The following is a 225,309-nucleotide window of genomic DNA, read 5'->3' as shown; positions in this document are numbered from 1 at the left end:
AAAACCGTCAGCCCCTGACCGCAAAGGACGGTGAACCCAGGGCGTGGGTAATTACGCCGCCTTTTTGTGGAAGCCAAGAGTAATTAGGCAAGGAAAATCCATGCGCGAAACTATGTCGTATCCTCAATATCTCATTTAGCCGGATTTGGACCGCCTGCCATATCATATTCCTTGCAGGCCACGCCCAACTAGAAACAGGATCGAACCCAGTGCACTCGACTACTAAAGTACGGGTGTTGTCGAAATTGGGAGTATTAAATTTGTCAAGACGCTTCGTTATGGTGAGTTGTATATTCGCCCTATATCTCAGCAGAGATGGATTCGAAATTCCTCCAATTCGCGAGTTAAATTCGGTCACTACACTGTTTATATAACTATCCCAAGCTGCCACGTCCATTGAAATACTGGCGTGATAAAAAACCTGCCGCTCTGGCATCGTCAGGTATTGCGTTACCGCATTAGAATCGAGCTTATTCGCGCTTTTAACTGTTGCCAAAAATTTCGATAGCGCGTCTGATGCCATCTTATTAGAGCCGTTCGACGAACTTTTCCAGCGCGTCTTTATAGCTGTCGAGAGGACCTTTGTTGAGCTGAACCCTCTCACCTTTTACATTCTTAGGGCCTGGGCGCAAACGGTGCAGAGGCGTGCCGGTGAGCGTCGATACGATCGCGGCACTGTGATAGTCGCGCACTTCGACAAATTGACCTGATGGGCGCAATTTCTTATCAAAAAACGGCTTCTGATTTAAACCGTATATTTTGTCTACCGTATCTTGCACCCTTTTGTTTGCCGCTAGATACGCTTTACTCGGCTTCCCCTCGTAGAATGAAACCCTATTATTCACTATTGTGTGTATCCGAGGCAAGCTTACACCGAAATCAATTGCTTTTTCTGCAAAGGAAATTTTTGCATAAGCAGATATCTTACCTTCACCAACGCCATAAAGCAGAGCAAAGACATTTTCGATCGCTCTGCGACTGCTATCATCAGCCGTAAATGGAACAATTACTCTATCGGACGCAATCAGCGCCATCTGCGTATATATTGAAAAGCTCGGATTGCAATCTATCACAAAAAAGCTGTCGTCATACTTGGATATTGACCGCAGTGAATCTACTAAATCCTTCACCCACGACATAACCCTCCGCCAAGAATCAAGCGGGACACTCAACTGGGAGGCCTGTCTCATCGCCTCAGAAAGAACTTCAAGAATATAATCACCAGCTATAAGCCTGATATTTTCTGGTATCTCTTTATTAAAATGGTTCGGAACGCACATAAATTCTTCAATGGAACTTAATGGGGAGAATGGCGAGCTTAACCGCCTCTCAATGTAACCGCCAATTGTCTGTCGCAAGCCGTCGTCAGGAATTAACTTCCGATAGTTATCTGACGTTTCGCTAGATCCAAGCATGATCTCGGATACATTGGCTTGTGGACAAAGATCTACGACGTAAACATTCACATGCTTGTTACGGTAGGCATACTCACAAGCTGCCACAAAAGAGAGATAGGATTTTCCCACTCCTCCCTTATTGTTCCAAAATGCATATGCTGTCATTCAGAAATTCCGATCTACAGCGGTATGATGGAAACACATCATTATCGTTTCACTCGCGAGAAGCCCAAGGATGAGCATACAGAAGGTCGAACTCCGGCTATTTGAGCCCAGGGTAGTTCAGGAAAATTTGTGACATGCGTCAACGTAGAAGCGCCGTGTTCTAGATCTGCCGTCGTCGGTGCATCCCTTTCGCTTTCCTGTCGTGATCGCCGTGGCTTAGCTCTGTGTACGGTACCGTTCCCTGTCTGACCTGCTCACGCGAAATGTTCAAGCGCTCCACAGTCAATTACATCGCCTTTCGCTCTTCCGCACTGGCAATTTATTCAACGTTGGCTGCCGACTGATTGGGAGGCGCTCTGAGCCGTCGTCTTCGTCTCTACTCGACAGAAGACGGCCCCTAAAATGAGGATGGGGTGGCGAAGCGCGGTGGCTGCGGCGTAATCCTGTCGAGCATCGCGCCGGGCACCCCCCTCTGTCCCGCCGGACATCTCCCCCCCAAGGGGGGAGATCGACCCTGCGCAGGCCGGTGTCTGAAGATCTGCGCCGTGACGCACTGCGTGACCGTTTGCGAAGAGAAAGCGGCCGGTCCGCCGCCGATCTCCCCCCTTGTGGGGGAGATGCCGGCAGGCAGAGGGGGGTATGCCGCACAAGGTGCGATGGCAGACTGCGTCCCTCACTGGAGCAGCCGTCCGTGACGCACGCCACCATTCCGCCTGGCCACCGCAAGAACGCCCGCGCCATGCGCAAGGCGCTGACCGAGGCGGAGCTGAAGTTCGGGAATGCCGTCCGAGCCCATCGGCTCATTGGGCCTCGGCTTTCGCCGCCAGCTGCCGATCGCCGGTTACATCGTCGACTTCGCCTGTCCAGTTCATCGACTCATCGTCGAGATCGACGGCTCCCAGCACGGGACGGATCGCTCGCTCCTGCGCGACGCCGTCCGGACGGCGCGGCTTGAAGCCGACGGGTGGGTTGTCCTGCGGTTCTGGAACGACGACCTGCTCAGGGACATCGACGGGGTCTGCTCGCATATCCTCACGGTGGTAGCGGAGCGGGCGCAATCGTCTGGCGTCTGAGCGAGGCACCCCCCTCTGGGTTGCCCCCGCGGCGGCGGCCGTGGCGGCCCAGAAGAAAATGGAAACGCTGGCGCCAGGCATACCCCCCTCTGCCTGCCGGCATCTCCCCCACAAGGGGGGAGATCGTCCCACCGTCCACCGCCCCACCTTATCCCCGCCCCTCCCGCCTCCCCCATAATCGCGCCATCGCCGCCCACGGCGGGCACGGACGATCGCCGGGATCGGTCGGGGGTGGCGAGCGGTGTCCGCGACGGGGCGTCTTCCGGAGACGCGCCGACCCGGACGGCCCGAACAGTCGCCGGACCGTCCCCCACTATGAGGGGGCCGCGGATCGATCCGCTTGAGCCCGAAAGGGCGAAGAGCCGGCCGGAACCGGAGCCCCGACGGGCCGAACGGCGCCAAGCCGCGCGGCCGCCGGGGCCGACGAAGGTCTCCCGTCGAGTGCTGCGGGGCGTCTCCCGCAGCGCTGAAAGGCGGGCAAGGACCGGTTCACCGGGCTGACAAGACACCGCGCGGATCGCCGAGGGCGTGCCGCATTCTTAAAGTTCCCGAGGGCGCGCCCTCGGCGATCCGCCGCCCCGCCCGGGTGGCCACATAGGATGCAGACCGCCGGCCCGGCACCGGGCGCGGCGCCGCTTTCGCGCGCCCTCCATCCAGAAAAACGCCGCCGCAGCCGCAACAGCCCAACGGAGGAGACCGCCATGTCCGACACGCCCATCGACCCGCCGCTGACGCCGGAGGAGATCACGGAGTGCCATCGCCTCGCCGACCGCCATCTCGCGCTGGTGCGGGCGGCGCTTTCCGGCTGGCCGAAGCCGCCGCGGCAGGCGGGTGCGCGGCCGGGCGCCCGGCAAAGCGGGGCGTCGAAATGGAGCGTCACGCGGCCGGACCGGCTGATGCCGACGATCGCCTGGCGGCTCGCCTGTATCTGCCGGCGCGGAGGCTGCCGGCGGGCCGGCGCCTGCCGCTATGGCGAGCGGCCGGGCGATGCGCCCTTCGCCTATCACGCGGGCGGCGGCTCCTTCCCCGAGGCGCCCTGTTTCGCGGCGCTGCCGAAGCCGGTCCGCCTTGCCCTGCCCTTCGCCGTGATGCGGCGAATGCTTCCGGGCGCCTTTCGGGATCCGCAGACCCTGCGCCACGAGGGCGAAGCGATCCGCGCCGCGGCGGCCGCGCTGCGGGGCGGCGAGGACGCCCGATGCGATCAGTCGACGTCGCGGCGCATGGTCGCCATGCCGCGACTGCGGCCGAGTTCCTCGAAGCCGGCGGACTGGTAGGTCTTCAGCGCCGGCGCGTTGTCGAGCTCGACCTTCAGCGTCACCGACAGCGCGCCGAGGTCGCGCGCCGCCTGTTCGGCGAGCTGCGTCACCGCCTCGCCGGCGCCGCCGCGGGCTTCCTCCGCGACGAAGACATAGACGAGATGGCGCACTTCCGGGCCGATGCCGACGCGCAGGGCGAAGAATCCGACCTCCTTGCCGCTCTGGTCGAGCACGTAGAAGGAGGCGTCGTCCGGCTCGGCCAGCCACTTTTCCCGCCATTCCAGCGGGTCGAACGGGTGCTTGGCGGACGGGTTGACGCGGGCGAGGTCACCTTCCTCGGCAAGCAGCCGCGCGAGCGGGGCGAGATCGAACGGGGCGTTGGGGCGAAGGGTCAGCGCGGACATCGGGGCGACGTCTCCCTTTGTCGGGTCGAGGCCTTGCGGGCCGAGGAAGCGGACGGCGTTCAAGCTGCGAGGCGGCGGTGCGGTCCTCCCTCGCATGATGAAGGGGGCCGGTTCAACCGCCCGCCGGGCAGAGCGGGCCGCCGTCAGGACGTGGCGAGCGGCCGTGTCGCCTGATCGAGCCAGGCCTTGTCGGCATCGTCGAGGAGCGGCGTCAGCGCCTCCCGCACATGCCGGTGATAGGCGTCGAGCCAGGCGATCTCGTCCGCCGACATCAGCTCCACTGCCACCAGCCGCCGGTCGATCGGGGCGAGCGTCAGGGTCGTGAAGCCGAGCATGGCGATGTCGCCGCCGGGGATCGCCTCGGCCTCGGTGACGAGGATCAGGTTCTCGATCCTTATCCCGAAGGCGCCCTCGCGATAATAGCCGGGCTCGTTGGAGAGGATCATGCCCGGCTCGAGCGGCGCCATGCCGCGCTTGGAGATCGACTGCGGCCCCTCATGGACGGCGAGATAGGAGCCGACGCCATGGCCGGTGCCATGGGCATAGTCGCAGCCCGCCTTCCACAGCGCGATGCGCGCGAGCGGGTCTAGATCGACGCCGCGCGTGCCCTTGGGAAAGCGCGCCGTGGAGATCGCGATCATGCCCTTCAGGACCAGCGTGAACTTCTCCCGCATCTCCGCGCTCGGCGCGCCGATCGGCATCGTCCGGGTGATGTCGGTGGTGCCGTCGCGGTACTGCGCCCCGGAATCCAGCAGGAACAGTTCCCCTTCGCCCAGCGCCCGGTCGCTCTCGCGATTGACCCGGTAATGCACGATCGCCCCGTTCGGGCCCGAGCCGGCGATGGTGTCGAAGGAGATGTCGCGCAGCTTCTGGCCGTCCTGCTCGCCGTATTCGGCGCGGAACGCCTCGAGCTTTTCCGCCGCCGCGATCTCGGTGAGGCTGCCGGGCGCCTGCCGGTCGAGCCAGGCGAGGAAGGCGGTCACCGCCACCCCGTCGCGCAGATGCGCCGCGCGCGAGCCGGCGATCTCGCCGGGGTTCTTGATCGCCCGCGGCAGCTTGGCGGGATCGGCCATCTCGACCACGCGGCCCCCGGCCCCCGTGACGATGTCCGACAGGCGCGCGGCGGCCAGCTGCATATCGAGGCCGACGGCACGGTCCTTCGCCTCGCGCGTCAGCCTGGGCTCCAGATCTTCCGGCTCCGCCAGTTCGGCCAGCGCCTCCAGATGCGCCCTCACCTCGGCGTCCAGCTTGTCCGGATCGACGAACAGCGTCGGCCGCCCGTCCTTGCGCAGGATGGCGAAGGACAACATCAGCGGCGTATGCGGCACGTCACTGCCGCGGATGTTGAACGCCCAGGCGATCGAGGCGGGATCGGTGAGGACGGCGATATCGGCCTTGGCCTCGGCGATCTTGCCTGCGAGCAGGCCCAGCTTCTCGGTGGCGGGCCTGCCGGCATGGCGCTCCTCGTGGAGGACCGCGCGGCCCTTCGGCGGCGCCGGCCGGTCGTTCCAGATCCGATCGATCGGATTACCGCGCATCGCCACAAGTTCACCGCCCTCGGCGGCGAGCGCTTCGGAGAGGCGGCGGACCTCGCCCACCGTGTGCAGCCAGGGATCGTAGCCGATGCGCTTGCCGGCTGCCGCCTGCTTGAGGAACTCGGTCAAAGAGGTTTCGACCGATGACACCGTCTCGAAGACGTCCAGATCCACCTGCGAGCGCACCTGCAGCGTATAGCGCCCGTCGGTGAGGATCGCGGCGCGCTCCGCCAAGACGACGGCGACGCCGGCCGAGCCGGAAAAGCCGGTCAGCCATTCGAGCCGGGCCGCAGATGCCGGGATATACTCGCCCTGATGCTCGTCGGCGCGCGGGACGATGCAGCCGTCGAGGCCGGCGGCGGCGAGGTCTGCGCGCAGCCGTGCGACGCGTCCGGCACTCTGGGAATGGTCGGTCGTCTCGTCGAAATTCTGGAACATCGGCACTTTCTTCCAAGGAGCGGCTTCGGCGGGGGATCCGAGCGGCGGACATGCGGCGGCGCGCAGCGGTGCCACCCGCCGCCAGCATAGGCGGGTGCGGGCTTGCGGAAAAGGATTCCGGAAGCTGAAGATCGCCTTCATGCTGCATTGCAATAGGCGGGAGGGTCCTATGCGTCTGGAGCTCTACCTGAGGTCCCGCGCAATCAGCATATTGCAGGTCACGGGAGGCACGTTAGAGCTTCAGGAGAGACACGATGGCCACCACGACCTTTACCGACCTTTCGCTTCGCAGCAGCCGCCAGAGCAAGGGCGTCATGCGCACCATGTTCGACCGCCTGATCGAGGCCCGCGAGCGCGAGGCCCGCCGCTACATCGCGACGCATTATCGGCACAACAGCCTGACCGCGGACGAACTTGCGAACCGCGAGTCGCTGTTTGAAGGCACCTCGCCGGCCCGCCGTTAATCGGGATGGCGAGAAGGGACGCCGAGGCGTCCGTTCCAGTATATTGCCAGATGTAAAGAGCCCGGTCGCGACGATGCCGCCGGGCTCTTTTCATATTCGCTCTGCATCGCCCGCGCCTCATCGCGACAGGTGGAGCGTAACCCATTCCTCCCGCGTCAGCGTGCGCCGGTGGACCATGCCCTGCGCCCGGAAGGCGGCCAGCACGGCCGCGCGCTGATGGGTGAGAATGCCGGAGAGGATGACATCGCCGCCCGGCTCCAGATGGCGGCGGAAGTCGCGCGCGAGGGAAATCAGCGGCCCGGCGAGGATGTTCGCGACGATGAGGTCGAAGGGCGCCCGCTCGCGGATCGCGCGTGAGCGGAACCCGTCCGACACACTCGTCGAGACCATCTGCGACATGCCGTTGGACCGGACATTGGCGCTGGCGACCCGGACCGCGATGGGATCGATGTCTGTCGCGAGCACCGGGATCCGGGCGAGCTTGGCGAGACCGATCGCGAGGACCGCGCTGCCCGTTCCGAGATCGAGCGCGTTCTGCGGCTGGCGGCGCAGCCACAGGCGCTCGATCATGGTGAGACAGCCGGCCGTCGTCCCGTGATGGCCGGTTCCGAAGGCCTGGCCGGCCTCGATCTCGATCGACAGGTCGTTCGGCGCCACGCGGTGCCGGTCATGGGCACCATGCACCAGGAATCGCCCGGCGCGCACCGGTTTCAGCGCGGCGAGAACGTCCGCCATCCAGTCCTTGTCCGGCAGATCTTCGCGGCCAACGCGCTCCGGCGCGATTCCCGCGGCGACGGCGAGTTCCGGCGTCCGATCGCCTCCCTCCTCCACATCGAGATAGGCCGACACCTCGAAGATCGCGCGCGCCTCGTCGAGCTCGATGATGGCGAGCGGCGCGCCTTCGTCCTCATAGGCGCGTTCGAGCGAAGCATAGGCCCTCTCCGCCTCGGCCCGCTCACCGCGAAAGAAATAGCGGGTCTGCGGCATCAGGCGATGGGCTCCGATCGGCTGGCGGCCTCTTCCGCCCGCCCCGACACCTCTTCCGACGTCTTGCGCGCCTTCTCGGCCCGCGCCTCGCGCTCCGTCATGGTACCTTTCACGATCTTCTCCTGTTCGCGCTCCTGCCGCGGCGGGCCGAAGGCAATGACCGTATCGCCCGTGTCCGGCTGGCCGGACCCTTCGGCCGACGCGAAGACCACCGCGCCCGAGGACCGAATCCACATCAGCATCTGGGTGCCCTCGGGCCGCGACTCGATGAAGCGCTTGTAGCCGAACTCCTCGGTGAGGCGAGTCGCCTGGAAGGACCAGCCGTCCACGATCAGGTCGCGCAGCTCGGAGAAGTTTTTACCCGGCTTGAACAGCGGGATCCCGCCGATGGTGAAGTTCATCGCATGGCGATCGGAGGACGGCCCGGCGCCGATGTCGCCGATCTGGAACACTTCGGTGCGGCCGATCTCCGCCCCGAAATCCGTGCAGATCAGCGCGTTGTAGGCGTCGTTGTCGGTCGCGGCGACGAGATGGTCGAAGCGCGAGAGGTTCAGCCCGTGATGGGCGGCTTCCGAGAGGATTTCGCCGAACCAGACGTCGACCTCGGCAAGCCGGGCCTCCGAGACCCGCGACCAGTTGGAATCGGCGATCAGGACGGGAACCTCCTGCGCCTTCAGCCGGCGGGCGAGCGCGATGGAAAAGCGCGACGCGCCGACGATGAGGACGCCGGGCCGGTCGGCGGATCTCAAACCCAGGAGGCGCGCGAGCGGGCCCAGCGAAAAGCCGTGGAAGACGATCGTCGCGGCAACGAGGGCGAAGGTGTAGGCGATCATGCGATCGCCGTCGGCGACCCCCATGCGCACGAGGGTCGCGCCGAAGAGGCCGGCGACGGCGACGGCGACGATGCCGCGCGGCGCGATCCAGGCGACGAGGAGCCGCTCGCGCCAGTCGATCCCGGCGCCAATCGTCGCGACAAAGACCGCGAGCGGCCGCACGACGAGGAGCGAGGCGGCGATGAAGACCAGCACCCGCCATTCAAGGCTGGCGATCACCTCCATCTGCAGCGATGCCGTCAGCACGATGAACAGGCCGGAGACCAGAAGGATCGTGATCGTCTCCTTGAACCGCTTCAGCTCGCTGAGGCTGGCGATCTTGGCGTTCGCCATGGTGATGCCCATGACGGTGACGGTCAGGAGACCCGCCTCCTCCAAAACGAGGTTGGTGAAGGAGTTCATTCCGACGACGCTGGCAAAGAGGATCGGCGCCTTCAGATATTCGGGCACGTAGCCGCGCGTGAAGGCGCGGCCGATGAGGCGTCCGACGAGGATGCCGCCACCGATCGCGATGGCGAGCGCCAGGATCGCCGTGAAGATCAGGTTGCCCGCCTCGTGCGCACCGCGCAGCACGAGCACGGTTTCGAAGGAGATAACTGCGAAGAGCGCGCCGACCGGGTCGTTGAGGATCGCCTCCCATCTCAGGATCGAGGCGGGCCGTGACTTCAAACGCGCGTGGCGAAGGAGCGGCATGATCACCGTCGGACCGGTGACCACGAGAAGTGCGCCGAGGATGATCGCCGTCGGCCAAGAGAGATTGCCGATGAAATGGGCGGTGAAAGCGGTCATGATCCAGACGAGCGGGCTCGCCACGAGCACGATCCGGCGCACCGCCGTCGACGTCTCCCGAATCTCGCGGAAGTTCAGCGTCAACCCGCCCTCGAACAGGATGATCGCGACGGCGGTCGAAACCAGCGGCGTGTAGAGTTCGCCGAAGTCGACGCGCGGGTTCATCAGCCCGGTGAGGGGCCCGAAGATCAGCCCCACCAGGAAGAGGATGACGATAGCCGGAATCCTGAGGCGCCAGGCCACCCATTGCGAGGCAATGCCGGCGACGCCGATCAGGGCTAGCTGAAGCGCGAGATCATGCATGAAGCGCAAGACTTTCTTCGAGACGAGCCGCCCAAGCTAGCGCAACGCCGACAGCGGGAAACAGGTTCGGGCGCTGGTAGCCGGAATTTTGCAGACGGACAGATCGACCTTCCGCGCCCTTAAGGCCCAGAGAGCTCCCTCGATTGCGCAGCCCGGCGAAAGGATGCGCCGGGCTGGTGGATGGCAGAGTGTCGAGGGATCAGCGGGCGGGCGGCAAAACCGGCCCCTAGTGCGGCGCGGAGAACGCTGCGCGGCCCGCTTATGGCTATACCCCGACGAGCTTCTCCAGCTTCTGCTGCTCGATCTTCGGGTCCTCGCCATAGGCGATGGTGCCGGCGAGCTTGCCGTCGCGGTCGATCAGGAAGGTCGTGGCGGTGTGGTCCATCGTATAGCCGTCGCCCTCGCCGACCTTCTTGAAGTAGACGCCCCAGCCCTTGGCCATCGCCTCCACCTTGGCGGGATCGCCGCTGATCGCGGTGACGTCCTTCGAGACCGCCTCGACATAGTCCTTCAGGACCGCGGGCGTGTCGCGCTCGGGATCGACCGTGACGAAGACCACCTGAAGATCGCCGCCCGCCTCTTCCAGCTGCTTCTGGTAGCCGGCGAGTTCGTAGAGCGTCGTCGGACAGACGTCCGGACAATGGGTGTAGCCGAAGAAGACCGCCGAAGGCTTGCCGCGCAGGGCCGCCTCAGTGATCTCCTGGCCGTTCTGGTCGACAAGGGCGAAGGGTTTGCCATAAGCCTCCCCGGCCGTCGGGCCGCCGCCGGAAAAGACAACGACGAGGGCGGCGAGAGCGCCGGCGATGAGGGCCGCAACGGCCCAGAGGCCGACGCGGAGAGCTTGCGTTCCAGTCATGCTGCTTCCGGGACGTATTGCGCGGATTTGCGCCCCGTCCTCCTCTAGAGATTTGCCTGGGCGCCCACTACCACGAGCACCGACCGAGACGCGACAGGACATTGCGTCCCGTCCTTGCCCGGGCGCGCCACGCCGGAATGCGTCAGCCCGTCAGAGGCAGGACAGCCAGCCATTGGCGGCAAGGTCGAGGAAAATCGCCTCGCCATGCGCCACCCAGCCGAGAACCGCCGCGGCGGCGATCGCCGCGAGCCCGGCGATCCCTGCCGCGAGCGCCAGCCGGTTGGTCCTGTTTGCGGTATCGCTCATGGCTTCAATATAGGCTGGCGCGCGATCGCCGGAAAGATGCGGACGAAGGGAGATGGAAGGTGGACGAAGGGCGCGACGAGGAGGCGAACGAACGCGAACGCCAGGCGGCCCTCCGGTTCCGCCCGTCCGAGCCGCGCATCCACACAACGGCGGAACTCAAGGGCACGAAGCTCGGCCGCCATGTCGAGATCGGCGCGCGGGTGATCCTGCGCGACGTGGCGGTCGGCGACTTCAGCTATTTCGAGCGCAATGGCGAGGCCGCCCATGCGAGGATCGGCAAGTTCTGCTCGGTCGCGGCCGGCGTGCGCGTCAATGCGCTGGAGCATCCGATGGAACGGGTGACGACGCACAAGATCAGCTATCGGCCGAACGAATATTTCCGCTTCCTGCCCGTCGACCATGATTTCCGCGCCCGCCGTCGGGACAAGCCGGTGACGATCGGCAACGACGTATGGATCGGCCACGGCGCGGTGATCCTGCCCGGCATCACCATCGGCGACGGCGCGGTGATCGGGGCGAATGCGGTGGTGACGAAGGACGTCCCGCCCTACACGATCGCCGCCGGCGTTCCGGCCGCCCGCATCCGCGAGCGGTTTCCCGCCGATATCGCCGGCCGGCTGCGGGCGCTGGCCTGGTGGGACTGGCCGCTCGAAACCCTGTTCGAGGCGGTGCCGGACATGCAGGCGCTTTCCGCCCGGGCCTTTCTCGACAGATGGGAGCCGCGTCAGACCGAGCGGTCGGCCAGCGTGAAATAGGCGAGCGCGGCGGCGGGAAGCGCGATGCCGATGCCGCAGACGGCCTGCCAGCCGAAGGCTTCCAGAACCGGACTCGTCAGCGCCGAGCCGAGCGCCCCTCCGAGGAAGAAGGTGGTCATGTAGACCGCGTTCAGCCGGTTCCGGATCGCCGGCTGCAACTGGTAGATCTCGCGCTGTCCGAAGACGAGATTCGCCTGGACGCCGAGGTCGATCAGGATGCCGGCGGCAACGAGCGCGGCGAGGGAATTCTCGCCGAAGAGCGCCGCGACGAAGGCCAGGACGACGATCGCCAGCGCCGTGATCGTGCCGGCGCGGCTGTGGCCACGGTCGGCCAGGCGCCCGGCGACAGGCGCGGCGAAGACGCCGAGGACGCCGGCCAGCGCGAAGAGCGCGACGCCGCTCGGACTGAAATCATAGGGGTCGCGCAGAAGGATGATCGGCGCCCCGGTCCAGAACAGCGAGAAGGCGGCGAACATGGCGGCATGATAGAGCCCGCGCCGGCGCAGGACCGGCTCGCGCAGGAAGAGCTTGCCGAGCGAGGCGATCAGCCCGCCATAGCGTTCCGCCGTCTGCGGCTGGCGTGTTGGAAAGACGAACAGGCCGGCGAGCGCCATTGCGGTGATCGCGCCGGCGGACAGGCCGAAGACCCCGCGCCAACCGACATAGTCGGCCAGGAAGCTCGCCAGCGGCCGCGCGAAGAGGATGCCCGCGAGAAGCCCGCTCATGACATTGCCGACCACCCTGCCACGCTCCTCGTCGGGCGCGAGATTGGCGGCGAGCGGCACCAGCATCTGGGCCGCGCAGGAGGTCAATCCCACGACCAGGATCATGACGAAGAGGGTCGCAAGGCCCGGCGCGAGCGCGAGTCCCACGAGAGACGCGACATTGGCCGCCATCGTCAGAAGGATCAGCCGGCGGTTCTCGATCACGTCGCCGAGCGGCACCAGGAGAACGAGACCGCAGGCATAGCCGAGCTGCGAGAAGGTGACGACCGAGCTTTCGGCCGCGCGCGACAGACCGATGTCGTCGCCGATCAGCGCAACCAGAGGCTGCGCATAGTAGAGATTGGCCGCCAGCGCCCCGCAGGCGGCGGCGAAGAGGACGGTCATGGCCGTCGATAGGCCATGGGCGGAAACGGCGCCGGCGGGCGCGGTGGTATCGCTCATGAGGGCAGTTCCGGAATGGCGGCCGCGCGGATCGGCCTGGCGGCGCTCGTGTCTTCGCAGTTGCGAGATAGCACGAAAACGCGCTTTGATAAGGTCGGCTGACGCAGCGTTTCGCGGATGCTGCCCAATGACGCTTGCATGGCTCGGCTCCGCGCCTATGGTTCCGGCGGGAACACCGAAACGGGATGCTGCATGCGTTTTACCGGTACCAAGACCTATGTCGCGGGCAAGGACCTGATGGTCGCCGTCAACGCCGCGATCACGCTTCAGCGTCCGCTGCTCGTCAAGGGCGAACCCGGCACCGGCAAGACCGAGCTGGCCTTCCAGATCGCCGAGGCTCTGGGGCTGCGGCTGATCCAGTGGACGATCAAATCGACCACGAAGGCGGCGCAAGGCCTTTACGAATACGACGCGGTCTCGCGCCTCAGGGACAGCCAGCTCGGCGATGAGAAGGTGAACGACGTCGCCAACTACATCCGGCCCGGCAAATTGTGGGACGCGTTCTCCTCAAACGAGCGCGTGGTGCTGTTGATCGACGAGATCGACAAGGCCGACATCGAGTTTCCGAACGATCTCCTGCAGGAGCTCGACAAGATGAGCTTCGACGTCACCGAGACCGGCGAGACCGTGACGGCGAGGCACCGGCCGATCGTCGTGATCACGTCGAACAACGAGAAGGAGCTACCGGACGCCTTCCTGCGCCGCTGCTTCTTCCACTACATCCGGTTTCCGGACCCCGATACCCTTCAAAGGATCGTCGAGGTCCACCATCCCGGAATCAAGCAGGACCTCGTGCGCGCCGCGCTGACGCAATTCTACGAGCTGCGCGAGCAGCCGGGCATCCGGAAGAAGCCGTCGACCTCCGAGGCGCTCGACTGGATCCGCCTGCTCGTCGCCGAAGACGTCGAGCCTGCGGATTTGCGCGAAAGCCCGACCAAGGTGCTGCCCAGGCTCCACGGCGCGCTTCTGAAGAACGAGCAGGACGTTCACCTGTTCGAGCGGCTGGCCTTTCTGGTAAGGCGGCAGGGATGAGCGCCGCAGTCACCATCCGCCGGGTCGTCGCCGCGGACGAGCCCGAGTGGCGCCGCCTGTGGAACGGCTACCTCACCTTCTACGGCACCGCGCTCGACGAAGCCGTCTACCGCTCGACCTTCGCACGGCTTTTGGGTGATGCGCCCTACGATCCGAACTGCCTGCTGGCGATCGTCGAGGGCAAGACCGTCGGCCTCGTCCACTACCTCTTCCACCGGCATTGCTGGCGGGAGGAGAACGTCTGCTACCTGCAGGACCTCTATGCCGATCCGGCCGTGCGCGGCACCGGCATCGGCCGCAGGCTGATCGAGGCGGTCTACGCTGCGTCCGACGCAGCCGGCTGTCCCACCGTCTACTGGGTGACGCAGGAGTTCAACTATCAGGGGCGCATGCTCTACGACCGCATCGGAACGAAGACGCCCTTCATCAAGTATCAGCGGTGAGCGCCGTGGACGGCACCCGCCCGACGTCGCAGGAGAGTGGAGGCAGGCACGGCATGGAGAGTTTAACGGGTGGCTGCCTTTGCGGCGACGTCCGGATCGAGGCGTCGGGACGCCCCTACCGGGTCGGGCTGTGCCACTGCCTCGACTGCCGCAAGCATCACGGGGCGCTGTTTTACGCCGCCGCGATCTTTCCCGAGGACTCGGTGACCATCACCGGGGAGACCCGCGACTATGCCGGGCGGCACTTCTGTCCGCGCTGCGGCTCCTCCGTCTTCGCGCGCAGCGCCGGCGAGATCGAGGTGCATCTGGGCGCGCTCGACGCGCCGGACCAGTTCGTGCCGACCTATGAGAACTGGACCATCCGCCGCGAATCCTTCCTTCCACCGTTCCCCCTTGCGCGGCACTACGACCGCAATCGCGAGAGCGAGGGCCGCCACGAGGATTGACCTGCCGGCGGCTGCGGATCCGGCGGCTCAAGCCCCGACAAGGTCTGGCGCGCCGCCTTCGCATGGGCCATTCAGGCCGTTCCCGAGCTTCGAGAGATCGCCATGACCACCCTCCCCCTCTACCAAGTCGACGCGTTCGCGAACCGGCTGTTCTCCGGCAATCCGGCCGCCGTCGTGTCGCTCGACGCCTTCCCGTCCGACGAGACGATGCTGGCGATCGCCGCCGAGAACAATCTGTCCGAGACGGCCTATGTCGTGCCGGCCGGTGAGGCGCGGTGGGAACTGCGCTGGTTCACCCCGGCGATCGAGGTGCCGCTCTGCGGCCATGCGACGCTCGCCACCGCCTTCGTCCTTTCGGACGTTCTCGGCGAGACGGCCGAGACACTCACCTTCGTCACGCGCCGGTCCGGCGAATTGACCGTCACCCGTGGGGCGGACGGCTGGTTCGACATGCGCTTCCCGGTGCGCCCGCGCGGCAGCGCGGTCTCCCCCGACACCGTGGCGAGGGCGCTGGGCAAACAGCCGGTCGAGATCGTGGAGTTCGCGGTCCCGGGAGACACTTCCTGGCTGGCGGTGTTCGAGAGCCGGGCCGAGGTCGAGGCACTTCGTCCGGACTTCCGCGCGCTCGCCGCCCTGCCGCCGCTCAACGTCGTCGCCACCGCGCCGGGCGACGCGGCTTCGAGCCTCGACTTCGTCTCGCGCATGTTCGCGCCGAAGGCCGGGATCGAAGAGGACCCGGTGACCGGCTCGGCCCACTGCTCGCTGGTGCCCTATTGGGCGGAACGGGTCGGCAAGAAGACCTTCGTCGCCAAGCAGGTGTCGAAGCGCGGCGGGGATCTTCGGTGCCGGCTCGACGGGGAAACGGTCGTCGTCTCCGGCGAGGCCGTTCTCTACATGAAGGGCGAGATCACGATTCCGGGTTGATCCGGGGCATCAGCCGGACGCGGCCGACCCGTTCTGCCCTCGTCCCGCCAAAAAGGCACGGACCGGAACCAGCGATCGTTCCGGGTCCTCCTCGAACGGGACATGGCCGAGATCCGGCAGGACGACCGTCGTCGAGTTCGGCAGGTTCTTCGCATAGTCCATGGCGTTCGAGACCGGGATCATCCTGTCCTCCCGGCCCCACAGGAGAAGCGTCGGCGCAGCGATCGTCCGCAGGATCGGCGCCGGGTCCTGCAGCAGGACCTGCCCCATGCGGGCGATCGTCGCCGCGCGTGCCCCGGGAGCGAGGAGGAGATCGTAATAGCGGTCCAGGGTCGCGTCCGTGAGTTTTTCCGGATCGGCATAGGCCGGGACGAGATTCATGCGCACCAGCGGCTTCGGCAGGACGTAGCGCATCAGCTGCACCATCGCCGGCACCTCAGGCGTCTTGCCGTATTCCATGCCGTGGCTCTCGAACCCGTCCGGCGCGATCAGCACCAGCCTGTCGACGCGCCCGGGAAACTTGGCCGCGAACAGCCAGGCGAAGCGGCCGCCCATGGAATTGCCGACGAGGGTCGCCCTGTCGATGTGGAGGACATCCATCAGGGCGGCCAGGATTTCGAGCGTGCGCGCATCGGAATAATCGCCATCCGGATCCGGCCCGGAGAGACCAGTGCCCGGAACGTCGAACCTGACCACCCGGTATTCGCTCTTCAGGGCCTCGGCCCAGGACTCGAAAGTGTGAAGCGACGATCCGAAGCCATGCAGCATGACGATCGCCGGGGCGCCCCTCGGCCCGTCGTCGCGCACATGCAGGCGGATGCCGGAGACCGCGATCAGATCGCTCGGCGCGCGCAGGTACTTCGCATGGAGCACGTCCTCCCGCCGGTCGGGCGTCCACAGCCAATAGGCCCCGACCCCAAGGACGGCAGCCAGACCCAGCACCAGCGGGAACGAGACGCGCATAGACAACTCCGCAACTACGACTCGTCACCAAAGCCCGCAGGGACGCAGATGACAAGCCGAAGCCGCCCCGGACAAGGTGGTATCCCGCTTCTATCTGGCTGAATCGAGCCGTTCGGGAACGGGCGGCGATAGGGCGGAATTCTGCGACGTCATCGCGCCTGTCGTCGCCCCCTCGGCACCGAGGAGCGTCGCCTTTCGGAGCGCCGCCAATCCGACCGTGATCCACAAATCATGCACCGACCACTGGTGGCGGCGCTTGTGCCGGCGGATCTCCAAGAACGCCTCGCTTCCGAGAAATTCCGGCAGGGAGAGGCTCCCCTTCGCCTGATTGCAGCCGCGGCAGGCCGGAATGGTGACGAGACCGCCGCCCTTGTGCGCTTTCGGGATGACGTGGTCGCGTGTCGCCAAGGTGGCGGGCTGCGGCTTGCCTTGCGGGCAGCGCTTACGCATGGGAATGCCGCAATAGGCACACCATCTGCGGCGATCGTCCTGCCACCACGATCCGACGATCGCAGCAGTCCTGGCATGCAGATCGCGGAGCAACGCCGGGTCCATGCCGAACCATCCCAAACGGAATTTAACAATTACTTCAAGTTGCAGATCAACTTGTCGGGTCGAAGCCAAGCTGCCCGGCCATCGTCACAGGGTCGCCAGCACGCCGCCGTCGACATAGAGGATCTGGCCATTGACGAAGTTCGAGGCCGCCGAGGCGAGGAAGATCGCCGCGCCCTGAAGCTCCTCGACCTTGCCCCAGCGCCCGGCGGGCGTGCGCGTCTTCAGCCATTTGTCAAATGCGGGATTGTCGATCAGCGCCTGGTTCAGCGGCGTCTCGAAATAGCCGGGGCCGATGGCGTTCACCTGCAGCCCGTGCCGCGCCCAATCGGTGCACATGCCGCGCGTGAGGTTCTTCACCGCGCCCTTGGTCGCCGTATAGGGCGCGATCGAGTAGCGCGCGGCCTCGCTCTGCAGGCTCGCAATGTTGATGATCTTGCCGCGGCCGCGCGGGATCATGTGCCGGGCGACCGCCTGGCCCACCAGGAAGACCGACTCGACATTGGCCTTCAGGATCTCGCGGAAGGTCTCGACCTCGAACTCCTCAAGCGGCGCGCGCCGCTGGATGCCGGCATTGTTGACGAGGATGTCGATCGGCCCGACCTCCGCCTCGATCTTCTCCACGGCTTCGGTGACCGCCTGGGGATCGGTGACGTCGAAGGCCGAGCCGGAAACGTCGAGGCCGCTCGCTCGCAGGCGCTCGACGGCAGCCTCGAGCTTCGCCCGGTCGCGCCCGTTGAGCACCACGCGCGCGCCGGTGCGGCCCAGCCCCTCGGCCAGCGCGTAGCCGATGCCCTGGCTGGAGCCGGTGACGAGCGCCAGACGGCCCGAAAGATCGAAGAGCTGGAGGGACATGGGTTTCCTTTCATGGGCGCTGAAAGCCGGAAAATCCGATCGAAATGGCCTGCGCCTTGCGGCGGTCCACGCCGTGCGGCGCGATCACGGCGGAATCTGCATCGCTGTCGCCCGGTCGCGTCGGGCGAAGACGGGCAGCGACCACGCGCTATTCTGCGGCCTCGACGGTTTCCGATGCTGCGATCGCCGCCATCACGACCTCCGGCTCGCGCGCAAGGACGTTGAGGAGGACGCGGGCGGGACCGGTCGGATAGCGCCTGCCCTGCTCCCAATTGCGCAGCGTGGCGACCGGCACGCCGATCTTCGCCGCGAGCCCTTCCTGGGTGAGGTTCAGCTTTGCGCGGATTTCCGGAATGTCGGGCACTTCGACGACGAAGCGATGGACTTTCACCTCCGAGGCGTCGCCCTGAAACCATTTCAGCGCCTGCTCGAGGGATCGGAGCATCCGCTCGTTGGCTTCTTCCTGCGTCTCGATTGGAACTGGACTTTTCATCTGCCTAGTATCCGAACAGCCGTCTGACATCATTGATGATCCGCACCACCCGCAAGATCGTCGAGAGCGCCTCCGACTTGGATGTCTCGACCGGAACAACGCGAAGAAGAACGATCCGACTGAATTCCTCCGACGCTGCATAGGTGATGCGCATCCGGCGAAACGTCCAATCCCAAAGGCTCGCTGACTCCGGCCGCGGTGTTCCGACAATGGGATTCGACCGCAGGACGCTCAAGGCGGAGTCGAGGGGCTCGCCTTCGAGGCCATAGAGCGCACAGTCCAGTTGAAACTGTTCCGTCTCGGCGAGCTCCACTTCCAGCCTCGGCGGCACCGTTCCATCCTCTGATATACGCCACTGGCGCAGCGCGCGCAATTTGGCGCAGAGGCAGGATGGGCGAAGATGGCCTGCCTCGCAACCGGAATGCGACCCTTGGCAGAGGAACCGATGACTTCCTGCGCCAACCGCCCTACCCTCGCTTCCATGTTCCTGACCTTCTTCCTCAAGCTCAGAGAGGCCGGCGTCCCGGTCACGCTCAACGAGCATCTGGCGCTCTTGTCGGCGCTTCGCGCCGATCTAGTCACCTATGACGTCGAAGGCTTCTATTATCTGGCGCGCGCGACGCTGGTGAAGGACGAGCGCTTCGTCGACCGGTTCGACCGGGTGTTCGCGGACGTCTTCAACGGCGTCGAGGCCGTCTCGGGGGAGGCCGGAGCCGACGCCCGCGACCTGCCGGAGGAGTGGCTGCGCAAGCTCGTCGAGAAGCATCTCACCGAGGAAGAGAAGGCGCTGGTGAAGAGCCTCGGCGGGTTCGACAAGCTGATGGAGACGCTGAAGGAACGGCTCGCCGAGCAGGAGGGCCGGCACCAGGGTGGCTCGAAGTGGATCGGCACCGGCGGCACCTCGCCCTTCGGCGCCCATGGCTACAATCCCGAGGGCGTGCGCATCGGACAGGACGAGAGCCGGCACCGCCGGGCGGTGAAGGTGTGGGACAAGCGGGAATTCCGCGACTTCGACGACCAGGTCACGCTCGGCACGCGCAACATCCGCGTGGCGCTGAAACGGCTGCGGCGCTGGGTGCGCCAGGGGGCTGAGGACGAACTCGACCTTGGCGGAACGATCCGCTCGACGGCCGAGCACGGCTATCTCGACGTGAAGACCCGGCCGGAGCGGCGCAATGCGGTCAAGGTCCTGCTGTTCCTCGATGTCGGCGGGTCGATGGACGATCATGTCCGCGAGGTGGAGGAACTCTTTTCCGCCGCACGCTCCGAATTCAAGCATCTCGACTTCTTCTACTTCCACAACTGCCCCTATGAGCGGCTGTGGAAGGACAATCGCCGCCGCCACGCCGAGACGATCCCTACGATGGACGTCCTCCGCACCTATGGTCCCGACTACAAGGCGGTCTTCGTCGGCGACGCCTCGATGAGCCCTTACGAGATGATGATGCCGGGCGGCTCGGTCGAGCACTGGAACGCCGAGGCCGGCGCGGTCTGGCTTGAGCGCTTCGTCCGGCAATGGCCGCGGACGGTCTGGCTCAACCCGGTGCCGGAACGGCACTGGCAGTTCGCCCAATCCATCGCCATGATCCGCGACGCCGTGGCCGGCCGGATGTTTCCCCTGACGCTCGAAGGAATCGAGGCGGCGACGCGCGCCCTGACCCGCTGAACCCGCTCGCGCTTCCGCCCCGCGCAGATGCGGGTGCCGGGGCCGCGCGAATCTGTCGGCTAGCTGTCGGACTGATGTCACCGACACGGATCGCCAGATTGTGTAACGATTCTAAACTTGAACTCGCGGTGCAGGTGAGGATTCTTGGCAGCGACTGAAATCATCAGGTCCGTCGAGGCGCGGTCGCCTGCTCGGATCGGGCGGGCGACCTCGCGGATGCGGGGCTAAGGTCCACAGACACCAAGAGGACGCTCAATGGCTCTTTCCGCTCCCCGCACTGTGGGCTGGTCCAAGCTGAACATCACCCTGCACTGGCTGATCGTGCTCTTCATCATCGTCCAGCTCATCGATCACGAATGGATGGTGGACATGTGGCGCGCGTCCCGCCGGGGCACGGCGATCGACGCCACCACCGCCACCTGGGGCTGGACCCATATTGTCGTCGGCACGCTCGTCCTCATCGCCGCCGCCATCCGCCTCTGGGACCGCTATAGGCATGGCCGGCCCCCGCATCCCGAAGCCGAGCCGAACTGGGCGGTGTGGGTCGCCAAGATTACGCACTTCCTGATCTACGCGATCCTGATCGTCATGCCGATCGCCGGCCTGATCGCCTGGTTCGCGGGCAGTCATGACGTGGGCGAGATCCACACCTTCTTCTGGACGCCGCTCTTGATCCTCATCGGCCTGCATGTGCTCGGCGCGCTGGCGCATCAGTTCTGGTTCAAGACCGACGTGCTGAAGCGGATCGTCAAGCCGGCCTGAGGAGCCGGCTGCCCGAAGAATGACCGGCCGGCCGCTCAGAGGCCGGCCGCACGCGCGAGGGCGACGGCGAGTGTGCCGATCGCGACGGTCGCGATCAGCGGCAGCCGGAGTGCCAGGAACGCGCAGGCGACGATCGCCACGCGCTCCGGCCAGCCGCCCGTGACGAGGACCGGCCCGACGATCGCTGTCAGGACGGCCGCGGGAACGGCATCGAGCGCCGCCGCGGCGCGCGGCGGTAGGCGACCGATGCGTGAGATCAGCAGATAGCCGCCGATCCGCGTCAGATAGGTGAGAAGGCCGGCGAGGACGACGACGAGCCAGACGTCAGCCACGCCCGGCGCCCTCAACGGATTCGGTCGCCGGAGATGTCAGTGCCGCGACCGCGATGCCCGCGAGCCCGCCGACGCTGACATGCCAGGGCGGCCCCACCGTGAGATAGACCAGCATCGAGACGAAGAGGCTGGTCAGCGCCACCGGATAGAACTGGCCGCGCCGCCTGAACGTCATAACCAGCGCAAGGAAATAGACCGGCAGCACGAAGTCGAGGCCGAAGGCCTTGGGGTCCTCGATCAGCGAGCCAAAGGCGGCGCCAATCAGCGAGGCGAGCTGCCAGCCGACATAGAGGATCAGGCCATAGGTGAAGTAGTAGCGCTTGGTCAGCGGCTGGTCGCTCGCGCGCACTTCCGCCGCGCCGAAGGTCGGGTCGACGAGGACCGAGAAGGCCGCCGCCTTCTGGAGCGGCGAGAAGCGGCCGAGATGCCGGCCGATCGATGCCGAATAGAGGACATGGCGGAAGTTGAGCGCGAAGACCGTCAGGAGCACCGACCAGAGCGGCGCACCGAGACCGAGCAGTTGCAGCGCGGCGAGCTGCGAAGCGCCGGCATAGACGAGGACGGAAAAGCCGAGCGCCTGAAGAACGGTCAGGCCGGAGCCGACCGCGATCGCACCATAGACGATGCCGAATGGCATGACGGCGAGAAGCACGGGAAAGACCTGCCGCAGGGCGGCGCCGCTTTCCGATCGGGCGGGCTCGGACAAGGCATGACTCATGAAAGGTCGAAAGAAGCGCAGGATGTAGCGCCGCACGCTCCTGCCGTCGAGACCAGCCGGGGACGGCAGGCAGCCGGCCCTATTGGGCGGCGTAGAGAACCTCGCGCGGAAATTCGGCCAGCGTGATGGTCCAGCGGTCGAACGTGTCGGACAAGGCGGCTTCGGTGAGACCGACGGTCGAGTGATTGAGTTCCACCACCGGCAGGCCGTCATCCGTCAGATAGGCCTTGTTGTAGGGACTGACACTGTTCCAGGTGTTGATCGTGTCGAGATCGATGTCGCGCTGGTCCCAGATCGCGTAGAAATCCAGCGTCTTGCAGTCCCTGTGGTCGGTGCAGTCGATGAAGAAGAGCTGGTAGCTGGTCCCGTTGATGGTCCCGACGATCACCGGATCGCCGTTCTCGACCGTCGTCAGACTGGCATCGCCATAGCCCTTGGCCATCTTCAGGATCGCGTCGAAATCATTCGCGCCGATGAGATCGGTCGCGGCGGCCGGCCTCGCCGCCTGCTCGGGCTGCGATGGCAGGCCGGTGTCGGGATCCTTGGACCCGGCCGCGCCAGCGTCGATCACCGGTGCATACGCGAACGCCGCGGCAAGAAACAGGGGGGCAAGGCCGAAGCGCGCGCCGCGCGACAGGCGGAAGTGCATGGTGAATTCCCGTTTGAACAGACCGCATTGTCGCGCGGCGATGCTCTCGGGACAATGCGTCGGCCGGCCTTCCGGTCGCGATTGTCAGCGCCGCGTGGCGCCATTGCATCGCAGGGCGGCAATGACAGTCGGCAAAGCCGTCAGCCCGCCTCCACCCCGCCGCGCCCGATGCGCGCGAACCAGGCGTCCTCGTCGATGACCTCGACGCCGAACTCCTTGGCCTTGTCGAGCTTGGAGCCGGCGCCAGGCCCGGCGACGACGAGGTCGGTCTTCTTCGACACTGATCCGGCGACCTTGGCACCCAGCGCCTCGGCCATGGCCTTCGCCTCGTCGCGCGTCATCTTTTCGAGCGAGCCGGTGAAGACGATGGTCTTGCCGGCGACCGGCGAGCTGGCGGCGGGTCGCTGCCGCAGTGCGTTTGTGGTCGAGACGCCAGCCTGCAGCAGCGCTTCGACCGCGCCGCGATTGTGGGCCTCGGAGAAGAACTGGAAGAGCGACCCGGTCGCCACCGGTCCGATGTCGCCATTCGTCGCGAGCCTCTCGAAGGCGGGACCCGGCTGCTCCCTGCGAGCGGCCGCAATCGCTGCGCGCAGGCCCGACGCGTCGGCGAACCGCTCCTTGAGCGAGACGCGCTGATTGGCCTTCAGCCCCGCCTCCGGGTCGCGAAACGGATCGTAGCCGGGGTCGGAGAGCTTCGCCTCGTCGAGCGACAGGAGTGCCTCGAAGGTCTTGTCGCCGACATGCGGCGTCTGCCTCAGGGCCTCGAAAGCCTCGCCCGGCTGCTCCTTCGCCGCCGCGTCCACCCCGGCGACGAAGGCTTCGACGTCGGGAAACAGGCGCGCCAGCGCCTTGGCCGAGGTCTCGCCGATCTGGGGAATTCCGAGCGCGAAGATGAAGCGGTCGAGCGGGACGGAGCGGCGTTCTTCGATCGCCTCCAGAAGGTTCTCGATCGCCTTCGACGTCTCGGCCTTCTTGGCCGGCCTTTCCGGCTCGGCCTTGCCCTCCGCCTGGCGCCGCGCCTCGGCGACTTGGCGGCGGCGCGCCTCGATCGCCTCGCGCAGCGGCTCGAAGGTCAGGCGGAAAATGTCGGCCGGCTCGCGCACCAGACCCGCATCGAACAGGGTCTCGATATAGGTCTGCCCGAAGCCTTCGATATCGAAGGCGCCGCGCGAGACGAAATGCTTCAGCCCCTCGCGCCCTTGCGCCGGGCAGGTGAGCCCGGCCGTGCAGCGCCGCTTGGAGTCGGGGCGTCCGGTGCGCGGGTTCATCTCGCGCACCGCCTTCGACCCGCAGACCGGGCAATGGTCCGGAAAGACGAAGGGTTCGGCCCCCTTCGGCCGCTTCTCCATGACGACGTCCAGCACCTGCGGAATGACGTCGCCGGCACGCTGGACGATCACCGTGTCGCCGATCCTGATGTCGCGGCCCCCGCGGATCTCGTCGCCGTCGGAATCCCGGCCGGCGATATAGTCCTCGTTGTGGAGCGTGGCGTTGGAGACGACGACGCCACCGACGGTCACCGGCTTCAACTTGGCGACCGGCGTCATCGCGCCGGTCCGCCCGACCTGGATGTCGATGTCCTGCAGCACCGTCGTCGCCTGCTCGGCCGGAAACTTGTGGGCGATCGCCCAGCGCGGCGAGCGCGAGACGAAGCCGAGTTCCTTCTGGAACCTCAAATCGTCGACCTTGTAGACGACGCCGTCGATGTCGTAGCCGAGATCGGCCCGACGCTCCTCGATCGCGTGATAGTGCGCGATGAGGCCCTCGATGGTCTCGAACCGCCCCATCAGCGGATTGACCGCGAAACCCATCCGGCCCAGCGCCTCGACGACCTCGGTCTGGGTCGTGCCCGGCACCTCGGAGACCTCGCCCCACGCATAGGCGAAGAACTTCAGCGGCCGCGACCGGGTAACGGCCGGGTCCTTCTGGCGCAGCGAACCGGCCGCCGCGTTGCGCGGATTGGCGAACTGGCGGATCTTTGCCGAGGCCAATGGGCTGCCGCCCGAGGTTTCCATCGCCTCGGCTTCCGGGTCCGTCTGCCCGTCCGCCTCCGCATCGGCCTCCTGATCCGCCTCCGGCTCGACACCGGCCGCCAGCCGCTCGTTGAGCGCGGCGAAGTCGGCATGGCTCATATAGATCTCGCCGCGGACCTCGAAGACCGCCGGGCGGATGCCGGCGAGCCGGTGCGGAATGTCGTCGATGGTCAGAGCATTCGCCGTCACGTCCTCGCCGACGCTGCCGTCGCCTCTGGTCGCGGCGGTCACGAGGCGCCCGTTCTCGTAGCGCAGCGACAGCGACAGGCCGTCGATCTTCGGCTCCGCGGTGATCGCCAGCGGGGCGTCCTCGGCGAGATCGAGAAAGCGGCGCACTCGCCTGGCGAAGTCCCGGACGTCGTCGTCGGCAAAGGCGTTGTCGAGCGAGAGCATCGGCAGCGCATGGCGCACCTTGGCAAATTTCGCCGAAGGAGCCGCGCCGACGCGCACCGACGGCGAATCCTCGCGCACCAGGCTCGGGAAGCGCCGTTCGATCGCGCTGTTGCGCCGCCGCAGCGCGTCGTAGTCCGCGTCCGAGATGGTCGGAGCGTCTTGCTCGTGATAGCGCCGGTCGTGAGCCGCGATCTCGGCGGCGAGACGGGCGAGCTCGTCCGCCGCCTCCGCTTCGCTCAGGTCTTCGACCGGCTTTTCGGCCATCGCTGAATCCGTCTTCATCGCTTCTTGTCATCCAGGTGCCCGACGGCCGGACGTTTCCTACGGCCAACGCTGGCCATGACCTTGCCCTGTGGCCACATCTGGCGCACTTTCCCTGATGAATGACCCTGCGGGAAAGTCCAGATATGGCCGACCTTCTTCAAGTCACGCTCCCGGACGACCTCATGCAGGAAATCGCCGTCGCGGTCGAATCCGGCAAGGTTTCGACGCCGGACGAGCTGGTGACGCAGGCGCTGACGGCCTATTTCGAAGCCGACCGCGCACAGCGCCTCGACCGCGTACGCGCCAGAATCCGCTCTGCACTCGATGACCCTCGTCCTCATGTGCCGGCCGACGAGGCCTTCGCGAGGATCCGAAGCGAACTCGCAAAGCGCCGCGCCGGATCTTGAGGCGACTTCCGGTCCGGCTGACTGAAACGGCCATCGCATCGTTGATGGACATCGCGGACTACATTGCCGAGGCGTCGGGATCGGTCGACGTCGCACTGGCCTTTACCGATCGAATCGAGCGCCGCTGTCGAAAGATCGCAGATGCCCCGAATGGCGGAACGCCCCGGGCCGACTTGGGAGAGGACGTACGCCTCGTTCCATTCGAAAGGTCGACCGTCATCCTTTACCGGGTGGCCGACGAATATGTCGACATCATCGACATCGTCTATGGCGGACGCGACTATGCAGCAATCCTTGGGCGCAAGGCGTCATGACTCGAGCCATTCGGGCTGCGGAAGGTCAAGGGCGAGCAGGCGTTCGGAGACCCGCCGTCGGATCGGCGGGATGCGTGTTGCGAGCGGAAACCCCAGCGGCATCAGATATTTGACGAGCGCTGGCGGATGGGCGACGAGGTCGGTCATCCGGCGGGTCGCCTTGAGAACGGCGTCGACCACCGGCAGTCTCCGGGTCTCGTATTCGCTCTCGCGGCCCTTCGAGAGGAGGAAGGCGATCGTGCCGGCATCCCAGATGCCGAGATTCATGCCGCGCCCGCCGACCGGTGAATGGACATGGGCGGCATCGCCGGCGAGATAGACCCGCCCCTTCGCCATCCGCTCGGCGCGGCGAAAGGCGACGTGAAACTTCGAGGTCCAGACGATCCCGGAGACGTTCTGGAGCCCGTCCAGAAGCGTCCGGGGGTCGTCCACCAGCCCGATCAGCCGCGCCTCATGCGCGCCGAACGGCAGAAGCGCCGTGCCGCCGCCGCCGGAGCGCAGGCTGATCTTGGCGTGGTGCGCGTCGATCGGAACCGAAAAGCGCACGTCGGCGAGCGAGAACGTGCCGGGATAGCCTTCGCCCTTCCAGGGAATGCCCACCGCCTCGCGGACGCGGGAATGTGCGCCGTCGCAACCCAGCACCGCGTCGGCGGCGAGACATTCGCCCGTAGACAGCGTCGCGGTCGGCCGATGGGTCTCGCCGATCTCGGTGACAGACACGTTCCATTCGACCGCCACGCCATGCTCTTCGAGCCAGCCGATCAGGATTCGTTCGGTGCGGGCCTGCGGCAGGGACAGGATGAAGGGCGTCGGCGTTCTCGCACCCTTGATCCGGAAGGAGAACAGAGGCTTGCCGTCGCGCGAGAAATCGGCGCCCAGGATGCGCCCGCCCTCCGCCAGCATGCGGTCGGCGACGCCCGAGGGCTTCAGGATCGCAAGCGTCGTCGGCAGGACGGCGAGCGCGCGCGACTGGTTGTCCGGCGTCGGTCCGGCCTCCGCATCGACGATGCGGACCTTTAGCCCGCGACGGGTCAGTTCGACCGCCGCGGCAAGCCCGACCGGCCCGGCCCCTGCGATCAGAATGGTCTTCCCCTCGGCCACCATGTCCCTCATCCCACTCCCCTTCCGGGCTGAGGTCGTCCGCCAGGGCGGGGACGATTTCAGCGCGCGTCGGCCTCGATCAGGCGGGCGGCCGCCGCCCGCGCCTCGTCGGTGACGCATTCGCCGGCGAGCATGCGGGCGATCTCCTCGCGCCGGCCCGCCGCGCCGATCGCGGCAACACGCGTCGCCACCCGATCCTCGCCATTCGCGGCGCCGGCCTTCGAAATCAGAAGATGCGTCGTCGCCCGCGCCGCGACCTGCGGCGCATGGGTGACGGCGAGCACCTGAACGGTGCCGGCAAGGCGCGCGAGGCGCCGCCCGATCGCGTCCGCCACCGCGCCGCCGACGCCGGTGTCGATCTCGTCGAAGACGAGCGTTGGCGCCGAGCCGCGATCCGCGAGCGCCACCTTCAGGGCGAGGAGGAAGCGCGAGAGTTCGCCGCCGGAAGCGACCTTCATCATCGGCCCTGCCCGCGTGCCGGGATTGGTGCGCACGTGGAATTCGATCTGGTCGATGCCGGAGGACGAGGCCTGGTCGGGATCGCTCTCCATCTCGACGATGAATTCGGCCCGCTCGAGCTTGAGGTCCGGCAGCTCGGCCATCACCGCCGCTTCGAGCAGGCGGGCGGTCGTCCGGCGCTCCTGCGAGAGTTCGGCGGCGAGGCGATCGAAGCGCTCCCGCTTCTCACCGAGCTCACGCTCGAGCGCCTGCAGGCGCTCCTCGCCGGCGTCGAGATCGGCGAGATCGCCGATCATCTTCGCGGTCAGCTCCGGCAGGTCGTCGACGGGCACGTTGAACTTGCGTCCCGCCGCACGCAGCGCGAACAGCCGCTCCTCGGTCTCTTCCAGCGCCCGCGGATCGAATTCGAGCGAGCGGAGCGCGCTGGCAAGACTCATCTGCGCGTCGGACAGGGCGTCGAGGGCGGTGTCGAGGCGCTCGATCGCCTCGTCGAGAAGGCCCGGCAATTCGTCGCGCTTGCGGTCGAGGCGCTTCAGGAGCCCGGCGAGCGGCGGGATCGGCGAGGCCGTGCCCGACAGTTCCTCATGCGCGTCGTTGACGTCGGTCGCGATCTTCTCCGACCGCATCATCACCTGGCGGCGCTCGGCGAGTTCTTCTTCCTCGCCGGCGATCGGGGCGAGATCGGAGAGTTCCTCCACCGCGCTTCTGAGATAGTCCGCCTCACGGGCGGCCGCCTCGACACGCGCCCGGTGCTTGGCGAGCGCGTCACGGGCCGATCGCCACGCCGAGAAGGCGGCAGCGACGGCGTCCGCCTCCGGCTGCAGCGCGCCGTACTGGTCGAGCAGCATGCGATGGGCGGCCGGATCTACCAGCGCCCGGTCGTCGTGCTGGCCATGGATCTCGACGAGGGCGAGGCCGATTTGGCGCATCAGGCCGACCGAGGACGGCCGGTCGTTGATGAAGACGCGGGTACGCCCGTCCGCGGTCTGGATTCGGCGCAGGACGACGTCGCCGTCGTCGTCGAAGCCGTTGTCGGCAAGGAGCGTCCTGACGCCGTGGTCGGCCGAAAGGTCGAAGACGGCGCTCACCTCCCCCTGCTTGGCACCATGGCGCACCAGACCGCCATCGCCGCGGCCGCCGAGGGCGAGCGACAGGGCATCGAGCAGGATCGACTTGCCGGCGCCGGTCTCGCCGGTCAGCACCGAAAGTCCTTCGGCGAGCGACAGATCGAGGCGCTCGATGAGGACGATGTCACGGATCGATAGATGGACCAGCATGGCCGGATCGTCGGTAACGAGGCGTCGCCGGAATGGCAACACTGGCGACCATATAGACGCTTCCCCCGGCGGATGCATCGCCAAAAGAGAACAAAACCGGAAAATCCGACGTCGAGGGGCCGATCTGCCGCCCGCCCGTCCGGGACAGGCCGATCAAAGGCCTGCCCGGTCCGTTGGCGTCGCTCAAGCGCCGGAAGAGGCGCCGAGGATCTTGCGGCCGGCTGCGGTAAACCAGGACGTCGCCCCGCCCTCGCGCGGCTCAAGCCCCTTCGACTTCAGGAGCGCGTAGGAGTCTCGATACCAGGGCGAATCCGGGAAGTTCTGGCCGAGGACGGAGGCCGCGGCCTGCGCCTCGCCGGTGAGGCCCATCGCGTAATAGGACTCGGTCAGGCGTGCCAACGCCTCCTCGACCTGGCGCGATTCCGGATAGACGTCGACCACGTTCTTGAAGCGGTTGATCGCGGCCACATAGTCGCGCCGTTCGAGATAATAGCGACCGACCTGCATCTCCTTGCCGGCGAGCTGGTCGCGGGCGATGCGGAGCTTGGTCTGGGCATCCTCCACATAGGGAGAATCCGGATAGCGCTCGATCACCTCGCGCATCGCGGCGGCGGCGCGGGCGGCGCCGACCTGATCGCGGGTCACGTCCGGGATCTGCCGGTAGTAGGACAGGCCGATGATGTACTGCGCGTAGGCGGCCTCGTCGGTGCCCGGATAGAGCGAGAGATAGCGCTTGGCGGCATTGACCGCCTCGTCATAGTCGCCGCCGCGATAGCTGGTGAAGGCGTTCATCACCAGCGCCTTGCGCGCCCATTCCGAATAGGGGTGCTGGCGGTCGATCGCCTCGAACTTCTTGGAGGCTTCGCCGAGCCGCCCGCCTTCGAGATTGGCGAGGCCCTGATTGTAGAGGACGTCCGGCGGATCGGTCTGGGCGGCGAGCGCCAGGACGTCCACATCGGTACTGCTCGACTGGCATCCGCCCAGCCCCGCGGCACCGAGTGTGAGACAGGCCCCCAAGACGAGGCGCGCCGCCAGCGGACGACGCATGGCCTTTGACATGTGCGCGATACTCATACGACTGGATCCCCTTGCCCCAATCCCCCAGGGCCAAACGTCATACGCCGACCGGTTGGTGCGAACAACGCTGAAGCCCGATCAACCCGCCTTTTTTGTGACCCGGCGGTCGGGCGAGGCGGTCAGAGCGTCTGGGGACCGTAGGCCGGGGCCGCGACCGCGACCAGCGGGGCGTGCCGCACGGGGTCGACCCGGCGCGACGGCATCTCGACGATCTCATAGGCCCGACGGTCGGCGAGAAGCGCCTGGAGGGCAAGAGCGTTCATCTTGTGGCCGCCGCGATAAGAGCGGTAGCAGCCGAGCACGCGCACGCCGGCGAGCGCCTGGTCGCCGACGGCGTCGAGCGTCTTGTGACGGACGAACTCGTCCGCAAAGCGCAGGCCATCAGGATTGATGACCCGGCCGTCGTCGGCGATCACGACGGAATTCTCCAGCGAGGAGCCGAGCGCATAGCCGGCGGCCCACAGACGCTCGACATCAGCCATGAAGCCGAAGGTGCGCGCCTTGGCGAGGTCCCGGGCGAATCGCTCGGCCGTCAGGTCCGCATGATAGACCTGCCGACCGATCGCCGCATTGGCGAAGTCGATCTCGATCTCGAACCGCGTGCCGTTATGCGGGCGGTACTCGGCCCGGGCGCCGTTCATCTCGACCGACACCGGCTTCAGGACGCGCAGATAGCGGCGCTTGGCCGGCTGGCTCACCACCCCGGCCTCTTCGATGGAGGCGATGTAGAGCGCCGCGCAGCCGTCCATGATGGGCGTCTCGTTCGCGTCGATCTGGATCACGACGTTGTCGACGCCCATCGCGTAGAGGGCGGACATCAGATGCTCGATCGTCGCGACATGGGCGCCGCGCGGGTCGCCGACCACCGTCGACAGATCCATCAGCGCGGCATTGGCCGAAACCGCCGGGATCTCATGCAGCACGCCGGAGGCGTCGCTGAGATGGAAGACGATGCCGGTATTGATCTCCGCGGGAAGCAGACTGAGTCGGACAGGCAGTCCGCGATGGACGCCGACGCCGTCGAAGTCGATCCGAGAACCGATCGTCTGCTGGAACATCACCACGTGTCGACAACCTTTCCCATCGCCTGATTGGAGACGCATCACGTCCGAGCGACGGTTGAACCCCTCAGAGGCGAAGGAGTGTTCGGCTTATTTCGATCGGCCACCCCACAGGCCGAAAGCGCCGAATATCCTTCGATTTCACATCCAACTTCCTAGAACGGAGACCCGTGTCGTCAAAATCACGGATTCTTACCCGTTATTAAAACGCCGCTTGATCGTTGTCGAAAATGGTAAACGAATTCAGCATCTTAACAAAAATGGCCCGACAGGAGTGCTGTCGGGCCATGTGACGTCAGCGCCACGGTTGCGCTGTCAGTTTGCCTGGCGACGCAGGAAGGCGGGAATTTCCAGCTGGTCGTCCTCGCTGGCGGGCCTTGCCGCAGTCGCCGGACGGGCGGCCGAGTCAGCCGCCGAACGGCGCGGCGCGTAGGGGCTCGCCTCGGTCGGGCGGCGCGTCTCGGCCTGCTGATGCTCCTCTTCCTCGCGGCGCGAGAGGCCGGTCGTCAGACGGCGCAGAAGTCCCATTGGACCCCGCTCGTCGCCCTGCTCGGCGGAGGCGGCGCGCGTCTCGATCTCGGCGCGGACCATGGGAGGGAAGTCCTCCACGCGCGGCATGCGCGGCGTGGCGGCGGCCTCCTGCGGAGCCGGACGGCGGACCGGAGCGGCCGGAGCCTGGGTCACCTGCGAGATCTCCGCCTCGAGCGCGGCGCTGAAGTCGTCCTCGAGCTCGGCGGCGACGCTTTCCTGCACTTCGGCGAAGCTCGGAGCCTGCGGCTGCACCGGTGCGGGTGCGGGCTGCGGCGCGGCGGCGATCGGTGCCTGGCGCGGAGCCGCTGCGGGCTGCGGCGCTGCCGCCGCAGGACGCATCGGCATCTCGGCTTCGACCTTGTCGATGCCCGTCGCGACGACCGAGACCCGGATGACGCCTTCGAGGTTCTCGTCGAAGGTCGCACCGAGGATGATGTTGGCGTCCTGGTCGACCTCTTCACGGATGCGGGTGGCCGCCTCGTCGACTTCGAACAGGGTCAGGTCGCGACCGCCCGTGATCGAGATCAGGAGGCCCCTGGCGCCCTTCATCGAGGTCTCGTCGAGCAGCGGGTTGGCGATCGCCGCCTCAGCGGCAGCCATGGCCCGGCCCTCGCCGGAGGCTTCGCCGGTACCCATCATCGCCTTGCCCATCTCGCGCATCACCGAACGGACGTCGGCGAAGTCGAGGTTGATCAGGCCTTCCTTGACCATCAGGTCGGTGATGCAGGCGACGCCCGAATAGAGCACCTGGTCGGCCATGCCGAAGGCGTCCGCGAAGGTCGTCTTGTCGTTGGCGATCCGGAACAGGTTCTGGTTCGGAATGACGATCAGCGTGTCGACGTTCTTCTGCAGCTCCTCGATGCCCTGCTCGGCGATGCGCAGCCGGCGCTGGCCCTCGAAGTGGAACGGCTTGGTGACGACGCCGACGGTGAGGATACCCTTTTCGCGGGCTGCCCTGGCGACGACGGGAGCCGCACCGGTGCCGGTGCCGCCGCCCATGCCGGCCGTGACGAAGCACATGTGCGAGCCGAGCAGGTGATCGCAGATCTCGTCGATCGATTCCTCGGCGGCCGCACGGCCGACCTCGGGCTGCGAACCGGCGCCGAGGCCCTCGGTCACCGCGACGCCCATCTGGATGATGCGTTCGGCACGCGAGGAGCGCAGCGCCTGGGCATCGGTATTGGCGATCACGAACTCGACCCCCTCAAGGCCGGCATTGATCATGTTGTTGACCGCATTGCAGCCACCACCGCCCACGCCGAAGACGGTGATGCGGGGCTTCAATTCGGTGATGTCCGGCTTCTTGAGTGTGATGCTCATACCTTTGTTCCTCTTTCAGAATGCATCAGGCCGTCTCGCCGCGCGGCCGATCAGTCTTTTCCTTGGCGCGCGGCGCGCACCGTTTCAGTTCTGCGGCCGCCCTTCGAAGCGGCCGCACATGGGTTTTCACAGGCTCTTGCGAAGCCAGGAGCCGAAGCCGCCGCCCATCGTCGCGGTCATGGCGCGGGCCGCGATCGAGCGGTCCGCGACAAATTCCCGGTGTGCGACCTGCGGGTAGATCAGGAGGCCGACGGAGGTCGCAAAACCGGGCCCCTTGTTGGAAGGATTGAGCCCGGCGACGCCGAGCGGGCGACCGAGGCGCACATTGCGCTGCAGGATCGTGCGGGCGGTATCGGGCAGACCGGCGAGCTGACTCGCACCGCCGGTTAGCACGACGCGCTTGCCGATGACGTGGCCGAGACCGGAGGCGGCCAGGCGGTCGCGCACCAGCTCCAGCGTTTCCTCAACGCGCGGCCGGATGATCTTGGCGACCAGCGAGCGGGCGACGACGATGGGCTGATCGCCGCCGTCCTCACCGAGCGGCGCCACCTGCAGCGGCTCGCTGTCGTCCATGAGTTCGTTCAGCGTGCAGCCATGCATGACCTTCAGCCGCTCGGCGTCGACCGGACGGATCGACAGGCCGCGGGCGAGATCCATGGTGATGTGGCTGCCGCCCATGGCGACGGAATCGGCATAGACGAACCGGCCGTTCTGGAAGATCGCGATCGTGGTCGAGCCCGATCCCAGGTCGATGCAGGCCGAGCCCATCGCCGCCTCGTCCTCGACCATGGTCGACAGGGCGCTGGCATAGGGCGTGGCGACGAAGGCCTCGACGACCAGATTCGCGCGGTTGATCGCCGCTTCGAGATTGCGCAGAGGCGTCAGCTCGGCGGTCAGGACGTGCATGTCGGTCCGCAGCGCCTCGCCGGTCATGCCTTCGGCATTCTCCAGCCCGGCCTCGCCGTCGAGGGCGAGGTCGTAGACGAGCGAGTGAAGCGCGATGCGCGCCGGGTCCAGGCTGATCCGGGCCGCATCGGCATTGGCGCGCCCGACATCGGCGGCCGTCACCGTGCCGTCGACCGGGACGGTAGCCGAGCCCCGCTGGCTCTTCAGCCGCCCGGCGGTGACCGAGACGATCAGCGATTCTACGGCGAGCCCCGCCATGCGCTCCGCCGCGTCGACGCATTGGCGGATCGCCTGCTCGGCGGCATCGAGGTCGACGACGACGCCGGCCTTGATGCCGCGCGAGCGGTGATGGCCGACGCCGATCACCTCGATCGTATGGGTGCGGTCGGGCAGCATCTCGCCGGCGAGGCGCGGCCTGAGCCGCGCGATCAGGCAGGAGATCTTCTCGGATCCGACGTCGAGCACGGAAATCACCCGCGAGCGACGCCGCGGCAGCGCGCTGATGCGCGGCAATTCGGACCGGTCGCGGAAAAACAGACTCATACCGGCTTGTCCTTCCGGTTACGCTTGATGATCTTCTCGCGCTCTTCGAGGCGAGCGTTGCGGCGCACCAGCGCGTCGGGCGTCAGCTTGATCACCATGCGATCATCGAGACGCATGTCGACGGCGGCGATGTCGCGCGAGAGCAGGCCGTTCTCCCGATCCATCCGATCCACCTCCGCCAATGCCTCTATCGGTTTCTCCTCGGGCAGCCGGATCAGGACGCCGTTTTCCAATTGCAGGTCCCAGCGACGATCACCCACCCTGATATATGCCTTCACCCTTGCGCGAAGCTCGGGCAGCACTTCCATGTCGTCGATCAGCTCGGCCGCGTTGCCTGCCGCCCCCGTTCCGACGACGACCGGCAGATTGCCGAAGCGGCCAGGCGTGAACGGCACGATGGTCTTGCCCTCGCGGTTGACGACTTGGAACGCGTCGCCGATCTGCCAGACGGCATAGGGATGATGTTCCGACAGCGTGATCTTGACGCGGTCCGGCAGGATCTTGGCGACGGAGGCGCGGTCCACCCAGGGCATCGACTCGATGGTCTGGCGGGCCTGGGCGGGATCGAGCGACAGGAGCGTGTGAGCCCCGGTCTGCCAGAGGGCCTGCAGGACGTCGATCTCGGAGGTCTCGCTGTTGCCCTGCACGTCGATCTGCTCGATCGAGAAGCCGAGCGGCTGGCCGATCCCGTCGAGAACCTCGTCGATGTGGCCGCCGACGACGACGCCATAGACCACCGCCGCACCGACCACGGTGAAGGCGAAGGTTCCGAAGCGCGGAAGCGGTCGGTCGGAAAAATGCACGAACAGGCCCGACGCTCGCCGCGCCAGGCGGACCGTCGTCAGAGCGAGGCGGCTCGGCGCCCGGTTCGGCGACGACTGGGGTCCGGACTGCGTCAACGATTGCATGACGCGTCCTCCACCATCCAGCTCACCAGTTCGACGAAGGAATGGCCGGCCTGCGCCGCGATGTCCGGCACGAGCGAGGTCGGCGTCATGCCCGGCTGGGTGTTGATCTCCAGCCAGACGATCTCGCCGCCCTCGCCGAAGCGGTCGTCATAGCGGAAGTCGGAGCGCGAGATGCCGCGGCATCCCATTGCCCGGTGGGCGGCAAGCGACCATTCCTGCATCTTGCGCGATGCCTGCTTCGGGATCGCGGCCGGCACGACATGGCGCGAGCCACCGGGCGCGTATTTGGAATCGTAGTCGTAGAAGGCGTGGCCTTCCGGAATGATCTCGCAGACTTCGAGCGCGACATCGCCCATCACCGCGCAGGTGAGTTCGCGGCCGTGCACGAAGCGCTCGATCATGACGATGTCGCCATAGGGCCAGTCGTTCGCATAGAGCTGCTGCGGCGGCTTCGACTGGTCCTCGCGCACGATCAGGACGCCGAAGCTCGAGCCTTCCGCGACCGGCTTCACGACATAGGGCGGCGGCATCACATGGCTGACCGCCGCATCGAGGCGGTGCATCACCTTGGCCTCGGCGACAGGAATTCCGGCGGCCTTGGCGACGATCTTCGCACGCTCCTTATGCATCGACAGAGCCGAAGCCAGGACGCCGGAATGGCTGTAGGGGATCTGCAGATATTCGAGGATGCCCTGGATCGTGCCGTCCTCGCCATAGGGCCCGTGCAGGGCGTTGAAGACGACGTCCGGCGCGAGATCCTTGAGAACGGTCGCGACATCGCGTGCGACGTCGACGCGGGTCACCCGGTAGCCGCCCGCTTCGAGAGCATCGGCGCAAGATGCCCCGGAAGCGAGGCTCACCGGCCGCTCCGAGGAAAATCCGCCCATCAATACCGCTACATGCTTGGCCATCTCTGCCCGATCCCGTCCGCAAGAGAGGGTTTCGACCATTCATCGCAGGCCGATGGTTAAGCGGAAGTTAACCGACTGTGGCCAAAGCAAGAAATTCGAAAGGGTCGCTGCAACGAAACCGTGAGAGCGTAAACGCCGGAAGCCGCCGTGTCGTTTTCGCCACGGCGGCTTCGGCAGCTCGAAATGGGATTGGCAGAGGGAGCCGGAGCGTGTCCGGCCTAAAGCGTCAGGCGAAGGGCTCGACGGTGCGGCCCTCGGCGAAGACGCCGAGGCGCTTGATCTCCCAGTCGAGGGTAATGCCGGAGGTCTCGAAGACGCGGGCACGGACGGTCTCGCCGAGGCTTTCGAGATCGAAGCCGGTGGCGGTGCCGGTGTTGATCATGAAGTTGCAGTGCAGTTCGGACATCTGCGCACCGCCGACCCGAAGGCCGCGGCAGCCGGCCTTGTCGATTTCTTTCCAGGCCGAACTTCCCTCGGGGTTCTTGAAGGTGGAGCCGCCGGTCTTCTCGCGGATGGGCTGCACTGTCTCGCGATGATGCTGGACCGCATCCATCGCCGCCTGGATCTCACCCTTGTCGGCTGCAAAGCCCTCGAACACGGCGGAGGTGAAGATCATATCCCGCCCAGCGCCGGAATGGCGATAGCTGTAGCCCATGTCCGCATTGGTCAGGACATGAAGGTTGCCCTCGCGGTCGACGGCGCGCACTTCCACGACGCGCTCGCGCGTCTCGACGCCGTTCGCGCCGGCATTCATCCGCAGCGCCCCACCGAGGCCGCCGGGAATGCCGTGGTAGAAGTGAAAACCGCCGATGCCCGCGTCGAGCGCCGCGGAGGCGAGACGCTTGTCCGGGATCGCAGCCCCGGCCTTCAGTGTCGTCTCGCCGATCGGCTCGACGAAGCCGAAGCCCTTGGCCGAGAGCCGGACGACGACACCGGGAATGCCGCCGTCGCGCACCAGGAGGTTGGAGCCGATCCCGACGGGCAGGACCGGGATCTCCTCGGGCAGCGCGCGCAGGAAGGCGGCGAGATCGTCTTCGTCGGCCGGCTGGAACAGGAGTTCGGCCGGGCCTCCGACCCGGAACCAGGTGACCTTGTCCATGCCGGCGTTCGGGGTCAGCCGCCCGCGGATATCGCCGAAGCGGTCGCCCAGCCGTTTCAGGAGCGCCTCGCCGTCCATCGCGCTCACCCCTTCCCGGCCGCAAGAGCCTCGAGTTGCTTGGGCAGCGCGTAGGCCCATTGCGTGATCGACCCGGCGCCGAGACAGACGACCATGTCGCCCTCCTGCGCGATCTGGTGGACGAGCGGGGCGAGTTCCTCCGGTCCGTCGATCATCCTGGCGTCGCGATGACCGCCGAGCTTCAGCCGCTCGACGAGCATCTCGGAATTGACGAACTCGATCGGGTCCTCGCCCGCCGCATAGACCGGCGCGATGACGACGGTGTCGGCATCGTTGAAGCAGGCGGCGAAATCCGGAAACAGCGCCTGCAGCCGGCTGTAGCGGTGCGGCTGGACGACGGCGACGACCCGGCCCGGCGCCGAGGCGCGCGCAGCCGCGAGCACCGCGCGGATCTCGACGGGATGGTGGCCATAATCGTCGTAGATCGCGACGCCGTCGACGATGCCGGTCAGGGTGAAGCGCCGCTTGACGCCACCGAAGGCGGCGAGGCCCTTGCGGATCTCGTCGGCCGGAATGCCGAGGCGATGCGCGACGGCGATCGCGGCGGTCGCGTTGGAGACGTTGTGGCGCCCGGGCATCGGCAGTTCGAGGTTATCGATCGCCTCCGTCGCCCCGCTCACGCGGTCGCGGATCGTCACGTTGAACTTCGTCCTGCCGGGCTCGAAGACGACGTCGGCAAAGCGCACATCGGCCTGGATGGTCTCGCCATAGGTGATGACGCGCCTGTCCTCGATCTTGGAGACGACGGTCTGGACCACCGGATGGTCGAGGCACATCACCGCGAAGCCGTAGAAGGGTACGTTCTCGACGAAGGTGAGGAAGGCCTCCTGGACCTTTTCGAACGTGCCGTAATGGTCGAGATGCTCGGGATCGATATTGGTGACGATCGCGACGTCCGCCGGCAGCTTCAGGAAGGTACCGTCGCTCTCATCGGCCTCGACGACCATCCAGTCGCCCTTGCCCATGCGCGCGTTGGTGCCGTAGGCATTGATGATGCCGCCATTGACGACCGTCGGGTCGAAGCCGCCGGCATCGAGCAGGGCGGCGACCATCGAGGTCGTCGTCGTCTTGCCGTGGGTGCCACCGACGGCGATCGCCTGGCGGAAGCGCATGAGTTCGGCCAGCATCTCGGCGCGGCGCACGATCGGCAGGAGGCGTTCGCGGGCCGCTGCGAGCTCGGGATTGGAGCGCCGGATCGCGGTCGAGACCACGACGACTTCGGCAGCCCCGAGATTCTCAGCCGCATGGCCGATCGCGATCGTCACGCCCTTTTCGCGCAGCCGCTGCACATTGGCGTTTTCCGACTGGTCGGAGCCCTGGACGGTGTAGCCGAGATTGACCAGCACCTCGGCGATGCCGCTCATCCCGATGCCGCCGATCCCGATGAAATGGACCGGTCCGATATTCGGCGGCATCTTCATGGCCGCACCTCCCCGTAACTTTGCAAGATCAGGCGGTTTTCTCGGCCCGGGGCATAGACGCAACCAGATCGGCAAGCAAGGCGGCGGCATTGGCGATGCCGGTCGAGCGCGCCGCTGCGGCCATCGCCTCGGCTTTGGCCGGATCGGCGGCGATGTCCGCGACGAGCGCCGCCAGACGCTCTGGCGAGAGCTCCGCCTGCCGCGCCACGATGCAGCCGCCCGCAGCCTCCAGCCGTGCCGCATTCGCCGCCTGGTCGTGGTCGAGCGCGTAGGGATAGGGCACAAGGATCGCCGGACGCCCGATCACCGCGATCTCCGAGACCGTCGAGGCGCCCGAGCGACTGACGACCAGATGCGCCGCGCCGATGCGCTCGGCCATGTCGTTGAAGAAGGGGGCGACATGGGCTTCGATCCCGCGCTCGGCATAGAACGCGCGCACCCGCGCCTCGTCATCGGGACGGGCCTGCTGCGTGACGACCAGCCGCCGGCGCAGATCCTCGGGCAAGTGGTCGATCGCCTTCGGAACGGCTTCGGAGAAGAACTGCGCGCCCTGGCTGCCGCCGAAGACGACGAGCCGGAACGGGCCGTCCGGCAGCGGCACCTCGTAAGGCGACTTCGCCGCCTCCAGCACGGGCGGGCGCACGGGATTGCCGGTGACGGTGATCTTTGCGGCATAGGCCGGATCGGCGCCGTCCTGCGGGATGCCGGCGGCGATGCGGTCGACCCGGCCCGCCAGAAACTTGTTGGCGCGTCCCATCACCGCGTTCTGCTCGTGGATCAGCGTCGCACGCCCGGCCCGGATCGCCGCCATCAGCGGCGGCACGGTCGGATAGCCGCCGAAGCCGACGACGACCGCAGGCCGCAGCGTACGCACCAGCGCGCCGGCCTCACGGAATCCGCGCCACAGGGTCCACAGCGACGACGCGACGGCGATGGGATTCTTCGAGCCGAAGGTCGCCGATCGGACGCGATGGACCGACGGCACCGGAAAGCGCTCGGCAAAGCGCCCGGCCCGCTCGTCGGTGACGAGCTCGACGGAGAAGCCGCGCGCGAGGAGTTCGTGCGCCAGCGCTTCGGCGGGAAAGAGGTGGCCGCCGGTACCGCCGGCGGCGAGAAGGATCGTGGTCATGCGGTGGGGTTAGAGCGTTGGAGGCGCAGGGACAAGCGCCGTTCGGCGGATCCTAGCGATGCTGTACGCGCACCCGGGCACGCGCACGGTCATCGATCTTCCGATTTTCCCGCTCGACCCAGAGGGAAATGGCGTAGGCGGAAGCCGGGATCAGTAGAACTGCCAGCGCATAGGCGACGATCATCATCGTTCCAGACCCCTCGTGCATTCGTCTCGCCCTCATATGTAGGACCGGACTTCCGCCAAGGCAAAACAAACCGACGAGAACGGCAATCAAGACGTTCCAGCCGGTCGAGCCGGCCAGGAGAATGGAGGTAGGAAGCGAGAGGCCCCGACCAGAAACAGTCCGACGGCTATACCATTCAAATAGGCCGCACCCAGCTTGATCTGTTCTCGTTCGACTTCTGTCTTGGGGGCGCGGGGAGCACCTTGCGGGCCGTCTGGTCGTTCATCGTCTCCGCCGCCCATTCTACACCCCGTGCAGCACCGCCGTGCGCTGGACGAGGTGATCGGTATAGGAGCGGTTTTCCGGCCTTCGCCGCGTGAGGGCCAGGACGAAGCCGGCGGCCATCGCCACGGCGATCATCGAGGAGCCGCCATAGGAAATGAAGGGCAGCGTCATGCCCTTGGCCGGCATCAGCTGCAGGTTCACCGCCATGTTGATGATCGACTGCAGGCCGAACAGGAAGACGAGGCCGCAGATCGACAGCCGCGTGGAGACGTCGCGCTGCTTCATCGCCACCGACAGGCCGCGCAGGACGATAAAGGCGAAGATCGCGGCGAGGATCATGCAGGCGATGATGCCGAACTCCTCGGCGAGGACCGAGAAGGCGAAATCGGTGTGGCTGTCGGGCAGGAGGCGCTTGACGGTGCCCTCGCCGGGTCCCTGGCCGAGCCAGCCGCCATGCATGATCGCCTCGCGCGCCGTATCGGTCTGGTAGGTGTCGCCCTCGCCGGTCCAAAACCGGTTGATGCGGCTCGCCACGTGCGGGAACACGAAATAGGCGCCCGAGACGCCGGCGAGGCCGAAGCCGCCGAGAACGACGATCCAGAGCCAGGGCATGCCGGCCATGAAGAAGAGGCCGCCCCAGACGCCCGCGGTCAGGATGGTCTGGCCGAGATCGGGCTGGGCGACGAGCAGCGCGGCGACGACGAGAAGCAGGATCAGCGCGAACAGATTGCCCGGAATCTCCGGCCGCTGCGCCTTCTCCGCGAAGAGCCAGGCGCAGACGACGACGAAGCAGGGCTTCATGAACTCCGACGGCTGGATGTTCAAAGGCCCAAAATCGATCCAGCGCCTAGCGCCCTTGATCTCGGTTCCCACGAAAAGCGCCAGCGCCATCAGCACCAGCGAGATGCCGAGGCCGAGAAGCGAGGCCCGCCGCACCTGCTTCGGCGTGAGCAGCGAACAGCCGAACATGACGAGCGCCGAAGGCACCAGGAAGGCGGCATGGCGCTTGACGAAGTGAAACGGTTCGAGCCCGATGCGCTCGGCAACCGGCGGGCTGGCGGCAAAGGACAGGACGACGCCGCCGACGAGCAGCGTCAGGAAGGCCGCCAGGAGCCAGCGGTCGATCCCCCACCACCAGTCGCTGATCACGTTGCGTTTGGCCCGGCTCGTCATCTTCACCCCTTGCGGATCGGTTCAACGCCCGGCAGCGCGCAGACCGTTTCGCGGAACGCCTCGCCGCGCACCTCGAAGTTGCGGAACTGGTCGAAACTGGCACAGGCCGGAGACAGAAGGACGACCGCGTCCTCGTCGGCCGCCGCGGCGTCCGCAGCCGCATTGGCGACGGCAACCGCGAGTGTGCCAGAGATTTCGTAAGGAATCCGTTTACCAAGCGTGGCGGCGAAGGCCGGAGCCGCCTCGCCGATCAGATAGGCCTTGGCGATCCGCGGGAAGAAGGGCGCGAGCGGCGCGATCCCGCCTTCTTTGGGCAGTCCGCCGGCGATCCAATAGATCCGGCCGAAGGCGGCGAGCGCCGGCGCCGCGGCGTCCGCATTGGTGGCCTTGGAGTCGTTGACGAAGAGCACCCGGCCGCGCATCGCGACCTCCTCCATCCTGTGGACGAGGCCCGGAAAGCTTCTGAGCCCTTCCCTGATCTCCTCGTCCGACAGGCCGAAGAGCGTCAGGGCGGCGATGGCCGCGGCGGCGTTCTGCGCATTGTGGCGCCCGCGCAAGGATCCGATGCCGGCGACGTCGAACCTCGCCTCCGGCGCGCCCGGCATCGAGCGGACAAGCGCCCCGCCAGCGAGCCCGACACCGCCGGCCACGGGACCAGCCGTCGAGATCCGCGTGACCTCCGCGCCGTCCGATTCCAGTTCGGCGGCGATCTGCCGGCACGGGTCGTCGTCGATACCAATCACCGCACGCCGGGAGCCGGCAACGAGGCGCGCCTTGATCGCCGCGTAATTGCCCATCGAGCCGTGGCGGTCGAGATGGTCGGGCGTCAGGTTGAGCAGGATCCCGACCGAGGGATCGATCGTCGGCGCAAGATCGATCTGATAGGATGAGCATTCGACGACGTAATGCCGTTCGGGCGCGATCGGATCGAGCGTCATGACGGCGACGCCGATATTGCCGCCGAGCTGGGAGTCGCGGCCCGCCGACTTCACGCAGTGCGCGATCAGCGCCGTCGTCGTCGACTTGCCGTTGGTTCCTGTGATCGCGCAGAACGGCGCCTCGGGCGCGACCAGCCTGCGCTCACGGCAGAACAACTCGATGTCGCCGATCACCGGGATCTCGGCGAGCCGCGCGAGTTCCACCGTCCAGTGCGGCTTGGGATGGGTGAGCGGCACGCCGGGCGACAGGACGAGGGCGAGGAAGCGGGACCAGTCTGCCTTGCGAAGGTCGCCGGTCGGAATGCCCTCCGCCTCGGCCGCCGCGACGCTGTTGGGATTGTCGTCGAAGGCAAGCACGTCGGCGCCGCCGGCGACGAGCGCGCGCGCCGTGGCGAGCCCCGAGCCGCCGAGCCCGAAGAGCGCCACGGATTTGCCGAAGAAGGAGCGGGCCGGAATCATCTTAAGGCGGCACCCTATCTCAGTTTCAGTGTCGACAGTCCGACGAAGGCGAGCATGAAGGCGATGATCCAGAAGCGGACCACGACCTGGCTCTCCGTCCAGCCGAGCTTTTCGAAATGATGGTGGATCGGCGCCATCAGGAACACCCGCTTGCCCGTCAGCTTGAACGAGGCGACCTGGATGATCACCGACAGCGCCTCGATCACGAAGAGACCGCCGATGATGGCCAGCACCAGTTCGTGCTTGGTGGCGACGGCGACCGTTCCGGTGAGGCCGCCGAGCGCCAGAGAGCCGGTGTCGCCCATGAAGATCGCGGCGGGCGGCGCGTTGAACCAGAGAAAGCCGAGGCCCGCGCCGATCACCGCGCCGCAAAGCGGCGACAACTCGCCCGTGCCGAGGACGTAGTGGATCTGCAGGTAGTTGGCGAAGTTCACATTGCCGGCGACATAGGCGATAAGGCCGAGGGCCGCCGCAGCAATCATGATCGGCACGATCGCTAGACCATCCAGCCCGTCGGTGAGGTTGACGGCATTGCCGGCACCGACGACGACGACGGCTGCGAAGCCGACATAGAACCAGCCGAGGTCGAGCAGGAGTTCCTTGATGAAGGGAAAGGCGAGCGAGGTGGCGAAGCTGCCCGTCCCCGCGCGCACGATGATTACGGCGGCAAGGCCCGCGATCATGAATTCGAGCGCCAGACGGGCCTTGCCGGAATAGCCCTTGTGGCTCTGCTTCGTCACCTTCAGATAGTCGTCGTAGAAGCCGATGCCGCCGAAGCCGACGGTGACGAGCAGCACGGTCCAGACATAGACATTGGAAAGGTCGGCCCAAAGAAGCGTCGAGACGAGAACGCCCGACAGGATCATCAGCCCCCCCATGGTCGGCGTGCCGGCCTTCTTGAAATGCGTCTGCGGCCCGTCGGCACGGATCGGCTGGCCCTTGCCCTGGCGGATCCTGAGCGCCGCGATGATCGCCGGCCCGAACAGGAAGACGACGATGAAGCCGGTGATCATCGACGCGCCGGTGCGGAAGGTGATGTAGCGGAAAACGTTGAACAGCGGAAAGACGTCGGCGAAGTTCCCGAGATAGGCGATCATCAAGCGGCTCCCGGAGCGTCGGCGTTCGAAGGGGTCGACAGGGCGGCGTCGGCCGCGTGCGGTGGATATTTCGACAGCACCCGTTCGATCAGCGGCGCAAAGCCGATGCTCTTGGAAGCCTTCATCATCACGACGTCGCCAGCGCGCATCGTCTTCAAGAGCGCTGCGAGGAGCTCGTCATTGGTCTCGTGCCATTCACAGGCGACGCCCCCGGCGAGGACGTCGTCGAGCGCCTTCATCTCCTCGCCGGCGAGGAAGACCATGTCGATGCCGGCCGAGCCGAGCGGTTCGGCAAGCGCGGCATGCAATTCGGGCGCATGGCGGCCGAGCTCCAGCATGTCGCCGAGAACCGCGATGCGGCGCCCGCCCTCGCCGGTCTCGGCGCCGGCGAGAACCTCGATCGCCGCGCGCATCGAGGCCGGGTTGGCATTGTAGCTGTCGTCGATCAGTTCGACCGTTCCGCCGCCCGGCATCGCCAGCCGGTAGCGCGCGCCGCGGCCCTTGACCGCTCGCCAGGAGGAGAGCGCCGCGGCGACGGCATGGACGTCGGCGCCGATCCGGTGCGCGGCGCCGAGCACGGCGAGGCAGTTCTGCGCCATGTGCCGGCCGGGGGAGGCAAGCGTGAAGCGGACGGGCTCGCCCGCGATCTCCGCCTCCACCTCGGCTCCGCCCGATTGCGGGGCGAAGTTCAGGAGCCGGAAGTCGGCACCCGTCGCCTCGCCGAAGGTCGCGATCTCGGTGACGCCGGCCTTGCGGGCGAAGGTGGCGAGCGGCCCGCATTGCGGATCGTCGGCATTGAGGAGCGCCGTGCCGCCCGGAACCAGACCCTCGAAGATCTCGGCCTTGGCCTCGGCGATCTCGTCGAGATCGCGGAAATGCCCGAGATGGGCGGGCGCGATCAGCGTGACGATGGCGACATGCGGCCGCACGAGCTTCACCAGCGGGCGGATCTCGCCCGGATGGTTCATCCCGATCTCGAACACCGCATAGCGGGCGTCAGCCGGCAGGCGCGCGAGGCTGAGCGGGACGCCCCAATGATTGTTGAACGAGGCCGCGCTCGCATGGACGGTGCCGACGGCCGACAGGCCGTGGCGGAGCGCCTCCTTGGTGGTGGTCTTGCCGACGCTCCCGGTGACGGCGACGATCTGCGCCTTGGAGCGGGCGCGCGAAGCCTCGGCGAGGCGCGACAGCGCCTGCAGGACGTCGTCGACGACGAGGATCGGCGACTGCACCCGGCCGAGCGCGGGAAGCTTCTGCTCCGCCACGACGTGCAGCGCCGCGCCGGCCTTGGTCGCGGCGGTCAGGAAGTCGTGCCCGTCGAAGCGTTCGCCGCGGATGGCGAAGAAGGCGTCGCCCGGCTCCAGCGTGCGGGTATCGATGGAGATGCCGGTTATGCCCGATGGCGGAACGCCGATCGGCCGGGCGTTCATCGCCTGCAGAAGGACGGAGGTTTCCCAGAGCATATCGGTCATCAGGCGGTTCCCGCGATGGCTGCGCGAACTTCTTCATGGTCGCTGAAGTGATGGGTCGTCGTGCCGACGGTCTGACCGATCTCGTGGCCCTTGCCGGCGACGACGACGCTGTCGCCGGCCTTCGCCTCGCCGACGGCGGCGCGGATCGCCGCACGGCGGTCGCCGATCTCCTGCGCACCCGGCGCCGCGGCCATGATCTCGGCGCGGATCGCCGCGGGATCCTCGGTGCGGGGATTGTCGTCGGTGACGAAGACGACGTCGGCGAGCCGGGTGGCGATCTCCCCCATCATCGGCCGCTTGGCCCTGTCGCGGTCGCCGCCGCAACCGATGACGACGATCACCCGACCCGTCGTGAAGGGACGGACCGACGACAGGACGTTCTCCAGCGCCTCCGGCTTGTGAGCGTAGTCGACGAAGACCGGGGCACCGGACGAGGTCGTGCCGGCAAGCTCCAACCGGCCCGACGCACCCTTCAGCGTCTCCAGCGCTTCCAGCGCCTCGGCGGGCTTCGTCCCGGTGGCGATGGCAAGGCCCGCCGCGACCAGCGCGTTCGACATCTGGAAGCCGCCGGCGAGCGGCAGGACGACGCGGTGGATGCGCCCGTCCGCCTCGATCTCGCCGATCTGGCGGCTGCGCTCGTGCTCGAGCCGCTTCAAGGTCAGGAGCTGGCCGCCCCGGCCGACGGTCAGGACGCGCGCTCCAACCGCGGTCGCGACCTCGATCGCACGGCCCGACCAGGCATCGTCGGCATTGATGACGGCCGGCGCGCCCTTCGGCAGAAGCGTCGTGAACAACCGCATCTTGGCGGCGAAGTAGGAGTCGAGGTCCGGGTGGTAGTCGAGATGGTCGTGCCCAAGATTGCTGAAGCCAGCGGCCGACAGGACGACGCCGTCGAGCCGGCGCTGGTCGATGCCGTGGCTCGATGCCTCCATCGCCGCATGGGTGACGCCTGCAGCTGCGAGCTCTGCCATCAGCCGGGCGAGCGCGACCGGATCGGGGGTGGTCAGCGAGCCGTAGTCGTCGCGGCCGGGCGCGACGACGCCGGTGGTGCCGATGGAGGCGGCGGCATGGCCGGTCTTCTCCCAGATCTGGCGGGTGAAGGTCGCGATCGAGGTCTTGCCAGCGGTACCGGTGACGGCGACCACGTGATCCGGCTGGCGGCCGAAAAAGCGAGCAGCCATCAGCGCCAGCGCGCGCCGCGGATCGGCCGCCTGCACGACCGGCAGCGCTGTACTGATCGAAGCGCCCTCGCCGCAGAGGACCGCGGCGGCCCCCGCCGCCTCGGCAGCGGCAACGAATTTCGCGCCATCGGCCTTTACCCCTGGCAGGGCAGCGAACAGGAAGCCTGGCTCGACGACGCGCGAATCTGCCGACAGGCCAAGGATCTCGGGATCGCGATCGCTAGGACGTGCGCCGAGGCCGTCTGCGAGGGTCGAAAGCTTCATTCACCATGTTCCGCGCTATGTTATTCGCCGGTTTCCATCATTCCGGCCGACGGGTCTTCTATAGTCTAGAGCCCGACACGGGAATACGGGGGCGATGTCTTCGCGCCACGCCGACGGGCCAAACGTGCGACACCGCCGCCGGCTCTGCACAAAGACGGGCGGCCGGGCACGGTGACCTCCGCCAGGCCAGACCCGCCCTTTGCAGGCCCCGGCATCGCCGCGGCGCCTGCAGTGCCGCGGCGAACGATGGTCGCCTAATAAGATACCAGCAGCTGCTTGCCGTCTTCACCGAAGTCCGGCTTCACTCCAAGGAGAGCCGCAGTGCGGCGGATGATGTTGCCGACCGTCGGAGCCGCGTTCATGCCAGCCGTCGCGTAATGCTGGCCCTTTTCCGGATGCGGCTCGTCGATCACCACGAGCACGACATAGCGGGGATGGTCGGTCGGGAAGGCGGCCAGGAAGGCGTTGAACTTCTTGGTATCGGAATAACGGCCGTTGACGACCTTGTTGGCGGTGCCGGTCTTGCCGCCGACCTTGTAGCCCGGCACGTCCGCCCGGTTGCCCGAGCCACGCTGGTCGGCGACGTTGAGCCGGAAGAGATAGCGCATCTCGTCCGAGGTCTGCTTCGACACGACCTGCTGTGCGACCTTGTCAGCCTCTTCCTCGGTGCGCGGCAGGAAGGTCGGCTCGATCAGCCGGCCGCCGTTCATCAGCGCCGCCGCGGCGACCGCCGTCTGCAGCGGCGTCGTCGAGACGCCGTGGCCGAAGGCGATGGTCATCGAGTTGATCAGCTTCCACTCCTTCGGCTGCGTCGGGGTCGCGACCTCCGGGAGCTCCGTCTGCATCCGCGACAACAGGCCGAGTTTGGTCAGGAAGGCCTGATGGCCGGGAATGCCGACCGCCATCGCCTCATGCGCCGAGCCGACATTGGAGGAGTAGATGAAGACCTCCGGAACCGACAGCATGCGGCGCTTGGCGTGGAAGTCGTGAATGGTGAAGCCGCCGATATGCAGGGGCTTCGTCGCGTCGAACGAGTCGGAGAGCTTCACCTTGCCGGAATCGAGCGCCATCGCGGTGGTGAAGGTCTTGAAGGTCGAGCCCATCTCGAACAGGCCCGCCGACATGCGGTTGAGGCGATCCTTGTCGAGCGCCTGCGCCGGATCGTTGGGGTCGTAGTCCGGGACCGAACTCATCGCGAGCACTTCGCCGGTATTGACGTCGAGGATCACGCCGCCCGCCGCCTTGGCGTCGTAGCGCGTCATCGCCGCCTCGATCTCGTCGCGCACGATGTGCTGGACGCGCAGGTCGAGCGAGAGCTTCACCGGTTTAAGGTCGGCGCTGACGGCAAGTCCGGCCTTCTGCAGGGCGAGATAGCCGTCGTTGTCGTCGATATATTTCTCCATCCCGGCCGTGCCCTGATTGTCGACGTTCACATGGCCGACGATGAAGGACGCAGTGTTGCCACCGGGATAGAAGCGGCGCTTCTCGGTGCGGAAGCCGATACCGGGGATGCCGAGGTCGAGGATCTGTTGCTGCTGGCCCGGCGTCAGCTCGCGGCGCAGCCAGGTGAAGCCGGCTTTCGAGGACAGCCGCTTGTAGAGCCACTTGGGGTCCATCTCCGGCAAGACGCTGAGCAGCAGTTCGCTCGCTTCGTCCGGATCGATGATCCTGCGGGGCTCGGCAAAGAGCGAGGCGGTCTTGATGTCGGTTGCCAGCACCTGCCCGTTGCGGTCGACGATGTCGGGCCGCGCGGCCATGATCTGGTCGTGGACTCCGTAATAGGAGGCGGTCTCCTCCGGCGCCATGCCCCATTCCACCAGCCGCCCGCCGATCACCCCGTAGACGCCGAAGAACAGGCCGAGCGCGATCAGGAAGCGGCCGCGGTTCTTGGGCGGCTCGCAGAGCCGGCGCCGGCGGCCGAAGCGATCATAGGGCGAAACCGCGGAGCCCTGCGCCTCTGGGGGCGTTTGAGCGACGGCGCGGCGGAGGATGGAGGATACGCGCATCACCGAACCATCGTGTGGGAGTTGTCGGCGTAGCCGCCGAGCTTGCGGGAAGGGTCGTGGTCGATCCCGACCGGTCGCGCCGGCAATTCGTCGGGCTCGACGATCTGGTTCGGCTGCAGTGGCTTCAGCTGGAGATCGTCCGCGAACGCGCTGACGAGGTCTTCGAGGCGCCCCGGCTGGTCGAGCAGCGTCCAGTCGGCCTGCAGGAGCTGGATCGTCTCCTTCTGCAGGGCGATCTTCTTCTCGAGCCGGTTGACCTCGGTCTCGATCGCCTGGGCGTCGTGCTTGATCTTGTAGGTCCAGGCCGCAGCCGAAATCATGACGGCGATGAGGACGATATCGAGTGTTCGCACCATCTGTCAGTCTCCGCTCTCGGGAAGATCGGCGAGCGCCGGCAGGCCGGCAAAACCGAGATCGCCGCCGCGCGGCGCGGCCTCGGTGCGGATGCCGGACCGCAGCTTGGCGGACCTCGCCCGCGGATTGCGCGCGGCTTCCTCCGGCGTCGCGGCGACGGCCTTGTTGCGGGCGGAAAATGTCACAGGAACCGGCGTCACATCGGGCATGTGCCGCGAGGCGGCAGGAGGAGCGGACCGCTCGCGCAGGAAGCGCTTGACGATCCTGTCCTCCAGCGAATGGAAGGTGACGACGACCAGCCGACCGCCGGGCTTCAGCACCCGCTCGGCCGCGACGAGCGCGCGCGCCAGCTCTGCGAGCTCGTCGTTGACGAAGATGCGCAGCGCCTGGAAGCTCCGCGTCGCCGGGTCGATCTTATCCTTGGGCGAGCGCCCCACCACCTTGCCGATCGTCTCGGCAAGGTCGAGCGTGCGGGTGAAGGCCCGCTCCTCGCGGCGCGCCACGATCGCCCGGGCGATGCGACCCGCCTGGCGCTCCTCGCCGTAAAAGCCGAGGATCCGCGCGAGGTCGCCGGGCTTCATCCGGTTGACGACATCGGCAGCCGTCGGCCCCGAGGCGCCCATGCGCATGTCGAGCGGCCCATCCTTCTGGAAGGAGAAGCCGCGCTCGGCCTCGTCGATCTGCATAGAGGAGACGCCGATGTCGAGGACGACGCCGTCGACCGAACCGCCGAGCTGCTCGGCGACGATCGTCTCGAGATCGCCGAAACGGCCTTCGACGACGGTCAGGCGGCCGCCGGAAGCGGCGACGCGGTCGGCCGCGCCGGCGATCGCCCGCGGATCCCGATCGATACCCAGGACCGTCGCGCCCTCACTGAGCACCGCAGCCGAATAGCCGCCCGCACCGAAGGTCCCGTCGACGAAGATTGCCCCCGGCGCTGGCTCCAGCGCAGCGACGACCTCCGAAAGTAACACCGGAATATGGCGAGCCGGTCCGCCAACGGTGGGTTCCTCGTCCCCGCCGTGGCCCGCCATCATTCCGGTGATCCGGGTGGAGTGCCCGTCGGACGCGCGCGGCTGCGAGCAGCCAGAAGCCGCGAGCGCGCCTCGTTCCGATAGGCCTCGAAATAGTCCGGCTCCCAGAGCTGGAAGAAATCCTTCGCACCGACAAAGGCGACCCGGTCCCTGATACCGGTATGCGAGCGGATGAAGTCGGTCACCTGGATGCGCCCCTCGCTGTCGAACTTCAGATAGGCCCCGTCTCCGAACGCGAAGATCGACAAGTCCTGAAACGCCTCGGCGAACGGATCCTCGGCATCCATCTCCTTCTCGAACCGCTCCATCAGCTCCGGCCCGCCGACATCCATGACCGGATGAGTCAGGCTGCGCATGGCGAACAGCTCGCGAATACCGCGCGCCGCGATCACCTGCCGAAAGGCGGCGGGCACGGAGACCCGGCCCTTGGAGTCGATGTTGTGGACGAAGTTGGAGAGGAACCGATCCATCAGTCGTCGAGCGTCTCGGCGCGACCGGCTCGCATTCCATCAAAGCCCCCAACTGTCCGTCCTCGATCGCACAAAAGGCCCCCCTCGCGCAGATCCGAAAGGGACCTGCGCCGGACATCTCCGATCGCCGGAGACGCTGCCCAACTTGTTTGAAATGAGGCCCGGAACGACCCCCGTCAGATGGCATTTGGGATAACATGGGCGACCATGGGCGTCAATGGGAACGGCTCCACCAAGGGTCGGCGAAGACCAGTGCGTATGTTTACCGACCCCGGCTTAACGCCCTATTAATATTAAACTATTCCTTTTCGGATATGTTATATACTGGTTCGGTAATGCTTCACCGCAGGGGCTGGGATAGGGCCCTGAAGCGGCTGAAAGTTCCGAGCGAAAAAAGCTCCCGCGCCAGGGTCGTTTCCTGTCGAAAAAATTTCATGGAATGGAGAGTGGTCGCGGCCAACGGACGGCGGGCGGCGCGCGGCGTGCGGCGTGCGGATCGAGCCGCTCAAAGCGTCACGTCGGAGGACGTTAATGTGCCAGCCGGCCTGTAAGCCGGGTTCTGTCGACGGCAGTGCCGCCTGGCGACCATTCCTCTGGGACGTCCCTCGCGGGACGCCTCGAGCAACCCACCCGGACGACTGGCCCGGAGAAAGGCCGGCGGTGGGACACCGTCCCATGCGCCGCGTCGTCCCTATTCGGTCTTGCTCCCGGTGGGGTTTACCATGCCGCCGCTGTTGCCAGAGACGCGGTGGGCTCTTACCCCACCCTTTCACCCTTACCCCGCCGGCACTGCGGCTCAAACCTCGCGACGCTCATCGCGACGAGCCGCACTGCAGGCGGGGCGGTTTCCTTTCTGTGGCACTTTCCCTGGGGTCGCCCCCGCCGGACGTTATCCGGCACCGTTTCTCCGTGGAGCCCGGACTTTCCTCTCCCGCCGTCTTTCGACATGTGACGAGAGCGGCCGCCCGGCCGGCTGGCGGCCCGTCAGTGTCGGGAGCGCAGGCCGAAGTCAAGCCAGATCATTTCGGACGTGCCCGCGCAGGTGCGATTTCCCTGACTTTGGCCGTGCGAAGCGCGCGAAGGTCGTGCCAGATTCACTCCGGCGCCCCACCGTCGCGGTCCAGACCCCAGGCGAGCCGGCAGGACGCGGCATCGCCCACCATCATCGATGCGGGACCTCTGAGCAGGTGGGGATCAGCGGTCCCGGCGTGAAGACGGCGGCGCCGGATCGCCGCGGCCCAGTGGATGTCTCGTCACACCGCGGCGCCTGCAGCCGCTTCCTCGCGCCGGAAGGGCGAGCGCGGCAGCGTCCGCAAGAGCCGGTGCAGAGTCTCGATTGTCGACGCGTCGGCGATCCCATCGACGCATGCCGGCCGGAAGTGGCGCTGGAAGGCGATGGTGGCGAGGCGCGTCGCCTCGTCGAAACCGCCGTCCTGCGGCACCTCGTAGCCATAGGCCGCGAGCAGGGCCTGATAGGCCTCGACCGGCTGGCCGGCGTCGCCGAGACCGAAATACCGCCCGCCCCGGCGCGGCGACGGCGTGACGTAATGGCCGATGCCGGCCCGATGAAGCGCATCCCAGGGAAACTTCTCGCCGGGATCGCTCTTCCTCGCCGGCGCGATGTCGGAATGGGCGAGCACGAATTCCGCCGGGATCGACCGGCGCTTTACGATGTCGCCGGCCAGCGCGATCACCGCGGCGATCTGCTCGTCAGGAAAGTCCGGATAGCCGTTGCCGTGACCGAGATTGACGATCTCGATGCCGATCGAACGGGAATTGACGTCGCCGCGGCCGCGCCAACTTCCCTGCCCGGCGTGCCAGGCGCGCCTGTCCTCCGGGACGAGTTGGACGATGCGCCCGTCTTCATGGACGAGATAATGGCAGGAGACCTCGCTCGCCGGATCGCAGAGCCAGCTGAGAGCGCCCGCGCCCGTCCCCATGCCCGTGTAATGGAGGAGCAGGATGTTGGGGATGCCCTCGCCGCGGCGCGCATTGTGGTTCGGCGACGGCCGCAGGTCCGAAACGAAGGGGCTGTCCGGCTTCACGCAGCAGTCTTTCCGGCGATGCGGTCATAGGCCTGGTTGATCGCCTTCATCCGTTCGTTGGCGATGAACATGAACTCGTCGGGCACGCCGCGGGCGGCAAGCCGATCGGGATGGTTCTCCTTGACCAGCGACAGATAGCGCGCCCGCGCCTCCTCGGGCTTGGTGTCGTGATCGAGCCCCAGCACGGCATAGGGATCGTCCGGGCCGAGAATGTGCCGATCGCGAAGCCGCACGAAGTCGGTCTTGGTCAGGCCGAAGATCCGCGCCACCTCGGCGAGGAAGGCAAGTTCGCGCTCATGCACCAGCCCGTCCGCCTTGGCGATGTGGAACAGCCCGTCGAGAACGTCGCCGAGCAGCCGGCAATCGCCGTCCTCGTCGCGGCACAGCCCCCGCAGCCGCATCGCGTAGACATCGAAGCCGGCGATGTCCTGCTTGGCGAGATCGTAGAGGCGGAAGACGTTGCGCATCTCCTCGGGCGGGATCTCGAGAATCTCCTGGAAGGCAGTCACCTCCGCCGGGCTGACGATGCCGTCGGCCTTCGCCATCTTCGCCGACAGCGCGATCACCGCCACGCCGAAGGCGACCCGCCGCCGCGTGTCGCGATCGCCGGCGAAGAGCGAGCGAATGGCTTCGATCACGGCGTCGAAGGTCGCCCGGCCGCTGGCCGGTAGCGTCTGCAACAGGGTATTGAGGCTGGAGAGTATCCGCATCTCTCAAGGTCCATGGTGTTCGGCAGATTCCGGATTATCGGTCAACCGCCAGCGCGAGGCAAATGACGCAGCGTTCACCTGCGCCTGTGCGGGGAGACGCGGAGGCGTTCCGCCGCAGGCACCGCCGCGCCTTCCAGACCCTCGCCCGGTGCAGGTCTCCAGCCCGAAAGCACCTGCCGCAACATGATCTTCCGGCGGCCGGCGGCAACGCCCTCCGGACCCGCTTAAGCCCCTGTAAACCCTGTTGTGATCGAATGCGCAGCGTTGCAGTTCGGCAACATCGACCAAGATCCCATCTGACCATGCGTCAGCTGCCATGATTCAGCCGGCATTGCGCGGCGACCTCCTCGGCTCCGAGCCTTTCCCGTGGTTTGTCTGCAACGCCGAAACGCAAGTGAACCGCCCGTGACGAACTCGCTTTTCACCAAAGACGCAGACCCGGCTCGCCGCAGCGCTGCCAGGACCATCTCGCGGCATCTGCCGGCCGCAACCTCGCGCCGCGCCTTTCTCGGCGGGCTTGCCGCGACGGCGGCCCTCGCCGGCTGCCGCTCGACGCCGACCAACCTCGCCGACCTCGGCCTTTCGGACATGGCCGTCGACAGCGCCCATGGCTATCCGATCCATGGCGTCGACGTGTCCAAGTATCAGGGTGACATCGACTGGAGCGCGGCCCGTCACGCCGGCGTCGCCTTTGCCTGGCTGAAGGCGACCGAAGGCGGCGACCGCGTCGACGACATGTTCGATGCCAACTGGAAGCAGGCCGGCTCCGCCGGCGTGCCGCGCGGCGCCTATCATTTCTGGTACCATTGCCGGCCCGGCCGCGAGCAGGCGGCCTGGTTCATCGACAATGTTCCGAGGGAGCAGGTGTCGCTTCCTCCCGCGATCGACGTCGAATGGACGCCGTTCTCGCCGACCTGCACCCGCCGCCCGCCGCGCGACGAACTCGTCCGCGAGGTTGGCGAGATGTCCGACCTCCTGGAGCGCCATTACGGCAAGCGGCCGATCCTCTACATCCCGATCGACGTGCACCGCGACCGTCTGGTCGGCGCCTTTCCGAAACACGATTTCTGGCTGCGGGCGGTCAAGGACCATCCGGCCAATGTCTACGAGAACCGCAGCTTCCGCTTCTGGCAGTACACCGAGGATGGAAAGGTCGCCGGCATCTCCGGCAGCGTCGACCGCAATGCCTTCGCCGGAAGCCGGGGGGACTGGACCCGGTGGCTGAAGGCCCATATCGATCGCTGACCTTCTTCAAAGCGCGACCTTGAGACGGTACGCGCGCCCAAACCTCGTGACTTCGAACCGGAGACCGCTTTTCATGACCGCAGCCCCTCGTCTCGCCTTGGCCGCCGCGCTGCTTCTGGGCGGCACCGCCCTCGCCAAGGCTCAACAGTGCGGCGGCGATTTCGGCCAGTTCCTCGACGGGGTCCGCCAGGAGGCGCTTGCCAAGGGCATGTCCAAGGCCGCAATCGACGCCTCGATCGCCGACATGCGGATCGACGAGAAGGTCCTGGAGCGGGATCGGGCGCAGGGTGTCTTCGCTCAGGATTGGCGGCAGTTCGCCAGCCGCATGGTCAACGGCTACCGGCTGAAGCAGGGCAAGGCCAATCTCGAGAAATACGCCGCCGTCTTCGACAAGGTGAAAGCCGAAACCGGCGTACCGGGACCGGTCATCGCAAGCTTCTGGGGCCTTGAGACCGACTACGGCGCCGTTCTCGGCAGCTTCGACACCCTGGCCGCGCTGGCGACGCTGGCGCATGACTGCCGCCGGCCGGAGCTCTTCCGCCCGCATCTCCTGGCGGCCATCGAGATCGTCGAACGGGGCTATCTGAAGCCAGCGGAAATGGAGGGCGCCTGGGCGGGCGAGATCGGCCAAACCCAGCTCCTGCCCGAGGAATACGTCGCCTTCGGAACCGATGGCGACGGCAACGGCACCATCGACCTTCGCAAGGACACGCCCGACGTCCTCTTCACCACCGGCAAATACATCCAGTCGCTCGGCTGGCGCCGGGGCGAGCCCTGGCTCCAGGAGGTGAACGTGCCGGAGAACTTCCCGTGGGAGCGCGCGGCGCTGGTCAACAAGGAACCGCGGGCGAACTACGCCGCGCTCGGCGTGACCAAGGCCGACGGCTCGCCGATCGAGAGCGACCAACTGCCGGCGGCGCTTCTGCTGCCCATGGGCCGCGGTGGCCCGGCCTTCCTCTCCTATCCGAACTTCGAGATCTACCTCGCCTGGAACAAGTCGCTGGTCTATTCGCTGACCGCCGCCTACTTCGCCACTCGTCTCGACGGCGCACCACCGGTGGACATGGGCAATCCGGCGCCGGGCCTCTCGGTCGACCAGACCAAGCAGCTGCAGCAGCGCCTGACCGAACTCGGCCATGACGTCGGCGGGGTGGACGGGATCATCGGCGAGAACACCCGCCAGGCAGTGCGAGCCGAGCAGAAGCGGCTCGGACTTCCGGCCGACGGCTGGCCGACCACGGACCTCTTGTCCTCGCTCTGAGCCGCCCTCGCTGCCAAAACGCTTTCTTCGTCCTTCATCACCCGTCGGGCGCCGGTCCGCGGGTGGTGATGCGAGGTTCGGCGAACGGTCGGAGCACCCGCGCCCGAGGCGATAGCCCGTGCCGGCGGAACCGAGCAGCCCCGGCGCATTACCGCACCGGAGGTTGCAGATCGGTGCGAAAGGCGGGCGGTGCGAAACAACTTTCGGGATATCAGGTCGTAACCGGTCGCGGCGTTGCCGGACCATCATCAACGACGGTGAGGATAAGCGCTCTGTGCGTTCCTTGCCCCAGGGAAAGAACAAGTGGCGCATCCGCCGTAATGGCATGCGTTATCGAGCCCGCCGCAACCGGGGCCGGCCCCGCGACGCAAGGGCAGAAAGCCCGCCACGAGGCGAAAAGCACTGCCTGCTTACGACTTCGAAAGAGCAGGCGATGTTACAATCTCCGACGTTTTCCACAGGATGGACGCCGCGAGGTAAGTTGCGGTCCGGAAAGGCGATCGGCAGTTCTTCGTTTACTGTTGCCGCGTGCGGGCCGGCGAATCAACGACCATTGCGCGCTGCACACCTTGAATTATGCAGTCGCCAAGTTACACATGTCAGCACTGGAAGATGGGACGACCGATCCTCCCCGTGCTGTTCATTTTGACACGTGCGGAGCCGGCGTCGTCAAGATAGGTTGCTGCCTGCATGTCGAGTACAAAAGCCGCCTCGGATATCGATCGTCAGATCGCCGCCCGGATTCGCATCGCGCGTCTGGAGAGCGGTATGTCCCAGGAGAAACTCGCCGACGCCCTCGGCATCACGTTCCAACAGGTTCAGAAGTACGAAAAGGGCATGAACCGAGTGTCCGCCGGGCGCCTGCGTGAGATCTCCGACACGCTCGGGCGGGACATCACCTGGTTCTTCGAGGAGATGCCCTCCTTCGAATCCTACCCGACCCTGTCGAAGGCGGACCTGCGCGTGCTGCGCAATCTCAAGGCATTGCCGGCCGAGACGCGCCGGGCGATCGACGCTCTGCTCATCACGCTCAATCCGAGCCCGGTCGAGACCGCCAAGTAAGCCTTTGCCCCGAAGCCGGTCGCGATCGACTGCGGCCGGTCGCGCAATGTTGCGGGGTCAGTCGAAGGCCTCGGCAACATCGACGATCCGAAAGCCGATCGATTCCTGACCGCGAAACCGGTCGAGCGACACGGTACCGGCCACGTGCAAGACGTCGTCACGTCCCCGCAACAGCCTCTGCCCCATCTCTCCATCCGCAGCCTTGAAGGCGATGGCACGGACCGTCCGGCCCTCGGCACCTTTCAAGGTGGCGCGGACATGGCCCTTGCCGACGACCCCCGCGTCCGCGACGCGCTGGCGCGGGAGCGCCAGTAGCGGGGTCTCATGCCCGGCGCCGAAGGGACCGGCCTTGGACAGCGTCTCATAAAGGGACAGGGTAAGGCCGCTGCCGCTGACCGCCCCGTCGAGCCGGAGTGATTCGGCCGAACGCAGCGCATCGATCCCTGCGCGGGATTCGGTTTCCAGAAACTGCCGGAATGCCCCCAAATGGGTGCGACGGATCGTCACACCTGCTGCCATGGCATGGCCGCCGCCCTTCTCGAGGATTCCCTCCGACACGGCTTGGCGAACAAGGCGGCCGAGATCGATCCCCGGGATCGACCGGCCCGATCCTGTGCCACGATCGCTCCCGTCGAACGCGATCGCGAAGGCCGGCCGCCGGTGGCGCTCCTTCAGCCGTGCGGCGATCAGGCCCACGATGCCGGGATGCCAGTCGTCCGAGCCCGTCACCAGGACGGCCGGCCCCGGCCCTGCCCCGATTTCCGCGACGACCTCGGCCTCGGCCGTGGCCAGCATCACCTGCTCCATGGCCTGCCGCTCCTCGTTCAGGCCGTGCAACCTTTCGGCGAGCTCCTGCGCCGCTTCCGCATCGTCGAGACAGAGGAGATGGCTGCCGAGCCAGGCGTCGCCGATCCGGCCGCCGGCGTTGATCCTCGGGCCGATCAGGAAGCCGAGATGGTGGCTTTCGACCGGGCCCGCGAGTCGGGCGACGCGGGCGAGAGCGGCGAGCCCGTGATTGCGCTGCTCGCGCATGATCTTCAGCCCCTGCACGACAAAGGCACGGTTCAGCGCCTTCAGCGGGACGACGTCGCAGACGGTCGCCAGTGCGACAAGGTCGATGAGGCCGAGGATGTCGGGCATTGCCGCAGAGGCGCGGCCGCGCGCGCGCAGGACCCGCGAGGTGGCGACCAGCGTCATGAAGACGACGCCGGCGGCACAGAGATGGCCGAGGCCGGAGAGATCGTCCTGCCGGTTCGGATTGACCACGGCCGAGGCTTCCGGCAGCGCCGGCCCGGTCTGGTGATGGTCGAGGACGACGACGTCGGCGCCCGCGCTCCGCGCTTCGGCGATCGCCTCGAAACTGCCGGTTCCGCAGTCGACCGTCACGATGAGCGTCGCGCCCTCTTCGACGAGCGCGCGCATGGCCGGCGGGTTCGGGCCGTAGCCTTCGGTGATCCGGTCGGGGATCCGGATGGTGGCCTTGATGCCGAAATGGCTGAGATAGCGCCACAGAAGCGCCGACGAGGCGGCCCCGTCGACGTCGTAGTCGCCGAAGATCGCGACCTGTTCGCGCCGATCGATCGCGTCGGCGATCCGCGCGGCGGCCGCGTCCATGTCGGTGAGGCTGGAGGGATCGGGCATCAGGTCGCGCAGCCGCGGCTCCAGGAAGGAGCCGGCATCCGCCTCGCCGATGCCGCGCGCGGCGAGTACCCGCGCGACGATGTCCGGCAGGCCGAGCTTCTGCGCCATGGCGAGCGCGGCCGCCTCCATTCGCTGATCGAGAGCGCTCGTCCAGCGCCGGCCGGAGATCGAGCGGTCCACTCCGAGAAAGCTGCGTATAGAAGACGTCATAGTGTCGAGCCTTGTGCCGTCTTAGGGACCACCCTGCAAGATTAGCCTGCATCCCGCACTCATGTTTCTGCTTGCTGACGTCTCAAGCTATCTTCAACGACCGCCCAGTGATTTAATAAGGGTGTGGCCATCCATCTGAGCGAGTATTGCAAGTCGAAGCCGTGCCACCCACTGAACCACGCCATCAGGAATCACGCATGAGCAACTATCTGCTAACTGACAATGACTACGCAGACTTGCCAGAAAATAAGAGAAAGAAATTTGCTGCCATAGAGCGCAAATGTCGCGCAAGTCTGGGCGAATTGATTTCACAGTCGCAGAATGGCAGCTACGATGATGAGGCAAGGGCAGAATATATCGCGATTGTCGAAGGAGCAGCCCGTTATGCCAGCCTTGATCTTAGTTTGAGCACTGATCGGGATTTTATCGATGAATATAACGCATTTCGTCTAAAAGCAATTTCTCTTTCTTCTCAGATAATGCTCGAGTCGGAAGATGACGTCTCTCTTGAAAATTCGGTCCGACTAGCCAGCCGCACCAGAAATTTTATTGAACGAGAGATATCTTCGCTTCGCACTTCGATTGTGGAGTCTGATCTTCCTGATAAGAAGAAGGAAAAGCTTCTCAAAATGCTGGAGAGCTTACGAACCGAGCTCCACATGAATAGGTTCAATATCGTAAAATCTTTGGCGATAATAGGGAGCATCGGTCTCGTTGCTGTCAATGCAACAGCTTTTACGGCTCAGTATAGACAAGCTTACGAGAATATTTTGAAATTGATAAATGCTGACAAAGAGTTGGAGGATGCAGAGCGCGAGCGTCTCGGTGCCCCGCCTCAGCCATTAGCGATCGAAGGACCTAAAGCCTCACCCACCCGTAGTCACAATTTCGAATTGGATGATGAAATACCGTTTTAAATCGGTCCGTGGTGATGCGCCCGCACCTCGCGGATGGTCCGCGAGTATGACCGCATGACCAGAGTGTGCGTGGTGATCCGGTCCTTGTAGAAGCGGACGCCGTCCAGGAGATTGCCGTCGGTGACACCGGTCGCGGCGAACATCACGTTGCCGGATGCCATCTCCTCGGCCGAATAGATCCGGCCGGGATCGTCGACGCCCATGCGCTCAGCCCGGGCGCGCTTCTCATGTGTGTTGAGCTGCAGGCGCGCCTGCATCTGGCCGCCGGTGCAGCGCAGCGCTGCCGCGGCGAGGACGCCCTCGGGCGCGCCGCCGATGCCCATATAGATGTCGATGCCGGTCTCCTCCGGATCGGTCGTATGGATGACGCCGGCAACGTCGCCGTCCCCGATCAGACGGATCGCCGCGCCGGCCGCCCGCACCTGCTCGATCAGCTGGGCGTGGCGCGGCCGGTCGAGGATGCAGGCAGTGATCGCCGCCACCGGCACGCCTTTCGCCTCGGCGAGCGCCTGGAGATTTTCCTCGGCCGAGCGGTTGAGATCGACGATCCCCGGCGGATAGCCCGGCCCCACCGCGATCTTCTCCATGTAGACGTCCGGCGCATTGAGGAGGCTGCCGCGTTCCGCCATTGCGACCACCGCCAGCGAGTTGGGCAGGTTCTTGGCGCAGACCGTGGTGCCTTCCAAAGGATCGAGCGCGATGTCGACCTGCGGACCGTGGCCCCTGCCGACGCGCTCGCCGATATAGAGCATCGGCGCCTCGTCGCGCTCGCCCTCGCCGATGACGATGACGCCGTCGATCGTCAGGCCGTTGAGCGCCGACCGCATGGCGTCGACCGCCGCCTGGTCGGCAGCCTTCTCGTCGCCGCGTCCGCGCAGCCTTGCGGCCGCGATCGCCGCCTGCTCCGTGACCCGCGCCAGTTCGAGAGTCAGCACCCGATCCAGCGATCCGCTTTCCGCCGCGTTCTCGCTCATGTCCGTTCCCTCACTCGCCCGGCCGCGCCGAAGGGCGAGCCGCGATCCTGCGCCTCATATGCCGTCTGTCCGTGAACCCGCCATGTCGGCGGCTTCACGGCGCCTCCGCCCGGTACTCCCGCGCAGCGGCTTTCACTCCCACGCAATTCGTGCAGCGCCCCGCGCAACGCCCTCCGCGCCGCCGAGCGAGCGAAGGCAAACGCCGCACGAGGCCGCGACCGGCTGCCTCAATCCAGCGCCTCGATGCGGATCATCCGCGGTTCGTCCTTCAGATGGCCGTCCTTGGAGACGAGTTCGAGCGCCTTGCGCACGGCCGCCTCGGTCGTCTCGTGTGTGACGAGGATGACCGGCGCCGTGCCGGCATCGTCGCCATTGCCGCGCTTTCGCTGGACGATCGATTCCAGCGAGATCTGGTTCTCGGCCATGCGCCGGGCGATCGACGCGAATGCCCCGACCCGGTCGTAGACCGACAGGCGAATGTAGTAGCCGCCTTCATGCGCGCGCATCCGCGCCCGCTTGTAGGGAGCGAGCCGCGCCGGCGGCAGGCCGAGCGTCGGCGGCAGCACGCCGCCGGCAACGTCCATGATGTCGGACAGGACCGCAGATGCGGTGGCTTCTCCCCCGGCCCCGGGACCGGCGAGGAGGATCGAGCCGAGGAGATCGCTGTCGACGGCGACCGCATTGGTGACGCCGTCGACCTGAGCGAGCGCCGAGCTTGCCGGGATCATGGCGGGATGGACGCGCTGCTCGATGCCTGTGTCGGTCTTCAGCGCGACCGCCAAAAGCTTGATCCGATAGCCAAGTTCGGCCGCGGCTTCGATATCTTCGTTGGAGACGGCCGAAATGCCCTCGATGAAGATGCTGGACAGGTCGATCTCGCAGCCGAAGGCGAGCGCCGTCAGGATCGCCAGCTTGTGTGCCGCGTCGAAGCCGCCGATGTCGAAGGTCGGGTCGGCTTCGGCATAGCCGAGGCGCTGGGCGTCGGCGAGACAGGCGTCGAAGGCGATGCCCTCCTTCTCCATGCGCGTCAGCATGTAATTGCAGGTGCCGTTGAGAATGCCGTAGACGCGCGAAACGTCGTTGCCCGACAGCGCTTCGCGCATGGTCTTGATGATCGGGATGCCGCCGGCGACAGCGGCCTCGAACAGGATCTCGGTGTCCTTCTTCGCCGCCATCTTGGCGAGCGCCACGCCGTGATGGGCAAGCAGCGCCTTGTTGGCGGTGACGACGGGAATGCCGCGCTTCAGCGCCGCCTCGACGGCCTCGCGGGCCGACCCCTCCGCTCCGCCGATCAGCTCGACAAAGACGTCGATCTCGGCGCTGCGCGCAAGCTCCACCGGATCGTCGAACCATTCAGCGCCGGACAGATCGAAGCCGCGGCTGCGCGAACGATCGCGCGCACAGACCGCGGTGATCGCGATCGGCCGGCCGACGCGCATCGCCAGCGTGTCGGCCTTCATCTCGATCAGTCGGCCGAGGCTTGCCCCCACGGTTCCGAGCCCGGCAACGCCGAGCCGCAATTGACTGTCCATGGCACTTCCATCGTCTCGGACATGAAATCCGGGAGCGGCCCTTACGACCGCGCCCTTAGAGAGACGACCTTCTGCCCGTCTTCGGCGTCGCTGGCAAGGAAGCGGCGGATGTTGCGGGCGGCCTGGCGGATTCGATGCTCGTTCTCGACGAGGGCGATGCGGACATGGTCGTCGCCATGCTCGCCAAAGCCGATGCCGGGCGCCACCGCGACGTCGGCCTCGCCGATCAGGAGCTTGGAGAATTCCAGCGAGCCGAGATGGCGGTACTGCGGCGGGATCGGCGCCCAGGCAAACATGGTCGAGGACGGCGGCGGCACGTGCCAGCCGGCCCGCGCGAAGGTTTCCACGAGGACGTCGCGGCGGCGGCGATAGATCGCCCGCACCTCCTCCACCGCCTCGTCGCCGGCGTTCAGCGCTGCGGTCGCCGCGACCTGGATCGGCGTGAAGGCGCCGTAGTCGAGATAGGACTTCACCCGGGCGAGCGCGGCCAGCAGCCGCTCGTTGCCGACGGCGAAACCGATCCGCCAGCCGGGCATGGAGAAGGTCTTCGACATCGAGGTGAACTCGACGGCGATGTCCATCGCCCCCTCGACCTGAAGGATCGACGGCGGCGGCGCGCCGTCGAAATAGATCTCGGCATAGGCGAGATCCGACAGGAGGATGATCTCGTGGCGCCGGGCGAAGGCGACCATCTCGCGGTAGAAGTCGAGATCCGCCTCGTAGGCGGTAGGGTTCGACGGGTAATTGAGGATGATGGCGATCGGCTTGGGAATCGAGTGCCGCACCGCTCGATCGATCGCCGCCATGAAGTCGGCGTCGGGCTTGGCGGGAATGGCGCGGATCGTTCCGCCGGCCATCAGGAAGCCGAAGGCGTGGATCGGATAGGTCGGGTTCGGGCAGAGCACGACGTCGCCGGGCGCCGTGATGGCCTGCGCCATATTGGCGAAGCCTTCCTTGGAGCCGAGCGTCGCGACGATTTGGGTGTTCGGATCGAGCTTCACCCCGAAGCGGCGCGCGTAGTAACCTGCCTGGGCACGGCGAAGCCCGGCGATCCCCTTGGAGGCGGAATAGCGGTGCGTGCGCGGGTCGCGGATGACCTCGCACATCTTGTCGACCACGAATTTCGGCGTCGGCAGATCCGGATTGCCCATGCCGAGATCGATGATGTCGGCGCCCCCCGCCCGGGCACTGGCCTTGAGGCGGTTGACCTCCTCGAAGACGTAGGGCGGCAGTCTGCGAACCTTGTGGAACTCTTCCATCGTCTCTTCTGTCCCGCCGGCGCGAATGCCGGACAAATGGGGGGATCGAACCGTATTCGTCTTCCGTTCGGGCCGGGCGAAGGCTACTGCCCGGCTTCGATCTGGCGGAGCACCTCTTCGGGGCTCGTCACCGGCGCCTTCTTCTTCGCCGGCTCGGCGGGCTTCGGCCGGGCGGCGAGCGCCTTGTCGAGTTCGGCGGCCTGGTCCTTGCGCACGTTCTGGAGGCGCCGGATCTCTGCATCATAACTCGACGAGTTCATGCCGGCCGTCGACTGGCCGAGATTTGCTGCGGCGGCCGACAGGCGCGCCTGCTCGGCCTTCACCTCGTCGTCCCTCAGCTGCGTCGTCGCTGCCCGAGGCGTCGCGCCGAGCAGGGGATAGCCGTTCTCGTCGAGCCGCTGGCCGGAGCCGCCGGGTGGCGTCGGCGCGGCCTGCAGCAGCGCCAGCGACGGATCCTCCGAATCCGGAAAGATCGACTGGCAGGCGCCGACCGGCAGCAGGACGGCGACGAATGCGAGCGATCGGATCAGCTTGGGCGCGAACATGCCGAAGGGCCTTTTTGAATGAGCGCCGTGTGTCATATCCTACACCTGCGGCATTTACAAAAGCGATTACGTCCGCTTCTGGTCGGATTCGCGGCGTGTCGCCAACGAAGACTGCATGGATCGAGTGGTAAAGCCGAAACCGGCGCCCGCCAAGCGGTCGAAAATGGGAGGATCGAGCATGGCCGCCGAGGAAGGACGGAGCGCTCCCGGTGGAGCGAAGACGGGGCAGCCGGGCGAGGAGTTCGTCGTCAAGGACCCGGAGGCCTTCACCCTCAACATGGCGAGGATGCTCGAGCAGATCGGCAAGGCCGCCGCGGCCTGGGTCGCTCCGCGCGAGAAGGGCGAGCCGGTCGATTCCAGCCCGATCCCGATGGCCGAACTGGTCCAGACGCTGTCGCGCGTGTCGGAATACTGGCTGACCGACCCCGCCCGTGCGATGGAGGCGCAGACCAGCCTCTTCGCCGGCTACCTGACCGTCTGGAACAACTCGATCCGACGGCTGGCGGGAGACAATCCCCCCTCCCCGATCGAGCCCGCCAAGGGCGACAGGCGCTTTGCCGACGAAGGCTGGAACTCGAATCTCTTCTTCGACTTCATCAAGCAGACCTATCTCCTGACCTCACAATGGGCCGACGACCTCGTCACCCGCACCGAGGGGCTCGACGAGCACACGCGCCACAAGGCGGCCTTCTACGTCAAGCAGCTGTCGAACGCCGTCGCGCCGTCCAACTTCGTGCTGACCAACCCCGAACTCTACCGGGAGACGATCGCCTCCAATGGCGAGAACCTCGTGCGCGGAATGAAGATGTTCGCCGAGGACATGGCCGCCGGCGGCGGAAACCTGCGACTGCGGCAGGCCGACTATTCCAAATACGAGGTCGGCCGCGACATGGCCGTCAGCCCCGGCAAGGTGATCGCCGAGAACGACGTCTGCCAGATCATCCAGTACGCGCCGCAGACCGAGACCGTGTTCAAGCGGCCGCTGATGATCGTGCCGCCCTGGATCAACAAGTTCTACATCCTCGACCTCAATCCGGAGAAGTCCCTGATCGGCTGGCTCGTCGCGCAGGGCCACACCGTCTTCGTCGTCTCCTGGGTGAACCCGACGGAGAAGCAGGCCGCCAAGGACTGGAAGGACTATATCGAGGAGGGCATCGTCTTCGGCCTCGACACGGTCGAGACGGCGACGGGCGAGCGGGAGGTCAACGCCGTCGGCTACTGCGTCGGCGGTACGCTGCTCGGCGCCTCGCTCGCCTATCTGAAGCAGCGCGGCGACGAGCGCATCAGTTCGACGACCTTCCTGACCACCCAGATCGACTTCACCCATGCCGGCGATCTGAAGGTCTTCGTGGACGAGGCCCAACTCAAGTCGCTCGAGGAATCGATGGAGGCCAGAGGCTATCTCGACGGCTCGCAGATGGCGACGGCCTTCAACCTTCTGCGGTCCGGCGATCTGATCTGGCCCTATTTCGTCAACAACTATCTGAAGGGCAAGGAGCCGCTGCCCTTCGACCTTCTCTACTGGAACGCCGATTCCACGCGGATGCCGAAGGCGAACCACCTCTTCTACCTGCGCAACTGCTATCTCGAAAACCGGCTGTCGTGCGGCCGGATGGAGATCGGCGGCGTCAAGCTCGACCTCTCCAAGGTGACGATCCCGATCTACAACCTCGCAACCAAGGAAGATCACATCGCGCCAGCCCGCAGCGTGTTCACCGGCTGCCGGGCCTTCGGCTCGAACGTGACCTACGTCCTCACCGGCTCCGGCCATATCGCCGGCGTCGTCAATCCACCGGGCAAGAAGAAGTACCAGTTCTGGACCGGCCCCGCGCCGAAGGAAGTCGCCAGCTTCGAGGACTGGCTTCTGGCCGCCAAGGAGACGGCGGGCTCCTGGTGGCCGCACTGGCAGGAGTGGATCGCGCCACTCTCGGGCGAACAGGTGGAGGCACGGCAGCCCGGCGGCGGAAAGCTGAAGCCGATCGAGGATGCGCCGGGCCGCTATGTGAAGGCCAAGTCCTAGGGGGCCCTGTTCGGCTATCCGATCCGGACGGAACCCGGACGTGGATGGTCTGCAGGCGGGACTTGATCGACCGCTCGGCGGCGGCGCGGACCGGACGCTGCGACGTTTGCAAGATCGGAACGACCGCCGACTGCCGCCGTGGGCCTGGCTCGCGCGATCGCGCAGCGACAACCGGTCGATATTCTGAGCGCCGGGCCGTAGCGCCCGCACAGTTTCTGCGCTGCACCAGGACTATTCCGCAGCACGGCAAGTCTCTGCGACATAGTGCTTCGGATGGGCAGCGCTCGACTTGTCACAGGATTGCCATAGTTGGTTGCAGGCACGGGACCCCAAAGGCCTCGTTCGCGGTGAACCGCAATCCGGGAGGTCACGATGAGCGTCGGAGTCTGGATCAGCCTCACGCTCTACTTCGTGCTGATGCTCGCCATCGGCTTCTACGCCTGGCGGAAGTCGACCGCGAGTTCGGAAGAGTACATGCTGGGCGGCCGGCAGCTGCCGCCGGCAGTGGCTGCCTTGTCGGCCGGAGCGTCCGACATGAGCGGCTGGCTGCTGCTCGGCCTTCCCGGCGCGCTCTACGCCTCGGGCCTGGTCGAGGCCTGGATCGGGATCGGCCTGTTCGTTGGCGCCCTCGCCAACTGGATCATCGTTGCGCCCCGGCTGCGCGAGCAGACCCAGCGCTACGACAACAGCCTGACCATCCCGGAATTCCTTGCGAGGCGCTTTCCGACCAAGGCGATCGCGCTCAGGACGATCTCGGCGGTGATCATCGTCGTCTTCTTCTCGGTCTATACCGCGTCCGGCCTTGTGGCGGGCGGCAAGCTCTTCGACAGCGCCTTCGGCGACCTCGTCAACCTGTCCGCGATGAGCGACTATTCCGTCGGCATCTGGCTGACCCTCGGCATCGTCCTCACCTACACCGTCGTCGGCGGATTTCTCGCCGTGAGCCTCACCGATTTCGTCCAGGGCTGCATCATGATGGTGGCCCTCGTCCTGATGCCGATCGTGGTGCTCTTCGCCGGCGAGGGCGGCGGCTTCGATCAGGCAGCCGAGACGCTCGGCTCCGTCGACCCGAATTTTCTATCGCTGACCAACGGCCTGACGATCGTCGGCTTCTTCTCAGCCGTCACCTGGGGCCTCGGCTATTTCGGCCAGCCGCACATCATCGTCCGCTTCATGGCGGTGCGTAGCGTCCGCGAGGTGCCGCGGGCCCGCAACATCGGCATGACCTGGATGGCGATCTCGCTCATCGGGGCGATCGGCGTCGGCATCTTCGGCCGGGCCTATGCGACGCGCAACGGCCTTACGGTCGAGGATCCCGAGACGATCTTCATCATCCTGGCCGATCTCCTGTTCCACCCGCTGATCACCGGCTTTCTGCTCGCGGCACTGCTCGCGGCGATCATGAGCACGATCTCCAGCCAGCTGCTGGTCGCCTCCTCGTCGCTGACCGAGGATTTCTACCGGCTCTTCCTGCGCAAGGAGGCGGGCGAGCGGGAAATGGTCAATGTCGGCCGGGTCTGCGTCGTTCTGGTGGCGATCGCTGCCGCGATCATCGCCGGAGATCCGGACTCCAAGGTGCTTGGCCTCGTCGCCAATGCCTGGGCGGGTTTCGGCGCCGCCTTCGGTCCGCTGATCATCCTGGCGCTCACCTGGGACCGGATGACCGGCGCCGGCGCCGTGGCTGGGCTCGTGACGGGGGCAGTCACGGTCATCGTCTGGATCGCGATCGGCTGGAGCGACAGCTTCCTCGGCGGCCCGGGCGTCTACGAGATCATCCCGGGCTTCCTGGCAGCCTGGCTGGTGATCGTGGCCGTCAGCCTGTCGACGGAATCCTCGGGCGAGTTTCGCCCCCTCCCCGAAAGGGACGCCAGCCCGGCAGAGTGACAGCAGACCAGAAGCCGGCCGCGGGAGGCGGACCTGCGGCTGACGACTGGTCGTGCAGCACGGCTTTCGCGCCCCGGTCCCGGATCGTCCCTTCACGCCCGGCCGTACCTCTCTAGCTTGCCGGGCGAGGAAAAAAACACGGATCAGGGGGCACGCCTTTGGCAGCCGACCGAACGCTGGCCGAGACCGGCTCGACCTGCTGGCGCCGGGAAACCGCGGATCGTCTGGCCGTCATCGTCGACGCCGCAGACTTCTTCCGGGCCGCAAAGGACGCCATGTTGAAGGCGCGCCATTCGATCCTTCTGATCGGCTGGGACTTCGACGCGCGCATCGAACTCGAACCAGAGAACCAGACTCTCGAGGGCCCGAACAGCGTCGGCGAGTTTCTTTCCTGGCTCGGAAAACGTCGGAGCGAACTCGAACTGCGAGTTCTCAAGTGGGACACCGGCATGCTGCGCTCCTTCGGGCGCGGCGAGACCCCCTTCTACATGCTACGCTGGAAGGTGGCGGGACCCGTCGAGATGCGGCTCGACGGGGCACATCCGGCGATGGCGGCCCATCACATGAAGCTCCTGATCATCGACGAGACACTGGCGTTCTGCGGTGGGATCGACATGACCATGGGGCGCTGGGACACGCGCGACCATGAAGAGGGCCGCCCCGGCCGGCATACGCCGCATGGCACCCCGCTCGGCCCCTGGCACGATGCGACGAGCTGCATGAGCGGCCCGGCGGCGAAGGGCCTGGCGCGGCTCGCGCGCGAACGCTGGGCGCTGGCGACCGGCGAGGACCTTGGCCCCTATGCGGGCGAGGCGGATATTTGGCCGGACGGGCTCACCATCGATTTCGAGGACGTTCCGGTCGCCATATCCCGCACGCTGCCCGCCTTCGGCGACGTCGAGCAGACCGACGAGATCCAGAAGGCTACGCTGGCGATCATCGCGGCGGCGCGCAAGACGCTCTATGTCGAGAGCCAGTATTTCGCCTCGCGCGACATCGCCCGGGCGATTGCGGAGCGGCTGAAGGAGCCGCACGGACCGGAGATCGTTGTCGTCAATCCGGATACGGCGGATGGCTGGCTGGAGGCCGAGGCGATGGATTCGGCCCGGATCCGGATGATGAAGCTGGTGCACGAGGCCGACGCACACGACCGTTTCCGCATCGTCTATCCGGTGAATGCGGCCGGCTCGCCGATCTACGTCCACGCCAAGATCATGATCGCCGACGATGCGGTGCTGAAGATCGGCTCGGCCAACCTGAACAATCGCTCGATGGGCTTCGACACCGAATGCGACGTCATGATCGAGGCCGAGGGCCGAGAAGACGTCGAGAAGGGCATCAGGCGGATCCGCAACGGGCTCCTCGGTGAGCATCTCGGCCTGGCGGCCGAGACGGTCGAGGCAAGGCTTGCCGAAAACGGCGGCTCGATCGTCGGGCTTCTCGATGGCTGCGGCAAGGAAGGCCGGCGTCTTGAGCCGCTGCCGATGCGCGAGCTGACCGAAGCCGAAGAGATGTTCGCCGAATCCGATATCGCGGACCCGGAGCGGCCAAAACCGTTCCTCGAGGAGTTCCTCGACTCCTTCGCGTGAGACCAGCGCCACACTTGCCCGCGGATCGCCAAAAGCGGCGACGATTGCCCAAAACAAAAGGCCCGGCCGGATAAGCCGGCCGGGCCATTCTATCCCCATGCCCTGCCGATGCGCCTAGCGGCAGACCTTCGTGGTCTTCACCACCTTACGGCCGTGCTGGCGCGTCACCACCTTCTTCGTGAAGCAGTCGTGCGCGCGGGCCATGTGGCGGCGCTCGCGATGCGTCACCGGCCGCCGATGATGGTCCCTGACGTGATCGGGGTGATGGTCGCCGATCACGACGGTGACGCCGGCCGCCTGGGCCGACGCCCCGAAGGAGAGCGAAGCCGTCAGGGCGAGAGCGGAGGCGAGGAGCAGTCTGCGCATATCTCATAACCTTCTGAGATTTCAGTGCGCTTGTAACAGATCGACGATCATAAGGGTTCCGAACAATCGCCGCCATACGGCGGAAGCTGCTCGCGATGATGAAGAATTTATGAAAATCTTCGAGGTTGCCGGTTCCTGCGCCCGCCAGCGTTGCACCGGCGAAGGCGCCGGTGCTCAGTCGCTCGCCTGGTCCTCGATCTCCACCTGCACCGAAATCTTTCCGAGGCTGCCGAAGTCGAGATCGAGATCGACCGCGTCGCCGTTCTGCAGCGGCTGTTTCAGGCCGGTGAGGACGATGTGCTCGCGCCACGGGGCGAGCGCCACAGGCCTGCCGGGCGGCAGGGCGATGGCGTCGAGGCGCTTGTTCGCCCCGTCCACGGCGCTGCGTAACTCGGTGGCCGTCGCGGCGGGCGAGGATGCCCCTTTCAGTGCGGCGGGCTCCGGCGCCGTGTTGAAGATCGGGCCGTAGACGATCGCGTCCTCTCCCTTCGCCGCAGGCTTCGCCCAGACATGGCCGATCCGAAGGCTGCCGAGCTTATAGCTGTGGGCGGACGCCGCGACCGGCGAAATGGCGGCAGCAAGCCCGAGCGCCGCCGCGGCCGCGAAGCGGACGAACCGACCGGAGATGGAGGTCTGAGCGAGGGTCATGCGGACACCTTTGCGCGATTGCGGGACTTGCGGGCGGGCGGGTCAGCCGCGCGGCGCGTCATTGGCATAGGCGGCCTTGCCGAGATCCTTCTTCAGCTCGGCATCCTTCTGTGCCGAGCCGGTGCCGAGATCGCGCGCAGCCGCGATCTGCTCCGGCGTGGGGTTCTCCTGCTCGAAGAAGGTGTAGGACAGGGTCACGCTTTCCAGGGACGCCGTCGTCGGATCCTTCGCCATCTGATCATCGACGAACAGGACCAGCGGCATCTTGGCGCTCTCGCCCGGCTTCAGCTTCTCGTCGGTGAAGCAGAAGCACTCGATCTTGAAGAAATACGGCGCCGCCTGGTAAGGGGTCACGTTGAACAGGGCATGCGCGACGATCGTATGCTCGGAATTGTTCTTGGCGTAATAGTATGTCTTGGTCGGTTCACCGTAATGGGTGACGATCTCCGGCTTTTCCGGGCGAAACTCCCAGTCGAGTCCGGGCGCGACATTGGCGTCGAAGCGCACGGTCACGGTCTTCTTCGAAGCCTCTTTCGGCGCCGTCGCCGCATTGGCGCGCTGGACGGTGCCGTTGTAGCCGGTCGCCGCGCAGAACAGCTGGTAGAGCGTCGGCGCGTAGGAAACGAGCGTGATCATGACGGCGAGGACGCAGCTCAGCGCGCCGACCACGACCGCGTTTCTTCCCAAACGAAACTTCATCGATCCTCCGCAATCTTCGGGCTCAGGCGCCCGGCCCGGCCGAGCGGCCAGCAGTCCGGCGCAGCGCCGGCAATGCAGCGCTCCCGGGGACGCGATTGTCGCTTCCGGCCGGCGCCGACGCCGACGCCCTGTGTCTGCCGCCGCAGGACACGGCCGCGCGGCCATGCCGGGCCGTTAGATTCTTCGAGCCCTCGAGAATCAAGTGGTCGTTTCGTCCTCCCCGCACCCGCCTCGAAGGCGGGGCCGCCGCCCCTCCCCGGCTCCCGCCGCCGTTCCCGACCGCCTGCGACGGCGTCGCCCCCCCGCGCATTGGGGCGTGCAATTTGGTACAAAACCCACTATCTGAAACGGAAATTCCCGCGAGCCGCCGTCCGAGCGGGCCGCATTCCGCCGGGCTTGCCGTGCGGACGCGGCTGACGCGACGTTTCCGGCGCCTATGCGGCGTGACCAGGCGCTCGGATCCACACGAGAGGACGAGCGCGTGACAGAACCCGGAGAGCAAGCAATCTTGAGCGCCACCGTGACCACAGAGGCGACGACGGCCGCGGCCTCGAGCGAGACGGAGACTCAGGCGCCGCGTGCGCCCGCGCAGGCGAACGGCTTCACCACCCGCCGCACCTTCGCGATCATCTCGCATCCGGACGCCGGCAAGACGACGCTGACCGAGAAACTGCTGCTCGCCGGCGGCGCCATCGAGATGGCCGGCGCCGTCCGCTCCAAGGGCGACGGCCGACGGGCGAAATCCGACTGGATGGACATCGAGAGGAGCCGCGGCATCTCCGTGACCTCCTCGGTGATGACCTTCGAGAAGGAGGGCATCACCTTCAACCTCCTCGACACGCCCGGCCACAGCGACTTCTCCGAAGACACCTACCGCACGCTGACGGCCGTCGATTCGGCGATCATGGTGATTGACGCGGCCAAGGGCATCGAGAGCCAGACCCGCAAGCTGTTCGAGATCTGTCGCCTGCGCGATATTCCGATCGTCACCTTCGTCAACAAGGTCGACCGCGAGGGCCGCGACCCGTTCGAGCTTCTCGACGCGATCGAGGAGATGCTCGCATTGTCGGTCGCGCCGATGGTGTGGCCGGTCGGCCAGGGCGGGACGTTCAAGGGCTGCTACGACCTGTCGAACGACGACTTCCTCTTCACCAGCGGTGCCAACCGCCAAGCGGGGGTCAAGCGCTATCGGGGGATGGACGATCCCGAATTCGAGGCATCGCTGCCCGCCGACGTCTATGCGACCTTCCGCGATACGGCCGAGCTCGCCCGCGACGGCTATTCCGCCTTCGACGCGGATGCCTATCGGCAGGGCCATCTGACACCGGTCGTCTTCGGCAGCGCGCTGCAGAACTTCGCCGTCGACCGGCTGATGGACATCATCGCCGCTCATGCGCCCTCGCCGCGGCCGCAGCCTTCCGACAATGGGCCGATCGACCCTGCGGGCAACAAGGTCTCGGGCTTCGTCTTCAAGGTGCAGGCGAACATGGACCCCAAGCATCGCGACCGCGTCGCCTTCGTGCGGTTCTGCTCGGGCCACTTCAAGCGCGGCATGAAGCTCGATCATGTGCGCTCGGGCAAGGCGATCGCGGTCTCCAACCCGATCTACTTCTTCGCCCAGGAACGGGCGCTGACCGAGGAGGCCTTCGCCGGCGACGTCATCGGAATCCCGAACCACGGCACGCTGCGCGTCGGCGACACGCTGACGGAGGGCGAGAGCTTCCGCTTCACAGGCCTGCCGGCCTTCGCGCCGGAAGTCCTGCGCCGGGCGAGGCTCGACGACACGATGAAGGTCAAGCAGATGCGCCGGGCGCTCGAGGACCTCGCGGAAGAGGGCCTGGTGCAGGTATTCCGGCCGACCATCGGCTCGGACTGGATCGTCGGCGTCGTCGGCCCGCTGCAGCTCGACGTCCTCGCCTCGCGCATCTCCGGCGAATACAAGGCGGACGTCACCTTCGAGCCGGTGCAGTACAATGTCGCGCGCTGGATCCGCTGCGAGAGCGAGGCCAAGCTCGCAGCCTTCATCAAGGACCACACGATGAACGTCGCGCGCGACCGCGACGGGCGGCCTGTCTTCCTCGCCCGCGACGACTGGGAGCTGCGCTACGAATCGGAGCGCAACAAGGACATCGTGTTTGACGCGACCCGCGAGATCGTCGGGCAGTAGCGGACCTGTATTTCGCGGATCGGCCGAGGGAGCCGGGGGAATGCCGGCTGGGACCCTATTTCTCAGGCCGGCGCGGCGCCTGCCGCCTCGGCAGGAAAGCGGATCGCAATCCGCAGGCCGCTCTCGGCGAAATGGCGTTCGATCGTCCCGCCGAGTTCGCTGCCGATGCTCATGTTAATGAGGCGCGTACCGAAGCCGCGGCGCTGCGGTTCCGCAACGGGGGCCGCGCCGCCGGTCTCGGTCCAGTCGATCGCCACGGTCTCGCCGACCAGCCGCCAGGTAACCGAGAGCGATCCGTTCTGAGAGGCGAGCGCCCCGTATTTGAGCGCATTGGTCGCAAGCTCGTGGAAGGTGAGGCCGAGTGCCTGTGTCGCCGCCTCGCCGAGTTCGACCTCTGGGCCGGCGATGTTGCAGTTCTCCAGCCCCTCTCCCAGGACCTGGCTCAGTTCGCGGGTCAGCAGTTCGTCCATCTTTGCCCTGCCCCATCTTGAGCGGGTCAGCACTTCCTGCGCCGCCGCCATGGCGTTGAGGCGCGAAGCATAGCGTTCCATGAAATCGTCGAGCCCGCTCGCGCCCCGCGCCGTCTGCCGGGCGATCGCGATCACCCGCGCGATCGAGTTCTTGATGCGGTGGTTCATCTCTCCCAGCATCAGGTCCTTCTGCGCAAGATTGCGCACCCCCTCGGCATTGAGGGCGGCCACCGCCTCGGCGCGGCGCGACTGGACTAGCGTCAGCAGCGCCAGGACCAGCGCCAGCATCACGACAGCCGCGGCAAGGAGCGCAGCCGGATAGCCGGAGCCGATCCGTCGAAACTCCGGGGTGGGGTGCATCCTCAAGAGCCATTTGCGTCCGGCGACCGTCAGTTCGCGGGTCGCGCCGAGCCGTTCGCCCCACTGCGGGTCCGCCGCTTCGGGGGAAGCGTAGATCCGCGCCTCCGGCGTCGCCACCGCGCCGTCGAATACCTCCACATGCACCGGCAGATGCGCCTTATGCCCGAAAGCCGCCTGGAACAGGTCGCCGACGCGGAACGGCGCATAGACGAAGCCCCTCGTCGCCGCCGCTTCCCCGACAGTCTGCAAGGGATTGGCGAACAGGGGCAGATAAATCAGGAAGCCCTGCTGCCGGTTCTCGTCGATCTCCTGGACGAGGCGGACCGGGCCCGTCGCCTGCGCCCCGCCGGTTCGCGCCGCCGCGATCATCGCGGTGCGCCGTGTCTCGGCGGAAAACATGTCGAAGCCGACCGCCGCGCGATTGCGCGCGTCCTGCGGCTCGATCAGCACGATGGGCGTGCGGATCGCCTGATCGGTGGCCTGCGGCCGGATGGGAAAGCCCTGGCCGTAGTTCCTGGCGATGGCATCCACCGCTGGCCCCTCGGCATCGGCCGGCACGGTCATGGCGAAGCCGACGCCCTGGATGCCGTCATAGCGGCCGGCAAGGTCGAGATGGTCGACGAAGTCGGCGAACTGCACGCGGCTCACGTCCCGTTCTTCGACGGCGAGGAAGGCCTGGGTCGCGAAGAGCAGAGACAGATGGAGCTGCAGTCGCGCCTCCACCCTCGCCAGAGCGTCGTCGGCCTCCTGCGCGAAGCGGAGCCGGTCGGCATCCTCGCTCGACATCCAGACCTGCGCCGCAAGCGCCAGGCCGATCGCCGTGGCGATGGCAAACACCGCTATCGAAATGACCCGCTTTCTCAAGGCGCCCCCACGGCGGCCGGCACCCCGTGAAACCGGCTCGCAAATTTTCCTAACAGCCGAAAAAGCCGTTGTCTTGCGTAGGGTTGCGTCGAAAGAGGTCAGGCCATGAACTGGCCGCCATTCACCTCGATTACCTGCCCGGTGATGTATCCGGACAACAGGGCGCTGGCGAGGAACAGATAGGCCGGCGCACAATCCTCGGCAGTACCGAGCCGCTTCATCGGGATCGAAGCCGCTGTCGCATCGAGCTTCTCCTTGGTGGAGTAGCGGCGGTGGAAATCAGTCATGATCGTTCCGGGCGAGACCGCGTTGACGCGGATGCCGTCGGGCGCGAGTTCCCGCGCCAGGGCCCGCGTCCAGGTCGAGACGAAGGCCTTTGAGGCGGAATAGAGCGAGGAGCCGGGGCTGCCGCCGATGCGGGCGGAGATCGAGGAGGTATTGACGATCGCGGGCTCGCGCCCGGTCTTCAGGGCCGGCAGGAGCCCGCTCGTGAGAGCGACGACCTGGCGGATGTTGAGGTCGAGGACGGCGTCGTACTGCGCCGCATCGATCGCCTCGGCAGCGACGCGTCCGCCCATCGTCCCGGCATTGTTGACGAGGACGTCGATCAGCCCGCCGGAGGCCGCCAGCACCGCCTCGGCAAGCCGCTCGCCGCCGCCCGGATCGGAAAGGTCCTCGACGAGGAGGGTCAGCCGCTCGCGCTCGGCCGCAGCCATCCCGGCGAGAAGATCCTTCTCGGCATGTTCGAGCGATCGCCCGGCATGGGCGACGACCCGGCCTCCGCAGGCGAGGAATGCGCGGGCCACCGCCGCGCCGATTCCTCGGCCCGCCCCGGTGACGACGATCCTCCTGCCCGCGAAGAGCTCTCGATCGAATCCCTGCATGGCTGCTTCCTCCTTCGACCGATCATGCGATCGGGCTATCCTCATGTCGACCCGTCCGGCCTCCCTCGCGGGACGGCTGGACGAAGACGTCGAAAAGGCCGCCCCCCGCGACGACGAGCCAGGCGAGGATCATCGCCGAGCCGCCGGTCGGCGCGGCACCGGAAAAGAGACCGGAGCCGGTGACGGCGAGAACGGCGAGGTCGCCGGAGAACAACAGGACGCCGACGATCATCAGCACGATTGCGGCGCCGCTCGTCCGGGGCACAGCCGGAGCGCGCAGAGACAGGGCGAGAAGCGCCGGCGCATGGAACAGCGCCATTGCGGCGGCGATCGCCACGAGCCGGATATCGCCGCCATGCGCCGCGATGGCAGCACCGGCAACGCCGCCGGCGCCGAACAGGCCGGCAAACAGGCGGGCCAGCGCCGCCGCAAGCGAGCGGACCGTTCCGCTGCCGCGCGGGCTCACGTCCGCCCCTCGGCCGAGCCGGCCTCCTCGGGCGACGGCGTCCCGGAGCTGCGCTCGTCGACCGGCAGCGGGGGCATCTCGTCGAGCACCGACCCGGACCAGAGCCGGTAGCCGACCGCATAGGCGGCCTTGGCCAGGAGATGCGCCGAGATCGGCGCCGTCAGCAGGAAGAAGAAGACCGCCGCGATGGCCCGCAGCGTCTCACCCGTCGCATTGGAGGTGAGAGCCAGCGCGATCAGCATCATGCCCGAGCCGACGGAACCGGCTTTCGAGGCAGCGTGCATGCGGGTGTAGAGGTCCGGCAGGCGGATGATGCCGAGAGCCGCGACCGCAGCGAAGATCGAGCCCGCGATCATCAGGAGGCCGGCCAGGATGATGGCGATGTCGGAGATCATGACCGGCCCGCCTCCCCTTGCGCGCCACGATTGGGATTCTCGAATGGCAGCGTCTCGGCGTCCGGCTCGTCCTCGGTCTTGCCGCGGGCGAGGATGAAGCGCGCGAAGGCGACCGTCGCCAGGAAGCCGACGAGGCCGAGCGCGATGGCGACATCCACATAGAGGGTGAAGCCGGTGTCGATACCGATGACGGCGATGAATCCGATGGCGACGGAGGTCAGCATGTCCAGGCCGAGCACCCGGTCCGGCAGCGTCGGCCCGAGGATGATGCGGATCGTGGTCAGGATGAAGGCGAGCGCCAGGAGGCCGAGCGAGATCGCGAGCGAGATGTCGAGGAAGGAGACCGCGAATTCGTGCAGGCTCATCGGAACGCCTCCAGGATCTTGCGCTCGAAGCCGCCGGCGATGTCCGCGCGCGCCGCTTCCGGATCGGAACAGTCGATGGCGTGGACGTAAAGCGTCGACCGGTCCTCGGAGACGTCGACGGAAAGCGTTCCCGGCGTGAGCGTGATCATGTTCGCAAGCAGCGTGATCTCGAAATCGCGGTCGACCTTGAGCCGGTATGCGAAGATGCCGGGCTTGAGGTCGGGCCGCGGGGACAGGACGAGCACGAGCACGCGCCAGGCCGACAGGATCAGCTCCTTAAAGAAGAAGAGCGCGAGGACGGCGATCCGATACCCCCGGCTGATATAGCCGACCGTGCCCACCTGCTCGCGGATCAGGTAGAGCGCGAAGCCGCCGAGGACGAAACCGAAGATGAGGTTGACGAGGCTGAAGGAGCCGGTGACCGTGACCCAGACGAGCGCCAGGACGAGGTTGATCAGGTAGAGCGTCACGACCCGCCTCCGAACACCGAGGAGAAGTAGGCGGTGGGATCGAGCACGCCCGCGGCGGCGCCGTCCGTCAGCCGCGCCAGCCATTCCGGCCAGACGCCTGCGGCCACGACGAAGGCGACGAGCGCCAGGAGCGGGATCAACGACAGCGGCTTATCGGGCCCGGCCGCCTGGAACATCTCGCCGGCGACGCGCTTCGCCTCCGCCTCGTCGCCCGCGGCCTGCGCCGCCGGCAGCGGCCGCCAGAAGGCGAGCGCGAAGAGCCGCGCCGAGGCGACCGTGATGAGGAAGCCGGAGAACAGGACGGCCGCTGCGAGCCACGGCATGTCCGCCGCGATCGAAGCCCTGACCAGCGCGACCTTCGGCCAGAAGCCGGAGAACGGCGGCAGGCCCGAGACGGAGAATAGGAAGACCAGCATGATAGCGGCCAGCATCGGATGGCGCCGCCACAGCCCGCCCATCTCGGCGAGCGAGGAGGAGCCGTTGAGATAGGCGGCGACCCCGGCGGCGAGATACAGGCCGGTCATGACAACAATGGAATGGAGCGCGTAGTAGATCGCGCCGGACAGCCCGGTCTGCAGAACCTGGGAGGCCTTGTCCGCCGAAGCGGCGACACCCGCTGCCGCGTCGGTCGCGGCCGTCAGGAGCGCCGGCATCGAGGCGGCGACCGGCGGCAGCGCGATGCCGGCGAGGATCGTGCCGATGCCGGCGATGACGATGTAGTTGAGAAGCCGCCGAAGGTCGGTCTGGGCGAGAGCGCCGAACCCGCCGACCAGCATGGTGAGGCCGGCGATCCAGGCGATCAGCGGCGCCATCGCCGCCCGTTCGGGCGGAAACAGCATCATCAGGATGCGGATCATCGCATAGATGCCGACCTTGGTCAGCAGACCCGCGAACAGCGCCGACACGACAAAGCGCGGCGTGTGATAGGAGGCCGGCAGCCAGTAGTTCAGCGGGAAAGCCGCGGCCTTCATCGCAAAGGAGACGAGGTAGAGGACCGCGAGCGTGGTGATCACCCCGTCGCTCTTCATCGTCGCGGCCTTCTGGGCGATGTCGGCCATGTTGAGCGTGCCGAAGATGCCATAGAGATAGCCGGTGGCGATCAGGAAGAGCGTGGTGCCGACGAGGTTGAGGAAGCAGTACTTGGTCGCGCCGTCGAGCTGTTCGTGCTCCGAGCCGAGGATCAGGAGGCCGAAGGAGCCGATCAGCAGCACCTCGAACCAGACGTAGAGGTTGAAGACGTCGCCGGTCAGGAACGCGCCGGAGACACCCCCGATCATCAGGAACAGGAAGGGATAGAAGCCGTAGCGGCGCTCGCCCTTGCTGATCGCGGCGGCCGCGTAGATGCCGCAGCAGAGCGCTACGAAGCCGGCGACGGTGGCGAACAACGCCCCCATCAGATCGACGGTGAAGGCGATGCCGAAGGGCGCCTTCCAGCCGCCCATCATCATCGTCTGCGGGCCTTCGGCGGCGACCTTCAGGAGCAACGCCACGTCGACCACGAAGAGCAGGACGAGGCCCGGAATGGCGAAGTAGGGCTGCCAGTCCGTCCGCTTGCGCAGCATCAGGAGGCCCGCGCCGAACAGGAAGCAGACGGCGACCGGCAGGACGACAAGATAGTCGCTCGCGTTGAGCCCGGCGGAGGCCATCGCTTCCGCCTTCAGCCCGGCAACGTGGGAACTCTCGACAGCCATCGGGGATCAGTACCCCAGGGGCGGCAGCCCCTGGTCCTCGGGTTCTGCGATACGCATCTGGTCGGTGTCGTCCGTGCCGAGGTCCTGGTAGGCGCGATATGCCAGCACCAGAAGAAAGGCGAAGAAGGAGAAGGAGATGACGATCGCGGTCAGGATGAGCGCCTGCGGCAGGGGGTTGGCGACCGCCTGCGTGACCGTCTCCTGTCCCTCCTCGATGAGCGGCGGAGCGATCGGACCGATCCGGCCGGCGGTGAAGATGAGAAGGTTGACGGCATTGCTGAGCAGGACGATGCCGAGCAGCATGCGGATGATGTGTTTCGACAGGAGGAGGTAGAGCGACACCGCGAATAGCGCGGCGACGACGAAACTGAGCGCGGCCTCCATCAGTCGCTGTCCCGCTCTTCGAGCGCGAGCGCGATCGAGGAGATCGATCCGACGACGACGAGATAGACGCCGATATCGAAGAACATCGGCGTCGACAGGGCGATGTCGCCGCCCAGGATCTCCGGGAACGACCAAAGCCCGGTCATGAACTGCGTGCCGTACGGGATCGACAGGCAGCCGGCGAGCACGGCCAGCATCAGGCCGGCGCCGGCGATCGCCATCGGATGGAAGTACAGCGCGCGGCGAACCGGATCGACGCCGCAGGCGATGCCGTAGATTGCGAAGGCGGATGCCGCGATCAGCCCGCCGATGAAGCCCCCGCCCGGCTCGTTGTGGCCGCGCAGGAGCACGAAGATAGAGAACAGCACCATCAGACTTGTCAGATACGGCGCCGTGAAGCGGAAGATGATGGTCCTCATGGCGTCGTCTCCGTCGGATCCGGCTGGGCGGCGCCCCTGCGGCCGACCCGGATGCGGATCAGGGCGAGAATGGCGAGGCCGGTCGTCATCACCACGGCGATCTCGCCCATCGTATCAACCCCGCGGAAGTCGACGATGATGACGTTGACGATGTTGTGGCCGTGGGCGATCGCATAGCTGTAGCGCTCGAAGAAGTCGGAGAGGAACGGGTCGAACGGCCGCTGGACGACCGAGAGGAGGAAGAGGCCGAACCCAGCCCCGCCCGCCACTGCGAGCGCGGCGTCCGGCAGAACCTCGCGGAACGGCCTGTGGTCGGCTGGCGACAGCTTCAGCCGGGTCATGACGAGGGCGAGGATCACGACCGACAGCGTCTCGACCATGAACTGCGTGAAGGAGAGATCCGGCGCGCCGAGCAGCATGAAGATCAGCGCCACGGCAAAGCCCTGGATGCCGAGCGACACGATCGCCGTCAGCCGGTTCTTGGCGACGACCACCGCCAGGATGCCGACCAGGATCAGGCCGAGCACCAGCCATTCGTAGAAGCGCAACTCGGGCATTTTCGGCATGGCCGGCAATCCGCCGAGCCAGATCATCGGCACGAGCAGCGCGGCGACGATCGCGCCGACAGTGACGGTCATGTAGTAGTCGAGCCGGCCGGACTGCAGCGTCGACGTCAGCTTGAAGGAGAAGCGGACCAGCCCGCGCATCGCCTGGTCGAAGCCCTTATCCGGACCCCAGCCGATGCCGCGAAGGGTCGCCGCGATCGCCCCGCGCAGAGGCTCGGAGACGAGATAGAGCCCGATGCCGGCGAGGATCGTCAGGCAGGACAGCGCGAAGGCGAGGTTGAGATGCGGCACGAAGCCGATCTCGATCGCCACCGCCTCGCCGATCGCGGACGAAGCCATCGGGGAGGACAGGAAGTGGTGGTAGGTCTCGTAGAAGAGGCCGCCGAGCAGCGAGACGAGGCCGAGGACGAGCGGTCCGAGCCAGATCGTCAGCGCCCCCTCGTGGGGATGGTGGATGGTCTCCGGCAGCCGGCCGAGGAACGGCTTCAGCGCGACGATGAAGGCTGCGGCGAACATCAGGGCATTGCCGACGACCGCGGCGGCAAGGATCGCCACATGATAGGCGTCGCCCTCCTCCAGCGCGTGATACATCGTCTCCTTGGAGAGGAAGCCGACGAAAGGCGTGACGCCGCCCATCGACAGCGCGCAGAGGAGCGCGGCGGCGAAGGTGATCGGCATCGCCCGCTTCAGCCCGCCGAGGCCGGAGAGTTCGCGCGTGCCGGCGCCGTGGTCGACCGAGCCCGCCACCATGAACAGGCCGCCCTTGAAGAAGGAATGGGCGATCAGATAGAGGACCGCGCCCTCCAGCGCCTCCGGCGTTCCGACCCCGATGAGCATGACCAGAAGGCCGAGCGACGCGACGGTCGTATAGGCGAGCGTGATCTTGATGTCCGTCGCGCGGATCGAAAGCAGCGCGCCGACGACCAGCGTGACGGCGCCGAAGGACGGCAGGATCGTCGTCCACAGATCGGTGTCGCCGAGGGCCGGCTGGAAGCGCAGGAGGAGATAGATCCCCGCCTTCACCATGGTCGCCGAATGCAGATAGGCGGACACGGGCGTCGGCGCCTCCATCGCATTGGGCAGCCAGACGTGGAACGGCATCTGCGCCGACTTGGTGAATGCGCCGGCGAGCACCATCAGGAGGATCGGGACGTAATACGGGCTGTTGCGGACGAGATCGCTCGCCGCCAGCATGTCGCTCGCCGAGGTCAGGCCGGTGAGCTCGCGGATCGCGATCAGTCCGCCGAGGAGCACGAGGCCGCCGCCCCCGGTCACCACCAGCGCCTGGACCGCGCCGCGCCGCGCCGCCTCCCTCTCGTGATCGAAGCCGATCAGGAGGAAGGAGGTGATCGACGTCAGTTCCCAATAGACGAACAGGGTGATCAGGTCGTCGGCGAGGACGAGGCCGAGCATCGAGCCCATGAACATCAGGATGAAGGACAGGAATCGGCCCTGGTCCCGATGCCCGGCGAGATAGCCGCCGGAATAAAGGACGATCAGCGTTCCGATGCCGGTGATCAGCAGGGCGAAGGTCGAGGACAGGCCGTCCAGCCGGACCGAGAACCGCACCCCGAAGGAGGGAATCCAGTCGAAACCGAAGAGGAACACCTTGCCCTCGGCGACGGCGGGGAGAGCGGACAGGACGATGCCGAAGGCGGCGGCCGGCGCAAGCGCCAGCACCCAGGCGGCGTGGCGGCCGAATAGCCTTGTGAGGGTCGGGGCCAGGGCCGCAGCGATGAACGGCAGGGCGAGCGCCAGATATCCCGCCGTCGGTTCGAGGCCCCTCATTCGCCGTCAGCACTCCCTGCCCGATTGATCCCGCGCGACCCGTGCCGGCTGACAGGGGCCGCCCTCTAATAGGAAGGCCGCCGCCCGCGGGCAAGGTGGCCGCCGGGGCGAATGTCGGCGGGAATGCGCGTGGCTTGCGGCTCCGGCAGCGGATTCCCACTTGAGGTTCTGCCGACGCGCGGCTCCCGGTTTCGCGAAATTCACCGCCCGTCTTCACCTTTTCGTAAGGGCGAGACTTGATAGGCGCTCACGCAACCTCCCGCGAACCCGAATGCGGGGGTATTTTGCGCCAAAGCCGATCCTCGCTAGAATGTCGCTGGAGCCGGGTTTCGTCCGCCTCTCGATCGTTCCCGACAAACCCCGGAAAGTTTGGCTCGATGACACAGCCCGCGAAGCCCGTCGCACCTGCAAAACCCCCGGTCGCCGAGCGGCGTCCGGTTCGCGACGTGCGCCACGGACGCGAACGCGCCGACGATTATGCCTGGCTGCGGGCCGACAATTGGCAGGAGGTGTTCAAGGATACCGCCGTCCTCGATCCGGCTATCCGCGCGCATCTGATGGCCGAGAATGCCTATCAACAGGCCGTGATGACGGGGACGGAAACGCTGCGCGAGCGCCTGATCGCGGAGATGCGGGGGCGAATCAAGGAAGACGATTCGTCGGTGCCGGCGCCGGACGGCGATTGGGCCTACGGAATTTCCTATGAGACAGGCGCGGAATATCCGCGCTTCATCCGCCGCCCGCGCGGCGGCGGCGCCGAGACCCTCCTCCTCGACGGCCAGAAGGAGGCCGCCGATCGCGCCTATTTCTCGCTCGGCGGCGTGTCGCATTCCTCCGACCATCGCTGGCTTGCCTGGTCGCATGACGACAAGGGCTCGGAATTCTACGCCGTCTCGATCCGCGACACCGAGACGGGCGAGGATCTCTCCTACCGGATCGAGGATACCAGCGGCTCTGCGGTCTGGACCGCGCGGTCCAACGGCTTTTTCTACACCCGGCTCGACTTCAACCACCGGCCGAGCCGCGTCTTCTTCCACAAGCTCGGCACCGATCCGCTCGACGACGCGCTGATCTACGAGGAGACCGATGCCGGCTTCTTCATGTCGGTCGGCGAAACGCAGTCCGGCGAATTCGTCGTCATCGACATCCACGACCACGAGACCGCCGAGTGCTGGCTGATCCCTTCGGCCAATCCGGCGGCCGAACCGCGGCTCCTCGCCGAACGCGAGACCGGGGTCGAATACGACGTCGACGAGGCGAACGGCACCCTCTACATCCGCACCAATGCCGACGGAGCGCGGGACTACAAGGTCGTCACCGCGGCCGTCGATTCGGCGCGCCGCGCGGACTGGGTCGACTACGTCCCGCATGAGGAGGGACGGCTGATCCTCAACCACATGGTGCTGAAGCGGCACCTGATCTGGCTGGAGCGGCGCGACGGCCTGCCGCGGATCGTCGTCAAGCGTCTCTCGGACGGCGAGGAACATGCCATCGCCTTCGACGAGGAGGCCTATTCGCTCGGCCTTGCGGGCACCTATGAATTCGACACCGACGTCATCCGCTTCACCTATTCCTCGCTGACGACACCGTCGCAGACCTTCGACTACGATGTCGAAACGCGGGAGCGCACGCTCCTGAAGACGCAGGAAGTGCCGTCCGGCCACGACCCGAAGGACTATGTGACGCGCCGGATCTTCGCCCCCGCCAAGGACGGCGAACTGGTTCCGATCTCGCTGCTCTATCACAAGGATACGCCGCTCGACGGCTCGGCGCCGTGCCTTCTCTACGGCTACGGCTCCTACGGGATCACCATCCCCGCCTCCTTCAACACCAACTCGCTCTCGCTGGTGGATCGCGGCTTCGTCTATGCGATCGCGCATATCCGCGGCGGCAAGGACAAGGGCTTCGCCTGGTACGACGCCGGGCGCCGGCGCAACAAGGCGAACACCTTTACCGACTTCATCGCCTGCGCGGACCATCTCGTCGCCGAGAAGTTCACGTCATACGAGAAGATCGTCGCCGAGGGAGGCTCGGCCGGCGGCATGCTGATGGGCGCCGTCGCCAACATGGCGCCGGAAAAGTTCGGCGGCATCGTTGCGGTCGTCCCCTTCGTCGACGTGCTCAACACGATGCTCGACGATACGCTGCCGCTGACACCGCCGGAATGGCCCGAATGGGGCAATCCGGTCATGTCCGGCGAGGACTACGAGGTGATCTCCTCCTATTCGCCCTACGACAACGTCAAGGCCCAGGCCTATCCGCCGATCCTGGTGCTCGCCGGCCTCACCGACCCGCGCGTCACCTATTGGGAGCCGGCGAAATGGGTGGCGCGCCTGCGCGAGATGAAGACCGACGACAATCCGGTGCTCTTGAGGACCAACATGGAGTCCGGCCATGCCGGCGCCTCCGGCCGGTTCTCCAAGCTCGAGGAGATCGCCTATGTCTACGCCTTCGCGCTGCGGCTGATGGGGAAAGCAGAGTAGGTCGACGACGTCGGCCTGCTTCGACGCCCGCCTACCGACCGGTTGGCCGTCCTCGCCATGCTCCGTTAACCTTCCTGCGTATTGCTCTCGCCAGAAACGGTCACTTCGCCAAACTTTCGACGCAGACGTTGCCGCATTGCAGCGTGCAGGGGTCGGTGCGCCCGGCCCGTCTTGCAAGCGGAGTTAGGGACGCCGCGATGAGCTACGATACCGACCACCGGACCGGCGGAACGCCATCCGCAGCAGGCGGCCTGTCGCGCCGCCGCTTTCTCGCCGCCGCCGCCGCGCTCGGCCTCTTGCCGCCGACGCGCCGGGCGATGGCCGAACCGGACCTTCTGCATTTCCGCGAGCCCAAGCCCTTCTCCTTCGAGATGCTGGCCGACCGGGCCCGGCGGATGGCCATGGAGGCCTATCTGCCGGAGACGCCCCGCGACCCGAAAGTGCTCGACGAGATCGACTACACCGCGCACTGGAAGATCAAATATCGCGAGGACGCGACGCTGAAGCTCGCCGGGGGCGAGGCGCCGGTCCGGCTCTTCCATCTCGGCCGCTACTTCCAGTTCCCGGTCGGCATCCATGTCGTCGACGGCGAGACGGCACGCCAGCTGATCTACGATCCGGATCTCTTCGAGATGCCGGCCGACAGCCCGGCCCGCAAGCTGCCGCGCGACATCGGCTTTGCCGGCATGCGGGTGATGGCGCGGGACGAGAAGAGCGACTGGCTGGCCTTCCTTGGCGCGGCCTATTTCCGCTCATCCGGCGAGCTCGACCAGTACGGCCTGTCGGCGCGGGCGGTGGCGATCGACGTCGCCATGCCGACGCCGGAGGAATTTCCCCGCTTCACCGACTATTATATCGGACCATCGCAAACGCCCGGCCGCGACCTGACGATCACCTGCCTGATGAATTCGCGGCGCATGACCGGCGCCTTCCGCATGGATATCGTCAAGGACGGGCCGGTGGTGATGGACGTCGATGCGCGCTTCTACGCTCGCGACAAGATCGCCCGGGTGGGCCTCGCCCCGCTCACCTCGATGTACTGGTATTCCGAGACCGACCGGCCACGGCGCGTCGACTGGCGGCCGGAGGTGCACGACAGCGACGGCCTGGCGATGTGGACCGGCGCCGGCGAACGGATCTGGCGCCCGCTGAACAATCCCGCTTCGGTGATGACGTCGAGCTTCTCGGATTCGGACCCGAAGGGCTTCGGCCTCATGCAGCGCGACCGCGCCTTCTCCGACTATCAGGACGATGGGGTCTTCTACGACAAGCGCCCCAGCGTCTGGGTGGAGCCGAAAGAAGGATGGGGCCGCGGCGAGATCCAGCTCGTAGAGATCCCCACCGACGACGAGATCCACGACAATATCGTCGCCTACTGGGTCTCGAACCGGCCGGTCGAGAAGGGCCAGGAGATCGCCCTGTCCTATCGCCTGACCTGGTCGAAGGACCAGCCGAACCCGCCAGCCGCCGGCACGGTCACGGCGACGCGGATCGGCCAGGGCGGCGTGCCCGGCCAGCCGCGGCCGGAAGGCGTCTTCAAGATCGCGGTCGATTTCGACGGCGGCCTCGTCGCCGGTCTGCCGCGCGAGGCCAAGGGGGTCGAAGCGGTGGTCACCGCCTCGCGCGGGACGCTGTCGAAGGTCGACTGCTATTCGGTGAAGGTCGGCACCGCCTGGCGGATGACGTTCGACATCGCGCCGGACGGGCATGATCCAGTCGACCTGCGCGCCTTTCTCAGGCAGGGCGATACCCCGCTGACCGAGACATGGCTCTATCAGTTTCTCCCGAGGTCGGAGGAAGCCGTCAACCGGTCCTGACCAACGCCCTGCGCAACGGCCGGTCCGCAAGACGGCCGGCCACCGGGCGTCGGACGCGTTCGGCCCGGTGCCCGGCGAAGTCGCCAGCGGAACAAGCTGCAGTGGCCGGCTTCATGGTCCATTCACCAAGAATGGCATTCGGACGGGCGCAAAACAACAATCCGTGATCTCTTCAAGCGGTCCTTAAGCAAGGCCGCCATACGGTCTTGCCGACCCGAGGCAGGCGCCAGACGCTCACGCATACGAGATGGCGTCCGTCGGCAGGTTCCAACGAGCGGGCCACGGAGAGACGACAGATGCAGCCGATCGCCATACTGGGTGCCGGCATCGCGGGGCTGACCGCGGCGGCCGAGCTTCATCGGCGGGGACTGCCGGTGATCGTGTTCGAGGCCGGGAAGGCGGTCGGCGGCATGGCCTCCTCCTTCAAGGACCCGCAGGGCTTCACCTACGACGTCGGCGCACATTTCGTGAACAACCGGCTCGCCGCCACGCTCGGCGCGAGCGGCATTTGCCGGACGGTGAAGCATTATGGCGAGGCCGTCCATCTCGGAGGCCGGACCTATGGCTACCCGCTGGGACTGATGCGCTCGCCGCATTTCCTGAGAAGCGCCATGGCCTCCCGCCTGCGCAGCCGCGACGTGCGGACCGCCGAGGACTGGTTCCGCCAGGCCTATGGCGATGCGCTCGCCGAGGATGTAGCCATGCCGCTTGCCGAAGCCTGGTCGGGCGCGCCGGCCGATCAGCTCTCGCCGGCCATCGGCAACAAGATGATGCATGGCGCGATGAAGTCGCTGTACCTCAAGGCGGCGGCCCGCGTCACCGGCCGCGCGGTCTGCATCGGCTATTCGCACGAGGCGCCGGAAAACGCCGGCATCTTCCACGTCTATCCCGAAGGCGGCATCGCCAAGCTGCTCGAGCCGACGGTCGAGAAGGTAAAGCACCTGATCCGGCTGGAATCGCCGGTCGAGAAGATCCTGGTGGAGGAGGGCCAAGTCCGCGGCATCAGGGTGAAGGGCGAAACGCTCGAAGCCTCGGCGGTGATCTCGACCGCGCCGGTCCATGTCCTGCCCAAGCTCGTCGAAGGCACCGACGCGCTCGCTCCCCTCGCCGGCTTCCGCTACCGGCCGATGGTCTTTGCGAACCTGCATTTCGAGGGCCGCCATCATCTGCCGGACACCATGCTGTGGGTGCCGCGCCGCGACCTGCCCTTCTTCCGGCTGACCGAGACGCCGATCTCGATGCCCTGGCTCGCGCCCGAGGGCAAGACGCTGATCACCTTCGACATCGGCTGCCAGATCGGCGACGAACACTGGACGATGCCGGACGACAAGCTCGCTTCTCTCTGCCTCGACGGGATCTGCGAGCTCTATCCGCATCTGCGCGGCAAATGTCTCGGCGCCGGCGGCATCGTGCGCACGCCAGTCTCCTATCCGGTCTACCGCCTCGAATACGAGGCGGAGCGGGTCGCCTTCTCCCGATCGACGGGCGTCGATGGACTCTACTCGATCGGGCGGAACGGCGAATTCGCCCATATCCTGATGGAAGACATCTACTGGCGCACGCTGAAGCGCATGGAAGACGTCGCCGCCTATGCCGGCCGTTTGGCATCCGGGCCGATCGAAGAGAACGGGCTCGACGCGCTCAAGGCGCTGTCAGAGCAGATGAACCGCGAACCCGGCAAGGCATCGGGCGCAGCCGCCGCCTGACAGAAGGCCTTCCGGCAGCTCCGGGCGGCCCCACGGACCGGGACCGCCTTCCATCGGGCCGGGCTGGCCCTTCGGGTTCTTCTCAGAACAGCCCCTCGATTTCGCCGTCCGCATTCAGCCGGATCGATTCCGCCGCCGGCTTCGACGGCAGGCCGGGCATGGTCATGATCTCTCCGCAGATCGCGACGACGAAGCCGGCCCCCGCCGACAGGCGCACTTCGCGCACATGCACGGAAAAGCCCTCCGGCGCGCCGCGAAGCGTCGGATCGGTGGAGAAGGAATACTGCGTCTTCGCCATGCAGACCGGCAGCTTGCCGTAGCCGGCCTCTTCCCAGGCGGCGAGCTGGTCGCGGACGGCCTGCGGCGCCGTCACCTCCGCCCCGCGATAGATGCGTTTCACGACCGTCTCGATCTTGTCGAGCAGGGTCAGATCGTCGCCATAGATCGGCTGGAAGTCGGCCACGCCGGAATCGGCGAGGTCCGCCACTCTGCGGGCGAGGTCTTCGATGCCTGCCGAGCCCTTCGCCCAGTGCCGGCAGAGGATCGCCTCCGTGCCGAGTTCGGCCGCATAGGCCTTGAGCGCCTCGATCTCCGCCTCGGTGTCGGAGACGAAATGGTTGATCGCGACCACCACCGGAACGCCGAAGCCTTTGACGTTCTCGATATGCCGGCCGAGATTGGCGCAGCCGCGCCGGACCGCCGCGACGTCCTCCGTCCCGAGGTCGGCCTTGGCGACGCCGCCATTCATCTTCATCGCCCGCACCGTCGCGACGATCACCGCCGCGTCGGGCTTCAGCCCGGCCTTGCGGCACTTGATGTCGAAGAACTTCTCCGCCCCGAGATCGGCGCCGAAGCCGGCCTCGGTGACGACATAGTCGGCAAGGCGCAGGGCGGTCTTGGTGGCGACGACCGAATTGCAGCCATGGGCGATGTTGGCGAAGGGTCCGCCATGGACGAAGGCGGGATTGTTCTCCAGCGTCTGCACGAGGTTCGGCTGCATCGCGTCCTTGAGGAGGACGGCCATGGCGCCGTCGGCCTTGAGGTCGCGGGCCGTCACCGGGCTCTTGTCGCGGCGATAGCCGACGATGATGTCGCCGAGCCGGCGTTCGAGGTCCTTAAGGTCGCCAGCGAGGCAGAGGATCGCCATGACCTCGGACGCGACCGTGATGTCGAAGCCGGACTGGCGCGGAAAGCCGTTGGCCGGGCCACCCAGCGAGACGACGACGCCGCGCAGCGCCCGGTCGTTCATGTCCAGAACGCGGCGGAAGGTGACGCGCCGGGAATCGATGCCGAGCTCGTTGCCCCAGTGGATGTGGTTGTCGATCATCGCGGCGAGGAGATTGTGCGCCGTGGTGATCGCGTGGAAGTCGCCGGTGAAATGGAGGTTCATTTCCTCCATCGGCACGACCTGCGCATAGCCGCCGCCGGCGGCCCCGCCTTTCATACCGAAATTCGGACCGAGCGACGCCTCGCGGATGCAGATCATCGCCTTCTTGCCGATGCGGTTCAGCCCGTCGCCAAGCCCGACCGTGGTGGTCGTCTTGCCCTCCCCGGCCGGGGTCGGGTTGACCGCCGTGACGAGGATCAGGCGGCCCGTGGGGCGCCCCTCCAGCGATTTGATGAAGCCGGCCGAGATCTTCGCCTTGTCGTGGCCATAGGGGACGATGTCGGCCTCGGAGATGCCCAGCTTCTCGGCGATCTCTCGGATCGGTCGCTTGGTGGCGGCGCGCGCAATGGCGATGTCGGATAAAACCTCGGTCATGGCCTCCCCGGCAGTTCTTGATCGTGGGCGGGACCATAGGCGAGGCCGCCGGCGATTGCCAGAAAGCGTCCCGCCCCTGGATGTCGCCGCCACCGTGACCTGCCGGGAAGCAGGGCCTGCATCCGACGAGCGAGCGGCCGGACGCCACGTTCGAAGTTTCCCCAATGTCATATGTTCGTGCGCAGGAAGATAAGCCGCCTCGACGAAAGAAGCCCGGTGCGCTGCACCGGGCTCTTCATTCGGAAGTCGTCTTTACGCGGCGTTGGGAGGAGTAACGCCTTCAAGACGATGCCGTCGTATATCGGGCTGCCACAGCGGCCGGGTGGGAGGACACCGGCCGAAGCGTCGAACCGCTGACGACAAGATATGTCTAGCACAGGTCACGGCGATGGGCTGTCACCCGTTTGCTACGATTCCATCGCGATCAGACTGGCATTGCCGCCGGCGGCCGCAGTATTCACCGAGATAACCTGTTCGCGAGCGAACCTTACTATGTAGTTCGGGCCGCCGGCCTTGGGCCCGGTGCCCGACAGGCCGGAGCCGCCGAAGGGCTGGGAGCCGACGATCGCGCCGATGATGTTGCGGTTGACATAGACGTTCCCGACCGTCAGCCGGTCCGCGACGGTGAGCGCCGTGTCGTTGATGCGGCTGTGAATGCCGAGCGTCAGCCCGTAGCCGGTCTTCTCGATCGCCGCGCAGACCTTGTCGAGTTCGCCCGCCTTCCAGCGCACCACGTGCAGGATCGGCCCGAAGACCTCGCGGTCGAGGGATTCCGCCCTGTCGAGTTCGACAATCCGGGGCGCGAACCAGTGGCCCGCCGCCGGCAGGTCTCGCGGCAACCGGCCCTTGAAGACCACCTTCTGCTCGCGCTCCATCCTCGCCGCATGGTCGGTCAGCATCTTCAGCTGCTCGGCGTCGATCACCGGTCCGATATCGGTGGACAGATGATGCGGATCGCCGATCGTCAGCTCCGCCGCTGCGCCGGCGATCATCTCAACCATCTTGTCGGCGACGTCCTCCTGGACGAACAGGAGCCGCAGCGCCGAGCAGCGCTGGCCGGCCGAGCGGAAGGCCGACATCACGACATCGTCCGCCACCTGCTCGGGCAGCGCCGTCGCATCGACGATCAGCCCGTTGATACCGCCGGTCTCGGCGATCAGCGGCGCGATCGGCGCGTTGCGGGCGGCGAGCGCGCGGTTGATGAGATGCGCCGTCTCGGTCGATCCGGTAAAGGCGACGACCGCGGTCGCCGGATGCGAGGTCAGCGCCGCGCCGGCCGAGCCGTCGCCGGGCGCGAGATAGAGATGCTCCTTGGAGAAGCCCGCCTCGTGCAGCAGGCGAACCGCATGGGCGGCAACGAGCGGCGTCTGCTCGGCCGGCTTGGCGATGACGACATTGCCGCCGGCGAGCGCGGCCGCGACTTGGCCGGTGAAGATCGCCAGCGGGAAGTTCCACGGCGAGATGCAGACCGCGACGCCGCGCGAGCGGTAGACGAGCCGGTTCTCCTCGCCGGTCGGACCCGGCAGGATCGTCGGCGCCGAAAACAGCCGCTCGGCCTCGCTCGCATAAAAGCGCAGGAAGTCGACCGCCTCGCGGATCTCGGCGATTCCGTCGTCGATCGTCTTGCCGGCTTCGGCCGCGAGGAGCTTCATCAGGGGGCCGCTCTCGGCCTCCATCATGTCGGCCGCCTTGCGCAGAAGCTTCGCGCGCTCGGCCGGCTTGACGGCTTCCGCCGCCCGGACATGGCGCGCGGCCTCCGCGACGAGCGCCGTTGCCGCCTCGGCGGACAGATGGTGGCTCTTGCCGACGACGCTTCCGTCGATCGGCGAGCGGATCTCCACCGCCTCGCTCGACCCGGCGGAGAAGCCGCACTTGGCTTCCGCACCCGCAAGCTTCGTCCTGTCGCGGCTTTCGACGAACCGCGCCACAGCCCGGCGATCGCCGATCTCGATGCCCTTCGAGTTGATCCGTTCGCCGAAGAGGCCCTTCGGCAGGCCGATCTTGGCGTGGCGGGCGGGCCCCTCCTCGAGCTTGTCGCGTGGGCGCACCAGAAGCGCGTCGATCGGCACATCCTCGTCGCCCACCATGGCGACGAAGGAGGAGTTGGCGCCGTTTTCCAGGAGCCGGCGCACCAGATAGGCGAGGAGGTCGCGATAGCCGCCGACAGGCGCATAGATGCGGCAGGCGACCTGCGTGCCGGCGGTCTTGCGCATGGTCTCGTAGAGCGCCTCGCCCATGCCGTGGAGCCGCTGGAACTCGAAGCCCGAGACGTCCTCGCCGGCCATTTCCAGGATGGTCGCGACGGTCAGGGCGTTGTGGGTGGCAAATTGCGGGTAAAGCCGCGCGCGCTTGTCGAGCAGGGCCTTGGCGGCGACGAGATAGGAGAGATCGGTCGCCGGCTTGCGCGTATAGACCGGATAGCCCTCCAGCCCCTTTTCCTGCGCATGCTTGACCTCCGTATCCCAATAGGCGCCCTTGACTAGGCGGACCATCATCTTGATGCCGCGGGCACTCGCCAGCTGGTCGATATGCTCGATCACCGCGAGCGTGCGCTTCTGATAGGCCTGGATGGCGAGGCCGAAGCCCTCCCAGCCTCTGAAGTCGAGTTCCCTCGCGACGGCGTCGATGACGTCGAGCGAGAGTTCCAGCCGCTCGGCTTCCTCGGCGTCGATGGTCAAATTGAGGTCGAAGCTCTGGGCCTGCCGCGCGAGGGCGACGACCTTCGGGACGATCTCCTTCATTACCCGTTCGCGCTGGATCGGCTGGTAGCGCGGATGAAGGGCCGACAGCTTGACCGAGATGCCCGGCCGGTCCGGCAGCTTCTTGTTGCCCGCCTTGCGCCCGATCGCCTCGATCGCGTCGGCATATGACTTGAAGTAGCGTTCGGCGTCCTCGCCGGTCCGGGCACCCTCGCCCAGCATGTCGTAGGAGTGGCGGTACCCCTTCTTCTCGAAGCCGCGCGCCCGCTCCAGCGCGTCCTCGATCGTCTCGCCAAGCACGAAATGGCGTCCGAGGAAGCGCATCGCCTGGCGCGTCGCGGTGCGCACGGCCGGCGCCCCGAGCCGCTTGACCATGCCGGCCATGACGCCCTGCGGGGTCTCGCCGGGACGGATGATGCGGGCCGAGATGCCGAGCGCCCAGGCGGAAGCCGCCGTCAGCATGCGGTCCTCGCCGCCCTCGTGATGGGCCCAGTCGCCGGTCCCGATCTTGTCCTCGATCAGCCGGTCCTGCGTCTTGGCGTCCGGCACGCGGAGCAGCGCCTCGGCGAGGATCATCAGCGCCAGCCCCTCGCGGCTCGACAGGCCGAACTCGCGCAGGAAGTCCTCGACGCCGCCGATGCCGCCCGCGGCCTTGCGGATGCCCTCGACCAGCTTGCGCGCCCGCCTGTCGACCGCCGCCTCCTCGTGCGTCCAGCCTCTGGAGGCTTCCAGCAGCGCGGCGACGGCAGCCGTGTCGTCCGGTGCGAAGGGGGCGGAAAAGGCTTGCGGCATGGCAGTCATCGCGAAGCTCCAGTGCGGGTCGATGTCCCAGCCATAGCAAAGGCGACGCTGCGCTTCTCACCAAAGACATGGGCGGTTTCGGAGGATATGTTGCGTCAAGCGCGGCCTGACAGGGAGTCTTGATGGAGATCGATCAGAAGAACCGCAGGATCCTCCATGCGCTTCAGGCCAACGGCCGGCTGAGCAACCTCGAACTCGCCGATCGCGTGGGCCTGTCGCCCACCGCGACCGCCGAGCGGGTCAAGCGCCTGACCCGCGGCGGATTCATCCTCGGCTACGTGGCCAGGCTCTCGCCGGAGAAGCTCGGCCGCGGCATGATCGTTTTCGTCGAGGTGAAGTTGGAACGCACCTCGGACGCAGTCTTCTCCGAGTTCAAGTCGGCGGTCTGCGACCTTGCCGATGTCATGGAGTGCCATATGGTTGCTGGCGGCTTCGACTATCTCGTCAAAGCCCGGGTCGAAAACATGGCGGCCTATCGCGCATTTCTCTCCGAGAAGCTTCTGGCGCTGCCCGGCGTGCGCGAAACTCACACATATGCCGTGATGGAAGAGGTAAAAAACACCTCGGAGATCGCGTTTTAGGCAGAGCGATAAATCTGCCGCAAAATGTTGCGTCGGCGTCCGCCTTGGCGCAATAATCAGACGAATGCACTTATCGCGCTGCCTTGCCGTTGAGGCTTGGCGGCGTTTCAACAAGGAGATGCAGATGAACTTTTCTCGGAGCCTCGCGGGCCTTTCGCTCGGCGCGATCCTGATGGCGCTTCCCGCTCAGGCGCAGGACGCGGACAGCTGCAAGACGGTGCGTCTTTCGGACGTCGGCTGGACCGACATCACCTCGACGACCGCAGCGACCAACGAGGTGCTCAAGGGCCTTGGCTACAAGCCCGACGTCAAGATCCTGTCGGTCCCGGTTACGTTCGCCTCGCTCTCCAACAACGACATCGACGTCTTCCTCGGCAACTGGATGCCGGCGCAGACCGAGGCCATCGGCAAATACATCGACGACGGCTCGATCGAGCGGGTCCAGACCAATCTCGAAGGCGCCAAATACACGCTAGCGGTTCCGAAGTACCTCTACGACGAGGGCCTGCACGACTTCGCCGACATCCACAAATTCAAGGATGAGCTGAACGGCAAGATCTACGGCATCGAGCCCGGCAACGAGGGCAACGGCAAGATCATCGACATGATCGAGAAGAACAAGTTCGACCTAAAGGGCTTCGATCTTGTCGCTTCGTCCGAGCAGGGCATGCTCAGCCAGGTGGCGCGCGCGACGCGGTCGAAGAAGGGCGTCGTCTTCCTCGCCTGGGCGCCGCATCCGATGAACACCAACTACAATCTCGAATACCTGACGGGCGGCGACGACTATTTCGGCCCGAACTTCGGCGGCGCGACGGTCTACACCGTGACGCGCAAGGGCTTCTCCGAGGACTGCCCGAACCTCGGCAAGCTCCTGAAGAACCTCACGTTCAATCTGGACATGGAAAACCAGATCATGGGCAAGATCCTCGACGACAAGCAGGAGCCGCAGAAGGCCGCGACCGAGTGGCTGAAGGCCAATCCCGGCATCCTGGACAAGTGGCTCGAAGGAGTGAAGACTCTCGACGGCAAGCCGGGCCTGCCGGCGGTCAAGGAAGAGCTCGGCATCTCCTCCTGATCCCACCCGATCGAAAGTTCAGGAAGGCCGGCTTGACCGGCCTTCTTGCCTTCCATCCCCCGTCTCGTTGCGAAGAGGATAGCGTCCGCCGTGGAATGGCTCGAAAACCACCCCTTGCCGATCGGTGATTATGCCGAAGCGTTCGTTGACTGGCTGACCGCCAACTTCACCTTCGTCTTCGACGGACTGACTAACATCTTCGGAGCCTTCGTCGACGGCATCCTGTGGATCCTGCAGACGCCGCATCCCTTCGTGGTGGTCGCCGTGTTCTGTGCCATCGCCTGGTTCTCGCGCCGCTCGATCGGGATAACGCTGTTCACCCTGTTCGGCCTGCTCCTGATCATCAATCTCGGCTATTGGGAGCAGACGACGCAGACGCTGTCGCTGGTTCTCGCGGCGACCACCGTCTGCATGGTGATCGGCGTACCGCTGGGCGTGGCGGCGGCGCGGCGCGAATGGGTCTACGTGATCCTGCGCCCGATCCTCGACCTGATGCAGACGATCCCGACCTTCGTCTATCTGATCCCGGCGCTGATCCTCTTCGGCCTGGGCATGGTGCCGGGCCTCGTGGCGACGGTCATCTTCTCGCTGCCGGCCTCGATCCGCCTGACCCGGCTCGGCATCGCCTCGACGCCGCGCCAACTGCTCGAAGCCGGCGACGCCTTCGGCGCGACGCCGATGCAGCGGCTGTTCAAGATCGAGATCCCCTACGCCCTGCCGCAGATCATGGCCGGGCTCACCCAGACCATCATGCTGTCCCTGTCGATGGTGGTGATCGCGGCCCTCGTCGGGGCGCCTGGCCTCGGCGTGCCCGTGCTGCGCGCCCTCAACGCCATCAATGTCGGCGACGGCTTCAAGGCGGGCCTCGCGATCGTCCTCCTCGCGATCATCCTCGATCGCTTCTTCCGCGTCGAGGAGGCCGGCCGATGACCGATCCCATCGTCTCCTTCCAGAACGTCTCGATCGTCTTCGGCAAGAATGCCGACAAGGCCCTGCCGCTCGCCGATGCCGGCAAGAGCCGCGCCGAGATCCGCGAGGAAACCGGCGCGACGGTCGGCGTCACCAATGCCAGCCTCGACATCAGGCAGGGCGAGATCGCCGTGCTGATGGGCCTGTCCGGTTCCGGCAAGTCGACACTCCTGCGCGGCGTAAACGGGCTCGCCCCGATCACCCGCGGGCGTGTCGTGGTCGACACCGGCAAGGGCGCCGTCGACCCCAAGGCCTGCGGCGCCAAACGGCTGCGGGACCTGCGCCGCCACGAAGTGGCGATGGTGTTCCAGCAGTTCGCCCTCCTGCCCTGGCGCTCGGTCGCCGACAATGTCGGCCTCGGCCTGGAACTTGCCGGCGAGCCCAAGTCGGAGCGCCGCGAGCGGGTGATGACCCAGCTCGAACTCGTCGGCCTGAAGGACTGGGCGGACAACCGCGTCGGAGAACTCTCCGGCGGCATGCAGCAGCGCGTGGGTCTCGCCAGAGCGTTCGCCACCGACGCGCCGGTCCTCCTGATGGACGAGCCATTCTCCGCGCTCGATCCCTTGATCCGCTCGCGCCTGCAGGACGAACTCCTGGAATTCCAGCAGCGGCTGCAGAAGACGATCATCTTCGTCAGCCACGATCTCGACGAAGCCTTCAAGATCGGCAACCGGATCGCCATCATGGAAGGCGGCCGGATCGTCCAGGTCGGCACGGCGCAGGACATCGTGCTGCGCCCCGCCGACGACTACGTCTCCGACTTCGTCGCCCACATGAACCCGCTCAACGTCCTGACCGCCGAGGACGTCATGAAGCCGCTGGCCGGCAAGGACGAAGCGCCGGCCCGGGTCGCCGGCATGGCCGAACCGGACACGCCGCTGCGCAAGGTGATGTCGACCGTGTCGAAGAACGGCGGCTCCGTGGTCGTCTCCCGCAAGGGCCAGATCCTCGGCAAGATCGGGCCAGAAGACATTGTTCGTGCCCTGGAGCGTCACCAGGCCGAGGGGTGAGGAGCGCGGGCGAAGCGTGCTCCGTTCCGCCCGTGCTCACGAGAAGATATGGCGTCGGGCCAGCGCGCCAGAGGGCCCGTGCCCGGCGCCGGCCCAGCGACGTGCCGACCGACAAACCACTTGCCTGTGATCTATATTTCCCTTACGTCATGGCACTGACGATTGCCCGGAGCGGCGGCCCTTTTCGTGACAGTGGCTCCGTGGACCACCGTCGGGGCCCGGAGCCGTCCATGCGCAATCTCCTGGTGATGCTGATCGCCCTTGTGGCGACATTCGGCGCGGGGCGGGCCTTCGCCGAGACCTTCGCCGTCCGCTGCGACGACGGCCAGCGGATCACCATCGCGACGTCCGGCAGCAACAGCCTGACTGCGAGCCCGATCGACGGCGGCTCTCTGCGCTTCCGCTCCAGCCGCAACGACCCCGAATATTTCACCCATGGCGAGTACGGGCTCCGCTTCGGCCGGCGCGGGCAGCGCGTCGAATTCGAGATTCCGGACTACGGCACCGTCCATTGCCGCATCGCGCAGGGAGGCGGGCGTGATCGACGCGCCGGCGGCGATACTTTCGGCGACCCCGGCGACCGCCTGTCGGATCGCCGCGACGACCGGCGCGGCCGCGACGGCGATCGTCCCCGCCATCGCGCGGGCGCCCTGCCGCATCCGGCACAGTCCTGGGGCGGATCGGTGCGCGCCGCGCCCGACGTCGATTCCCGCAAGATCGCCAGCCTGCGCGAAGGCGAACCGATAACCATACTGGAGCAGGCGGACGCGCCCTTCTTCCAGGACCTGCCCTGGTTCCGGATCCGCTTTGACGGACGCACCGGCTATCAATGGGGCGGCATCATCTGCCCGATCGACGAGCCGGTCGAAGGCACCTTCGAGGTGTGCCACTGAAGCCTGCGGCTCCGGCAAGCGGGCAGCAACCGAAACAGGCGATCGCCGGCGACACGAGCCGAGCAATCGCTCCGAATGGGAGGTTCGATCAATGGCAGCACAGTTTCGTCTTGCGCTCGTCTGCGCCATCCTTGCAGCGACCACATCCGGCGCACTGGCCGATTCCTGCTGGAACCACAACGGGTCCCTGATGCGGCTCCAGGCCAGCGGCAACCACCGCGAAATGACATACGAGCGGCCGAAAGCCTCGCTTCGCCGGGCCGGAGTCATGCCGGGCACGCTGCTCTTCGACGGGGTCAAGCGCGGCAACTCCTATGACGGGACGGCGCGGGTCTTTTCCTCCGGATGCGATCCGCTCGAATACCACGTCTCCGGCCCCGTCTCGGCCGATCAACTGCGGATCACCGTCACCGGCACGCGCGACGTCTACGATAACTGCCGCGCCACCGGGCGGCGGACCACGGACCGGCTGGTCTTCACCTACGAACACGAGTGCTGACGGCGCGGGGCAGTCGAGCCGGATTCGGACGGGAGGCCGCATCCGCTCGACGCCCCGCGCAAGTCCGCGTGCTTGCCCCTCGGCGGTGGGTGTGGACCGACAGGCCCCGCCGGATCGGCGTGGCCGAGCACCCGCAATACTGTTGCCGAAAGGCAGCATTGGCCGCTTCGTCGATTGGTGCGCGGAACCAGGCATAATCATGGCTGGTTGATCGGGGATAGAGTGTTCTGCCGGCGCGCGCTCACGGGCGACGGCTCCGACCAATCCACGAAAAGACCCTGCGCTGATGAAACTGGTTTCGACCCTTTCCGCACTCGCCCTGGCGGTCGCGACGCTCGGCGGCTGCGCCTCGACCCAGTCGACCGCTTCCAATGCCAGTCTGACCCTCGGCGCACCATCGCCGGATTTCGCCGCCACCGGCAAGACGGTGGCGTTCGTTCCCTATTCCGGCAAGAGCGCGGTCGGCGTTCTGGACAAGCCCTATTTCCTCTCGTTCCGCGCCCGCAACGCCGACACTTACGGCCATTCCTTCGTGGTCTTCGGGGAGCTGGATTCGAACGGCCGCGTGCCTTACGATACCAAGGCGGTGCTGATCCCCTCGATGACCGAGGTGGCGGGACTGCACCCGGCCTCGACCAGCGTCGTCCCCTACATGCTCGGCCACATGATGCCGGTGCCGTCCGAGACCGGGCCGTCCGACGGCGACATGGAGCTCGGCTATCTGGAAAGTGAGCTGACCATTCCGCTCACCCCCGAGCGCTACGCCAAGGTGGTCGCCTATATCCGCAAGCTGCAGAAATCGAGCCCGCTCTGGCAGGCCGAGATCTACAATTGCTCATCCTTCGACAACGACATTGCCTCCTTCCTGGGCCTCCACACCGTCAACCACATGCTGTTTCCGCCCAACTATATCGAGGCGCTACGGAAGGCGAATCCGGGCATCGAAACGCTGCAGGGCGTGACCTACAGCTCGTCCTGACGCCTGATCTGGACCAGGGGCGCGGCGGATATTCAGCGAAGCGCCCCCAATCCCGGCCGCTCGCCGCCGCCTTCGGCCACGGCTTCGCTTGCCGGCCCCGAGGGCGCCCCTCCAGATGGGATGCGCTGGATCCCAATAGACGCGGACGGCAAAATTTCAGCACGGGCGATCGGCTGTTTCCGTTCGCACGGCCGCTCTCGGAGTGGGTGCTTCGCGCCGGTCGCCTGTAGCGCGTGACGCACAATTGTCAGGCGCGCAATCTCCACGGCGCGGCGCCCTGCTGCGCCCCGCGTGTTGCTTCCGCCACCGCTAATTCTCGCCGAGGAAAGCATGTCGACACTGCCGACAATGCTTCTTCATCGGCAGCAATGTCCTCTGTAGCATTCGTTCGCCGCACATCGACTTTTGCGGAACGAAATCGGTCCGGTTCTCTTGCGTAACCAAGTGCATCGCGCCGCTCACGGACGAGGAGTGGCGCGAACATCGAAGATACACGAGAAGGACGCGACATCATGAAACATCTTTATCTTGCAGCCTCGGTCGCAACGGCCCTCACCCTTTCGGGCTGCGGCGACGACAACCAGGCCCGGGTCACCGAGCTGGAAGGCCAGCTGCAGACCGTCCAGACCGAGAACGAGTCGCTGCAGGGACAGGTCCGCGATCTTCAGAGCGAGCAGGCGATCGCCGCCAACCGCGTCGACCCGGCGACGCTTCGCGAGCCCCTGACCAGTGCCTTCACGGCACTCGGCGAGACCGAACGGCAGCTCGACAAGCTGGCCGGCGCGCTGGCGCAGGAAGGCTATGAGAACGTCTCCCTCGACCCGCTGCGCACCAATATCCGCGAGGTCAGCGAGAGCGTCGCGAGCGCCGCGCGCGATGTCGGCGTGGATGTCGACGCGGTGCTGTCGCAGGCACAGTCGGCGGTCGAGGAGCAGACCGGGTCGGTCACCCCGCCCGACATCGCGCAGCCGGGCGATGCGGCCGCGTCGTCGCAGACTGGCGGAAGCGCCGAGCAGCCGGCGTCCGCGGAACCGGCCGAGGATGCGGCGAGCACGCAGCCGGCACAGTAACGCCAACCGGGTCATCCAGACCGGTCATCATCACGAACGGTCGGGGCCGCCAGAGGCTCCGGCCGTTTGGCTATGAAGACGCGCGGTCACGCCGCCGGCAGGCGGCCCTCCTCAACCGCGAAGCACGCGACCCGGGTCGGGCCGTGCTCGGTCAGAAGCGGCAGTTCCGTGCGGCAGCGCTCATTGGCATAGGGGCAGCGGGGATTGAACGAACAGCCGGGCGGCGGGCTGAAGGGGGACGGCAGTTCGCCCGAAAGCTTGATGCGCTGGCCCTTCGACTTCGGGTCGGTCGCAGGCGTCGCCGAGAGCAGCGCGCGCGTATAGGGATGCAGCGGATTGGCGTAGAGCGCGTCCACCGGCGCGATCTCCACCGGCCGGCCGAGATACATCACCATCACCCTGTCCGCGACATGTTTGACCACCGACAGATCGTGGCTGATGAAGACATAGGTGAGGCCGAGCCGCTCCTGGAGATCGGCGAGGAGGTTCAGGATCTGCGCCTGGATGGAAACGTCGAGCGCGGACACCGGCTCGTCGAGGACGAGGATCTTCGGCTCCAGGATGATCGCCCTGGCGATCGCGATGCGTTGGCGCTGGCCGCCGGAGAACATGTGCGGATAGCGGCCGTAGTGCTCGGGGCGAAGCCCGACCTCGGAAAGCGCGTTCTCGGCCTTCTTGCGGCGCTCGGCGGCGGAAAGGCTCGTGTTGATCTTCAGCGGCTCCTCGATGATCGCGCCGACCTTCTGGCGCGGGTTGAGCGCGCCATAGGGGTTCTGGAACACGATCTGCACCGTCGAGCGCAGCTTCTTCGCGTCCCCCGCCCCGTCGCCGGAGATCCGCACGCCGTCGATCGTCAGATTTCCGTCCGATGGCGTCTCGATCATCGTCAGCATGCGGGCGAGCGTCGACTTTCCGCAGCCCGATTCCCCGACGATTGCGAGCGTCTCGCCCTCCTCGACGACGAAGCTCGCGTCCTTGACGGCCTTCAGCCCGAGCGGCTTCTGGAAGAGGCCCCGGCGGACCTCGTAGACCTGGCTGACGTCTTCGGCGGTGACGATCGCACTCATCAGGCGGCACTCGCATGGGCTGGAGCGTTGAGCGGATAGTGACAGAGCGCTTCGCCGAGTTCCGGCGGCTGGCGCGGCGGCACGATGGTGCGGCACCTGTCGTCTGCCTTCGGGCAGCGCGGATTGAACAGGCAGCCGTCCGGCCGGTCTCCCTGCCCCGGCACGACGCCGGGAATGGTCGGCAGGCGGTCCCCGGTCGAGCGCTCGGGGATCGCCGCGAGCAGCGCCGAGGTGTAGGGATGGTGCGGGGCGTCGAACATCGTCGCGACCTGCTGCCGCTCCACCTGCTGGCCGGCATATTGCACGATCACCCGCTCGGCCGTCTCGGCGATGACGCCCATGTCGTGGGTAATCAGGATCATCGCCATGCCGTGATCCTTCTGAAGCCCGAGGAGAAGGTCGAGGATCTGGGCCTGGATGGTCACGTCGAGCGCCGTCGTCGGCTCGTCGGCGATCAGGAGCTTGGGATTGCAGGCGGTCGCCATCGCGATCATCACGCGCTGGCTCATGCCGCCGGACAGCTGATGCGGAAAGGCCGACAGCCGTCGCTCGGGCTCCGGCATGCCGACGGCCTCGAGAAGCTCGACGGCCCGCTTCTGCCGGGCCTTGCGGTCGAGGTCGGTATGGGCGCGCAGCGCCTCCTTGATCTGGAAGCCGACCGGAAAGCAGGGATTGAGGCTCGCCACCGGCTCCTGGAAGATCATCGCGATGTCCTTGCCGATGATCTTGCGCCGCGCCTTGCCGGAGAGATGACGCATGTCGCGGCCCTCGAAGGCGATCTCGTCCGCCGTGACCGTCGCAGAGGGCGGCAACAGGCCCATCAGGCCGAGCATCGCCACCGACTTGCCGGAGCCGGATTCGCCGACGATGCCGAGCACCTCGCCGGGCTCGACGGTGATGTCGACGCCGTCGACCGCCTTGAACGGACCGGAGGCGGTGTCGAAGGTGACCGACAGGTTGCGAAGGGAGAGAAGGGGCATGGGGCTCAATTGCCGTCTATTTTGAAAGGGCTTATATATCGATCGGACCGGAGACAGACATGGTGCGACTCTACGTTCGATTCCTGGACTGGATTCTCGACTTCGTCATGGAGCCGAAGAAGACCGGGCCGCTTCCGCCGGCTCCTCGCATTGAGGGACGGACGGGACCGCGCTCGTTCTATTGATCGGCTCATCGTTCGGCGCTCAAAGCTTCGACAGCGGTTCAAACACGATCTCGCTGAACGCCCTTCACGTCGAGATAGTCGCGCAAGATCTGCGCCTTCTCTTCGACGGGTAGCTCCAGAAATTCCGATCGCCTGAGGTCGGAACGCATCCATTCGCAATGTCGCGCTGGTGCGCATAAAGCACCACGGGTTCGATCGCGCCTGCGTCCAGCAACGGGAACTCCGAAACCAGCGCCTCGAATATTCGGTTCGGCGTCGCCGCCGGCACGAAGAGATTGGCATTCTGCATGTTTCGGCTGATCACAGCTTCCTTGTCCTCTTCGTTGAGGTCCGGATCAGACTCAAGATCGGAAAGCTCGCTGACGATCTCGGCACGCAGGGCAATCTGAAGCTCCCGCACTCTGCGGCTGCGCTTGCGATCCTCCGCGCGTAAAGCCAGGCTGGCGGTCACGAACCAGCCGGCGCCGGTGAAGATGCCAACAATGATCGCCGCGATGATCGCAGGGCCGACCCAGCTTCCCATCCATCTCAGCTCCGCTTCATCTTCGGGTCCAGCGCGTCCCTGAGGCCGTCGCCGATCAGGTTGATCGCCAAGACGGTGACCAGGATTGCGAGGCCGGGGAAGGTCACGACCCACCAGGCCCTCAGGATAAACTCGCGCGCCTCGGCGAGCATCGTTCCCCATTCCGGCGTCGGCGGCTGTGCGCCCATGCCGAGGAAGCCGAGAGCGGCCGCGTCGAGGATGGCGTTGGAGAAGGACAGCGTCGCCTGGACGATCAGCGGGCCGAGGCAGTTCGGCAGGATGGTCACCACCATCAGCCGCAGGGGACCGGCACCCACGACCTTGGCGGCGGTGACGTATTCACGGCGCTTCTCGGCCATAACCGAGGCCCGGGTCAGCCGGACGAAATGCGGCTGCAGGACGAGCGCGATCGCGATCATCGCGTTGGTCAGGCCGGGGCCGAGGACGGCGACCAGGACGAGCGCCAGGAGCAGCGAGGGAAAGGCGAGGATGATGTCCATCACCCGCATGATCACCGTGTCGACCCAGCCGCCGACATAGCCCGCGATCAGCCCGACGGCGATGCCCACCGTCACCGCGACGACCACGACGACCACGCCAATGAACAGCGAATACTGCGCGCCGTAGAGAAGCCGCGAGAGAATGTCGCGGCCGATGGCGTCGGTGCCGAGGAAATAGGTCCACTGCCCGCCGTCCTGCCAGGCCGGCGGAAGGAGCTGGGCGTCGTTGTTCGTCAGGATCGGCGAGTGCGGGGCGAGGAGCGGTGCGAAGATCGCCGTGAGCACGATCAGCGCGAAGACGACGAGGCCGCCCACTGCGCCCTTGTTCTCTGAGAAATAGAACCAGAACTCCTCCAGCATCTGCCGGCGGACGCTCTTCTTATCGCCCCGATCGGAATGGTCACGGTCCGGGAGGTCGGTGCCGACGCCCTCTTCGGCTTCCTGAGCGGAGATGTGACTCATGCTTCGCTCCTATCGTGCGCGCACGCGCGGGTTGATCACGCCGTAGAGGAGATCGACGATCAGATTGACGAGCATGATGATCATGGCGATCAAGAGGAGGCCGCCCTGCACCACCGGATAGTCGCGGCGGAAGACGGAATCGACCATCCATTTGCCGATGCCCGGCCAGGAGAAGATCGTCTCGGTGAGGATCGCACCGGCCATCAGGACACCGACCTGGAGGCCGATCGTCGTGATCACCGGTATCAGCGCGTTCCTCAGGGCATGGATGCCGACGACCCGTGAGGGCGCCAGACCCTTGGCCCGGGCGGTACGCACATAATCCTCCCCGAGAACCTCCAGCATGGCCGAGCGGGTCTGCCGGGCGATGACGGCGAGCGGGATCGTCGCCAGCACGACCGCCGGCAGGATCAGATGCGAGACCGCCGATGTGAAAGCGCCCTCCTGCCCCGACAGCGCCGAGTCGATCAGCATGAAGCCGGTCACCGGAGGGAAATAGAAGAGGAGCGAGATCCGGCCCGAGACCGGCGTCCATTGCAGGATGCCGGAGAACAGGATGATCAGCAGCAGGCCCCACCAGAAGATCGGCATGGAATAGCCCACGAGCGCCGCGCCCATCACCGTCTGGTCGAACCACGAGCCGCGCTTGACCGCGGCGAAGACGCCGGCGGGCACACCGAGCGCGACCGCGATGATGATCGCGCAGATCGACAGTTCCAGCGTCGCAGGGAACAGCGTGAAGAACTCTCCGGCGACACCCCGCTTGGTCACGATCGAGGTGCCGAAATCGCCTTGGAACAGTCCGAACAGGTAGGAAAAATACTGTTCCCAGATTGGCCGGTCGTAGCCGAGCGCGTGCATGATCTGGGCGTGGCGTTCCGGCGCCATCACCCGCTCGCCGGACATCAGCGCAACGGGATCGCCCGGCAGAAGCCGGATGAAGGCGAAGGCGACGATCGACACCCCGATGAAGGTCGGGATGAGGACCAGCACCCGCGAAATCAGGAAGCGCTGCACCTATCTCTCCTCTTGGCGGTCGCGAAGCGTCTTCTCGAAGCGGAGAATCGGAATGACGAATTCTCCATCCTCGGTTTCCGCCGAATAGTCCACCATACCCACAGGTCGCCAGCCCTGCCGGCCGTAAAAGCGCTGTGCACGCGTGTTCGCCTGATTTACGACCAGGAATGCGTCCTCGATGCCACGCTCAAGGAGCAGCGCCTCGCCCGCCTGCATCAGGCGATCGGTCACGCCGATCCCCCGAAACGCCGGATCGACGAAGACCTGCTCGATCTCCTCGCCATGCACCCGCAGGAAGCCGGCGATCCGGCCGGCCTCGCCGGCGGCCACGAATACGTCCTTCAGCCGCTCGCCGGCCCGGCGCGCGAAAGTCTCACGGGTCCGGTGACGGATCAGCGCTTCCGGCACATGCCCGAGATGGGCCTCCATCCAGCCTTCGAACCAGACGGCTGCGATTTGCGGCACGTCGGCCGGTTCGGCGGGCCGTACGACGACCGAAGCGGCCGGCTCTCCGGGCGACCGCCTCACCGGTCCCGCCCGAGCCGGCGTAGCGCGATCCGCGCCGCGTGCGAGCGCACCGCCAGCGCCAGGATCTCGTAGAGCGGCGCACCGTCCTCATAGCCCGGAGGCGCCAGCGCGTCCGGGCGCTGCGCGCGCAGCATCTCGTCCTCGGCGGAGAACCCGCCGTCGCGGGAGACCGCAATGGCGAAGCCGCCGACCGAGCGGACGAATTCGAAGGCCTGGAGATCGGACGCCCCATCGCCGACATAGATCAGCTGATCGAACGCGACCCGCATTTCTTCTTCACCGACATCGGCATCGGTGCGCGACGGCGCGTTGGATCCGGAGGTGTCGACGCCCTTGGCGAGCGCCTGGATGTAGCGCACCTTCTCGGGATGCGAGATCATGCTGGAGACGCCGTGGATCACGCCGTCCCCGCCGGCGAAAAGCCGCGAGCCATAGCGGCGGTCGAAGGCCGCGGCGATCGGATGGGCTTCGAAGACGTCGAGAAAGCCCGAGGAAACGATCGCGAATTCGAGCGTGATCGTCGGATCGATCTCATGCGCCACCTGTCGCAGCCGGTCCGGCATGGTCTCGGCATCGCCGAAGCCCTTGGTCGTCCGGCCGGCCTCGGCCGCATCCTCCAGCGTCACCGTCCGTCCGGCCGCCGCGCACATGCGGCGCACGCCCTCGAACTTCGCCAGGATGTCGTCCCACCCACTGTCGCCGAGCGGGCGGTAGTGCTCGGACTTCCAGGCGTCGATGTCAAAGCCCTTGAGCGCGACCAGCCGCTCGAAGGAATCCTCGCCGAGCGTCCAGTCGAAGTCGAAGGCGAGGAGGATGCGGGACTTGAACGGATGTGTCGCGGGCATCTGGGACAGGCCCCTTTCAATCGAGAAGGGGCGGCCGACGCCGCCCCTTCTTCTTCGTCATGTCAGGTGAGCTGGACGCTTACTGCTCGATGTCGACGTCGTCGAAGCGGTGGTAGCCGAGCGGATCCTGCACGAAGCCCTTCACCGACTTCTGCATCGGCATGAAGACCTTCGAATGGTCGATCGTCAGCCAGGGCGCCTGCTCCTTGAAGACTTCCTGCGCCTTTTCGTAGAGCTTGGCGCGCTCTTCCTGGTCGGAGACCTGCTTGGCCTTCTTGACCAGGGCGTCGAACTCCTCGTCGCACCACTGGGCGCGGTTGTTGCCGCCGACGGCGTCGCAGCCGAGCAGCGTGTCGAGGAAGTTGTCGGGATCGCCATTGTCGCCGGTCCAGCCGAGCATGGCTGCGCCGTCGCGGTCCTTGGCCTTCGACTTCTCCAGATACTCGCCCCATTCATAGGAGACGATCTCCGCATCGACGCCGATCTTCTTCAGATCCGCCTGCATCAGCTCGGCCGCGCGACGCGCGTTCAGCATGTAGGGCCGGGAGACGGGCATCGCCCAGATCTTCATCTTGAGGTTCTCGACGCCGGCATCCTTCAGCATCTCCTTGGCCTTCTCCGGATCGTACGGATCGTCCTTGATGCTGTCGTTGTAGCTCCACATCGTCGGCGGGATCGGGTTCTTGGCCGGGCTCGCCGCGCCCTGGAACACGGCGTCGATGATCGCCTGCTTGTTGATCGCCATGTTGAGGGCCTTGCGGACCTCGACCTTGTCGAAAGGCGGCTGCGTCGTGTTGTAGGCCATGTAGGCGACGTTGAGGCCGTTCTGCTCGAGAACGTTGAGGTTCGGATCGGCCTGCATCGACGCGACGTCCGCGGCGTTCGGATACGGCATGATCTGGCACTCGCCCGCCTTCAGCTTCTGCGCGCGCACCGAAGCATCGGTGGTGATCGCGAAGATCAGGTCGTCGATCGGCTGCTTGCCCTTGAAGTAGTCCGGATTCGCCTTGTAGCGGATCACGGCGTCCGGCTGGTAGGCTAGGAACTGGAACGGACCGGTACCGAGCGGCTGCTGGTTCAGCATCTGCATCTGGCCGTCGGCTTGCAGCTTGTCGGCATATTCCTTCGACATGATCGAGGCGAAGTCCATCGCGAGATCAGCCAGGAACGGCGCTTCCGGACGGTTCAGCGTGAACTTCACGGTATGGTCGTCGACCTTCTCGACCGATTTGATCAGGTCCGGAAAGCCCATGCCGCTGGCATATTCCCAGCTGGCGCCGTTGACATACTGGTTCCAGGGATTGTCGCTCTTCAGCTGCCGCTCGAATGAGAAGATCACGTCGTCGGCGTTGAGCGTGCGGGTCGGGGTGAAGAAGTCGGTCGTCTGGAACTTGACGTCCGGTCGCAGCTTGAACGTGTATTCCGTGCCGTCGTCGGAAATCTCCCAGGACTCCGCAAGGCCCGGCTCGATCTCGGTCGACCCGTGCTTGAACTCGACCAGGCGGTTGTAGACCGTGCGCGAGGCCGCGTCGAACGTCGTGCCGGCCGTGTAGAGCGCGGGATCGAAGCCTTCGGGCGACGCCTCGGAACAATAGACGAGCGTCTTCGCCGACGCCGCTGAACCGAGCGCCAGCGTAAGCGCGGTCGCGGCAAGAAGCCGGGTGACGAATTTCATGTGGGACACCTCCTGTCAGGACTAGGCGGAATCTCGTCCGCTCTGGCGGCGCATCGGACAGTCTTTGCCGTTCCGATGCAAGCCCAACCGGCCGAGCATGCTCAATTTTCTTCCATGCAAGCGAATGGCCCAGCAGCAGCGGTCAGGCGGGTCGCTGGAAGTCGTCGAGGCCGGGTGACGGCCGGAAGGCGGGCGGATCGTGAGGAACCCAGATCCCGGCCGAGCGGCACGCGATGACGGGTTTATGAATTGGCGCTGGCGGCTCGAGCGATAGGATGTCCGGCACTCGGATCGAAGGCGGCTCCGCCTTCCGGGGTGCAACCATAACGCAAGAGGAGGAGATCGTGGCGAGAACCGGGATCTTGGCATCCCTTCTGGCATTGCTGCTCGTAGCGGCACTTCTCCCGCTTCCCGGCGCTGCCCAGCCGGCCGGATCCGGGCCGTCGGCATCGACCGTCGACCGAACGGAACGCGCACGGCTTTTCGAAGCGCTGCGGGCAGCGCCGAACGAAAGGGCCGCCCGCGTTCTGGAAGACGCGATCTGGCGCCTGTGGATGGTCGCGCCGGATACTGAAACCGGCCGCCTCCTGAAAGCCGCGATGTCGCGGCGCGAGAGCTACGACTTCGCCGGGGCGCGCGAACTTCTGGACAAGGCGGCCGAGCGTGCGCCGACCTATGCGGAGATCTTCAACCAGCGCGGCTTCGTGCGTTTCCTGCAGGAGGACTATGACGGGGCACTCGAAGACGTCGACCGGGCCATCGAACTCGAGCCGAGGCATTTCGCCGCAATGGCCGGCCGGGTGATGATCCTGATGCGGCAGGGGCGCGCCGAACTCGCCCAGAAGCAGCTGCGCGAAGCGGTGGCGATCGACCCGTTCCTTAAGGAGCGCGCGCTTTTGATCCCCGCTCCATCGGCGCCCGCGGCGCCGAATGCTCCGAGGGGTCTCGATCTGTGACGGAGCGGGGACGGTACGCATACTCCGGGCGATGACGGCATTATGATTTCGCGAGGCGGCGGGCTCGGTTAGCCTGAACCCCGGACCCGACCACCGGCCGCCGAACCGCCGGGGCGTGTCCCGCCATCGCTCGGATCCGGGGGCCAGCCAATGCTCAAGACCGTCGCCGCAATCCTTTTCGCAGCCGCGCTTCTCGCTCCGGTCGCGGCCCGGGCCCAGCCCGTGCCGAGCACCTGCCTCGCGGTCGCCGAGAGCCTGCCCGGAGCGATCTATGCGGATTTCTCGGCAGATCGCGCCGGCCGCGATGTCGCGCCGCGCCTTGCCGCGCTGAACGACACCGTCACCATCACCTATGTCGCCCATTCCACCTATCTGATCGAAAGCCCGGCAGGCGTCGTCGCCGCGACCGACTTCGCCGGCTATGCCAGCGGCGCCCTCCCCGACATCGTGACGATGAACAAGGCGCATTCCTCGCACAACACGCCCTATCCCGACCCGGCGATCGCGAATGTGCTGCGAGGCTGGAATCCCGACGGGCCGGGCCCGGCCCGGCATGCGCTTACCGTCGGGGACATGTATGTGCGCAATGTCACGACCGACATCCGCTCCTTTGGCGGCTCCTATGCCGGCGCGATGGAGCACGACGGCAATTCGATCTTCATCTTCGAGGTCGCGGGACTGTGCATCGGCCATCTCGGCCACCTCCATCACGCCCTGACCAATTCGCACTATGCCCAGATCGGGCGGCTCGACGTCCTGATGGTGCCGGTAGACGGCGGCTACACGCTGAGCCAGGGCGGCATGGGCGAGACGGCCAAGCGCCTGCGCGCCCAGATCGTCCTGCCGATGCACCGCTTCGCCGGACCGATCGAGCGCTTCCTCGACAGGCTGCCGGACTTCGCCGTCGAGCGCCGGGCGACGCCGAGCCTCACGGTCTCGGTCCGCACCCTGCCGGAGCGGCCGACGGTGATCGTATTGAAGGGCGTGTGAGACCGCCCCCGTTCAAGCGACCTTCCGGCGAACGGCCGTCACGCCGCGCGTGCGTTCGCGGACCTGCGGGTCAGCCAGGCACAGCGCCACCGCCTCGTAACCCGGCGTTCCCGGATAGGGGGCGACAAGCATCGGCGGGCTGTGGTTGGCGGGGCACAGGATGATCGCCTCACCGCCGCCGACGGACGCGAGATCGAGGATCGACGAAGACCGCGTGGTGAAGAAGAGCGAGCCAGCGTCCGGCCCGCGACGTCGAAGATCGGCTATCAAGGCTTTCTGGGACGCCTGATCCAGCCCCTCCTCAAGCATGTTGATCACCAGTGCGCCGGATCGATCGGCTTCCAGATGCGTCACGAGGTCGAAGAGGATGCTCGACGGCGCCGCACCATTCTCAACGAGCCGGGCGTGTTGGTCTTCGGCCCGCGCGCCAAGGCGAGAATCCGCCCGCAATTCCTCCGCAGGCTGCCCCTCACAAGTGCGGCCGAGGGCCAGAAAGGCGGAGCCGGGCAGTTCTTCCGCCAAGCGCCGTGCCAGCCGCGTCTTGCCGCTTCCCAGCGGACCGATAATGCAGTTCAACGGCCGGATGTCGTTCAGCTGGAACCATTCGCCCCCCATGGCCAAGGCAGGGCAAAGGCGACAGCGGGCCCGTCGAACGAGCCCGGAAGCGAGCTAGGCCGAGCAAGCGGAACGGCCTGCTCGTCGCGAACCACGCGGCGCAATTTGCCCACCCTTTTCACTGCCTCGACCAGCTCTGCGATCCGGCTTTCGAGCAGAGTCTGATGGGCAGCCAGCGCTGGGCCGAGACTCCGGGAGTCACCGCCAAGGATCTGCGCCACGTCCAAGAGGCTGAGGCCGAGCGACCGCAGGGCGACGACTTCGGATGCACTCGACATATCGGCGGGACCATAGGTCCGCCATCCGGCCGCAGTTCGACCGGGCACGACCAGACCGCGCTGCTCGTAGAGGCGCAGCGCCTTTGCAGACACGCCGAGGCGTCTGGCGGCCTCGCTGGGGCTGAGATATCTCGCGGATTCGGGCACGACTCACCTCGCTGGTTCCGGCCGCACCTCTATGCGTCTGGCCCCAAGGGCCAGGTCAACGGGATATCAGCCGGACGACCACTCCCCATCGATGCCGGCCGGCCATCGTACCGCTCGCGTTCAATCCTGCGGCAGGCGCCGCAAGAGCCGCTTGCCAGCCTTGACCGACGAGCTTAAGGCAAAGCAGCAAGGTCCCCTTATCGATATCCCTCCCCGGCCCGGACCGTCGCGCCCGACGATCCGAGGCAGCCGCCGTCGGACGCCCCCGCGGCCATCATCGGTTGGTCTCCATGCCCGAAAGCCAGACGCTCCGCCGTCCCTTCATCGTCGCCGCGATCATGGCCGCCATGGCGATGATCGCCATCGAGGCGACGATCGTCTCGACCGCCATGCCGCAGATCGCCGGCCAGCTTGGCGACCTGCATCTTTATTCCTGGGTGTTCTCGTCCTTTCTCCTGACCCAGACGGCGATGACCGTCGCCTTCGGCAAGCTCGCCGATCTCTACGGCCGCCGGCCCATTCTTCTGATCGGCATCGCGATCTTCCTCGTCGGCTCGCTGCTTTGCGGCTTTGCCTGGTCGATGCCGACGCTGATCGCCTTCCGCCTGATCCAGGGCGTCGGCGCCGGCGCGATCCAGCCGGTGGCGCTCACCGTCGTCGGCGACATGTACACGGTCGAGGAGCGCGCCAAGGTCCAGGGCTATCTCGCCAGCATCTGGGGCATTTCCTCGGTGGTGGGGCCGCTCGCCGGCGGCCTGATCATCCAGCATCTCTCCTGGGCCTGGATCTTCTGGATCAACATCCCGGTCGGCATCCTCGCCGCAGCCGGCTTCATCGCCTTCCTGAACGAGGGGATCACCCGGGAAAGGCGCAAGATCGACGTCCTCGGCGCAAGCCTCTTCGCGATCTCGGTCGCGGCGGTGATGGTGGCCCTCACCGAGGCCGGCACGTCGAACAGCGCCGTCATCGCGGCGCTTGCCGTCGCGATCGCCTCCGGCGTCCTCTTCCTCGTCCAGGAACGGCGGGCGAGCGACCCGATGATGGATATCGGACTGTGGCTGCGGCGGGCGATCGCCACCGCCAATCTCGCCACCCTCCTCAGCGGCATGACCATCATCGGCCTCACCACCTTCCTGCCGATGTATGTGCAGGGCGTGCTCGGCCAGTCGCCACTGGTTGCCGGCTTTACGCTCACCGCCATGGTGCTCGGCTGGCCGATCGGCGCGACCGTCTCGGCGCGAAACTTCACGCGCTTCGGCCTGCGGCCGATCCTGATCTTCGGCGCAGCGCTCCTTCCGGTCGGCGCCTCCGTCTTCCTGTTCCTGCAGCCCGGCGTATCGCCTATCGTCGCCGCCTGCGGGTCGCTGGTCATGGGCTTCGGCATGGGCTTTTTGACCAATGCCGCCATCGTCATCGTCCAGAGCGCGGTCGGCTGGAGCGAGCGGGGGGCGGCGACCTCGTCCAACATCTTCGCACGCAATCTCGGCTCGACCCTCGGCGCCACCGCCCTCGGTGCCGTGTTCAATATCAGCCTGGCCAGCGGCGGCGGTTCGGCGCAGCCGGTCGATCTCGACCGGATCCAGCGCCTGCTCGACGTGCCGGGCGCCATCGCTGCGGAGCCGGCGATCCAGACCGCGCTCCACCATTCGCTGAATCTCACCTTCTGGGCGATGTTCGTCGTCTCGGCACTGACGCTGGCCTTGGCGCTCCTGGTGCCGCGCGCCAAGCCGGCGCCAGCCCCGGCACCGGCTGCAGCCGCCCGCGAGGCGCTGCCGACCGCGGAGGCGTGACACCCAGAACACGAAAAACGTCGCCGACACCCGCAGCCAGGCAGGCCTGATCGCCCTTCACGGGACGATGGCAAGTTGCCGCGAGCGGCCGCCGCCGGATCTTCGTCGCGCTTTACTATGATCAGCGCCCGAAGGACTTACGAAGGTGCATGGAAAATTAACCCTGACATGAGGCTCCTTGTCGGGTTAGGGTCTTTGCGTACACAGATTCGCGAGAGAGCAACCTGACGCTGGGGGATGTTGGCCGTCGTGCCCGCCGAGCTTTTTGACCCGCCGCTCCTCCCGTTCACCCTGGCGCTCTGCGGCGTGCTGGCGATCGCGCTTCTGGAAGCGCTGTCGGCGATCCTCGGTCACTCTCTCTCCGGGCTCGTCGACGATGCCGTGCCCGACATCTCGGCATCCCATCCGGAGATGGACGCGCATCTGGAGGTGGAGGGCGGGCATGGCGCCTTCGAGGGCTCCCATTTCGATGCCGCCCTGTCCTGGCTCTCCTTCGGACGGGTGCCGCTGCTCGTCCTCGTCATCCTGTTCCTCCTCGGCTTCGGCGGCACCGGCTTCGTCTTGCAGGTCGCGGCGGCGAACCTCTTCAGCGCCGCGCTTCCCCCAGGCCTCGCCGCGATCCCGGCCGTCGCCGGCGGCGGCCTGTTCATGCGGTTCCTCGGCCGGGCGATCGGCCGCGTCATCCCGAAGGAGGAGACCGCCGCGATCAGCCGCGAATCCTTCGTCGGCCGGATGGGCATCGTCAGCGCCGGCACGGCGCGCACCGGCCTGCCGGCCCAGATCCGCATTACCGACGAGCACGGCACGACCCATTACCTCCTTGCCGAACCGGACGACGAAGGCGACGCGATCGAGACGGGAACGCCGGTGATCGTCATCTCGCTGGCGGGAGCGAAGGCCCGCGTGATGCGTGATCCTACCGCCTGAGATCCTGCAACGCAGCGCGCCGGTCCGCCCGGTCGCGAACCATGACGGAGACTATGCCGTGAATGAGATCTTCATCCTGATCGGAGCGATCGTCGCGGCGATCGTCGCCGTCTTCCTGATCTTCGCCCGGCTCTACCGACGCTCGTCGAAGGAGGTGTCATACGTGCGCACCGGCCTCGGCGGCCAGAAGGTGATCATGAATGGCGGCGCCCTGGTCATGCCGGTGCTGCACGAGGTCATCCCCGTCAATATGAACACGCTGCGCCTGGAAGTGCGCCGCGCCGACGAGGCGGCGCTGATCACCCGCGACCGCATGCGCGTCGACGTCGTCGCCGAATTCTACGTCCGCGCCCAGCCGACCGCCGAATCGATCGCCAATGCCGCCCAGACGCTCGGCCGGCGGACGATGGAGCCGGAAAGCCTGAAGGACCTCATCGAGGGCAAGTTCGTCGACGCGCTGCGCTCGGTCGCCGCCGAGATGGCGATGGAGGAGCTGCACGAGCGGCGGATCGACTTCGTCCAGCGCGTCCAGAACGCCGTTTCGGAAGACCTCCTGAAGAACGGCCTGGAACTCGAGACGGTGTCTCTGACCGGCCTCGACCAGACCAAGCGCGACTATTTCAACCCCGACAACGCCTTCGACGCCGAGGGCCTGACCAAACTCACCCAGGAGATCGAGGAGCGGCGCAAGAAGCGCAACGATATCGAGCAGGACACCCAGGTCGCGATCGCGCGCAAGAATCTCGAAGCCGAGCAGAAGCAGCTCGAGATCACGCGAGAGCAGGAATATTCGCGGCTGGAGCAGCAGCGCGAGATCGCCATTCGCCGGGCGGCGCAGGAGGCGCTGATCTCGACCGAGAAGTCGCAGCGCGAACGCGAGGCGAAGGAGGCCCAGATCAATGCCGAGCAGGAAGTGCGCCGGCGCGAGATCGCCCGCGAACAGGCCGTTGAGGCCGCCGAGATCGAGCGCAAGAAGACGATCAAGCTGACCGAGCAGGACAGCGAGATCGCCGTCGCCGACCGGTCCCGCGCGCGGTCGGAGGCGCAGGCCGAGGCCGACGCCGCGAGGGCGCTTGCCGTGCGGGCCGCCGAGCAGGTCGAGACCGTCCGCGAGATCGAGGTTGCCGAGCGCCGCAAGCAGGTCGAACTCGTCGAGGCGCGCAAGGCAGCCGAGCGGCAGGCGATCGCAATTCGCGTCGCCGCCGAGGCGGATCGCGACGCCGCCGAGGACCGCGCCGAGGCGCAGCGCCAGGAAGCCCGCGGCGACGGCGACCGCTCGCGCATCCTCGCCGAAGCCGAGGCCGACGCCGTGCGCCAGCGCGCCGAGGCCGACGAGGTCCGCTTCCGGGTCGAGGCCGAAGGCAAGCGCGCCATCAACGAGGCGGCGAACATGCTGTCCGCCGAGCAGATCGCCATGCAGGTGCGCCTGCGCCTGATCGAGGAACTGCCGAAGATCATCGCCGAGAGCGTCCGTCCGATGGAGCGAATCGACCAGATAAAGATTCTCCAGGTCGACGGGCTCGCCGGCGCTTCCGGCGGCGGAGGCGGAAATGGCGCAGGGGGCAACGACGGCGCCTCGATGTCCGACCGGCTGGTGAACTCGGCGCTGCGCTACCGCGGGCAGGCGCCGCTGGTCGACGCGCTCTTGAAGGAGCTAGATCTCGAAGGCGGCCTCGGCAATCTCGGCCGCAGCGCGGCCAAGATGGGCGAGAGCGGGGCGAACGGTGCGGGCCCGGCAGCGACCTCGCCCGCCAATGGCAAGCAGCCCGGCGCTTGAGAAGGGCCGGCGGGGACGGCCGTACCGCAGGAAGGTCTCCGGGGCGCCGCAGGCCCCGAAGACAGCGTCAGAGCGATCCGGCCGGAGATCGGCAACCGGGCCGGACTGTGCCAGAGAGCGAGAATGCTTAGGCATCCGCGCGCTGCACAGATTCCGATTTTCGACGCCAAGCCAGAGGCTTGACGAAAATCAGGAATCGGAACCAGGCGTCATTTCCAATGCCTCCCGGTATCAGCTTTCGAAGAAGCGGACGCGGCCGGTCGCCAGATCGTTCATCGCGCCGACGATCCTGACGCTGCCGGCGTTGACCATCTCCTTGATCGTCGGGCTGTTGTCGAGAATGAAGCGCTCTGCCAGCGCGACATTGGCGTCGGCGACCTTCTGCACGAAGTCCGGGTCCTTCGAGGTGCCGGCCTTCCCGCCAGCGGCGGCCATCTCGACGGCCGGGCGGATATTCTTCAGCGTCGCCGTCAGATTTCCGAGTTCGACATTGTCGATTGCGCCCTTGATCGCACCGCAGTCGCTGTGCCCGAGAATGCAGATCAGCCGGGCGCCGGCCACCTTGGTCGCGAATTCGAGGCTGCCGAGGATGTTCGTGTCGACGAAATTGCCGGCGATGCGGGCATCGAAGACGTCGCCGATCTTCTGGTCGAAGACGAGCTCGGGCGGCACCCGCGAGTCCATGCAGCCGACGATCGCCGCGAAAGGCGCCTGGCCGGCCGCGGTTTCCTGCGCCTGGGCAAGAAGATCGCAATTGATCGTCTTTCCCGACACGAAGCGTTCGTTGCCGGCCTTCAGACGAGCCAGGGCCTTGGCGGGCGACGTCTCGCGCTGGCGGGCCGGCGTGAAGACGGCACAGGTGTCGCCCTCGGCCCCGAGGGACGGACGGGCGATCATTGCGAAAGGAACGGCGGCAAGACAGCCGCAAATCATGCGTCTCGTGAACATGAGAAGAGCTCCACCGTGCGGACCGTCCCGCACGATGCAACTATGAATTAATACTTCATAGTCGGCTAGATGAGCCGGCGCCGTCCGTAAAACCCTATGAAGAACCGGCAAATGCATTCAACAGCATTTGCATCAATGTTCCGGATGGCCGGCCGCACTCACGTCACCGTCGGCGCCCCGCCATGCGCCTGGGCCGGCACCGTTGCCGGGTGGCTGGTGCCGGCGGCGGCCGCCTTCTCCCGATCCAGCCGCCGCTTGCGCCGCGCCAGCATGTTCAGCGCCTCGACCAGACCCGAGAAGGCCATCGCGGCGTAGATATAGCCCTTCGGCACGTGGAAGCCGAGGCCGTCGGCGATCAGCGTCATGCCGATCATCAGGAGGAAGCCGAGCGCCAGCATGACGATGGTGGGGTTCTGTTCGATGAAGCGCGACAGCGGCCCGGAAGCGACCAGCATCACGACGACCGCGAAGATGACGGCGATCATCATGATCCCGACCTCGTCAGTCATGCCGACGGCGGTGATGATCGAATCGATCGAGAAGACGAGATCGAGGAGGAGGATCTGGACGATCGCCGCGCCGAGCGTCACCGTCACGGCCTTGCCGATCATCGTGTCCTTGTGATCCTCGGGGTCGACGGAGTGGTGGATTTCCTTCGTCGCCTTCCAGACCAGGAACAGGCCGCCGGCGATCAAGATCAGGTCGCGCCAGGAAAAGCCGTGGCCGAACGCTGTGAACAGCGGCTCGGTCAGCTGAACGATGAAGGCCACGGTGGACAGGAGGCCGAGCCTGAGGACGAGCGCGAGGCCGATGCCGATCCGCCGCGCGGTGGCCCGCTGCCTCTCGGGCAGCTTGTTCGACAGGATCGAGATGAAGACGAGGTTGTCGATACCGAGGACGACCTCCATCACGATCAGCGTGAAGAGGGCGACATAGGCAGAGGGGTCGGCGAGGAAGTCGAAATAGTCGGCCATCGGGGCTCCGGAAGCGCGAGAGGTCGGCTGGCGACGGGCCCGTCTCGGATGAGAAGAACCGGACGTCGCAACAGGGTCTCCGACGCGTAGCGGAAATTGCTCACCGCGCCGTTCGACCTGATGTCAGATAGGACTGCGATCTGCAGGAAACAGTGCTGCCTACCAAAAGTCCGGCACGCTCTCCGACAGCCTCGCGCCCAGCCGCACCGCCGCGACCTTTTCGGCAAGCCCGGTACGGTCGGAGATCTCGACGGCAAGCCCGGCGATCGTCGCCGGCCCCTGCGCCGCCTCGAACCTGCCGCGCGGCACCTTGGTGAGGAAGCGGTTGAGCGGCTCCTCCTTCTCCATGCCGAGCGAGGAATCATAATCGCCGCACATGCCGGCATCCGACTGATAGGCGGTGCCGCCGACGAGGATCTGGTGGTCGGCGGTCGGCACATGGGTGTGCGTGCCGACGACGACGGAGACGCGACCGTCGAGAAAGTGGGCGAAGCCCTGCTTCTCGCTGGTCGCCTCGGCATGGAAGTCGAAGATGATGGCGTCGGCCTGTTCGCCGAGCGGGCAGGCGCTAACGAGCCGGTCGGCGCAGGCGAAGGGGTCGTCGAGGTCCGGGCTCATGAACACCCGGCCCATGACGTTGGCGACGAGCACGCGGGCGCCGTTCCGCGCCTCGAACAGGCCGGAGCCGTTGCCGGGCGCCCCCGGCGGGTAGTTGGCGGGCCTCAAAAACCGGTCGTGGCGCGTCGCGAACTCCAGCGCTTCGCGCTGGTCCCAGACATGGTTGCCGGTCGTCACGACGTCGGCGCCGGCATGGATCGTCTCCTCGAAGATCGCCTCGGTGATCCCGAAGCCGCCGGCCGAGTTCTCGCCGTTGACGACGACGAAATCGAGCTTCCAGTCGGCGACGAGGCCGGGCAACCGGTTGAACACCGCAGTGCGCCCGGACCGGCCGACCATGTCCCCGAGGAACAGGAAGCGCATCAGGCGGCGTCCGGCTTGGCGTCGCGCTGGGCCTGGTCGAGCTTCTTGAGCGCGGTCTTGACCGCCGGGCGTGAACCGACGCGCTCGATCCAGCCCATCAGCGCCGTAAGGTCTCGCGCGCCCTCGTCCTTCAGCCCGGAAACGCCGGAGCGGACCCAGCCGAAATTGATGATGTCGGCGATCGAGTACTCCCCCGCGAGATAGTCGCGATCCTTCAGCCGGTCGTCGAGGACGCCGAGGACGCGCAGCGATTCGTCGCGGTAGCGCTTGATCGCATACGGGATCTTCTCGTCGGCGAACATCGCGAAATGGTGCCACTGGCCGAGCATCGGCCCGGTATTGCCGACCTGGAAGAAGGTCCAGCCGAGCGCCTCGACGCGGGCCGGTCCGGATGCCGGCAGGAACAGCCCGGTCTTCTCGGCGAGATAGAGAAGGATCGCACCGGATTCGAAGACGCGCTGCTCGCCGCCGCCGTCCCGGTCGACGATCGCCGGAATTTTGCCGTTCGGGTTGATCGCCAGGAAGTCCGGCGCCTTCTGGGCGCCGCTCGAGATGTCGATCATGTGAAGCTCGTACGGCAGGCCGCACTCCTCCAGCATGATGACGGGCTTTTCGCCATTCGGTGTTTGCCAAGTGTAAAGATCGATCATCGATTGTCCCAGAAATGTCGTCATTTGCCTCAAAAGCGGCGTTGGCGGCGAAGCTAGAGCAACGCGCAAGAAGATCACGGGGGCACTGGCAGCGGTCGGGCCAGGCCCTGGACGGAGAAGCGAGGATGGCGATGATGAAGCATGGCCCGAACGGGCGGAGCGGCCTTGGCCGGTTTGCCGGACTTCTCGCGCTGGCAGCCATGGCGATGCTGTCCGCCTGCGCCGCGACGCCGGGCGAGGTGGACGTCGCCGGCACCCGGCAGATCTCAGTGGACCGGGCGGGCGCGCTGGCCGAGATCAACGCCTTTCGCGCCGGGCACGGTCTCGGCCCGGTGCATTTCGACGCCGTGCTCGACAAGGCCGCCGAACGGCAGGCCCGGGCCATGGCCGCGCGGGGGCGGCTCAGCCACACGGTCGACGGGGATCTCAGCAGCCGAATGCAGGCCTATGGCTACCGCCGCAGCGCCGGGGCCGAGAATATCGGCTGGAACTATCGCTCGACATCGGCTGTCATGAGCGGCTGGGAAAACTCGCCCGGCCATCGCGAGAACCTCCTCAATCCGCGGGTGTCGGAAGCGGGCTTCGCGGCGGCGACCGGCGCCAATGGCGAACCCTATTGGGCGCTGATCCTCGGCGCGCCGCGCTGACGCGGGCCGCGCTCGTTCGGATTCAGGAGCGGATGACGCCCGTTTCCGTGACGATGAGCGGAAGTCGCACGTCGTGCGGCTCCATGGGAACCGCCTCCACCTCCTGGCAGGCGAAGGCGACGCCGACGAGAACCGGCTCCCGGCCCTTGGCGCGCAGCGCGGCGATGGCCGTATCGTAATAGCCGCGGCCGTAGCCGATGCGCCCGCCGCGCTGGTCGAAGGCGGAAAGCGGCACCAGCATCAGATCGGGGTCGAGCACTGCCGCCTCCGTCCCGGGGGCATAGGTGCCGAAGCCCTGCGGCTCCAGCGGCGCGCCGCGAACGAGATGGCGAAATTCCAGCTTGCCCGCTGCGATCGCCGGCACGCAGAGCCTCGCCCCGCGATCTGCAAGCGTCATCATCGCCGGGCGAATATCGATCTCGGAGCGGATCGGCAGAAAGCCGGATACGACGTCAGGCGGGCTCACGAACTCCTGTGCAATCCGATCGCAGACGGCGAGCGAGGCCTCGATGCGCGCTTCCTCGGACATGGCGTCGCGCCGCTCCAGCGAGACGCGGCGAATATCCGCCTTGGTGTGGTGGCTGTCGTCCATCGGCCCTCTCCTCCCCGCGACACTTGGCCGAGCAGAGGCGAAAGGGCAAGGTCCGAGCCGAAAGGCCGATCTGAAAGGAGGGAAGTTGGCGAACCACCCGGCCGATGAGGAAGTCGAACCCGGGAACCTACAACGTAGGTGGGCGCCGTATGCCCCGGCCCACGAGCCGAGGCAGGAACAGCTCCCTTGGGAATGACTAAGGCCCCGAGGAAATGTTACCCCTGTCGAACCGCGCAGCCCGCCGAGACCACATATAGGCGAGAACCAAGGGCACTGAAAGAGGGGCTGCCTCTCGGACCGGAGGCCCTGCGCCCGCACGCCGGACACCCGTCGTTTCGCGGCAAGTTCGGGGGCGGCGATTCAACCGGCCCAGCGCTCAAGGCGCGAGACCCGCTTGGCCGGCTGGACGTGATCGCCGGCACGTGATCCCGTCACAGAAAATGCTTGGAGAGCTTCAGCCCCTGCGCCTGATAGTTCGACTTCAGATCCGCGCCGTAGAGCCGCTCCGGCAGCGCGGCCATGTGCTCGTAGACGAGGCGGCCGACGATCTGGCCGTCCTCCAGGATGAACGGCACGTCGTGGCTCCTGACCTCGAGGACGGCGCGGCTCCCGGAGCCGCCCGCCGCCGAATGGCCGAAGCCCGGATCGAAGAAGCCGGCATAGTGGACCCGGAACTCGCCGACCAGCGGATCGAAGGGCGTCATCTCCGCCGCAAACGCGGGCGGAACGTGGACGGCCTCCTTGGAGACGAGGATGTAGAACTCGTCGGGATCGAGCACGAGTTCGCCGGCGCCGCTGCGATGGATCGGCTCCCAGAAATCGGCGAGAGGATAGGCGCCCCGCCGGTCGAGATCGATGACGCCGGTGTGGCGCTTGCCGCGATAGCCGACGAGACCGGCAGCGTCGCCGGCCAGATCGATCGACAGGGCGATGCCGCCGCCGGAGATGTTGGCGTCCGGCGCCGTCGTCAGCCGCTCGGCCGCGTGGAGATCGGACAGCTCGGACTCGGCGAGCGTCGCCTCGCCGGAGCGGAAGCGGATCTGCGACAGGCGCGATCCGCGCCGCACCAGGATCGGGAAGGTACGCGGCGAAATTTCCAGATAAAGCGGGCCTCGGTAGCCGGCCGGGACCTTGTCGAATTCCTGCGCCCCGTCGGCGAGGACGCGGGTGAAGATGTCGAGCCGGCCGGTGGAGGATTTCGGGTTGGCGGTCGCGCGGACGCCCTGAGGTAGCGACAGCACCTCCAGGAGCGGCACGACATAGACGCAGCCGGTCTCCAGCACCGCGCCGCCCTCCAGGCTGAACTCGTGCAGCGAGAAGCGGCCGAGCTTGGCCCTTACCGAGTGCCCCTGTCCCGGCAGGAAGCTTGCCCGGACCCGGTAGGCGACGGGCCCGAGCCTCAGGTCGAGGCTTGCCGGCTGGATCTGGTCGTCGTCGCGCGGACCGATGGTCGTGAGCGCGCCCGCCTCGAAGAGCGCGGCGATCTCGCGATCCGGCAAAATCCCTCCGCGCAGGTCCTGCATCAATTCCGGCTCCTCAAGCACCTTGTCTCGCTGCTTGACGCCTAGCCGGAACGCAGCTATTTGCAAAGGTCACTAGTGGTGATTTGGCCGGCCGGCTTGCAGCCACTTTAAACAACTCGCTAAAGGGCCGTTTTGACGAACATCGATTCGACGAACCGGCTCGGCGGCAACGCGGCCGGTTTTTTGTTGTTCGGAGACATGACATGGCGAAGCGCAAGGACGACCGGCGGCCCCTCAGACCCGCGACGGCGATGGTTCACGGCGGCACGACCCGCTCGGGCTTCGGCGAGACCTCCGAGGCGTTGTTCCTTACGCAGGGCTTCGTCTACGAGAGCGCGGAAGCCGCCGAGGCGCGCTTCAAGGGCGAGGCGCCGGGCTTCATCTATTCGCGCTACGCCAATCCGACCGTCCGCATGTTCGAGGAGCGGATGATGGCGCTCGAGGGCGCCGAGGATGCCCGCGCCACCGCTTCGGGCATGGCGGCGGTCGCCGCGGCGCTCCAGTGCCAGGTGCAGGCCGGCGACCATGTCGTCGCGTCGAGGGCCCTCTTCGGCTCGTGCCGCTATGTCATCGAGACTGTGCTTGCGCGCGCCGGCGTCACCTCGACCATCGTCGACGGCCGCGATCTCGATCAGTGGCGGGCGGCGGTTCGCCCCGAGACCAAGGTGTTCTTCTTCGAAAGCCCGGCCAATCCGACGCTTGAGATCGTCGACATCGCGGCCGTCGCCGAGATCGCTCACGCTGCCGGGGCGAAGCTCGTGGTCGACAATGTCTTCGCCACGCCGATGTTTCAGAAGCCGCTCGAACTCGGCGCCGACATCGTCGTCTATTCCGCGACCAAGCACATCGACGGCCAGGGCCGCTGCCTCGGCGGCATCGTGCTCTCGTCGAAGGAATGGATCGACGAGAACCTCCACGACTACTACCGCCACACCGGGCCGGCGCTTTCGCCGTTCAATGCCTGGGCGCTCCTGAAGGGGCTGGAGACGCTGCCGCTGCGCGTCGCGCAGCAGACGCGCTCGGCCGCACGCGTCGCAGATCTCCTGGCGGAGAGCGGCAAGGTCCCCAAGGTCCTCTATCCGGGCCGCGACGACCATCCGGACGCGGCGATCGTCAAGAAGCAGATGACCGGCGGCTCGACCCTCGTCGCCTTCGAGGTCGCGGGCGGCAAGGAGGCGGCCTTCCGCTTCTCCAACGCGCTGGAGATCGTCCTCATCTCCAACAATCTCGGCGATGCCAAGAGCCTGATCACCCATCCGGCGACGACGACCCACAAGAACCTCACGCCGGAGGCCCGCGCCGAGCTCGGCATCGGCGACGGCCTGCTGCGGCTGTCGCTGGGGCTCGAGGACATCGACGATCTCGTCGAGGACATCGAAGCCGCGCTCGCGGCGGTGTGAGGCCGGCGTTGCAGCCGCTACCGCTGCCGGCGCCTGGCAGAAGTGGACGTCGGCGAGGCGGCATCCCCCTTCTCCCGCTTGCGGGAGAAGGGGCCGTTGCGTCACCCGAACGTTTTCGCCGCCAGCCAGACCCGCGAAACGAAGGTCCAGGCGGTCATCGCCGCGAACACCGCGGCGATGACCGGAAACCAGGCCGGAAACAGGCAGAACAGCACGAAGGCGATCAGCGTCTCGCTGGCCTCGGCGAGGCCCGTCGTGAAGAGCAGCGACTTGCCCGCGCGCTTCGCCTCGGGAATGCGGCGCTTTTCCGTCATCACCGCAAAGGCGAGAACGCTCGCGCCATTGGCGTAGAAGGTTGCGAGGAGGATCGCGGCGGCCAGCGCGTTCTGCGCCGGATCGAGCAGCGCGAAGGCAAGCGGGATCGCGCCGTAGAAGACGAAATCGAAGGTAATGTCGAGAAAGCCGCCGAGATCGGTCGGGCGGGTACGCCGGGCGATGGCGCCGTCGAGCCCATCCGCGAGGCGTGAGACGAGGATCAGGCCGAGGCCGGGGAGTAGCTGTCCGAACGCGATCGCCACCGCCGCGCCGAGGCCGATGACGAGGCCGGCGATCGTCATCGTGTCGGGCGATACGCCGAGCCGGACGAAGCCCGCCGCGATCCGATCGACCGGCGGATCGATCCGCTTCCTCAGCACGCTGTCGAGCACGATGCCGTTTCCTTCGCCACGCTTGCCGTCCCGATTGACCTTTCGCGCCCGGATGACGTTCTATTACACAGGTTCAACCGACGGGCATTCGGATCCGGTCATGTACCAGGCGAAGACACGGCAGATCACGGTCACCGTCACACCCACCTTCCTCGACGAACAGTCGCAGCCGGAGCGCGGCCGCTGGGTCTGGGCTTACACGGTCGAAATCGAGAACGGCAGCCATGAGACGGTACAGCTGAGATCACGATACTGGCACATCACCGACGCCAATGGTCACGTCGAGGAGGTGCGCGGGCCCGGCGTCGTGGGCGAGGAGCCGGTGCTGGAGCCGGGCGACAGCTTCACCTACACCTCGGGCTGTCCGCTCGGCACGCCGTCGGGCTTCATGCGCGGCCATTACCGGGTGCAGTCAACGGGCGGCGCGTTCTTCGAGGTCGAGATCCCGGCCTTTTCGCTGGACGTGCCGGCGGGCCAGCGGGTCCTGAACTGACGGTCCCGTCCGTGCCGTGGCCCGCAGAAGCGTATCCGCAGGCAAGCGGCCTGGCTCAATGGCGCGACTGCGGGCCCTCGCCGTCCGTGTCCGCATCGAATTCGGACGGGTCGAACTCGTAGCCCTGGCCGCAGAATTCGCAGGTGACCGCGATGCGGCCGTCCTCGATGCTCTCGTCGATCTCCTCCGCCGAGAAGTTCGAGAGGACCTCCTTGATGCGCACGCGCGAGCAGGAGCAGTCGTCGATCACCGCGTTCGGCGGAAACACCCTGACGCCGCGCTCGTGGAACAGGCGGAAGAGCAGACGCTCGACGCCCACCTCCGGATCGGTCAGTTCGGAGGCGTCGATCGTATCGACCAGAGCCCTGACCTCCAGCCAGGAATCGTCCATCTCTGAGGCCTCGTCATAGTCCTCGGCCTCAGAGCCCTCCGGAGCATCGCCGCCCGGCAGGTCCGGCAGGCGCATGCGCTCGGGCGAATCCGGCAGGAACTGCGCGATGAGGCCGCCGGCGCGCCAGCTCTCGACGAAGCCGGCCTCGCCGCGCCGCGCGATCTTGGCGACGGCGAGCTTCACCGTCGTCGGGATCTGTTCGGACTGGCGGAAATAGCTCTCGGCCACCTCCTCCATCGTCGCGCCATTCAGCTCGACGATGCCCTGGTAGCGCTGGGTGTACTCGCCCTGGTCGACGGTGAGCGCCAGGATGCCGTTGCCGAGCAGCGCCTCCGGCGTCGTCGCGCCGGCGGAGATCGCCGTCGCCAGCTTCTCCTCGTCATAGCGAGCATAGGCCCTGACGCTGGACGGGGTGGCGAAATCGACGACGAGGAGGTCCACCGCTCCGTCCGTCTGGGTCTGGGCGATGAACTTGCCCTCGAATTTCAGCGATGTGCCGAGCAGCACGGTGAGCACGATCATCTCCGCGAGCAGGCGCGAGACCGGCTCCGGATAGTCGTGCCGCCCGAGGATCTGGTCGAGCATCGGGCCGAGCTGAACCGCGCGGCCGCGCGCATCCAGCGCCTCGGCCGCGAAGGGGACGACGGCATCGTCACCGGCGAGCTTCAGATCGCCGAGCGTGCGCGGCGTTTCAGCCATGAGCCACACCCTTGCCATTCCGGTCCGGCGCGGCCACGTCGACGGCACCGAAGCACCAGGCGAGGATCGACTTCTGCGCATGCAGGCGGTTTTCCGCCTCGTCGAAGACGACCGATTGCGGGCCGTCGATAACGCCGTCGGTGACCTCCTCGCCGCGATGGGCGGGCAGGCAGTGCATGAACAGCGCCTCGGGCTTGGCATGCGCCATCAGGCGCTCGTTCACCTGATAGGGCATGAAGACGTTGTGGCCGCGGGCCTGGTCCTCGCGCCCCATCGAGACCCAGGTGTCGGTGACGACGCAGTCGGCGCCGGTCACCGCCTCGACCGGGTCCCCGGTCGTCAGGATCGAGGCGCCCTCGCCGCGAGCCCATTCGACATAGCGCATGTCGGGCTCGGAACCTTCCGGCGTCGCGATCTTCATGGCGTAGCCGAAGCGGGCCGAGGCTTCGACGAGGGAGGAGAGCACGTTGTTGCCGTCGCCGGACCAGGCGATGGTCTTGCCGGCGACGGGCCCGCGCTTTTCCTCGAAGGTCATGATGTCGGCCATGATCTGGCAGGGATGGGTGTCGTCGGTCAGCCCATTGATCACCGGCACGCTGGCGTGATCGGCCATCTCCATCAGCCGGTCATGCGACGTCGTGCGGATCATGATCGCGTCCACATAGCGCGACAGGACGCGGGCCGTGTCGGCGATCGTCTCTGAGCGGCCGAGCTGCATCTCGGCGCCGGAGAGGAATAGCGTCTCGCCGCCGAGCTGGCGCATGCCGACGTCGAAGGAGACGCGGGTGCGCGTCGACGGCTTGTCGAAGATCATCGCGAGGACCTTGCCGGCGAGCGGCTTCGGGCCTTCGCGCCCGACCGCCTTCCTGGCGATGGCATCGGCGATGATCGCCTTGAGCTCGGTGGAATCGACGGCAGAGATGTCGAGGAAGTGTCTGGGAGCTGTCATCTTGGTGGATCCCCTCAGGCGCTTTTCCGTTCGCCGGCGAGCGACAGGCTGCCCACGGCCGCCTCGATCCGGTCCATCCCCTGGCGCACCTCCTCGGCGGTCACGGTCAGCGGCGGCAGGAGCCGCACCACATTGTCGCCGGCCGGCGCCGCCAGGAGCCCGTTTTCGCGCATCGCGACGACCAGGTCGCCGTTCGGCACCTTCGCCTTCAGCCCGATGAGGAGGCCCTCGCCGCGCACCTCCTCGAGCACGTCGGGGTAGCGATCGATGAGCGAAGCCAGCGACTGCTTGAAGAGGAGTGCGACGTCCTTGACGTGGTCGAGGAAGCCGTCTTCGAGCACGACGTCGAGGACGGCGTTGCCGACCGCCATGGCCAGCGGATTGCCGCCATAGGTGGTGCCGTGCGTGCCGGGGGTCATGCCCTTGGCCGCCTCTTCGGTCGCAAGGCATACGCCCATCGGAAAGCCGCCGCCGATCCCCTTGGCCGAGGCCATGATGTCGGGCGCGGCGCCCGAATGCTGATAGGCGTAGAACTTGCCGGTGCGCCCGACACCGGTCTGCACCTCGTCATAGATCAGGAGGATGCCGAGCTCGTCGCAGAGTTCGCGCAGGCCCGTGAGGCAGGGCAGCGGCACCTTGCGGATGCCGCCCTCGCCCTGGATCGGCTCGATCAGGATGGCGGCGACGTCGGCTTCCGCCGCCGTCTGACGCAGTGCGTCATGATCGCCGAAGGGCAGCTGGTCGAAGCCCGGCGCCTTGGGACCGAAGCCTTCGAGATATTTCGCCTGGCCGCCGGCCGCGATCGTGGCGAGCGTGCGGCCGTGGAACGCCCCCTGGAAGGTGAGGATGCGTATGCGCTCCGGCGCGCCGTTGACGTAGTGATAGCGCCGCGCGGTCTTGATCGCGCATTCCAGCGCCTCGGCGCCGGAATTCGTGAAGAAGGCGCGGTCGGCGAAAGTCGCGGCAGTCAGCCGCTCGGCCAGCCGCCGCTGCCCGGGGATCTCGAAGAGATTGGAGGTGTGCCAGAGCTTTTCGGCCTGGTCCTTCAGCGCCTTCACCAGATGCGGATGCGCATGGCCGAGGACGTTTACCGCGATGCCGCCCGAGAAATCCATGAAACGTCGCCCGTCGGTCGCCTCGAGCCAGACGCCCTCGCCGCGCTCGAATGCGACGGGCGCGCGGGCATAGGTCTGGTAAAGCGGCGAGTGATTATCCATCTGTTCGGGCATGGCGGTCGGCTCTTTCGGCGTTCCCCGCTGATCGGGTTCCAGAAACGTCAAAGCCTGCCGCAGGGCAGGCTTCGTTCGAATGCTCCGATGTCTCGGAAGCCAAGCTATACCACGCCGCGCCCGTCGAGTGTCAATCGAGGCGGAAAATGGCGGTGTCCGAGCCAATCCGTGCGTTCGCGCGCGGAACAAGGTTGGGGAAAAGTTTGGAATGGATTCCATGGGAGCGGCCCGACTCTTGTCACCGAGTCAGCCAATGCGTTAATGTCCCGGTCAGATACTAGATTTCGAGCGGCGGACCTAGTCTCACCATATATGTTGTGTTTCTTCGCGCGCCACGCTGTGCGCGGAGCTGATGGATTCCGTCCAGCCGCCATTGCAGAAGGAGCCTGATCATGGGCTGGACCGACGAGCGCGTCGAAATGTTGAAACAGCTCTGGAGCGATGGCTTCAGCGCCAGTCAGATCGCCGATCGCCTCGGCGGCGTCAGCCGCAACGCGGTCATAGGCAAGGTACATCGCCTGAAGCTGGAATCGCGGGCCAAGGCGCCGGGAGCGCCGAGCGTCAGCCCGCAGCCGGCCGTCGAGCAGCAGCCCGCGACGGTCGCCGTGGCCGCGCGGGAAGAGACGGTGGAAATTCCCGCTCCGCGGATCGTGGTCGCCCAGCCGGCGCCGACCATGGTGCGCCAGATGCCGCGCAGCGTCGGCGCGACCGCGCTCAAGGTCGAGATGGAGCCGGAATTCGAGACCGAGGTCGACGCCGTGCCGCAGCGCCAGGGTGCCGAGGTCGTTCCGATCGCGCGCAAGCTGACCCTCGTCCAGCTGAACGAGCGCACATGCAAATGGCCGGTGGGCGATCCCCTGCTCCCGGACTTCCATTTCTGCGGCAACCATTCCGGCGACTCCTCGCCCTATTGCGCCTATCACGCCAAGCTCGCCTTCCAGGCGGTGACGGAGCGTCGGCGGGTTCGCTGATCGGACGCATCGCCCCGGGAAGCGATCGCCGCGTCCCGACCACGACCGGATGATTTTCGCCGCCGCGGGCTCCAGTCCGCGGCGGTTTTTCATTGGTCCCTCCCGGCGCAGGGAGCGTCACATGGCCGACGCATGGCCGCGATATCCGGCGCGCTCGTCGGCGATCACCGGATCGGCGACGTAGCAGGGCGGATTGCCCGGATGGAGATCAGGAACATGCCAGGACGCGACGCCTTCACCGCCCCCGGCCGCTTTTACCGCGGCAACATCCACACCCACTCGACCCGCTCGGACGGGGCGCTGACGCCGGACGAGGTCTGCCGGCGCTATGCCGAGGAAGGCTACGACTTCCTGTGCCTGTCGGACCATTTCCTGAAGCAATTCGGCTTCCCGATCACCAATACCGAGCCCTATCGCACCAATCGGATGACGACGATCCTCGGCGCCGAGATCCACGCGCCGCAGAACAGCCAGGGCGAGATCTGGCACCTGCTCGCCTGCGGATTGCCCGAAGACTTTCCGCCTCTCGGCGACGACGAGGATGCCGTCTCGCTGGCCAGGCGCTCGGTCGAGGCCGGCGCCTTTCTCGGCATCGCCCATCCCAACTGGTCCTCGCTCTCGATCGAGGACGGGCGGCAGATGGCGGGCCTCGCCCATGCGGTCGAGATCTGGAACACCGGCTGCGCGATCGAGTGCGACCGCGGCGATGGCGGCTATTTCCTCGACATGCTGCTGAACGAGGGCAACCGCCTCGGCGCCTATGCGGCCGACGATGCGCATTTCAAGATCGCCGATGGTTTCGGCGGCTGGATGATGGTGAAGGCCGAGACCAACGAGCCGGAGGCGATCCTCGCGGCGATGAAGGCCGGCCACAGCTACTCCTCGCAGGGTCCGGAGATCGCGGCGCTGGCCGTGCGCGACGGCAGGCTCGAGATTGCCTGTTCGCCCGCCGGCACGATTGCCGTCCTCGGCCGCGGCTCGCGGGCAGAATCCGCGATCGGCTCCGGCCTCACCGAAGCTTCGCTCGACCTTTCCCGCTTTTCCGGCGACTGGTGCCGGGTCGTTGTCACCGACGCCTCCGGCCGGCGCGCATGGACCAATCCGCTCTGGCTTTGACCCCGGAGGCCGCGTCCCGGCCGGACATCTCTCCGGAGCGCGGCACTTGGAAACGCCGCGGTGGCCCGTCAGCTCTCCACCAGAAGCTCGACGCGGTCGGCGAGAAACCGGCTGCGCGAGACCTGGATCGGGACATCGTCCGCATCGTAGTTCGCCGACTGCGTGACGAGAACGATGGCGTCCGGCGGACAGGCGAGATGCTCGGCGTCGGCCCGGCTGACCCGTTCGGCGCCGATCCGCGTCTGCCGGCGGCGATAGTCCTCCACCCCGTGCGCCGCGAGCGCCTTGGTGACCGACCCCGTCTCCGCATAGGCGGTGACGATGTTGGCGAAGCGCTCGGCCGGAAACCAGACCGTGCCGACGGACAAGGGGACGCCGTCGGCGACGTGCAGCGTCTCCAGCCGATGGAGCGGGGCGCCGGGCCGCAGCCCGAGCTCGCGCGCGAGGCTCGCATCGGCCAATTCGCGCGTCGCGCCGATCAGCCGGCCGGCCGGCTGGCGCGCCTGCCGCGAGACGTTTTCGGTGAAGCGCGTACGTGCGCCGACCGGATAGACCAACCGCTGCGGCGAACGCTCGACGAAGGTGCCACGTCCCCGCTCCGAGCGCACCAGACCCTCCGCCGCAAGCACCGACAGGGCCCGGCGAACGGTGTGGCGGTTGACCCCAAAGCGCGCGGCAAGCTCCGTCTCGACCGGCAGCCTGTCCGCGCCGCCCGCGATCATCTCGCGGATCTCGTCGGCGACGAGGCGCCAGCGGGCGATCCCGGCTGCAGTCCGATCCATCGATAACCGTCCTTCTCGTGAAATATCGCAGGCTCTGCGGCGAGCGTCATTGTCGCGTCATCGAAGCTGGTCTATGTCTAGCACATCAAATCTAGTTGTCTAATCAAATATACTAATATGCTGCCAAACATCGAGACCGATCCTGCGAATGCCCCATCGGGGGCGGCTCTTGCGGATGCCAGGCGCCGGGCGATGGAAGCCTTCGCCGCCGCCGATCCCGCCCTGCTATCGGAGGCATGGTCGCGTCTTGCCGGCGGCATGGCGGCGACGATGCTGCGGGGGCCGGAGGCGGGCCTTGTCATGCTGCGTGGCCGTATCGGCGGCGGCGGCGCGCCGTTCAATATCGGCGAGGCGAGCGTCGCGCGGGCGAGCGTCCGGCTGTCATCCGGCGAAGTCGGCCATGCCATGGTGCTCGGCCGCGACCTCGATCATGCCCGCCTCGCGGCGCTGTTCGACGCCGGATGGCAGCGGCCGGACTGGCGGGACGCGATCGAGGTCGAGGTGATCGCGCCGGCGCTGGAGGCGCGGGACGCCGCGGACTGCAAGACCGCCGAGGAGACCGAGGCGACAAGGGTCGACTTCTTCACCATGGTCAGGGGGGACGACTGATGAGCGATCTTTCGCCCGCCGCAGATCACCGCGCGGACACGGCCGCGCTCGAAGGCGGCTTCGCCGACCCCGTCTTCGACGCCCAGGCCGTCTTCGCGGCGCTGATGAACGCCTTCGCCCGGCCGGGCACGATCGCCGAATTGGACGAGCGGGCGCAGCCGCCACTCCCGCTGCCGCCTGCCGCAGGCGCGGTGCTGGCGACGCTCGCGGACGCCGACACGCCGGTCTTTCTGGACGGGGCGGCAGCGGCCGGACCGATGGGCGCCTGGCTCGGCTTCCACACGGGAGCGCCGATCGTCGCCGAGCCCGAAAAGGCCCGCTATGCGCTGATCGCCGAGCCGGCCGCGATGCCTGATCTTGCCGCCTTCTCGCTCGGCACCGATGCCTATCCGGATCGCTCGACGACGCTGATCCTGTGCCTTCCGGACCTTGCCGGGGGGCCGGTGCTGCGCCTCACCGGACCCGGCCTCGAGACGGAGGCGAAGATCGCACCTTCCGGCCTGCCGAACCGCTTCCTGGCGGACTGGCACGCGAACCGCAAGAAATTCCCGCGCGGCGTCGACGTGATCCTTGCAGCCGGCGGAACGGTTCTCGCGCTTCCCCGCACCACCCGGATCGAGGAGGCCTGACATCATGTATGTGGCCGTCAAGGGCGGCGAGGCCGCCATTGCCAATGCGCATCGCCTGCTCGCCGACAGGCGCCGCGGCAACCGCTCGGTTCCCGCCCTCACCCTGGAGCAGATCGCAGAGCAGCTGGCGCTTGCCGTCGACCGAGCGATGGCCGAGGGCTCGCTCTACGACCCGGAACTCGCCGCGATGGCGATCCGCCAGGCGCGCGGCGATTTGATCGAGGCGATCTTCCTCATCCGCGCCTATCGCACCACACTGCCCCGTTTCGGCGCCTCGCGGCCCGTCGAGACCGGCCGCATGCGGATCGAGCGGCGGGTGTCCGCCACCTACAAGGACATGCCCGGCGGCCAGCTGCTCGGGCCCACCTTCGACTACACCCATCGGCTGATCGACCCGACCATGGCCGGCGACGAACCGGTCGAGGACGGCGCCCGGCGTGACTGGCCCGGCGAGCCCTGCCCGCGCGTCACCGACATTCTCGGGCAGGAGGGGCTGATCGAGCCGGACAAGCCGGCCGAAGCCGCCGAGCCCGGCGATCTCACCCACGACCCCCTGAATTTTCCGGCGGACCGGGACCTTCGCCTGCAGGCCCTGTCGCGCGGCGACGAGGGCTTCCTCCTGGCGCTCGCCTATTCCACCCAGCGCGGCTACGGCCGCACGCATCCCTTCGTCGGCGAGGTCAGGATCGGGCTCGTCGACATCGAGGTCGAGATGCCGGAGGTGGGCTTTCCGGTGACGATCGGGCGGGTGCGGCTGACCGAGTGCCAGATGGTCAACCAGTTCCAGGGCTCGTCCAAGGAGCCGCCGCAGTTCACCCGCGGCTACGGCCTGGTCTTCGGCCAGAGCGAACGGAAGGCGATGGCGATGAGCCTCGTCGACCGGGCGCTCCGGGCCGACGAATTCGGCGAGGAACGCAATGCCCCGGCGCAGGACGAGGAATTCGTCATCGCCCATTCCGACAACGTCCAGGCGACCGGCTTCGTCGAGCACCTGAAGCTGCCGCATTACGTCGACTTCCAAGCCGAACTCGACCTCGTCCGGCGGATGCGGCGCGAACAGGCGGGGCGGACGGCGGGTGCCGCGGACGGGGATAGCGAAGAAAGGGACGCCGCCGAATGACCGCCGCCCTGCCGACCTACAACTTCGCCTATCTCGACGAACAGACCAAGCGGATGATCCGCCGCGCTATCCTGAAGGCGATCGCGATCCCCGGCTATCAGGTGCCGTTCGCCTCCCGCGAGATGCCGATGCCCTATGGCTGGGGCACCGGCGGCGTTCAGGTGACGGCGTCGATCATCGGGCCGGACGACATCCTCAAGGTCATCGACCAGGGCGCCGACGACACCACCAACGCCGTCTCGATCCGCGCCTTCTTCGCGCGGGTCGCCAAGGTCGCGACGACCACGAAGACGGCCGAGGCGACGATCATCCAGACCCGGCACCGCATTCCGGAAACGCCGCTGAAGGAGGGCCAGACCCTCGTCTTCCAGGTGCCGATCCCGGAGCCGCTGCGCTTCCTGGAACCGCGCGAGACCGAGACGCGGGTGATGCACAGCCTGGAAGAATACGGGCTGATGCATGTGAAGCTCTACGAGGACATCGCCCATCACGGCCACATCGCCACGACCTACGCCTATCCCGTCAAGATCGAGGGGCGCTACGTCATGGACCCCTCGCCGATCCCGAAATTCGACAATCCGAAACTGCACCGCTCGCCCGCGCTGCAGCTCTTCGGCGCCGGCCGCGAGAAGCGAATCTACGCGCTGCCGCCCTATACCGACGTCGTCTCGCTCGACTTCGAGGACCACCCCTTCCGCATCCAGGCCTTCGACCGCCCCTGCGCGCTCTGCGGCGCGGAGGACGTCTATCTCGACGAGGTGGTGACGGACGACCGCGGCGGCCGGATGTTCGTCTGTTCGGACACGGATTACTGCGAGGAGCGGCGGGAGAAGGGGTTTGTGGGGACGGAGGGTGGCGGGGAAGATGGCGAGAGCCGGATTACAAGGGAGCCGGTGTGATGGCGGCATTTTTCGAGATGCCGAGCCCCTTCGCGCCCCCCTCTGCCTGCCGGCATCTCCCCCGCAAGGGTAGAGATCAGCTCTTGCGGCGCCGCGGTCTCTTCTTTGAACTCCGACGCCTGCGCCGCCGAGGAACTTTGGGCGCGACCTGCGCGCGAGATCGATCTCCCCCCTTGCGGGGGAGATGTCCGGCAGGACAGAGGGGGGCGCCTCGATCAGCGTTCGAGATTGTCGATGGAAGCCCCCGGCCGTCGCTCTTCAACGACAGCCAGAATGTGGCTGCATACGCCATCGATGTCCCCGAGCACGTCGTCGTTCCAGAAGCGCACGACCGTCCAGCCTGCATCTTCGAGTACCCGCGTCCTGACCGCATCGCGCGTGACCGCTCCGTCCTCACCATGCTGCGAGCCGTCGATCTCGACGATCAGCCGCTGCACCGGACAGACAAAATCGACAATGTAGCCGGCGATCGGCATCTGCCGGCGGAAACCGAGGCCCATCAGCCGATGCGCTCGCACCGCATTCCAGAATTTCAGTTCCGCTTCGGTCATCGCCTTGCGCATGCCGCGCGCATTTCTGCGGTTCTTCAGCGGAACGATCTCGTGCGGCACGGCTCGGCTCATGTCGTTGCGATGCAGAGGCAGTCTACCGCAAGGCCGGCGGAATGCGCCCCCCTCTGCCTGCCGGCATCTCCCCCGCAAGGGGGGAGATCGGCTGCGTCCGCTGTTGTGCCAGGACTTTTCTGATGACCTCCCCGCTCCTCTGCGTCCGCGATCTCACCAAGCGCTACGGCGCCCGCATCGGCTGCGAGGCCGTGTCCTTCGACGTCTATCCCGGCGAGGTGCTGGCGGTCGTCGGCGAATCCGGCTCGGGCAAGACGACGCTGCTCAACTGCATCTCGGCAAGGCTCGATGCGACCGCGGGCTCTGTCACCTACACATTCCGGGACGGCACTGCCCGCGACCTCGCCGATCTGTCGGAGGCCGAGCGGCGTTTCCTGATGCGCACCGACTGGGGCTTCGTGCACCAGCAGGCGAGCGACGGGCTGAGGATGCGGGTCTCGGCCGGCGCCAATGTCGGCGAGCGGCTGATGGCGGTCGGCGAGCGCCACTACGGCAACATCCGCAACACCGCGCTCGACTGGCTCTCCCGGGTCGAGATCCAGGCGGACCGGATCGACGACCGGCCCGTCGCCTTTTCCGGCGGCATGCGCCAGCGCCTGCAGATCGCGCGCAACCTCGTCACCCGTCCGCGCCTCGTCTTCATGGACGAGCCGACCGGCGGCCTCGACGTCTCGGTGCAGGCGCGGCTCCTCGACCTCATCCGGACCCTCGTCTCCGAGATGGGCCTATCGGTCGTGATCGTCACCCACGACCTCGCCGTCGCGCGACTCCTGTCGCAGCGCATGATCGTGATGAAGGAGGGCCATGTCATCGAGGCCGGCCTCACCGACCGCATCCTCGACGATCCGCACCACGCCTATACCCAGCTCCTCGTCGCCTCGATCCCGGAGGTCTGATCCGATGGCGAATCCCTCCCCGCTCCTGTCGGTCCGCAGCGTCGAAAAATCCTTCACCATGCATCTGCGCGGCGGCATCCGCCTGCCGGTGGTCGCCAACGTTTCCTTCGACGTGTCGGCCGGCGAATGCGTGGTCCTTGGCGGCGCCTCCGGCGTCGGCAAGTCCTCGATCCTCCGGATGATCTACGGCAATTACGCAGTCGACGCCGGGGAGATCCTCCTGACGGATCCCGCGACCGGAGAAGCAAGCGATCTCGCAAGCGCCGATCCGCGCAGCGTGATCGAGCTGCGCCGGGTCCGCATCGGCTATGTCAGCCAGTTTCTCAGGGCGATTCCGCGCGTTGCCGCGCTCGACGTCGTCGCCGAGCCGCTCGTTTCGCGCGGGGCGGAGCCCGAAGACGCCCGCGGCCGCGCCCGCGATCTCCTGACGCGGCTGAACCTGCCGGAGGCGCTGTTCGAACTGCCGCCGGCGACCTTTTCCGGCGGCGAGAAGCAGCGGGTGAACATCGCCCGCGGCTTCATCACCGACCACCGGGTCCTGCTCCTCGACGAGCCGACCGCCTCGCTCGATGCGGAAAACCGCAACGTCGTCTGTTCGATGATCGAGGAGAAGAAGGCGGCCGGCACGGCGATCCTCGGCATCTTTCACGACGAGGAGGTGCGCGAACGAATCGCGACGCGCATCGTCGATGTTTCCGCCTTCTCCGCGCGGCACAAGGCTGCCTGACCATGCCGAAGCTCTCCGAAACGCCGCTGGTCCATCCCAGCGCCACGGTCGAAGACTCCTTTCTCGGCCGCTATACCGAAGTGGCCGACCGCTGCCGCGTCAGCGAGACGCGGCTCGGCGACTACTCCTATATCGAGCGGGATAGCATCGTCTGGGCAGCCGAGATCGGCAAGTTCGTCAATATCGCCGCGGCGGTGCGCATCAACGCCACCAACCATCCGACCTGGCGGGCGACGCTGCACCATTTCACCTACAGGGCCGGTGATTATTTCGAATGCGAGGAGAACGAGGCCGCCTTCTTCGACTGGCGACGCGAGAACAAGGTGACAATCGGGCACGACGTCTGGATCGGCCACGGCGCGACCATCCTGCCCGGGGTGTCGGTCGGCAACGGCGCGGTGATCGGGGCCGGCGCCGTGGTCGCCAAGGACGTTGCCGCCTATACGATCGTGGGCGGCGTGCCGGCGAGGACGATCCGTCCGCGCTTTGAGCCGGAGATCGCCGATCGCATGGACCGGCTCGCCTGGTGGGACTGGCCGCACACGGCACTCCGCGCCGCCCTCGCCGACTTCCGGACCTTGAGCGCCGCAGACTTCCTCGACAAATACGGCGACTGAGACCGCCGGCCACGGAGACTTACGCGTCCGCCCGCCCGTGGGCTGAACGCATCGCTTTGGATGCCTCTCAGGACGGATATGCCACCGGCGCAGCGGGACGAGGCGCGGGCCCGAAGTCAGGCGCCAGGCCGCAAGCAAAAGGGCCCCTCACCCGCGGACAAGCGGGGGCGGAGCCCTTTTGACTTTAGCGCCGGCCGCTTCCGGCCGATGCGCATTTTCATCGATGGAAAGCCTCGCCGCGCGGAGCGGCGGCGGAGCTTTCGCCAAGAGGCCTGCCTGTCAGTGCAGGTCGACCCGCTTGCGGTATTCCTGCAGCTGCGTCGTTCGCAGCCCGGCAAGGCCGTGCTGATCGATCGACATCTGCCAGGAGAGGAATTCCTCCACCGTCAGCGTGTAGCGTGAACAGGCCTCTTCGAGGCTGAGCAATCCGCCACGCACGGCGGCCACGACTTCCGCCTTGCGGCGGATGACCCAGCGCCTGGTATTCGTCGGCGGAAGATCCGCCAGGGTCAAAGGACTCCCATCGGGGCCGATGACATACTTCACTCGTGGTCTAACCTGATCGGTCATTGCACTCTCAACACCACTCAAAGACCTAATCGTCACTGACCGTAGTCCGGTCGCTTTTAAAAATCCGTCAAGCCCCGCGTAAGGTTTCGATAAGAACACGATTCAAATCGCGCCCATCGCAATGGCGCCCGGCAATTCCCATCTCGACTTCAGGAAACGGTCCGTCAGGATCGCGGACGCGGCGGCGACGCTTCTCCTTCGCAAGGACCGCGAGGAAAGGCCCGGCGCCGGCGCCTCCTTTCGAGGCCGGGGTTTTGCGTTTCACGCCGGAATCGCTAGAAACCGGTGTCCAGCCAGTCTCAGAATGCCGTTGAGGCCGCCCATGATGAACAGCCTTGACCTTCCGACCGCGCCCGCCGCGACGCGCGTCGTCGTCGCCATGTCCGGCGGCGTCGACTCGTCGGTCGTCGCGGCGATCCTCAAGGACGAGGGCTACGACGTCGTCGGCATCACGCTACAGCTCTATGATTCGGGTTCAGCCCCGCGGCGCGCGGGGGCATGCTGCGCCGGACAGGACATCGACGATGCACGCCGCGTCGCCGAGACGCTCGGCATCGACCATTACGTCCTCGACTATGAGGAGCGCTTCCGCCGCGCCGTGATCGACCCGTTCGCGGAGAGCTATCTTTCTGGCGAGACGCCGATCCCCTGCGTCGCCTGCAATCAGACCGTCAAGTTCCGCGACCTCCTCGACACCGCGCGCGATCTCGGCGCTGATGCGCTCGCCACGGGCCACTATATCGACAGCCGCCTTGCCGGCGCGCATCGGGCGATGTTCCGGCCGCGCGACATCGACCGGGACCAGAGCTATTTCCTCTATGGCACGACGCAGGACCAGCTCGACTTCCTGCGCTTCCCGCTCGGACGGCTGACCAAGCCCGAGACCCGGGCGCTCGCCGAGAAGCACGGGCTCGCCATCGCCGCGAAGCCGGACAGCCAGGACATCTGCTTCGTTGCCAAGGGCCGCTACACTGACGTCATCCGCAAGCTGAGGCCCGAGGCCGGCGAACCGGGCGACATCGTCCATCTCGACGGGCGCAAGCTCGGGCGGCACGAAGGCATTCTCGCCTTCACCATCGGCCAGCGCCGCGGCATCGGCGTCGCCGCCGGCGAGCCGCTCTATGTCGTGGCGATCAATTCGAAGACGGCGACGGTCACGGTCGGCCCGCGCGAAGCGCTGCTCACCCGCCGGCTGAGGCTGCGCGAGGTGAACTGGCTCGGCCCGCGTTCGCCCGGCGAGCTTGCCGAAGCGGGAACGGAGATCTTCGCGCGCGTCCGCTCGACGCGGCCGCCGGTGCCGGCGCGCATCCGCGGCGGCGAGGCCGACTGGCAGGTGGAGCTTTCCGGCGGCGAGAGCGGCGTCGCGCCCGGCCAGGCCTGCGTCTTCTATGATGGCGAAGGCGCCGGGGCGCAGGTGCTCGGCGGCGGAATCATCACCGAGACGATTCGCCCCGCAAGTGTTCCGCAGGACCCCGAAGTTCTTTGCGCCGCAGGCTGAGGGGCCACAGGTCCCTCCGCCCTCCGGCCGGCGCCGGCATCCTCAATCCTTCAGCGGGGAGGCCTCGGCGAGGATCCGCACCGTCTCGACCGCTTCCACCGGTCCGGTGTCGGGTTCACGGCGATGTTCAACGCAGTCGATGAAGTGCCGGAGTTCGCGGTCGAGCGGCAGGCCCGGCTCGGTCGGCAGAAAGGTGACGGGCGCGTTCTCGAAGGCGAAGCCCTCGCCGCTGCGCCAGACCTTGTGTTCGTAGAGACCGAGCTTCTCGCCTTCCGGCGCGAGATCGTCGAAGGTCAGCATGCCCTCCGTCCCGATTACGGAGAAGCGGCGGTCGCGATAAGGCGACACCCGCGAGACATGCACCTCGGCCTTCAGGCCGCCGGCGAAGTCGAGCTCAATGTCGGCGATATCGGTCTCGTCGCTGAGGACGATGCGTCGCCGGCTGTGGATCTCCGTCGGCAGCGAACCCGCAAGGTGCAGAATCAGCGACAGATCGTGCGGGGCGAGGTCCCAGACCACGTCCATGCCGAGGAAGCGCCCCAGCCCCATGCGATTGGCGATCAGGTGGCGGACCGTGCCGATCCGCCCCTCCGCCACGACGGCGCAGAGCCGCTGGAACACCGGATGGAAGCGCACGACATGGCCGACCATCATCAGCCGCCCGGCCGCCCTGGCTGCGGCGGCCGTCGCTTCGGCGTCGGCGGGATCGAGCGAGATCGGCTTCTCGATCAGGACGTCCTTGCCGGAGGCAAAGGCCGCACGGGCCATCTCGCCCTGGACCGAGGCGGGCAGCGCCAGAACCAGCGCGTCAATCTCGCGGCTCTCGATCGCCGCCTCCGGCTCCAGCGCCGCAACGCCGTAACGGTCGGCGAAAGCTTCGGCGCGTTCAATGTTGCGGTCGGCGACGGCGACGAGTGCGCCGATCTCAGAAAGCGTGCGGACATGGTTCTGGCCCCATTGTCCACATCCGATGACGGCGAGTCTTGGTTGCATGTTCGTCCACGCGAAGGATTTCCGACGTGTCCGCGTCTAACGAAGCGCCGGCCCTGCGGCAAGCGCGGGGCTCCCCGCCGCCTCGATGCGGCTGGCGGGCGGGTTCATCCCCGCCCTCGCCCGGCCCGGTGCTCAAGCTGAGCGGCGGCGGCAACCGCCGGGGCGAAAGCCCGCCGCCTTAAAGGCGCGCTTATATCAGGCGATGGCCGAGCGCCGCTCGTCCTGATCGTCGCGCAGCCCGTCGCGCTGCTCGAGCTTCTCGGCGTTGCTGAGTTCGGCCTCGGCCTCTTCCAGCGACAGTCGCGCAGCGTTGATCTGGACCTTCAGATCCTTGACCGAATTCATCAAATTGTCGCGGCGAAGGCGCGCTGCCTTGGCGAAGGTCGGATAGGCGAAGTGATTGACGTCGCTGATTCCCGCCTTCTTCTCCTCGCTGCCGATCTGGGCGTCGAGCTCGGACGCCATGCGGGAGAATTCTGCCAGCATGAGTTCGAGCTGTTCGACCTGCCGGCGCTTTTCCAGCACCTTGAACCGCGTCAGCCGCACCAAATTGTCCCGCTTCATGACCCACATCCTCAACTCGCGGCTCCGCCAGGGCGGAACACGCTGGAACACCGCGTCATCGGGTTTCGGGCAAGGCTCGCGAACTATGCCTCTTAACCGTCTGTTTACGCGCACGGTTAATCATAGGGACGAGGGTTTAAGGCTGGGTAAACCGGAAACATCAGTCGCAACGGACCGCCACTTCAGGCGGTGGTCCGTCCGGATCGACCGAGCCTTCGACCAGTCCGCAGCTTCGGCCGCGGCCTGGGTCCATGACGGGCCAGGAGGATTTGTTAACCATTTGGTGCCAGTTTGGGCCGAAATTTGACAACGATAGCTTTGCCGAAAGACCCCAGTTCGGCTCGGCTGGCTGAGAGGAACTTCTCATGCGCGTTCTTTTGATCGAAGACGACAGCGCCGTCGCCCAGAGCATCGAGCTGATGCTCAAGTCCGAAAGCTTCAACGTCTACACCACCGATCTGGGGGAAGAGGGCGTCGATCTCGGCAAGCTCTATGACTACGACCTGATTCTTCTTGATCTCAACCTGCCCGACATGTCCGGCTATGAGGTCCTGCGGACTCTGCGCCTGTCGAAGGTGAAGACGCCGATCCTGATCCTCTCGGGCATGGCCGGCATCGAGGACAAGGTACGCGGTCTCGGCTTCGGCGCCGACGACTACATGACCAAGCCGTTCCACAAGGACGAGCTGGTCGCCCGCATCCACGCCATCGTCCGCCGCTCCAAGGGCCATGCGCAGTCGGTGATCAACACCGGCGACCTGACCGTCAATCTCGACGCCAAGACGGTCGAGGTCAACGGCCAGCGCGTGCACCTGACCGGCAAGGAATACGCCATGCTGGAGCTCCTCTCGCTCCGCAAGGGCACGACGCTGACCAAGGAGATGTTCCTCAACCATCTCTATGGCGGCATGGACGAGCCGGAGCTGAAGATCATCGACGTCTTCATCTGCAAGCTGCGCAAGAAGCTCGCCACGGCCACCGACGGCAAGAACTACATCGAGACGGTCTGGGGCCGCGGCTACGTGCTGCGCGAGCCCGACGAGGTCAAGGCGGCCTGAGGAGGCCCTCCCCTCCCCCGGGGCGCCGCCCTACGCCGGCGCCTCCAACGAATGGTCACAGCCCGCCCGGTTCTCCGCGGCGGGTTTTTCTTTGGCCGGAAGGCGGCGGGAAGCAAAGGGGACGCAGGCGCGATCAGGACGCCAATCGCCCCCGCATCACGTGAGACGGGCGGGGCGGAGCGGTGGAGCCATCGCGGTCAGGCAGGCCCAACCCAGCAGCCACCGCGCGGCCGCGTATTCACGTCACAGAATTTTTGAAACTATGGAGCGGGCGATGGGGATCGAACCCACGACATCAAGCTTGGGAAGCTTGCGTTCTACCACTGAACTACACCCGCGCTGGCGGCGACATTGCCGATGGGCGGGGCCGCCGTCAAGCCGAATTCGATCGGCTCATCGTCGACGGGGGCCATCCGGAGCCCGCGCCTTGGGAGGTCCGGTCTCGGGGATCCGGGACCTCTTGTCTCAGCCTCTCAGCGCGCTCGCCTCGCGGGCCAGTGCCTCGATCGCGGCCCAGTCGCCGGCCGCGACCTTGTCCTTCGGCGCGACCCAGGAGCCGCCGACGCAGACGACATTGGCCAGCGCGAAATATTCGCCGACATTCGCCATGGAAACGCCGCCGGTCGGGCAGAAGCGGAGCTGCGGGAAGACCGGCGCGACCGATTTCAACAGCTTGGCGCCGCCGACCTGTTCGGCCGGGAAGAATTTGAGGACCTCGTAGCCCTCCTCGATCATCGCCATCATCTCGCTCGGCGTCGCCGCGCCCGGCAGGAGCGGCACGTCGGACGAGCGGGCGGCATCGAGCAGTTCCATCGTCGCACCCGGCGAGACGATATATTGCGCACCGGCCTTCTCCGCCGCCTCGAAATGCTTCGGCGAGAGGATCGTGCCGGCCCCGCAGACGGTCTCGGGCACTTCGGCGACGATCGCCTTGATGGCGTCGAGCGCGGCGGGCGTGCGAAGCGTCACCTCGATCGATCTGAGGCCGCCGGCCGCGAGCGCGCGGGCAAGCTCCACGCCCTCGCGGACGCTCTCCACGGCGACCACCGGGACGACCGGCTGGCCTTTCAGGATTTCGAGGAGTCGCGTCTTGTTCTGCGCCATCGTCGCCGCCTGTCGTGATTGGATGTCTCACGCGGGGCTCTAGCGCATTTCCGGCGGCGGGGGAAAGGCCGGCCGGCGCATGGCCGCTTCTCGCGGCGGGCGGGCCTGCCGCATCAAGGCGGCGCCGGCCCCATCTTCGCCGATGCGCCCATCGGGCGAACCGGCTGCTTTCATACCAAACGGAAGGCCTTACCAGCCGCCGTTATAGGTGCGGTAGAAGACGTGCTTGCCGATCTTGTCGACCTTCTCCATGGCGCTCGCCCAGCGGGGACGCACATAGTTCGCGTGATAATGCGTCGCCGACCCGACCTCGTTGATCCAGATCTCGCCCCGGGTCACCTGCCCGGCGATCTGCTGGGCCTTGGCGAAGGAGTCCTTATCGCGCACGCGGTCGCGCGCGCCGTCGCAGGCGAAGGAGAACTGGCAGCGATTGTGCCAGTTCTTGTTCTGGTAGACGACACCGCAGATCGTATCGGGGAAGGCCGGATTGCGGACCCGGTTGAGGATCACCTGGCCGACCGCGGCCTGGCCCATCGAGTTCTCGCCGCGCGCCTCGAAATAGATGCCGGTGGCGAGACAGGCCTGCTCCTTGTCGGAGAAGGCAGTCTGCGGCAGCGGCGTCGCCGCCCAGTCGTGATCGTCGCCCGACACCGGCGGAATGAAGGCCTGCGGCTGTTCCTTCAGGATCGTCTCGAACAGCGTGGAGGTGCGCGTCTCCGGTCCGCTCGGCGCATAGCCGAGGGCGTTGGTGCCGTCGACCGGCGGCTGGCCGGCGTCCGGCTTCAGCGAGGCGAGCATCACCGCGCTGTCGCTCCCGCCCTGCTGCCCGCCGCCGCGAAGGTCGCCGGGCGTGCCCTGGAGCTGGAAGTTCATGGCGACGGTCATCGCATCCTTCGTGCTCTGCGAGACCTTGGAGAAGGCGCTGCGGATGCGCTCTTCGCCGCCGACCACACGGGGGCCGAGAAGGCTCTGGCGCTCCAGGATGGATCCGGCGGAAAAGCCGCGCGGCGGCAGCGCGCTGTTCGGCGAGCCGGCAACCACCCGGCCGCCCTTGCCGTCGCGGACGATGCGCGGCTTCATCGGAACCTGGCGGGGCGGTTCGACGAGGCGGATGCCGGTCGCCTGGGCCATGCTGGCGGCCGCCTCGCGGGTGGCGGACACAGAGGCCGCCACGCGCTGGTCCAGATGCGTCTTCGCAAGGATCGGAACCGACTGCGTTTCGGCGCGTTCTACCGCCACGCTTTCACCGGCCGCAGGATTGTCCTGATGGCTGATCCGCGTGGTCGAGATCGCGACAACGGCCAAGCCGCAGACACCGACTATCGCGCCGCGCCGTGCGAAGTTTCTCGTCATCGGACGTCGCCCCATTCGGCGTCCAATCTTCGACCCCTCTGCCGCCATTACGCCCCCGCGCTTTTACACCAGTTCCACAGATGTCAACGAACATCCCCCATTAACCTTGTTCTTTGGTTAATAGACTGTGGTGATTTCAAGACGTGCGCTTCCGCTTCGACGCATAAGGATTGTCCGGCTTGCGGAGAGCCAGCCGGATCGGCACCCCGAAGAGCCCGAACGTCTCGCGTAACCCGTTGATAAGATAGCGGGTATAGGACGCGCCCAGCGCCTCGGGCCGCGACGTCGAGACGATGAAGGTCGGTGGCCGCGACTTTATCTGCGTCATATACTTTACGTTCACTCGCCTGCCGGCGACGGCCGGCGGCGGATGATGCGCGACCATCTTGTCGAGCCACTGATTCAGCTTGGCGGTCGTCACGCGTTTGTTCCAGACTTCATGGGTCTCGCTCACAGCCCGCATCAGCCGATCAATCCCCTCGCCGGTCTCGCCCGACACGGTCACCGCCTTGATGCCGCGCGCCTGCGGCAGCAGCCGGTCGGTCTTCTCGCGCAGCTCGGCGAGCAGGGCCTGACGGTCCTCGACAAGGTCCCATTTGTTGAAGGCGATCACCGGCGCGCGGCCTTCGCGCACCACGAGGTCGACGATCGACAGGTCCTGGCGCTCGAAGGGGATGGTCACGTCGAGCACGATCACCACCACCTCGGCGAAGCGGATCGCGCGAAGCGCGTCGGCGACCGACAGCTTCTCCAGCTTCTCCTGGATGCGCGCCTTGCGCCGGAGACCGGCCGTGTCGAAGACCTTGATCCTGCGCCCGCGCCATTCCCATTCGACCGAAATGGAATCGCGGGTGATCCCGGCCTCGGGCCCGGTCAACATCCGGTCCTCGCCGAGGAACCGGTTGATCAGCGTCGACTTGCCGGCGTTCGGCCGGCCGACGATCGCCATTCTGAGCGGCCTGGTCGGATCGTAGGCGGGCTCGGCCTCCTCGCCTTCCTCGCCCTTGGCCGCCGCGACGCCGGCATCCTCAGCATCCTCTTCGCTCTCCGCCTCGTCGGCGAAGGTCTCCGGCCCGAGCGCCTCGACGATGGCGTCCCTGAGATCGCCCATCCCCTCGCCGTGCTCGGCGGAGATCGCAACCGGCTCGCCGAGCCCCAGCGCATAGGAGTCGAGCAGCCCGGCATCGGCGCCGCGCGCCTCGGCCTTGTTGGCGACGAGCACGACCTTGCCGCCCCTGCGCCGCAGAAGGTCGGCGAAGAACGTATCCTGCGGCGTGAGCCCGTGCTTGGCGTCGACCATGAAGAGCGAGAGGTCGGCCATAGCGATCGCGGCCTCGGTCTGCGCCCGCATGCGGCCCTCGAGCGTGTCGGCGCCGGCCTCCTCGAGGCCGGCCGTGTCGACGATCTCGAATTCGAGGTCCATCAGCGCGGCGTCGCCCGAACGGCGGTCGCGCGTGACGCCCGGCCGGTCGTCGACCAGCGCCAGGCGCTTGCCGACGAGGCGGTTGAACAGGGTCGACTTGCCGACATTGGGCCGGCCGATGATGGCGATGGTGACCATGCCGGTTTTCGGGCTCCTACCTTGCCCGGCGGTCGGGCGCGTCTCGATCAGTTTGCTCCCGGCGCAGGCGAAGCGCCAGTCGCGGAGGATTGGTCTGTGGCCGGCGCTTCCGCCGGCTGGTCCTCGGACGGAGCAGTCGTGGCTTCCGGGGCTGCCGGGGCTGCCGGCTCGTCGGCGCCGCCTGCGGACGTCACGCCGAGATCCGTGGTCGGCATCGTCGGCGTGCCTGCATCGCCGGCGGACATCGCGGCATCGCCGGGTGCTGCGGCATTGTCGCCTTCGGTCGCGACGCCTGCCGGCGCATCGCCGGCGGCAGCGTTCGGGGCCGGCGTCGCGGAAGTGGTCGCCTGCGGTTCCGCGGTCCCGGCGGCATCCGCGCCGGCGGCCGAAGCCGCGGACGGTGCCGACTGCCCTCCGGCGATCAGGTCCAGCATCAGCCGTGCCCGGCTTGCCATGCCGCTCGGCGTGCCCGTGTCGTCGGCGAGCTTTCCGAAGAGCGACTTGGCGGTGTCGATGTCGCCGGCCTTCCAGGCGGCGAGCGCCAGCGCCTCTCGGGCGGGAAAGCGCAGCGGCTCGCTGTCGCCGGTCAGGCGCTCCACATGGCTGCGGACCTCTTCCAGTGTGCCGGTGTCGACGAGAATATAGGCGGAACGCACCGAGGCCATGTCGCGCAGCGTCTGCGGCGCGCCGCCGTCGGCCGCGACCTGGTCGAAGGCGGCCACAGCCTCGGCCTGCTTGCCTTGATCGGACAGGATCGACGCGATGCTCATGCGCGCGAGGTCCGGATAGGGCCCGACGTCCCCTTCGGCGATGGTGCGGAGCGCGGCGAGGGCTTCGTCGCGCTTGTCGTTCTTGGCGAGATCGATCGCCGCGAGATAGCGGTCGCCGGCGGCGTTCGCCTGAACGGTCTGATAGTGGTTCCAGCCGACGATGGCGGCGGTCACCAGCACCACGAGCACGGCCGCGCCCAGGAGATAGGCACCGAAGCGCGTCCAGACCGCCCTGACGCGGTCCTGACGGAGCTCCTCGCTCACCTCGCGGAAAAAATGGTCGTCGCTCATTCCATCACTCTCATCGGGCCCATCACTTCCATCGGGCGGGTCGTCCGGCCTGTGGACCGGCCGGTGGTGACTTCGGCGGCACAGTCAGCCCGAAAACCCGGCGCCCGTGCCGATCCTCCGCGTCTTCTAACGATTTTTCGCGCCGTTGAAAGAGCCGCCGGTCGGTCGGTCAGGGCAGAGGCGAGACGCCGAACAGCCATCCGTGCAGTCCGCCGAGGAAGATTGCCGCCAGAAGAAGGCCGGCGACCACGGCCAGGATGTCGCCGCGAACGCTGGCGGGACCTGCAGCAGCCCCGCGCCTGATGGCGCTTAGATAGTCGAGGACGGCCCAGACGAAAAAGGCGCCGAAGAGGACGAGATCGGCATCGGTGCCATTGGCGAGAAGATGGGCGAAGGCCCACAGGGCGACGCCGAGCACCATCGGATGGCGCACCGCGGCCTTGATATGGCCGGGCGGGGTATAGGCGGCGGCGACGAGCACGAAGGCGATCGGCACCAGGATGAGTGCGACATGGCGAAGACCCGCTGGAGGATCGTAGACCGCGACGGCGCTCTCGCGGGCAAGGCCGTAGCCATAGACGAGAAGCACGAGCCCGATCAGGGAAATGACCGAATAGACGCCCTTGAAGCGCTGCTCGCCCAGCTTTGCGATCACGCGATTGCGTCCGGACTCCACGAAGATCCGGACGGAATGAACGCTGAGGAAAAGAACCAATCCCGCGATCAGCACCAGCATGTTCGATTACCCTTTTCGGCCAGCACGGCCGGCATCGGCCCTGCCCGGAAGACCATCGCAAGATTGCGGGACAATGACGAGCGGATTTGAAGGCCCGCGGACATCTGTCGCGACGCGGCCATGGCTTTGATGCAACCGCGATCGCGCCCCCGCCCTACGAAACGCGGTGCTGCCAATGGATCGGTGGGGTTTCCCCATCGGCGCAGGCTGCCTACCATGGGCCGTCGCAGCTGGCGGCGTCGAGAACCGGTCGGCGGGTCGATGACCGGCCAGATGAACAGAAAACCGAAGAGGACGAACGGATGAGACGAACGATCGCGCTGGCAGCCATGGCCGGACTGATGCTTTCGGCAGGTTGCAGCACGAGCGAGCGGACGGCCCCGGCCGGGCCGGCATCGCAGCTTCCGCCACCGGCGGGAACGCCGCAAGCGACGGGACCCGCCGCCGCCGGGACGTGCAATGCCGGGGCCGCGCAGTTCCTGGTGGGACGCCTTGCCAATGTCGAGGCGACGGACGCCGCCAAGGAAGCGACCGGGGCCGAGAATGTGCGGGTCCTCTTCCCGGGCCAGCCGGTGACACAGGAATTCGAGCCCGGCCGCCTCAATCTCGACACCGACAACCAGAACCGGATCACGGCAGTGCGCTGCGGCTGATGCCGCTGAAAGCCTGTTGTCGCAAGGCCGGCGTAGTATCGCGGTCTTGACCTGACCATCGCCTGCGGGAGCCAGGCTATCGCTTGCGGGGAAACGTCTCCCGCAAGCGATGAAGCGCCCGATCGGGAACGCGATCGGGGGCGAAGCGCTTTCAGGACGGAAAATCGAAGGAGACGGAATCCATGTCGATCTGTTGGCGCGATCTCTGGGCGACCGCCGCACTCGCGGTGATCGCTTTCGGCGGCGCCGTTCATCCCGCGGCGGCACAGCCGGAAGACCCGGCCGAAATTGCCCGCGAACAGGGCGTCGAAGTCTCGCTCGGCGACTGGGCGGTAAAGACGCAGCTTGCCTCCGATCTTTCCCGCAAGATCTCCGACATTCCGCTGACGGTGCGGGTGCCTGAGGATGTCGCCGCGGAGGTCTGCCCGCTCGGCTCCGACGACCTTGCGCAACAGGCGACGGTCAATCCCACGCGCACCTGCGCCGCCAAGTCGTTGACCGACGCCCTCAAGGAAGCCGTTCGCCGCAGCCTCGACGGGGACTGATCCCGGCGGGCGGCCCTCCTTTTCGTTTGCGGCACCGGATCGGCGAGGCGCTGCGAACACTATCTGCCACAGCTTCGCCCGAATTCTTGCCTCAACCAGCATGCGCTGCGTTCGGCCGCAGGCAAGGCACGGGCGGAGCGCGCGAGCCGAGCGGAGGCGGGCTGGTTCGCATTGCCCCTATCTTCTATGGACGACGCCAACAGCGATCCGCCGCGCCCTTGCGGCAACCCTCTACGAAAAGGTGAGGCATGAACCTCATAGTCCCGGCCCTCGCAGCCGCCCTCCTCCTCGCCGGATGTACGTCGGATGCCAAGATCGAAGAGGCGTTCAAGCTGAGTGCCCCCGAAGACGACGCGCACTGCCAGTCGCTTCTGATGCGGCCGGGCGAGCTCGTCTACGCGCAGTGCAGGCTGGCGCTCCGCAAAACCTATCTGAACAATTTCGCCGAGCGGAAGGCGGTCATCGAGGAGAAGTACGGCTCGCTGCCCCAGTCCCTGGATCGCGCGCTGCGGAACGACGCGTTCTGCAATTACGACGAAAGCGTCAAGATGCTGCAGCAGCAATCGCCGGAAGAGGTCATCGCCGAGACCGCCTACGACAGTTGCGAGACGACGCGCACCGAACTCGCCTCGGCCTTCGCAGCCGCTTCCGGCACTCCCGCCGAGACCCTCATCGCCCTCGAGCGCCCGATGATCATCTCCCAGAACATCGAAGCCGTCCGCGAAGCGAGGGACGTGATCAACGGCTGATCCCCCCGTCGCGACAGCGACGCGGACGTCCTTGGCCCTCTCGGATGTCTTGGAAAAGGCAGACCAAGGGGCGATCACGGAGTCTTCCTGGCGACGATTATGCAGCTTCACGGCCGAGCGATGCGCATGGTCTCCCGCGCAAGGATGGCGCCGGTAACGCGCGGAGGCGGGTTTCGCGCCACTGATCCGATCCTGGCCATCCGCTGCTTATTTCGTTTCGCCTCGCAACGGTTGCTTGGCGGCATTGAAGATCAAACCATGATTCGACATGCCGCGTCTTCGAAGGTCGACGGGGGCAGGCAGCGGGCACGGCGCCTATCCTCCCGGCTCGTAACGCGAATTTACAAGAGTTGAGGCGTGGATGGCACAGCGCCGACAGCTTCGGCTGGTTTCACAGGAACAGAAAATTATCAATATTTTTCAAAAGGTTGACGAGAGGTCGTTTCGGCGGGTAACCAGCCGTTAAGCTTGTCGTGAAACCATTCGAACGTTCGCAGTTCGGTGTGGCTTTCTCGCACTTGCTGCTAGCGCTTTTTGGCAACAGGTTGCCGACGCACCGGCCGCAATCGCGTCGGGATCTTGAACTGCGGCATCAACCGTCAGAGACTGATAGGTATCACCATGAAGAAAATCATCATCGCATCGGTCGCGTGCTTCGCCCTCGCAACCTTCGCAGGTTGCATGGGCAAGGGCATCGGCAAGGGCAAGGGCAAGGCTCCGGTCGCTCAGCCCGTGTACGAAGAGCCGGCCTACGTCACCAAGGGCTAATGCCCTCTTGCTTGGGGGAGGCGTCATTCGACCCTCCCTCAAGCCTCCTCGATATCTGCGTCTTTCCAAAAGCCGGCGTGCGTGCCGGACGATGTGTGTTTCGGGCTCAAAGCCCCTCGTTGGTCGTATCGCCACATGAGAGTGGCTTGGTACGGCGAACCCTTGAAAGGCGAGACTTATGGTTTCTCCCCTCGTCAGACTCGCTGCGGTCGCCCTTCTGACCGTCGCCACGGCCGGCTGCACGACCGGCTCGTCGAACACCATGACGGCTGGCGCGCCGATCACCTCGCCCTCCTCGCTGATCAAGCCGAGCGCCTATGCGCCGACAGCCGACGAGAAGGTCGCCAAGCCCTATTTCATTTCCTTCCGCTCGCGCTCGGCGATGAGCTACGGCCATTCCTTCGTCATCTTCGGCAAGCGCGACGAGCAAGGCCGCGTCCCGATGGACAGGAACGGCGTGCTCCGCCCCGACATGGCCGAAATCGCAGGCCTGCATCCGGCGACGAGCAGCAACGTTCCCTATACGATCGGCCACGTCCTGCCGGTCCCATCCGAGACCGGCCCCAGCGACGGCGACAGTGAACAGGCGTATATGACGGCACAGTTCACGATCCCGCTGACGGAGGCGCAGTATCGGGACGTCGCCGCCTATATCCACAAGCGCCAGAAGGACAGCCCGCTCTGGCACGCCGTCCTCTACAATTGCAGCAGCTGGATCGGCGAGATCGCCCAGCATATGGGCCTGAAGACGCCGAACTCGGTTCTCTTCCCCAAGGAATACGTGACCGAGCTGAAGAAGATGAACAGCTGAGGCGATCGCCTCAGCCGGCCCAAGGGGGGCCGCCTCCTTCCTTTCGTCACTCGCTTCCAAAGCCCGGTGCCTCGCGCGCCGGGCTTTCGTCGTTTGACGAGAGCTTGTGATAGAAGTGGCGGAGGCGAAGGCACAGGCCTTCCGGGCGTCTTTAGAGCGCCGGCGTCTTGATGCTCGCCACGAGGTCGGCGAATCGCTCGCCCTGCACCGAGATGTGGCTGCGCAGCTCCCGCTCGGCCCGCTCGCCCTCGCCCGCCGCGATGGCGGCGACGATCCGCTCGTGCTCGGCAAGCGAATCGCGCATGCGCTTCGGCACCCGCAGCTGCAGCCGGCGGAACGCCTTCAGGCGCTGATGCAGCCGCTGCGCCTCGCCTGCCAGAAAAGCATTGCCGCAGGCGCCGTAGATCAGGTGGTGGAAGCGTTCGTTTTCATAATAGTAGCTGTCGGGATCGTCGGCCTTCGCGGCCGCCTCGCAGGCGCCCAGCGCCTCCCTCAGCCGCAGCAGTGCGCCGGCATCGGCACGCCGCGCCGCAAGCCGTCCAGCCATCCCCTCGAGCTCCGCCATCACCTCGAACATCTCGACAAGCTCGGCCAGCCCCACCTGGCGGACGAAGGCGCCGCGATTGGGGATGTGCGCGATCAGCCCGGCCGAAGCGAGCTGGTTGATCGCTTCTCGGATCGGCGTGCGCGACACCGCGAACCGGGCGGCGAGCGCGGATTCGTCCAGCCGCTCGCCGGCCCCGAGGAGGCCGGTGACGATCTCCTGCTCCAGCGCGTCCCTTATCGTCTGGGCCTTGCGCCGCCCTTGGCCTTGGCCGTTGCGTGCGGTGGGCACAGCGGTCGCGGCGCCCTCCCCTCGCGGCCGGCCATCGGGCAAAGGCTCGGAGACGAAGGATGCCTGCGACGCGGTGCGATCCGGAAAGGTCATTAGGATCGTATACAATCGACTTGACATGGCATGCAAGGCCGTATTGGCTGACCGCCACGCGCTTGGGAGAGCGTCAAGACAATCCAAGGGAGGAACACCATGAAATCGATCCTGATGACAGCCGTCTGCAGCATGGCTCTGACGGCGAGCGCCTTCGCGGCTGACGTCACCTTGCGGGCCTCGCACCAGTGGCCGGGCGGCAAGGGCGACGTCCGCGACGAGATGGTCCAGATGATCGGCAAGGACGTCGAGGCTGCCAATGTCGGCCTGAAGCTGCAGGTGTTTCCGGGCGAATCGCTGTTCAAGGCGAAGGACCAGTGGGGCGCGGTGACCAAGGGCCAGGTGGACATCACCGCCTTCCCGCTCGACTACGCCTCGGGGCGGCATCCGTCCTTCTCGGCCACGCTGATGCCCGGCCTCGTCGGCAATCACGACCGTGCCAAGCGCCTCAACGACTCGGCGTTCATGAAGGACATCAAGGCGGAGATCGACAAGGCCGGGGCGATGGTCCTGTCGGACGCCTGGCTGGCCGGCGGCTTCGTCTCGTCGACCGAATGCGTCACCACGCCGGACAGCGCCAAGGGCCAGACGCTTCGCGCGGCGGGCCCGGCCTTCGAGGAGATGCTGGTCGGCGCCGGCGCCTCGATCTCCTCGATGCCCTCGTCGGAAATCTACACCGGCATGCAGCAGAACGTCCTGACCGGCGCCAACACCTCGTCGGGCTCGCTCGTCTCCTACCGCATCTACGAGGTCTCCAAGTGCCTGACGGCACCGGGCGAGAACGCGCTGTGGTTCATGTACGAGCCGATCCTGATGTCCAAGCGCTCCTTCGAAAAGCTCGACAAGGCGCAGCAGGACGCGCTCTTGGCCGCAGGCAAGAAGGCCGAGGACTATTTCGCCGAAGAAGCGCCCAAGCTCGACCAGGAACTCATCGACGTCTACAAGAAGGCCGGCGTCGAGGTGACCACGATGTCGAAGGAAAACTATGACGCCTGGCTCGATATCGCGAAGAAGACCTCCTACAAGAACTTCTCCGAGAAGGTGCCGAACGGCAAGAAGCTGATCGACGAAGCGCTCGCCGTCGAATAAACCTTAGCCCTTGTGACGGGCGGGCGTTCGTCGCGCCCGCCCGTCGAAATTCGTCCTTGCAGCGGAGGGCGCCGATGCGCCTCTACATCGCGGTCGTCTCGGCGATCTCGCGGGCTCTTGCGGTCATCGCCGGACTTGCCCTCGCCTCGGCCGTCCTGGCGGTCACCTGGATGGTGTTCGTGCGCCGGATCCTCGGCGAATCGACCGTCTGGCAGACCGAATACACGACCTATGCGATCGTCGCCGCGACCTTTCTCGGCGCGCCCTGGGTCCTGATCAAGCGCGGTCATGTCAATGTCGACGTCCTGCAGCTCGCGGCCTCGCCGAAGGTGCGCCTGGTGATGGAAGCGCTGTCGGGCCTCCTGTCGCTGGTCTTCGTCGCGCTCCTCGCCTATGCGGGCTGCTTCTACTTCGAGGAGGCGTGGTCGAACGGCTGGACGTCGGAGACGGTCTGGGCCGTGCCCCTGTGGATGCCGCTCCTGCCGATGCCGGTCGGCACCGTGATGCTGGCGCTGCAATATGTCGCCGAGCTGATGCGGCTGGCCTATCCCGCGGATCCGGCCGAGCCGGACAACGCCCTGTTTTCAGAGACGATCCGGGAGACCGCCCGATGAGCCCCGCCATCGCCGGCTTCACCATGCTCGCCGCCCTGTTTGCGTTCCTGGCGCTCGGCACGCCGATCGCCTTCGCCCTCGGCCTCGTCTCGATGGGCGCGCTGTTCACCGTCTATGGGGTGTCCTTCCTCGAGACGCTCGGCGAACAGTTCTTCGGCTATCTCTCGCCCTTCACCCTCGTCTCGGTGCCGATGTTCATCCTGATGGGCGCGGCGGTCGCCTCCTCGCCCGCCGGCAAGGACCTCTACGTGGCGCTCGATCGCTGGCTGAACCGGGTTCCGGGCGGCCTCGTCCTGTCCAATCTCGGCGCCTGCTCGATCTTCGCGGCGCTGTCGGGCTCCTCGCCCGCCACCTGCGCCGCGATCGGCAAGATGGGCATCCCCGAGATGCGCCAGCGCGGCTACCCGCCGGAGATCGCGGCCGGCTCGATCGCGGCCGGCGGGACGCTCGGCATCCTGATTCCGCCCTCGGTGACGATGATCGTCTACGGCATCGCCACGGAGACCTCGATCGGGCGGCTGTTCCTCGCCGGCCTCCTGCCGGGGCTGATGCTGACCGTGTTCTTCATGGCCTGGACGCTCTATGCCTGCAAGCGGCAGGGCCTCGGCCTGTCGGAGCTAACCGAGCGCTACTCCATGCGCGAGCGTTTCGCCGCGCTGCCGCGGGTCCTGCCCTTCCTGGCGATCATCGCCGGCGTGCTCTACGTCCTTTACGGCGGCGTCGCGACGCCGTCCGAAGCTTCCGGGATCGGCGCCTTCTTCTGCCTGATCCTCGTCGCGGTGGTCTACGGCATCTTCTCGCGCTCGTGGAAGTTCTCGCAGATGCCCGAGATCTTCCGCGACACGCTGAAGGAAAGCGTGATGATCATGCTGATCATCGGCGCCTCGGAACTCTTCGCCTTCGCCCTGTCCTCGCTCTTCATCACCCAGTCGATCGCGCAGGTGATCGCCGATCTCGACGTCAATCGCTGGGTGCTGATGGGCGTGATCAACCTCTTCCTCCTGGTCGCCGGCTTCTTCCTGCCGCCGGTCGGGGTGATCCTGATGACCGCGCCGATCCTTCTGCCGATCGTCATCAATGCCGGCTTCGACCCCTACTGGTTCGCGGTGATCCTGACGATCAACATGGAGATCGGCCTGATCACGCCGCCCGTTGGGCTCAATCTCTACGTCATCAACGGGATCGCGCCGGACATCTCGCTGGCGCAGGTCCTGCGCGGGTCTTTCCCCTATGTCCTGTGCATGGTGCTGGGGATCGTCTGCCTCTGCATCTTCCCGCAGATCGCGCTGTTTCTTCCCAACCTTGTCAGCGGAGTCGGGGGATGAGCCGCGTTTCGCTTCTGTCCGACCTGCTCAGCTCGCTCGGCGCCCGCTCCTGGTTCCTCGGCGACGACGCCACCAAGCCGATGGACGTCCCGGCGATCTCGGCCCTCTGCCGCAAGCTCGTCTCCTCGAAGGGCGAGGCGACGGGCGTCCGGCTCGCGGCGGAGATCCTGAAGGCGATCAGGGCGCTCGACGAAGAGGCGACGGTCGCGCTGTTTCAGATGTTCGCGGAAGACTTCATGCCCGACGAGGAGGCGCTTCGCGCTGCCGCCGAGGCCTATGCCGACGCGCCCGATCCGGCGAACCTTGCCCGGCTCCAGCATCTCGCCGAACCGCCGCGCCAGGAACTCTTCCGTCGTCTCAATCTCGCCCCGGGCGGGACGGCCGAACTCGTCAAGCTGCGCGAGAAGCTGCTGCCGCTGATGCGCGCGGACCGGGAGAAATACGGCCCGGTCGACGCGGATCTGCGCCATCTCTTCCAGTCCTGGTTCAACCGCGGCTTCCTCATGCTGCGGCCGATCGACTGGAACACCCCGGCCTCGGTGCTGGAAAAGATCATCCGATACGAGGCGGTGCATGCGATCGGCACATGGGACGAGCTGCGCCAGCGCCTCGCGCCCGCCGACCGGCGCTGCTTCGCCTTCTTCCACCCCTCGATCCCGGACGACCCGCTGATCTTCGTCGAGGTGGCCCTGACCGAGGAGATTCCCGCCACGATCGCCTCAGTCCTCGACCCGGACCGCATCGTGATCTCGCCTCAGGTGGCCGAGACGGCGGTGTTCTACTCGATCTCGAACTGCCATAGCGGCCTTGCCGGCGTGTCCTTCGGTTCCTTCCTGATCAAGCAGGTGGCCGAGGACCTGAAGGAGACGATCCCGAACCTGAAGACCTTCGTCACGCTGTCGCCCGTCCCGGGCTTTGCCGCCTGGATTTCGAGCCTGCCGGACGAGATGCGGCAGAGGCTGGAGCCGGCCGAGAAGCTGGCGCTGGCGATCCTGTCACAGGAGAACTGGGCGGCCGATCCCGTGCGCGCCGGCGAGGCGCGGCCGGGCGTCCTCTCGCTCGCCGCGCGCTACTTCCTGCGCGCCAAGCGCCCCGACGGGCAGCCGCAGGACCCGGTCGCGCGCTTCCATCTCGGCAATGGCGCGATGCTCAACCGGATCATGCATCTCGGCGATTCCTCCGCCCGCGGCATGCGGCAGGGGCACGGGCTGATGGTGAACTATCTCTACGACCTGCCGCGCGTCGAGCAGCGTCACGAAGCCTATGCCAGCGACGCCGAAGTCGCCGCGAGCCGGGCCGTGACCGCTCTCCTGCCCGGCCGGGCCGGACATTCCATGAAGGACGTCGCATGACCAATACGCTTTTCGACGCGCTCACCTCGACCGCGGCCGGCGAGCCCGACCGGCGCTTCGCGCTCCTGCCGGATGGCCGCCACTATACCTACGGCGATGTCGACAAGGTCTCGGCGCGCTTCGCCAATGTCCTGACCTGGCTCGGGCTGCAGCCGGGCGACAGGGTCGCGGTCCAGGTCGAGAAGTCGATCGAAGCCCTGATGCTCTATCTGGGCACGGTGCGGGCCGGCGGCGTCTTCCTGCCGCTCAACACCGCCTATACGCCGGCCGAAATCGCCTATTTCCTCGGCGACGCCAAGCCGCGTGTCTTCGTCTGCGATCCGAAGAAGCGCGACCAGCTCGCGCCGGTGGCGCGCGAGGCCGGGGCGGCGATCGAAACGCTCGGCGTCTGGCAATCGCCCGAGACCAGCGCCGGCTCCCTCAGCGACAAGGCGCTGGCTGCCAAGGAGCAGTTCGAGACGGTTGCGCGGGGACCGGACGATCTTGCCGCGATCCTCTACACCTCCGGCACGACCGGGCGCTCCAAGGGCGCGATGCTGACTCATGAGAACCTCCTCTCCAATGCCGAGGTACTGAAGGACAGCTGGCGCTTTACCGAGAGCGACACGCTGCTCCACACCCTGCCGATCTTCCACACCCATGGCCTCTTCGTCGCCTGCAACACGGTGATGATCTCGGGCAGTGGGATGATCTTCCTGCCGAAGTTCGACGTCGAGGAGGTCTTCAAATACCTGCCCCAGGCGACGTCGATGATGGGCGTGCCGACCTTCTACACCCGGCTTCTCGCCGACGATCGGCTGAGCCGGGAGACGGCGGGTCATATGCGGCTGTTCACGTCGGGGTCGGCGCCGCTGCTCGCGGAAACCCACCGCGCCTTCGAAGCCAAGACCGGCCAGCGCATTCTCGAGCGCTACGGCATGACCGAGACCAACATGAACACCTCCAACCCCTATGAGGGCGAGCGGCGGGCCGGCACGGTCGGCTTCCCGCTGCCGGGGGTCTCCCTGCGGATCGCCGATCCGGAGACGGGTGAGACGCTCCCGGACGGGGAGATCGGCGTGATCGAGGTGAAGGGACCGAACGTCTTTGCCGGCTATTGGCAGATGCCGGAGAAGACCGCCTCGGAATTTCGGCCGGACGGTTTCTTCATCACCGGCGACCTCGGCCTTGTCGACGCGGACGGCTACGTCTCGATCGTCGGCCGCGGAAAGGATCTCGTCATCACCGGCGGCTTCAACGTCTATCCGAAGGAGGTCGAGCTTGCGATCGACGAACTCGACGGCGTCGTCGAGAGCGCGGTGATCGGCGTGCCCCATCCCGATTTCGGCGAAGGGGTGGTCGGCGTCGTGGTGGCGAACAGGCCGCTCGAGGAAGCGGCTCTGACGGCCGCTCTGAAGGATCGGCTCGCGCGCTTCAAGCAGCCCAAGCGGATCGTTTTCGTCGACGAACTGCCGCGCAACACGATGGGGAAGGTACAGAAGAACGTCCTGCGCGAACGCTTCGCCTCGCTTCTGGCCGAGGGCTGAGCGGCGCCTGAACGCAGCGAAGCCGCCCCGGGGAGGACGGGGCGGCTTCCGGCTGTCCGACGAACGAGGGACGGGGGACGATGGGACAGCCGATCGGAACCGGCGCCGCGCCTAGCGGCAGACCTTGCGGTGCTTGACGACGAACAGCTTGTTGCCGTGGTAGTCGTAGCCGACGAACTTGCGATAGGTCTTGGTGCGGCAGACCTTGTGATACGTCTTGACGTGGTGGCCGTAGTGCCGAACGTGATGATGATTGCGGTGGTAGCCATTGCCGTAGCTGCCGGCTTCCGCCGGAGCGATCAGCGCAGCCGCGGCGGCAGCAGTCGTCGCAAATGCGATGAGGGTCTTACGGAACATGGTCGGATAACTCCGGTTGGTTGCTGGTGACACCCTGCTGAGTGGAAGCGCCAGAGCCGAATTTGCCGACCGGGATCGATTTTTTCTCGCGACAGACAGTCGGAGGGCCCAACGTAAAGACCGCCGGCGTTGCGGCCGGCGGTCAGAATGCTTGCGGATCGGTTGGATGCGGTGCCTGCCGGGATCAGGCGGCAGGGACGAAGGAGAGCTCGAACGTCACCGGGGAAGACGGGGTGATGTCGATGTCGCCGGCGGCCTCGCTGAGCTTCTTGAGCCCGTCGGCCATGTTAAAGTCCGTGCCGCTGACGGTCACCGGCTGGCTGGAGGTGACCTGGACCATATCGTCGGACAGGCGCGAGATGATCACCGGCACGGTCATCTCCTTCGAGACGCCGCGGATCGTCAGCGTCAACGGCAGATCGTAGGAGATCTGGCGCTCGTCCCACACCGTCTGCATCGCTGCGGGATCGATCTTGGCCTTGATTTCAGCTTCCGGGAACTCGTCGATGTTGAACAGGAGGAAGCGCATCCGGACGTCGCGGATGTCGATCCCGGTATTCACCGATTCGAGCTTGATCTTGATGTCGGCATCGCCGCTCGCCGCCACCTCTCCGGACATCGTCCCGAAACTGTGCGTCTCGACGACAGTCCCCTTCTTGATCGTGACGAAATTGACGCGCGAGCGTCCCGGATCGAGGCGCCAGTCCTTGGCGAAGAACGCCGCCTTGGCATCGACCGTCGGGCTTTGCGTCGGCGCCTCGATCGGGGCGGTGCTGCGCTCAGTCGAGGCGAGTTGCGCGGTGGGCGCCGGGGGCGACACCGACTCCTCGCGCACCCAGCCGTCGACATTGTATTTGACGCCGTCGACCGTATAGAAGCCGAGCCGCATCCATTTGTGGCCGTTGCCGTCGGTTTTCTCTTCCATGACGCAGGACTGCGCCGAGCTCGGGACCAGGGCGAAGGCGAGGCCGCCGCCCGAATCCGGCAGGTCGAAGAGTTCCGCCTGCGCCTCCATGGTGCGGTAGAACTCGCATGCACTGGCGGCGGTGCCGCCGGAAAACGCTGCCGCAGCCGATAGCGCGGCCAGCGCGACGCCTTTCTTGCGCATATGCTTGCTCCTTGTCATCGTTGGTCCTCGTCTGCGGACGGTTCGCATGGCCGGGCGTCCTAGTTGCAGCCGCTCTTGGCCCAGGTCGCCAGAGCCTTCTTGTAGGGCCCGCCATAAGGATGCTGGATGCGGATGATGTTGACCGGACTGGCCGCGTAGGACTTGCCCTGGTCGCAGAGCCGATCCTTGTTCCACTGGTGGCAGGACGTGCACTGCTTCTTCCAGCGCGTGTCCGGCAGGCCGTCGATCGGCGAGAACAGCGGCAGGCTGTTGGCGAGCTGCTCCAGGCTGCGCCCGCGCACCGGGAACGGCCCGAACGGCACCGGCTCGGCGAAGTTCAGCTGTGCCGGCTCGGGCTCGGGGACCGTCCCCGGCAGCGCAGCGTCGTCGGTCGGCTGGGGCTGAGGCTGGCCGGCGACCGGCTGATCGGCGCCGGGATCGCTCGGCGGCGTCTCCATCTTCGACAGGTAGCGCAGGCTCGTCCAGCCCTCGACCGTTTCCGACCCGCTTCCGTCCGGCCGCGACTTGGTGACGACGAGGCCCCAGTCCTGGCCGCTCGTGGATTGGGTCTTGGAAAGACACACGATCTCGTCCTGGCGCAGGACGTCGATGATGTTGCCGAAGACGTTCGGCTCGGCGCGCATGTTCAAAAGCCGCGCCTCGACCCGATAATTGTCGCAGGACTGAGCCGCGGCAGGCAGGGCGAACCCAAGCCCGCCAAGCACGATTGCGAAAAACACGCGGAACTTAGACATACACTCAACCTCTTCGCTTCGGACTGAACAGGACACTTAACCGCGCTCATCTGCGAACGGCGGTCGTGGCGGCGGACTGGGCGGGCGCGGTGAACTGCAGGAGGCCCGAGCCGCAGCCCTTCGGGCATTGGCTGGCGTCGCGCGGCAGGGCGGCCGCGCTCAAGATCGATTTCACCTCGTCGGCCGTGACGTCGGGGCGTTCGGCCGCAACGATGGCGGCCGCGGCGGAGACCAGCGGCGTCGCCATGGACGTGCCTTCCTTGAACTCGTAGCCGCCGTCGACCATCGACAGAATGCCGTCGGGCCGGCCGTTGCCGTCGTCGTCGCGGCTGTTGTCGCCACCGGGCGCCAGGATGTCGACGCGCGGGCCGAAGTTCGAATAGGGGGCGATGAAGCCGCGGGCGTCGCTCGCCGCGACGGTGATGACGCCGCTGCAATTGGCCGGTGTCTGGGTGGTCGCATCGACGCCGTCATTGCCGGCGGCGACGATGACGACCGCGCCCTTGGCGAGCACCTCGTTCACTGCCGCCTGAAAGGCGAGGCTGCACGGGCCGGGCCCGCCGAGGCTCATGTTGAGGATCTTCGCCGGGTTGGGGTTGAGCGGGATCCCGTCGACCGGCAGGCCCGCGGCCCAGCGCACGGCGTCGGTGATGTCGGAATCGAAGCCGCCGCATTTGCCGAGCACGCGTACGGGCAGGATCTTCACCACGCCCGGCGCGGCAATCCCGACGCTGTTGCCGGTGGCGACCGCACCGGCGATGCCGGCGACATGCGATCCGTGGAAGGTGCTGGCGCGCGCCGGCGTGCCCTCCCCGCAATCGTTCGCGGCCGGACCGTCGCCGGGATCGCTCGCATCGGCGTCGCGGCCGTCGCCGTCATTGGCGACGAAGGGCAGCGTGATGAAGTCGTAGCCTGGGAGGACCTCGCCCGTAGCAAGGTCCTGATGGCTCTTCACGAGGCCGGTGTCGATGATCGCGACGACCGGCGCCGCCTGGTTCGCCGAGCCGCTGAGGCCCGCATGGGCGACGAAGCCACTTCCTCCCGGCAGCGCATCGTTCGTGACGGCGCTCGCATTGGTCTTCAGCGCCCATTGCAGCGGCAGCAGCGGATCGTCCGGAAGCGCCTGGGGCGTCACGGCAAGCGCCGGGACGGGATTGCGGGCCGGCGGTGCTCCCACGATGGCGTCGATCGAACCGGAATCCGGCGTATCGGCGATGACGCGGCCGCCTCTGGGAGCAGTGGACCCCTCGATCAGGGCATTCATGGCATCGGCCGGGTTCGCCTGCGTCGGAAACCACATGACGCTCGGTTCGACCGCCGCGACCTCGGGCATGCGGCGCAGCGCCTCGACCATCTGGGAGGCGCGCGCGTCGAGCGCGGAGGAGAAATCACCGCCGGTCGCGGCGACCGCGACGGGCCGCACGGCGATATTGGCTTCGCGTTGGCCGGCGGTGAGCGGCAGCACGAAACTCTGGCCGGACTGGCGGCGCATGGCGGCGACCGCGGCAGTCGCCTGGTCGAGAGCGCCGCCGGCCGATTCCTTGCGCCGGTTCATTTCGGTCACGAGGCTTTCGTGGCTCGCCCCCGGCTTCAGGGTGACGATGACGCGGGTCGGATCGATCAGCCGGACGGCGGGGGTCTTCAGCGCCGGGGCGGCGGTCGGGGAAATCTGCCGCGCGGCTTCGGCGCGGCTCTGTTGGGCCATGGCGCCGGGCGCGAAAGGAAGGACAGTCAGCGCCGCCGAGGCGATCGTCAGCCGAAGGCCGGCGACGACGGCGGAGGAAGCGGCGAGCGGGAAACGGACTTCAGCCTTGCACATCGAAATCGGTTCCGGGAAAGCGGGGATGAGCGAAAGGGCCGACGTGGCCGCGCGGCGGGAGCGGCGCCTTCAAGTCGAAGGCGCCGCGCCGGTCTCAATTCTCGCGCAGGCCGAGGACCTCGACGACGATCTCGTTCGAGCCGATGGTCTGCGGTTCTGCGACGACGCCCATCAGTTCGAGCATCAGCCGGATGTTGCGCAGGACGCGCTGCTGGTCGGCGCGGGTCTTGTACTGGAACGTCACCTCGGAGAAGTCGGAGTCCGAGACGTTCAGGTTGATCGCGCACTTCCAGAAGGCCATGTACTCTTCGACCGCGTTCACCTGCCGCTGCTCGAAGCCGCGGAATTTGACCGCATAGGTGGTCGGGAGGTTGCCGCAGGCCGAGGAGCGCCTCTCGTGGACGATCGTCCCCCGATCGGCATGCGCAACGTCGGTCTCGATCGCCTCGTTCGCGGCCGTGTTCTCCGAGCTGGAGTCGTCGTAGCTGTCCGAGCTGGAATATTTCCGGCCGAGCAGCGCGGCGAGCTGGATGGCGAGCTTGTTGCCGGCATTGCGGGCGAGCTTCTCACCGTTCTGCGAGACGAACTCCTTCACGCAGTGCGGGTCGGCCTGGGTGCCGTTGATGGCGGTGGCACAGCCGGTGAAGGGCACGCCAGCGGTGTCGATGTCCAGGTTGTCGCCGCCGAAGAAGCGGCCGCTGCGCACGTCGAGCGCCCGGTAGTTGAGCGACATCTGCAGCTTGACGATCTGCGTGTAGGGATCGGTCACCGCCCGGGCATAGAGGGTGTAGGGAACGACGACGTCGAGGGTCGGGTTCTTGACCGTGCGGGCGAGCGAGATCAGCTCCTCGTCGGTCCGGCGCTGGCGATCCTGCTGGTAGAAGTTCAGCGAGACGCTGGTCTCGTCATAGACGTCCATGCCCTCGATGCCGTAGCGCTTCAGCACCGACTGGTAGGCCGGGGCGTTGAGCGTCTGGTTGAACTCCGAGAGGACGGCGTTCTGGATGCGGTTGTTGCGCGGCAGGCTTTCGGGATCCCAGTCCTCCTGCATCACGACGATATTCACGGTGGCCGCTAACACGCCGGTCGTGGACAGGGCGACGCCGAACATGGCGAGGGCGGCAGTCTTGGCAAGCATTCTCATATCGGGTCTCCGAAACGGGAAGGTTCAATGGCTGCGATGGATTCGAGCGGCAGTCGCCTCTCGACTTTCTGGCGGGAAGGATGCGTGGGCGTACGGCACCTCCCCTAGTTCTGGATCGCGGAGTTCTGCCCGGCGGCAGGGTTCACCGGCTCGACCGGCTCGACCGGTTCCTGCGGCTCCGCAACCGGGGGCAGAGCCACCGGCGCCGCAGCAGCAGCGTCGTCGGGCGGATCGCCGCACGGCACCGGCGTACGCCGGCTGCCGAAGTCGTCGAGCCCGGTTCGCGTCGGCCGCGGATCCTGCAGCCGGGAGGCCGCGTCGCAGTCGATGTCGGCCGAGGACGGTCCTTCGTATTCGACGAGGCCGAGTTCCTCCGCCGTCGGCTCGGACGCTCCGCGCGGCAGATAGCTTGTGTCGGGGGCGCGGAAGCTTTCCGAGGTCGGTCCGCTGTAGTCGTCGGCGATCAGCGTGATCTCGACCCGGCGGTTGATGCCGTCCTTCGGCCGGCGCCGGTCGGCAAGGCGCGTCTCGCCGAAGCCGACGACCACCAGGCGTTCGGGATCGATCCGGTAATGCTCGACCAGATAGCGCTTGGCCGAGAGGGCGCGACGCTCCGACAGCCACTGATTATAGCCCTCGGAACCCGCGGAATCGGTGTGGCCGGCGACGAGATAGCGGCTGCCGTCGAGCTCCGTCGTCGCAAGCGCCGCACCGAGATCGTCGAGGACGTCAGCGGTCTCGCCGGTGATCTTCGCGCTGTCGAAATCATAATAGACCGCAAGATCGATCGAATGATTGTAGTTCAGACGGACCGACCGGCTGCCGCGCTTGTGCGGCAGGGGGATCTCCATCTCGATGATCCGCTGGATATAGGCGCTGTCCGAATAGCGGCTGCGTGCCGCCGGCCGCAGCGACCGCACGATCCGCTCGGCGCGCTCGCTCATCTGATGGTTCTGCTGCGCCGCAGCCGGCGTGGCGAGCTGTGGCGTGGCGATCGGTGCAGCCGTCGCCAGAAGCGCCGCGAGCACCAACCGCACCGCCCGATACTCCATGCCTTTTGTTCTACGCGTAATCGTTGCCATGATTGCTACGCCTTGTTGCTGCTGTTGGAACTCCAACAAAGGGGTGGAAAGCCCAGAGCGATTTCAGGTGGCATCGGAGCTCATTGGCCAACGATCATGCTGTTTAGGGGATCGGCCGGCGAGCCCGGCCGCGGCGTCCCCGCATCGGCCCGGCTCGGAGCCGATGGCTGGCTGTCCGTGACGATCTCGGTCGCCGGCGCCGCGCCCGATCCCGCGCTCGGCCGGTCCGAGCCGGCAGCGGAGACGGCGGGGACGCCGGGCGTCCCGGCGGTCGTCGACGCGTCGACCGAGGTACGCAGCAATTGGCTCTCGTCGAGGATGTCCCCCATGTTCGAGCCTTCATTGAAGCTCGCGGGATCGTTGATCGACAGGCCGCCGCTGTGGTGCAGGCCGACGACATGGCGGTTTATGTCGAAGATCAGCGCACCGGAGGACCCCGGCAGCGTGTCGCAGCGATGCCGCAGCATCTTGCCGTCGCCCTGGTTGGGTGCGGCATAGCAGCGGAACGAGGTCATCATCTTCGGCTGGCCGGCCGGGTGGTGGATGAGGGTCAGGCGTTCCAGCGGCTGCACGTGATCATGCGAAATCGGCACCGGCACCAGATCGGCGGGCGCGAGCCCGGCGAGACGGGTCAGCGAATAGTCGAGCTTGGGATCCTTCTCGACCGGCATGGTTTCGACCGGAATGCGCGTCGTCTTGCTGTCCGACCCGTAGTAGTCGAGCAGGATCGAGGCCTCGAGCACGCGGCCGGTGAAGCCGGGAATGCAGTGATAATTGGTGAGGACCATGTTGCCCTCGACAATGGTCGCCGTGCAGGTGGACAGGAACTGCTTGCCGTCCTCCTCCACCTTCAGGTCGAGGCGTCCCACCGCCCGCGTCAGGAGGCGGATCGGATCGTCGTCGCGGAGGAGGCCCACCGGCTCGAAGACGTTCTGGCGATCGACGACCTCGCGGGCGGCATCGCCGAGCGACTCGTGCACCGGCAGGACGACCTTGCCGTAATCGTTCGCCGGCAGCCGGAAGTCGGCGGCCTCGGCCGTCTGCGCTGCGGCGATCAGCGCAATCAGCGAAGCGGCGAGGCGCATCGCCCGCGCATGCCGAGATCCGCTCTTGCCTCGGATGGTGTGCGTCACGATCATGATGACGGCCTTCAGCTTCCGGGTTTGCTCTGATGGGTGACGTGGATCGAGAAGGACTCGACCGTCGGATTGTCCTTGTCGATCTGATCGTCCCAGACCGCATCGACCAGGATGGTCAGCGCCTTGATGTCGAGCGGGCGGATCGGGACGAGGATCTCGCGGCCGGGACCCAGCGCCATGCCGGAGTTCAGCCGGCTGTCGGAGACGATCGCGATGGTGCGCAGTTCGTCGCCCACCCGCACCACCACGGTGCGCTGATCGGATTCGTTGCGGATGCCGAGAAGGCACAGCTGGCCGAGGTCGAAATCAATCGTTCCGCCGATCTCCGGCGCATGGCGCACACGGGTCGAGGGGCGGATATCGAAGAGAACATCCTGACAGGTCTCCGAGGGCAGCGGCTGCACCGAGATGACGCTGAGATTGCGAAGCGGGTGGTCGCTCTTGACCCACCGCTCGTCCGAGCCGTCCCGGCTGATCGGAGCGCCCGCGGTCTCGCCGCCGATCTGCGGAGAGTTCACGGTCGCCGCCGGTCCCGGCTGCACCGGCGGCTGCACGGCCTGCGGCGCCTCTGTCGGCTGGTTGCCGAGGATGGCGTTGATGTCGCTTTCGGCCAGGCTCGGCGTCGCCGCGACGAGCGCGGTCCATGCAAACGTGGCAGCAAGGCGCGTCAGGAGCCAGGTTCTGGCCCGATACCGCGCCGGTCCTCCCATGCCGGTCATGCGCCTTCTCCCTGTTCCTGCCGACCGCGCCACGCGGCCGTTGCGGCATGCCGGTTCATTGAATGCGGATGGTCACCCGGTCTTCCCGCCCGGACGCCGCATCGCGCAGCACCGCCTGTGCATCGAGGTCCTGCGGCGAGCGCGAGAAGAAGAAGATCGTCGTTTCGCCGGCGCCGAGATCGGTGTCCGAGACGAGGGAGGCATTGCCGGGAATGCCCAGGCCGGCGAGGCGCGGATCGAGCGTCAGAGCCCGCGGACCGTCGGCGAGATTGCGAAAGCGAAGGCCGCAGAGCCCGGGCCTGGAGGCGACGACGAGCCCGTCGGCTCCCTGGAGCGCCGGTTCCGTCGTCAGCGGCCGGCCATAGAAAATCCGCTCCTTGCATGCCGCTCTGTCCTCTGCGTAAAGCCCGTCCACCGAAAGAACCGGGCCGGCCGCGAACTCTGCGCGTTCGGGCGGATGTCCCGGGTTCGTTGGCTCAGTGGAAAGCCCAGAGGAAAACACGAGATAGGCAAGTCCGGCGCTGCCAGTCACCGCCAGGAGCGACAGCGCGATCAGCGTCGGGATGCGCGAAAGGCGCCTTCCCCTGCCGTCCGGCTCCGCAGCATCGGCGCCCGTCTCCGCTCCACCGGCAAGGGCAGGCAGCTTCTCCCCGGCATCGCCCGGAAGCGGCAGATCAAAGGCTGCGAAGACGTCGGCAAGACGCTCGGCGATCATGAGTTCGGCGCCGTAGCGGCGGGCGAAGGCCTCGACCACCTCGCGCTCGGCCGGTGTCAGCGGCGGCGGGACGACCATCACGATCCGTTCGTCCCGTGCCCGCGCCTCGCTGAACAGGGCTTCGCTCAGGGCGAGCTTCATCGGCAGGTGGTATTCGGCGGGCAGCGGGTCGAGATCGGCGTCCACCATGCCGGTCGCCCAGACAAGGGTCGGCGTCGCTTCGTCCAAGAGCCCCGCCAGTTCCAGGCAGTGCGCGATCAGGACCGGCAGCTCCCAGGAGCGCCCGCAATCGAGATCCCCGTCGAGGCTGAGTTCCACGGCCGGCAGATCGGGCGCGACCTGCCGCAGCGGGCCGTTGACGAAGCGGTCATAATCACCGGACAGGGCCAGCGGACGAAAATCCCCGGCGATCGCCATGTAGCTTGCCGGCAGCCGAGGGCGGCGCCGGACGCCGCGGATCACGACCGGCCCCGCCGTCGTCGGAATGATCAGTCTCGGACCCGGCTTCATGTCGGACCGCGTCACGTCGGATCGCGTCGATCGGGACCCTGTGCGAATAACGAGCTGAGCATCCGGACCCGGCCGATCATTCCGTAGGGTTGCAAGCGAATCCATTGCGGCTCACCAGGTAAATTGACCCGCTCCCAGGCGACCGATTCTCTCGCTTGCTAGCGCCAGATGCACGATACCCAACCTATTCCTACGAAAGGTAGATCTCCGTTTCCGGATCTTTCAACATGTCTATGACAGTTTGATCTTCCCTAGACAATGGATCAAGTCCCGTCTGGACGATTTTGCCGATAGGCTTACCGAGAGGCAGGTCCAGCGACTGGCGCATTCCCTCATGGATCAACGTCAGCTGGCGCGGCAGCGCCAAGCCTTCGGGACCGCCCACCACGACGAAGACGGCATCCTCTTCCTCGAGGACTTCAAGCCGGAAGGCGCCGATGGTGCGGGCGATCTGCGTGTCGGTGCTCGCAGCCCTGGCAGCGGGGGAGAAGGCGAGGCTCTTGGCCTGGCTCTGATAGCGCTTCAGCCGCAGCAGACCGAGCGGAACAGGCGTGCCCGCCGGCGGACTCGCCTCGCCCGACAGGAAGGCGGCGACGTCGATCCGCGGGGCAGATCCGGCGCCGACGCCATCCGTCTCCGGCGAGGCCAGACGGCGGGCGGCCTGGCGCTCGACGAAGCGGCGCCGGGCCTCCGCGAGGTCTTCGGGAGTGTCGATGGATTCGAGCCGGATGCTCACGGAGCCGTCCTTTCTTGCTTTGGGTCAGGGCGCGGTCTTGCGCGTCAGGAAACGAGGTAGAGGCGCCGCAGCTGGGCCGCGAAGCGTTCGCGGTCGGCTTCGAAGCCGGCATCGAGGCGGTCGCCGGCCAGCCGCTGGAGAACGACGGCACGGTAGGCACCGAGCCCGCGCGCCACGGTGACAAGGGCGGTTTCGACCGCAGCGAAGGCCTCGGCGAGCTCCGCGCGGGAGCGCGCCAGCGACTGGCTGCGGCGGCTCTTGAGGAGCGCGAGCCCCTCAGAGCGGACCGTCTCTGCCCGGACGTCGGCGGCCGCTTCCTCGGATCTGACGGCGAGCGCGATCTTCAACCAGTCGCGCATCGCAGTTTCCAATTCGGCGACCTCCCCCATCAGCGCCGTGTAGGTTCGGGCTTCCACGCAGGTGACCCGCTCTTCGAGCGGCAGCGTTGCCCGGCCTGTCCTCAGACTATTGGAAAGCGCAGACTGGATCGGGTGGAAGGCCAGGAGCCGTAAGGTAGCCGTCGGCAGGGCGCAGCCGAAGACACCCGCCGAGAGGATCGGCGCGGCGAGCATTCCCTCCTTCTTCTTCAGGATCTTGACCGTGCCAGCCTCGATCGCCCTCAGGGCTGCGAGCGCGGCTTCCTCGCCCTGCCCGGCCTCCTCCGCCGCGCTCTCGGCCGCCTCGGCGGCGAGTTCCAGGTCCGGCCCGTCCCCATCCAGATCGCCCTCGTCCTCGCGCTCGAACGGATCGACGAAATCGACCGAGAGAGCGCCGGCGATCCCGGGCGCGTCGACCTCGGCGGCATTGCGCATGGCAGATCGCGCCCGCGCGCCCCGCAGCGCGTCGACATAGTCCTTCATGGCGAAGTAGCTGGCCTGATAGGTGCGGAAGTAGCTGTTTTCTTCCGAGACCCAGAATTCGAGCACGCTGTCGTCGGTGACCTTGTCACCGGCCGTGGCGAGATAGGCGCGGAGGATCGAAAAGGCCGAGGTCGCATGGCCGTCGTCGAAATGCTCGGTCCGGTAGCGATAGAGGATCTTCGAGATCATTCGGACGCTCGCCTCGATCGTAGCGGCGTCGGCGAGCCCGCCGGCAAGGCAGGCATCGAGCTGCCGGGCGATCTCCTCGGCATGTTGGAAGCCGTTGCAGGTGATGAGGAATTCCAGATATTTCTGGAGCAGCTTCAGGCGGAACCGATCGACCATCAGGGCCCCGCCGGGGGCCCTCAGCTGCACCGACCCGCCTTCGTTCGCCTGCACGGCCGTGTGGCCGGACTTTCTGAGCGCCGTCAGCATGGACGGCGCCGGGCTCCAGAGGAAGTCGAGGCTCGTGCCGAGCCCGGCCTTGACCTCGCCGAGCGCCGCCAACAGGGCCGCCAGCGCCCAGACCGGCTTGTCGCGATTGGACGACCAGCCATTGGCGATCGTCTGCGCCAGGGCGAAGCGGAAGCGATCCGAGGTCTCGCTGCCGTCGAGGACGGCATCGAACTCCGATTGGGCCGTCTCCGACCAGGTGAACAACGCGTTGGACTGCGTCATGGCGAACCTTCCGCTGGGAACGAACTCATCCAGAGAGGCGCCGGCACATGGTCATCACCGTCAACCGGCTTCGTCGAACTCGCGCAGCCGCCGGCGCGCCTCGTCCGAGTAGCGGCCGTTCGGGCGCTTGGAGAGGTAGCCGACCAGCGCGTCCCGGGAGCGCTCGACCAGGACCTGCTGCCAGTCGGTCTCGTCCCCCAGAAGATCGATGCGGTCGCGCGCTTCCTGCATGTGCTTCCCGCTCGGATATTGCAGCATGTAGCGGCGATAACCTTCGACCGTGTGGGTGTTGGACACCTCTTCCCAGTCGGCCTCCTCCGAGAGCAGCCTGGTCAGCCGCGCCTTGATCTCCGGCACGTAGACGCTGTTTGGAAAGCTCCGCAGGAAGGCGTCATAGGGGTCCGACTCGGTTGCCAGCATGGCGGCCTTGTAGGCGGCCTGGTCCGGCGTTTGCGCGGGCGTGGCATGCTCCGGCACGCCGACCTCCCCCTTCACCGGGCTGGAGAAGTCCGGCCGGCTCTCGATCTCCGCCACCAGCTTGATCGCCTCCGACATGCGCCGGCAGCTGCCGCAGACCGGCGGCATGTCGTTGCAGCTCGCCAGATAGCGCAGCAGCCCGTCATAGGACTTGTCCGCCGGCCATTGGGCATCCACCGTGTCCTGCGCGCGCTGGCATATCTCGGCGACCTTCTTCTCGCCCTCGGCGCGGCTGGAGCAGTCCTCGCAGTTCTTGTTGTAGTACCAGAAGGCGTCGATCGTCCCGTCGCGCTTGGCCGCGGCCCAGAGCGCCTCGTCCTTCAGCTGCTTGGGATCGGGCGGACTGAGGCTGGCGAGCTTGTCCTTCAGCTCCTTGCTGTTCTGGCAACAGTCGCAGCTCTGCAGATAGGCGCTGATTTCGAGGGCGCTGCCGCTCTTGGCGAGATCGGCCGCATGGCGCTGCTCGGCGCGGCAGACCGCCTCGCGCCGGCGCTCGGTCTGCACGAGTTCGCGCAACTCGTCCTTCATCGGGCAGTAGACGCAATTGCGCAGATAGGGCTGGACGCCGGACAGGTCGTTCGATTCCAGGATCTCGCGCGCCGTCAGCAGCTCGTAGTGTTCGCGCTCGGTCGATTCCTCGCGGGCGACCCCGTCCTCGGGCAGGCGGAACAGGACGTCCGACTTCTCGGCACCGGTGATCTCGGGCGTCTGCCGGAATTCCGGCCGCACCTGCTTGATGCGCCGGGACATCCGGTTCTGCAGGAACTTCTCGAGTTCGCCGACGGTGATGACGCCGTCTCCATCCCCGCCGAAGCGGGTCTGGTCCGCCTCGCCGTAAAAGGCCGAGACGAGCGCGTCGGTGAAGACGCCGTGCCGATAGTCGGAGTCCCAGACCGCGACCTGGTCGGAATGCGCGGCCGCGACGATCGTCACGCCCTTCTCCGCCTTGATCACCGGCGTGACGCCGGAATTCGGCGCGCTGATCCCGGTGACGAGATCGCCTGCATCGGACCGGCCGGAAAAGCAGCTTTCGAGAAACACGATGGCGCGCCCGTTGGGGAACGACCGCTCGCGCATGTCGGCCAGTTGCTTGGTCAGGAGGTTGAGGTCGTAGCCGGTGAGGTCGAGCCGGTCGGGCCGCGAGTCGGAGCCGAGCAGATAGGGCGTGGCGTCTTCCGACTTGGCGAGGAAGGCGCGCGAGCCGTGACCGACGAAATAGACATAGACCTCGGCGTCGCGCGCGGTGATCTGATTGCCGATGACGCCAGGATCGTTGGAGTCCCCGAACAGATACTCGAGCTCGGCCTTGGTCAGATTGTCGTATCGGGTGATGTTGGCGGGCGCCAGCCCGAACTCTTCAGCGAACAGCTTCTCGACCGAAGCCGCGTCGTTCTCGGCAAAGCGGACCGACTCGGCATATTTGTACTCGTGATTGGCAATGATGAAGAGATAGCGCTGGGGCTGTCCGGCATCGTCGGCGCCGGCATCCGGGACGCTCGCGGCCTGATCGTCGGCAGAGGCGGCCGCAGCCTGGGCCTCGGCGCCGTCGGTATCGGAAAGGTCCACCGGCTTCGGCTGGTTTTCCGCGGATGCGTCGAAGGCCGTCTTCGCCGGATCGGACGCCGCGGTCTTTGTCTGCGCGGGCTGGTCGCCGGTGGATCCTTCACCCGCGCTCGTTTTGTCTTCCGGCTCCGGTCCGTCCTCCGCCTTCGCAGCGGTCTCGGGGGCGGATGCGCCCGCGGCGCTTCCCGCTTCAAGCGCAGCCACTTGCGGTCTCGCCTGCTCCGCCAGGGCTGCGGTCTTGGAAGCGGCCGTCTTGGAGGGGGAAGCGCCGGAGCCTGCGGCCTGATCGTCATCCGTCGGCGTGGCGGCGGACTGCGCGAGGAACTGCGCCGACGCCGGGCGGCAGCCGTCGAGAATGCCCTCGTCGACGATGGCGAGGATGCGCCGGCGGGCGATGACGTCCTCGCCGGAGGAGATGGTGATCGTCAGGTCGATGATGCGCGAGGACGCATGCGGAATGCGGTAGACGACGTCCATGGTGATGCCGTCGCTCGGCGAGGACCCGCCGCCGCTGCGCAGCGAAGGGAGCGGCGTGCCGTCTAGCCAGGCGGCGAAGTCGCCGTCCTGCAGCTGGAAATAGGCGGTGGTGAAGGTGTCGGAGGCGCGCAAGGAGAGCTGGCAGCTGCCCTCGAGGCTCATCGACGGGCGAAAGCGCAGGCTCTTGGCGTCCTTCAGCTTCGGCGCGATCGCGGCGAGCGAGGCTTGATAGGCGCCCGACAGTTCGACCAGATCGCCGGAGCCGCGGAAATTGTCGATCACCGTGAAGGTCGAAAGGTCGACATCCAGCGTCACCGTCCGATTGCAATTGTAGGAGCCCTGGTCCGACCGGGCGAAGATCGAGATGCTCAGCCGGGCGACCTCGACGCTCGGCCGCGATGCCTGCACCGCGACGGCAAAGGTCGAGGCGTAGAGCCGGTTCACCACCTGCTCCAGCCGCCGGCTGCTGTCGCCGCCCGCGCCGAGGATGGGAACCAGAACCCGCGCATTCTCGGCGGTGTTGACGTTGATCGCGAGGCCAGAGGTGCTGATCGCCTCCTGAAGAGCGCTGTTGAGGCGCGAGCGCACATTCTCGCCGACATGCGGATCGCCGGCGGGCAGGCCGAGATAGGTCAGGTCGTAGGGCCGGGGCGCATCCGGCGCGATGCAGTTGGAGGTCAGGATGCCGGCGATTGCGCCGGTAACCTCTGAGCGCGCCTGCTCGATCAGCGGCAGGCCGCCATAGGCTGATGCGCTCTCGGCCCGTGCCGGGCCCGCGACGACCAAAAGGCAGGCGGCGAAGATGCCGGTCAGTCGGCCGAAGAGCCGGCCAAGGTTCGACGCGCGTCCCCTCATGGGAGGTTTCCTTCCTGGACGTCAGAGTTCTAGCATGAACTTCGTCTTGTGGAACAGGCCCCCGTCGCAGGACCTAACGCAGAGGCATCAAGCAGATGAAAGGTCTGAGACCTATGAAACCTTTGCGTGCGGGGCCGATCCGCCAAGGACCGGCCCCACCGGAAGATACCTGCCTCAATGCGAGACGTCGCAGACCTCGATCAGCCGGCCGCCGCCGAAATCGTCGATATCCTGGAAGCCGACGGAGATCAGCCGGCCGCTGCGCATGCCACCGGCATGGGGATAGGCGGGCACGGAGCAGCGCCTGGCATCCGAAGCGGCAGGCGCTTCCTCGACCACCGGAGCCGCGGTCTCGGCCATGGCATGGCCTTCATGCATCATGGACGGCGCTTCGGCATGATCTCCGTGCTGCATCGCCGGAGCCGCCTCCTGCGCGGCGGCGACGGGCGCCCCGCCCTCGCGGCTGAGATCGAGATTGAGCAGCGAGATCACGACGCGGCGGTTCTCCGCAGCGTAAGGGTCCTTGGTCTCCTCGACATTCGCGGCGCCGACCGCAGCGGTGACGAACTCGGCGGCCGGGATCTGGAACTTTTCGGCAAGGTAGGACTGTACGGCCTCGATCCGCTTGCGCGAGATCGCCTGGTTCTGCTCCTCGGTTCCGCTGGCGTCGGTATAGGCGGAAATCAGGATCTGGGCCTCGGTGTCGCTGTAAGCGGCGATGATCTCGCCGATCTTGTCGAGCTTCACCCTGCTTTCATCGGACAATTCGGTCGAACCGGAGCCGAAGAACAGCGGCCGGCCGACATCGGCACGGGAAACCGAAGCGGTGTCGCCCGCCGAAGCGTCAGTCTCGACAGGCTCGCCCCGATGGACGACGACGATTGGGCGTTCGACGACTTCGGTGCGCGGCGAAACCGTCACGTAACGCACGACATGCGAGCCGAAATCGTCGAGGTCGTGGGAGCCGACATAGTCGTAGCCCACGCGGCCGTCGCGATAGACGATGTCGCCGCCATATCCGTAGTCGTCATAGCCGTGGCTGGAGCGGTAGCCGGTAGAGTTGCCGTAGTCGCCATAGCCGTAACCGGGCGCGACATAAGAGGTGCGGCCGCCATAGTGGCCCGCCGAAGCGTGACCGGAAATGATGTGGTTGATGCGGGCGGAGTTGGCCGAGCCGTAGTCGCCGGCACTCGCCGGCCCCGCGAGCATGGCGATCCCGGCAGTGATCAGCGTCGAGCAGAGGGCGGTCGTCGTCAGTCTTGAGCGCATTGTCGTTTCTCCTCGCCTCAGGTGCGGTTTGCATTCTCCCCGCCAAGTGGAAGACGCAGAACGCTTTGCGCCGGTGCACTCAAGACGGAGCCGGCGCAGGGGGCTTCCCACAGCGCCGGCTCTCTTCGTCGCCGACCGGCCGAGCGGCCGGCCCCTTCGGTCTCAGAGCTTCGGATCGACGCTCGCATAGGTCTTGTCACGCGGCAGCCGCAGGGTGTGCAGGAAGGCGACAAGCGCATCCTGATCGGCCGGCGAAAGCGCCCTGAAGGCCGCGACCGCGCCGTTCGCCTCGCTGACATGGCCCGATCCGTCGTCGGCGCAGGCATCGTCCGAATGCTGCAGGATCGCATCCTTGAGGCTCAGCGCACGCCCGTCATGGAGCCACGGTCCGGTGTCGGAAACGCCCCAGAGCGGGCGCGTCAGATAGAGGTCGCGGCGCACGAACACGCCCTTGCGGTCGGTCTGCTGCGGAATGATGTCGGCGAGGCACCGACCCATCGCATGGCGCTTCAGGTCCGAGAACAGGGAGACCGCGATCGCCCCGGTCGTATCGAAGGGCAGCCGCGGCTCGGAGGCGAGCAGCGCCTGGCTCTCGAAGGGCGTGTCCATGTTGAGGTTGAACGCGAAGGCCGCGCCCTTGGGGAAGGTGCGCCCGGCCGATTCCGCCCGCGCGCTTTCGTTGAGGATCGCCCGCTCCCTGGCAGGCGTGCCTCCGCCTTCGGAGAACTCGCGTTCGACCGGCAGCGGCAGCTCCGGCGGCGTCGCCTGGCCGAGGCCGACGCCGTTGCCGGCGACGATCATCCCGTGATTGCCGTTGGACGATTCCCGCGAGGCGATCGCGGCGACCTCCGGCGTGCGGGGATCGTGGACTGTGACCACCGGATTGAGGATCGTCTTGGTCGGCTGGTGACAGGCGGCGCAATTGGGGCCGGCGCCCGCTGTATCTGTTCCCTCGAACAGCGCCCGCCCCCGCGCCACCTGGGCCTGGAGTTCGGCCGTCGCCGGCGCCATCTCCTCGGGCGGACGGTTGCCGAGCGCGAACGCCGTCAGCGCCGTGACCTCGCCATAGGAGACCTCATTCGGAACGCCATCCCCGTCGGCATCGGCCTCGTCGGGGGCGAGTTCCACCGGCATCATGCCGAGATGGAAGTTGAGGGCGTCGCGCACGAAATTGCGCATATTGGAGGCGATGCCCTTCCACTGGAACGGCCTGATGACAAGGTCCTCGCTGACGCCGTCGATCGTGCTGCACCGCTCGGTGATGCCCGGATTGCTGCCGCAGGGCTGCAGCCGGGCGGGCACGGGCGGTGCGTTGGCGTCGATGCGCACGGCATAGCTGCCGAAGTCGCTGCCCTTCGAATTGAGCTGGATCTCGAAGGCCTGGCCGCGCTGGGCGTCGGCCTGCCGCACGGCCGACAGCCGCTGCGACAGGAGATCGAAGGTCATCTCCTCGGCGAGCTTCTGCGTGTAGCCGGCGCCGAAGACATGCGGCGGATTGCGCAGGAAGACGGCGTAGAGATTGCTCGGATCGGAGATCCCGCGCGCCCGGAAGGCCTCCAGCACCCATTGCGGGGCGGGATCCTCGAGCAGCGGGTTGATGATCGCGGCCGACGCGATCGGCCCGGCGCCGGACACCCGGTCGGGGCGGACCGAGCGTGCCGCGGTCTGGCTTCCCGAGACTTCGAAGCCCGAAGCGTTGTGGCACTCGAGGCAGGCCTGGGAATCGAGGCCATCAACGCGCATCCAGGGCAAATGCACATAGGCGGCCATCGGCGAGATGCCGGAGGTCGACTGGTGGCGCTTCTTCTCGCGCGGCCCCTCCGGCCCCTCACCATAACCGTCGGCGGTGGTGAAGGACTGGGTGAACAGGTGCCGGCCGATCTCCTGGACCTGGCGGAAGTTCACCGCGCCGCTGGAAATCTGCTCCTGCGAGACACGGATGCCCGGCTCCAGCGACGGCTCGTCGCCTGTCGACAGATCGCCGGAGCCGGCCGCATTCTGCGGCTGGGCCGGCAGGGCCACCGGCGTCGGCGACGTCGTATCGGAATCGGAGGTGCCGCCGGTGTCGGCAGCGGGCGTCGGGGCTGGCGCAGCCGCGGCGGAAGGATCAGGCGCCGTGTCGAGGGCCGGGGTCGTCTGCGCCGCCGGATCCGGCGCCTCCGGGGCCGGAGGCGCGGGGGCGGCCGCGGGCGGCGGTGCCACCGGGGTCGCCGGCAGATCGACGGTCGGCGGGGAATCCGGCGCGCGAGGACTGCGGCCTCCAAGGATCGCGTCGTTGATGGCGTCGCTCAGCTGAGCGTGCAGAGGGGTCGCCGCGCCAACGATGAGCGCGAGCGCCGTGCCGCCGAGGACGGCATTGCGGGCAAAGGCAGAAAACATGTGAAACAGGCCTCCCGATCGGGTGACGGTTGCGCCGGACCGCACGATCGGCGTCGATCGGGCAGCCGCGAGATCACGGCATGACGCAAGGGCGGATAGAACAGCCTGACAAGAACTCGCACCCTGGACGCACCCGGCATGGTTTGCTCCAGCCTTCTATCACGCTTTCGTAACGGCAGCCATGTGCTCGCAAAGAGTCTATTGGAAGCGCCAGAGACGCAATCGCGCGAGGATCGACGTTTTCTGAGAACTCTCGGGAGGGTGGTCTTCTTGCGACCCTGAACGGGCAGGAGATCCCGCCTCCTCGGCAGAGGATCCCTCCCCCGTACTCACCATCGGCGAAGAGCGAGGCCGTCAGGAAGAGCCGGTGGCGTCGCAACGTCGCCCAGGAGGCGGGGAGCCGGAGCCGGAGCCGGAGCCGGAAGAGAGGCGCGGCCGGCGTCCGACACAAGGCGATCCGGCGGCCGCACGCGATCTCAGACGAAGGCGGCGCCAAGTCTGCGGCTCGCCCTCCCCGCATTCCGCTCTGGCTGTTCCACTGAAGCAGCGTCAGCGACGAACACCCGACCCCAACCCACCGGAGACACCCGCAATGATCCGCAATGCCTTGATCGGCCTCGCCACCCTCGCCACGGCCGCCGCCCTCGCCGCACCCGCCAGCGCCAATAGCTACGGCCATTCCTCCCACAGCTACCGCACCTATGCCGTCGACTACGACGGCTACCAGCCGGTCTGCCACACCGAGAAGCGGAAGGTCTTCGGCGGCTATGACGAGTGCGGCCGCAAGATCTGGGTCTGGAAGCGCGTCCGCAGCTGCCACTGAGACCGCCTCGGGCCGTCCGCCCTTGCCCGGCTGCGGCCGGGCACGGTCCCTCGACAAAAATGCAGCCCCGCCACGGCGGGGCCATCCGACCCGCCGGCGACCACCGGCGGGTTCTTCGTCCGTCCGGCTGCTGGTGCAGCCACGCTTGGGTCGCCGGGCCGGAGCCTTGCAGCCAGCAGACCCGGCCCGGAGATCAGCGCGGGCCTGGCTGGGCCGTCGTCTTCGGCTCGGACGTGCGCGCGATCCACTTGGTGAACCGGTCGATCCAGCGCTCCAGGAACACCTTGGTGCTTTCGTCGACGACATTGTTGTTCTCGTCGAAGGCCTCGCCATTGTAGGCGTAATAGACCTCCGGCTGGCCCATCAGCACCATGTCGACGACCGTCACCAGTCCCTTCAGCGCGTTCTGCCCTGCCGCGCCGCCGGTGACGCCGGGGCTCGTGCCGATGATCGCCGCAGGCTTGGCCTCCCAGGAATTCTTGCCCCAGGGCCGCGTGCCCCAGTCGATCGCATTCTTGATCGCCGGCGAATAGGAGCGATTGTATTCGGGCGTGACGAAGAGGACGGCGTCGGCCGCCTCGACCTCCCGCTTCAGCCGCGTGACGGATGCGGGCGGATCCTGCCAGAGATCATCGTTGTAGAGCGGCAGGTCGCCGATCTCGACGAAGTTGAAGGTCAAGCGGTCACCGGCGAGCTTGTCGATGCTCTCGGCGAATTTTCGGTTGATCGATTCGCGGCGCAGCGAGCCGACGAGGACGGCGACGGTGGTCATGGAGGAGCCTTTCGTTTACAAAAGTAACCGGCTCACCATTTGATACCGTTATGGTGCAGCGCAAGATCGCACCGGAAAGTTCCTAGGGCACCTTTATGAAACCCAGTGAGGCTCACGATCCCGGCGCCTGTGGGCGCGCGAACGAGGTGATTTCCCTCGTCGGCGACAAATGGAGCGTCCACATCGTCATGCTGCTCGGCACGGGAACCAAGCGGTTCATGGAGATCAAGCGAGCCGTTGACGGTGTGTCGCAGAAGATGTTGACGGTCACGCTGCGCGGCCTCGAACGCGACGGCTATGTCTCGCGCACTGTCTATCCGACCGTCCCGCCCAAGGTGGAATACGCCCTCACCGATCTCGGCCGCGAGCTTCTGGTGCCGCTGCAGGCGCTCGGCGCCTGGGCGCTGGAGAACCATGCCCGGGTGGTGAAGGCGCGGGCGGCCTACGACATCAGGGCAGCGGGCGAAGCGGCGGAATAGGCGCCAACGCTGAGAGCATGCTAAGCGTCGCTGACGGTGGACGAGGCGCGGCGACGACGAACCGCGCGCCACCCGAAGAGGGAGCCGATCGATGCAGACGCCGCAGCACGCCTTCACCGCCGAACAGTACGGCATCCGCGCCCAGGACTACGTGACCAGCGCCGTCCATGCGGGCGGCGCCGATCTCGACCAGATCGAGACCGTCGTTTCCGGGAAGGCCGCAGCGCGCGTCCTCGATCTCGGCTGCGGCGGCGGCCATGTCAGCTACCGGGCAGCCCCCCATGTCGCGGAAGTCGTTGCCTGCGACGTGACGGCGAGGATGCTGGAGGCGGTCGCGGCCACCGCGAAAGAGCGGGGCCTTGCCAACATCTCCACCCTGGAAGCTGCGGCCGAAGCCCTGCCGCTCGAGGATGCGAGCTTCGATTTCGTCCTCTGCCGCTTCACTGCCCATCACTGGCAGGACATGGAGGCCGGGCTGAGGGAGGCGCGGCGGGTCCTCAAGGCAGGCGGACGGGCGGTCTTCATCGACACCGTCGCGCCGGAGGATCCGGTGCTCGACACCCATGTCCAGGCGGTCGAACTCCTCCGCGACGCCTCGCATGTGCGCAATTATCGCACCTCGGAATGGGTCGCCGCCCTCGCCCGCTCCGGCTTTGCGGTCGAAGAACTGACGACCCGCCGGCTGCGGATGGACTTTCCGGTCTGGATCGCGCGAACGCGGGCCCCGGACGCCAATGCCGCGGCGATCCGCGGGCTGCAGAACGTCTCGCCGCCGGCCGTTAACCGACACTTTTCGATCGAGCCGGATGGCAGCTTCCATCTCGACGCCGTGACCTTCGTCGTCAGGCCGGCCTGAGACGCAGGCGCTTCGGGCCGGACGAAGTCCGGCTGGTTCCTTCGAATTGCCGGACTTGAAACACCCAGGCGCCGCGCGGGCTCCGGCCAGATGTCCCCTCGATCGGCGGACCGCCCGATCAGTCCTCCTCGATCGCGACCGGGCAAGGCACGCCGACCCGGTCGCATTTGTGTCGGTAGGTCATCACCCAGAACGCAGGGTTGCGGCCGATCTCCGAAAGCCTGCCGAGAAGCGCCTCGATAAAGGCCTTCTTGGCCTCGGCGCTGCCGCTTTCGGGAAAGGCCTGCTTCTCGGCCTTGGTCATCGAACAGCCGATGCAGCGGCCCTGCCGCTTGTATTTGCAGACGTCGATACAGGGGCTGGGCGCACTCGCCCAGGCCGCATCGATCGTCTCGCGGTCATGCGTGTCCATAAATAGCGCTTCCCATTGGTTCGCCGCTGTCTTCTCGTCTCATATAGGAATGACGGACGGCGCTGTCGGCAGCAGCCGGGCAGGTGCACAAGAGAACGCGGAGCGGCGAGGCGCCCGCGCCGCGATCCGCCGTCACCCTGGCCAGACAACTGCGACATCCGGCCGAGGCACGGGCGGACTGCCAGCACGCAGCCGGCGAGATGACGTTGCGGACTAAACCGCGTCGCGGCGCGATGGATACTGTGCTACACATCACGACAGGGGCGTTTCATCGAACGGAAGCGATGAGTTCCATGACAATTGCGCGTTCCAGCATCGGATTGCACTTCAGCGTCCTTGCCGCCCTTGCGTCAGCCAGCGTTCCGGCTTCGGCACAGGTCGGGGCCGAGGATCGGCGCTGGTCGACAAGCGGCAGCGGCGAGCGGGTCACTGCCACGGACTGCACGGATTGCGGCGACGACATCGGCCTCCTCATCGCGTGCAAGGGCCCCGGGCGCCCGGCCGAGGTCACCGTGCCGGCCGCGGCCTTCGACGGCGAGGTGGCGGAAACCGGCACGATCACTATTGCGGTGGGAGGCGAGCGTTTCCGGCGCGCGGCCCGCACCATGTTTCTCGGGCAGGTCGGCTCGACGCCCGTCTTCGATCTGGCCCCGGACGACCCGATGATCGATGCCCTGAAGTCCGGTCGTGAGGTCGAATTCGACTTCGAGGGCAATATGGCCACGATCGGCCTGTCCGGTTCGTCCGTCGCGCTTTCGAGCTTTGCCGCCGAATGTCCCTGGCAAGAGGCAAAAGCGCCCGCAGCGCCCGAACCGCGCGGGGCGGACACGGGAGCGAGCAATGGCGCGCCGGATGCCGCGCCGGAGCCCGGTCCGGCCTCCGCGGCCGCCGACGGCGCGATCTGGTCCTCGAACGAGACCGGGGACGGGCGCGCCAGCCTCGTCTTCGGCATTCCCGAGACCGATGCCATCGGCTTTTCGGCCGAGTGCCGGGCAAACCAGCCGGCACAGCGCGTCCGCGTCGATCTGTCGGTGGACTACCCGCAGGGCCTGTCCGCAGGCTCCCCGCTGACGGTCGGGGTGTCGACGCCGTCAGGCCGCCTCGCCTTCCCCGCCACGGTCTTTGCCGACAGTTCCGAATCCGCGGGCGTGCGCATCGAGGTCGGCCTTCTCGATCCGCTCTGGGCGGCCTTGCTGCCGGCCGGAACCCTGTCCGTCTCGACCGAGGCGGGCGGCGGCTCGGCCCGGCAATGGCCGCTCGCCGGCGCGGCACCGCAGGTCGCGAAATTCCTCAGCCTTTGCGCAGGGGTTCCCACCGACGAACGCGCGACGCCCGCACCGACTCCGATCACGACGGCGATCCCTGCCCCGGACCCGGTCGCCGCGGCCGAAGGGCGCGCCGCGCCGCAGGCGCCGCCGCAACGCGCGGCCTCGACGGCAAACGCCGGGATTCCGGCGGTGGCGCCGAAGCATGTCGCCTATGACTGCTCCGACGGAAGCCGGCTGGAAGTCGATTATTACCTGGGCGCGGCGCCCGCCGATGTCGCGCTGGTCAGCCAGGGCGACGACAGGAATATCCGGCTCGTGGCCGCGCAATCCTCCGCCGGCAGCCGCTATACCGGCGCGGCGATGGAGCTGCAGACCAAGGCGTCGACCGCGCTTCTGGTGCGCGGCGGCAGCGTCCTCAGCTGCTTCGAGCGCTGAGAGGGCCGACGCGAGCCCGCACGGCCCTGACTTTTCAGGCAGAGCGCAAACCGGGAGCGCTGTGAGACGGCGCCCCGGTTTCTAAGATCACGCCGCGGCGTCGATCTCCTCCTGGGCCTTCTTCGGCACGTAGTTCAGCACCGGCGCGAGCCACCGTTCCACCTCGGCGACATCCATGCCCTTGCGCCTGGCATAGTCCTCGACCTGATCGCGCTCGACCTTGGCGACGCCGAAATAATGCGCCTCCGGATGGCCGATATAGAGGCCGGAGACCGAGGAGCCGGGCCACATCGCGTAGCTCTCGGTCAGAGTCACTCCGATCTCGGCCTCCGCATCGAGCAGGCGGAACAGCGTCGTCTTCTCCGTGTGGTCCGGCTGGGCGGGATAGCCAGGCGCCGGGCGGATGCCGCTATAGGGCTCGCCGATCAGCTCGTCCGGCGCCAGCGCCTCGTCCGGCGCATAGCCCCAGAATTCGCGCCGCACCTTTTCGTGCATCCGCTCGGCGAAAGCCTCGGCGAAGCGGTCGGCGAGCGCCTTGACCATGATCGAGGCGTAATCGTCATTGGCCTTGGCGAAGCGATTGGCGATCGCCTCCTCCTCGATCCCGGCCGTGACGACGAACCCGCCGACATAGTCCGGTTTGCGGCTCTCCTGCGGCGCCACGAAGTCGGCGAGCGCAAGGTTCGGCCGGTCGCCGCGCTTGGTCAGCTGCTGGCGCAGCGTAAAGAAGGTCGCGAGTTCTTCCGTCCGCTCGTCGCCCGTGAACAGGCGGATGTCGTCGCCGATGCTGTTCGCCGGCCAGAAACCGACGACGGCTTTCGGCTGGAACCACTTCTCCTCGACGATCTGCTTCAGCATGGCCTGCGCGTCCGCAAACAGCGAGCGCGCCGCCTCGCCCTGGCGCTCGTCTTCGAGGATCGCGGGGTAGCGCCCCTTCATCTCCCAGGTCTGGAAGAACGGCGTCCAGTCGATGTAGCGCGAGAGTTCTTCCAGGTCCCAGTCCTGGAAGACGCGGGTGCCGGTGAAGCTCGGCGCGACGGGCTCATAGGCCGCCCAATCGGTCTTGAAGGCGTTGGCCCGCGCCTTGACCAGCGGCAGGCGCTGCTTGTCGCGCTCGGATTTCTCATGCGCCTCGGCGACCTTCTTGTACTCGCCGCGGATCGTCTCGATCGTCTTGTCGCGCGTCTCGAGCGACAGAAGCGACGAGACGACGCCGACGGCCCGGCTCGCATCTGTCACGTAAACGCTCTGGCCGCGATCGTATTGCGGATGGATCTTCACCGCCGTGTGGACGCGGCTGGTCGTCGCCCCGCCGATCAGCAGCGGAATGTCGAACCCCTCGCGCTCCATCTCGGAAGCGACATGCACCATCTCGTCGAGCGAGGGCGTGATCAGGCCGGACAGGCCGATGATGTCGACCTTTTCCTGCTTCGCCGTTTCCAGGATCTTCGCCGAGGGTACCATCACTCCGAGGTCGATGACCTCGTAATTGTTGCAGGCGAGGACGACGCCGACGATGTTCTTGCCGATGTCGTGGACGTCGCCCTTGACCGTCGCCATCAGCACCTTGCCGGCGTTCTTGCGCTGCTCACCGCCCAGAAGCCGCTTCTCCTCCTCCATGAAGGGCAGGAGATGGGCGACCGCCTGCTTCATCACGCGGGCGGACTTCACCACCTGCGGCAGGAACATCTTGCCGGAGCCGAAGAGGTCCCCGACGATGTTCATGCCGTCCATCAGCGGGCCTTCGATGACGTGCAGCGGGCGCTCGGCGGCAAGCCGCGCCTCCTCGGTGTCGGCATCGATATATTCGGTGATGCCGTTGACGAGGGCATGGGCGAGGCGCTCGTTCACCGGCTTCTCGCGCCAGGAGAGGTCCTTCTCCTTGGCCTTGCCGCCGCCCTGCCCCTTGTAGCGCTCGGCGAGTTCGAGCATGCGCTCCGTCGGATCGCCGCCGTCCTTCGGCGTCCGGTTGAGGACGACGTCCTCGCAGGCCTCGCGCAGCTCCGGATCGATCGTGTCGTAGACCGCGAGCTGGCCGGCATTGACGATGCCCATGTCCATCCCCGCCTGAATGGCGTGGTAGAGGAAGACGGCGTGCATCGCCTCACGCACGGCCTCGTTGCCGCGGAAGGAGAAGGAGAGGTTGGAGACGCCGCCGGAGATATGAGCGTGCGGCAGCGTCTGCCGGATCGTCCGTGTCGCATCGATGAAGGCGACGCCGTAGGGATTGTGCTCCTCAATACCGGTCGCGACCGCGAAGATGTTCGGGTCGAAGATGATGTCCTCGGGCGGGAAGCCGACCGTCTCGGTCAGGAGTTTGTAGGCCCGGCTGCAGATCTCGACCTTGCGCTCGTAACTGTCCGCCTGGCCCTTCGCGTCGAATGCCATGACGACGACGGCCGCACCGTAATTGCGGACCAGCCGGGCCTGGGCGATGAAGGCTTCCTCGCCCTCCTTCATCGAGATCGAGTTGACGATCGCCTTGCCCTGAACGCGCTTCAGGCCGGCCTCGATCACCTCCCATTTGGAGGAGTCGATCATGATCGGCACCTTGGCGATGTCGGGCTCGGCCGCGACGAGGTTGAGGTAGTCGATCATCGCCTGCTTGGAGTCGATCAGGCCCTCGTCCATGTTGATATCGATGACCTGCGCGCCGTTCTCGACCTGTTGCCGCGCGACCTCGAGCGCGGCCGGATAGTCGTTCTCCTTGATCAGCTTGCGGAAGCGCGCCGAACCGGTGACATTGGTGCGCTCGCCGACATTGACGAAGGGGATGTCCTTGGTCAGCGTGAAGGGCTCGAGGCCCGACAGGCGCATCAGCGGCTTGATCTCGGGAATCTCGCGCGGGGGGTAATCCTTCAGCGCCTCGGTCAGCGCCCGGATATGGTCCGGCGTCGAGCCGCAGCAGCCGCCGACGATATTGACGAGGCCTTCCTTGGCGAAGATCGCAACTTCCTTCGCCATCGCCTCCGGGCTCTGGTCATATTCACCGAACTCGTTGGGCAGGCCGGCATTCGGATAGGCGCAGACGAGCGTATCGGCGGCGCCGGAGATCTCGGCGAGATGGTCGCGCATCGCCGCCGCGCCGAGCGCGCAATTGAGCCCGATGGTGAAGGGCCTGGCATGGCGCACCGAATGCCAGAAGGCGGTCGGCGTCTGGCCCGACAGCGTGCGGCCGGAGAGATCGGTGATCGTGCCGGAGATCATGATCGGCAGGCGCACGCCTTTTTCGGCGAAGACCTCCTCACAGGCGAAGATCGCCGCCTTGGCGTTCAGCGTGTCGAAGATCGTCTCGATCAGCACGAGATCGGCGCCGCCATCGACGAGGCCGCGCAGCTGTTCGCCATAGGCGATGCGCAAATCGTCGAAGTCGATGGCACGGAAGCCGGGATTGTTGACGTCCGGCGACATCGAGGCGGTCCGGTTCGTCGGCCCGAGCGCCCCGGCGACGAAGCGGCGCTTGCCGTCCTCCTGTTCGGCGCGGATCGCGGCCCGGCGGGCAAGCCGCGCGCCGTCGCGGTTCAGCTCGTAGACCTCTCCCTCCATGCCGTAGTCGGCCTGGGCGATGGAGGTCGAGGAGAAGGTGTTCGTCTCCAGGATGTCCGCCCCGGCGATCGCATAGGCGTAGTGGATGTCCTCGATCGCCTTCGGTTGGGTCAGAATAAGCAGGTCGTTATTACCCTGCAAATGGCACTCGCAGGCGCCGAAACGGTGGCCGCGGAAATCCTCCTCCGAAAGGCCGAGAAGCTGGATCTCGGTGCCCATGGCACCGTCGAGGATCAGGATGCGCTCAGCTGCGGCCTCGCGAAGTGCCGCGGCGGCCTCGGCCGGATTGCGGCCCTCGGTCATGGGTCCGAAGAGCGTGTCGGTCGATGCGGTCATGGCGTGATTGTCCCTATCGTTGAGACCAGATCACATAAAGATATGCTTATGTCAATAAATGAGCTCTGCGAACGGGGCCACCTCCCGTCGCGTGACTTGAAACCGGCATCGATCCTGCGATCTAATCCGAACATGGACGATCGAAAGGATCATGCGTCATGTCCACTCTGATCGCAGAGCCGGTCGAAGACGGATCCGATCCCCCAAACTCGACGCGGGCGGCGGAAGGGCTGCCGCGGCGCCGGTTCACGGTGGCTGAGATCGAGAGCTTCGTCGAGGCGGGCGTCATCGCCGAGGACGAGCGGTTCGAACTGATCGGCGGGGAGATCGTGCCGATGTCGCCAGAAGGCATGCGCCACGAGCGGATCAAGATGTGGCTGAACGAGACGTTGATCCGCAATCTTCCACGCCAGTTCGCAACCAATCCGGAAACGACCTTCCGCCTGTCCGAGGACACGTTCCTGGAGCCGGACTTCGTCGTCTTCGAGCGGGCCTCCGGGCTCGAAGGCCTGAAGGGCGACACTTGCCTTCTGGCGATCGAGATCGGCGTGTCGAGCCTTGCCTACGACCGCGGCCGCAAGGCGGAGATCTACGGTGCATTCGGGATACGGGAACTATGGGTCATCGACGCCCGCAGGCTGGAAGCCCGAATCTTCCGGGAGCCCCAAGACGGACGGTACACGTCGATCGGAAATTGCTTGAAGGCTGAGACGCTGACGCCTCTCGCCGTGCCGGGCTTTTCGTTGCGGCTCGCGGACTTCGAACACTTCGAGGGGTGAGGGTCGGCCGCCGAACGCCGGACGCGCGATCACGTCCCCGCCCCAGTCCTACCCCTTTGCCGGGTGCCCGAAGATCCGCGCCAGGAACGCCTCCAGCCAGCGCTTGACCGGCGCGTCGTAGATCGCGCGGCCGGTGAAGTGCGCCCGGCGCCCCTGCGCGCCCGGCAGGGTCATCCGGGCGTGGCCGCGCGTCGTCCAGCGATGCATCATGGCGAGGGTCAGTTCGGCGTGGAACTGTACGCCATAGGCGGCCGGTCCGTAGCTGAAGGCCTGGTTCGGATACCAGTCGCCCTCGGCGAGACTACGCGCCCCGCGCGGCAGATCGAAGCCCTCGCGATGCCATTGATAGACCATCTCCGGCCAGTGCGGAACGAGGATCCGGCCTTCGGTCGTGGACTTCAGCGGATAGTAGCCGACCTCGGCATAACCCTCCGGATGCGGACCGACCTTTGCACCGAGATGCTTGGCGAGCATCTGCGCGCCGAGGCAGATGCCGAGGAACGGCCGCTCTTCCTTCAGCGGCACGTCCAGCCAATCCACCTCCTTGACGAGGTGCGGATCGGTGTCGTTGGCGCTCGGCGGACCGCCGAAGACGATCGCGCCGCGATGGTCTTCCAGCGTGTCGGGCAGGCCGTCGCCGATCACCGGCCGGCGGATGTCGAGCTTCACGCCATGCCGCTCCAGGACCTGTCCGACCCGCCCGGGGGTCGAACTTTCCTGGTGGAGGACGATCAGGACCGGGCGCGTATCGCTCCCATCGAGGACGAAGTGGTGTTTCGCAATAGCGTCGTGGACCACGCCCGCCGCATCGCTCTGCGCTTCTTCGAGATAAGCCATGGCGTCAGTCGGCAGCTCCGCTCTTTTCCGCAGCCTCCCGCTTCATCAGCATCCGATCGCGCGTGGAAACGCCCATCAGTTCCGACATGCGCCAGATCAGATTGTCCTCGAGTTCGTGCACCTCGCTATCGGCATAGGTGACCTCCCACAGAAGCTCGACGAATCGAACCCGCTTTTCCTCGCTGAGCCGGGACTTCAGCACCGAGGTGAAATTATAGAGATCGACCGATTCCTGATCGGCCTGGCGCCCCGCCTCCGCGATCCGGTCGGCCTCGCCGGGCGCAAGGCCGAATTCTTCGCCGAGCACCTGCTTCAGGCGATGGCGCTCGGCATCGGTGACGACGCCGTCGGCGTCGACAATGTGGAAGAGCAGCGCCGCCGCAGCGACCCGCACGTCGTCCGCCGGATCCGATCGGCGCTCGTCCTCGTCACTTGCCAGCGTGCGGATGAATTCTCGGAAGGATTCGAACATCAATTTCCGTCTTCGGCGGCGGGTTCGGTCAGGGTCCGCTCCCTCAACCGAACCGCGCCTCCTTCCGTTCCTCGCTGCTGCGGCCGAAGGCGTTTTCGGAAACATCGCCGCGCGCCGGCTCCCGCTTGGCGCCGGCCGTCGACGCAACCGGCATTCCCGCACCATTGGTGCGGCCCGCGGCTGGATCGGCCGCCTCGGTGGCGACCGGAGCGTTCTTCAAAGGCACGGTCGGAGACACCTTCCCGTGGCTGTCCGTCGCGGACTTGACCGCCGCTTCGGATGTGGGACGCCCGCCCTCGGCCTCGCTTGCCGGCCTCGCCGGAACCGCCGTTGCAGTACCTTCGGTCGCGGCGGCGCCCGTCACCACGCCTGTCTCGCCCGCCCTGGTCTCTATCGTCCTTGCGCCCTCGCCGGGCTCGGCCTCGATCACCGGCGCATTCTCGCCGCCCAGGCGCTCGACCGGCACCTTCCACTGGAAGGCATCCAGCCGCCCGGTGACCGGAGAGATCGGCGCCCAATGCTGCGAAACGATCCCGTCGGCAGTCCAGGCCGGATCCCGCGGTGCCCGGATGGCGCGGGCGAGCCATTCGCGGATGCGACCGGTCTCGCCGGTATCGGCTTCCTCGATATCGGCGAGAAGCAGATAGACGCTCTCGCGCGGCGAGGCCTTGGCGGCCTCCATGGCAGAGGCGCGGGCAAGCTCCAGATCGTCGGCGTCGAGAGCCGCTCTGGCAAGGCAGATCCCAGACTCAACGTCGCTCGGCCGCAAAGCGTGCAGCTTCTTGGCACGGCGCAAACGGTCGTCGACCGAATCGCCCGGTCGCGCACCGACATAGGCGTCTGCGATTTCCGGATGCGGGCTGTAGGTCCAGCTGGTCTCCAGGATCTTGGCGCCGCGCCTGAGGTCGCCGAGCCTGAACAGCGCACGCGCTGCGACCAGCGCGGCCGGAACGAGCTCCGGCGCAAGCTCGTGCGCCTCGATGCCGGCCCGCTTGGCAGCCTTCGGATCGGCCTCGGACAATTGCATCGCCTTCGCGGTCAACAGGACGGCGCGCGTGCGCTTGGACTCGTCGCGATCGATGAGGCGGGTGTTCTTCTGCGCCTCAAGGATTTCCAGCGCCCCATCCCAGTCACCGGCGAGCGATTTCGATTCCAGGACGGCCCCGCCGGCCCAGGGCACATGCGGCGCGATGCGCACGGCCCGCTCGGCATAATAGCGCGACGCGGACTCGTCGCCGACGCGCTCGGCCTCCAGAAACAGACCGCGCATGGCCAGGAGCCGCGTCTCGGGATCGCGCTCCATCTGCTCGAAGACGGAGCGGGCGCGGGCATGATCGCCCTCGATCATCGCCGTCTGCGCGTCGAGGAAGCGGATCAGGGGCTCCTTCCTCGCATCGAGGAGCTTCTCAGAGCGCTTTGTCATGCGCCGCGCCAGAAGCGCGTCGCCAGCGCCCGCCGCGATGATGCCGTTCGACAGCGCCGAGTAACCGCGATCGCGGCGACGCGTGCGCCACCATCCGCCGATCGCGCCGGGCGTCTTGAAGAAGGCGCGCACCAGCCAGACGACGAGGAGGGCCGCGAAGATCAACAGGCCGAGCGCGATGAGGAAGACCATCAGGCTGGTCGCGACTTCCTGGCCCTGCCAGACGAAGGTGACGGTGCCCGGATTGTCTGCGAGCCAGGCAAAACCGAGCGCGGCAGCCAGGACGACGAGGAAGAAGGCGAGGATACGCAGCATTCTTGATTCCTTAGCCCTGGTTTTCCGGAGCGGGCGCCGGGGCGGATGACGGAGCGGGAGCGGCGGCTTCGCCGGTCTGGCCGGTCTGGATCGCTGACGACAAGGCATTCGAGACGACCTGCTCGGCGTTCAGCCGGGCATCCACCTTGGCGGCGAAGTCGGAACTCGCATCCTTCGCCGCCTGCGGCAGGGTCTGCCATTCGCGCTGCCAGGCATCGAGGTCGCCGGAGCGGATATTGGCGGTCAGCCGCGACAAGGTCGCACCCACGCCTTCCTGGCTAGCGGGAGCCGGACCGGCCGGACGAACCTGGATCAGCGACCTCAGGCCCGAAAGAACCTGATCGCCAACCGGCGCCTCCGGCTTCGGCGGGGCGAGGCTCGCGGAAATCCGGCTTTCGACCGACGGCCATTCGGATGCGAGCTGGCGCTCGGAGGGTACGCCGTTGGCGGCATATTCGCGAAGGGCCTGGGTGGCATCGCTGCCGCCCCCGGAAGCCTTCGCATAGGTTTCGAGCTCGCTCATGAACGGCCCGCCGCGATCGATCGCCGATTTCAAATTTGCCGCCGCAAGCGCGACCTGGGCCTGGCGGTTGCTCTGCTCGATCGCAGCCACCCGCTGGTCGAGCCCCGAGAGCTGTTCGTCGACCGTCTTGGTCGCGGCCTCGGCCGTCGCCTGCGCCTTGCTTGCTGCCTCTCCGGCCGAATCGGCGGCGGCCTGCGCCTTGTCCGCCGCGGTCTGGGCGGCGTTGGCAGCTTCCTGCGCCGAGGTCGCCGTTGCCTGCGCGCCCGATGCCGTTTCCTGAGCCTTCTCGGCCGCCTGCTGCGCCTCGCTGGCCGTCTGTTCGGCACCGGAGGCGGTCTGCTGCGCCTGGACGGCAGAGGTCTGAGCACCGCCGGCGGTCTGCGACGCGGCATTGGCGGTCGCCGCGGCCTGGGTCGCGGCCTGCTGGGCGGAAGCCGCCTTGTCACCAGCCTCGCCGGCCGCCTGCTGCGCCGCGGTCGCGGTCTTGCTGGCAGCCTCGGCCGTCTGCGATGCCTTCCCGGCCGCGTCGGAGGTGGACTTCGCGCCGCTCTCGAGCGCATCCACACGCTGGCCGAGCGCCGCCGCCTGATCGCCGCCACCCTGCGGCGCGGCTGTCGAGCTCTTCAGCTGCGCCACCTGATCGCGCAGGGACTGGAGGTCGTCGGTGGTCGCATAGGCTGTGCTGTCGGTGGCGGCGCCGTTCGGCGCCCCGGCTCCCGGAAGATAGCCATTGGCCTGCAGCGCCCAGGCCGCGCCGAGCGCCACGACGGCGCCGACGAGACCCGCGGCCAGCGCGCCGCCGAAGCCGACGCCGCCTGAGCGCGCAGGCTCCGCCCTGCCGTCGCCTCTGCCAGCGGACGGCGTGCTTGCGCTACCAGCGGGCCTGGCCGCGCCGGTGGCGGGCTTTGCCGACGACGACGAGCCGGAGGGAGGCGGCCCGGAAGACGACGTCGCAGCCGGGGACGATGCGGCAGGCTTTGCCGAACTGACGGAACCGGAGGAGGAGGACGCAGCGGCCGGCTTCGACGTTGCGGTCGAAGCGGCGGGCGTTGCGGAGGCCGCGGCAGCGGGCTTCACCTGTTCCTTGGCGGCATCGCCGCTCCCGGCAGCCTTGCCGGGGCCGGTCGAGGACGAGGGCGGCTCCGGCCGGCGATCCACCGGCCTGTCGGCGGCGGTCTGCGAGGGCGGCGTCACTGCCTGCGCCCCGCTGCCGGACTTCGAAGCGGCGGACGGCGAGCTGGAAGCACCCGAGGCAGAAGTCCCCGCGGCGGGGGTCCCGGAGGTCGCAGCCGGCTTTGCAGGGGTCGCCCCCGAGGTTGTCGCAGCGGTGCTGGCGGCCGTCGAGAAGGGGTTGGTCGCAGATCCGCTGCTCGTGCTGACGGTATCCTTTCCGGCGGCTCCGCCGGCCTTCGGCGGGTTCGGCGCGTCAGGGGCGAGCCCCTCCTCGGACGCGAAGGTGCGCGTCGTCGCCTGCTTTCCGTCGGCCGAAGACGAGACCGCGTCCTGTGGCCGGGACGATTGCGACCCGGGAGATGCGACCGCTCCGCCGGTGATGGTGTTGCCGACGGTCGCAGCCGTGCTGTCCGAGCCCTTGGCGGGCTCTGCCGAACCGTTCTTCGGGGGCGTCCCCGGCTTTGCCGAAGAAGCGGCCTCCGCCTGGGTCTTGTCCTTTTCGCCGTCGCTCACCGTCGTCTTCTTTTCCGCTTTCAGGTCGATCGTCTGGCCGCGCGTCTTGTTCGGCCGCGAGCGCCGGGGACGGTTGGTCATCGAATTCGCTCCATTCCTGGGCGCCTCAGCCGCACGGCGTCGTCGAGCCGGTTACCGCGCGGCGAATGCAGAGCCTCATTGGTCCTTCATTCGTGCGGATCGTGCAAGCTTCGTCTCGCTTCTCCAACCCAAACTAGGTTACCCGATGCGTTCGAAAAGCGAGGAGAGACGAGGCGTTGGAGAAATCTCCGCAGCGCTCGCCAACTCCGGCGGCAGGGCTGCGGCGATCCGCGGCGACAGCGCAAGCAGCCGCGGCGGCGGGTTGAGAAATCCGGCGTGGCGCTCAGCCAGCCAGGCAAAGGCCTCGGCCTGGCCGGCCGACAGAAGAAGGGCGACATCCGGCCGCCGGCCTTCGAGGAGCGAGGCGACCGTGGCCGCATCGGGGCGGGCGGCAACGGTCTCGTAAACCTCCCATACCACATGGCGGATACCGGCGGCCTCAAGCGAACGTTCCAAGGTCCCGGTCCTCCGGCGGCCCGCCGCGTAGAGGAGGCCGCGCTCCCCGTCGAGGCCGGCATCAGTGGCAAGCGCCGCGAGATCGGCGGCGGTCCCCTCCCCAGTCCGCACGCTGGGGAAGCCCACTGCGCGGGCGGCGGCGGCTGTGCGCTCGCCGACGCAGAAGACAGGGCGGGGATCGCCCGAAAAGTGTTCCGCGAGAGCCGGCACGGCCCTTGCGCTGGTGAGCGCGAAACCTGCGAATGCGCCGGGCGGCGGCGGCGCCTCGAGACGGCGTGTCGCCTCCATCGGCAGAATCAGCGGAACGTGGCCGCGCTCGCTAAGCGAGGCGGCGGTCCGCTCGCCGTCCTCGCGTTCGCGCAGGATCAGGACATTTGCCATGCGTGCCGCGGTCCGCGGAGCGGCGGGGAGCGGCGCTTCACTCAGCCCAGCCCTTGAAGAAATCCGGTCCGGCCGCTTGCAGCACGTCCCGGCCGGCGAGCCGCCCCATCGCCTCGGCGTCCTCGCCGATCCCGGTGCGGACCGTCTCGTGCATCGCCGTGCCGTCCGGCGTCAGGATGACGCCGTGGAGCATCAGCGTCCCGTCGTCGCGGTGTTCGGCATAGGCCGCGATCGGCGTGCGGCAGGATCCGTCGAGCTCGGCGAGAAAGGCGCGCTCGGCGGTCAGCGCGATCGTCGTCGCCCGGTCGGAGATCGCGGCCACGAGCCCGTCGACCCGCTCGTCGCCGATGCGGTTCTCGATGCAGATCGCGCCCTGGCCCGGCGCCGGCGGAAAATCCTTCGGCGACAGGATCTCGGTCGCCACCGACACCATGTCCATGCGCTTCAGCCCGGCGAGCGCGAGAAGCGTGCCCTCGGCCTGGCCCTCTTCCAGCTTGCGCAGCCGGGTCTGAACATTGCCGCGGAAGATGACGACGTTGAGGTCGGGGCGCATGCGCTTCAGGATCGCCTGGCGCCGAAGCGAGGCCGAACCGATCGTCGCGCCCTCGGGCAGGTCGCGGATCGACGGGACCTTGCGGCCGATGAAGACATCACGCACATCTTCGCGCGGCAGAAAGCCGGTGATCTTGAGGCCGTCCGGCAGCGCCGTTGCCATGTCCTTGGAGGAATGCACGGCGAGGTCGATGCGGGCGTCGAGGAGCGCGAGCTCGATCTCCTTGGTGAACAGGCCCTTGCCGCCGACTTCCGACAACGGCCGGTCGAGGATCCGATCGCCGGACGTCGAGATGACCTCGATCGCGAAGGCCGATTCCGGCAGATCGTGCGCCGCCATCAGCCGGGCCCGGACCTCACTCGCCTGGGCGAGAGCCAGCTGGCTGCCGCGGGTTCCGATCCGGATCACATCGCTCGAACTCACATTGGTCTCCCATTGTCGATCTTGCCGCGGAGGGCCCGTCCCGACCTTCTTAGAGCGCGGCATCGACGGACGAAACTCTCATCGGCAGGAATTTGTCGGCCGCCGGCTCAGGGAGGGGTGCGCGCGGAGGCCGCCCCGCCGGTCTGGCGCTCGGCCGTCGCGGACGGATGAAACCCATCGCGCGAACGCTGCCGCAAGATCCGCATCGCCGGCTTCGGCGGTGGCAGGTTGCGTCGCGATGGACTATCTGCGAACGGCGCCCCCAATCCGACGAGACCCGCACTTGACGCCGAACGCCTCCCCAGACGGCAGCTCAGCCTCCGCATCAGACGCTCCCGGACCTTTCGTCCCCGGCTCGCTGGTCCTCGGCATCGAGACGAGCTGCGACGAGACCGCCGCCGCGATCGTCGGCCGCTCCCCGTCCGGCGCGCCGGTGATCCTGTCGAACGTCGTGCTCTCGCAGGTCGAGGAGCATGCGGCCTTCGGCGGCGTCGTGCCGGAGATCGCCGCGAGGGCCCATGTCGAGGCCGTGGACGGGATCGTGCGCGCGGCAATGATCGAGGCGCAAGTCGGCTTCGGCGAGCTTGCGGCCGTCGCCGCGACGGTCGGGCCCGGCCTTGTCGGCGGGCTGATCGTCGGCGCGATGACCGGCAAGGCGATCGCCGCCGCGCATGCCCTGCCCTTCCTCGCGGTCAATCATCTCGAAGGCCATGCGCTGACGCCGCGCCTGACCGACGGCCTCGCCTATCCCTATCTCCTGCTTCTCGTCTCCGGCGGCCACAGCCAGATCATCCTCGTCCGCGGCCTCGGAGACTATGAGCGCTGGGGCACGACGATCGACGACGCGCTGGGCGAGGCCTTCGACAAGACGGCCAAGCTCCTGGCGCTGCCGCATCCGGGCGGGCCGAATGTCGAGAAGCGGGCGGCGACCGGCGACCCGAAGCGGTTTTCCCTACCCCGGCCGCTGAAGGGCGAGGCACGGCTCGACTTCTCCTTCTCCGGCCTCAAGACCGCCCTTCGCCTTGCCGCCGAGGGTGCTGCGCCGCTGGGCGAACAGGACGTCGCGGATCTGTGCGCGAGCTTCCAGGCGGCGGCGGCGGAAACACTCGCCGACAGGATCGGCCGGGCGCTGAAGCGCTTCCGCGAGACCTATCCCACGCTTGCCGGCCCGGTCCTGGCGGTCGCCGGCGGCGTCGCGGCCAACCGGGCGATTCGCGTGGCCCTCGAAGGCGAAGCGGACAAGGCCGGCGTCCGGCTCGTCGCGCCGCCCCTGGCGCTCTGCACCGACAATGGCGCGATGATCGCCTATGCAGGCCTCGAACGTTTCGAGGCCGGCCGGGCAGATGGGCTCGATGCACCGGTGCGCTCGCGCTGGCCGCTCGACGAGCGCTCGCAGCCCGTGGTCGGCTTCGGACGCCGGGGGGCCAAGGCGTGAGCCGGTTCGCGGTGATCGGCGGCGGCGCCTGGGGCACGGCGCTCGGCGCGCTCTATGCCCGGGCCGGTCACGCGACGACGCTCTATGCGCGCGATCCCGACACCGCGGCGGCCATCGCCGAGACGCACGAAAACCCGCGCTACCTGCCGGGCATCCCCCTGCCCGCCTCGCTCGCCGCCACCACCGATCCGGAAGGGGCGCTCGCCGGCGCTAACGTCGTGCTTCTCGTGGTTCCCGCGCAGAGCCTCGCGGCGGCGGCCGCCGCGCTGTCGCCCGCCATTCCCGCCGGCGCGCTCACCGTCCTGTGCGCCAAGGGGATCGAGCGCTCCTCCGGCCGCTTTGCCTCCGAGATCTTCTATGAGGCCGCCGGGCACGAGCGGCGTCTTGCGGTGCTGTCCGGCCCGAGCTTTGCCGGCGACGTCGTGCGCGGCCTGCCGACCGCCGTCACCATCGCGGCGCCCGACGAGCTTCAGGCGGACGCGGCGGCGCGGATGCTCTCCACCGATAGCTTTCGCGGCTATGCCTCCAGCGACATGCGCGGGGTCGAGGCGGGCGGCGCGCTGAAGAACGTCCTGGCGCTCGCCGCCGGGGCCGTCGCCGGCCGGGGCCTCGGCGCATCGGCGAGCGCAGCCATCGTCACCCGCGGCTTCGTCGAACTCAGGCGCCTCGGCGAGGCGCTCGGCGGCCGGCCGGACACGCTGATGGGCCTGTCCGGCCTCGGCGATCTCGTGCTCACCTGCTCGGGCCCGCAATCGCGCAACTTCGCCTATGGCGTGGCGCTCGGGCGCGGCGACGACCGCTCGGGGCTGAAGCTCGCCGAGGGTGTCTTCAGCGCCGAGATCGCGGCCAGGCTCGCGAGCGAACATGGGATCGACGCGCCGATCATCGCCACCGTGGCCGCGCTCCTGGCGGGCCGGATGACGGTCGACGAGGCCGTCCAGACGCTGCTCGCCCGGCCGCTCAAGCGGGAGGTCGGCGGTTGAACTCCCGGCCGCCGCGCGGTAGCTGACGCCAAACCCTTTCCTTGTGCCGGCCGAGCCTTTGAACGGCCCTTCCAGCCGGCACGCATTCCCGAAGGCTCATCCCATGCTCTTTGCGATTCTATGCAACGACAAGCCCGGTTCCCTGCAGCTGCGCATGGACACCCGGCCGGAACACCTCACCCATCTGAACGGGCTCGGGGACAGGCTGAAGCTCGCGGGTCCCTTCCTCAACGCCGAGGACAAGCCCTGCGGCAGCCTCGTCGTCGTCGACGTCGCCGACGAGGCCGAGGCGATCGCGGTGGCCGAGGCCGATCCCTATGCCAAGGCCGGGCTGTTCGCCGACGTCACCGTCCGGCGCTGGAACTGGACCATGAAGAACCCGGACGCCGCCTGAGCCCGGACGCCATCGAGGGGGATTGCGCCATGCGCTACTGGCTGTTCAAGTCCGAGCCGCACAAATGGTCCTTCGACCATCAGAAGAAGGCCGGCGACAAGGGCCAGGAATGGGACGGGGTGCGCAACTACCAGGCGCGCAACTTCATGCGGGAGATGGCGGTCGGCGATCGCGGATTCTTCTACCATTCCAACGAAGGCAAGGCCGTCGTCGGCATCGTCGAGGTGATCGCGACGGCCCATCCGGATTCGACCGCCGACGATCCGAAATGGGAGTGCGTCGACCTCAAGGCGGTCATGGACGTGCCGCGGCCGGTCACGCTCGATGAGATCAAGGCCGAGCCGGCGCTGAAGGACATGGTGCTGGTCAACAATTCGCGCCTCTCGGTCCAGCCGGTCGGCGATGCCGAGTTCGCCAAGGTCTGCGAGATGGGCAACCTCGATCCGAAGACGGCGATGAAGGGCTGAGAACCGCCCACGATCCGTCGCAGGCGGTTCCGGGGCTCTAAGCGCCTCTCGTCAGCATTTGCCGAACGTCTCCGAAACGACGGTGATGCCGGCCACAATCACCGAGACCTTCACGCCTGTGGGAAAGCCGATCGTCGTGCAGATCGTGAGGCAGGCGCTGCCCGCCTCGCCGTTCGGGATATTGATCGGAACCGGAATGCAGTGCTTGCCGAGCCCGAGCGGCAGGTCGACGCAGACCTTGTGGTCCTCGATTACGACCTTGACGCATTCCGCCAGCAAGCTCCGCTCACTGCTCTTCGTCACCGCGCCGCGGGCGGTGAGTGTCTGGATGTCGCCTTCGGCGAAGTCCTGCTTGGCAGCGTCGAGCGCCGCCTGCACCGCATTCTGGTCAAACTGGTAAAACGTCGGCATGTCTTCCTCCCGTAATGGTTGCAATGCATGACACAAATACAACCAAAATTACCTAACGTAAATAGCTTTGAGCTTCTTTCCCTCTCACTCGTCCGGAGGGTGCATCGGAACCATCCGCCGCTGGGAACATTTCAGGAACAATGAAAGCAGGGAGTCAGCAATGGACGAACTTGAACCCAAGACCGACACGGGATCCAACACCGAGAAGGATCCGTCGAACTGGACCACCGGGGGCGAGCCGATGACCGGCGCGCAGGCCTCCTATCTGAAGACCCTGTGCGAAGAGACCGGCCATCCGTTCGACGCGGATCTGACCAAGGCCGATGCTTCGAAGCTGATCGACGAACTCCGCCACGAGAGCGAGCGCGTGAAAAGCGCCTGAGGGCGCGCCCGGAAAATCCGGATCGTCAGGCCATCGTGGTCTTCCATCGACGAGATGCGAGATGAGCCCGCTGCCAACTGAGGCGGCGGGCTTTTTCATGCCCTGTCGTCCGACGCGGCATCGCGCCTTCCACGTTGATCCCGATTGGAAGCGTTCTAAACTACTCGCCCAGGTCGACACGGGTGGATCGGGACGGGAATGAATACAGTCGGACAATTGCAGCACCTCTTTTCCGGCGACGAGGAAAACCGGGTCTGCAAGGACATTCCCGAATCGGCCTGCCGTCATCAGCCGCGCAATGCCGGCCTCCATCTCGTCAGCATGACCGCCACGAAGATCGGCGACGGCCTTCTCGATCCCAAGCTCATCCTGCCCTTCCTTCTGCACTCGGTCGGCGCGCCGGGCGCGGCGATCGGCATGCTCGTGCCGGTGCGGGAGTCGCTCGCTCTCCTGCCGCAGATCCTCGTCTCGCACCGGGTCCGCGCAATGCCGCGGCGCAAATGGGCCTGGGCGGCGGGCTCGGCCGTCGAAGGGCTGGCCGTGGCCGGCATCGCGCTGACGCTCGCCTTCTTCGACGGCTCTCTCGCGGGATGGCTGAGCGTCGGCCTGCTGGCGGTCTTCGCGCTCGGGCGATCGCTCGCCTCCGTTTCGCACAAGGACGTCCTCGGCAAGACCGTCGCCAAGACCCGCCGCGGCACGATCACCGGCATCGCGGGCTCGATCGGCGCGGCCGTGGTGTTCGCCTATGGCGCGGCACTCGCCTTCGGTCTCCTGCCGCTGGAGCGGGGCTTGCTCCTGATCGGGCTCGCGGTCGCAGCCGGGCTGTGGGGCATCGCCGCCTTCGTCTTCACCCTTCTGGACGAAGAGGCCGGCGCCACCGGCGGCGGCGAGAACGGCCTGTCGGCGATCCTCTCCAGCGGGCGGAGGCTCTGGCGCGCCCCGCAGTTCAGGGCCTTCGTCGTCGCAAGAGCGCTCCTGACTGCCACGGCCCTCGCGCCGCCCTACCTCCTCCTGTCCGCGGGCGCGGATGGCGGACGGGCGCTCGGCAGTCTCGGCGCCTTCGTCATCGCCTCGTCGGTGGCAGCGGTCCTCGGCTCCACCGTCTGGGGCACGATGTCGGACCGCTCCAGCCGCAAGGTCCTCGCCCTGTCCGGAGCACTCGGCGCCGTCGTCCTGGCCGCCTCCGCGGCCGCCGCGCTGTTCCTGTCGCCAGACCTCTGGCAGACGGCGGCGCCCTTCTCCCTCTTCGTCTTGATGATGGCCTATCAGGGCGTGCGGCTCGGGCGGAAGACTTATCTCGTCGACATGGCGCCGGCCGACGACCGGGCGATCTACACGGCCTTCTCCAATACGGCGATCGGCGTGGTGCTCCTCGTCATGGGCGCCTTCGGCCTTCTCGCGGAAGCTCTCGGCGCCGCGGCCGTGCTGATCGCCTTCGCGCTGCTTTGCGCGGCGTCGGTGCCGGTTGCCCTGAAGCTCGACGAGGTGCAGAGCGAGGCATGACCCTCGATCCCGACCGCGCCGAGGATTTCATCCGCGCGAACACCGCCGTCCTGTCGCCGCCGCACGTGCCGGAAATCCGGCTCCATCTTGCCGACGAGGCGCACGAACTCTGGCTGAAGACCGAGGCCGAACTGGAAGCCATCGGCCTGCCGCCGCCGTTCTGGGCCTTCGCCTGGGCCGGCGGCCAGGCGCTCGCCCGCTACGTCCTCGACAACCCTTCGCTCATGGCCGGCCGACAGGTGCTGGATTTCGCAACCGGTTCGGGCCTGGTGGCGATCGCTGCCGCCAGCGCAGGAGCGGCCCATGTCCTCGCCGCTGACACGGACCCGTTCACCGCTGCCGCCGTCCGGCTGAACACGGCGCTGAACGGGGTGGAGGTCAAGATGCGGGTCGAGGATCTGATCGGTCAACCGATTGACGCCGACATTCTCCTTGCCGGCGACGTCTTCTTCGACCGCGACCTCGCCGGCGCGCTCGTGCCCTGGTTCGATCGACTCACGGCAGAGGGAAAAACCGTCATCGTGGGCGATCCCGGCCGCGCCTATCTGCCGGGCGGCAGGCTGCAGAAACTCGCAGAATATCGCGTGTCGGTCACCCGCGCGCTCGAGGATGCCGAGGTGAAGCAGGCAGTGGTCTGGCGCTGGGCACCCGCGGCGACTTGAACCTCCGCAAAACTTGACCCTCGCCAGGGTGAACGTCATTCTCGGTTGCGGGGAATGCGAGGGGCTCTGGCGATGTCGGTACCGGCGGTCGATTACTTCGCTGTTTTCATGGCAGCGGTCGCCTCGATGATCGTCGGCACGATCTGGTACACGGCTTTCGGAAAAGTCTGGTTCAGGGCCGCGCGGATGTCGCCGGCGATGGCGCGTCCGCTGCCCGCCATCATCGCCACGGCTTTCCTATGCGAACTCGTCATGGCCCTGATCTTTGCCGTGCTGCTCGGCCATTTCGAAGGTTACACGCTCGCCGATGCCCTCGCCTCCGCGGTCTTCCTCTGGATCGGCTTCATCGCAACGACGGTGATCGCCAACACCCGCAATCAGGGCTTCGCCTGGGATCTGCCGCTGATCGACGGCGGGCACTGGTTCTTCGTGCTTCTGGCGCAGGGCGCCATCCTCGGCGCCTTCCAATAGTAACGCCCGCGGACCGGATCAGGCCGGCCGCGGGCGCTACCCTTGTTCATTCCTGCGGTGGAGGCTACGCCGCCGCCCGTTTGATCAGCCGCACAGGCACGGACTTTGCCGCCGGCACATGCGCCCGCCGGGAATGATGCCAGAGCGGGATCAGCGCGTTGAGTTCGGGATAATAGCCCGCGCAATTGCCCTTGGGCAGTTGCCAGGCGTGCACGCGGTAGTTCTCGACCCGTCGCGTGATGCCGTCATCCGCATACGTCTCGACATCGACGCGGTCCCGGTCCGTGAGGCCGAGGCTGCGCATGTCCTCCTCGTTCATCAGGATCACCATGCGGGTCCCGTGGACGCCGCGCAGACGGTCGTCATAGCCGTAGATCGTCGTATTGAACTGATCGTTCGACCGCAGCGTGATCAGCTTGAGAACGCCCGGCGCCGTCGTGTCGATGTCGGGATCGACGTCGAAGCTCTCCGGCACCAGGAAGTTCGCCTTGCCGGTCTGCGTCCGCCATTCCCGCTTGGTGGCGCCGATGTCGCGGTGGAACCCGCCGGGCGAGGCGAAGCGCTGGTTGAAGTCCTTGAAGTCGTCGGGATAGGCCCGTTCGATCGCGTCGCGCACCTTGCCATAGTCGGAGACCCACTCGTCCCAAGGCACGGAAGACTTGCCCGCCACCGTCGCCTTGGCGAGTTCGGCGACGATCTTCGGCTCCGACAGGAGTTCCTTCGAGGCCGGCTCGCGCTGGCCGAAGGAGGCGTGGATGCAGGCGGTCGAATCTTCGACCGAGACCGTCTGCGGGCCGCTCGTCTGGTGATCGCGCTCGATCCGCCCGATGCAGGGCAGAATGTAGGTCTTATCCGTAGTCAGGAGATGCGTCCGGTTCAGCTTGGTCGAGACCTGGACATTGAGCCGCATCTTCCGCCAGGCTTCCTCCATGCGGCCGGTCTCCGGGATCGCCCGGGCGAAATTGCCGCCGAGGCAGACGAAGCCCTTGATCGACCCGTCCAGCATGCCCTCGCAGGCCTCGACCGTGTCGACGCCGTCCTCCTTCGGAATGGTGAAGTCGTAGAACTCCTCGAACTTCTCGACCGGGATCAGCTTCAGCTTTTCGGTGATGCCGACGGTCCGCTGGCCCTGGACGTTCGAGTGGCCGCGGATCGGCGAAATGCCCGCGCCAGGCTTGCCCATCATGCCGCGCATCAGGAGGAGGTTCACCAGCATCTGGACGTTCTCGATGCCGTGCCGGTGCTGGGTGAGGCCCATGCCGTAATTGCCGATGACCTTGCTCGCGCGGGCATAGGTGCGTCCGACATGCTCGAGATCGGCGCGCGACAGGCCGGAGCAGCGCTCGATCTGGTCCCATTCGGCGGCGCGCACGAAACGCTCGAATTCGTCGAAGCCGTGGCAGTGTTCCTCGATGAAGGAAACGTCGAGCACTCGCGGCCGGCCCGCCTCCTTGGCGGCATCGTCGAGCGCGAAGACCGCCTTGGCGATACCGGTCATCGCCGCCACGTCGCCCCCGCCCTTCACCTGGTAATAGTCGCTCGACATCTTGGTGCCCTCGTCCGGCGAGAGCATCTCGGTCGGCGACTGCGGATTCTTGAAGCGCATCAGGCCGCGCTCGAGCACGGGATTGAAGGTGATGACCGGCGCGCCGCGCTTTCGCGCCTCCTGCACCCAGTGGAGCAGGCGCGGGGCGTTCGTCCCGGTGTTGTGGCCGAAGAAGAACATCATGTCGCACTGGTCGAAATCGGCGAGGGTCACCGTGCCGACCGGCGAACCGATCGATTCCGGCAGGCCGACGGACGTCGATTCGTGGCACATGTTGGAGGAGTCGGGCAGGTTGTTGGAGCCGTAGATACGGGCCATCAGCTGCCACATATGCGAGGCTTCCAGCGAGGCCCGGCCGGAGACGTAGAAGACGACGGATGTGGGATCGAGCCTCTTCAACTCGGCGCCGATGTCGCGGAAGGCATCCTCCCACTTCACCGGCACGAACTGATCGAGCGAGGAATCGTATTTCATCGGCGTCGTCAGCCGGCCCTGCTTCTCGAGGTCGTGGTCGGTCCATTCGAGAAGTTCGGACACTGTGTGCTTGGCGAAGAACTCGCGATCGCAGCGTTTCGGCGTGATTTCCCAGATCGTCGCCTTCGCCCCGTTCTCGCAATATTCGAAGGTGTGAGGATCGGCGGGCTTCGCCCAGGAACAGGAGACGCACTGATAGCCATCGGCCTTGTTCTGCCGCTGCATCGTCGTCCAGAGAGTAGAGGCGAGCAGGCCCTCGTCCGATGCTTTCGACAGCAGCGATTTCACTGAGCCCCAGCCGCCCGTCGGCTCCTCATAGGGCTGGATCTTCGGATGATCGGTCACTTCGCTGCGGTCCATCTCGTCCTCCTTGCGGGGTACGACACCCCCGTCTCGGCCTCAACACGGGGCCGGCCGGAGCCGGCGCACATCTCGTGCAGCAACTCGCCAGGGACGGGTCGGTTGCATCGGGAACCGATAGCCGGCGCGCTTCCCCGGGCACCGTCAAAGCCCCGCCTCAGCGCCTCACGACGAGGCGCGTTCGCCGCGACAGGAGCGGGGCGAGGCGCAGCATGTTGGCCGGCGAAACGGCAATGCAGCCGGCGGTCGGCGGATAGCCCGGCTTAGCAACATGCAGGAAGATCGCGCTGCCGCGCCCGCGCGAACGCGAGGAAAGGTTGAAGTCGAGAACGACGATGAAATCGTAGAGCCGGTCGGCGCGGGCGAGCTCTTCCGCGCTTGCCGGAAACGGCAGGCGGACATGGCGGTTGTAGCTCGCGTGGTCGGGCGCGTCGCACCAGCCGTCCACCCCTTCCCGGATGCGGCGGATCGCCAGCCTCGCTTGCGGCCGCGGCATCCGGCCGGGCCGGTGCCAGGCCGAAAGCACCGCCATCTCCCCGACCGGCGTCGCGCCGTCGCCCTCCCTCTTGAAGACGGTGGTTCCGGATCGCCCGAGCGCGCAGACCAGCCGCAGCGGACCGGCCGCCAGAATGCCGCGCGATGGCGAGCCCGGCAGGCGGCGGACGATCATCCGGTCGATTTTCCTTCGCATAGGCCCAAAGTCCCCCTGTTCAGCGGCAAATTCGACCTATCTGATATCACGCATTGTTACAGCCAATCGGGCCGCCTGCGGCCGAACGGGCCTGGGATCGAACGACGGAAGCATGAGCGCAAGAAGCATTCTCATCGTCGATGACGACGACGACCTGCGTCAGACACTCGCCGAGCAACTGTCGCTGCATGAGGAGTTCACGGTCCTCCAGGAAGCCAACGCGACCAAGGGGATCGCGACGGCACGGGCTGGGCTGATCGACCTTGTCGTCATGGATGTCGGCCTGCCCGACATGGATGGCCGCGAGGCGGTGAAGGTCCTGCGCAAGGGCGGCTTCAAGGCTCCGATCATCATCCTGACGGCGCAGGACACCGATTCCGACACGATCCTCGGGCTCGAGGCGGGCGCCAACGACTATGTGACGAAGCCGTTCCGCTTCGCGGTCCTGCTCGCACGGATCCGCGCGCAGCTGCGCCAGCACGAGCAGAGCGAGGACGCCACCTTCCAGGTCGGCCCCTACATCTTCAAGCCCAGCCAGAAGATTCTGGTCGACGACAAGGGCGGCAAGATCCGGCTTACCGAGAAGGAGACGGCGATCATCCGCTATCTCTACCGCGCCGACCGGCGGGTGATCACGCGCGACGTCCTGCTCGAGGAGGTCTGGGGCTACAATTCCGGGGTCACCACCCACACGCTCGAGACGCATGTCTATCGTCTTCGTCAGAAGATCGAGCCGGATCCGTCCAACGCCCGCATCCTGGTGACGGATTCCGGCGGGTACAAGCTGGTTCCTTAACGCCGAAACCTGCGCGTATCTTGTGGAAGCCTCTGATTTTCTGGGGCTTCACGACGCGTTTACCTTTTGTCGACCATTCCGTTTCACTATGAATCCGCTGCGGCCATAATGGCCCGACGCCATTGCGGAGGTCGTCGCGCAAGCGTCGACCGCTTGCGGCAGGCGGGCGGGCTCGTCACGCTCCGCTTCAGCGGCGCAGGGTCCGCCGACGGAACTGGGGAGAGCGGTTCGCTGACGAGATGAGCCTTGAGAGCGACATCGCCATCCTGCGCACGGTCCCGCTGTTCGACGGTCTCGAGACCGACCAGCTGCGGCTTCTCGCATTCGGAGCGGAGCACAGGCGCCTGCACGCGAACGAGTTCCTCTTTCGCGAGAACGCGCGCGCCGATGCCGGTTTCGTCGTGGTCTCCGGCGAGGTCTCGCTGCTGCATGGCCGCGGCGAGGCCGAAAGGGTGATCGGCACCTATGGACCGGGCACGCTTCTGGGCGAACTCGCACTGATCACCGAGACCAAGCGTCCCGCGAGCGCCAAGACCTTGAGCGAGTGCAACGTCATCCGCATCACCCGGCCGCTGTTTCGCCGGATGCTGGAGGAATATCCGGAATTCGCGGCCGGTCTCCACGAACGCCTGCGCGTTCAGCTAGAGGACATGATGGCGCAGATTCTGTCGCTGGAGGGGCGGTTCAGCTGATCGGCCCGACCGCTTCCGCTAAGGCTTGAGCGCCGCGACGAGGTTCTTCGGCTCCTAGAATTCGAACCGCGCGATGACCGGCACGTGGTCGGAGGGCTTTTCCCAGCCGCGCGCCTCGGCGCGGATGTCGATGCCGGTCAGCGCCGGCGCGAGATCGGCCGAGCCCCAGATGTGGTCGAGACGCCGGCCGCGGTTCGAGGCCGCCCAGTCCTTGGCGCGGTAGCTCCACCAGGTGAAAACCACCTCCTCCATCGGGATGTGATGGCGCATCAGGTCGACCCACTTGCCATCGGCCTGCGCCCGCAGGAGCCCCTCGGTCTCGACGGGCGTGTGCGAGACGATCTTCAGGAGCTGCTTGTGCGACCACACGTCGGTCTCATAAGGCGCGATGTTGAGATCGCCGAGAAGCAGCGCCGAGACGCCGGGCTCGGCCTCCGCGTTCATCAGGCGGAGTTCCTCCACGAAGTCGAGCTTGTGGCGGAACTTCGGATTGATCTGAGGGTCCGGCTCGTCGCCGCCCGCCGGGACGTAGAGATTGTGGATGCGGATACGCCTTTCGCCGACGGCCAGCCGCGTCGACAGGTGCCGTGCGTCGCCGACGGCGCAGAAATCCTGGCGGAGAATGTCCTCAAAGGGCCGCTTCGAAACGGTTGCGACGCCGTGATAGCCCTTCTGGCCATGCAGGGCGATGTGCTCGTAGCCGAGTGCGCGGAACGCCTTTTCCGGGAACTGGTCGTTGGTGCACTTGGTCTCCTGCAGGCAGAGGACGTCGGGGGCCTCCTCCTGAAGGAAGCGCTCGACGAGCGAGATGCGCAGGCGCACGGAATTGATGTTCCAGGTGGCGATCGAAAACGGCATCGGGGGAGGTCTTTCGGCAGGCGGAAGGTCTCGACCGCTCTAGGCGCGCAGACCTTTCACCGCAACCCTTGCCGCCGCCGAACCGCGCCCGAATTTCCTGCGGTCAAACGGGAGACGCACGATGTTCGATGGCTTCGAGACGAAGACGATCGCCGGCGACGGCGCCGACATCTTCTGCCGGATCGCCGGCAACGGGCCGCCGCTGCTCCTCCTTCACGGTTATCCCGAGACCGGCGCGATGTGGGCGGGAATCGCGCCCGAACTTGCCCGTCAGTTCCGAGTGGTCGTGCCGGATCTTCGCGGCTACGGCCGCTCCTCGGCGCCGCCGAACGATGCCGGCAACGACGCCTATTCCAAGCGCCGGATGGGACGCGACATGGCGGCGGTGATGGCCGAACTCGGCCACGACCGCTTTTCCGTCGCCGGCCACGACCGGGGCGGACGGGTCGCCTATCGCATGGCGCTCGACCGGCCGGATGAGATCGAAAAGCTCGCCGTCCTCGACATCGTGCCGGTGGCCGAGGTCTGGGAGCGGATGACCCCGCAATCCGCCCTCAAGACCTATCACTGGATGTTCCTCGCCCAGCCGCACCCCGTCCCGGAACGGCTGATCGGCGCCGACAGGATCTTCTATCTCGACCACACGCTGGCGAGCTGGACCAAGACGAACTCACTCGCGCCTTTCGCCGGCGACGCGCTGTCGGAATATCGGGGCAGTTTCGCCCGCGCCGAGGCTGTCGAGGCTGCCTGCAACGACTATCGCGCCGGCGCGACGATCGACTGGCGCCTCGACCGGGACGACCGCGCCGCCGGCCGCAGGATCAAGGCGCCGACACTCGCGCTTTGGGGATCGGCCGGAATTCCGGGCGACGGCATCGATCCGCTGACGCTCTGGCGGGACTGGTGCGAGAGCGTCACCGGGGAAGCGATCGACGCCGGCCATTTCATCGTCGAGGAAGCCCCCGACGAGACGCTGCAGGCGCTTGCGCGGTTCTTCGCGAGATGAGCCGCTGAAGACGAAAGAGCGGCGCCCGCCGGACGCCGCTCCTCTCATGCCCATGTATCGCCGGAAGTTCCGGCCGGCTCGTTTGCGCGCCTGCCGTCCGGGCCCTGGTGCCTATTTGTTGCCGGTCTGGCCCTGGCTGATCGCCGTATAGGGGATCTTGAAGGCCGAATCGGCGATGTCGCCGCCTTCCTTGACGTCGTAGATCATCACCGTCGTGTCCTTGCCCTGCTGGTCGCGGATCGTCCACTGCTTCAGGTCGTAGGACTTCGGATCGAACAGCATGGTGATGCGCGAGGAGCCGAAGACCGACGAGTCGCCCATGACGATGGTGGTGCTGTCGGGCTCTTCCTTGACGCTCTGGATGTTGGCGTCGGACAGGTTGATGCGCCGGTCGAGCAGAAGCTTCATCGGCGTCTTCGACAGGGGATAGAGATCCCAGGTATTGAGCTTCTTGTTGTTGATCGCGACGTTCGAGCCGTCGGCGATCACCCTCAGCGGCGTGTTGGCATAGTCGAAGCGGACCTTGCCCGGCCGCTCGATGTAGAACTTGCCTTCGCTCTGCCGGCCGCTCGGGTCGAACTGGATGAAATTGCCGTGCATCGCCGAGACGCTTGCGAAATGGTCGGCGATCTTCTGCGCGGCGGCCGTCGCCTGCGCCGCCGCGGGCAGGCTCGAGGCCGAGATGAGTGCCGCCGCGGAAAGAAGCGCTGCCACGACGGGCCGCGACAGCGCGGCTCGGATCGCGCTTCTCGGATTGAAAGTCTTGTTCAGCATGGTTGCGTCCGGAATCCCTTAAGGTGAATCCGCCCTTCGGTTCGTCGTCGTTGCGTGCCGTCGCGCGCGCGACACGCGCCCTGCCGGCACGAGGCCGATGGTCGAGAATGTCGTACCTTCTCATCGATCGGCAATGGGGCGTGGCGATGGCAATTGGCTGCGCCGCATTTCGTGAAGGGCGGCCGCTGGGATCGGCAGCCCCGAGATCCGGCACCAAGGCGGCAAGATCAGTCGATGTCCGGCGGGTTCCTTGCGCGCCCGGACCTGACGAGGCCCGAGGCGACACCCGCGCTCCGACAGGGTCTCCCAGCCGCTTGCGGCCCGACACCCCGTCGCCGGCGCTACATGCGCGCCTCTTCCTCCGTCGGGACCAGGATCTCGCGCTTGCCCGCATGGTTGGCGGGACCGACGATCCCCTCCTGCTCCATCTTCTCGATGATCGAGGCGGCGCGGTTGTAGCCGATTCCGAGCCGGCGCTGGATGTAGGAGGTCGAGGCCTTGCCGTCCCTGAGGACGACGGCGACCGCCTGGTCGTACGGGTCCTCCGAATCGTCGCCGCCGCCATTCGAGCCGCCGGAGGATCCGCCCGCCGAGCCGCCGCTGGCGGCGCCACCGTCCTCGTCCTCGTCCTCGAGCACGGCGTCGAGATAGTCCGGCACGCCCTGCGACTTCAGATGGGAGACGATCTGTTCGACTTCCGGGTCGTCGACGAAGGGCCCGTGGACGCGCTGGATGCGTCCGCCGCCCGCCATGAACAGCATGTCGCCCATGCCGAGCAGCTGCTCGGCGCCCTGTTCGCCGAGGATCGTGCGCGAATCGATCTTCGAGGTGACCTGGAAGGAGATGCGGGTCGGGAAGTTCGCCTTGATCGTGCCGGTAATGACGTCGACCGAGGGACGCTGGGTCGCCATGATGACGTGGATGCCGGCGGCACGCGCCATCTGGGCGAGGCGCTGCACGGCGCCTTCGATGTCCTTGCCGGCTACCATCATGAGGTCGGCCATCTCGTCGATGATGACGACAATGTAGGGCAAGGGCTCGAGGTCGAACTCCTCGGTCTCGAAGATCGGCTCGCCGGTCTCGCGGTCGAAGCCCGTCTGGACGGTGCGCGAGATCGTCTCGCCGCGCTCCATCGCGCCCTTCACCCGGGCGTTGAAGCCGTCGATGTTGCGGACGCCGACTTTCGACATCTTGCGGTAGCGGTCCTCCATCTCGCGGACCGTCCACTTCAGCGCGACCACCGCCTTCTTCGGGTCGGTGACGACCGGCGAGAGGAGATGCGGGATGCCGTCGTAGATGGAGAGCTCCAGCATCTTCGGGTCGATCATGATCATCCGGCACTCGGCCGGGGTAAACCGGTAGAGCAGCGAGGTGATCATCGTGTTGATCGAGACCGACTTGCCCGAGCCGGTGGTGCCGGCGACGAGGAGATGCGGCATCTTGGCGAGATCGGCGATGACCGCCTCGCCGCCGATCGTCTTGCCGAGGACCAGCGGCAGCTTGCCTTTGTGGTTGGCGAAGCTTTCCGAATCGATCATTTCGCGGAAATAGACGGTCTCGCGGCGCTGGTTCGGCAATTCGATGCCGATCGCGTTCTTGCCGGGGATGACGGCGACGCGGGCCGCGATCGCCGACATCGAACGGGCGATGTCGTCTGCGAGACCGATGACGCGGGAGGATTTGATGCCAGGCGCGGGCTCCAGTTCGTAGAGCGTGACGACCGGCCCCGGCCGCACCTCGATGATCTCGCCCTTGACGCCGAAATCCTCGAGCACGCCTTCGAGCAGCCGTGCGTTCTCCTGCAGGGCTTCCGGCGACATGGAGCTATCGCGGCCCTTCGCCTTGACCGGGGTCAGGAAGTCGACCGAGGGGAGCTCGAACTTGACGGGGTCGGCGACCGTCATCGCCTGCGGGCGCATGGCGACGGCGCGGCCCGAGCCGGTGCGCAGGCGCTGCTGCTCGGCGCTGACCGTCGCCTGCGGAACCACCCGGACGCCGGGGTCGCCCTGCGGCTGTGGCGCCTGAGATCCGCCGCGCGGCGCCGGCTGCTGCGCGGGCCGCGGGTCGGGGCGCTGGGCCGCTTCGGACTTCTGGGCGCGCCGCCCTGGAAAGGCGACGATGTTGCCGGCGAGGAGCCCGCGCCAGCCGGAGCCTTCTTCGGCGGGAAGCGCGGCATTCGGCGCGACGCGATCGGCCGGGCCGACGAGCATTTCATTGTTGGCAGGCGCCTCGGCGGCGACGTCGAAATCCTCGTCCTCCTCGGGCCGGTCCCAGTCGTTGGAAGCAGCCTGCGGCTCGCCCCAGGCCGTCTCGTCGAAGCCCGGATCTTCGGCGAGGGGCGCATAGGGGTCATGACCGACCTCCGGCTCGCCCTCGCCGATCGGATCGAAATAGCCCTCCTGCGCCGCCGGCATGGCGACGCGGATCGACCGCTCGACCGGCCTCGGCGGAGGCGGCGGCGCGAATTCCTCGCCATCGTCCTGCCAGTCGTCGAACCGGTCGCCGAATTCGCGCGGCCCCTTGGCGGCGCGGCGCTCCTCGGCATGGCGCTGCCAGGCGGCCTTGGCCGAGTAGACGGTATGGGCGATGGCGCCGACGATGAGGTCGAGCTTGTTCTCGCCCTCGTCTTCCTCGTCGAGCTCGTCGCGCCGCGCCGCCTTGCCACGTGCCGTCGCAGGCTCGGCGGCGGCCCGGTCCCGGTCGATCAGGCCGGCACCGTTGAGGAAGAGCCAAGTCGCGGGGGCGGCGAGCATCGCGGCCAGCACCATGGCCAGCGCGCCGCTCGGATAGGCCCCGGTCGCGAGCGCGGGAAACTTCAGCACGATGTCGCCAGCGACCCCGCCGAGACCGATCGGCAATGGCCAAGTCTCGGGCGCCGAGAAGCAGCCGATCGCCGCACAGGCGAGCACGATCCCGCCGACCGCGTACCAGCCCCTGCGCCAGATGCCCTCGATCGGGCGGCCGGAGAGCAGCGTCAGACCCCAGATCGCCGGCAGGGCGACGAGCAGCGCCGCTCCAATGCCGAAGACCTGCATCAGGAGATCGGCGACGACCGCACCCGAGGGACCGGCCCAGTTCTCGACCATGTTCTGATTGGACTGGCTGAGCGAGGGGTCGGTCACCGACCAGGTGGCGCAGGCGAGGCCAAGATAGCCCGCAAGTGCGATCAGCGCTGCAGCCGCGCCGATTTCACCTTGCCTGCGCATGAATGAGACTTGCCGTTCGCCTGCGATCGAAGATGCCATCTGTCTGACCCGTACTTCTGGCGCAGTCCGAACTCGACGGACGCGCTCGTTGCGCGGAACCCTAGCGGCGGCGGGTTAAGGCTGGCTTAAGTTTAAGCAGACGTTAGCAAAACCGCTCGGGTTCGCGGCTCGCCATGAGCTTGGAAAAGGGCTGTCGCACCGCATTCCGGCACGCCGCCGGGCGAAGTCTGCAGGTCCCGCAGAAGCCCTTCCTTTCTGGCGATTCGGCGACCCGGCCGAGTGGCCGAATCGCCGCGACGTCTTCTCGCCGGGAGGCGTACGGGTCGTCGTGGACGGCCCGGAGGAGAGCCCGACGGCCGCGTCGTCTTTAGAGTTCGCCCTTGGCCATCCGCCCGGCGATGTGGTCGGCCTGGCGCAGCGCCAGGGCCACGATGGTCAGCGTCGGGTTCTCGGCCGCGCCCGAGGTGAACTGCGAGCCGTCGGAGACGAACAGATTGGGGATGTCGTGCGTCTGCCCATACCGATTGACGACGCCATCCTCCGCCTTCTCACTCATCCGGTTGGTGCCGAGATTGTGGGTCGAAGGATAGGGCGGCGTGTGGATCGTGCGGACCGCGCCGACCGCCTCGTAGATCGCGCTTCCCTGCCTGTAGGCGTGGTCGCGCATGGCGTTGTCGTTCTCGTGGTCGTCGAAATGGACGTCCGGAATCGGCATGCCGTGCTCGTCGGTTTCCTCGGCGAGCGTGATCCGGTTGTCCGCCCGCGGCATATCCTCGCCGACGATCCACATGCCGGCCATGTTCCGGTAGTTGTCCATCGCGTCGGCGAAGTCGCCGCCCCATTTGCCGGGGTCGAGGAACGCCGCCATGAACGGCAGGCCGAGCGACAGCGTCTCGAATTCGTAGCCGCCGACGAAGCCGCGCGCGGGGTCATGGCGTGACTCGTCCCGGATGATGCCGGCCATGGTCGTGCCGCGATACATATGCACGGGCTTTTCGAAGATGCCGTAGACCGAGCCGGTCGTGTGGCGCATGTAGTTGCGCCCGACCTGGCCCGACGAGTTGGCCAGCCCGTCCGGAAACTTCGACGAGTGCGAATTGAGCAGGAGCCGCGGGCTCTCGATCGAGTTGCCGGCGACGGCGACCACCCTCGCCTTCTGCAGGTGCTGCTTGCCGTCCTTGTCGGCGTAGACGACGCCGGTCACCTTGCCGGAAGCATCGTGCTCGATCCTCAGGACCATGGAATCCGGCCGCACTTCGAGCTTGCCGGTCGCCTCGCCCTTCGGGATCTCCGCGACGAGCGTCGACCATTTGGCGCCGGACTTGCAGCCCTGGAAGCAGAAGCCGATCTGCAGGCAGGAGGACCGGTCGTCGCGCGGCACCGAATTGATCGCCATGCGCCCGGTATGGACCTCCTTGTAGCCGATCTTCTTGGCCCCCGCCTCCATCACCTTGAAGTTGTTGTTCCCAGGCAAGCCGGGAATGCCGTTGGTGCGCGTCACGCCCATCCGGTCCTCGGCCATGGCGTACCACGGCTCCATTTCCTTCAGGTCGATCGGCCAATCGAGCAGGTTGGCGTCCTTGACCTCGCCATAGTGAGTCTTGGTCTTGAACTCGTGCTCCTGGAAGCGCAGCGAGGCACCGGCCCAGTGTACGGTCGAGCCGCCGACGGACTTGACGATCCAGGCCGGAAGATTCGGAAAGTCCGTCGACACCCGCCAGTCGCCGGAGGTGCGGCGCTTGTCCTTCCAGGCGAGCTGCGCGAAGGAATCCCATTCGTCGTTGATGAAGTCCCAGGTCTCGTGGCGCGATCCAGCTTCGAGGATCACCGTGTCGATGCCCTTGAGCGCGAGTTGCGTGCCAAGCGTGCCGCCGCCGGCGCCGGAGCCGATGATGACGACCACGCTGTCGTCGTTGAGATCGTAAGGTGCTGACATGCCGTTTCCTCCCGAAGCCGTCGGGACGAGCCGCCTCCTCGCGACCCGAGCCCCGCCCCTTGTTCCTGAAGCCTTTTGGAGACGTCTTCCGTCCGGCCTCAGAGCCAGTCGATGTCGTCGAATCCGCGCTCGATGTATCCGCCCTTGTCGGCGGAGGCGCCCTCATAGCCGAAGATTGGCCAGAGATCCTTCTGGTTGTAGAGCCCGACGATCAGGTTGGAGCGCACCTTCTGGAAGAAGGGCTCGTCCTCGATCGCGGTCAGGATCGCCGCCCGGTCGGCATCGCTGGCGAGCGACTTGTAGTCGCCGCCCTTCCCCGACGCCGCCTTATTGAGCGCGGCGACGCCGTCCTCCAGGAGGGCGAGATCGGCTTCCGAAGCCCTTGCTGCCTGGTCGAGGGTTTCCACCGCCTTGACGTAGTAGCTGTCATCGAGGCTGGCATGCGGATAGCAGTCGCGCGACATCTGGACGAGCGTCGCGAACGTCTCCGGCTGGGTCGAGCGCGGCATCTGGCTCCAGGCTTCGCCGACGATCAGGCCGGACGGCATGATCGTCATGGCGATGAGCCCGGCGCCCACCTTCAGGAAACGGCGCCTGTCGGGCGCGACCATGGATGTGGCCATTTTGCATTCCTCCCTTTGTTGTATCGTCTGCCGGCGGTCCGGCTACCGGCCGCCGATCCCCTCCTCGGGACCGCCACTCCCTGCCCCGGGCCCTCAGGCCGTTCCGCCTCACTTGAAGCGACCGCCCCGCTCCAGAACCTCGATCTTGTAGCCGTCCGGATCCTCGATGAAGAAGAAGCGGGCGAGATGCCGGCCTTCGTGACTGAGCTCCTTGATGTCCTTCGGCGAAAGCCCGGCCTGGCGCATGCGCTCGTGCTCGGCGGCAAGGTCTCCGACCGAGACCGCGATGTGGCCGTAGCCATTGCCGAGATCGTAGGGCTCGGTTTGCGCCTTGTTCACGGTCAGTTCCACCTCGTGCTCGCTCTCGGGATTTGAGAGGTAGACGAGGGTGAAGGTCTCGAAGTCGTAGCGGCCGGCCAGCGTCAGCCCGAATGCCTTTTCATAGAAGTCTCGCGACCGCGCCTCGTCGAGAACGCGGATCATCGTATGGATCGTTTTCGCCATGCTCGCCCCTTAACCAACTCTCGGCGCGCCCTTCGCCGGACGCGTCGACCTCCTCGAGGATCTTCGGTGCGAGGGATTCTCGAGCGGCCTGTGACGCGGGCCACGACGGCGCATCCTCCTTCGACACCGGCTTGATCCGCCAGTTAGGAACGAGTCTAGGCGGGCCGGCGAAGGCATTGGTAGTATGATGATAATACAGGCCGTTTTTGCCCCGCGACGGTTTGCCCTCACCGACGCAAGGAGCGTCCCGCGCGCGTTCTGAGCCGCCGTCCGGCGGTCGTCTGGTCAGCGCCGGCGACGAGCTGCCAGTCTTCAGATGGCGATTCCGTCTGCAGCCCGCGCAGCGCGGCTCAGGCGATCTGCCGCCGGGCGGAAACTACCTCCTGGCGAGCCGGGCCGGCGGCATCGAGCGCTGGCCAGGATGGCGCGGTCGCGGAAAGGTCGCCATTGGCCCGCTCCAGATGGGTCAGACAGGCGCAGCGCAGCAGCGATGTGAAGTTGCGGGCCTCGTCGTGAAGCTCCAGCACTTCCTCGTGGAGCGTGGTCAGGAACTTGGGCAGGCTCAGCCGCTGAGAGGCGGCGAGGTCCTCGAGGATCTGCCAGAAGACTGCTTCGAGCCGAATCGACGTCGCATGGCCGGACAGGCGCATGGAGCGGGTCTCGCTCTCGTAGAGATGTACGGGGATGCCTGCAAAGAGATGGCACATGGCGGTTCTCGGATTCGTCTTCTTCCTGCTCGAATGCAGTAAAGGCGCAATCCCGCCGTCTGACAAGCTGCGGCGCCGCATGCCTTGCCGCCATACAGGTATCCTCGCCTCCGGCCGGCTCCGGCCGCCGCCGCCGGCACCCCGCGCTCACATGTGCTCGGCCAGCTTGCGTGACAGCTGCCGCCTCTTGCGGCGCGAGCGCAGCTGACGGGTCTCGACCCTCGACGGGACGATGCGGCTGCCGTTCCCGCTGTCCCACTGCAGTTGGAAATATCGTTCGGCGCCGACCGGCCAGTGCTCCGGGCCGTAGAGCGCGACGACGATGATCTCCAGCCCCCTGACGGCCTCGACGTTTGGAATCTTCGGCTGGTTCTCGATGAGGGCTCGCAGAAGATCGTCGAAATGGCCGATGTCGAGATAGCTGCCGGTGCTGAGGCTGCCCTGCCGCATGACCGAGCGCGGGTCGGTGCCGAGATCCTCGGGAAGATCGCGAAGGTCGGTGAGCGCCAGCTCGACACTGTCATCCTTGGTCACCAGCGTGGCGATCAGGCTGGTCACATAGATCGGCTCGGCGCTCATATTGGTAATCAGGCAGCGCGAATGGATGCCCGACCCCGCGCCCCTTGTGATCAGGATCGAGGAACTGCGCTGCCGGCGATATCCGTTGAGAAGGAGCTGCAGATAGACGACCCAGACGAGGAGCATCGCCGCGTTGAGCGCCAGGTTGACGACCGAGCTATGTTCCGACAGCCACTGCAGCATCGGCTTTCCGCCTTGTCCGCTTCATCAGGGACCGGCCCGTGAAGGCCGGCCGTTTGCCAGATGCGACGAAGGCGGCCGGGAGCAAGCCATTGTTCGGTGGCTGTGCCCCGAAACGCGAGGCGAGACTGGTCCCGGCTAGGCCCAGGGACGACTCTCGGCCAGCTTCTGCTCGTAGTCGCCGATCGCGTCCGCTTTCTCCATCGTCAGCCCGATGTCGTCGAGCCCGTTGAGGAGGCAATGCTTGCGGAAGGGGTCGATGTCGAAATGGATCGAGCCGCCGTCCGGGCCGGTGATCGTCTGCGCCGCAAGATCGATCGTCAGCCGCGCATTGGCGCCGCGCTCGGCATCGTCGAACAGGAGCGCCAGCTGCTCCGGCGTCACGCGGATCGGCAGAACGCCGTTCTTGAAGCAGTTGTTGTAGAAGATGTCCGCGAAGGAGGTGGAGATCACGCAGCGGATGCCGAAGTCGAGCAGCGCCCAGGGGGCATGCTCGCGCGAGGACCCGCAGCCGAAATTGTCGCCGGCGACCAGGATCTCGGCATTGCGATAGGCGGGCTTGTTGAGCACGAAGTCCGGATTTTCCGAGCCGTCGTCCTTGAAGCGGAGTTCGGCGAAGAGCCCGCTGGCGAGCCCGGTGCGCTTGATGGTTCGCAGATAGTCCTTCGGGATGATCATGTCGGTGTCGACGTTGACGATCGGCATCGGGGCGGCGACCCCGGTCAGCGTGTCGAACTTCTGCATGGCGTACATCCTGGCTGTCGAAACGAACGGTACCGTGGATACCATGGCGTCCGGCCGAGGCAAACTCTTCGGCGAGTGGTTCGCGCTCGGGCAGGAGCATTGGAGATCTTTGGCAGGACCGGCCGGGCGGGCGGGGGCGCGGGTCCGAGGGAGGAGGTCGGACCCGCGCGACACAAGCGGTCGGAAGTCGGGAGGGGAGCTCTGACCGCCTGCACCACGGTCGACCGCATCCCGGTGCGGCCACACTCACTGGTCGCGAACGGCGCATCGCGATGCCCTTGCAAGGCCGGATGAGGAGAGATCGTTCCCCGCTATCGGCCGGAAGCTTGTCAGGCGGCTACGCGCTTTCGGCTAATATGCTGAAATTCAATGCAGCGACATTAACGGGCATGGACTGTTTGCGGGAGATCGGCGACAAGCCCGTCATGACTGCGATACCCCGCCCCCGCCGCTCGCTTCTCTTTGTTCCCGGCTCCAACGCCCGCGCGCTGCAAAAGTCCGGCACGCTTGCCGCCGACGGCCTGATCTTCGATCTCGAGGACTCCGTCGGGGCGGCCGAAAAGGACGACGCACGCGAGAAGCTGCGCCTGCACCTTGCCGAGACCAAGGTCTCCGGCGAGCGCATCGTGCGCATCAACGGGCTCGATACCGCCTCCGGCACCGAGGACCTTTTGATGGCGCGCGGTGCCGGCGTCGACGCGATTCTCCTGCCGAAGGTCGAGTCCCCCGCCGTCATCCACCAGGCCGCGGCCGCCCTCGACGACATGGATGCGCCGGCCCACTTCGCGATCTGGGCGATGATCGAAACGCCGCGCGGCATTCTCGAAGCCGACCGGATCGCCGCGGAGGGCGCCGAACGCCGGCTCGCCGCCTTCGTCGTCGGACCGAACGACATCCAGCTGGCCACGCGGATCGCCCCGCAATCCGACCGCTCCGAACTCCTGCCCTGGCTGATGCAGATCGTGCTCGCCGCCAGAAGCTCCGGCCTCGCTGTCCTCGATGGCGTGTTCGCCGACCTCGGCGATCCGGACGGCTTTGCGGCCGAGTGCGCCGCCGGCCGTCGCATGGGGTTCGACGGCAAGACCCTCATCCACCCCTCGCAGGTCGAGCCGGCCAATGCCGCTTTCGGTCCCTCGCCGGAGGCGCTCGCCGCCGCCGAGGCCGTCGTCGCGGCCTTCGCCGAGCCGGCGAACGCGGCAAGGGGCGTCATCCAGATCGACGGCCGCATGGTCGAGCGCCTGCATCTGGAAGAGGCGCGGCGCCTCCTTGCGCTGCGCGACATGATCCTTCGACGTGAACAAAAAGGCACGAGATGAAACTCTACCGCTTTCTCACCGGACCCGACGACTCCTCCTTCTGCCACAAGGTCAGCTTCGCGCTGTCGAAGGGCTGGGATCTCTACGGCGAACCGTCCTATGCCTTCGATGCGGCGAGCGGGGCGATGCGCTGCGGCCAGGCGGTGATCAAGAACGTTCCGCGGCTCGACTACGACCCCGAGATGAAGCTCAGCGAACAGTAGCCGCGGGGCCGTAGGGGCCCGACGGGTTTCGGCGCGCTAAGCCGGAACGAAGCGCTCCCTTCACCGCTTCCCCGTCTTTGCCACGTGCAGACGGGAGACCGGAAATGGCACATTCCAAGATGGTGGTGGACCATGATGAGATCAGGTCCTTCGCCGAGAAGACCGGTGGCAAGCCCTCGCTGGTCGCCGACACCGAAAACAGCGGCAAGGGCCCGGGCGTTTTGCGCTTCGACCACGGCCGCGACAATGACGGCCTGGAAGAGATCTCCTGGGACCGGTTCTTCGAGATCTTCGAGGAACAGGAACTGGCGCTGATGCTCGATGATTCCGGAGACAACCCGAACTTCAACAAGTTCGTCAGCCGGAAATGAGGGCCGAAAGGGCGATCTCCGCGCCTTTGCGGGTGGCTCGCGCCGCATGACAAGAACTCGGCGCCGCCGGCGCATCGTCCCGGCGGCGTTCGCCATCCTGGCGCTGATCGCCGCAGCCGTATTTACCGGGGTGGCCGTCCCGCGAACGGGGCCGTATGACGCGGCGGAGGCCGGCGGCGAGCAGCCGGCGGAGAAGATCCTCGTCCTCGCCAATCCCATCCACACCGACATCGCACTTCCGGCCAGCCCGGAACTCCGGCAGCGCTTCGGATTCCTCCGCGCGGCCGGACTTCCAATCGGCCGGCCCGATGTCGCCTTCCTGGTGATCGGCTGGGGCGGACGGAGCTTCTATGTGGCGACGCCGCACTGGTCGGATATCCGGCCGTGGCCGGTGCTGAAGTCGTTTTTCGGCGATGCGTCCGTGCTGCATGTCGAGTTGACCGGAGCGATCGGGACGACGAGCCCGAACGTTCGCGAGATCGCGCTTTCGGCCGATGCCTATGCCGAGCTCCTCGACGGCGTCGAGACGAGCTTTCGGCGCGGCCCCGACGGCGCGCCGATCGCCCTCGCCGCCCCCGGCTATGGCGACTTCGACCGCTTCTACGAGGCGCGGGGCACCTTCCAGGCGTTCGCCGGGTGCAACACCTGGACGGCGGCGATGCTGCGCCGGGCCGGGCTTGCGACCGGCCTGTGGACGCCGCTTCCGCCGCTGCTCTTCCTCTCGCTCGATCTGCACGATGGCGCCGTGCACCGGCCATGAAGGCCGCCGACGCTCAGTCCGCTTCCGCCTCCAGCGCCTCCATGTCGTCGTCGGACAGGCCGAAATGATGGCCGATCTCGTGGACGAGGACGTGGCGGACGATCTCCTGCAGGCTGTCCTCGTGCTCGGCCCAATAGTCGAGGATCGGCCGGCGATAGAGCAGGATGCGGTTGGTCATGGCACCGGTCACCGGCACGCCCATATCGCCGATCGGCCGGCCCTCGAAGAGGCCGAGCAGTTCGAACGGGCTCTCGATCCCAAGTTCCGCCAGCACCTCGTCCTCGGCAAAATCGGCGACGATGAAGCGGATCTCGCCGCAAAGGTCGCGGAATTCCTGCGGGAGCTCGCCATAGGCCGCCACCGCCATGGTCTCGATCTCCTCCAGCGTCGGCGCCTTCATCGTCCGCCGGCTCCGTCCTTGGACCTGTCGTCTCGCGTCATCGCCTGCCCCGTCCAGCTTGTGTTGTCGACTGGCATGTAGGCAGCGGACCCGGCGGCTTGAAGGCCGAGCCAAGCCGCGGGCCGATGGTACCGAGGACGCGGTGCGAAGGGCGGTGGCGAGAGGCGTCTCACCACCTGCCGACGATCGGCGCCTCACTGGAAGTTCCGCCCCTTCGGCAGCACCTGCCGGATCATCGGCGATGCGGCCGCAGCGGGTCCCGCATTCGCGGCGGGCCGCAGATCGGGCCTGCGGCCGGAAGATGCGCCGAAGCCGCGTCCTTGGCCGATCGGCCGGCGCACCTCGTCGGCTCTCGCCAGCGCCGCGCCGAGCGAGGCGGCTGCCTCGGCGCTGGCCGCCAGCTCGCCGTTTTCCGGCCGGGGAATGCGGGCGCCGGAAGGGCGGCGCAGCGGCGCCCTCACATGGTCGCCCGGCGCGATCGCACCGGCGCTGAAATCCTCGCCCGCCGCGATCGGCGCGAGCAGCGGGGTCAGATCCTCCAGCCGGTCGGCGACAACATGGATCACGCCGTGGTCGGACTGCATCCGGCCGGTGACCGCGACGAACCGGGCGCCGAGCACAAGCGGCCGGAAGCGCTCGAAGATTTTCGGCCAGACGATGACGTTGGCGACCCCCGTCTCGTCCTCGATGGTCATGAAGATGACGCCCTTGGCCGAGCCCGGCCGCTGGCGGATGAGGACGATGCCGGCGACGGTGACGCGCGAGCCGGAGCGCATGCGCTCAAGTGTCTCGGTCGGCACCATGCGACGCCGGTCGAGTTCGCGGCGCACGAAAGCGACCGGATGCGCCTTCAGGGACAGGGACAGGAAGCGGTAGTCGGCGATCACCTCCTCGCCCGGCAGCATCGGCGGCAGATAAGCGTCCGGCTCGCACTGGAGATCGGTGGCGGCCGAAGCCGCGCCTTCGAACAGCGGCAGCCGCTCGGCAGCACCATTGGGATCGAGCGCGCGGCAGGCCCAGAGGGCATCGCGACGCGCAAGACCCAACGAGGCGAAGGCGTCGGCATCGGCGAGCCGCTCGATCGCGGAGCGCTTCAGGCCCGAGCGCAGCCAGAGATCGCGGACGGAATCATAGCCCGCCCCGCGCGCGGCGACGAGCGCCGCCATCTCGGCCTCGGCCAGGCCCTTCACCTGCCGGAAGCCGAGCCGCACCGCATGGGTCGTGCGGATGTCGCCCGCCATCTCGCGGTGGCGCGACTTGATCCGCGCGGGATCGAAGCCGCCCGGCTCCAGCGTCTGGTCCCAGAGGGAGGCGTTGACATCGACGGGGAGAATTTCGACGCCGTGCTCGCGGGCGTCGCGCACGATCTGGGCCGGGGCGTAGAAGCCCATCGGCTGGGCGTTGAGCAGCGCGGCGGCGAAGACGTCCGGGTAATGGCATTTCAGCCAGCAGGAGGCGTAGACGAGGAGCGCAAAGGAGGCGGCGTGGCTTTCGGGAAAGCCATATTCGCCGAAGCCCTCGATCTGCTTGAAGCAGCGCTCGGCGAAGTCGCGTTCATAGCCACGCGCCACCATGCCCTCGACCATCTTCTTCTGGAAGGTGTGGATCGTGCCGACCCTTCGGAAGGTCGCCATAGCCCGGCGCAGCCGGTCGGCCTCGTTCGGCGTGAAGCCCGCCGCGACGATGGCGATCATCATCGCCTGCTCCTGGAACAACGGCACGCCGAGCGTCCGGCCGAGCACCCTTTCGAGGTCCGGGCTCGGATAGGTGACCGGTTCGAGCCCCATCTTCCGCCTCAGATAGGGATGGACCATGTCGCCCTGGATCGGGCCCGGCCGCACGATCGCGACCTCGATGACGAGATCGTAGAAGCAATCGGGCCTGAGCTTCGGCAGCATGGTCATCTGCGCTCTCGACTCGATCTGGAAGACGCCGAGCGTGTCGGCCCGCTGCGTCATCCTGTAGGTCGGCTGGTCGTCCTGTGCCTCCGACAGCTTTGCCAGCGTGATCCTTTCGCCGTAATGGGCCTCGAGCAGGACGAAGGCGCGGCGCAGGCACGACAGCATGCCGAGCGCCAGGATGTCGATCTTCAGGATCCCCAAGGCGTCGAGGTCATCCTTGTCCCATTCGACGATGGTGCGGCCCTCCATCGCGCTGTTGAGGATCGGCACGACCTCGTCGATGCGGCCCCTGGTGATGACGAAGCCGCCGACATGTTGCGACAGGTGGCGGGGGAAGCCGGCAAGCTCGGCGGCATATTTCAGGACATTGGCGGTGGTCGGATCGGCGGTGGACAGGCCCGCGGCCTGCGCCTCGCGCTCGCCCATGTCGGAAGAGGAATAGCCCCAGACCGAGCCGGACAGCGCCGAGACGGCGTCCTCCGACAGGCCGAACGCCTTGCCGACCTCGCGCGCAGCCGAGCGGGCCCGATAGGTGATGACGGTCGCCGCCAGCGCGGCGTTGTTCCGCCCGTAATGCTCGAAGATGTACTGGATCACCTCCTCGCGCCGCTCGTGCTCGAAATCGATGTCGATGTCCGGCGGCTCGCGCCGGTCCGAGGAGATGAAGCGCTCGAAGAGAAGGCCCGCCCGCTCCGGCGAGACCTCGGTGACGCCGATCACGTAGCAGACGACGGAATTGGCCGCCGAGCCGCGGCCCTGGCACAGGATCCCCTTCGAGCGGGCGAACTCGACGATGTGGTGGACGGTCAGGAAATAGGGCTCGTATTGGAGCTCGCCGATGATCTTAAGCTCGTGCGCGATCGTCGCCGAGACGCTTTCCGGCACGCCCTGCGGATAGCGCCACTTCGCCCCCGCCTCGGCGAGGAGACACAGTTCTTCGGCGGGCGTGCGCCCGCGCTTCAGGGCCTCGTCGGGGTATTCGTAGGACAGGCTCTTCAGGTCGAAGGAGAGTTCGGCGAAGAACCGACCGGCCGCCTCGACCGCTTGCGGAGCGGCGGAAAACAGCCGCGCCATCTCGCCCGCCGGCTTCAGATGGCGCTCGGCGTTCCGCGACAGGCGCTTGCCCGCTTCGGCGAGCGGCACATGCTCGCGGATCGCCGTCATCACGTCCTGCAGCCGGCGCCGGCCGGGCGCGTGGTGGAAGACGTCGTTGGTCGCCATCAGCGGCACGCGGCAGTCTCGGGACGTCCGAGCCGCGCGGGCCAGCCGGCGCTGGTCACGCCCGTCATAGGCCGGTGCGGCGGCGAGACGGACATGGCAGGAAAAGGCCTCCTCAAGCCGGACGAGCGTCCCGGCGATGCCTTTCTCCAGCGCCGCGACCGCGTCCCCCTCGCCAGCGCCCAGACTGGCCGGCGCAAGGACGGCGAGGTTCAGCCCCTCGCCCCAGTCTAGGAGATCGTCGAGGAAGAGGCGGCAGTCGCCCTTTTCGGTTCTCAGATTGCCGAGGCTGAGGAGCCGGCAGAGCCGGCCCCAGCCGGCGCGGTCGCGCGGATAGGCGAAGACGTCGGGCGTGTCGTCGGCAAAAACCAGCCGGGCGCCCGGCGCAAAGGCGAGCCCCGCCTCCTCGGCCGCCTGATAGGCCCTGACGACCCCCGCGACGGTGTTGCGGTCGGCGAGGCCGAGACCGGCAAGGCCCAGGCGATGGGCGGTGACGACGAGTTCCTCCGGCTGCGAGGCGCCCCTCAGGAAGGAGAAGCAGCTCGCCGCGCCGATCTCGGCGAAGGCCGGCTCCCCGGCAGCGCGCCTCATGCGAAGACCCCGTGGAGATACCAGACCGGCCGCGGATCGGGCAGCTGCAGCTCCGGATCGAGGGCGGGATCGCCATAGCCCTCGCGAAACAGCCAATAGCGCCGGCCCGCCTCGTCCTCGACCCGGAAATAGTCGCGGAGCGCCTCGCCCGCCTCCCGCCACCATTCGGCGGCGATCCGCTCCGGCCCTTCGGCGCGGCGCACGACATAGAGGACGCGCCGCCAGCGGAAGGTCATCGGCGCGCCGTCCGGCACGACGAAGCTCGCCTCGATCCGCTCCGGCACGGCGAGAAGCCGCACCGGCCGCGGTGCGGCGGCACCGGGCAAGAAGGCCTCGGCCGCCGCACCGATGGCGATGCCCGCGCCCGCGGCACCCACCGGCCGCCAGCATTCGGCCCGCTCCGGCCGATGGCTATCGACCGGCACGACCTGCAAGACGCTCGCGGGCCCGAGCCGCGCGCCGAGCCGGTCGACCAGGCCGGCGAAGGCGTCCGCCTCGTCGTCCTCGCCGGACAGGCCGGTCTGGACATCCGGCAGCGGCTCCAGCGCGAAGGCGGCGAGCTTGACGAGATCGTAGCCGAAGCCGGCGTCGAGTTCGTCGCCGACGCTCTTCAGCCGCTCGCGAAACAGCCGGCCGATGCGCTCGGGCCGGCGGATCGGCCGGGAGGCCCCGGCGGACAGGCGGTTCACCACCCCGTCGACGCGAAACAGCGAGAGTTCGAGCCGGCGCGCGCCGGCGCCGCGCTTCTCGAGATCGGTCTCGAGCCGGGCGGCCAGCATGAGCAGCACCCGCTCGATGTCCTCGATCAGGCTGATCGGCTCGAACAGCCGGCGCTCGGCGGCAAGTTCAGGCACCGGCCGGCGCGGGCTGAGCGGGCGGCGCGCCCGGCCAGCCGCCTCGTCGAGCCGCAGGATCAGATGCTTGCCGAAGCGCCGGGCGAGCCCCGCCCGCGGCAGATCGAACAGGGCGCCGACGGTCTTCAGCCCGAGCCGGGCAAGCATGGCCGACAGATCGCAATCGAGCCGCAGGGCGGCGAGCGGCAGAGCCGCCACCGCGGCTTCCTCCGCTCCCGCGGGAACGATCCGATCGCCGCCGCGCGGTCCCCGCACCAGCGCCATGGCCGCGCCGGCCTCGCTCGCCAGCGCGGCCGCGGCTGCAAACCCCTGATGGAACAGCCGCGCGAGAAGGTCGTCCATCAGCGCCTTTTCGCCGCCGAAGAGATGGGCGCAGCCGGAAATGTCGAGCACCAGCCCGTCCGGCAGGTCGAGGGCGACGAGCGGCGTATAGCGGTCGCACCAGTCGGCGATCGCCTCCAGAAGCCGCCGGTCGGCCTCCGGCGCCGCCGGGCGGACGACGAGATGCGGGAACCTGGCCCTGGCTTCGGCAAGGCCTGTGCCGGGGGCAAGGCCCGCCGCCTCGGCCCATTCGCAGACGGCCGAGATGCGGTTGGCGCCGGCGACGCTCTCGTAGAGCGCGAGCGGCGCAAGGCCTGCCTCGCTTGGCGCCCCCTCCTCCGCATGGCTGCCGCGCGCCCCGCTCCGCGGCTCGTAGCGGGCCCGGTTCGCCGGCGCGAAGGCCGCGGCAAAGCCGGCCCGGGCGGGACCCGTCCGCTCCGGTTCGCACCCGTCGGCGCGGGCCGGCTCCTCGGCTGCCGCCCCCTCACGACGCCCGGCGGTCGAACGCCACGACCGTCCGAGCGTCTCGCGCCGGATCCGGTCCGTCGACAGCCGCGCCAGCCGGACGGCGAGATAGCGGCTCGGCACCGGCCGGGCGAACGAGACCGAAACGTCGCTCATCGGGGTTCCACTCCAGAAGACATGTCTGCGGGCGGCCGTCGCGGGACTTTTCGACGGTGACGGAAAAGACCGGATGGCCGATCAGTCTCGCCTCTCCGGCAAGATCGGCGACGGGGGCGGCGGGGTCCGGGCGGATGCGCAGGCGCATCGGTGCCGCGGTCGCCTCGGCCCGCGCGCTCTGGCGCAGGAGGAGGAGCGGCACCCCGGCTTCGCGGGCCCGCAGATGCAGCCGGCGGGTGCCCTCCAGGGCGAGCCGCGAGGGATTGCCGCGCACCTCCAGGATCGCCAGCCGGATCGCCGAACAGGCCGCCGCCTCCTCCCCCGCCCAGGCGGCATCGGCAAGCCGGCGGGCGCGCACCAGGACCAGCGCGGCCGGATCGAGGCCGAAGCCGGCAAGGCCCGGCCCATAGGGCAGGCCGGCCTCGGCGAAGGCGGCGCCGTCGGCGATCCACAACAGCGGTCGGAGCGGACTGGCGCCGAGCCGGACGGCAAGCGCCAGGGCAAAGCCGGCGAGCGTGCCGCCGTCGCGCGCCTCGTCGAGATGGATTTCGGTGAGGCCCGCGGCGATCAGGCCGCCGCCGAGGGCGGCATCGATCTCGGGCGCGCCGAGCGACAGGCGGGCCGCGGCACGGTGCCGCAGATGCGG

At 67.0% G+C, this 225,309-nt stretch carries 209 protein-coding genes, 1 tRNA gene, 2 other RNA genes, 2 pseudogenes and 1 riboswitch; of the genes and pseudogenes, 80 read left to right on the top strand and 134 right to left on the bottom strand.

Features of this window, described 5'->3' with window-relative positions; genetic code table 11:
• Nucleotides 1-7 precede the first annotated feature (7 nt).
• Both LH400_RS26345 and LH400_RS10800 read right to left on the bottom strand, forming a co-directional pair.
• A complete protein-coding gene (locus LH400_RS26345) occupies nt 8-523 on the bottom strand; it encodes a HEPN domain-containing protein (protein WP_491014611.1) in 516 nt (171 codons plus the stop codon).
• A 4-nt stretch (nt 524-527) separates the two neighbouring features.
• On the bottom strand, nt 528-1,562 hold the full coding sequence (locus LH400_RS10800) for a ParA family protein (RefSeq protein ID WP_229152675.1): 1,035 nt from the start codon (nt 1,560-1,562) through the stop codon (nt 528-530).
• Between the two features lie 739 nt (nt 1,563-2,301).
• Between LH400_RS10800 and LH400_RS10795 the strand changes: the two are divergent.
• Both LH400_RS10795 and LH400_RS10790 read left to right on the top strand, forming a co-directional pair.
• Nucleotides 2,302-2,635: pseudogene (locus LH400_RS10795) on the top strand (endonuclease domain-containing protein).
• A gap of 701 nt (nt 2,636-3,336) precedes the next feature.
• A complete protein-coding gene (locus LH400_RS10790) occupies nt 3,337-3,909 on the top strand; it encodes a hypothetical protein (protein WP_229152674.1) in 573 nt (190 codons plus the stop codon).
• Here the strand turns inward: LH400_RS10790 and LH400_RS10785 are convergent.
• Complete coding sequence (locus LH400_RS10785) at nt 3,837-4,295, bottom strand: GNAT family N-acetyltransferase (protein WP_229152673.1); 459 nt, start codon at nt 4,293-4,295, stop codon at nt 3,837-3,839. The two genes, LH400_RS10790 and LH400_RS10785, sit on opposite strands and share 73 nt — an antisense overlap.
• A 143-nt stretch (nt 4,296-4,438) precedes the next feature.
• On the bottom strand, nt 4,439-6,268 hold the full coding sequence (locus tag LH400_RS10780) for an aminopeptidase P family protein (RefSeq protein WP_229152672.1): 1,830 nt from the start codon (nt 6,266-6,268) through the stop codon (nt 4,439-4,441).
• 254 nt (nt 6,269-6,522) lie between these two features.
• Between LH400_RS10780 and LH400_RS10775 the strand changes: the two genes are divergently transcribed.
• On the top strand, nt 6,523-6,732 hold the full coding sequence (locus tag LH400_RS10775) for a hypothetical protein (protein ID WP_229152671.1): 210 nt from the start codon (nt 6,523-6,525) through the stop codon (nt 6,730-6,732).
• Between the two features lie 117 nt (nt 6,733-6,849).
• Here LH400_RS10775 and LH400_RS10770 read toward each other — a convergent pair whose 3' ends face one another.
• The 4 genes from LH400_RS10770 to LH400_RS10755 form a co-directional block, all read right to left on the bottom strand.
• Nucleotides 6,850-7,719 carry a 50S ribosomal protein L11 methyltransferase gene (locus LH400_RS10770; RefSeq protein WP_229152670.1) on the bottom strand — a complete coding sequence of 290 codons (870 nt, stop codon included), beginning with the start codon at nt 7,717-7,719 and terminating at the stop codon, nt 6,850-6,852.
• Nucleotides 7,719-9,644, bottom strand: a complete 1,926-nt coding sequence (locus LH400_RS10765) for a cation:proton antiporter (protein ID WP_229152669.1) — start codon at nt 9,642-9,644, stop codon at nt 7,719-7,721. Before LH400_RS10765 ends, LH400_RS10770 begins: the two co-directional genes overlap by 1 nt.
• Before the next feature lie 265 nt (nt 9,645-9,909).
• Complete coding sequence (locus tag LH400_RS10760) at nt 9,910-10,500, bottom strand: SCO family protein (RefSeq protein ID WP_229152668.1); 591 nt, start codon at nt 10,498-10,500, stop codon at nt 9,910-9,912.
• A gap of 150 nt (nt 10,501-10,650) precedes the next feature.
• Nucleotides 10,651-10,806, bottom strand: a complete 156-nt coding sequence (locus LH400_RS10755) for a hypothetical protein (protein WP_229152667.1) — start codon at nt 10,804-10,806, stop codon at nt 10,651-10,653.
• 59 nt (nt 10,807-10,865) lie between these two features.
• Here LH400_RS10755 and LH400_RS10750 point away from each other — a divergent pair, with 59 nt between their 5' ends.
• Nucleotides 10,866-11,561 carry a DapH/DapD/GlmU-related protein gene (locus LH400_RS10750; protein WP_229152666.1) on the top strand — a complete coding sequence of 232 codons (696 nt, stop codon included), beginning with the start codon at nt 10,866-10,868 and terminating at the stop codon, nt 11,559-11,561.
• On the opposite strand, the gene LH400_RS10745 is transcribed toward LH400_RS10750, so the two are convergent.
• On the bottom strand, nt 11,531-12,727 hold the full coding sequence (locus LH400_RS10745; RefSeq protein WP_229152665.1) for an MFS transporter: 1,197 nt from the start codon (nt 12,725-12,727) through the stop codon (nt 11,531-11,533). The two genes, LH400_RS10750 and LH400_RS10745, sit on opposite strands and share 31 nt — an antisense overlap.
• A gap of 192 nt (nt 12,728-12,919) precedes the next feature.
• On the opposite strand from LH400_RS10745, the gene LH400_RS10740 reads away from it, so the two are divergent.
• The 4 genes from LH400_RS10740 to LH400_RS10725 all read left to right on the top strand — a co-directional run bounded on the left by LH400_RS10740 (nt 12,920) and on the right by LH400_RS10725 (nt 15,572).
• Entirely contained in the window at nt 12,920-13,759 is an 840-nt protein-coding gene (locus LH400_RS10740) for an AAA family ATPase (RefSeq protein WP_229152664.1), read from the top strand.
• A complete protein-coding gene (locus LH400_RS10735) occupies nt 13,756-14,202 on the top strand; it encodes a GNAT family N-acetyltransferase (protein WP_229152663.1) in 447 nt (148 codons plus the stop codon). Before LH400_RS10740 ends, LH400_RS10735 begins: the two co-directional genes overlap by 4 nt.
• Before the next feature lie 53 nt (nt 14,203-14,255).
• A complete protein-coding gene (locus tag LH400_RS10730) occupies nt 14,256-14,648 on the top strand; it encodes a GFA family protein (RefSeq protein WP_229152662.1) in 393 nt (130 codons plus the stop codon).
• Between the two features lie 102 nt (nt 14,649-14,750).
• Nucleotides 14,751-15,572: a PhzF family phenazine biosynthesis protein gene (locus LH400_RS10725; protein ID WP_229152661.1), complete on the top strand. Its 822-nt coding sequence runs from the start codon at nt 14,751-14,753 to the stop codon at nt 15,570-15,572.
• Between the two features lie 9 nt (nt 15,573-15,581).
• Here LH400_RS10725 and LH400_RS10720 read toward each other — a convergent pair whose 3' ends face one another.
• From LH400_RS10720 to LH400_RS10700, 5 genes are all read right to left on the bottom strand, one after another.
• The gene (locus LH400_RS10720) at nt 15,582-16,535 is read right to left on the bottom strand and encodes an alpha/beta fold hydrolase (protein ID WP_229152660.1); all 954 of its coding nucleotides are present in this window, start codon (nt 16,533-16,535) and stop codon (nt 15,582-15,584) included.
• A 90-nt stretch (nt 16,536-16,625) separates the two neighbouring features.
• A complete protein-coding gene (locus LH400_RS10715) occupies nt 16,626-17,159 on the bottom strand; it encodes an HNH endonuclease (protein ID WP_229152659.1) in 534 nt (177 codons plus the stop codon).
• 15 nt (nt 17,160-17,174) lie between these two features.
• Nucleotides 17,175-17,942 (bottom strand): SDR family oxidoreductase, encoded by a 768-nt coding sequence (locus tag LH400_RS10710; protein WP_229152658.1) that lies wholly within the window; start codon nt 17,940-17,942, stop codon nt 17,175-17,177.
• Nucleotides 17,943-18,090: 148 nt separating this feature from the next.
• Nucleotides 18,091-18,387: a helix-turn-helix domain-containing protein gene (locus LH400_RS10705; protein ID WP_229152657.1), complete on the bottom strand. Its 297-nt coding sequence runs from the start codon at nt 18,385-18,387 to the stop codon at nt 18,091-18,093.
• Nucleotides 18,388-18,439: 52 nt separating this feature from the next.
• Nucleotides 18,440-18,766, bottom strand: a complete 327-nt coding sequence (locus LH400_RS10700) for a hypothetical protein (protein ID WP_229152656.1) — start codon at nt 18,764-18,766, stop codon at nt 18,440-18,442.
• Nucleotides 18,767-18,916: 150 nt separating this feature from the next.
• On the opposite strand from LH400_RS10700, the gene LH400_RS10695 reads away from it, so the two are divergent.
• Nucleotides 18,917-20,101: a vWA domain-containing protein gene (locus LH400_RS10695; protein WP_229152693.1), complete on the top strand. Its 1,185-nt coding sequence runs from the start codon at nt 18,917-18,919 to the stop codon at nt 20,099-20,101.
• Nucleotides 20,102-20,356: 255 nt separating this feature from the next.
• A complete protein-coding gene (locus LH400_RS10690) occupies nt 20,357-20,863 on the top strand; it encodes a cytochrome b (RefSeq protein ID WP_229152655.1) in 507 nt (168 codons plus the stop codon).
• Between the two features lie 35 nt (nt 20,864-20,898).
• On the opposite strand, the gene LH400_RS10685 is transcribed toward LH400_RS10690, so the two are convergent.
• The 4 genes from LH400_RS10685 to ligA form a co-directional block, all read right to left on the bottom strand.
• On the bottom strand, nt 20,899-21,195 hold the full coding sequence (locus LH400_RS10685) for an AzlD family protein (RefSeq protein ID WP_229152654.1): 297 nt from the start codon (nt 21,193-21,195) through the stop codon (nt 20,899-20,901).
• Nucleotides 21,188-21,901: an AzlC family ABC transporter permease gene (locus LH400_RS10680; RefSeq protein ID WP_229152653.1), complete on the bottom strand. Its 714-nt coding sequence runs from the start codon at nt 21,899-21,901 to the stop codon at nt 21,188-21,190. The genes LH400_RS10685 and LH400_RS10680 overlap by 8 nt, the downstream gene beginning before the upstream one ends.
• 91 nt (nt 21,902-21,992) lie before the next feature.
• Entirely contained in the window at nt 21,993-22,562 is a 570-nt protein-coding gene (locus tag LH400_RS10675) for a YbjN domain-containing protein (protein ID WP_229152652.1), read from the bottom strand.
• Nucleotides 22,563-22,702: 140 nt separating this feature from the next.
• Nucleotides 22,703-25,270, bottom strand: a complete 2,568-nt coding sequence (gene ligA / locus LH400_RS10670; protein ID WP_229152651.1) for an NAD-dependent DNA ligase LigA — start codon at nt 25,268-25,270, stop codon at nt 22,703-22,705.
• A 125-nt stretch (nt 25,271-25,395) separates the two neighbouring features.
• Between ligA and LH400_RS10665 the strand changes: the two genes are divergently transcribed.
• A complete protein-coding gene (locus LH400_RS10665) occupies nt 25,396-25,659 on the top strand; it encodes a ribbon-helix-helix domain-containing protein (RefSeq protein ID WP_229152650.1) in 264 nt (87 codons plus the stop codon).
• Nucleotides 25,656-25,973, top strand: a complete 318-nt coding sequence (locus LH400_RS10660; RefSeq protein WP_255617018.1) for a type II toxin-antitoxin system RelE/ParE family toxin — start codon at nt 25,656-25,658, stop codon at nt 25,971-25,973. The genes LH400_RS10665 and LH400_RS10660 overlap by 4 nt, the downstream gene beginning before the upstream one ends.
• Here the strand turns inward: LH400_RS10660 and LH400_RS10655 are convergent.
• The 24 genes from LH400_RS10655 to LH400_RS10545 form a co-directional block, all read right to left on the bottom strand.
• Nucleotides 25,968-27,086: an FAD-dependent oxidoreductase gene (locus LH400_RS10655; RefSeq protein WP_229152649.1), complete on the bottom strand. Its 1,119-nt coding sequence runs from the start codon at nt 27,084-27,086 to the stop codon at nt 25,968-25,970. The two genes, LH400_RS10660 and LH400_RS10655, sit on opposite strands and share 6 nt — an antisense overlap.
• A 47-nt stretch (nt 27,087-27,133) precedes the next feature.
• Nucleotides 27,134-28,810 carry a DNA repair protein RecN gene (recN, locus tag LH400_RS10650; RefSeq protein ID WP_229152648.1) on the bottom strand — a complete coding sequence of 559 codons (1,677 nt, stop codon included), beginning with the start codon at nt 28,808-28,810 and terminating at the stop codon, nt 27,134-27,136.
• Between the two features lie 183 nt (nt 28,811-28,993).
• The gene (locus LH400_RS10645; protein WP_229152647.1) at nt 28,994-29,884 is read right to left on the bottom strand and encodes an outer membrane protein assembly factor BamD; all 891 of its coding nucleotides are present in this window, start codon (nt 29,882-29,884) and stop codon (nt 28,994-28,996) included.
• Nucleotides 29,885-30,006: 122 nt separating this feature from the next.
• Nucleotides 30,007-30,945 (bottom strand): UDP-3-O-acyl-N-acetylglucosamine deacetylase, encoded by a 939-nt coding sequence (lpxC, locus tag LH400_RS10640; protein WP_229152691.1) that lies wholly within the window; start codon nt 30,943-30,945, stop codon nt 30,007-30,009.
• 318 nt (nt 30,946-31,263) lie between these two features.
• Nucleotides 31,264-32,799 (bottom strand): cell division protein FtsZ, encoded by a 1,536-nt coding sequence (gene ftsZ, locus LH400_RS10635; protein WP_229152646.1) that lies wholly within the window; start codon nt 32,797-32,799, stop codon nt 31,264-31,266.
• A gap of 126 nt (nt 32,800-32,925) precedes the next feature.
• Nucleotides 32,926-34,248: a cell division protein FtsA gene (gene ftsA, locus LH400_RS10630; RefSeq protein ID WP_229152645.1), complete on the bottom strand. Its 1,323-nt coding sequence runs from the start codon at nt 34,246-34,248 to the stop codon at nt 32,926-32,928.
• Nucleotides 34,245-35,156, bottom strand: a complete 912-nt coding sequence (locus LH400_RS10625) for a cell division protein FtsQ/DivIB (protein WP_229152644.1) — start codon at nt 35,154-35,156, stop codon at nt 34,245-34,247. Before LH400_RS10625 ends, ftsA begins: the two co-directional genes overlap by 4 nt.
• On the bottom strand, nt 35,144-36,067 hold the full coding sequence (locus LH400_RS10620; protein ID WP_229152643.1) for a D-alanine--D-alanine ligase: 924 nt from the start codon (nt 36,065-36,067) through the stop codon (nt 35,144-35,146). The genes LH400_RS10625 and LH400_RS10620 overlap by 13 nt, the downstream gene beginning before the upstream one ends.
• 226 nt (nt 36,068-36,293) lie before the next feature.
• The gene (gene murB, locus LH400_RS10615; protein ID WP_229152690.1) at nt 36,294-37,244 is read right to left on the bottom strand and encodes a UDP-N-acetylmuramate dehydrogenase; all 951 of its coding nucleotides are present in this window, start codon (nt 37,242-37,244) and stop codon (nt 36,294-36,296) included.
• Between the two features lie 5 nt (nt 37,245-37,249).
• A complete protein-coding gene (gene murC / locus LH400_RS10610; protein ID WP_229152642.1) occupies nt 37,250-38,665 on the bottom strand; it encodes a UDP-N-acetylmuramate--L-alanine ligase in 1,416 nt (471 codons plus the stop codon).
• Between the two features lie 28 nt (nt 38,666-38,693).
• Nucleotides 38,694-39,794 (bottom strand): undecaprenyldiphospho-muramoylpentapeptide beta-N-acetylglucosaminyltransferase, encoded by a 1,101-nt coding sequence (gene murG, locus LH400_RS10605; protein ID WP_229152641.1) that lies wholly within the window; start codon nt 39,792-39,794, stop codon nt 38,694-38,696.
• Nucleotides 39,795-39,846: 52 nt separating this feature from the next.
• On the bottom strand, nt 39,847-39,981 hold the full coding sequence (locus LH400_RS26000; protein WP_255617016.1) for a hypothetical protein: 135 nt from the start codon (nt 39,979-39,981) through the stop codon (nt 39,847-39,849).
• Between the two features lie 282 nt (nt 39,982-40,263).
• Entirely contained in the window at nt 40,264-41,418 is a 1,155-nt protein-coding gene (ftsW, locus tag LH400_RS10600) for a putative lipid II flippase FtsW (RefSeq protein ID WP_229152640.1), read from the bottom strand.
• 2 nt (nt 41,419-41,420) lie between these two features.
• Nucleotides 41,421-42,815, bottom strand: a complete 1,395-nt coding sequence (gene murD / locus LH400_RS10595; protein WP_229152639.1) for a UDP-N-acetylmuramoyl-L-alanine--D-glutamate ligase — start codon at nt 42,813-42,815, stop codon at nt 41,421-41,423.
• Nucleotides 42,816-42,829: 14 nt separating this feature from the next.
• Nucleotides 42,830-43,912 (bottom strand): phospho-N-acetylmuramoyl-pentapeptide-transferase, encoded by a 1,083-nt coding sequence (gene mraY, locus LH400_RS10590; protein WP_229152638.1) that lies wholly within the window; start codon nt 43,910-43,912, stop codon nt 42,830-42,832.
• Nucleotides 43,912-45,384: a UDP-N-acetylmuramoylalanyl-D-glutamyl-2,6-diaminopimelate--D-alanyl-D-alanine ligase gene (locus LH400_RS10585; RefSeq protein WP_229152637.1), complete on the bottom strand. Its 1,473-nt coding sequence runs from the start codon at nt 45,382-45,384 to the stop codon at nt 43,912-43,914. Before LH400_RS10585 ends, mraY begins: the two co-directional genes overlap by 1 nt.
• Nucleotides 45,384-46,829, bottom strand: coding sequence for a UDP-N-acetylmuramoyl-L-alanyl-D-glutamate--2,6-diaminopimelate ligase (locus LH400_RS10580; RefSeq protein ID WP_229152636.1), 1,446 nt, complete (start codon nt 46,827-46,829; stop codon nt 45,384-45,386). The genes LH400_RS10585 and LH400_RS10580 overlap by 1 nt, the downstream gene beginning before the upstream one ends.
• A gap of 254 nt (nt 46,830-47,083) precedes the next feature.
• A complete protein-coding gene (locus tag LH400_RS10575) occupies nt 47,084-48,835 on the bottom strand; it encodes a peptidoglycan D,D-transpeptidase FtsI family protein (protein ID WP_229152635.1) in 1,752 nt (583 codons plus the stop codon).
• Nucleotides 48,835-49,191, bottom strand: coding sequence for a cell division protein FtsL (ftsL, locus tag LH400_RS10570; RefSeq protein ID WP_229152634.1), 357 nt, complete (start codon nt 49,189-49,191; stop codon nt 48,835-48,837). Before ftsL ends, LH400_RS10575 begins: the two co-directional genes overlap by 1 nt.
• A 3-nt stretch (nt 49,192-49,194) precedes the next feature.
• Complete coding sequence (gene rsmH, locus LH400_RS10565) at nt 49,195-50,223, bottom strand: 16S rRNA (cytosine(1402)-N(4))-methyltransferase RsmH (protein ID WP_229152689.1); 1,029 nt, start codon at nt 50,221-50,223, stop codon at nt 49,195-49,197.
• On the bottom strand, nt 50,223-50,693 hold the full coding sequence (gene mraZ, locus LH400_RS10560; RefSeq protein WP_229152633.1) for a division/cell wall cluster transcriptional repressor MraZ: 471 nt from the start codon (nt 50,691-50,693) through the stop codon (nt 50,223-50,225). Before mraZ ends, rsmH begins: the two co-directional genes overlap by 1 nt.
• 532 nt (nt 50,694-51,225) lie before the next feature.
• An RNA gene (gene rnpB / locus LH400_RS10555) (RNase P RNA component class A) lies at nt 51,226-51,670 on the bottom strand.
• A gap of 276 nt (nt 51,671-51,946) precedes the next feature.
• Nucleotides 51,947-52,738 carry an N-acetylmuramoyl-L-alanine amidase gene (locus LH400_RS10550; protein WP_229152632.1) on the bottom strand — a complete coding sequence of 264 codons (792 nt, stop codon included), beginning with the start codon at nt 52,736-52,738 and terminating at the stop codon, nt 51,947-51,949.
• Nucleotides 52,735-53,448, bottom strand: a complete 714-nt coding sequence (locus LH400_RS10545; RefSeq protein WP_229152631.1) for a J domain-containing protein — start codon at nt 53,446-53,448, stop codon at nt 52,735-52,737. Before LH400_RS10545 ends, LH400_RS10550 begins: the two co-directional genes overlap by 4 nt.
• Nucleotides 53,449-53,853: 405 nt before the next feature.
• On the opposite strand from LH400_RS10545, the gene LH400_RS10540 reads away from it, so the two are divergent.
• The 3 genes from LH400_RS10540 (at nt 53,854) to LH400_RS10530 (ending at nt 57,016) form a co-directional block, all read left to right on the top strand.
• Complete coding sequence (locus LH400_RS10540) at nt 53,854-54,693, top strand: glycoside hydrolase family 25 protein (protein ID WP_229152630.1); 840 nt, start codon at nt 53,854-53,856, stop codon at nt 54,691-54,693.
• A 73-nt stretch (nt 54,694-54,766) separates the two neighbouring features.
• Complete coding sequence (locus LH400_RS10535; protein WP_229152629.1) at nt 54,767-55,954, top strand: lytic murein transglycosylase; 1,188 nt, start codon at nt 54,767-54,769, stop codon at nt 55,952-55,954.
• Between the two features lie 690 nt (nt 55,955-56,644).
• Complete coding sequence (locus tag LH400_RS10530; RefSeq protein WP_229152628.1) at nt 56,645-57,016, top strand: helix-turn-helix domain-containing protein; 372 nt, start codon at nt 56,645-56,647, stop codon at nt 57,014-57,016.
• A gap of 57 nt (nt 57,017-57,073) precedes the next feature.
• On the opposite strand, the gene recJ is transcribed toward LH400_RS10530, so the two are convergent.
• The gene (gene recJ, locus LH400_RS10525; RefSeq protein ID WP_229152627.1) at nt 57,074-58,867 is read right to left on the bottom strand and encodes a single-stranded-DNA-specific exonuclease RecJ; all 1,794 of its coding nucleotides are present in this window, start codon (nt 58,865-58,867) and stop codon (nt 57,074-57,076) included.
• A 197-nt stretch (nt 58,868-59,064) separates the two neighbouring features.
• Here recJ and LH400_RS10520 point away from each other — a divergent pair, with 197 nt between their 5' ends.
• Complete coding sequence (locus LH400_RS10520; RefSeq protein ID WP_229152626.1) at nt 59,065-59,784, top strand: hypothetical protein; 720 nt, start codon at nt 59,065-59,067, stop codon at nt 59,782-59,784.
• On the opposite strand, the gene glpX is transcribed toward LH400_RS10520, so the two are convergent.
• From glpX to LH400_RS10500, 4 genes are all read right to left on the bottom strand, one after another.
• Nucleotides 59,781-60,758: a class II fructose-bisphosphatase gene (gene glpX / locus LH400_RS10515; protein WP_229152625.1), complete on the bottom strand. Its 978-nt coding sequence runs from the start codon at nt 60,756-60,758 to the stop codon at nt 59,781-59,783. The two genes, LH400_RS10520 and glpX, sit on opposite strands and share 4 nt — an antisense overlap.
• A 227-nt stretch (nt 60,759-60,985) precedes the next feature.
• Nucleotides 60,986-62,290, bottom strand: coding sequence for a homoserine dehydrogenase (locus LH400_RS10510; protein WP_229152624.1), 1,305 nt, complete (start codon nt 62,288-62,290; stop codon nt 60,986-60,988).
• Between the two features lie 41 nt (nt 62,291-62,331).
• Nucleotides 62,332-63,549 (bottom strand): LL-diaminopimelate aminotransferase, encoded by a 1,218-nt coding sequence (locus LH400_RS10505; protein WP_229152623.1) that lies wholly within the window; start codon nt 63,547-63,549, stop codon nt 62,332-62,334.
• A gap of 83 nt (nt 63,550-63,632) precedes the next feature.
• A complete protein-coding gene (locus LH400_RS10500) occupies nt 63,633-64,094 on the bottom strand; it encodes a hypothetical protein (protein WP_229152622.1) in 462 nt (153 codons plus the stop codon).
• Between the two features lie 178 nt (nt 64,095-64,272).
• On the opposite strand from LH400_RS10500, the gene phaC reads away from it, so the two are divergent.
• The 3 genes from phaC to LH400_RS10485 all read left to right on the top strand — a co-directional run bounded on the left by phaC (nt 64,273) and on the right by LH400_RS10485 (nt 69,587).
• Nucleotides 64,273-66,114, top strand: a complete 1,842-nt coding sequence (gene phaC, locus LH400_RS10495) for a class I poly(R)-hydroxyalkanoic acid synthase (RefSeq protein ID WP_229152621.1) — start codon at nt 64,273-64,275, stop codon at nt 66,112-66,114.
• Between the two features lie 372 nt (nt 66,115-66,486).
• A complete protein-coding gene (gene putP, locus LH400_RS10490; RefSeq protein ID WP_229152620.1) occupies nt 66,487-67,998 on the top strand; it encodes a sodium/proline symporter PutP in 1,512 nt (503 codons plus the stop codon).
• A 158-nt stretch (nt 67,999-68,156) separates the two neighbouring features.
• A complete protein-coding gene (locus tag LH400_RS10485; protein WP_229152619.1) occupies nt 68,157-69,587 on the top strand; it encodes a phospholipase D-like domain-containing protein in 1,431 nt (476 codons plus the stop codon).
• A 114-nt stretch (nt 69,588-69,701) separates the two neighbouring features.
• On the opposite strand, the gene LH400_RS10480 is transcribed toward LH400_RS10485, so the two are convergent.
• From LH400_RS10480 to LH400_RS10470, 3 genes are all read right to left on the bottom strand, one after another.
• Nucleotides 69,702-69,953, bottom strand: coding sequence for a hypothetical protein (locus LH400_RS10480; protein WP_229152618.1), 252 nt, complete (start codon nt 69,951-69,953; stop codon nt 69,702-69,704).
• 174 nt (nt 69,954-70,127) lie between these two features.
• A complete protein-coding gene (locus LH400_RS10475; RefSeq protein WP_229152617.1) occupies nt 70,128-70,601 on the bottom strand; it encodes a copper chaperone PCu(A)C in 474 nt (157 codons plus the stop codon).
• 42 nt (nt 70,602-70,643) lie between these two features.
• A complete protein-coding gene (locus LH400_RS10470; protein WP_229152616.1) occupies nt 70,644-71,300 on the bottom strand; it encodes a cytochrome c oxidase assembly protein in 657 nt (218 codons plus the stop codon).
• Nucleotides 71,301-71,736: 436 nt separating this feature from the next.
• On the opposite strand from LH400_RS10470, the gene LH400_RS10465 reads away from it, so the two are divergent.
• Nucleotides 71,737-73,467 (top strand): peptide chain release factor 3, encoded by a 1,731-nt coding sequence (locus tag LH400_RS10465; protein ID WP_370638369.1) that lies wholly within the window; start codon nt 71,737-71,739, stop codon nt 73,465-73,467.
• Between the two features lie 62 nt (nt 73,468-73,529).
• Here the strand turns inward: LH400_RS10465 and LH400_RS10460 are convergent, their stop codons facing one another.
• The 10 genes from LH400_RS10460 to LH400_RS10415 all read right to left on the bottom strand — a co-directional run bounded on the left by LH400_RS10460 (nt 73,530) and on the right by LH400_RS10415 (nt 82,589).
• Nucleotides 73,530-75,134 carry a CHASE domain-containing protein gene (locus LH400_RS10460; RefSeq protein WP_229152615.1) on the bottom strand — a complete coding sequence of 535 codons (1,605 nt, stop codon included), beginning with the start codon at nt 75,132-75,134 and terminating at the stop codon, nt 73,530-73,532.
• Between the two features lie 125 nt (nt 75,135-75,259).
• The gene (locus tag LH400_RS10455; RefSeq protein WP_229152614.1) at nt 75,260-76,045 is read right to left on the bottom strand and encodes an SDR family NAD(P)-dependent oxidoreductase; all 786 of its coding nucleotides are present in this window, start codon (nt 76,043-76,045) and stop codon (nt 75,260-75,262) included.
• Nucleotides 76,046-76,067: 22 nt separating this feature from the next.
• Nucleotides 76,068-76,511 (bottom strand): DUF423 domain-containing protein, encoded by a 444-nt coding sequence (locus LH400_RS10450; RefSeq protein ID WP_229152613.1) that lies wholly within the window; start codon nt 76,509-76,511, stop codon nt 76,068-76,070.
• The gene (gene mnhG / locus LH400_RS10445; protein WP_229152612.1) at nt 76,508-76,906 is read right to left on the bottom strand and encodes a monovalent cation/H(+) antiporter subunit G; all 399 of its coding nucleotides are present in this window, start codon (nt 76,904-76,906) and stop codon (nt 76,508-76,510) included. Before mnhG ends, LH400_RS10450 begins: the two co-directional genes overlap by 4 nt.
• Nucleotides 76,903-77,271 carry a cation:proton antiporter gene (locus tag LH400_RS10440; RefSeq protein WP_229152611.1) on the bottom strand — a complete coding sequence of 123 codons (369 nt, stop codon included), beginning with the start codon at nt 77,269-77,271 and terminating at the stop codon, nt 76,903-76,905. The genes mnhG and LH400_RS10440 overlap by 4 nt, the downstream gene beginning before the upstream one ends.
• The gene (locus tag LH400_RS10435) at nt 77,268-77,741 is read right to left on the bottom strand and encodes a Na+/H+ antiporter subunit E (RefSeq protein WP_229152610.1); all 474 of its coding nucleotides are present in this window, start codon (nt 77,739-77,741) and stop codon (nt 77,268-77,270) included. Before LH400_RS10435 ends, LH400_RS10440 begins: the two co-directional genes overlap by 4 nt.
• Nucleotides 77,738-79,432: a proton-conducting transporter transmembrane domain-containing protein gene (locus LH400_RS10430; protein WP_229152609.1), complete on the bottom strand. Its 1,695-nt coding sequence runs from the start codon at nt 79,430-79,432 to the stop codon at nt 77,738-77,740. Before LH400_RS10430 ends, LH400_RS10435 begins: the two co-directional genes overlap by 4 nt.
• A gap of 6 nt (nt 79,433-79,438) precedes the next feature.
• Nucleotides 79,439-79,816 carry a Na+/H+ antiporter subunit C gene (locus tag LH400_RS10425; RefSeq protein ID WP_229152608.1) on the bottom strand — a complete coding sequence of 126 codons (378 nt, stop codon included), beginning with the start codon at nt 79,814-79,816 and terminating at the stop codon, nt 79,439-79,441.
• Nucleotides 79,816-80,235, bottom strand: coding sequence for a Na+/H+ antiporter subunit B (locus LH400_RS10420; RefSeq protein ID WP_229152607.1), 420 nt, complete (start codon nt 80,233-80,235; stop codon nt 79,816-79,818). Before LH400_RS10420 ends, LH400_RS10425 begins: the two co-directional genes overlap by 1 nt.
• On the bottom strand, nt 80,232-82,589 hold the full coding sequence (locus tag LH400_RS10415) for a putative monovalent cation/H+ antiporter subunit A (protein ID WP_229152606.1): 2,358 nt from the start codon (nt 82,587-82,589) through the stop codon (nt 80,232-80,234). Before LH400_RS10415 ends, LH400_RS10420 begins: the two co-directional genes overlap by 4 nt.
• Before the next feature lie 377 nt (nt 82,590-82,966).
• Between LH400_RS10415 and LH400_RS10410 the strand changes: the two genes are divergently transcribed.
• The 3 genes from LH400_RS10410 to LH400_RS10400 all read left to right on the top strand — a co-directional run bounded on the left by LH400_RS10410 (nt 82,967) and on the right by LH400_RS10400 (nt 88,595).
• Complete coding sequence (locus LH400_RS10410) at nt 82,967-85,072, top strand: S9 family peptidase (RefSeq protein WP_229152605.1); 2,106 nt, start codon at nt 82,967-82,969, stop codon at nt 85,070-85,072.
• Between the two features lie 197 nt (nt 85,073-85,269).
• Complete coding sequence (locus LH400_RS10405; protein ID WP_229152604.1) at nt 85,270-86,889, top strand: OpgD/OpgG family glucan biosynthesis protein; 1,620 nt, start codon at nt 85,270-85,272, stop codon at nt 86,887-86,889.
• 296 nt (nt 86,890-87,185) lie between these two features.
• On the top strand, nt 87,186-88,595 hold the full coding sequence (locus LH400_RS10400) for a protoporphyrinogen/coproporphyrinogen oxidase (protein WP_229152603.1): 1,410 nt from the start codon (nt 87,186-87,188) through the stop codon (nt 88,593-88,595).
• 82 nt (nt 88,596-88,677) lie between these two features.
• Here LH400_RS10400 and LH400_RS10395 read toward each other — a convergent pair whose 3' ends face one another.
• Nucleotides 88,678-90,357, bottom strand: a complete 1,680-nt coding sequence (locus LH400_RS10395; protein ID WP_229152602.1) for a formate--tetrahydrofolate ligase — start codon at nt 90,355-90,357, stop codon at nt 88,678-88,680.
• Between the two features lie 407 nt (nt 90,358-90,764).
• Entirely contained in the window at nt 90,765-93,857 is a 3,093-nt protein-coding gene (gene putA, locus LH400_RS10390; RefSeq protein WP_229152601.1) for a bifunctional proline dehydrogenase/L-glutamate gamma-semialdehyde dehydrogenase PutA, read from the bottom strand.
• A 119-nt stretch (nt 93,858-93,976) separates the two neighbouring features.
• On the opposite strand from putA, the gene LH400_RS10385 reads away from it, so the two are divergent.
• The 8 genes from LH400_RS10385 to LH400_RS10350 all read left to right on the top strand — a co-directional run bounded on the left by LH400_RS10385 (nt 93,977) and on the right by LH400_RS10350 (nt 100,933).
• The gene (locus LH400_RS10385; protein WP_229152600.1) at nt 93,977-94,438 is read left to right on the top strand and encodes an Lrp/AsnC ligand binding domain-containing protein; all 462 of its coding nucleotides are present in this window, start codon (nt 93,977-93,979) and stop codon (nt 94,436-94,438) included.
• 124 nt (nt 94,439-94,562) lie between these two features.
• Nucleotides 94,563-95,513, top strand: coding sequence for a choline ABC transporter substrate-binding protein (locus tag LH400_RS10380; protein WP_229152599.1), 951 nt, complete (start codon nt 94,563-94,565; stop codon nt 95,511-95,513).
• Between the two features lie 90 nt (nt 95,514-95,603).
• A complete protein-coding gene (choW, locus tag LH400_RS10375; RefSeq protein ID WP_229152598.1) occupies nt 95,604-96,443 on the top strand; it encodes a choline ABC transporter permease subunit in 840 nt (279 codons plus the stop codon).
• Nucleotides 96,440-97,492: a choline ABC transporter ATP-binding protein gene (gene choV / locus LH400_RS10370; RefSeq protein ID WP_229152597.1), complete on the top strand. Its 1,053-nt coding sequence runs from the start codon at nt 96,440-96,442 to the stop codon at nt 97,490-97,492. The genes choW and choV overlap by 4 nt, the downstream gene beginning before the upstream one ends.
• Nucleotides 97,493-97,722: 230 nt before the next feature.
• A complete protein-coding gene (locus LH400_RS10365) occupies nt 97,723-98,385 on the top strand; it encodes an SH3 domain-containing protein (protein ID WP_229152596.1) in 663 nt (220 codons plus the stop codon).
• 91 nt (nt 98,386-98,476) lie between these two features.
• Entirely contained in the window at nt 98,477-98,884 is a 408-nt protein-coding gene (locus LH400_RS10360) for a hypothetical protein (RefSeq protein WP_229152595.1), read from the top strand.
• A 286-nt stretch (nt 98,885-99,170) separates the two neighbouring features.
• Complete coding sequence (locus LH400_RS10355; RefSeq protein ID WP_229152594.1) at nt 99,171-99,863, top strand: hypothetical protein; 693 nt, start codon at nt 99,171-99,173, stop codon at nt 99,861-99,863.
• A 512-nt stretch (nt 99,864-100,375) separates the two neighbouring features.
• Nucleotides 100,376-100,933 carry a hypothetical protein gene (locus LH400_RS10350; RefSeq protein ID WP_229152593.1) on the top strand — a complete coding sequence of 186 codons (558 nt, stop codon included), beginning with the start codon at nt 100,376-100,378 and terminating at the stop codon, nt 100,931-100,933.
• Between the two features lie 86 nt (nt 100,934-101,019).
• Here the strand turns inward: LH400_RS10350 and LH400_RS10345 are convergent, their stop codons facing one another.
• The 8 genes from LH400_RS10345 to LH400_RS10310 form a co-directional block, all read right to left on the bottom strand.
• Complete coding sequence (locus LH400_RS10345; RefSeq protein WP_304502363.1) at nt 101,020-102,003, bottom strand: ABC transporter ATP-binding protein; 984 nt, start codon at nt 102,001-102,003, stop codon at nt 101,020-101,022.
• The gene (locus LH400_RS10340) at nt 102,000-102,980 is read right to left on the bottom strand and encodes an ABC transporter ATP-binding protein (protein WP_229152591.1); all 981 of its coding nucleotides are present in this window, start codon (nt 102,978-102,980) and stop codon (nt 102,000-102,002) included. Before LH400_RS10340 ends, LH400_RS10345 begins: the two co-directional genes overlap by 4 nt.
• A 249-nt stretch (nt 102,981-103,229) precedes the next feature.
• Entirely contained in the window at nt 103,230-103,688 is a 459-nt protein-coding gene (locus LH400_RS10335; protein ID WP_229152590.1) for a hypothetical protein, read from the bottom strand.
• A 5-nt stretch (nt 103,689-103,693) separates the two neighbouring features.
• On the bottom strand, nt 103,694-104,548 hold the full coding sequence (locus tag LH400_RS10330) for an ABC transporter permease subunit (protein WP_229152687.1): 855 nt from the start codon (nt 104,546-104,548) through the stop codon (nt 103,694-103,696).
• Nucleotides 104,549-104,659: 111 nt separating this feature from the next.
• Nucleotides 104,660-105,667, bottom strand: a complete 1,008-nt coding sequence (locus tag LH400_RS10325; RefSeq protein WP_229152589.1) for an ABC transporter permease subunit — start codon at nt 105,665-105,667, stop codon at nt 104,660-104,662.
• Nucleotides 105,668-106,195 (bottom strand): GNAT family N-acetyltransferase, encoded by a 528-nt coding sequence (locus LH400_RS10320; protein WP_229152588.1) that lies wholly within the window; start codon nt 106,193-106,195, stop codon nt 105,668-105,670.
• Nucleotides 106,192-107,040, bottom strand: coding sequence for an HAD family hydrolase (locus tag LH400_RS10315; protein WP_229152587.1), 849 nt, complete (start codon nt 107,038-107,040; stop codon nt 106,192-106,194). The genes LH400_RS10320 and LH400_RS10315 overlap by 4 nt, the downstream gene beginning before the upstream one ends.
• A 79-nt stretch (nt 107,041-107,119) precedes the next feature.
• A complete protein-coding gene (locus tag LH400_RS10310) occupies nt 107,120-108,715 on the bottom strand; it encodes an ABC transporter substrate-binding protein (protein ID WP_229152586.1) in 1,596 nt (531 codons plus the stop codon).
• Between the two features lie 344 nt (nt 108,716-109,059).
• Between LH400_RS10310 and LH400_RS10305 the strand changes: the two genes are divergently transcribed.
• On the top strand, nt 109,060-109,671 hold the full coding sequence (locus LH400_RS10305) for a tetratricopeptide repeat protein (protein ID WP_229152585.1): 612 nt from the start codon (nt 109,060-109,062) through the stop codon (nt 109,669-109,671).
• Between the two features lie 150 nt (nt 109,672-109,821).
• The gene (locus LH400_RS10300) at nt 109,822-110,661 is read left to right on the top strand and encodes an MBL fold metallo-hydrolase (protein ID WP_229152584.1); all 840 of its coding nucleotides are present in this window, start codon (nt 109,822-109,824) and stop codon (nt 110,659-110,661) included.
• Between the two features lie 12 nt (nt 110,662-110,673).
• Here the strand turns inward: LH400_RS10300 and LH400_RS10295 are convergent, their stop codons facing one another.
• The gene (locus LH400_RS10295; protein ID WP_229152583.1) at nt 110,674-111,183 is read right to left on the bottom strand and encodes a hypothetical protein; all 510 of its coding nucleotides are present in this window, start codon (nt 111,181-111,183) and stop codon (nt 110,674-110,676) included.
• Nucleotides 111,184-111,251: 68 nt separating this feature from the next.
• Complete coding sequence (locus tag LH400_RS10290; protein ID WP_229152686.1) at nt 111,252-111,647, bottom strand: MerR family transcriptional regulator; 396 nt, start codon at nt 111,645-111,647, stop codon at nt 111,252-111,254.
• A 344-nt stretch (nt 111,648-111,991) separates the two neighbouring features.
• Here LH400_RS10290 and LH400_RS10285 point away from each other — a divergent pair, with 344 nt between their 5' ends.
• The 3 genes from LH400_RS10285 to LH400_RS10275 all read left to right on the top strand — a co-directional run bounded on the left by LH400_RS10285 (nt 111,992) and on the right by LH400_RS10275 (nt 116,195).
• Complete coding sequence (locus tag LH400_RS10285) at nt 111,992-113,491, top strand: MDR family MFS transporter (protein WP_229152582.1); 1,500 nt, start codon at nt 111,992-111,994, stop codon at nt 113,489-113,491.
• Between the two features lie 249 nt (nt 113,492-113,740).
• The gene (locus LH400_RS10280) at nt 113,741-114,418 is read left to right on the top strand and encodes an OB-fold-containig protein (RefSeq protein ID WP_229152581.1); all 678 of its coding nucleotides are present in this window, start codon (nt 113,741-113,743) and stop codon (nt 114,416-114,418) included.
• Nucleotides 114,419-114,476: 58 nt separating this feature from the next.
• Nucleotides 114,477-116,195 carry a flotillin family protein gene (locus LH400_RS10275; protein ID WP_229152580.1) on the top strand — a complete coding sequence of 573 codons (1,719 nt, stop codon included), beginning with the start codon at nt 114,477-114,479 and terminating at the stop codon, nt 116,193-116,195.
• Between the two features lie 231 nt (nt 116,196-116,426).
• On the opposite strand, the gene LH400_RS10270 is transcribed toward LH400_RS10275, so the two are convergent.
• From LH400_RS10270 to LH400_RS10255, 4 genes are all read right to left on the bottom strand, one after another.
• Complete coding sequence (locus LH400_RS10270; RefSeq protein WP_229152579.1) at nt 116,427-117,143, bottom strand: carbonic anhydrase family protein; 717 nt, start codon at nt 117,141-117,143, stop codon at nt 116,427-116,429.
• A gap of 158 nt (nt 117,144-117,301) precedes the next feature.
• A complete protein-coding gene (locus tag LH400_RS10265; protein ID WP_229152578.1) occupies nt 117,302-118,117 on the bottom strand; it encodes a TerC family protein in 816 nt (271 codons plus the stop codon).
• A gap of 159 nt (nt 118,118-118,276) precedes the next feature.
• The gene (locus LH400_RS10260) at nt 118,277-119,098 is read right to left on the bottom strand and encodes a TIGR00282 family metallophosphoesterase (protein WP_229152577.1); all 822 of its coding nucleotides are present in this window, start codon (nt 119,096-119,098) and stop codon (nt 118,277-118,279) included.
• Entirely contained in the window at nt 119,098-119,748 is a 651-nt protein-coding gene (locus LH400_RS10255) for a glutathione S-transferase N-terminal domain-containing protein (RefSeq protein WP_229152576.1), read from the bottom strand. The genes LH400_RS10260 and LH400_RS10255 overlap by 1 nt, the downstream gene beginning before the upstream one ends.
• A 125-nt stretch (nt 119,749-119,873) precedes the next feature.
• Here LH400_RS10255 and LH400_RS10250 point away from each other — a divergent pair, with 125 nt between their 5' ends.
• Nucleotides 119,874-120,395, top strand: a complete 522-nt coding sequence (locus tag LH400_RS10250) for a CAP domain-containing protein (RefSeq protein ID WP_229152575.1) — start codon at nt 119,874-119,876, stop codon at nt 120,393-120,395.
• A 22-nt stretch (nt 120,396-120,417) separates the two neighbouring features.
• Here LH400_RS10250 and LH400_RS10245 read toward each other — a convergent pair whose 3' ends face one another.
• The 3 genes from LH400_RS10245 to LH400_RS10235 all read right to left on the bottom strand — a co-directional run bounded on the left by LH400_RS10245 (nt 120,418) and on the right by LH400_RS10235 (nt 122,510).
• On the bottom strand, nt 120,418-120,987 hold the full coding sequence (locus tag LH400_RS10245; RefSeq protein ID WP_229152574.1) for a 5-formyltetrahydrofolate cyclo-ligase: 570 nt from the start codon (nt 120,985-120,987) through the stop codon (nt 120,418-120,420).
• An 86-nt stretch (nt 120,988-121,073) separates the two neighbouring features.
• Nucleotides 121,074-121,230, bottom strand: a non-coding RNA gene (gene ssrS / locus LH400_RS10240) — 6S RNA.
• A 188-nt stretch (nt 121,231-121,418) separates the two neighbouring features.
• The gene (locus LH400_RS10235; protein WP_229152573.1) at nt 121,419-122,510 is read right to left on the bottom strand and encodes a 2'-deoxycytidine 5'-triphosphate deaminase; all 1,092 of its coding nucleotides are present in this window, start codon (nt 122,508-122,510) and stop codon (nt 121,419-121,421) included.
• Between the two features lie 65 nt (nt 122,511-122,575).
• A riboswitch (SAM riboswitch) is annotated at nt 122,576-122,653 on the top strand.
• Between the two features lie 60 nt (nt 122,654-122,713).
• Here LH400_RS10235 and LH400_RS10230 point away from each other — a divergent pair.
• A complete protein-coding gene (locus LH400_RS10230) occupies nt 122,714-123,910 on the top strand; it encodes an O-succinylhomoserine sulfhydrylase (protein ID WP_229152572.1) in 1,197 nt (398 codons plus the stop codon).
• A 101-nt stretch (nt 123,911-124,011) separates the two neighbouring features.
• Here the strand turns inward: LH400_RS10230 and LH400_RS10225 are convergent, their stop codons facing one another.
• The gene (locus tag LH400_RS10225) at nt 124,012-124,617 is read right to left on the bottom strand and encodes a CDP-alcohol phosphatidyltransferase family protein (RefSeq protein ID WP_229152571.1); all 606 of its coding nucleotides are present in this window, start codon (nt 124,615-124,617) and stop codon (nt 124,012-124,014) included.
• 100 nt (nt 124,618-124,717) lie between these two features.
• Between LH400_RS10225 and apaG the strand changes: the two genes are divergently transcribed.
• A complete protein-coding gene (apaG, locus tag LH400_RS10220) occupies nt 124,718-125,110 on the top strand; it encodes a Co2+/Mg2+ efflux protein ApaG (protein WP_229152570.1) in 393 nt (130 codons plus the stop codon).
• A 55-nt stretch (nt 125,111-125,165) separates the two neighbouring features.
• Here the strand turns inward: apaG and LH400_RS10215 are convergent, their stop codons facing one another.
• The 3 genes from LH400_RS10215 to LH400_RS10205 are packed head-to-tail and all read right to left on the bottom strand — an operon-like array spanning nt 125,166 to nt 128,378.
• Nucleotides 125,166-126,200, bottom strand: coding sequence for an Hsp33 family molecular chaperone (locus tag LH400_RS10215; RefSeq protein WP_229152569.1), 1,035 nt, complete (start codon nt 126,198-126,200; stop codon nt 125,166-125,168).
• Nucleotides 126,193-127,149 carry an ornithine carbamoyltransferase gene (argF, locus tag LH400_RS10210; protein ID WP_229152568.1) on the bottom strand — a complete coding sequence of 319 codons (957 nt, stop codon included), beginning with the start codon at nt 127,147-127,149 and terminating at the stop codon, nt 126,193-126,195. Before argF ends, LH400_RS10215 begins: the two co-directional genes overlap by 8 nt.
• A gap of 14 nt (nt 127,150-127,163) precedes the next feature.
• Nucleotides 127,164-128,378 (bottom strand): aspartate aminotransferase family protein, encoded by a 1,215-nt coding sequence (locus LH400_RS10205; protein WP_229152567.1) that lies wholly within the window; start codon nt 128,376-128,378, stop codon nt 127,164-127,166.
• Nucleotides 128,379-128,770: 392 nt separating this feature from the next.
• Here LH400_RS10205 and LH400_RS10200 point away from each other — a divergent pair, with 392 nt between their 5' ends.
• Complete coding sequence (locus tag LH400_RS10200; protein WP_229152566.1) at nt 128,771-129,349, top strand: GcrA family cell cycle regulator; 579 nt, start codon at nt 128,771-128,773, stop codon at nt 129,347-129,349.
• Between the two features lie 132 nt (nt 129,350-129,481).
• A complete protein-coding gene (locus LH400_RS10195) occupies nt 129,482-130,465 on the top strand; it encodes a CehA/McbA family metallohydrolase (protein ID WP_229152565.1) in 984 nt (327 codons plus the stop codon).
• Nucleotides 130,466-130,533: 68 nt separating this feature from the next.
• Here LH400_RS10195 and phnF read toward each other — a convergent pair whose 3' ends face one another.
• Entirely contained in the window at nt 130,534-131,247 is a 714-nt protein-coding gene (phnF, locus tag LH400_RS10190) for a phosphonate metabolism transcriptional regulator PhnF (RefSeq protein WP_229152564.1), read from the bottom strand.
• Between the two features lie 117 nt (nt 131,248-131,364).
• Here phnF and phnG point away from each other — a divergent pair, with 117 nt between their 5' ends.
• The 4 genes from phnG to LH400_RS10170 are packed head-to-tail and all read left to right on the top strand — an operon-like array spanning nt 131,365 to nt 134,504.
• Nucleotides 131,365-131,856, top strand: coding sequence for a phosphonate C-P lyase system protein PhnG (phnG, locus tag LH400_RS10185; RefSeq protein WP_255616997.1), 492 nt, complete (start codon nt 131,365-131,367; stop codon nt 131,854-131,856).
• Nucleotides 131,856-132,485, top strand: coding sequence for a phosphonate C-P lyase system protein PhnH (gene phnH / locus LH400_RS10180; RefSeq protein ID WP_229152563.1), 630 nt, complete (start codon nt 131,856-131,858; stop codon nt 132,483-132,485). The genes phnG and phnH overlap by 1 nt, the downstream gene beginning before the upstream one ends.
• A 4-nt stretch (nt 132,486-132,489) precedes the next feature.
• Nucleotides 132,490-133,605: a carbon-phosphorus lyase complex subunit gene (locus tag LH400_RS10175; protein ID WP_229152562.1), complete on the top strand. Its 1,116-nt coding sequence runs from the start codon at nt 132,490-132,492 to the stop codon at nt 133,603-133,605.
• Nucleotides 133,602-134,504 carry an alpha-D-ribose 1-methylphosphonate 5-phosphate C-P-lyase PhnJ gene (locus LH400_RS10170; RefSeq protein ID WP_229152561.1) on the top strand — a complete coding sequence of 301 codons (903 nt, stop codon included), beginning with the start codon at nt 133,602-133,604 and terminating at the stop codon, nt 134,502-134,504. Before LH400_RS10175 ends, LH400_RS10170 begins: the two co-directional genes overlap by 4 nt.
• A 215-nt stretch (nt 134,505-134,719) precedes the next feature.
• On the opposite strand, the gene LH400_RS10165 is transcribed toward LH400_RS10170, so the two are convergent.
• Nucleotides 134,720-135,115 (bottom strand): endonuclease domain-containing protein, encoded by a 396-nt coding sequence (locus LH400_RS10165; protein ID WP_229152560.1) that lies wholly within the window; start codon nt 135,113-135,115, stop codon nt 134,720-134,722.
• A 131-nt stretch (nt 135,116-135,246) separates the two neighbouring features.
• Between LH400_RS10165 and phnK the strand changes: the two genes are divergently transcribed.
• The 3 genes from phnK to LH400_RS10150 are packed head-to-tail and all read left to right on the top strand — an operon-like array spanning nt 135,247 to nt 137,367.
• Nucleotides 135,247-136,023: a phosphonate C-P lyase system protein PhnK gene (gene phnK, locus LH400_RS10160; protein ID WP_229152684.1), complete on the top strand. Its 777-nt coding sequence runs from the start codon at nt 135,247-135,249 to the stop codon at nt 136,021-136,023.
• A gap of 4 nt (nt 136,024-136,027) precedes the next feature.
• Nucleotides 136,028-136,750, top strand: a complete 723-nt coding sequence (phnL, locus tag LH400_RS10155) for a phosphonate C-P lyase system protein PhnL (RefSeq protein ID WP_229152559.1) — start codon at nt 136,028-136,030, stop codon at nt 136,748-136,750.
• Nucleotides 136,751-136,752: 2 nt separating this feature from the next.
• Nucleotides 136,753-137,367, top strand: coding sequence for a DapH/DapD/GlmU-related protein (locus LH400_RS10150; protein WP_229152558.1), 615 nt, complete (start codon nt 136,753-136,755; stop codon nt 137,365-137,367).
• A 279-nt stretch (nt 137,368-137,646) separates the two neighbouring features.
• On the opposite strand, the gene sciP is transcribed toward LH400_RS10150, so the two are convergent.
• Nucleotides 137,647-137,937, bottom strand: coding sequence for a CtrA inhibitor SciP (sciP, locus tag LH400_RS10145; RefSeq protein WP_229152557.1), 291 nt, complete (start codon nt 137,935-137,937; stop codon nt 137,647-137,649).
• Between the two features lie 325 nt (nt 137,938-138,262).
• Between sciP and mnmA the strand changes: the two genes are divergently transcribed.
• The gene (mnmA, locus tag LH400_RS10140) at nt 138,263-139,435 is read left to right on the top strand and encodes a tRNA 2-thiouridine(34) synthase MnmA (protein WP_229152683.1); all 1,173 of its coding nucleotides are present in this window, start codon (nt 138,263-138,265) and stop codon (nt 139,433-139,435) included.
• Between the two features lie 42 nt (nt 139,436-139,477).
• Here the strand turns inward: mnmA and LH400_RS10135 are convergent, their stop codons facing one another.
• Together LH400_RS10135 and LH400_RS10130 are read right to left on the bottom strand one after the other, a co-directional pair.
• Nucleotides 139,478-140,428, bottom strand: a complete 951-nt coding sequence (locus LH400_RS10135; protein WP_229152556.1) for a Gfo/Idh/MocA family protein — start codon at nt 140,426-140,428, stop codon at nt 139,478-139,480.
• A gap of 195 nt (nt 140,429-140,623) precedes the next feature.
• Complete coding sequence (locus LH400_RS10130; RefSeq protein WP_370638368.1) at nt 140,624-140,992, bottom strand: flagellar export protein FliJ; 369 nt, start codon at nt 140,990-140,992, stop codon at nt 140,624-140,626.
• A gap of 365 nt (nt 140,993-141,357) precedes the next feature.
• Here LH400_RS10130 and ctrA point away from each other — a divergent pair, with 365 nt between their 5' ends.
• The gene (gene ctrA / locus LH400_RS10125) at nt 141,358-142,050 is read left to right on the top strand and encodes a response regulator transcription factor CtrA (protein WP_229152555.1); all 693 of its coding nucleotides are present in this window, start codon (nt 141,358-141,360) and stop codon (nt 142,048-142,050) included.
• A 263-nt stretch (nt 142,051-142,313) separates the two neighbouring features.
• On the opposite strand, the gene LH400_RS10120 is transcribed toward ctrA, so the two are convergent.
• The 6 genes from LH400_RS10120 to LH400_RS10095 form a co-directional block, all read right to left on the bottom strand.
• Nucleotides 142,314-142,388 (bottom strand) — tRNA-Gly (locus LH400_RS10120).
• A 127-nt stretch (nt 142,389-142,515) separates the two neighbouring features.
• Complete coding sequence (gene eda / locus LH400_RS10115) at nt 142,516-143,154, bottom strand: bifunctional 4-hydroxy-2-oxoglutarate aldolase/2-dehydro-3-deoxy-phosphogluconate aldolase (protein ID WP_229152554.1); 639 nt, start codon at nt 143,152-143,154, stop codon at nt 142,516-142,518.
• 189 nt (nt 143,155-143,343) lie between these two features.
• Nucleotides 143,344-144,507, bottom strand: a complete 1,164-nt coding sequence (locus LH400_RS10110) for a cell wall hydrolase (protein ID WP_229152553.1) — start codon at nt 144,505-144,507, stop codon at nt 143,344-143,346.
• Nucleotides 144,508-144,643: 136 nt separating this feature from the next.
• Nucleotides 144,644-146,068: a ribosome biogenesis GTPase Der gene (der, locus tag LH400_RS10105; protein ID WP_229152552.1), complete on the bottom strand. Its 1,425-nt coding sequence runs from the start codon at nt 146,066-146,068 to the stop codon at nt 144,644-144,646.
• Nucleotides 146,069-146,115: 47 nt separating this feature from the next.
• On the bottom strand, nt 146,116-147,129 hold the full coding sequence (locus LH400_RS10100; RefSeq protein ID WP_229152551.1) for a tetratricopeptide repeat protein: 1,014 nt from the start codon (nt 147,127-147,129) through the stop codon (nt 146,116-146,118).
• 169 nt (nt 147,130-147,298) lie between these two features.
• The gene (locus LH400_RS10095; RefSeq protein WP_229152550.1) at nt 147,299-147,865 is read right to left on the bottom strand and encodes an NnrU family protein; all 567 of its coding nucleotides are present in this window, start codon (nt 147,863-147,865) and stop codon (nt 147,299-147,301) included.
• 302 nt (nt 147,866-148,167) lie between these two features.
• Between LH400_RS10095 and LH400_RS10090 the strand changes: the two genes are divergently transcribed.
• From LH400_RS10090 to LH400_RS10070, 5 genes are all read left to right on the top strand, one after another.
• A complete protein-coding gene (locus LH400_RS10090) occupies nt 148,168-148,518 on the top strand; it encodes an I78 family peptidase inhibitor (protein WP_229152549.1) in 351 nt (116 codons plus the stop codon).
• A 182-nt stretch (nt 148,519-148,700) separates the two neighbouring features.
• Entirely contained in the window at nt 148,701-149,063 is a 363-nt protein-coding gene (locus tag LH400_RS10085) for a hypothetical protein (protein ID WP_229152548.1), read from the top strand.
• 248 nt (nt 149,064-149,311) lie between these two features.
• Nucleotides 149,312-149,812 (top strand): hypothetical protein, encoded by a 501-nt coding sequence (locus tag LH400_RS10080; protein ID WP_229152547.1) that lies wholly within the window; start codon nt 149,312-149,314, stop codon nt 149,810-149,812.
• A gap of 621 nt (nt 149,813-150,433) precedes the next feature.
• Nucleotides 150,434-150,580, top strand: coding sequence for an ABC transporter (locus LH400_RS10075; RefSeq protein ID WP_229152546.1), 147 nt, complete (start codon nt 150,434-150,436; stop codon nt 150,578-150,580).
• A gap of 178 nt (nt 150,581-150,758) precedes the next feature.
• The gene (locus tag LH400_RS10070; protein ID WP_229152545.1) at nt 150,759-151,391 is read left to right on the top strand and encodes a hypothetical protein; all 633 of its coding nucleotides are present in this window, start codon (nt 150,759-150,761) and stop codon (nt 151,389-151,391) included.
• A gap of 151 nt (nt 151,392-151,542) precedes the next feature.
• Here LH400_RS10070 and LH400_RS10065 read toward each other — a convergent pair whose 3' ends face one another.
• On the bottom strand, nt 151,543-152,226 hold the full coding sequence (locus LH400_RS10065; protein ID WP_229152544.1) for a GntR family transcriptional regulator: 684 nt from the start codon (nt 152,224-152,226) through the stop codon (nt 151,543-151,545).
• A gap of 192 nt (nt 152,227-152,418) precedes the next feature.
• Between LH400_RS10065 and dctP the strand changes: the two genes are divergently transcribed.
• From dctP to LH400_RS10040, 5 genes are all read left to right on the top strand, one after another.
• Nucleotides 152,419-153,408, top strand: a complete 990-nt coding sequence (gene dctP, locus LH400_RS10060) for a TRAP transporter substrate-binding protein DctP (RefSeq protein WP_370638367.1) — start codon at nt 152,419-152,421, stop codon at nt 153,406-153,408.
• 74 nt (nt 153,409-153,482) lie between these two features.
• Entirely contained in the window at nt 153,483-154,022 is a 540-nt protein-coding gene (locus LH400_RS10055) for a TRAP transporter small permease subunit (RefSeq protein ID WP_229152543.1), read from the top strand.
• Nucleotides 154,019-155,347, top strand: a complete 1,329-nt coding sequence (locus LH400_RS10050) for a TRAP transporter large permease (protein ID WP_229152542.1) — start codon at nt 154,019-154,021, stop codon at nt 155,345-155,347. Before LH400_RS10055 ends, LH400_RS10050 begins: the two co-directional genes overlap by 4 nt.
• Entirely contained in the window at nt 155,344-156,699 is a 1,356-nt protein-coding gene (locus LH400_RS10045; protein WP_229152541.1) for a malonyl-CoA decarboxylase, read from the top strand. Before LH400_RS10050 ends, LH400_RS10045 begins: the two co-directional genes overlap by 4 nt.
• On the top strand, nt 156,696-158,225 hold the full coding sequence (locus LH400_RS10040; protein ID WP_229152540.1) for a malonate--CoA ligase: 1,530 nt from the start codon (nt 156,696-156,698) through the stop codon (nt 158,223-158,225). Before LH400_RS10045 ends, LH400_RS10040 begins: the two co-directional genes overlap by 4 nt.
• 111 nt (nt 158,226-158,336) lie before the next feature.
• On the opposite strand, the gene LH400_RS10035 is transcribed toward LH400_RS10040, so the two are convergent.
• The 14 genes from LH400_RS10035 to LH400_RS09970 all read right to left on the bottom strand — a co-directional run bounded on the left by LH400_RS10035 (nt 158,337) and on the right by LH400_RS09970 (nt 176,867).
• Nucleotides 158,337-158,582, bottom strand: coding sequence for a hypothetical protein (locus LH400_RS10035; RefSeq protein ID WP_229152539.1), 246 nt, complete (start codon nt 158,580-158,582; stop codon nt 158,337-158,339).
• 184 nt (nt 158,583-158,766) lie between these two features.
• Entirely contained in the window at nt 158,767-159,690 is a 924-nt protein-coding gene (locus LH400_RS10030) for a YceI family protein (RefSeq protein ID WP_229152538.1), read from the bottom strand.
• A gap of 59 nt (nt 159,691-159,749) precedes the next feature.
• A complete protein-coding gene (locus tag LH400_RS10025) occupies nt 159,750-160,445 on the bottom strand; it encodes an SH3 domain-containing protein (RefSeq protein WP_229152537.1) in 696 nt (231 codons plus the stop codon).
• A 46-nt stretch (nt 160,446-160,491) separates the two neighbouring features.
• On the bottom strand, nt 160,492-162,264 hold the full coding sequence (locus LH400_RS10020; protein WP_229152536.1) for a S8 family peptidase: 1,773 nt from the start codon (nt 162,262-162,264) through the stop codon (nt 160,492-160,494).
• Between the two features lie 94 nt (nt 162,265-162,358).
• Nucleotides 162,359-163,402: a hypothetical protein gene (locus LH400_RS10015; RefSeq protein ID WP_229152535.1), complete on the bottom strand. Its 1,044-nt coding sequence runs from the start codon at nt 163,400-163,402 to the stop codon at nt 162,359-162,361.
• A 110-nt stretch (nt 163,403-163,512) separates the two neighbouring features.
• On the bottom strand, nt 163,513-164,490 hold the full coding sequence (locus tag LH400_RS10010) for an OmpA family protein (RefSeq protein WP_304502362.1): 978 nt from the start codon (nt 164,488-164,490) through the stop codon (nt 163,513-163,515).
• A gap of 80 nt (nt 164,491-164,570) precedes the next feature.
• A complete protein-coding gene (locus tag LH400_RS10005; RefSeq protein ID WP_229152534.1) occupies nt 164,571-165,629 on the bottom strand; it encodes a S1 family peptidase in 1,059 nt (352 codons plus the stop codon).
• A gap of 11 nt (nt 165,630-165,640) precedes the next feature.
• Nucleotides 165,641-166,348 carry a hypothetical protein gene (locus LH400_RS10000; RefSeq protein WP_229152533.1) on the bottom strand — a complete coding sequence of 236 codons (708 nt, stop codon included), beginning with the start codon at nt 166,346-166,348 and terminating at the stop codon, nt 165,641-165,643.
• A 55-nt stretch (nt 166,349-166,403) separates the two neighbouring features.
• A complete protein-coding gene (locus tag LH400_RS09995) occupies nt 166,404-167,588 on the bottom strand; it encodes a hypothetical protein (RefSeq protein WP_229152532.1) in 1,185 nt (394 codons plus the stop codon).
• Between the two features lie 175 nt (nt 167,589-167,763).
• Nucleotides 167,764-168,309: a hypothetical protein gene (locus LH400_RS09990; protein ID WP_229152531.1), complete on the bottom strand. Its 546-nt coding sequence runs from the start codon at nt 168,307-168,309 to the stop codon at nt 167,764-167,766.
• 44 nt (nt 168,310-168,353) lie between these two features.
• Complete coding sequence (locus tag LH400_RS09985; RefSeq protein ID WP_229152530.1) at nt 168,354-169,847, bottom strand: hypothetical protein; 1,494 nt, start codon at nt 169,845-169,847, stop codon at nt 168,354-168,356.
• A 60-nt stretch (nt 169,848-169,907) separates the two neighbouring features.
• A complete protein-coding gene (locus LH400_RS09980; protein ID WP_229152529.1) occupies nt 169,908-173,219 on the bottom strand; it encodes a caspase family protein in 3,312 nt (1,103 codons plus the stop codon).
• Between the two features lie 174 nt (nt 173,220-173,393).
• A complete protein-coding gene (locus tag LH400_RS09975; RefSeq protein ID WP_229152528.1) occupies nt 173,394-174,488 on the bottom strand; it encodes an OmpA family protein in 1,095 nt (364 codons plus the stop codon).
• Nucleotides 174,489-174,650: 162 nt separating this feature from the next.
• Nucleotides 174,651-176,867 carry a c-type cytochrome gene (locus LH400_RS09970; protein ID WP_229152527.1) on the bottom strand — a complete coding sequence of 739 codons (2,217 nt, stop codon included), beginning with the start codon at nt 176,865-176,867 and terminating at the stop codon, nt 174,651-174,653.
• Nucleotides 176,868-177,459: 592 nt separating this feature from the next.
• Here LH400_RS09970 and LH400_RS09965 point away from each other — a divergent pair.
• A complete protein-coding gene (locus LH400_RS09965; RefSeq protein WP_229152526.1) occupies nt 177,460-177,690 on the top strand; it encodes a hypothetical protein in 231 nt (76 codons plus the stop codon).
• Nucleotides 177,691-177,883: 193 nt separating this feature from the next.
• Here the strand turns inward: LH400_RS09965 and LH400_RS09960 are convergent, their stop codons facing one another.
• Nucleotides 177,884-178,462, bottom strand: coding sequence for an NADPH-dependent FMN reductase (locus tag LH400_RS09960; RefSeq protein WP_229152525.1), 579 nt, complete (start codon nt 178,460-178,462; stop codon nt 177,884-177,886).
• 95 nt (nt 178,463-178,557) lie between these two features.
• Here LH400_RS09960 and LH400_RS09955 point away from each other — a divergent pair, with 95 nt between their 5' ends.
• Nucleotides 178,558-178,941, top strand: coding sequence for a winged helix-turn-helix transcriptional regulator (locus tag LH400_RS09955; RefSeq protein ID WP_229152524.1), 384 nt, complete (start codon nt 178,558-178,560; stop codon nt 178,939-178,941).
• A gap of 91 nt (nt 178,942-179,032) precedes the next feature.
• Nucleotides 179,033-179,797 (top strand): class I SAM-dependent methyltransferase, encoded by a 765-nt coding sequence (locus LH400_RS09950; RefSeq protein WP_229152523.1) that lies wholly within the window; start codon nt 179,033-179,035, stop codon nt 179,795-179,797.
• A gap of 118 nt (nt 179,798-179,915) precedes the next feature.
• Here the strand turns inward: LH400_RS09950 and LH400_RS09945 are convergent, their stop codons facing one another.
• Nucleotides 179,916-180,209, bottom strand: a complete 294-nt coding sequence (locus LH400_RS09945; RefSeq protein WP_229152522.1) for a DUF1289 domain-containing protein — start codon at nt 180,207-180,209, stop codon at nt 179,916-179,918.
• A gap of 284 nt (nt 180,210-180,493) precedes the next feature.
• Between LH400_RS09945 and LH400_RS09940 the strand changes: the two genes are divergently transcribed.
• A complete protein-coding gene (locus tag LH400_RS09940; RefSeq protein ID WP_229152521.1) occupies nt 180,494-181,912 on the top strand; it encodes an MliC family protein in 1,419 nt (472 codons plus the stop codon).
• 87 nt (nt 181,913-181,999) lie between these two features.
• Here the strand turns inward: LH400_RS09940 and metH are convergent, their stop codons facing one another.
• On the bottom strand, nt 182,000-185,794 hold the full coding sequence (gene metH / locus LH400_RS09935; RefSeq protein WP_229152520.1) for a methionine synthase: 3,795 nt from the start codon (nt 185,792-185,794) through the stop codon (nt 182,000-182,002).
• 158 nt (nt 185,795-185,952) lie between these two features.
• On the opposite strand from metH, the gene LH400_RS09930 reads away from it, so the two are divergent.
• Nucleotides 185,953-186,573, top strand: a complete 621-nt coding sequence (locus LH400_RS09930; RefSeq protein WP_229152519.1) for a Uma2 family endonuclease — start codon at nt 185,953-185,955, stop codon at nt 186,571-186,573.
• Nucleotides 186,574-186,621: 48 nt separating this feature from the next.
• On the opposite strand, the gene LH400_RS09925 is transcribed toward LH400_RS09930, so the two are convergent.
• From LH400_RS09925 to hemC, 6 genes are all read right to left on the bottom strand, one after another.
• The gene (locus LH400_RS09925) at nt 186,622-187,410 is read right to left on the bottom strand and encodes a glutamine amidotransferase (protein WP_229152518.1); all 789 of its coding nucleotides are present in this window, start codon (nt 187,408-187,410) and stop codon (nt 186,622-186,624) included.
• 4 nt (nt 187,411-187,414) lie between these two features.
• Nucleotides 187,415-187,882: a tellurite resistance TerB family protein gene (locus LH400_RS09920; RefSeq protein ID WP_229152517.1), complete on the bottom strand. Its 468-nt coding sequence runs from the start codon at nt 187,880-187,882 to the stop codon at nt 187,415-187,417.
• A 43-nt stretch (nt 187,883-187,925) separates the two neighbouring features.
• A complete protein-coding gene (locus tag LH400_RS09915; protein WP_229152516.1) occupies nt 187,926-189,620 on the bottom strand; it encodes a heme biosynthesis protein HemY in 1,695 nt (564 codons plus the stop codon).
• A gap of 10 nt (nt 189,621-189,630) precedes the next feature.
• Complete coding sequence (locus LH400_RS09910) at nt 189,631-191,910, bottom strand: COG4223 family protein (protein ID WP_229152515.1); 2,280 nt, start codon at nt 191,908-191,910, stop codon at nt 189,631-189,633.
• A gap of 138 nt (nt 191,911-192,048) precedes the next feature.
• Complete coding sequence (locus LH400_RS09905) at nt 192,049-192,747, bottom strand: uroporphyrinogen-III synthase (protein WP_229152514.1); 699 nt, start codon at nt 192,745-192,747, stop codon at nt 192,049-192,051.
• Between the two features lie 37 nt (nt 192,748-192,784).
• Nucleotides 192,785-193,723, bottom strand: coding sequence for a hydroxymethylbilane synthase (gene hemC / locus LH400_RS09900; protein ID WP_229152513.1), 939 nt, complete (start codon nt 193,721-193,723; stop codon nt 192,785-192,787).
• Between the two features lie 358 nt (nt 193,724-194,081).
• On the opposite strand from hemC, the gene tsaD reads away from it, so the two are divergent.
• From tsaD to LH400_RS09880, 4 genes are all read left to right on the top strand, one after another.
• Nucleotides 194,082-195,158: a tRNA (adenosine(37)-N6)-threonylcarbamoyltransferase complex transferase subunit TsaD gene (tsaD, locus tag LH400_RS09895; RefSeq protein ID WP_229152679.1), complete on the top strand. Its 1,077-nt coding sequence runs from the start codon at nt 194,082-194,084 to the stop codon at nt 195,156-195,158.
• Entirely contained in the window at nt 195,155-196,141 is a 987-nt protein-coding gene (locus tag LH400_RS09890) for an NAD(P)H-dependent glycerol-3-phosphate dehydrogenase (protein ID WP_229152512.1), read from the top strand. Before tsaD ends, LH400_RS09890 begins: the two co-directional genes overlap by 4 nt.
• A gap of 103 nt (nt 196,142-196,244) precedes the next feature.
• Nucleotides 196,245-196,535 (top strand): YciI-like protein, encoded by a 291-nt coding sequence (locus LH400_RS09885; protein ID WP_229152511.1) that lies wholly within the window; start codon nt 196,245-196,247, stop codon nt 196,533-196,535.
• A 29-nt stretch (nt 196,536-196,564) separates the two neighbouring features.
• Nucleotides 196,565-197,002 carry an EVE domain-containing protein gene (locus LH400_RS09880; protein WP_229152510.1) on the top strand — a complete coding sequence of 146 codons (438 nt, stop codon included), beginning with the start codon at nt 196,565-196,567 and terminating at the stop codon, nt 197,000-197,002.
• A 51-nt stretch (nt 197,003-197,053) separates the two neighbouring features.
• Here LH400_RS09880 and LH400_RS09875 read toward each other — a convergent pair whose 3' ends face one another.
• A complete protein-coding gene (locus LH400_RS09875) occupies nt 197,054-197,413 on the bottom strand; it encodes a hypothetical protein (RefSeq protein ID WP_229152509.1) in 360 nt (119 codons plus the stop codon).
• Nucleotides 197,414-197,573: 160 nt separating this feature from the next.
• On the opposite strand from LH400_RS09875, the gene LH400_RS09870 reads away from it, so the two are divergent.
• The 4 genes from LH400_RS09870 to LH400_RS09855 all read left to right on the top strand — a co-directional run bounded on the left by LH400_RS09870 (nt 197,574) and on the right by LH400_RS09855 (nt 200,431).
• Entirely contained in the window at nt 197,574-197,795 is a 222-nt protein-coding gene (locus tag LH400_RS09870) for a DUF3072 domain-containing protein (protein ID WP_229152508.1), read from the top strand.
• A 198-nt stretch (nt 197,796-197,993) separates the two neighbouring features.
• Nucleotides 197,994-199,298 (top strand): MFS transporter, encoded by a 1,305-nt coding sequence (locus LH400_RS09865; protein WP_229152507.1) that lies wholly within the window; start codon nt 197,994-197,996, stop codon nt 199,296-199,298.
• Complete coding sequence (locus LH400_RS09860; protein ID WP_229152506.1) at nt 199,295-199,960, top strand: class I SAM-dependent methyltransferase; 666 nt, start codon at nt 199,295-199,297, stop codon at nt 199,958-199,960. Before LH400_RS09865 ends, LH400_RS09860 begins: the two co-directional genes overlap by 4 nt.
• Before the next feature lie 54 nt (nt 199,961-200,014).
• Nucleotides 200,015-200,431 (top strand): DUF1761 domain-containing protein, encoded by a 417-nt coding sequence (locus LH400_RS09855; protein ID WP_370638366.1) that lies wholly within the window; start codon nt 200,015-200,017, stop codon nt 200,429-200,431.
• A 64-nt stretch (nt 200,432-200,495) separates the two neighbouring features.
• Here LH400_RS09855 and LH400_RS09850 read toward each other — a convergent pair whose 3' ends face one another.
• The gene (locus LH400_RS09850) at nt 200,496-202,811 is read right to left on the bottom strand and encodes an FdhF/YdeP family oxidoreductase (protein ID WP_229152505.1); all 2,316 of its coding nucleotides are present in this window, start codon (nt 202,809-202,811) and stop codon (nt 200,496-200,498) included.
• A gap of 157 nt (nt 202,812-202,968) precedes the next feature.
• The gene (locus LH400_RS09845) at nt 202,969-203,481 is read right to left on the bottom strand and encodes a L,D-transpeptidase family protein (protein WP_229152504.1); all 513 of its coding nucleotides are present in this window, start codon (nt 203,479-203,481) and stop codon (nt 202,969-202,971) included.
• Nucleotides 203,482-203,614: 133 nt separating this feature from the next.
• On the opposite strand from LH400_RS09845, the gene LH400_RS09840 reads away from it, so the two are divergent.
• A complete protein-coding gene (locus LH400_RS09840; RefSeq protein ID WP_229152503.1) occupies nt 203,615-204,298 on the top strand; it encodes a response regulator transcription factor in 684 nt (227 codons plus the stop codon).
• A 239-nt stretch (nt 204,299-204,537) separates the two neighbouring features.
• On the top strand, nt 204,538-204,990 hold the full coding sequence (locus tag LH400_RS09835) for a cyclic nucleotide-binding domain-containing protein (protein ID WP_229152502.1): 453 nt from the start codon (nt 204,538-204,540) through the stop codon (nt 204,988-204,990).
• Nucleotides 204,991-205,044: 54 nt separating this feature from the next.
• Here LH400_RS09835 and LH400_RS09830 read toward each other — a convergent pair whose 3' ends face one another.
• Nucleotides 205,045-205,848: an exodeoxyribonuclease III gene (locus LH400_RS09830; RefSeq protein ID WP_229152501.1), complete on the bottom strand. Its 804-nt coding sequence runs from the start codon at nt 205,846-205,848 to the stop codon at nt 205,045-205,047.
• 121 nt (nt 205,849-205,969) lie between these two features.
• Between LH400_RS09830 and LH400_RS09825 the strand changes: the two genes are divergently transcribed.
• Nucleotides 205,970-206,854 carry an alpha/beta fold hydrolase gene (locus LH400_RS09825; protein WP_229152500.1) on the top strand — a complete coding sequence of 295 codons (885 nt, stop codon included), beginning with the start codon at nt 205,970-205,972 and terminating at the stop codon, nt 206,852-206,854.
• Between the two features lie 111 nt (nt 206,855-206,965).
• Here LH400_RS09825 and LH400_RS09820 read toward each other — a convergent pair whose 3' ends face one another.
• The 8 genes from LH400_RS09820 to leuD form a co-directional block, all read right to left on the bottom strand.
• Nucleotides 206,966-207,628, bottom strand: coding sequence for an outer-membrane lipoprotein carrier protein LolA (locus LH400_RS09820; protein WP_370638365.1), 663 nt, complete (start codon nt 207,626-207,628; stop codon nt 206,966-206,968).
• Nucleotides 207,629-207,969: 341 nt separating this feature from the next.
• Nucleotides 207,970-210,834: a DNA translocase FtsK gene (locus tag LH400_RS09815; protein ID WP_229152499.1), complete on the bottom strand. Its 2,865-nt coding sequence runs from the start codon at nt 210,832-210,834 to the stop codon at nt 207,970-207,972.
• A 367-nt stretch (nt 210,835-211,201) separates the two neighbouring features.
• Nucleotides 211,202-212,770, bottom strand: coding sequence for a GMC family oxidoreductase (locus LH400_RS09810; protein WP_229152498.1), 1,569 nt, complete (start codon nt 212,768-212,770; stop codon nt 211,202-211,204).
• 98 nt (nt 212,771-212,868) lie between these two features.
• On the bottom strand, nt 212,869-213,393 hold the full coding sequence (locus LH400_RS09805; RefSeq protein WP_229152497.1) for a gluconate 2-dehydrogenase subunit 3 family protein: 525 nt from the start codon (nt 213,391-213,393) through the stop codon (nt 212,869-212,871).
• Nucleotides 213,394-213,501: 108 nt separating this feature from the next.
• Nucleotides 213,502-213,897 (bottom strand): VOC family protein, encoded by a 396-nt coding sequence (locus LH400_RS09800; protein WP_229152496.1) that lies wholly within the window; start codon nt 213,895-213,897, stop codon nt 213,502-213,504.
• Nucleotides 213,898-214,247: 350 nt separating this feature from the next.
• On the bottom strand, nt 214,248-214,604 hold the full coding sequence (locus tag LH400_RS09795) for a ribbon-helix-helix domain-containing protein (protein ID WP_229152495.1): 357 nt from the start codon (nt 214,602-214,604) through the stop codon (nt 214,248-214,250).
• A 147-nt stretch (nt 214,605-214,751) separates the two neighbouring features.
• On the bottom strand, nt 214,752-215,366 hold the full coding sequence (locus LH400_RS09790) for a hypothetical protein (protein ID WP_229152494.1): 615 nt from the start codon (nt 215,364-215,366) through the stop codon (nt 214,752-214,754).
• A gap of 135 nt (nt 215,367-215,501) precedes the next feature.
• The gene (leuD, locus tag LH400_RS09785) at nt 215,502-216,107 is read right to left on the bottom strand and encodes a 3-isopropylmalate dehydratase small subunit (RefSeq protein WP_229152493.1); all 606 of its coding nucleotides are present in this window, start codon (nt 216,105-216,107) and stop codon (nt 215,502-215,504) included.
• A gap of 425 nt (nt 216,108-216,532) precedes the next feature.
• Between leuD and LH400_RS09780 the strand changes: the two genes are divergently transcribed.
• From LH400_RS09780 to LH400_RS09765, 4 genes are all read left to right on the top strand, one after another.
• Nucleotides 216,533-217,423, top strand: a complete 891-nt coding sequence (locus tag LH400_RS09780) for an HpcH/HpaI aldolase/citrate lyase family protein (RefSeq protein WP_229152492.1) — start codon at nt 216,533-216,535, stop codon at nt 217,421-217,423.
• Nucleotides 217,420-217,626 (top strand): DUF1737 domain-containing protein, encoded by a 207-nt coding sequence (locus LH400_RS09775; RefSeq protein WP_229152491.1) that lies wholly within the window; start codon nt 217,420-217,422, stop codon nt 217,624-217,626. The genes LH400_RS09780 and LH400_RS09775 overlap by 4 nt, the downstream gene beginning before the upstream one ends.
• A 104-nt stretch (nt 217,627-217,730) precedes the next feature.
• The gene (locus LH400_RS09770; protein ID WP_229152490.1) at nt 217,731-217,997 is read left to right on the top strand and encodes a hypothetical protein; all 267 of its coding nucleotides are present in this window, start codon (nt 217,731-217,733) and stop codon (nt 217,995-217,997) included.
• A gap of 46 nt (nt 217,998-218,043) precedes the next feature.
• Nucleotides 218,044-218,757 (top strand): TIGR02117 family protein, encoded by a 714-nt coding sequence (locus LH400_RS09765; protein ID WP_229152489.1) that lies wholly within the window; start codon nt 218,044-218,046, stop codon nt 218,755-218,757.
• A 13-nt stretch (nt 218,758-218,770) separates the two neighbouring features.
• On the opposite strand, the pseudogene LH400_RS09760 reads toward LH400_RS09765, so the two are convergent.
• From LH400_RS09760 to LH400_RS09745, 4 genes and pseudogenes are all read right to left on the bottom strand, one after another.
• A pseudogene (locus LH400_RS09760) lies at nt 218,771-219,198 on the bottom strand (metallopeptidase family protein).
• A 153-nt stretch (nt 219,199-219,351) separates the two neighbouring features.
• The gene (locus LH400_RS09755; protein ID WP_229152488.1) at nt 219,352-222,867 is read right to left on the bottom strand and encodes an error-prone DNA polymerase; all 3,516 of its coding nucleotides are present in this window, start codon (nt 222,865-222,867) and stop codon (nt 219,352-219,354) included.
• Entirely contained in the window at nt 222,864-224,630 is a 1,767-nt protein-coding gene (locus tag LH400_RS09750; protein WP_370638373.1) for a Y-family DNA polymerase, read from the bottom strand. The genes LH400_RS09755 and LH400_RS09750 overlap by 4 nt, the downstream gene beginning before the upstream one ends.
• Nucleotides 224,527-225,309, bottom strand: a 783-nt coding sequence (locus tag LH400_RS09745) for an ImuA family protein (protein ID WP_229152487.1), incomplete at its 5' end; no start/stop codon positions are given. The genes LH400_RS09750 and LH400_RS09745, both read right to left, overlap by 104 nt.

Origin of the sequence: Jiella soli, from assembly GCF_020615385.1 — a bacterium.
Lineage (GTDB): Bacteria > Pseudomonadota > Alphaproteobacteria > Rhizobiales > Rhizobiaceae > VKMB-3413.
This window is presented reverse-complemented; position numbering and strand designations above follow the sequence as displayed.

Bases quoted from the DNA above. Each gene is read 5' to 3' on its own strand.
- LH400_RS10250 (WP_229152575.1), top strand. From the start codon at position 119,874: ATGGCGATGATGAAGCATGGCCCGAACGGGCGGAGCGGCCTTGGCCGG.
- phnF (WP_229152564.1), bottom strand. From the start codon at position 131,247: ATGGATCGGACTGCAGCCGGGATCGCCCGCTGGCGCCTCGTCGCCGAC.
- LH400_RS09795 (WP_229152495.1), bottom strand. From the start codon at position 214,604: ATGTGCCATCTCTTTGCAGGCATCCCCGTACATCTCTACGAGAGCGAG.
- metH (WP_229152520.1), bottom strand. From the start codon at position 185,794: ATGACCGCATCGACCGACACGCTCTTCGGACCCATGACCGAGGGCCGC.
- LH400_RS09790 (WP_229152494.1), bottom strand. From the start codon at position 215,366: ATGCTGCAGTGGCTGTCGGAACATAGCTCGGTCGTCAACCTGGCGCTC.
- LH400_RS10175 (WP_229152562.1), top strand. From the start codon at position 132,490: ATGTATGTGGCCGTCAAGGGCGGCGAGGCCGCCATTGCCAATGCGCAT.
- LH400_RS10720 (WP_229152660.1), bottom strand. From the start codon at position 16,535: ATGCGCGTCTCGTTCCCGCTGGTGCTGGGTCTGGCTGCCGTCCTTGGG.
- LH400_RS10095 (WP_229152550.1), bottom strand. From the start codon at position 147,865: ATGCTGGTGCTGATCGCGGGATTGGTTCTTTTCCTCAGCGTTCATTCC.
- LH400_RS10675 (WP_229152652.1), bottom strand. From the start codon at position 22,562: ATGCACTTCCGCCTGTCGCGCGGCGCGCGCTTCGGCCTTGCCCCCCTG.
- LH400_RS09910 (WP_229152515.1), bottom strand. From the start codon at position 191,910: ATGACCAACCGTCCCCGGCGCTCGCGGCCGAACAAGACGCGCGGCCAG.
- phaC (WP_229152621.1), top strand. From the start codon at position 64,273: ATGGCCGCCGAGGAAGGACGGAGCGCTCCCGGTGGAGCGAAGACGGGG.
- LH400_RS10005 (WP_229152534.1), bottom strand. From the start codon at position 165,629: ATGATCGTGACGCACACCATCCGAGGCAAGAGCGGATCTCGGCATGCG.
- LH400_RS10740 (WP_229152664.1), top strand. From the start codon at position 12,920: ATGCGTTTTACCGGTACCAAGACCTATGTCGCGGGCAAGGACCTGATG.
- LH400_RS09855 (WP_370638366.1), top strand. From the start codon at position 200,015: ATGCGAGGGGCTCTGGCGATGTCGGTACCGGCGGTCGATTACTTCGCT.
- LH400_RS10195 (WP_229152565.1), top strand. From the start codon at position 129,482: ATGGCCGCGATATCCGGCGCGCTCGTCGGCGATCACCGGATCGGCGAC.
- LH400_RS09925 (WP_229152518.1), bottom strand. From the start codon at position 187,410: ATGGCTTATCTCGAAGAAGCGCAGAGCGATGCGGCGGGCGTGGTCCAC.
- LH400_RS10520 (WP_229152626.1), top strand. From the start codon at position 59,065: ATGAGCAACTATCTGCTAACTGACAATGACTACGCAGACTTGCCAGAA.
- LH400_RS09800 (WP_229152496.1), bottom strand. From the start codon at position 213,897: ATGGCGAAAACGATCCATACGATGATCCGCGTTCTCGACGAGGCGCGG.
- LH400_RS09860 (WP_229152506.1), top strand. From the start codon at position 199,295: ATGACCCTCGATCCCGACCGCGCCGAGGATTTCATCCGCGCGAACACC.
- LH400_RS09940 (WP_229152521.1), top strand. From the start codon at position 180,494: ATGAGTTCCATGACAATTGCGCGTTCCAGCATCGGATTGCACTTCAGC.
- LH400_RS10350 (WP_229152593.1), top strand. From the start codon at position 100,376: ATGAAACATCTTTATCTTGCAGCCTCGGTCGCAACGGCCCTCACCCTT.
- ctrA (WP_229152555.1), top strand. From the start codon at position 141,358: ATGCGCGTTCTTTTGATCGAAGACGACAGCGCCGTCGCCCAGAGCATC.
- murC (WP_229152642.1), bottom strand. From the start codon at position 38,665: ATGAAGATGCCGCCGAATATCGGACCGGTCCATTTCATCGGGATCGGC.
- LH400_RS10545 (WP_229152631.1), bottom strand. From the start codon at position 53,448: ATGCGGATACTCTCCAGCCTCAATACCCTGTTGCAGACGCTACCGGCC.
- LH400_RS09755 (WP_229152488.1), bottom strand. From the start codon at position 222,867: ATGAGGCGCGCTGCCGGGGAGCCGGCCTTCGCCGAGATCGGCGCGGCG.
- mnmA (WP_229152683.1), top strand. From the start codon at position 138,263: ATGAACAGCCTTGACCTTCCGACCGCGCCCGCCGCGACGCGCGTCGTC.
- LH400_RS10025 (WP_229152537.1), bottom strand. From the start codon at position 160,445: ATGTCTAAGTTCCGCGTGTTTTTCGCAATCGTGCTTGGCGGGCTTGGG.
- LH400_RS09840 (WP_229152503.1), top strand. From the start codon at position 203,615: ATGAGCGCAAGAAGCATTCTCATCGTCGATGACGACGACGACCTGCGT.
- LH400_RS26345 (WP_491014611.1), bottom strand. From the start codon at position 523: ATGGCATCAGACGCGCTATCGAAATTTTTGGCAACAGTTAAAAGCGCG.
- ftsW (WP_229152640.1), bottom strand. From the start codon at position 41,418: ATGACGAGCCGGGCCAAACGCAACGTGATCAGCGACTGGTGGTGGGGG.
- LH400_RS10170 (WP_229152561.1), top strand. From the start codon at position 133,602: ATGACCGCCGCCCTGCCGACCTACAACTTCGCCTATCTCGACGAACAG.
- LH400_RS10070 (WP_229152545.1), top strand. From the start codon at position 150,759: ATGGTTTCTCCCCTCGTCAGACTCGCTGCGGTCGCCCTTCTGACCGTC.
- LH400_RS10470 (WP_229152616.1), bottom strand. From the start codon at position 71,300: ATGAAGTTTCGTTTGGGAAGAAACGCGGTCGTGGTCGGCGCGCTGAGC.
- murB (WP_229152690.1), bottom strand. From the start codon at position 37,244: ATGGACGGCGAGGCGCTCCTGAAACGGCTGGGCGACCGCTTCGGCGAT.
- LH400_RS09835 (WP_229152502.1), top strand. From the start codon at position 204,538: ATGAGCCTTGAGAGCGACATCGCCATCCTGCGCACGGTCCCGCTGTTC.
- LH400_RS10010 (WP_304502362.1), bottom strand. From the start codon at position 164,490: ATGGCAACGATTACGCGTAGAACAAAAGGCATGGAGTATCGGGCGGTG.
- LH400_RS10395 (WP_229152602.1), bottom strand. From the start codon at position 90,357: ATGACCGAGGTTTTATCCGACATCGCCATTGCGCGCGCCGCCACCAAG.
- argF (WP_229152568.1), bottom strand. From the start codon at position 127,149: ATGACAGCTCCCAGACACTTCCTCGACATCTCTGCCGTCGATTCCACC.
- mraZ (WP_229152633.1), bottom strand. From the start codon at position 50,693: ATGGATCGGTTCCTCTCCAACTTCGTCCACAACATCGACTCCAAGGGC.
- LH400_RS10655 (WP_229152649.1), bottom strand. From the start codon at position 27,086: ATGAGGGACATGGTGGCCGAGGGGAAGACCATTCTGATCGCAGGGGCC.
- LH400_RS09905 (WP_229152514.1), bottom strand. From the start codon at position 192,747: ATGGCAAATGTCCTGATCCTGCGCGAACGCGAGGACGGCGAGCGGACC.
- rsmH (WP_229152689.1), bottom strand. From the start codon at position 50,223: ATGGCGGGCCACGGCGGGGACGAGGAACCCACCGTTGGCGGACCGGCT.
- LH400_RS09930 (WP_229152519.1), top strand. From the start codon at position 185,953: ATGTCCACTCTGATCGCAGAGCCGGTCGAAGACGGATCCGATCCCCCA.
- LH400_RS10200 (WP_229152566.1), top strand. From the start codon at position 128,771: ATGGGCTGGACCGACGAGCGCGTCGAAATGTTGAAACAGCTCTGGAGC.
- LH400_RS09820 (WP_370638365.1), bottom strand. From the start codon at position 207,628: ATGCTGAACAAGACTTTCAATCCGAGAAGCGCGATCCGAGCCGCGCTG.
- LH400_RS09970 (WP_229152527.1), bottom strand. From the start codon at position 176,867: ATGTTTTCTGCCTTTGCCCGCAATGCCGTCCTCGGCGGCACGGCGCTC.
- LH400_RS10300 (WP_229152584.1), top strand. From the start codon at position 109,822: ATGCTCAAGACCGTCGCCGCAATCCTTTTCGCAGCCGCGCTTCTCGCT.
- LH400_RS10265 (WP_229152578.1), bottom strand. From the start codon at position 118,117: ATGGCCGACTATTTCGACTTCCTCGCCGACCCCTCTGCCTATGTCGCC.
- LH400_RS09885 (WP_229152511.1), top strand. From the start codon at position 196,245: ATGCTCTTTGCGATTCTATGCAACGACAAGCCCGGTTCCCTGCAGCTG.
- LH400_RS10765 (WP_229152669.1), bottom strand. From the start codon at position 9,644: ATGCATGATCTCGCGCTTCAGCTAGCCCTGATCGGCGTCGCCGGCATT.
- LH400_RS10130 (WP_370638368.1), bottom strand. From the start codon at position 140,992: ATGAAGCGGGACAATTTGGTGCGGCTGACGCGGTTCAAGGTGCTGGAA.
- LH400_RS09980 (WP_229152529.1), bottom strand. From the start codon at position 173,219: ATGAGGGGACGCGCGTCGAACCTTGGCCGGCTCTTCGGCCGACTGACC.
- LH400_RS10035 (WP_229152539.1), bottom strand. From the start codon at position 158,582: ATGTTCCGTAAGACCCTCATCGCATTTGCGACGACTGCTGCCGCCGCG.
- LH400_RS10510 (WP_229152624.1), bottom strand. From the start codon at position 62,290: ATGGACAGTCAATTGCGGCTCGGCGTTGCCGGGCTCGGAACCGTGGGG.
- LH400_RS10380 (WP_229152599.1), top strand. From the start codon at position 94,563: ATGAACTTTTCTCGGAGCCTCGCGGGCCTTTCGCTCGGCGCGATCCTG.
- LH400_RS10030 (WP_229152538.1), bottom strand. From the start codon at position 159,690: ATGCGCAAGAAAGGCGTCGCGCTGGCCGCGCTATCGGCTGCGGCAGCG.
- LH400_RS10235 (WP_229152573.1), bottom strand. From the start codon at position 122,510: ATGCAGGACCTGCGCGGAGGGATTTTGCCGGATCGCGAGATCGCCGCG.
- LH400_RS10260 (WP_229152577.1), bottom strand. From the start codon at position 119,098: ATGCGCTTCCTGTTCCTCGGGGACATGGTCGGCCGGTCCGGGCGCACT.
- LH400_RS10215 (WP_229152569.1), bottom strand. From the start codon at position 126,200: ATGGCTGAAACGCCGCGCACGCTCGGCGATCTGAAGCTCGCCGGTGAC.
- LH400_RS10695 (WP_229152693.1), top strand. From the start codon at position 18,917: ATGTTCCTGACCTTCTTCCTCAAGCTCAGAGAGGCCGGCGTCCCGGTC.
- LH400_RS09915 (WP_229152516.1), bottom strand. From the start codon at position 189,620: ATGCTGCGTATCCTCGCCTTCTTCCTCGTCGTCCTGGCTGCCGCGCTC.
- LH400_RS10505 (WP_229152623.1), bottom strand. From the start codon at position 63,549: ATGGAAGAGTTCCACAAGGTTCGCAGACTGCCGCCCTACGTCTTCGAG.
- LH400_RS10465 (WP_370638369.1), top strand. From the start codon at position 71,737: ATGCGGCGTGACCAGGCGCTCGGATCCACACGAGAGGACGAGCGCGTG.
- LH400_RS10315 (WP_229152587.1), bottom strand. From the start codon at position 107,040: ATGCCCGCGACACATCCGTTCAAGTCCCGCATCCTCCTCGCCTTCGAC.
- LH400_RS09825 (WP_229152500.1), top strand. From the start codon at position 205,970: ATGTTCGATGGCTTCGAGACGAAGACGATCGCCGGCGACGGCGCCGAC.
- LH400_RS10335 (WP_229152590.1), bottom strand. From the start codon at position 103,688: ATGGGAAGCTGGGTCGGCCCTGCGATCATCGCGGCGATCATTGTTGGC.
- LH400_RS09920 (WP_229152517.1), bottom strand. From the start codon at position 187,882: ATGTTCGAATCCTTCCGAGAATTCATCCGCACGCTGGCAAGTGACGAG.
- LH400_RS09845 (WP_229152504.1), bottom strand. From the start codon at position 203,481: ATGATCGTCCGCCGCCTGCCGGGCTCGCCATCGCGCGGCATTCTGGCG.
- LH400_RS09850 (WP_229152505.1), bottom strand. From the start codon at position 202,811: ATGGACCGCAGCGAAGTGACCGATCATCCGAAGATCCAGCCCTATGAG.
- lpxC (WP_229152691.1), bottom strand. From the start codon at position 30,945: ATGTTCCAGCAGACGATCGGTTCTCGGATCGACTTCGACGGCGTCGGC.
- LH400_RS09955 (WP_229152524.1), top strand. From the start codon at position 178,558: ATGAAACCCAGTGAGGCTCACGATCCCGGCGCCTGTGGGCGCGCGAAC.
- LH400_RS09965 (WP_229152526.1), top strand. From the start codon at position 177,460: ATGATCCGCAATGCCTTGATCGGCCTCGCCACCCTCGCCACGGCCGCC.
- LH400_RS09805 (WP_229152497.1), bottom strand. From the start codon at position 213,393: ATGGCCACATCCATGGTCGCGCCCGACAGGCGCCGTTTCCTGAAGGTG.
- LH400_RS10055 (WP_229152543.1), top strand. From the start codon at position 153,483: ATGCGCCTCTACATCGCGGTCGTCTCGGCGATCTCGCGGGCTCTTGCG.
- LH400_RS10015 (WP_229152535.1), bottom strand. From the start codon at position 163,402: ATGCTTGCCAAGACTGCCGCCCTCGCCATGTTCGGCGTCGCCCTGTCC.
- LH400_RS09815 (WP_229152499.1), bottom strand. From the start codon at position 210,834: ATGCGCAGGCAAGGTGAAATCGGCGCGGCTGCAGCGCTGATCGCACTT.
- LH400_RS10580 (WP_229152636.1), bottom strand. From the start codon at position 46,829: ATGAAGCTTTCGACCCTCGCAGACGGCCTCGGCGCACGTCCTAGCGAT.
- leuD (WP_229152493.1), bottom strand. From the start codon at position 216,107: ATGCAGAAGTTCGACACGCTGACCGGGGTCGCCGCCCCGATGCCGATC.
- LH400_RS09975 (WP_229152528.1), bottom strand. From the start codon at position 174,488: ATGCGCTCAAGACTGACGACGACCGCCCTCTGCTCGACGCTGATCACT.
- LH400_RS10100 (WP_229152551.1), bottom strand. From the start codon at position 147,129: ATGAGCGACGACCATTTTTTCCGCGAGGTGAGCGAGGAGCTCCGTCAG.
- LH400_RS10800 (WP_229152675.1), bottom strand. From the start codon at position 1,562: ATGACAGCATATGCATTTTGGAACAATAAGGGAGGAGTGGGAAAATCC.
- LH400_RS10780 (WP_229152672.1), bottom strand. From the start codon at position 6,268: ATGTTCCAGAATTTCGACGAGACGACCGACCATTCCCAGAGTGCCGGA.
- eda (WP_229152554.1), bottom strand. From the start codon at position 143,154: ATGGCGCAGAACAAGACGCGACTCCTCGAAATCCTGAAAGGCCAGCCG.
- LH400_RS10730 (WP_229152662.1), top strand. From the start codon at position 14,256: ATGGAGAGTTTAACGGGTGGCTGCCTTTGCGGCGACGTCCGGATCGAG.
- LH400_RS09770 (WP_229152490.1), top strand. From the start codon at position 217,731: ATGGCACATTCCAAGATGGTGGTGGACCATGATGAGATCAGGTCCTTC.
- LH400_RS10775 (WP_229152671.1), top strand. From the start codon at position 6,523: ATGGCCACCACGACCTTTACCGACCTTTCGCTTCGCAGCAGCCGCCAG.
- LH400_RS26000 (WP_255617016.1), bottom strand. From the start codon at position 39,981: ATGATGATCGTCGCCTATGCGCTGGCAGTTCTACTGATCCCGGCTTCC.
- LH400_RS10530 (WP_229152628.1), top strand. From the start codon at position 56,645: ATGTCGAGTACAAAAGCCGCCTCGGATATCGATCGTCAGATCGCCGCC.
- choV (WP_229152597.1), top strand. From the start codon at position 96,440: ATGACCGATCCCATCGTCTCCTTCCAGAACGTCTCGATCGTCTTCGGC.
- apaG (WP_229152570.1), top strand. From the start codon at position 124,718: ATGTACCAGGCGAAGACACGGCAGATCACGGTCACCGTCACACCCACC.
- LH400_RS10455 (WP_229152614.1), bottom strand. From the start codon at position 76,045: ATGCAGGGATTCGATCGAGAGCTCTTCGCGGGCAGGAGGATCGTCGTC.
- LH400_RS10760 (WP_229152668.1), bottom strand. From the start codon at position 10,500: ATGACTGGAACGCAAGCTCTCCGCGTCGGCCTCTGGGCCGTTGCGGCC.
- phnH (WP_229152563.1), top strand. From the start codon at position 131,856: ATGAGCGATCTTTCGCCCGCCGCAGATCACCGCGCGGACACGGCCGCG.
- murG (WP_229152641.1), bottom strand. From the start codon at position 39,794: ATGACCACGATCCTTCTCGCCGCCGGCGGTACCGGCGGCCACCTCTTT.
- LH400_RS09950 (WP_229152523.1), top strand. From the start codon at position 179,033: ATGCAGACGCCGCAGCACGCCTTCACCGCCGAACAGTACGGCATCCGC.
- LH400_RS10230 (WP_229152572.1), top strand. From the start codon at position 122,714: ATGGCGAAGCGCAAGGACGACCGGCGGCCCCTCAGACCCGCGACGGCG.
- LH400_RS09870 (WP_229152508.1), top strand. From the start codon at position 197,574: ATGGACGAACTTGAACCCAAGACCGACACGGGATCCAACACCGAGAAG.
- LH400_RS10330 (WP_229152687.1), bottom strand. From the start codon at position 104,548: ATGCTGGAGGAGTTCTGGTTCTATTTCTCAGAGAACAAGGGCGCAGTG.
- phnG (WP_255616997.1), top strand. From the start codon at position 131,365: ATGCTGCCAAACATCGAGACCGATCCTGCGAATGCCCCATCGGGGGCG.
- LH400_RS10405 (WP_229152604.1), top strand. From the start codon at position 85,270: ATGAGCTACGATACCGACCACCGGACCGGCGGAACGCCATCCGCAGCA.
- LH400_RS10040 (WP_229152540.1), top strand. From the start codon at position 156,696: ATGACCAATACGCTTTTCGACGCGCTCACCTCGACCGCGGCCGGCGAG.
- sciP (WP_229152557.1), bottom strand. From the start codon at position 137,937: ATGACCGATCAGGTTAGACCACGAGTGAAGTATGTCATCGGCCCCGAT.
- LH400_RS10150 (WP_229152558.1), top strand. From the start codon at position 136,753: ATGCCGAAGCTCTCCGAAACGCCGCTGGTCCATCCCAGCGCCACGGTC.
- LH400_RS09780 (WP_229152492.1), top strand. From the start codon at position 216,533: ATGACTGCGATACCCCGCCCCCGCCGCTCGCTTCTCTTTGTTCCCGGC.
- LH400_RS10255 (WP_229152576.1), bottom strand. From the start codon at position 119,748: ATGATCGATCTTTACACTTGGCAAACACCGAATGGCGAAAAGCCCGTC.
- LH400_RS09880 (WP_229152510.1), top strand. From the start codon at position 196,565: ATGCGCTACTGGCTGTTCAAGTCCGAGCCGCACAAATGGTCCTTCGAC.
- LH400_RS10480 (WP_229152618.1), bottom strand. From the start codon at position 69,953: ATGCGCAGACTGCTCCTCGCCTCCGCTCTCGCCCTGACGGCTTCGCTC.
- LH400_RS09985 (WP_229152530.1), bottom strand. From the start codon at position 169,847: ATGACGCAGTCCAACGCGTTGTTCACCTGGTCGGAGACGGCCCAATCG.
- LH400_RS10360 (WP_229152595.1), top strand. From the start codon at position 98,477: ATGGCAGCACAGTTTCGTCTTGCGCTCGTCTGCGCCATCCTTGCAGCG.
- LH400_RS10355 (WP_229152594.1), top strand. From the start codon at position 99,171: ATGAAACTGGTTTCGACCCTTTCCGCACTCGCCCTGGCGGTCGCGACG.
- LH400_RS09875 (WP_229152509.1), bottom strand. From the start codon at position 197,413: ATGCCGACGTTTTACCAGTTTGACCAGAATGCGGTGCAGGCGGCGCTC.
- LH400_RS10410 (WP_229152605.1), top strand. From the start codon at position 82,967: ATGACACAGCCCGCGAAGCCCGTCGCACCTGCAAAACCCCCGGTCGCC.
- ftsZ (WP_229152646.1), bottom strand. From the start codon at position 32,799: ATGAGCATCACACTCAAGAAGCCGGACATCACCGAATTGAAGCCCCGC.
- LH400_RS10400 (WP_229152603.1), top strand. From the start codon at position 87,186: ATGCAGCCGATCGCCATACTGGGTGCCGGCATCGCGGGGCTGACCGCG.
- LH400_RS09765 (WP_229152489.1), top strand. From the start codon at position 218,044: ATGACAAGAACTCGGCGCCGCCGGCGCATCGTCCCGGCGGCGTTCGCC.
- LH400_RS10770 (WP_229152670.1), bottom strand. From the start codon at position 7,719: ATGCCGCAGACCCGCTATTTCTTTCGCGGTGAGCGGGCCGAGGCGGAG.
- LH400_RS10365 (WP_229152596.1), top strand. From the start codon at position 97,723: ATGCGCAATCTCCTGGTGATGCTGATCGCCCTTGTGGCGACATTCGGC.
- ftsL (WP_229152634.1), bottom strand. From the start codon at position 49,191: ATGGTGCGAACACTCGATATCGTCCTCATCGCCGTCATGATTTCGGCT.
- putP (WP_229152620.1), top strand. From the start codon at position 66,487: ATGAGCGTCGGAGTCTGGATCAGCCTCACGCTCTACTTCGTGCTGATG.
- ftsA (WP_229152645.1), bottom strand. From the start codon at position 34,248: ATGAGTCTGTTTTTCCGCGACCGGTCCGAATTGCCGCGCATCAGCGCG.
- LH400_RS09775 (WP_229152491.1), top strand. From the start codon at position 217,420: ATGAAACTCTACCGCTTTCTCACCGGACCCGACGACTCCTCCTTCTGC.
- LH400_RS10690 (WP_229152655.1), top strand. From the start codon at position 20,357: ATGGCTCTTTCCGCTCCCCGCACTGTGGGCTGGTCCAAGCTGAACATC.
- LH400_RS10430 (WP_229152609.1), bottom strand. From the start codon at position 79,432: ATGGCTGTCGAGAGTTCCCACGTTGCCGGGCTGAAGGCGGAAGCGATG.
- LH400_RS10790 (WP_229152674.1), top strand. From the start codon at position 3,337: ATGTCCGACACGCCCATCGACCCGCCGCTGACGCCGGAGGAGATCACG.
- LH400_RS10045 (WP_229152541.1), top strand. From the start codon at position 155,344: ATGAGCCGCGTTTCGCTTCTGTCCGACCTGCTCAGCTCGCTCGGCGCC.
- LH400_RS10205 (WP_229152567.1), bottom strand. From the start codon at position 128,378: ATGCCCGAACAGATGGATAATCACTCGCCGCTTTACCAGACCTATGCC.
- LH400_RS10725 (WP_229152661.1), top strand. From the start codon at position 14,751: ATGACCACCCTCCCCCTCTACCAAGTCGACGCGTTCGCGAACCGGCTG.
- LH400_RS10090 (WP_229152549.1), top strand. From the start codon at position 148,168: ATGAGACGAACGATCGCGCTGGCAGCCATGGCCGGACTGATGCTTTCG.
- LH400_RS10085 (WP_229152548.1), top strand. From the start codon at position 148,701: ATGTCGATCTGTTGGCGCGATCTCTGGGCGACCGCCGCACTCGCGGTG.
- LH400_RS10500 (WP_229152622.1), bottom strand. From the start codon at position 64,094: ATGTTCGCGCCCAAGCTGATCCGATCGCTCGCATTCGTCGCCGTCCTG.
- LH400_RS10585 (WP_229152637.1), bottom strand. From the start codon at position 45,384: ATGACCGATATGCTCTGGGAAACCTCCGTCCTTCTGCAGGCGATGAAC.
- LH400_RS10270 (WP_229152579.1), bottom strand. From the start codon at position 117,143: ATGTTCACGAGACGCATGATTTGCGGCTGTCTTGCCGCCGTTCCTTTC.
- LH400_RS09830 (WP_229152501.1), bottom strand. From the start codon at position 205,848: ATGCCGTTTTCGATCGCCACCTGGAACATCAATTCCGTGCGCCTGCGC.
- LH400_RS10050 (WP_229152542.1), top strand. From the start codon at position 154,019: ATGAGCCCCGCCATCGCCGGCTTCACCATGCTCGCCGCCCTGTTTGCG.
- LH400_RS10425 (WP_229152608.1), bottom strand. From the start codon at position 79,816: ATGGAGGCCGCGCTCAGTTTCGTCGTCGCCGCGCTATTCGCGGTGTCG.
- LH400_RS10625 (WP_229152644.1), bottom strand. From the start codon at position 35,156: ATGCAATCGTTGACGCAGTCCGGACCCCAGTCGTCGCCGAACCGGGCG.
- putA (WP_229152601.1), bottom strand. From the start codon at position 93,857: ATGACTGCCATGCCGCAAGCCTTTTCCGCCCCCTTCGCACCGGACGAC.
- LH400_RS10020 (WP_229152536.1), bottom strand. From the start codon at position 162,264: ATGTGCAAGGCTGAAGTCCGTTTCCCGCTCGCCGCTTCCTCCGCCGTC.
- mraY (WP_229152638.1), bottom strand. From the start codon at position 43,912: ATGATCGCCTATCTCGGGAACTTCGCCGACGTCTTTCCGCTGTTCAAC.
- murD (WP_229152639.1), bottom strand. From the start codon at position 42,815: ATGATTCCGGCCCGCTCCTTCTTCGGCAAATCCGTGGCGCTCTTCGGG.
- LH400_RS10710 (WP_229152658.1), bottom strand. From the start codon at position 17,942: ATGTCCCTCCAGCTCTTCGATCTTTCGGGCCGTCTGGCGCTCGTCACC.
- recN (WP_229152648.1), bottom strand. From the start codon at position 28,810: ATGCTGGTCCATCTATCGATCCGTGACATCGTCCTCATCGAGCGCCTC.
- LH400_RS10785 (WP_229152673.1), bottom strand. From the start codon at position 4,295: ATGTCCGCGCTGACCCTTCGCCCCAACGCCCCGTTCGATCTCGCCCCG.
- phnL (WP_229152559.1), top strand. From the start codon at position 136,028: ATGGCGAATCCCTCCCCGCTCCTGTCGGTCCGCAGCGTCGAAAAATCC.
- LH400_RS10075 (WP_229152546.1), top strand. From the start codon at position 150,434: ATGAAGAAAATCATCATCGCATCGGTCGCGTGCTTCGCCCTCGCAACC.
- LH400_RS10705 (WP_229152657.1), bottom strand. From the start codon at position 18,387: ATGCTCCGATCCCTCGAGCAGGCGCTGAAATGGTTTCAGGGCGACGCC.
- dctP (WP_370638367.1), top strand. From the start codon at position 152,419: ATGAAATCGATCCTGATGACAGCCGTCTGCAGCATGGCTCTGACGGCG.
- LH400_RS10535 (WP_229152629.1), top strand. From the start codon at position 54,767: ATGACCGCAGCCCCTCGTCTCGCCTTGGCCGCCGCGCTGCTTCTGGGC.
- LH400_RS10575 (WP_229152635.1), bottom strand. From the start codon at position 48,835: ATGCGCGTATCCTCCATCCTCCGCCGCGCCGTCGCTCAAACGCCCCCA.
- LH400_RS09945 (WP_229152522.1), bottom strand. From the start codon at position 180,209: ATGGACACGCATGACCGCGAGACGATCGATGCGGCCTGGGCGAGTGCG.
- LH400_RS10245 (WP_229152574.1), bottom strand. From the start codon at position 120,987: ATGGACGACAGCCACCACACCAAGGCGGATATTCGCCGCGTCTCGCTG.
- recJ (WP_229152627.1), bottom strand. From the start codon at position 58,867: ATGACGTCTTCTATACGCAGCTTTCTCGGAGTGGACCGCTCGATCTCC.
- mnhG (WP_229152612.1), bottom strand. From the start codon at position 76,906: ATGATCTCCGACATCGCCATCATCCTGGCCGGCCTCCTGATGATCGCG.
- LH400_RS10745 (WP_229152665.1), bottom strand. From the start codon at position 12,727: ATGAGCGATACCACCGCGCCCGCCGGCGCCGTTTCCGCCCATGGCCTA.
- der (WP_229152552.1), bottom strand. From the start codon at position 146,068: ATGGTCACCATCGCCATCATCGGCCGGCCCAATGTCGGCAAGTCGACC.
- LH400_RS10310 (WP_229152586.1), bottom strand. From the start codon at position 108,715: ATGAAATTCGTCACCCGGCTTCTTGCCGCGACCGCGCTTACGCTGGCG.
- LH400_RS10110 (WP_229152553.1), bottom strand. From the start codon at position 144,507: ATGACGAGAAACTTCGCACGGCGCGGCGCGATAGTCGGTGTCTGCGGC.
- LH400_RS10645 (WP_229152647.1), bottom strand. From the start codon at position 29,884: ATGAGTATCGCGCACATGTCAAAGGCCATGCGTCGTCCGCTGGCGGCG.
- LH400_RS10080 (WP_229152547.1), top strand. From the start codon at position 149,312: ATGAACCTCATAGTCCCGGCCCTCGCAGCCGCCCTCCTCCTCGCCGGA.
- LH400_RS09960 (WP_229152525.1), bottom strand. From the start codon at position 178,462: ATGACCACCGTCGCCGTCCTCGTCGGCTCGCTGCGCCGCGAATCGATC.
- LH400_RS10440 (WP_229152611.1), bottom strand. From the start codon at position 77,271: ATGAGCCTGCACGAATTCGCGGTCTCCTTCCTCGACATCTCGCTCGCG.
- LH400_RS10415 (WP_229152606.1), bottom strand. From the start codon at position 82,589: ATGAGGGGCCTCGAACCGACGGCGGGATATCTGGCGCTCGCCCTGCCG.
- LH400_RS10665 (WP_229152650.1), top strand. From the start codon at position 25,396: ATGGCCGACCTTCTTCAAGTCACGCTCCCGGACGACCTCATGCAGGAA.
- LH400_RS10755 (WP_229152667.1), bottom strand. From the start codon at position 10,806: ATGAGCGATACCGCAAACAGGACCAACCGGCTGGCGCTCGCGGCAGGG.
- LH400_RS10135 (WP_229152556.1), bottom strand. From the start codon at position 140,428: ATGCAACCAAGACTCGCCGTCATCGGATGTGGACAATGGGGCCAGAAC.
- LH400_RS10475 (WP_229152617.1), bottom strand. From the start codon at position 70,601: ATGACCCTCGCTCAGACCTCCATCTCCGGTCGGTTCGTCCGCTTCGCG.
- LH400_RS10340 (WP_229152591.1), bottom strand. From the start codon at position 102,980: ATGCCCCTTCTCTCCCTTCGCAACCTGTCGGTCACCTTCGACACCGCC.
- ligA (WP_229152651.1), bottom strand. From the start codon at position 25,270: ATGAAGACGGATTCAGCGATGGCCGAAAAGCCGGTCGAAGACCTGAGC.
- LH400_RS10420 (WP_229152607.1), bottom strand. From the start codon at position 80,235: ATGAGGACCATCATCTTCCGCTTCACGGCGCCGTATCTGACAAGTCTG.
- LH400_RS09810 (WP_229152498.1), bottom strand. From the start codon at position 212,770: ATGTCAGCACCTTACGATCTCAACGACGACAGCGTGGTCGTCATCATC.
- LH400_RS10285 (WP_229152582.1), top strand. From the start codon at position 111,992: ATGCCCGAAAGCCAGACGCTCCGCCGTCCCTTCATCGTCGCCGCGATC.
- glpX (WP_229152625.1), bottom strand. From the start codon at position 60,758: ATGAGCGAGAACGCGGCGGAAAGCGGATCGCTGGATCGGGTGCTGACT.
- LH400_RS10000 (WP_229152533.1), bottom strand. From the start codon at position 166,348: ATGACCGGCATGGGAGGACCGGCGCGGTATCGGGCCAGAACCTGGCTC.
- LH400_RS10620 (WP_229152643.1), bottom strand. From the start codon at position 36,067: ATGGCCAAGCATGTAGCGGTATTGATGGGCGGATTTTCCTCGGAGCGG.
- LH400_RS10735 (WP_229152663.1), top strand. From the start codon at position 13,756: ATGAGCGCCGCAGTCACCATCCGCCGGGTCGTCGCCGCGGACGAGCCC.
- LH400_RS09865 (WP_229152507.1), top strand. From the start codon at position 197,994: ATGAATACAGTCGGACAATTGCAGCACCTCTTTTCCGGCGACGAGGAA.